The organism is Paenibacillus sp. FSL H7-0714 (assembly GCF_038003765.1).
Taxonomy (GTDB): domain Bacteria; phylum Bacillota; class Bacilli; order Paenibacillales; family Paenibacillaceae; genus Paenibacillus_AQ.
The window spans coordinates 3,863,643-4,094,328 of record NZ_JBBOPT010000001.1 but is presented as its reverse complement, the minus strand read 5'-3'; the positions used below and the strand labels follow the sequence as shown (position 1 = coordinate 4,094,328).

Annotated in this window: 255 protein-coding genes, 2 pseudogenes and 1 riboswitch (2 of these 258 only partly in view); of the genes and pseudogenes, 205 read left to right on the top strand and 52 right to left on the bottom strand. The window is 42.9% G+C overall.

Annotated elements, in window-relative coordinates:
• A protein-coding gene (locus NST34_RS18270) for a MogA/MoaB family molybdenum cofactor biosynthesis protein (protein ID WP_081393012.1) crosses the window boundary here: on the bottom strand, window positions 1-159 show its start. It extends 354 nt beyond the left edge of the window; only the first 159 of its 513 coding nucleotides appear in the window; the start codon lies at window positions 157-159; the stop codon falls past the left edge of the window.
• Window positions 160-331: 172 nt separating this feature from the next.
• Here NST34_RS18270 and NST34_RS18265 point away from each other — a divergent pair, with 172 nt between their 5' ends.
• The 3 genes from NST34_RS18265 (at window position 332) to NST34_RS18255 (ending at window position 2,505) form a co-directional block, all read left to right on the top strand.
• Window positions 332-1,357 (top strand): CobW family GTP-binding protein, encoded by a 1,026-nt coding sequence (locus tag NST34_RS18265; RefSeq protein WP_341128489.1) that lies wholly within the window; start codon window positions 332-334, stop codon window positions 1,355-1,357.
• Between the two features lie 94 nt (window positions 1,358-1,451).
• Entirely contained in the window at window positions 1,452-1,799 is a 348-nt protein-coding gene (locus NST34_RS18260; protein ID WP_042128424.1) for a four-helix bundle copper-binding protein, read from the top strand.
• 241 nt (window positions 1,800-2,040) lie between these two features.
• Window positions 2,041-2,505: a hypothetical protein gene (locus tag NST34_RS18255; protein ID WP_042188942.1), complete on the top strand. Its 465-nt coding sequence runs from the start codon at window positions 2,041-2,043 to the stop codon at window positions 2,503-2,505.
• On the opposite strand, the gene NST34_RS18250 is transcribed toward NST34_RS18255, so the two are convergent.
• From NST34_RS18250 to NST34_RS18240, 3 genes are all read right to left on the bottom strand, one after another.
• On the bottom strand, window positions 2,482-3,735 hold the full coding sequence (locus NST34_RS18250; protein ID WP_076298839.1) for a winged helix-turn-helix domain-containing protein: 1,254 nt from the start codon (window positions 3,733-3,735) through the stop codon (window positions 2,482-2,484). The genes NST34_RS18255 and NST34_RS18250 overlap by 24 nt on opposite strands.
• Window positions 3,736-3,842: 107 nt before the next feature.
• A complete protein-coding gene (locus tag NST34_RS18245) occupies window positions 3,843-5,930 on the bottom strand; it encodes an ABC transporter ATP-binding protein (protein ID WP_042188937.1) in 2,088 nt (695 codons plus the stop codon).
• 47 nt (window positions 5,931-5,977) lie between these two features.
• Window positions 5,978-7,726: an ABC transporter ATP-binding protein gene (locus NST34_RS18240; RefSeq protein WP_076298841.1), complete on the bottom strand. Its 1,749-nt coding sequence runs from the start codon at window positions 7,724-7,726 to the stop codon at window positions 5,978-5,980.
• Window positions 7,727-8,272: 546 nt separating this feature from the next.
• Here NST34_RS18240 and NST34_RS18235 point away from each other — a divergent pair.
• The gene (locus NST34_RS18235) at window positions 8,273-8,590 is read left to right on the top strand and encodes a HesB/YadR/YfhF family protein (protein WP_076298842.1); all 318 of its coding nucleotides are present in this window, start codon (window positions 8,273-8,275) and stop codon (window positions 8,588-8,590) included.
• Window positions 8,591-8,665: 75 nt separating this feature from the next.
• Here the strand turns inward: NST34_RS18235 and NST34_RS18230 are convergent, their stop codons facing one another.
• Window positions 8,666-9,181: a hypothetical protein gene (locus NST34_RS18230; RefSeq protein WP_042128412.1), complete on the bottom strand. Its 516-nt coding sequence runs from the start codon at window positions 9,179-9,181 to the stop codon at window positions 8,666-8,668.
• A gap of 124 nt (window positions 9,182-9,305) precedes the next feature.
• Between NST34_RS18230 and NST34_RS18225 the strand changes: the two genes are divergently transcribed.
• The 3 genes from NST34_RS18225 to NST34_RS18215 all read left to right on the top strand — a co-directional run bounded on the left by NST34_RS18225 (window position 9,306) and on the right by NST34_RS18215 (window position 12,637).
• Complete coding sequence (locus NST34_RS18225) at window positions 9,306-11,054, top strand: ABC transporter ATP-binding protein (protein WP_341128488.1); 1,749 nt, start codon at window positions 9,306-9,308, stop codon at window positions 11,052-11,054.
• A 133-nt stretch (window positions 11,055-11,187) separates the two neighbouring features.
• On the top strand, window positions 11,188-11,706 hold the full coding sequence (locus NST34_RS18220) for a sigma-70 family RNA polymerase sigma factor (RefSeq protein ID WP_341128487.1): 519 nt from the start codon (window positions 11,188-11,190) through the stop codon (window positions 11,704-11,706).
• Entirely contained in the window at window positions 11,699-12,637 is a 939-nt protein-coding gene (locus NST34_RS18215) for a DUF4179 domain-containing protein (RefSeq protein WP_341128486.1), read from the top strand. The genes NST34_RS18220 and NST34_RS18215 overlap by 8 nt, the downstream gene beginning before the upstream one ends.
• Before the next feature lie 77 nt (window positions 12,638-12,714).
• On the opposite strand, the gene NST34_RS18210 is transcribed toward NST34_RS18215, so the two are convergent.
• Both NST34_RS18210 and NST34_RS18205 read right to left on the bottom strand, forming a co-directional pair.
• Complete coding sequence (locus NST34_RS18210; protein ID WP_042188929.1) at window positions 12,715-13,158, bottom strand: DUF441 domain-containing protein; 444 nt, start codon at window positions 13,156-13,158, stop codon at window positions 12,715-12,717.
• A gap of 1 nt (window position 13,159) precedes the next feature.
• Window positions 13,160-14,164 carry a YpdA family putative bacillithiol disulfide reductase gene (locus NST34_RS18205; RefSeq protein WP_042188927.1) on the bottom strand — a complete coding sequence of 335 codons (1,005 nt, stop codon included), beginning with the start codon at window positions 14,162-14,164 and terminating at the stop codon, window positions 13,160-13,162.
• A gap of 181 nt (window positions 14,165-14,345) precedes the next feature.
• Between NST34_RS18205 and NST34_RS18200 the strand changes: the two genes are divergently transcribed.
• The 4 genes from NST34_RS18200 (at window position 14,346) to rsgA (ending at window position 17,940) form a co-directional block, all read left to right on the top strand.
• Window positions 14,346-14,942, top strand: coding sequence for a DUF2087 domain-containing protein (locus NST34_RS18200; protein WP_340970396.1), 597 nt, complete (start codon window positions 14,346-14,348; stop codon window positions 14,940-14,942).
• A gap of 121 nt (window positions 14,943-15,063) precedes the next feature.
• On the top strand, window positions 15,064-15,519 hold the full coding sequence (locus tag NST34_RS18195; protein ID WP_341128485.1) for a DUF3939 domain-containing protein: 456 nt from the start codon (window positions 15,064-15,066) through the stop codon (window positions 15,517-15,519).
• Between the two features lie 161 nt (window positions 15,520-15,680).
• Window positions 15,681-16,352, top strand: coding sequence for an HAD family hydrolase (locus NST34_RS18190; protein WP_042188921.1), 672 nt, complete (start codon window positions 15,681-15,683; stop codon window positions 16,350-16,352).
• Between the two features lie 496 nt (window positions 16,353-16,848).
• Complete coding sequence (gene rsgA, locus NST34_RS18185; RefSeq protein ID WP_341128484.1) at window positions 16,849-17,940, top strand: ribosome small subunit-dependent GTPase A; 1,092 nt, start codon at window positions 16,849-16,851, stop codon at window positions 17,938-17,940.
• Window positions 17,941-18,059: 119 nt separating this feature from the next.
• Here the strand turns inward: rsgA and NST34_RS18180 are convergent, their stop codons facing one another.
• Complete coding sequence (locus NST34_RS18180; RefSeq protein ID WP_042188917.1) at window positions 18,060-18,686, bottom strand: FMN-dependent NADH-azoreductase; 627 nt, start codon at window positions 18,684-18,686, stop codon at window positions 18,060-18,062.
• Window positions 18,687-19,181: 495 nt separating this feature from the next.
• Window positions 19,182-19,421 (bottom strand): hypothetical protein, encoded by a 240-nt coding sequence (locus tag NST34_RS18175; protein WP_042128392.1) that lies wholly within the window; start codon window positions 19,419-19,421, stop codon window positions 19,182-19,184.
• A gap of 142 nt (window positions 19,422-19,563) precedes the next feature.
• Between NST34_RS18175 and NST34_RS18170 the strand changes: the two genes are divergently transcribed.
• Complete coding sequence (locus NST34_RS18170; RefSeq protein ID WP_042188915.1) at window positions 19,564-20,232, top strand: hypothetical protein; 669 nt, start codon at window positions 19,564-19,566, stop codon at window positions 20,230-20,232.
• Here the strand turns inward: NST34_RS18170 and NST34_RS18165 are convergent.
• Window positions 20,219-21,913: an alpha-amylase family glycosyl hydrolase gene (locus NST34_RS18165; protein ID WP_341128483.1), complete on the bottom strand. Its 1,695-nt coding sequence runs from the start codon at window positions 21,911-21,913 to the stop codon at window positions 20,219-20,221. The two genes, NST34_RS18170 and NST34_RS18165, sit on opposite strands and share 14 nt — an antisense overlap.
• Before the next feature lie 273 nt (window positions 21,914-22,186).
• On the opposite strand from NST34_RS18165, the gene NST34_RS18160 reads away from it, so the two are divergent.
• The 7 genes from NST34_RS18160 to NST34_RS18130 all read left to right on the top strand — a co-directional run bounded on the left by NST34_RS18160 (window position 22,187) and on the right by NST34_RS18130 (window position 29,528).
• Window positions 22,187-23,209 (top strand): ABC transporter substrate-binding protein, encoded by a 1,023-nt coding sequence (locus tag NST34_RS18160; protein ID WP_341128482.1) that lies wholly within the window; start codon window positions 22,187-22,189, stop codon window positions 23,207-23,209.
• Between the two features lie 52 nt (window positions 23,210-23,261).
• Complete coding sequence (locus NST34_RS18155) at window positions 23,262-24,038, top strand: ABC transporter ATP-binding protein (protein WP_076283504.1); 777 nt, start codon at window positions 23,262-23,264, stop codon at window positions 24,036-24,038.
• Window positions 24,038-24,874, top strand: a complete 837-nt coding sequence (locus NST34_RS18150) for an ABC transporter permease (RefSeq protein WP_341128481.1) — start codon at window positions 24,038-24,040, stop codon at window positions 24,872-24,874. The genes NST34_RS18155 and NST34_RS18150 overlap by 1 nt, the downstream gene beginning before the upstream one ends.
• A gap of 95 nt (window positions 24,875-24,969) precedes the next feature.
• Window positions 24,970-25,956 carry an aromatic acid exporter family protein gene (locus tag NST34_RS18145; protein ID WP_042188904.1) on the top strand — a complete coding sequence of 329 codons (987 nt, stop codon included), beginning with the start codon at window positions 24,970-24,972 and terminating at the stop codon, window positions 25,954-25,956.
• Between the two features lie 165 nt (window positions 25,957-26,121).
• Window positions 26,122-27,144, top strand: a complete 1,023-nt coding sequence (locus tag NST34_RS18140; protein ID WP_052404322.1) for an HD-GYP domain-containing protein — start codon at window positions 26,122-26,124, stop codon at window positions 27,142-27,144.
• Between the two features lie 225 nt (window positions 27,145-27,369).
• A complete protein-coding gene (locus tag NST34_RS18135; protein WP_036687755.1) occupies window positions 27,370-27,927 on the top strand; it encodes an outer spore coat protein CotE in 558 nt (185 codons plus the stop codon).
• A gap of 749 nt (window positions 27,928-28,676) precedes the next feature.
• Window positions 28,677-29,528 carry a putative amidoligase domain-containing protein gene (locus NST34_RS18130; RefSeq protein ID WP_341128480.1) on the top strand — a complete coding sequence of 284 codons (852 nt, stop codon included), beginning with the start codon at window positions 28,677-28,679 and terminating at the stop codon, window positions 29,526-29,528.
• Window positions 29,529-29,642: 114 nt separating this feature from the next.
• On the opposite strand, the gene NST34_RS18125 is transcribed toward NST34_RS18130, so the two are convergent.
• The gene (locus NST34_RS18125) at window positions 29,643-30,440 is read right to left on the bottom strand and encodes a GNAT family N-acetyltransferase (RefSeq protein ID WP_341128479.1); all 798 of its coding nucleotides are present in this window, start codon (window positions 30,438-30,440) and stop codon (window positions 29,643-29,645) included.
• Between the two features lie 275 nt (window positions 30,441-30,715).
• Here NST34_RS18125 and mutS point away from each other — a divergent pair, with 275 nt between their 5' ends.
• From mutS to glnA, 13 genes are all read left to right on the top strand, one after another.
• Window positions 30,716-33,469, top strand: a complete 2,754-nt coding sequence (mutS, locus tag NST34_RS18120; protein ID WP_341128478.1) for a DNA mismatch repair protein MutS — start codon at window positions 30,716-30,718, stop codon at window positions 33,467-33,469.
• A 32-nt stretch (window positions 33,470-33,501) separates the two neighbouring features.
• Complete coding sequence (gene mutL, locus NST34_RS18115; protein ID WP_081393015.1) at window positions 33,502-35,487, top strand: DNA mismatch repair endonuclease MutL; 1,986 nt, start codon at window positions 33,502-33,504, stop codon at window positions 35,485-35,487.
• Window positions 35,488-35,529: 42 nt separating this feature from the next.
• Window positions 35,530-36,309, top strand: coding sequence for a class I SAM-dependent methyltransferase (locus NST34_RS18110; protein ID WP_076283509.1), 780 nt, complete (start codon window positions 35,530-35,532; stop codon window positions 36,307-36,309).
• The gene (gene miaA, locus NST34_RS18105) at window positions 36,299-37,279 is read left to right on the top strand and encodes a tRNA (adenosine(37)-N6)-dimethylallyltransferase MiaA (protein ID WP_076283510.1); all 981 of its coding nucleotides are present in this window, start codon (window positions 36,299-36,301) and stop codon (window positions 37,277-37,279) included. Before NST34_RS18110 ends, miaA begins: the two co-directional genes overlap by 11 nt.
• Before the next feature lie 19 nt (window positions 37,280-37,298).
• A complete protein-coding gene (gene hfq / locus NST34_RS18100; RefSeq protein ID WP_042128368.1) occupies window positions 37,299-37,538 on the top strand; it encodes an RNA chaperone Hfq in 240 nt (79 codons plus the stop codon).
• Between the two features lie 139 nt (window positions 37,539-37,677).
• On the top strand, window positions 37,678-40,248 hold the full coding sequence (locus tag NST34_RS18095) for a transglycosylase domain-containing protein (RefSeq protein ID WP_341061011.1): 2,571 nt from the start codon (window positions 37,678-37,680) through the stop codon (window positions 40,246-40,248).
• Window positions 40,249-40,458: 210 nt separating this feature from the next.
• On the top strand, window positions 40,459-41,013 hold the full coding sequence (locus NST34_RS18090; protein WP_042128364.1) for a DUF402 domain-containing protein: 555 nt from the start codon (window positions 40,459-40,461) through the stop codon (window positions 41,011-41,013).
• Window positions 41,014-41,017: 4 nt separating this feature from the next.
• Window positions 41,018-41,674 (top strand): YdcF family protein, encoded by a 657-nt coding sequence (locus tag NST34_RS18085; protein WP_076298771.1) that lies wholly within the window; start codon window positions 41,018-41,020, stop codon window positions 41,672-41,674.
• 93 nt (window positions 41,675-41,767) lie between these two features.
• On the top strand, window positions 41,768-42,733 hold the full coding sequence (locus NST34_RS18080; RefSeq protein WP_042188887.1) for an AAA family ATPase: 966 nt from the start codon (window positions 41,768-41,770) through the stop codon (window positions 42,731-42,733).
• A 40-nt stretch (window positions 42,734-42,773) separates the two neighbouring features.
• Complete coding sequence (gene hflX, locus NST34_RS18075; RefSeq protein ID WP_042188885.1) at window positions 42,774-44,063, top strand: GTPase HflX; 1,290 nt, start codon at window positions 42,774-42,776, stop codon at window positions 44,061-44,063.
• Window positions 44,064-44,196: 133 nt separating this feature from the next.
• Window positions 44,197-45,450: a methionine gamma-lyase family protein gene (locus NST34_RS18070; RefSeq protein ID WP_076283514.1), complete on the top strand. Its 1,254-nt coding sequence runs from the start codon at window positions 44,197-44,199 to the stop codon at window positions 45,448-45,450.
• An 83-nt stretch (window positions 45,451-45,533) separates the two neighbouring features.
• The gene (locus tag NST34_RS18065) at window positions 45,534-45,944 is read left to right on the top strand and encodes a MerR family transcriptional regulator (protein WP_042128355.1); all 411 of its coding nucleotides are present in this window, start codon (window positions 45,534-45,536) and stop codon (window positions 45,942-45,944) included.
• A gap of 33 nt (window positions 45,945-45,977) precedes the next feature.
• Complete coding sequence (gene glnA, locus NST34_RS18060; RefSeq protein ID WP_042128352.1) at window positions 45,978-47,306, top strand: type I glutamate--ammonia ligase; 1,329 nt, start codon at window positions 45,978-45,980, stop codon at window positions 47,304-47,306.
• Between the two features lie 117 nt (window positions 47,307-47,423).
• Here glnA and NST34_RS18055 read toward each other — a convergent pair.
• A pseudogene (locus NST34_RS18055) lies at window positions 47,424-47,678 on the bottom strand (tyrosine-type recombinase/integrase); the annotation flags it as partial.
• 270 nt (window positions 47,679-47,948) lie between these two features.
• Between NST34_RS18055 and NST34_RS18050 the strand changes: the two are divergent.
• Window positions 47,949-48,146, top strand: a complete 198-nt coding sequence (locus tag NST34_RS18050) for a hypothetical protein (protein WP_341128477.1) — start codon at window positions 47,949-47,951, stop codon at window positions 48,144-48,146.
• Window positions 48,147-48,207: 61 nt separating this feature from the next.
• Here the strand turns inward: NST34_RS18050 and NST34_RS18045 are convergent, their stop codons facing one another.
• Together NST34_RS18045 and NST34_RS18040 are read right to left on the bottom strand one after the other, a co-directional pair.
• Window positions 48,208-48,417 (bottom strand): DUF2642 domain-containing protein, encoded by a 210-nt coding sequence (locus tag NST34_RS18045; protein WP_341128476.1) that lies wholly within the window; start codon window positions 48,415-48,417, stop codon window positions 48,208-48,210.
• 170 nt (window positions 48,418-48,587) lie between these two features.
• Complete coding sequence (locus NST34_RS18040) at window positions 48,588-48,749, bottom strand: hypothetical protein (RefSeq protein ID WP_341128475.1); 162 nt, start codon at window positions 48,747-48,749, stop codon at window positions 48,588-48,590.
• A gap of 176 nt (window positions 48,750-48,925) precedes the next feature.
• Between NST34_RS18040 and NST34_RS18035 the strand changes: the two genes are divergently transcribed.
• The 4 genes from NST34_RS18035 (at window position 48,926) to NST34_RS18020 (ending at window position 51,155) form a co-directional block, all read left to right on the top strand.
• Window positions 48,926-49,237, top strand: a complete 312-nt coding sequence (locus NST34_RS18035) for a hypothetical protein (protein WP_256716244.1) — start codon at window positions 48,926-48,928, stop codon at window positions 49,235-49,237.
• Window positions 49,238-49,699: 462 nt separating this feature from the next.
• Window positions 49,700-50,098 (top strand): 2-oxoglutarate dehydrogenase E1, encoded by a 399-nt coding sequence (locus NST34_RS18030; RefSeq protein ID WP_341128474.1) that lies wholly within the window; start codon window positions 49,700-49,702, stop codon window positions 50,096-50,098.
• Complete coding sequence (locus tag NST34_RS18025; protein ID WP_341128473.1) at window positions 50,095-50,526, top strand: hypothetical protein; 432 nt, start codon at window positions 50,095-50,097, stop codon at window positions 50,524-50,526. Before NST34_RS18030 ends, NST34_RS18025 begins: the two co-directional genes overlap by 4 nt.
• A 380-nt stretch (window positions 50,527-50,906) precedes the next feature.
• A complete protein-coding gene (locus tag NST34_RS18020; protein ID WP_256716243.1) occupies window positions 50,907-51,155 on the top strand; it encodes a hypothetical protein in 249 nt (82 codons plus the stop codon).
• 547 nt (window positions 51,156-51,702) lie between these two features.
• Here NST34_RS18020 and NST34_RS18015 read toward each other — a convergent pair.
• A complete protein-coding gene (locus NST34_RS18015) occupies window positions 51,703-51,870 on the bottom strand; it encodes a DUF4083 family protein (protein ID WP_341128472.1) in 168 nt (55 codons plus the stop codon).
• A gap of 570 nt (window positions 51,871-52,440) precedes the next feature.
• Here NST34_RS18015 and NST34_RS18010 point away from each other — a divergent pair.
• From NST34_RS18010 to NST34_RS17985, 6 genes are all read left to right on the top strand, one after another.
• Window positions 52,441-52,623: a hypothetical protein gene (locus tag NST34_RS18010; protein ID WP_341128471.1), complete on the top strand. Its 183-nt coding sequence runs from the start codon at window positions 52,441-52,443 to the stop codon at window positions 52,621-52,623.
• Window positions 52,624-52,663: 40 nt separating this feature from the next.
• On the top strand, window positions 52,664-52,954 hold the full coding sequence (locus tag NST34_RS18005) for a hypothetical protein (RefSeq protein ID WP_341128470.1): 291 nt from the start codon (window positions 52,664-52,666) through the stop codon (window positions 52,952-52,954).
• A gap of 165 nt (window positions 52,955-53,119) precedes the next feature.
• The gene (locus tag NST34_RS18000; protein ID WP_341128469.1) at window positions 53,120-53,353 is read left to right on the top strand and encodes a hypothetical protein; all 234 of its coding nucleotides are present in this window, start codon (window positions 53,120-53,122) and stop codon (window positions 53,351-53,353) included.
• Window positions 53,354-53,873: 520 nt separating this feature from the next.
• Window positions 53,874-54,095 (top strand): hypothetical protein, encoded by a 222-nt coding sequence (locus NST34_RS17995; RefSeq protein WP_341128468.1) that lies wholly within the window; start codon window positions 53,874-53,876, stop codon window positions 54,093-54,095.
• A gap of 72 nt (window positions 54,096-54,167) precedes the next feature.
• Window positions 54,168-54,662 (top strand): sigma factor-like helix-turn-helix DNA-binding protein, encoded by a 495-nt coding sequence (locus tag NST34_RS17990; protein WP_341129567.1) that lies wholly within the window; start codon window positions 54,168-54,170, stop codon window positions 54,660-54,662.
• 265 nt (window positions 54,663-54,927) lie between these two features.
• Window positions 54,928-55,479 carry an RICIN domain-containing protein gene (locus tag NST34_RS17985; protein ID WP_076298762.1) on the top strand — a complete coding sequence of 184 codons (552 nt, stop codon included), beginning with the start codon at window positions 54,928-54,930 and terminating at the stop codon, window positions 55,477-55,479.
• 566 nt (window positions 55,480-56,045) lie between these two features.
• On the opposite strand, the gene NST34_RS17980 is transcribed toward NST34_RS17985, so the two are convergent.
• Window positions 56,046-56,300: a hypothetical protein gene (locus tag NST34_RS17980; protein ID WP_341128467.1), complete on the bottom strand. Its 255-nt coding sequence runs from the start codon at window positions 56,298-56,300 to the stop codon at window positions 56,046-56,048.
• A gap of 222 nt (window positions 56,301-56,522) precedes the next feature.
• Here NST34_RS17980 and NST34_RS17975 point away from each other — a divergent pair, with 222 nt between their 5' ends.
• The 9 genes and pseudogenes from NST34_RS17975 to NST34_RS17935 all read left to right on the top strand — a co-directional run bounded on the left by NST34_RS17975 (window position 56,523) and on the right by NST34_RS17935 (window position 61,899).
• Window positions 56,523-56,648, top strand: a complete 126-nt coding sequence (locus NST34_RS17975; protein ID WP_341128466.1) for a phage terminase small subunit-related protein — start codon at window positions 56,523-56,525, stop codon at window positions 56,646-56,648.
• 173 nt (window positions 56,649-56,821) lie between these two features.
• A complete protein-coding gene (locus tag NST34_RS32160) occupies window positions 56,822-56,923 on the top strand; it encodes a terminase small subunit (protein WP_445667696.1) in 102 nt (33 codons plus the stop codon).
• On the top strand, window positions 56,911-57,426 hold the full coding sequence (locus tag NST34_RS17970; protein ID WP_341128465.1) for a terminase small subunit: 516 nt from the start codon (window positions 56,911-56,913) through the stop codon (window positions 57,424-57,426). Before NST34_RS32160 ends, NST34_RS17970 begins: the two co-directional genes overlap by 13 nt.
• Before the next feature lie 40 nt (window positions 57,427-57,466).
• A pseudogene (locus tag NST34_RS32155) lies at window positions 57,467-58,459 on the top strand (PBSX family phage terminase large subunit).
• 88 nt (window positions 58,460-58,547) lie between these two features.
• On the top strand, window positions 58,548-58,943 hold the full coding sequence (locus NST34_RS17955; RefSeq protein ID WP_341129566.1) for a phage portal protein: 396 nt from the start codon (window positions 58,548-58,550) through the stop codon (window positions 58,941-58,943).
• Between the two features lie 449 nt (window positions 58,944-59,392).
• The gene (locus NST34_RS17950; RefSeq protein ID WP_341128462.1) at window positions 59,393-59,596 is read left to right on the top strand and encodes a DUF5316 family protein; all 204 of its coding nucleotides are present in this window, start codon (window positions 59,393-59,395) and stop codon (window positions 59,594-59,596) included.
• A gap of 266 nt (window positions 59,597-59,862) precedes the next feature.
• Window positions 59,863-60,486, top strand: a complete 624-nt coding sequence (locus tag NST34_RS17945) for a DUF4352 domain-containing protein (RefSeq protein WP_076283529.1) — start codon at window positions 59,863-59,865, stop codon at window positions 60,484-60,486.
• Window positions 60,487-60,619: 133 nt separating this feature from the next.
• The gene (locus NST34_RS17940; RefSeq protein ID WP_341128461.1) at window positions 60,620-61,120 is read left to right on the top strand and encodes a cupin domain-containing protein; all 501 of its coding nucleotides are present in this window, start codon (window positions 60,620-60,622) and stop codon (window positions 61,118-61,120) included.
• Window positions 61,117-61,899, top strand: a complete 783-nt coding sequence (locus tag NST34_RS17935) for an MBL fold metallo-hydrolase (protein ID WP_445667670.1) — start codon at window positions 61,117-61,119, stop codon at window positions 61,897-61,899. The genes NST34_RS17940 and NST34_RS17935 overlap by 4 nt, the downstream gene beginning before the upstream one ends.
• A gap of 124 nt (window positions 61,900-62,023) precedes the next feature.
• On the opposite strand, the gene NST34_RS17930 is transcribed toward NST34_RS17935, so the two are convergent.
• The 4 genes from NST34_RS17930 to lexA form a co-directional block, all read right to left on the bottom strand.
• The gene (locus tag NST34_RS17930) at window positions 62,024-62,602 is read right to left on the bottom strand and encodes a hypothetical protein (RefSeq protein ID WP_341128459.1); all 579 of its coding nucleotides are present in this window, start codon (window positions 62,600-62,602) and stop codon (window positions 62,024-62,026) included.
• A 235-nt stretch (window positions 62,603-62,837) separates the two neighbouring features.
• The gene (locus tag NST34_RS17925; RefSeq protein WP_341128458.1) at window positions 62,838-63,218 is read right to left on the bottom strand and encodes a hypothetical protein; all 381 of its coding nucleotides are present in this window, start codon (window positions 63,216-63,218) and stop codon (window positions 62,838-62,840) included.
• Between the two features lie 149 nt (window positions 63,219-63,367).
• Complete coding sequence (locus NST34_RS17920; RefSeq protein ID WP_042188851.1) at window positions 63,368-63,706, bottom strand: L,D-transpeptidase; 339 nt, start codon at window positions 63,704-63,706, stop codon at window positions 63,368-63,370.
• Between the two features lie 272 nt (window positions 63,707-63,978).
• Window positions 63,979-64,605, bottom strand: a complete 627-nt coding sequence (gene lexA / locus NST34_RS17915; RefSeq protein WP_042188849.1) for a transcriptional repressor LexA — start codon at window positions 64,603-64,605, stop codon at window positions 63,979-63,981.
• Window positions 64,606-64,901: 296 nt separating this feature from the next.
• On the opposite strand from lexA, the gene NST34_RS17910 reads away from it, so the two are divergent.
• From NST34_RS17910 to NST34_RS17825, 18 genes are all read left to right on the top strand, one after another.
• Window positions 64,902-65,315 carry a LysM peptidoglycan-binding domain-containing protein gene (locus NST34_RS17910; RefSeq protein ID WP_339265088.1) on the top strand — a complete coding sequence of 138 codons (414 nt, stop codon included), beginning with the start codon at window positions 64,902-64,904 and terminating at the stop codon, window positions 65,313-65,315.
• 109 nt (window positions 65,316-65,424) lie between these two features.
• Window positions 65,425-65,634 (top strand): DUF896 domain-containing protein, encoded by a 210-nt coding sequence (locus tag NST34_RS17905; protein ID WP_042188845.1) that lies wholly within the window; start codon window positions 65,425-65,427, stop codon window positions 65,632-65,634.
• Between the two features lie 49 nt (window positions 65,635-65,683).
• On the top strand, window positions 65,684-66,211 hold the full coding sequence (locus NST34_RS17900) for a hypothetical protein (RefSeq protein WP_149647306.1): 528 nt from the start codon (window positions 65,684-65,686) through the stop codon (window positions 66,209-66,211).
• Between the two features lie 33 nt (window positions 66,212-66,244).
• Window positions 66,245-67,030 (top strand): HAD family hydrolase, encoded by a 786-nt coding sequence (locus NST34_RS17895; protein WP_341128457.1) that lies wholly within the window; start codon window positions 66,245-66,247, stop codon window positions 67,028-67,030.
• Between the two features lie 248 nt (window positions 67,031-67,278).
• On the top strand, window positions 67,279-67,710 hold the full coding sequence (locus tag NST34_RS17890) for a FixH family protein (RefSeq protein WP_341128456.1): 432 nt from the start codon (window positions 67,279-67,281) through the stop codon (window positions 67,708-67,710).
• Window positions 67,711-67,884: 174 nt separating this feature from the next.
• Window positions 67,885-71,262, top strand: coding sequence for a methionine synthase (metH, locus tag NST34_RS17885; protein WP_445667695.1), 3,378 nt, complete (start codon window positions 67,885-67,887; stop codon window positions 71,260-71,262).
• A gap of 144 nt (window positions 71,263-71,406) precedes the next feature.
• Window positions 71,407-72,354 carry a ribonuclease Z gene (gene rnz, locus NST34_RS17880; RefSeq protein WP_076298752.1) on the top strand — a complete coding sequence of 316 codons (948 nt, stop codon included), beginning with the start codon at window positions 71,407-71,409 and terminating at the stop codon, window positions 72,352-72,354.
• A 283-nt stretch (window positions 72,355-72,637) separates the two neighbouring features.
• Entirely contained in the window at window positions 72,638-73,426 is a 789-nt protein-coding gene (locus NST34_RS17875) for an HAD-IIA family hydrolase (protein WP_341128454.1), read from the top strand.
• A gap of 46 nt (window positions 73,427-73,472) precedes the next feature.
• The gene (locus NST34_RS17870; protein ID WP_341124961.1) at window positions 73,473-74,288 is read left to right on the top strand and encodes an Fpg/Nei family DNA glycosylase; all 816 of its coding nucleotides are present in this window, start codon (window positions 73,473-73,475) and stop codon (window positions 74,286-74,288) included.
• The gene (locus NST34_RS17865; RefSeq protein ID WP_341128453.1) at window positions 74,278-75,135 is read left to right on the top strand and encodes a deoxyribonuclease IV; all 858 of its coding nucleotides are present in this window, start codon (window positions 74,278-74,280) and stop codon (window positions 75,133-75,135) included. Before NST34_RS17870 ends, NST34_RS17865 begins: the two co-directional genes overlap by 11 nt.
• A gap of 2 nt (window positions 75,136-75,137) precedes the next feature.
• Window positions 75,138-75,482: a cyclic-phosphate processing receiver domain-containing protein gene (locus NST34_RS17860; protein WP_042188830.1), complete on the top strand. Its 345-nt coding sequence runs from the start codon at window positions 75,138-75,140 to the stop codon at window positions 75,480-75,482.
• Complete coding sequence (locus NST34_RS17855) at window positions 75,479-75,802, top strand: thioredoxin family protein (protein ID WP_231573284.1); 324 nt, start codon at window positions 75,479-75,481, stop codon at window positions 75,800-75,802. Before NST34_RS17860 ends, NST34_RS17855 begins: the two co-directional genes overlap by 4 nt.
• Window positions 75,802-76,584, top strand: a complete 783-nt coding sequence (locus NST34_RS17850; protein ID WP_341129565.1) for an ABC transporter ATP-binding protein — start codon at window positions 75,802-75,804, stop codon at window positions 76,582-76,584. Before NST34_RS17855 ends, NST34_RS17850 begins: the two co-directional genes overlap by 1 nt.
• Window positions 76,581-77,648 (top strand): SAM-dependent methyltransferase, encoded by a 1,068-nt coding sequence (locus tag NST34_RS17845; protein ID WP_042188827.1) that lies wholly within the window; start codon window positions 76,581-76,583, stop codon window positions 77,646-77,648. Before NST34_RS17850 ends, NST34_RS17845 begins: the two co-directional genes overlap by 4 nt.
• Before the next feature lie 120 nt (window positions 77,649-77,768).
• Window positions 77,769-79,268: a serine/threonine protein kinase gene (locus NST34_RS17840; protein WP_341128452.1), complete on the top strand. Its 1,500-nt coding sequence runs from the start codon at window positions 77,769-77,771 to the stop codon at window positions 79,266-79,268.
• 336 nt (window positions 79,269-79,604) lie between these two features.
• Window positions 79,605-81,158, top strand: a complete 1,554-nt coding sequence (locus NST34_RS17835) for an ABC-F family ATP-binding cassette domain-containing protein (protein WP_042188823.1) — start codon at window positions 79,605-79,607, stop codon at window positions 81,156-81,158.
• A gap of 72 nt (window positions 81,159-81,230) precedes the next feature.
• Window positions 81,231-82,271, top strand: a complete 1,041-nt coding sequence (locus tag NST34_RS17830; RefSeq protein ID WP_341128451.1) for a ThiF family adenylyltransferase — start codon at window positions 81,231-81,233, stop codon at window positions 82,269-82,271.
• Window positions 82,216-83,109: a response regulator transcription factor gene (locus tag NST34_RS17825; RefSeq protein WP_341128450.1), complete on the top strand. Its 894-nt coding sequence runs from the start codon at window positions 82,216-82,218 to the stop codon at window positions 83,107-83,109. Before NST34_RS17830 ends, NST34_RS17825 begins: the two co-directional genes overlap by 56 nt.
• Before the next feature lie 45 nt (window positions 83,110-83,154).
• Here NST34_RS17825 and NST34_RS17820 read toward each other — a convergent pair whose 3' ends face one another.
• Window positions 83,155-83,655, bottom strand: a complete 501-nt coding sequence (locus NST34_RS17820) for a C40 family peptidase (protein WP_076283549.1) — start codon at window positions 83,653-83,655, stop codon at window positions 83,155-83,157.
• Between the two features lie 326 nt (window positions 83,656-83,981).
• Window positions 83,982-84,623 carry a thiamine diphosphokinase gene (locus NST34_RS17815; protein WP_076283550.1) on the bottom strand — a complete coding sequence of 214 codons (642 nt, stop codon included), beginning with the start codon at window positions 84,621-84,623 and terminating at the stop codon, window positions 83,982-83,984.
• Between the two features lie 162 nt (window positions 84,624-84,785).
• On the opposite strand from NST34_RS17815, the gene NST34_RS17810 reads away from it, so the two are divergent.
• Window positions 84,786-85,250, top strand: coding sequence for a low molecular weight protein-tyrosine-phosphatase (locus NST34_RS17810; protein WP_076283779.1), 465 nt, complete (start codon window positions 84,786-84,788; stop codon window positions 85,248-85,250).
• Between the two features lie 136 nt (window positions 85,251-85,386).
• Here the strand turns inward: NST34_RS17810 and NST34_RS17805 are convergent, their stop codons facing one another.
• Window positions 85,387-86,118, bottom strand: a complete 732-nt coding sequence (locus tag NST34_RS17805) for an alpha/beta hydrolase (RefSeq protein WP_076298745.1) — start codon at window positions 86,116-86,118, stop codon at window positions 85,387-85,389.
• A gap of 265 nt (window positions 86,119-86,383) precedes the next feature.
• Between NST34_RS17805 and pdhA the strand changes: the two genes are divergently transcribed.
• The 9 genes from pdhA to NST34_RS17760 all read left to right on the top strand — a co-directional run bounded on the left by pdhA (window position 86,384) and on the right by NST34_RS17760 (window position 98,264).
• Window positions 86,384-87,451: a pyruvate dehydrogenase (acetyl-transferring) E1 component subunit alpha gene (gene pdhA / locus NST34_RS17800; protein WP_042188812.1), complete on the top strand. Its 1,068-nt coding sequence runs from the start codon at window positions 86,384-86,386 to the stop codon at window positions 87,449-87,451.
• 15 nt (window positions 87,452-87,466) lie between these two features.
• On the top strand, window positions 87,467-88,444 hold the full coding sequence (locus NST34_RS17795) for an alpha-ketoacid dehydrogenase subunit beta (RefSeq protein ID WP_042188810.1): 978 nt from the start codon (window positions 87,467-87,469) through the stop codon (window positions 88,442-88,444).
• Between the two features lie 111 nt (window positions 88,445-88,555).
• Window positions 88,556-90,208, top strand: a complete 1,653-nt coding sequence (locus NST34_RS17790) for a 2-oxo acid dehydrogenase subunit E2 (RefSeq protein ID WP_076283552.1) — start codon at window positions 88,556-88,558, stop codon at window positions 90,206-90,208.
• A 2-nt stretch (window positions 90,209-90,210) separates the two neighbouring features.
• Window positions 90,211-91,623: a dihydrolipoyl dehydrogenase gene (gene lpdA, locus NST34_RS17785; RefSeq protein WP_042188806.1), complete on the top strand. Its 1,413-nt coding sequence runs from the start codon at window positions 90,211-90,213 to the stop codon at window positions 91,621-91,623.
• Between the two features lie 177 nt (window positions 91,624-91,800).
• Window positions 91,801-92,775 (top strand): S66 family peptidase, encoded by a 975-nt coding sequence (locus NST34_RS17780; RefSeq protein WP_076298742.1) that lies wholly within the window; start codon window positions 91,801-91,803, stop codon window positions 92,773-92,775.
• Between the two features lie 107 nt (window positions 92,776-92,882).
• Window positions 92,883-93,863: a thymidylate synthase gene (locus NST34_RS17775; RefSeq protein WP_341128449.1), complete on the top strand. Its 981-nt coding sequence runs from the start codon at window positions 92,883-92,885 to the stop codon at window positions 93,861-93,863.
• Between the two features lie 52 nt (window positions 93,864-93,915).
• Complete coding sequence (locus tag NST34_RS17770) at window positions 93,916-94,407, top strand: dihydrofolate reductase (RefSeq protein WP_042188800.1); 492 nt, start codon at window positions 93,916-93,918, stop codon at window positions 94,405-94,407.
• A gap of 230 nt (window positions 94,408-94,637) precedes the next feature.
• A complete protein-coding gene (locus tag NST34_RS17765) occupies window positions 94,638-96,125 on the top strand; it encodes a glutamate synthase subunit beta (RefSeq protein ID WP_042188798.1) in 1,488 nt (495 codons plus the stop codon).
• Window positions 96,126-96,548: 423 nt separating this feature from the next.
• Window positions 96,549-98,264 (top strand): proline--tRNA ligase, encoded by a 1,716-nt coding sequence (locus NST34_RS17760; RefSeq protein WP_341128448.1) that lies wholly within the window; start codon window positions 96,549-96,551, stop codon window positions 98,262-98,264.
• A gap of 11 nt (window positions 98,265-98,275) precedes the next feature.
• On the opposite strand, the gene NST34_RS17755 is transcribed toward NST34_RS17760, so the two are convergent.
• Window positions 98,276-99,139, bottom strand: a complete 864-nt coding sequence (locus NST34_RS17755; RefSeq protein WP_076298740.1) for a pentapeptide repeat-containing protein — start codon at window positions 99,137-99,139, stop codon at window positions 98,276-98,278.
• A gap of 186 nt (window positions 99,140-99,325) precedes the next feature.
• On the opposite strand from NST34_RS17755, the gene NST34_RS17750 reads away from it, so the two are divergent.
• Entirely contained in the window at window positions 99,326-101,581 is a 2,256-nt protein-coding gene (locus tag NST34_RS17750; protein ID WP_076298739.1) for a type IA DNA topoisomerase, read from the top strand.
• Window positions 101,582-101,670: 89 nt separating this feature from the next.
• Here NST34_RS17750 and NST34_RS17745 read toward each other — a convergent pair whose 3' ends face one another.
• From NST34_RS17745 to NST34_RS17735, 3 genes are all read right to left on the bottom strand, one after another.
• On the bottom strand, window positions 101,671-102,396 hold the full coding sequence (locus NST34_RS17745; RefSeq protein WP_341128447.1) for a thioredoxin domain-containing protein: 726 nt from the start codon (window positions 102,394-102,396) through the stop codon (window positions 101,671-101,673).
• A gap of 103 nt (window positions 102,397-102,499) precedes the next feature.
• Window positions 102,500-103,246, bottom strand: coding sequence for an HAD family hydrolase (locus NST34_RS17740; protein WP_076283560.1), 747 nt, complete (start codon window positions 103,244-103,246; stop codon window positions 102,500-102,502).
• A gap of 36 nt (window positions 103,247-103,282) precedes the next feature.
• Window positions 103,283-104,200 carry an ArsR/SmtB family transcription factor gene (locus NST34_RS17735; RefSeq protein WP_076283561.1) on the bottom strand — a complete coding sequence of 306 codons (918 nt, stop codon included), beginning with the start codon at window positions 104,198-104,200 and terminating at the stop codon, window positions 103,283-103,285.
• Window positions 104,201-104,362: 162 nt separating this feature from the next.
• Here NST34_RS17735 and NST34_RS17730 point away from each other — a divergent pair, with 162 nt between their 5' ends.
• From NST34_RS17730 to NST34_RS17700, 7 genes are all read left to right on the top strand, one after another.
• Window positions 104,363-105,517: an MFS transporter gene (locus NST34_RS17730; protein ID WP_341129564.1), complete on the top strand. Its 1,155-nt coding sequence runs from the start codon at window positions 104,363-104,365 to the stop codon at window positions 105,515-105,517.
• Window positions 105,518-105,607: 90 nt separating this feature from the next.
• Window positions 105,608-106,333 (top strand): phosphonate ABC transporter ATP-binding protein, encoded by a 726-nt coding sequence (locus tag NST34_RS17725; RefSeq protein ID WP_341128446.1) that lies wholly within the window; start codon window positions 105,608-105,610, stop codon window positions 106,331-106,333.
• Between the two features lie 40 nt (window positions 106,334-106,373).
• The gene (locus NST34_RS17720) at window positions 106,374-107,651 is read left to right on the top strand and encodes a hypothetical protein (protein ID WP_341128445.1); all 1,278 of its coding nucleotides are present in this window, start codon (window positions 106,374-106,376) and stop codon (window positions 107,649-107,651) included.
• Window positions 107,644-108,342: a response regulator transcription factor gene (locus NST34_RS17715; protein ID WP_341128444.1), complete on the top strand. Its 699-nt coding sequence runs from the start codon at window positions 107,644-107,646 to the stop codon at window positions 108,340-108,342. Before NST34_RS17720 ends, NST34_RS17715 begins: the two co-directional genes overlap by 8 nt.
• Window positions 108,339-109,805, top strand: coding sequence for a sensor histidine kinase (locus tag NST34_RS17710; protein WP_341128443.1), 1,467 nt, complete (start codon window positions 108,339-108,341; stop codon window positions 109,803-109,805). Before NST34_RS17715 ends, NST34_RS17710 begins: the two co-directional genes overlap by 4 nt.
• 6 nt (window positions 109,806-109,811) lie before the next feature.
• Window positions 109,812-110,879 (top strand): GNAT family N-acetyltransferase, encoded by a 1,068-nt coding sequence (locus NST34_RS17705; protein WP_341129563.1) that lies wholly within the window; start codon window positions 109,812-109,814, stop codon window positions 110,877-110,879.
• A 1,230-nt stretch (window positions 110,880-112,109) separates the two neighbouring features.
• On the top strand, window positions 112,110-112,589 hold the full coding sequence (locus NST34_RS17700; RefSeq protein ID WP_341128442.1) for a hypothetical protein: 480 nt from the start codon (window positions 112,110-112,112) through the stop codon (window positions 112,587-112,589).
• A gap of 376 nt (window positions 112,590-112,965) precedes the next feature.
• Here NST34_RS17700 and NST34_RS17695 read toward each other — a convergent pair whose 3' ends face one another.
• Complete coding sequence (locus tag NST34_RS17695) at window positions 112,966-114,192, bottom strand: glucose-1-phosphate adenylyltransferase (protein WP_341128441.1); 1,227 nt, start codon at window positions 114,190-114,192, stop codon at window positions 112,966-112,968.
• Between the two features lie 216 nt (window positions 114,193-114,408).
• Here NST34_RS17695 and glgB point away from each other — a divergent pair, with 216 nt between their 5' ends.
• From glgB to NST34_RS17665, 6 genes are all read left to right on the top strand, one after another.
• Window positions 114,409-116,346 (top strand): 1,4-alpha-glucan branching protein GlgB, encoded by a 1,938-nt coding sequence (glgB, locus tag NST34_RS17690; protein WP_341128440.1) that lies wholly within the window; start codon window positions 114,409-114,411, stop codon window positions 116,344-116,346.
• A gap of 48 nt (window positions 116,347-116,394) precedes the next feature.
• The gene (gene glgA, locus NST34_RS17685; protein ID WP_076283565.1) at window positions 116,395-117,819 is read left to right on the top strand and encodes a glycogen synthase GlgA; all 1,425 of its coding nucleotides are present in this window, start codon (window positions 116,395-116,397) and stop codon (window positions 117,817-117,819) included.
• Between the two features lie 328 nt (window positions 117,820-118,147).
• Entirely contained in the window at window positions 118,148-118,966 is an 819-nt protein-coding gene (locus NST34_RS17680) for a transporter substrate-binding domain-containing protein (protein ID WP_341128439.1), read from the top strand.
• Window positions 118,967-119,072: 106 nt separating this feature from the next.
• Window positions 119,073-119,738: an amino acid ABC transporter permease gene (locus NST34_RS17675; RefSeq protein WP_042128253.1), complete on the top strand. Its 666-nt coding sequence runs from the start codon at window positions 119,073-119,075 to the stop codon at window positions 119,736-119,738.
• The gene (locus NST34_RS17670; protein WP_042188767.1) at window positions 119,725-120,447 is read left to right on the top strand and encodes an amino acid ABC transporter ATP-binding protein; all 723 of its coding nucleotides are present in this window, start codon (window positions 119,725-119,727) and stop codon (window positions 120,445-120,447) included. The genes NST34_RS17675 and NST34_RS17670 overlap by 14 nt, the downstream gene beginning before the upstream one ends.
• A gap of 157 nt (window positions 120,448-120,604) precedes the next feature.
• Entirely contained in the window at window positions 120,605-122,134 is a 1,530-nt protein-coding gene (locus tag NST34_RS17665; RefSeq protein WP_341128438.1) for a Ppx/GppA phosphatase family protein, read from the top strand.
• On the opposite strand, the gene ppk1 is transcribed toward NST34_RS17665, so the two are convergent.
• A complete protein-coding gene (ppk1, locus tag NST34_RS17660; RefSeq protein WP_341128437.1) occupies window positions 122,082-124,196 on the bottom strand; it encodes a polyphosphate kinase 1 in 2,115 nt (704 codons plus the stop codon). The two genes, NST34_RS17665 and ppk1, sit on opposite strands and share 53 nt — an antisense overlap.
• A 400-nt stretch (window positions 124,197-124,596) precedes the next feature.
• Between ppk1 and NST34_RS17655 the strand changes: the two genes are divergently transcribed.
• Window positions 124,597-125,256 (top strand): 3D domain-containing protein, encoded by a 660-nt coding sequence (locus tag NST34_RS17655; RefSeq protein WP_076298737.1) that lies wholly within the window; start codon window positions 124,597-124,599, stop codon window positions 125,254-125,256.
• A 130-nt stretch (window positions 125,257-125,386) separates the two neighbouring features.
• Here the strand turns inward: NST34_RS17655 and NST34_RS17650 are convergent, their stop codons facing one another.
• The gene (locus NST34_RS17650; RefSeq protein WP_076298736.1) at window positions 125,387-126,268 is read right to left on the bottom strand and encodes a polysaccharide deacetylase family protein; all 882 of its coding nucleotides are present in this window, start codon (window positions 126,266-126,268) and stop codon (window positions 125,387-125,389) included.
• Between the two features lie 184 nt (window positions 126,269-126,452).
• Between NST34_RS17650 and NST34_RS17645 the strand changes: the two genes are divergently transcribed.
• The 8 genes from NST34_RS17645 (at window position 126,453) to NST34_RS17610 (ending at window position 132,791) form a co-directional block, all read left to right on the top strand.
• Window positions 126,453-127,487, top strand: coding sequence for an NADH:flavin oxidoreductase/NADH oxidase (locus NST34_RS17645; RefSeq protein ID WP_341128436.1), 1,035 nt, complete (start codon window positions 126,453-126,455; stop codon window positions 127,485-127,487).
• 87 nt (window positions 127,488-127,574) lie between these two features.
• Window positions 127,575-128,279, top strand: coding sequence for a dihydroorotate dehydrogenase electron transfer subunit (locus NST34_RS17640; protein ID WP_341128435.1), 705 nt, complete (start codon window positions 127,575-127,577; stop codon window positions 128,277-128,279).
• Window positions 128,272-129,204: a dihydroorotate dehydrogenase gene (locus NST34_RS17635; RefSeq protein WP_076283571.1), complete on the top strand. Its 933-nt coding sequence runs from the start codon at window positions 128,272-128,274 to the stop codon at window positions 129,202-129,204. Before NST34_RS17640 ends, NST34_RS17635 begins: the two co-directional genes overlap by 8 nt.
• 23 nt (window positions 129,205-129,227) lie before the next feature.
• Window positions 129,228-129,566 carry a prenylated flavin chaperone LpdD gene (gene lpdD / locus NST34_RS17630; protein ID WP_341128434.1) on the top strand — a complete coding sequence of 113 codons (339 nt, stop codon included), beginning with the start codon at window positions 129,228-129,230 and terminating at the stop codon, window positions 129,564-129,566.
• Between the two features lie 70 nt (window positions 129,567-129,636).
• A complete protein-coding gene (locus NST34_RS17625; RefSeq protein WP_076283572.1) occupies window positions 129,637-130,305 on the top strand; it encodes a PspA/IM30 family protein in 669 nt (222 codons plus the stop codon).
• 123 nt (window positions 130,306-130,428) lie between these two features.
• The gene (locus tag NST34_RS17620; RefSeq protein ID WP_042188754.1) at window positions 130,429-130,833 is read left to right on the top strand and encodes a DUF350 domain-containing protein; all 405 of its coding nucleotides are present in this window, start codon (window positions 130,429-130,431) and stop codon (window positions 130,831-130,833) included.
• Between the two features lie 14 nt (window positions 130,834-130,847).
• A complete protein-coding gene (locus NST34_RS17615) occupies window positions 130,848-131,354 on the top strand; it encodes a DUF4178 domain-containing protein (RefSeq protein WP_042188751.1) in 507 nt (168 codons plus the stop codon).
• A gap of 174 nt (window positions 131,355-131,528) precedes the next feature.
• A complete protein-coding gene (locus tag NST34_RS17610) occupies window positions 131,529-132,791 on the top strand; it encodes a molybdopterin molybdotransferase MoeA (RefSeq protein ID WP_076283573.1) in 1,263 nt (420 codons plus the stop codon).
• Window positions 132,792-133,021: 230 nt separating this feature from the next.
• Here NST34_RS17610 and xerS read toward each other — a convergent pair whose 3' ends face one another.
• Window positions 133,022-134,104 (bottom strand): tyrosine recombinase XerS, encoded by a 1,083-nt coding sequence (gene xerS, locus NST34_RS17605; RefSeq protein ID WP_341129562.1) that lies wholly within the window; start codon window positions 134,102-134,104, stop codon window positions 133,022-133,024.
• A gap of 164 nt (window positions 134,105-134,268) precedes the next feature.
• Here xerS and NST34_RS17600 point away from each other — a divergent pair, with 164 nt between their 5' ends.
• From NST34_RS17600 to NST34_RS17585, 4 genes are all read left to right on the top strand, one after another.
• On the top strand, window positions 134,269-134,814 hold the full coding sequence (locus NST34_RS17600) for a GNAT family N-acetyltransferase (protein WP_341128433.1): 546 nt from the start codon (window positions 134,269-134,271) through the stop codon (window positions 134,812-134,814).
• A gap of 184 nt (window positions 134,815-134,998) precedes the next feature.
• Window positions 134,999-135,100 (top strand): sporulation protein YjcZ, encoded by a 102-nt coding sequence (locus tag NST34_RS17595; RefSeq protein ID WP_197069683.1) that lies wholly within the window; start codon window positions 134,999-135,001, stop codon window positions 135,098-135,100.
• A gap of 181 nt (window positions 135,101-135,281) precedes the next feature.
• Window positions 135,282-135,929, top strand: a complete 648-nt coding sequence (locus tag NST34_RS17590; protein WP_076298730.1) for a TetR/AcrR family transcriptional regulator — start codon at window positions 135,282-135,284, stop codon at window positions 135,927-135,929.
• Window positions 135,930-135,962: 33 nt separating this feature from the next.
• Window positions 135,963-136,442, top strand: a complete 480-nt coding sequence (locus NST34_RS17585; RefSeq protein ID WP_076298729.1) for a flavodoxin domain-containing protein — start codon at window positions 135,963-135,965, stop codon at window positions 136,440-136,442.
• A gap of 288 nt (window positions 136,443-136,730) precedes the next feature.
• Here NST34_RS17585 and NST34_RS17580 read toward each other — a convergent pair whose 3' ends face one another.
• Window positions 136,731-137,666, bottom strand: a complete 936-nt coding sequence (locus NST34_RS17580; RefSeq protein ID WP_341128432.1) for a Gfo/Idh/MocA family protein — start codon at window positions 137,664-137,666, stop codon at window positions 136,731-136,733.
• Between the two features lie 111 nt (window positions 137,667-137,777).
• Between NST34_RS17580 and NST34_RS17575 the strand changes: the two genes are divergently transcribed.
• Window positions 137,778-138,734 (top strand): helix-turn-helix transcriptional regulator, encoded by a 957-nt coding sequence (locus tag NST34_RS17575; RefSeq protein WP_341128431.1) that lies wholly within the window; start codon window positions 137,778-137,780, stop codon window positions 138,732-138,734.
• Between the two features lie 170 nt (window positions 138,735-138,904).
• Here the strand turns inward: NST34_RS17575 and NST34_RS17570 are convergent, their stop codons facing one another.
• On the bottom strand, window positions 138,905-140,140 hold the full coding sequence (locus NST34_RS17570; RefSeq protein WP_076283578.1) for an MDR family MFS transporter: 1,236 nt from the start codon (window positions 140,138-140,140) through the stop codon (window positions 138,905-138,907).
• Between the two features lie 143 nt (window positions 140,141-140,283).
• Between NST34_RS17570 and NST34_RS17565 the strand changes: the two genes are divergently transcribed.
• The 4 genes from NST34_RS17565 to NST34_RS17550 all read left to right on the top strand — a co-directional run bounded on the left by NST34_RS17565 (window position 140,284) and on the right by NST34_RS17550 (window position 144,300).
• Window positions 140,284-142,059 carry an ABC transporter substrate-binding protein gene (locus NST34_RS17565; RefSeq protein WP_341128430.1) on the top strand — a complete coding sequence of 592 codons (1,776 nt, stop codon included), beginning with the start codon at window positions 140,284-140,286 and terminating at the stop codon, window positions 142,057-142,059.
• A 287-nt stretch (window positions 142,060-142,346) separates the two neighbouring features.
• Window positions 142,347-143,270, top strand: a complete 924-nt coding sequence (locus tag NST34_RS17560; RefSeq protein ID WP_341128429.1) for a ketopantoate reductase family protein — start codon at window positions 142,347-142,349, stop codon at window positions 143,268-143,270.
• Between the two features lie 34 nt (window positions 143,271-143,304).
• The gene (locus NST34_RS17555) at window positions 143,305-143,718 is read left to right on the top strand and encodes a VOC family protein (RefSeq protein ID WP_076283581.1); all 414 of its coding nucleotides are present in this window, start codon (window positions 143,305-143,307) and stop codon (window positions 143,716-143,718) included.
• Window positions 143,719-143,778: 60 nt separating this feature from the next.
• On the top strand, window positions 143,779-144,300 hold the full coding sequence (locus tag NST34_RS17550) for a hypothetical protein (RefSeq protein ID WP_341060969.1): 522 nt from the start codon (window positions 143,779-143,781) through the stop codon (window positions 144,298-144,300).
• 120 nt (window positions 144,301-144,420) lie between these two features.
• On the opposite strand, the gene NST34_RS17545 is transcribed toward NST34_RS17550, so the two are convergent.
• The gene (locus NST34_RS17545; RefSeq protein WP_143759354.1) at window positions 144,421-144,816 is read right to left on the bottom strand and encodes a hypothetical protein; all 396 of its coding nucleotides are present in this window, start codon (window positions 144,814-144,816) and stop codon (window positions 144,421-144,423) included.
• 112 nt (window positions 144,817-144,928) lie between these two features.
• On the opposite strand from NST34_RS17545, the gene NST34_RS17540 reads away from it, so the two are divergent.
• Window positions 144,929-145,903, top strand: a complete 975-nt coding sequence (locus tag NST34_RS17540; protein WP_341128428.1) for a GNAT family N-acetyltransferase — start codon at window positions 144,929-144,931, stop codon at window positions 145,901-145,903.
• A gap of 131 nt (window positions 145,904-146,034) precedes the next feature.
• On the opposite strand, the gene NST34_RS17535 is transcribed toward NST34_RS17540, so the two are convergent.
• Together NST34_RS17535 and NST34_RS17530 are read right to left on the bottom strand one after the other, a co-directional pair.
• Window positions 146,035-146,211, bottom strand: a complete 177-nt coding sequence (locus NST34_RS17535; protein WP_167348469.1) for a hypothetical protein — start codon at window positions 146,209-146,211, stop codon at window positions 146,035-146,037.
• A gap of 237 nt (window positions 146,212-146,448) precedes the next feature.
• Window positions 146,449-146,907 carry an Hsp20/alpha crystallin family protein gene (locus NST34_RS17530; protein WP_076283584.1) on the bottom strand — a complete coding sequence of 153 codons (459 nt, stop codon included), beginning with the start codon at window positions 146,905-146,907 and terminating at the stop codon, window positions 146,449-146,451.
• A gap of 116 nt (window positions 146,908-147,023) precedes the next feature.
• Here NST34_RS17530 and NST34_RS17525 point away from each other — a divergent pair, with 116 nt between their 5' ends.
• From NST34_RS17525 to NST34_RS17505, 5 genes are all read left to right on the top strand, one after another.
• A complete protein-coding gene (locus NST34_RS17525; RefSeq protein ID WP_036687577.1) occupies window positions 147,024-147,248 on the top strand; it encodes a spore germination protein in 225 nt (74 codons plus the stop codon).
• Window positions 147,249-147,260: 12 nt separating this feature from the next.
• The gene (locus NST34_RS17520) at window positions 147,261-147,482 is read left to right on the top strand and encodes a spore germination protein GerPB (RefSeq protein ID WP_076283585.1); all 222 of its coding nucleotides are present in this window, start codon (window positions 147,261-147,263) and stop codon (window positions 147,480-147,482) included.
• A gap of 48 nt (window positions 147,483-147,530) precedes the next feature.
• A complete protein-coding gene (gerPC, locus tag NST34_RS17515; RefSeq protein ID WP_341060965.1) occupies window positions 147,531-148,151 on the top strand; it encodes a spore germination protein GerPC in 621 nt (206 codons plus the stop codon).
• Window positions 148,132-148,308: a spore gernimation protein GerPD gene (locus NST34_RS17510; protein WP_341060963.1), complete on the top strand. Its 177-nt coding sequence runs from the start codon at window positions 148,132-148,134 to the stop codon at window positions 148,306-148,308. The genes gerPC and NST34_RS17510 overlap by 20 nt, the downstream gene beginning before the upstream one ends.
• 183 nt (window positions 148,309-148,491) lie before the next feature.
• Window positions 148,492-148,692 (top strand): hypothetical protein, encoded by a 201-nt coding sequence (locus tag NST34_RS17505; protein ID WP_341128427.1) that lies wholly within the window; start codon window positions 148,492-148,494, stop codon window positions 148,690-148,692.
• Window positions 148,693-148,931: 239 nt separating this feature from the next.
• Here the strand turns inward: NST34_RS17505 and NST34_RS17500 are convergent, their stop codons facing one another.
• Together NST34_RS17500 and NST34_RS17495 are read right to left on the bottom strand one after the other, a co-directional pair.
• Window positions 148,932-149,888 (bottom strand): alpha/beta hydrolase, encoded by a 957-nt coding sequence (locus NST34_RS17500; RefSeq protein WP_339264992.1) that lies wholly within the window; start codon window positions 149,886-149,888, stop codon window positions 148,932-148,934.
• 87 nt (window positions 149,889-149,975) lie between these two features.
• Window positions 149,976-151,298 carry an APC family permease gene (locus NST34_RS17495; RefSeq protein ID WP_341060960.1) on the bottom strand — a complete coding sequence of 441 codons (1,323 nt, stop codon included), beginning with the start codon at window positions 151,296-151,298 and terminating at the stop codon, window positions 149,976-149,978.
• Window positions 151,299-151,425: 127 nt separating this feature from the next.
• Between NST34_RS17495 and NST34_RS17490 the strand changes: the two genes are divergently transcribed.
• Window positions 151,426-152,322 carry a LysR family transcriptional regulator gene (locus NST34_RS17490; protein WP_341060959.1) on the top strand — a complete coding sequence of 299 codons (897 nt, stop codon included), beginning with the start codon at window positions 151,426-151,428 and terminating at the stop codon, window positions 152,320-152,322.
• 63 nt (window positions 152,323-152,385) lie between these two features.
• A complete protein-coding gene (locus NST34_RS17485; protein ID WP_076283590.1) occupies window positions 152,386-153,291 on the top strand; it encodes a tyrosine-type recombinase/integrase in 906 nt (301 codons plus the stop codon).
• 90 nt (window positions 153,292-153,381) lie between these two features.
• On the opposite strand, the gene NST34_RS17480 is transcribed toward NST34_RS17485, so the two are convergent.
• Window positions 153,382-154,305: an L-lactate dehydrogenase gene (locus NST34_RS17480; RefSeq protein ID WP_042188714.1), complete on the bottom strand. Its 924-nt coding sequence runs from the start codon at window positions 154,303-154,305 to the stop codon at window positions 153,382-153,384.
• Window positions 154,306-154,477: 172 nt separating this feature from the next.
• On the opposite strand from NST34_RS17480, the gene NST34_RS17475 reads away from it, so the two are divergent.
• The 6 genes from NST34_RS17475 to gerQ all read left to right on the top strand — a co-directional run bounded on the left by NST34_RS17475 (window position 154,478) and on the right by gerQ (window position 159,419).
• On the top strand, window positions 154,478-155,860 hold the full coding sequence (locus NST34_RS17475) for an amino acid permease (protein WP_076283591.1): 1,383 nt from the start codon (window positions 154,478-154,480) through the stop codon (window positions 155,858-155,860).
• Window positions 155,861-155,886: 26 nt separating this feature from the next.
• Entirely contained in the window at window positions 155,887-157,176 is a 1,290-nt protein-coding gene (locus tag NST34_RS17470; protein ID WP_341128426.1) for a VPS10 domain-containing protein, read from the top strand.
• Window positions 157,177-157,417: 241 nt separating this feature from the next.
• A complete protein-coding gene (locus NST34_RS17465) occupies window positions 157,418-157,594 on the top strand; it encodes a hypothetical protein (RefSeq protein WP_179086660.1) in 177 nt (58 codons plus the stop codon).
• Between the two features lie 191 nt (window positions 157,595-157,785).
• Window positions 157,786-158,178, top strand: coding sequence for a DUF2500 domain-containing protein (locus tag NST34_RS17460; protein ID WP_076298855.1), 393 nt, complete (start codon window positions 157,786-157,788; stop codon window positions 158,176-158,178).
• A 213-nt stretch (window positions 158,179-158,391) separates the two neighbouring features.
• The gene (locus tag NST34_RS17455) at window positions 158,392-158,823 is read left to right on the top strand and encodes a cell wall hydrolase (RefSeq protein WP_076283592.1); all 432 of its coding nucleotides are present in this window, start codon (window positions 158,392-158,394) and stop codon (window positions 158,821-158,823) included.
• Between the two features lie 185 nt (window positions 158,824-159,008).
• The gene (gene gerQ, locus NST34_RS17450; protein ID WP_371916527.1) at window positions 159,009-159,419 is read left to right on the top strand and encodes a spore coat protein GerQ; all 411 of its coding nucleotides are present in this window, start codon (window positions 159,009-159,011) and stop codon (window positions 159,417-159,419) included.
• 241 nt (window positions 159,420-159,660) lie between these two features.
• Here the strand turns inward: gerQ and NST34_RS17445 are convergent, their stop codons facing one another.
• From NST34_RS17445 to NST34_RS17435, 3 genes are all read right to left on the bottom strand, one after another.
• A complete protein-coding gene (locus NST34_RS17445; protein WP_341128425.1) occupies window positions 159,661-160,899 on the bottom strand; it encodes a tyrosine-type recombinase/integrase in 1,239 nt (412 codons plus the stop codon).
• Between the two features lie 17 nt (window positions 160,900-160,916).
• A complete protein-coding gene (locus NST34_RS17440; protein ID WP_076220786.1) occupies window positions 160,917-161,771 on the bottom strand; it encodes an ImmA/IrrE family metallo-endopeptidase in 855 nt (284 codons plus the stop codon).
• Window positions 161,772-161,851: 80 nt separating this feature from the next.
• A complete protein-coding gene (locus NST34_RS17435; protein ID WP_341128424.1) occupies window positions 161,852-162,211 on the bottom strand; it encodes a helix-turn-helix domain-containing protein in 360 nt (119 codons plus the stop codon).
• 168 nt (window positions 162,212-162,379) lie between these two features.
• Between NST34_RS17435 and NST34_RS17430 the strand changes: the two genes are divergently transcribed.
• From NST34_RS17430 to NST34_RS17325, 23 genes are all read left to right on the top strand, one after another.
• Window positions 162,380-162,637, top strand: a complete 258-nt coding sequence (locus NST34_RS17430; protein ID WP_341128423.1) for a helix-turn-helix transcriptional regulator — start codon at window positions 162,380-162,382, stop codon at window positions 162,635-162,637.
• Window positions 162,638-162,847: a hypothetical protein gene (locus tag NST34_RS17425; protein WP_341128422.1), complete on the top strand. Its 210-nt coding sequence runs from the start codon at window positions 162,638-162,640 to the stop codon at window positions 162,845-162,847.
• Between the two features lie 235 nt (window positions 162,848-163,082).
• On the top strand, window positions 163,083-163,406 hold the full coding sequence (locus NST34_RS17420) for a DNA-binding protein (RefSeq protein ID WP_341128421.1): 324 nt from the start codon (window positions 163,083-163,085) through the stop codon (window positions 163,404-163,406).
• Between the two features lie 129 nt (window positions 163,407-163,535).
• Window positions 163,536-164,051: an XRE family transcriptional regulator gene (locus tag NST34_RS17415; protein ID WP_341128420.1), complete on the top strand. Its 516-nt coding sequence runs from the start codon at window positions 163,536-163,538 to the stop codon at window positions 164,049-164,051.
• Between the two features lie 9 nt (window positions 164,052-164,060).
• Entirely contained in the window at window positions 164,061-164,330 is a 270-nt protein-coding gene (locus tag NST34_RS17410; protein WP_340970053.1) for a hypothetical protein, read from the top strand.
• Window positions 164,331-164,382: 52 nt separating this feature from the next.
• Window positions 164,383-164,634, top strand: a complete 252-nt coding sequence (locus NST34_RS17405) for an AbrB/MazE/SpoVT family DNA-binding domain-containing protein (RefSeq protein ID WP_149647370.1) — start codon at window positions 164,383-164,385, stop codon at window positions 164,632-164,634.
• A 201-nt stretch (window positions 164,635-164,835) separates the two neighbouring features.
• Window positions 164,836-165,072 (top strand): hypothetical protein, encoded by a 237-nt coding sequence (locus tag NST34_RS17400; RefSeq protein WP_341128419.1) that lies wholly within the window; start codon window positions 164,836-164,838, stop codon window positions 165,070-165,072.
• Between the two features lie 98 nt (window positions 165,073-165,170).
• Window positions 165,171-165,431, top strand: a complete 261-nt coding sequence (locus tag NST34_RS17395; RefSeq protein WP_341128418.1) for a hypothetical protein — start codon at window positions 165,171-165,173, stop codon at window positions 165,429-165,431.
• Complete coding sequence (locus tag NST34_RS17390; RefSeq protein ID WP_341128417.1) at window positions 165,428-167,416, top strand: AAA family ATPase; 1,989 nt, start codon at window positions 165,428-165,430, stop codon at window positions 167,414-167,416. Before NST34_RS17395 ends, NST34_RS17390 begins: the two co-directional genes overlap by 4 nt.
• Window positions 167,417-168,361, top strand: a complete 945-nt coding sequence (locus NST34_RS17385) for a recombinase RecT (RefSeq protein ID WP_341128416.1) — start codon at window positions 167,417-167,419, stop codon at window positions 168,359-168,361. It abuts the gene before it with no gap.
• On the top strand, window positions 168,361-169,068 hold the full coding sequence (locus tag NST34_RS17380; protein WP_341128415.1) for an MBL fold metallo-hydrolase: 708 nt from the start codon (window positions 168,361-168,363) through the stop codon (window positions 169,066-169,068). The genes NST34_RS17385 and NST34_RS17380 overlap by 1 nt, the downstream gene beginning before the upstream one ends.
• A complete protein-coding gene (locus NST34_RS17375) occupies window positions 169,065-169,244 on the top strand; it encodes a hypothetical protein (protein ID WP_341128414.1) in 180 nt (59 codons plus the stop codon). The genes NST34_RS17380 and NST34_RS17375 overlap by 4 nt, the downstream gene beginning before the upstream one ends.
• 27 nt (window positions 169,245-169,271) lie before the next feature.
• Complete coding sequence (locus NST34_RS17370; RefSeq protein WP_341128413.1) at window positions 169,272-170,252, top strand: hypothetical protein; 981 nt, start codon at window positions 169,272-169,274, stop codon at window positions 170,250-170,252.
• The gene (locus NST34_RS17365) at window positions 170,239-170,583 is read left to right on the top strand and encodes a hypothetical protein (RefSeq protein ID WP_341128412.1); all 345 of its coding nucleotides are present in this window, start codon (window positions 170,239-170,241) and stop codon (window positions 170,581-170,583) included. The genes NST34_RS17370 and NST34_RS17365 overlap by 14 nt, the downstream gene beginning before the upstream one ends.
• Window positions 170,576-171,994, top strand: a complete 1,419-nt coding sequence (gene dnaB / locus NST34_RS17360) for a replicative DNA helicase (RefSeq protein WP_341129561.1) — start codon at window positions 170,576-170,578, stop codon at window positions 171,992-171,994. The genes NST34_RS17365 and dnaB overlap by 8 nt, the downstream gene beginning before the upstream one ends.
• Before the next feature lie 10 nt (window positions 171,995-172,004).
• Window positions 172,005-172,301, top strand: coding sequence for a hypothetical protein (locus NST34_RS17355; protein ID WP_341128411.1), 297 nt, complete (start codon window positions 172,005-172,007; stop codon window positions 172,299-172,301).
• Window positions 172,231-172,410: a DUF6906 family protein gene (locus NST34_RS32150; RefSeq protein WP_445667669.1), complete on the top strand. Its 180-nt coding sequence runs from the start codon at window positions 172,231-172,233 to the stop codon at window positions 172,408-172,410. Before NST34_RS17355 ends, NST34_RS32150 begins: the two co-directional genes overlap by 71 nt.
• Before the next feature lie 35 nt (window positions 172,411-172,445).
• Window positions 172,446-172,622 carry a hypothetical protein gene (locus tag NST34_RS17350; RefSeq protein ID WP_341128410.1) on the top strand — a complete coding sequence of 59 codons (177 nt, stop codon included), beginning with the start codon at window positions 172,446-172,448 and terminating at the stop codon, window positions 172,620-172,622.
• The gene (locus NST34_RS17345) at window positions 172,594-172,791 is read left to right on the top strand and encodes a hypothetical protein (RefSeq protein WP_341128409.1); all 198 of its coding nucleotides are present in this window, start codon (window positions 172,594-172,596) and stop codon (window positions 172,789-172,791) included. Before NST34_RS17350 ends, NST34_RS17345 begins: the two co-directional genes overlap by 29 nt.
• Window positions 172,742-173,155 (top strand): RusA family crossover junction endodeoxyribonuclease, encoded by a 414-nt coding sequence (locus tag NST34_RS17340; RefSeq protein WP_341128408.1) that lies wholly within the window; start codon window positions 172,742-172,744, stop codon window positions 173,153-173,155. Before NST34_RS17345 ends, NST34_RS17340 begins: the two co-directional genes overlap by 50 nt.
• A 22-nt stretch (window positions 173,156-173,177) precedes the next feature.
• Entirely contained in the window at window positions 173,178-174,005 is an 828-nt protein-coding gene (locus tag NST34_RS17335; RefSeq protein WP_341128407.1) for a hypothetical protein, read from the top strand.
• Between the two features lie 32 nt (window positions 174,006-174,037).
• Window positions 174,038-174,220, top strand: coding sequence for an IDEAL domain-containing protein (locus NST34_RS17330; protein WP_341128406.1), 183 nt, complete (start codon window positions 174,038-174,040; stop codon window positions 174,218-174,220).
• 4 nt (window positions 174,221-174,224) lie between these two features.
• The gene (locus NST34_RS17325) at window positions 174,225-174,659 is read left to right on the top strand and encodes a DUF5348 domain-containing protein (protein WP_341128405.1); all 435 of its coding nucleotides are present in this window, start codon (window positions 174,225-174,227) and stop codon (window positions 174,657-174,659) included.
• Window positions 174,660-174,890: 231 nt separating this feature from the next.
• Here NST34_RS17325 and NST34_RS17320 read toward each other — a convergent pair whose 3' ends face one another.
• A complete protein-coding gene (locus NST34_RS17320; RefSeq protein WP_341128404.1) occupies window positions 174,891-175,238 on the bottom strand; it encodes a hypothetical protein in 348 nt (115 codons plus the stop codon).
• Between the two features lie 335 nt (window positions 175,239-175,573).
• On the opposite strand from NST34_RS17320, the gene NST34_RS17315 reads away from it, so the two are divergent.
• The 3 genes from NST34_RS17315 to NST34_RS17310 all read left to right on the top strand — a co-directional run bounded on the left by NST34_RS17315 (window position 175,574) and on the right by NST34_RS17310 (window position 176,749).
• Window positions 175,574-175,768 carry a hypothetical protein gene (locus tag NST34_RS17315; RefSeq protein WP_341128403.1) on the top strand — a complete coding sequence of 65 codons (195 nt, stop codon included), beginning with the start codon at window positions 175,574-175,576 and terminating at the stop codon, window positions 175,766-175,768.
• A 66-nt stretch (window positions 175,769-175,834) separates the two neighbouring features.
• Window positions 175,835-176,167 (top strand): LexA family protein, encoded by a 333-nt coding sequence (locus NST34_RS32145; RefSeq protein ID WP_445667694.1) that lies wholly within the window; start codon window positions 175,835-175,837, stop codon window positions 176,165-176,167.
• Window positions 176,168-176,257: 90 nt separating this feature from the next.
• Window positions 176,258-176,749 carry a hypothetical protein gene (locus NST34_RS17310; RefSeq protein WP_341128402.1) on the top strand — a complete coding sequence of 164 codons (492 nt, stop codon included), beginning with the start codon at window positions 176,258-176,260 and terminating at the stop codon, window positions 176,747-176,749.
• 61 nt (window positions 176,750-176,810) lie between these two features.
• On the opposite strand, the gene NST34_RS17305 is transcribed toward NST34_RS17310, so the two are convergent.
• Entirely contained in the window at window positions 176,811-177,455 is a 645-nt protein-coding gene (locus tag NST34_RS17305) for a hypothetical protein (protein WP_341128401.1), read from the bottom strand.
• A 647-nt stretch (window positions 177,456-178,102) separates the two neighbouring features.
• On the opposite strand from NST34_RS17305, the gene NST34_RS17300 reads away from it, so the two are divergent.
• From NST34_RS17300 to NST34_RS17185, 24 genes are all read left to right on the top strand, one after another.
• Window positions 178,103-178,297 (top strand): hypothetical protein, encoded by a 195-nt coding sequence (locus NST34_RS17300; protein WP_341128400.1) that lies wholly within the window; start codon window positions 178,103-178,105, stop codon window positions 178,295-178,297.
• 164 nt (window positions 178,298-178,461) lie between these two features.
• Window positions 178,462-179,208 (top strand): hypothetical protein, encoded by a 747-nt coding sequence (locus NST34_RS17295; RefSeq protein ID WP_341128399.1) that lies wholly within the window; start codon window positions 178,462-178,464, stop codon window positions 179,206-179,208.
• A 275-nt stretch (window positions 179,209-179,483) separates the two neighbouring features.
• Window positions 179,484-180,296: a hypothetical protein gene (locus NST34_RS17290; RefSeq protein WP_341128398.1), complete on the top strand. Its 813-nt coding sequence runs from the start codon at window positions 179,484-179,486 to the stop codon at window positions 180,294-180,296.
• A 58-nt stretch (window positions 180,297-180,354) separates the two neighbouring features.
• Window positions 180,355-180,891, top strand: coding sequence for a transcriptional regulator (locus tag NST34_RS17285; protein ID WP_341128397.1), 537 nt, complete (start codon window positions 180,355-180,357; stop codon window positions 180,889-180,891).
• Window positions 180,888-181,922, top strand: coding sequence for a DNA cytosine methyltransferase (locus NST34_RS17280; RefSeq protein ID WP_341128396.1), 1,035 nt, complete (start codon window positions 180,888-180,890; stop codon window positions 181,920-181,922). Before NST34_RS17285 ends, NST34_RS17280 begins: the two co-directional genes overlap by 4 nt.
• A gap of 50 nt (window positions 181,923-181,972) precedes the next feature.
• Complete coding sequence (locus NST34_RS17275; protein WP_341128395.1) at window positions 181,973-182,407, top strand: hypothetical protein; 435 nt, start codon at window positions 181,973-181,975, stop codon at window positions 182,405-182,407.
• A 182-nt stretch (window positions 182,408-182,589) separates the two neighbouring features.
• Window positions 182,590-182,799, top strand: a complete 210-nt coding sequence (locus NST34_RS17270) for a hypothetical protein (protein WP_341128394.1) — start codon at window positions 182,590-182,592, stop codon at window positions 182,797-182,799.
• 101 nt (window positions 182,800-182,900) lie between these two features.
• Window positions 182,901-183,230: a nucleotide pyrophosphohydrolase gene (locus NST34_RS17265; protein WP_341128393.1), complete on the top strand. Its 330-nt coding sequence runs from the start codon at window positions 182,901-182,903 to the stop codon at window positions 183,228-183,230.
• 10 nt (window positions 183,231-183,240) lie between these two features.
• A complete protein-coding gene (locus NST34_RS17260) occupies window positions 183,241-184,245 on the top strand; it encodes an HNH endonuclease (RefSeq protein ID WP_341128392.1) in 1,005 nt (334 codons plus the stop codon).
• A gap of 64 nt (window positions 184,246-184,309) precedes the next feature.
• Window positions 184,310-185,209: a phage terminase small subunit gene (terS, locus tag NST34_RS17255; protein WP_341128391.1), complete on the top strand. Its 900-nt coding sequence runs from the start codon at window positions 184,310-184,312 to the stop codon at window positions 185,207-185,209.
• A complete protein-coding gene (locus tag NST34_RS17250; protein ID WP_341128390.1) occupies window positions 185,196-186,512 on the top strand; it encodes a PBSX family phage terminase large subunit in 1,317 nt (438 codons plus the stop codon). The genes terS and NST34_RS17250 overlap by 14 nt, the downstream gene beginning before the upstream one ends.
• A 3-nt stretch (window positions 186,513-186,515) precedes the next feature.
• A complete protein-coding gene (locus NST34_RS17245) occupies window positions 186,516-187,994 on the top strand; it encodes a phage portal protein (RefSeq protein WP_341128389.1) in 1,479 nt (492 codons plus the stop codon).
• Entirely contained in the window at window positions 187,987-188,817 is an 831-nt protein-coding gene (locus tag NST34_RS17240; RefSeq protein ID WP_341128388.1) for a phage minor head protein, read from the top strand. The genes NST34_RS17245 and NST34_RS17240 overlap by 8 nt, the downstream gene beginning before the upstream one ends.
• A gap of 247 nt (window positions 188,818-189,064) precedes the next feature.
• The gene (locus NST34_RS17235) at window positions 189,065-189,556 is read left to right on the top strand and encodes a GNAT family N-acetyltransferase (protein ID WP_341128387.1); all 492 of its coding nucleotides are present in this window, start codon (window positions 189,065-189,067) and stop codon (window positions 189,554-189,556) included.
• A gap of 176 nt (window positions 189,557-189,732) precedes the next feature.
• Window positions 189,733-190,176: a GNAT family N-acetyltransferase gene (locus NST34_RS17230; RefSeq protein WP_341128386.1), complete on the top strand. Its 444-nt coding sequence runs from the start codon at window positions 189,733-189,735 to the stop codon at window positions 190,174-190,176.
• A 160-nt stretch (window positions 190,177-190,336) separates the two neighbouring features.
• Window positions 190,337-191,143: an aminoglycoside adenylyltransferase domain-containing protein gene (locus tag NST34_RS17225; protein WP_341128385.1), complete on the top strand. Its 807-nt coding sequence runs from the start codon at window positions 190,337-190,339 to the stop codon at window positions 191,141-191,143.
• 116 nt (window positions 191,144-191,259) lie between these two features.
• The gene (locus NST34_RS17220; protein WP_341128384.1) at window positions 191,260-191,784 is read left to right on the top strand and encodes a GNAT family N-acetyltransferase; all 525 of its coding nucleotides are present in this window, start codon (window positions 191,260-191,262) and stop codon (window positions 191,782-191,784) included.
• A gap of 287 nt (window positions 191,785-192,071) precedes the next feature.
• Window positions 192,072-193,298, top strand: coding sequence for an XkdF-like putative serine protease domain-containing protein (locus tag NST34_RS17215; protein ID WP_341128383.1), 1,227 nt, complete (start codon window positions 192,072-192,074; stop codon window positions 193,296-193,298).
• A gap of 21 nt (window positions 193,299-193,319) precedes the next feature.
• Complete coding sequence (locus NST34_RS17210) at window positions 193,320-194,267, top strand: major capsid protein (protein ID WP_341128382.1); 948 nt, start codon at window positions 193,320-193,322, stop codon at window positions 194,265-194,267.
• Window positions 194,267-194,572, top strand: coding sequence for a Rho termination factor N-terminal domain-containing protein (locus NST34_RS17205; RefSeq protein WP_341128381.1), 306 nt, complete (start codon window positions 194,267-194,269; stop codon window positions 194,570-194,572). Before NST34_RS17210 ends, NST34_RS17205 begins: the two co-directional genes overlap by 1 nt.
• The gene (locus NST34_RS17200) at window positions 194,550-194,936 is read left to right on the top strand and encodes a hypothetical protein (protein WP_341128380.1); all 387 of its coding nucleotides are present in this window, start codon (window positions 194,550-194,552) and stop codon (window positions 194,934-194,936) included. Before NST34_RS17205 ends, NST34_RS17200 begins: the two co-directional genes overlap by 23 nt.
• Window positions 194,933-195,259, top strand: a complete 327-nt coding sequence (locus tag NST34_RS17195; protein ID WP_341128379.1) for a hypothetical protein — start codon at window positions 194,933-194,935, stop codon at window positions 195,257-195,259. The genes NST34_RS17200 and NST34_RS17195 overlap by 4 nt, the downstream gene beginning before the upstream one ends.
• Window positions 195,246-195,740, top strand: coding sequence for an HK97 gp10 family phage protein (locus NST34_RS17190; RefSeq protein ID WP_341128378.1), 495 nt, complete (start codon window positions 195,246-195,248; stop codon window positions 195,738-195,740). The genes NST34_RS17195 and NST34_RS17190 overlap by 14 nt, the downstream gene beginning before the upstream one ends.
• Entirely contained in the window at window positions 195,737-196,225 is a 489-nt protein-coding gene (locus NST34_RS17185) for a hypothetical protein (RefSeq protein WP_341128377.1), read from the top strand. Before NST34_RS17190 ends, NST34_RS17185 begins: the two co-directional genes overlap by 4 nt.
• Window positions 196,226-196,294: 69 nt before the next feature.
• Here NST34_RS17185 and NST34_RS17180 read toward each other — a convergent pair whose 3' ends face one another.
• Window positions 196,295-197,302, bottom strand: a complete 1,008-nt coding sequence (locus tag NST34_RS17180; protein WP_341128376.1) for a serine hydrolase domain-containing protein — start codon at window positions 197,300-197,302, stop codon at window positions 196,295-196,297.
• Window positions 197,303-197,330: 28 nt separating this feature from the next.
• A complete protein-coding gene (locus NST34_RS17175; protein ID WP_341128375.1) occupies window positions 197,331-197,720 on the bottom strand; it encodes a CopG family transcriptional regulator in 390 nt (129 codons plus the stop codon).
• Between the two features lie 178 nt (window positions 197,721-197,898).
• On the opposite strand from NST34_RS17175, the gene NST34_RS17170 reads away from it, so the two are divergent.
• From NST34_RS17170 to NST34_RS17155, 4 genes are all read left to right on the top strand, one after another.
• Window positions 197,899-198,144 (top strand): hypothetical protein, encoded by a 246-nt coding sequence (locus tag NST34_RS17170; protein ID WP_341128374.1) that lies wholly within the window; start codon window positions 197,899-197,901, stop codon window positions 198,142-198,144.
• Window positions 198,125-199,477 (top strand): phage tail sheath subtilisin-like domain-containing protein, encoded by a 1,353-nt coding sequence (locus tag NST34_RS17165; RefSeq protein ID WP_341128373.1) that lies wholly within the window; start codon window positions 198,125-198,127, stop codon window positions 199,475-199,477. Before NST34_RS17170 ends, NST34_RS17165 begins: the two co-directional genes overlap by 20 nt.
• A gap of 3 nt (window positions 199,478-199,480) precedes the next feature.
• Window positions 199,481-199,924, top strand: a complete 444-nt coding sequence (locus tag NST34_RS17160; protein WP_060622117.1) for a phage tail tube protein — start codon at window positions 199,481-199,483, stop codon at window positions 199,922-199,924.
• Between the two features lie 63 nt (window positions 199,925-199,987).
• The gene (locus NST34_RS17155) at window positions 199,988-200,398 is read left to right on the top strand and encodes a hypothetical protein (protein ID WP_341128372.1); all 411 of its coding nucleotides are present in this window, start codon (window positions 199,988-199,990) and stop codon (window positions 200,396-200,398) included.
• Between the two features lie 146 nt (window positions 200,399-200,544).
• On the opposite strand, the gene NST34_RS17150 is transcribed toward NST34_RS17155, so the two are convergent.
• Window positions 200,545-201,279, bottom strand: coding sequence for a hypothetical protein (locus NST34_RS17150; protein ID WP_340969958.1), 735 nt, complete (start codon window positions 201,277-201,279; stop codon window positions 200,545-200,547).
• Window positions 201,280-201,489: 210 nt separating this feature from the next.
• Between NST34_RS17150 and NST34_RS17145 the strand changes: the two genes are divergently transcribed.
• From NST34_RS17145 to NST34_RS17080, 14 genes are all read left to right on the top strand, one after another.
• The gene (locus tag NST34_RS17145; RefSeq protein WP_341128371.1) at window positions 201,490-205,653 is read left to right on the top strand and encodes a hypothetical protein; all 4,164 of its coding nucleotides are present in this window, start codon (window positions 201,490-201,492) and stop codon (window positions 205,651-205,653) included.
• 3 nt (window positions 205,654-205,656) lie between these two features.
• Window positions 205,657-206,286, top strand: coding sequence for a hypothetical protein (locus NST34_RS17140; RefSeq protein ID WP_341128370.1), 630 nt, complete (start codon window positions 205,657-205,659; stop codon window positions 206,284-206,286).
• A 14-nt stretch (window positions 206,287-206,300) separates the two neighbouring features.
• Window positions 206,301-207,281, top strand: coding sequence for an XkdQ/YqbQ family protein (locus NST34_RS17135; RefSeq protein ID WP_341128369.1), 981 nt, complete (start codon window positions 206,301-206,303; stop codon window positions 207,279-207,281).
• Window positions 207,282-207,298: 17 nt separating this feature from the next.
• Window positions 207,299-207,625 (top strand): DUF2577 family protein, encoded by a 327-nt coding sequence (locus NST34_RS17130; protein ID WP_341128368.1) that lies wholly within the window; start codon window positions 207,299-207,301, stop codon window positions 207,623-207,625.
• Window positions 207,615-208,052, top strand: a complete 438-nt coding sequence (locus NST34_RS17125; RefSeq protein WP_341128367.1) for a DUF2634 domain-containing protein — start codon at window positions 207,615-207,617, stop codon at window positions 208,050-208,052. The genes NST34_RS17130 and NST34_RS17125 overlap by 11 nt, the downstream gene beginning before the upstream one ends.
• Entirely contained in the window at window positions 208,049-208,879 is an 831-nt protein-coding gene (locus tag NST34_RS17120; protein ID WP_341128366.1) for a baseplate J/gp47 family protein, read from the top strand. The genes NST34_RS17125 and NST34_RS17120 overlap by 4 nt, the downstream gene beginning before the upstream one ends.
• Window positions 208,876-209,421: a hypothetical protein gene (locus NST34_RS17115; protein ID WP_341128365.1), complete on the top strand. Its 546-nt coding sequence runs from the start codon at window positions 208,876-208,878 to the stop codon at window positions 209,419-209,421. Before NST34_RS17120 ends, NST34_RS17115 begins: the two co-directional genes overlap by 4 nt.
• Window positions 209,421-209,744 carry a hypothetical protein gene (locus tag NST34_RS17110; protein ID WP_341128364.1) on the top strand — a complete coding sequence of 108 codons (324 nt, stop codon included), beginning with the start codon at window positions 209,421-209,423 and terminating at the stop codon, window positions 209,742-209,744. Before NST34_RS17115 ends, NST34_RS17110 begins: the two co-directional genes overlap by 1 nt.
• Window positions 209,734-212,997, top strand: coding sequence for a pyocin knob domain-containing protein (locus NST34_RS17105; protein ID WP_341128363.1), 3,264 nt, complete (start codon window positions 209,734-209,736; stop codon window positions 212,995-212,997). The genes NST34_RS17110 and NST34_RS17105 overlap by 11 nt, the downstream gene beginning before the upstream one ends.
• 4 nt (window positions 212,998-213,001) lie before the next feature.
• Window positions 213,002-213,712, top strand: a complete 711-nt coding sequence (locus NST34_RS17100) for a hypothetical protein (RefSeq protein WP_341128362.1) — start codon at window positions 213,002-213,004, stop codon at window positions 213,710-213,712.
• A gap of 122 nt (window positions 213,713-213,834) precedes the next feature.
• The gene (locus NST34_RS17095) at window positions 213,835-214,293 is read left to right on the top strand and encodes a phage holin family protein (RefSeq protein WP_262495753.1); all 459 of its coding nucleotides are present in this window, start codon (window positions 213,835-213,837) and stop codon (window positions 214,291-214,293) included.
• Window positions 214,293-215,063 carry a M15 family metallopeptidase gene (locus tag NST34_RS17090; protein ID WP_341128361.1) on the top strand — a complete coding sequence of 257 codons (771 nt, stop codon included), beginning with the start codon at window positions 214,293-214,295 and terminating at the stop codon, window positions 215,061-215,063. Before NST34_RS17095 ends, NST34_RS17090 begins: the two co-directional genes overlap by 1 nt.
• 909 nt (window positions 215,064-215,972) lie before the next feature.
• Complete coding sequence (locus tag NST34_RS17085) at window positions 215,973-216,188, top strand: hypothetical protein (protein ID WP_341128360.1); 216 nt, start codon at window positions 215,973-215,975, stop codon at window positions 216,186-216,188.
• Between the two features lie 101 nt (window positions 216,189-216,289).
• Window positions 216,290-216,823 (top strand): hypothetical protein, encoded by a 534-nt coding sequence (locus NST34_RS17080; RefSeq protein WP_341128359.1) that lies wholly within the window; start codon window positions 216,290-216,292, stop codon window positions 216,821-216,823.
• 109 nt (window positions 216,824-216,932) lie between these two features.
• Here the strand turns inward: NST34_RS17080 and NST34_RS17075 are convergent, their stop codons facing one another.
• Entirely contained in the window at window positions 216,933-217,160 is a 228-nt protein-coding gene (locus NST34_RS17075) for a hypothetical protein (RefSeq protein ID WP_341128358.1), read from the bottom strand.
• A 176-nt stretch (window positions 217,161-217,336) separates the two neighbouring features.
• Here NST34_RS17075 and NST34_RS17070 point away from each other — a divergent pair, with 176 nt between their 5' ends.
• Window positions 217,337-217,573 (top strand): hypothetical protein, encoded by a 237-nt coding sequence (locus NST34_RS17070; protein ID WP_341128357.1) that lies wholly within the window; start codon window positions 217,337-217,339, stop codon window positions 217,571-217,573.
• Window positions 217,574-217,626: 53 nt separating this feature from the next.
• Window positions 217,627-217,842, top strand: a complete 216-nt coding sequence (locus NST34_RS17065; RefSeq protein ID WP_341128356.1) for a hypothetical protein — start codon at window positions 217,627-217,629, stop codon at window positions 217,840-217,842.
• 69 nt (window positions 217,843-217,911) lie between these two features.
• Here the strand turns inward: NST34_RS17065 and NST34_RS17060 are convergent, their stop codons facing one another.
• Window positions 217,912-218,733: an SDR family oxidoreductase gene (locus tag NST34_RS17060; protein ID WP_341128355.1), complete on the bottom strand. Its 822-nt coding sequence runs from the start codon at window positions 218,731-218,733 to the stop codon at window positions 217,912-217,914.
• Window positions 218,734-218,745: 12 nt separating this feature from the next.
• Window positions 218,746-219,159: a MarR family winged helix-turn-helix transcriptional regulator gene (locus NST34_RS17055; protein WP_341128354.1), complete on the bottom strand. Its 414-nt coding sequence runs from the start codon at window positions 219,157-219,159 to the stop codon at window positions 218,746-218,748.
• 194 nt (window positions 219,160-219,353) lie between these two features.
• On the opposite strand from NST34_RS17055, the gene NST34_RS17050 reads away from it, so the two are divergent.
• On the top strand, window positions 219,354-219,629 hold the full coding sequence (locus NST34_RS17050) for a YolD-like family protein (RefSeq protein WP_341128353.1): 276 nt from the start codon (window positions 219,354-219,356) through the stop codon (window positions 219,627-219,629).
• A gap of 92 nt (window positions 219,630-219,721) precedes the next feature.
• Here the strand turns inward: NST34_RS17050 and NST34_RS17045 are convergent, their stop codons facing one another.
• Together NST34_RS17045 and NST34_RS17040 are read right to left on the bottom strand one after the other, a co-directional pair.
• Window positions 219,722-219,937, bottom strand: coding sequence for a DUF3006 domain-containing protein (locus NST34_RS17045; RefSeq protein ID WP_341128352.1), 216 nt, complete (start codon window positions 219,935-219,937; stop codon window positions 219,722-219,724).
• Window positions 219,938-220,996: an MBL fold metallo-hydrolase gene (locus tag NST34_RS17040; RefSeq protein ID WP_341128351.1), complete on the bottom strand. Its 1,059-nt coding sequence runs from the start codon at window positions 220,994-220,996 to the stop codon at window positions 219,938-219,940.
• A 908-nt stretch (window positions 220,997-221,904) separates the two neighbouring features.
• Between NST34_RS17040 and NST34_RS17035 the strand changes: the two genes are divergently transcribed.
• The 8 genes from NST34_RS17035 to NST34_RS17000 form a co-directional block, all read left to right on the top strand.
• Window positions 221,905-223,221: a hemolysin family protein gene (locus NST34_RS17035; RefSeq protein ID WP_341128350.1), complete on the top strand. Its 1,317-nt coding sequence runs from the start codon at window positions 221,905-221,907 to the stop codon at window positions 223,219-223,221.
• A 160-nt stretch (window positions 223,222-223,381) separates the two neighbouring features.
• The gene (locus NST34_RS17030) at window positions 223,382-224,134 is read left to right on the top strand and encodes a DsbA family protein (protein ID WP_341060957.1); all 753 of its coding nucleotides are present in this window, start codon (window positions 223,382-223,384) and stop codon (window positions 224,132-224,134) included.
• Entirely contained in the window at window positions 224,131-224,595 is a 465-nt protein-coding gene (locus NST34_RS17025) for a disulfide oxidoreductase (protein WP_042128176.1), read from the top strand. The genes NST34_RS17030 and NST34_RS17025 overlap by 4 nt, the downstream gene beginning before the upstream one ends.
• Window positions 224,596-224,792: 197 nt before the next feature.
• A riboswitch (cyclic di-AMP (ydaO/yuaA leader) is annotated at window positions 224,793-224,951 on the top strand.
• A gap of 123 nt (window positions 224,952-225,074) precedes the next feature.
• Window positions 225,075-226,892: an APC family permease gene (locus NST34_RS17020; protein WP_076298722.1), complete on the top strand. Its 1,818-nt coding sequence runs from the start codon at window positions 225,075-225,077 to the stop codon at window positions 226,890-226,892.
• Window positions 226,893-227,094: 202 nt separating this feature from the next.
• A complete protein-coding gene (locus NST34_RS17015) occupies window positions 227,095-228,102 on the top strand; it encodes an ABC transporter substrate-binding protein (protein WP_076283596.1) in 1,008 nt (335 codons plus the stop codon).
• 221 nt (window positions 228,103-228,323) lie between these two features.
• Complete coding sequence (locus tag NST34_RS17010; RefSeq protein WP_341128349.1) at window positions 228,324-229,379, top strand: FecCD family ABC transporter permease; 1,056 nt, start codon at window positions 228,324-228,326, stop codon at window positions 229,377-229,379.
• Entirely contained in the window at window positions 229,379-230,413 is a 1,035-nt protein-coding gene (locus NST34_RS17005; protein ID WP_076283598.1) for a FecCD family ABC transporter permease, read from the top strand. The genes NST34_RS17010 and NST34_RS17005 overlap by 1 nt, the downstream gene beginning before the upstream one ends.
• Before the next feature lie 75 nt (window positions 230,414-230,488).
• A protein-coding gene (locus tag NST34_RS17000; RefSeq protein ID WP_042188632.1) for an ABC transporter ATP-binding protein crosses the window boundary here: on the top strand, window positions 230,489-230,686 show its 5' portion. Its footprint extends 603 nt past the window's final position; 198 of the gene's 801 nt are visible here — the first part of the coding sequence; the start codon lies at window positions 230,489-230,491; its stop codon lies beyond the right edge, outside the window.

Here is a 230,686-nt window from a genome sequence, read left to right as displayed (position 1 = left end):
AATGGTGCTGCCTATCACTTCATACCCGGCTTCTTCGAGCATAGATTTAATCAAAGCTCCTCCGGTATCTGTTTCAATAGTTCTGGTGTCCGAGACAGTAATGATATAGCAGGAAACGGTTTGAGGCGCTTCTTTCCGATGTTCTTCAACAGATGACAAATGGCTCAACTCCTAGATTAGAGATGTTATCATGATAGGGTATGGCAGAAGCAAAGACAAGCTTACTTGTACTCACAGAATTCAGCAGGAATTTGGGGTGCCGCTTGCGTGCTTCGCGCGCATGTAGTACACTCGCTACACATAACTGTAATTTGCTGGGGAGCGATGAAACATGGAACAGGTCGTACCTGTGTATATATTGTCAGGATTTCTGGGGAGCGGCAAAACAACACTGCTGCAGCGCCTACTAGATCATTGGAAAAATCAGGGTTTACGCCCTGCAGTAGTGATGAATGAGCTGGGTGAAGTGAATTTAGATGGATTGTTAGTTGAGCAAACTTTCCCTATGGCAGAACTACTTGGTGGATGCATATGCTGTTCTATCCGAAGTGATCTTAGTACAGAACTCGCAACACTGATCAAGAAGGAGACTCCGGATGTCGTAGTGATCGAGGCAACAGGCGCTGCCAATCCGCTGGAAATTGTGGATGGCGTAACCGAGATTTCGTTGTATCAAAAAGTAGAACTAAAAAGCTTGATCACCGTCGTTGACGCCGCGCATCTTCTTGAACTGTATCGCGCACAACAGGGGGCAACTTATCGTTTGATGCAGGAGCAGATTCGCTGCGCTTCTGTCTTGCTATTGAATAAAATTGACCGTGTAACCGCTGAAGAGGCGGAGGAGGTTAACGTTGTACTGCGGAAATGGAACGCTTATGCACCCATTCTGCCAACTGTGCGTTGTGAGGTGGAACCGGAGGAACTGTTGCGTGATGCAGGTGGAGTTCTTACGGATAAACAGCTGGAAGAGGTTGAGGACGCAAGCGAAAGCTTCATGCATGATGAAGATGAACACACTACTGGTGGCACACATACTAGCCACGATCATGTGATGGCGTACACACATTATTTTAAACGTCCAGTAAACAGTGAAGAATTCGAACAGTTCGTTAAGGAATTGCCGCGAGATGTTTATAGAGCTAAAGGTATTGTGACCTTTAATGACACCTCCAGCCGGTTTCTTTTCCAATATGCCTATCGTGAAGCTGATTTTATGAAAATCACACCACAAGGCGAAGTGCCTGACGTTGCCGTATTTATCGGCGAACATTTCTCATCAAATGAACTGCGCACTAGGTTACTGGAGATGGAGGGACGTACCTTCGTTCGTCCTAGTACAGTTAAGAGAAGTCTATAATCAGATCTCCTTGTCAGAAGTTGTAATGGTTCATTCCTAATCTTGTAGGTTAATAGTATCGCATACCCTATAAAAATACAGGAGGTTTAAGGCTATGACCCGAATTCAATATCAGGAGTGCATTGACGCTTGTTTAGAAAGTATGAATGCCTGTAATTATAGCTATGTCTCAAGCCTAAAAGAATATGATCTTGCTTCTCTGCGTGAAAGCATGCGGCTAGATCGTGAATGTGCGGATATTTGTTCATATGCCGTACAAGCGATGACTCGCCAAAGTCCGTTTGTAGCCGGAATTCTCCGTCTGTGTGCCGAAATTTGTGAAGCCTGTGCAGATGAAAGCAGCAAGCATATACATACACATTGTCAGGAATGTATTGATGCCTGCCGTAGATGTGCTGAGGCGTGTCGTTTGATTAGCGATGCGGTTGAAGTATACGCGTAAGGTTGTATACCCAACCTAACTATATAATAAGCAAATGACCAGACCATTGCTGTGGATGTACAGCATGGTCTGTTTTTCTTTTTAGCACAAGGCTAGATTAAATTTCGTTTCTAGAAGAGGAAATATGTAGGGAACTGGAGAATTAACAGTAGATATGAAGCGAACATAAACTTCTCCGAATCACCTGGATGATATCAGTTTATTATAGCTCTGGCAGGCCGAACAGAAGTGGAGGGGAAAGATGAAGCATACACAAGTACCAGAGAGTGAACAATCCAAGGAGTTATTTGCGTATTTTGGACTAGCAGTTTATTATGGTCAAGCTCTAGAACAGCAGTTGACCAATTTGTTATTGCTCACCAAATTATCACAAGGGAAGACGCCCACTGAAGCAGATCTGACTGATTTGTATCAGCGAAAACTCAGCAATTCACTCGGTCAACTCATCAAAGAAATCCAGCATCACTTTCCTTTCTCAGAGCAAGAAACCGCTCAGCTAGAAGAAGTGTGGAAGCAGCGTAATCATATCGTTCATGATTATTTCAAGGAACGGATACAAGAAACGTTCACCCCCGCTGGAAGGGCGAAAATGATTGAGGAGTTAAAACGATTCAAAAATAAAGCAAGAAGGCTAGAAATCAAATTACAAGGCTATTGTACAGAAATGTTCACGAAACTGGGGTTAGAAGAGGAGACTTTGCACTAATAACCCTTCTAATCCGCACTCCTCTACAACCTCCGGTCTAAAATGAATCTTAGAAGCTCTAACGCAGCGTGACAGTGCAGATAGAGCTTCGCCTAATGCCGGAAGCATCTCTGGCGTTAGGTGTTCACCCGGTTCCCACCACCAATTCATAATGTTCAATGTTTGGCTCTTCTTATCCATCACCGGTTCAAATCTCGCAATAAAACGATCATTATATAATATAGGCAGTACATAATAACCATACTCCCGTTCCAAGGCTGGTTTATAGACTTCCCAGCGGTAATGAAATCCAAATAATTGTCGGATCAGCTCTCGATCCCATATCAAGTTATCGAGTGGAGCCAAGACAGCCGCAAACGAATAACTTGAATGACTCTCAGCATCTTCAGACTCCTGCTGTATTACAGCTTCTAAAGTTAGAGCGTCCATGCTACGGATGTAGAGTGGAAGCTTAATACCCTCCACTAGAACTTCTCTGAGACTGTCCGCCATTAACAGTCTTTGAATCGCTTCAGTACGTTCCTTGCTCTTTAGACCAGAAATTCCAAGCCATCCGTCGCCAGATTTATTCCATAACAGTCCGATGCTACCTATTCTACGCAGCACATACCAATCATTAAATTGTTCATCTGTGGGGTTAGGGTCTTCAGTGTTTAAAAGATTATGAGGAAGCAGGCGTTCAGTGAAATCGTAATACCGACGGGTATGAACACGATGATGAACGACTACTTCCCCCCAAAAGTACATACTTTCCAAAGCGGCCCGGGTTAATCTAGCCGGAGCCCAAGCCCAATCCACCTTATCCTTACCATCTAGATCCAGAGAGGAGAGGGGACCGCGCTTTAATAGCTCTTCACGAACCTGTTCTACTGTAGCCATTACTGGCTCATTGGCCCGATGGCGTGTGGCTGATGCCTCTCTTCTGCGTTTAAAATAAGGCCAGTCCTCTGTACAATAAATGGACATGTTCTTGTCCCAGCCATCTATTAGAAGTCGGTCTTGATACAGTAGCTCTTGGGCTTGCTCAGGTGTGAAACCGGGAACTCGTGCTTGGAGGACAAGCTCATGGTTATGGCCTGCGATGTTAAGTGGATCATATTGGATACAGCCTACGTGACGAACGTAATCATAAACACTAAGTTTACCGGCAGGAAGAGCGCCCCTAGTTAACTTTTGGTGAGCCAGGAGAAAAAGTCGAGCTTGCTTCTTAGTTATAGTGTATGTACGCATCAAAAGCCTCCTTCACCTATATGTATTATTTTTCATTTTACAGAACAAACGTTCTAATTTCAAGTATAGAAAAACCCTGAATCACAGGATGTGACTCAGGGGATCGATTACATCTTCTCTAACGATGGTTGCAAGCTGCCTAACGAAGGTCGGGAGGGTGCACCATTGTTATTGTCTATGCTGTTAGAACCAGCACCTACTTGTAGCTGGTACATCCGGAAGTATCTACCGCCGAGTGCCATCAGCTCATCGTGGCTACCGCGCTCTACGATCTCTCCGTGATGCAGAACAAGAATCTGATCTGCGCTGCGAATTGTAGATAGACGGTGCGCGATGATGAATGTGGTACGTCCTTTTTTGAGGACTTCTAATGCATCTTGAATGACGCTTTCTGTCTCCGTGTCGATATTGGAGGTAGCTTCATCAAGAATCAGAATAGCTGGGTCGAAGGAGAGCGCTCTGGCAAACGAAATCAATTGCCGCTGACCTGCAGAAAGGGTGCTCCCTTTTTCAATAACCGGTTCATCAAAACCTTGAGGAAGGTGGGCCAGCAATTTATCTGCTCCGACTTCCCGTAAAGCCCGTTCAACCCGTTCGCGTGAGATTCGTTCATCCCCCAGGCTGACATTGGAAGCAATAGTACCAGTGAAGAGGTAAGGGTCTTGAAGAACAATCCCCATGTGATTGCGTAGCCATTGCTTCGGAATATCTGTAACCTTCTGGCCATCAATCGTGATTTCACCTTTCTGTGGATCATAGAACCGGAATAATAAGTTGATTATCGAGCTTTTTCCGGAACCGGTGTGACCTACTAGTGCAACAGTTTCGCCTGGGCGTGCTTCAAAGGAAATATCGCGAAGGACGAAGTCTTTTTTATAAGCAAAAGATACGTTCTTAAACTCCACTTTTCCTTTATAGCGCGGCATGGAACCATCGGTAACATTCTCCCCAGGCTCATCCATAAGAGTAAACACACGACCCGCAGACACCATAGAAGTGTCGAGATTTGCAAGCTGATTCACCATACCTGTAATCGGTTGGAACAAACGTCCAAGCACATCGACGAAGGCGTATAGAACACCTAAAGATACAAATGTAGAACCCGTAATACTGCCATGTCCGAAATACCAAAGCACCATCACAAAAGAGAGACTGCGTAGAGAGTTCACCAGGTTATGGGAGGTGAAGGCATTCAGATTCAGCATTTTATTCTGATATTTCAAGTAGTCATCGTTCAGATGCTCAAATTCTTCACCAAGCTGCTTCTGACGGCGGAATATACGAACAATGGACATTCCTTGAATCGATTCATTAATGATAGCGTTGATCTCACTCAGACGTGAGCGGATGATCGTATTGTATTTTGTAGCTATTTTGCGGTAGAGCACGATCCAAAGAATAAGAATCGGGATGATGAACAAGCTGATCAGACCTAGCCGAACATCGAGCAGGAACAAGGCGATGTATACACCAGTAATATTAATAATACCAGTACTGAAATTAGAGAGAACGGCAATAAATAGATCCTTAATCGCCTCGGTATCATTAGTTACACGTGACACTACCTTACCTGCTGGCAAGTTGTCAAAAAAGTAAACCGGAAGTCGCTGGATATGCGCATACACATCTGTTCGTAGTTTTCGGATTACCTGATTCGCCGAAGATTGCAGCCAATAGGTTTTACCGAATTCGGCAAAGATCGAGATGACCAGGAAGATAGCGTACAAACCGACCAGCTGATAAATACCAGGGAGCTCAGGTTTGTAAAAATCAAACAGTTCATCCGCTGAAAGTTTAACAGCAGGATAGATGACTTCGTCCTGGCCGCGCGTGATATGCATTTCACCATTACTGAACTTTCTCTCACCATCGGATTGTGTTACGGCTTCATTGATAAAGTAGAAACTTCGTCCCGATTGAAGAATGCGAATTTCTTGACCCTTAGCTTCCCCGGGTTCAAAACGGTCTCCGCGTTTGTAATAAGCGTTGTTATACTGAACCGCCTCATCTGGTGATGCAGTACTAAAATAAGGCTTTTCGATGGCCAACATATGATTGTCAATCATGCTTTTGGCAATAAATGGACCTGCCAGTTCAGCCGCTACCCCGATGGAGAGGAGTAGAAGGGCTGCGATAAAGGTTTTTTTTGCGGTCAATGCGTATTCAAGCAGGCGTTTGCCTGTACTCTTTGTCAACGGTGACACCTCCTAAAAGTTTTGCATAGTCATAGCTAGTATGTCTTTTAATCATTCGATAAATTATTCTCTACTTGTTGCCGGTCATACTGCTCGCGGTACCAGCCATTCAGATCCAGCAGCTCTTGATGCGTACCACGTTCCACGATATGTCCGTTATCAAGTACGACGATCATGTCGGCATGTTGAACAGCAGAGAGGCGGTGCGTAGAGATCAATGTAGTCTTTCCCGCACGCTCTTGGCGAATATTCTCAATGATCTGAGCTTCAGTACGAGCGTCAACAGCGGATAAGGCATCGTCCAGAATCAGTACATCTGGATTTGCGATAAAGGCTCTGGATAAGGATACACGTTGTTTTTGTCCACCGGATAAGGATACTCCACGTTCACCAACCAACGTATCTAAACCATCGGATAATGTTCCTAAGTCATTTTGGAAGGCGGCAGCTGTGATAGCTTTCATGATCGTATCGTCATCCGCGTTGTCTAGACCAAATTGAATATTCTGACGTACTGATTTGGAGAAAAGGATCTGCTCTTGAGGAACATAACCCATCCAGCTGTGTAGTTGATCCAATGAAATCTGTTGAATCGGAACTCCAGAGATGAGAATTTCACCATTACCTGTCGGATATTCACGAAGCAGCTGTTTGAGGAGCGTTGATTTACCGCTTCCCGTACGACCGACTACACCTAGTGTTTGCCCTTGGTTTAAGGTCAGACTGACATTGCTTAGATTGTCAATCGTCGATGAGGGATAACGGAAGGTCACATCGTTAAGTTCAATTCGGGTAGGATTAGCAACTTGAACCGGATTGTCAGCACTTTGAACATCCGCTTTGGAGTTTAGCGTCTCATCAATACGTTCGAGAGAAGCGCCACCACGTTGCATGATGTTAATAAGCTCTCCAATAGCGAACATCGGCCAAACGATCATTCCGAGGTACATATTAAAGGAGACAAGATCCCCTAGGGTGATCTGATTACGGAACACAAGATATATCCCATAGGTAAGACCGATAATGTAGCTGAGCCCTACGCAGAACCGAATCGTCGGTTCGAAGAAGGCATCGACACGGGCGACGGCCATGTTCTTGTTGTATACATCTTCTGTAATATCTGAGAATCTCTTCTCATCAAGTCTTTCTTGTACATAAGCACGGATAACTCGCACACCTGAGACAGACTCGAGAACCTGATCATTCATATCTCCGAACGCATCTTGTGCTAAGCTGTAACGATCATGGATCGCTTTACCATAAAAAATCATAGCTATTGCAATTAGTGGTAATGGTAAGACAGCTGCAAGTGTCAGCTTCCAGCTGACAAGAAAACCCATTGCGAATAGTACGACAGTGAGGTAAATTGTAGAATCCACCAGGGTGAGCATCCCGAATCCAACGGTAGCTGAGACAGCTCTGATATCATTGGTTGCCCGAGCCATCAGGTCGCCGGTTCTATTGCGTTCGAAAAACGACGGGGTCATGGTCATCAAATGATTCATAAATCTCGAGCGCAGCAGGCGCTCTACGAGGTTGGAGCCTCCGAATAATTTGTGCATCCATATGTAGGTAATCCAATAAATGACTAGCAGCAAAATGAGGATCATACCGATATACTTGGCTAACGATGCTGTAGTAATAGAACCGCGTACTATGTCGTCAATGGCATTGCCTAGCAGACGTGGGGGGAATAATTCAAGAACACCTACACCAATAAGTAAGATAAGGCCAATCAGGTAACGCCTTTTTTCTCGGCGAAAGAACCAGCCCAGATTACGGAGAACGGAGAACAAGTAAATCCCTTCCTTTCGAGTTAAAATACTAGCTGTGATGTTGGAAAAAAGCGCAAGTGGTTATCTCAACAGCCAAGAAAAAACGACGTTGTCGTCCTTCAAAGATGACAACCGACAAAAAAGGCATATCATCCGAAAACGGACGATATGCCTGTAATTTACAGCTATCATGCGCACGGTGCTATACAGCACCAGGCATGTGAGAGACCTTCAAGAACTAAAGTTATACGATCAATTACACTCGCAGGGAACTTCAGGATGGTTTCACCACTTGGGCTGCTTCGGTATTCGGTTGATTGGAAATTCCAACAATAGTTATTTGATATGGCTGTAACTTCGTAAACACCGCGCTCACCCCTTTCATTGATTTAATAATAACTTTTGGTAATAACTAGTAGACCGTTAGTTATGTTCAGAGTTTATCACTCGCTTCGCAAAGTTGTCAAACTAATTTTTGAGGAGCTTGGGAAAACATTAATTGTATAAAGGTATTTGAATATCGATTCATTTTCAGTATGATTAGACTATACAAAGGAGCTGAGAGAGATGAACATGGAAATTAGTCAAGCAGCGGCAGCTTGGTTTAAAAGAGAACTGGATCTTAAGAATGGAGACTATATTCGTTTATTTCCCCGCTATAGCTCGGGAGGTGGACTTCACCCTGGTTTCTCACTGGGTATCGGGACGGAGGCACCAGGACGTTCGGCAATACAAGTTGAACAAGACGGTATTGTGTTCTACATGGAAGAGCAGGACTTATGGTATATGGAAGGTTACGGCTTAACTATTGTGTATTCTGAGGCAGACGATGACATTGAATATAAGTATGAAGCCAAATCGGTGCCTGGCGGAGTACAGGTTTAAATGTCTTAATTTTGTTTTTTTTCTAATGTGAAAAGCCCTTGCCAAAAGGCAGGGCTTTTTCTAGTGTTGATATAATCAGTGCGAATTGCGAAACGTTTCTTCCTCCATAGCAAAATCGAAATCGTCAATGTCGTATACTTGAACAGGGACTCCACCTTCAATAATGCGTTGAATCAGCTCGAATTGATCTGTAAGAATAGGCACCTTCTCACGTTGTGAGGACAATAGAAGCTCCGTTTCGATAGGATCGAACGTTTCGCCGTAGACAGCGGTATCCATGCTGTTAATGATGGTAATCTTTGATTGTCCGCCTAGTAGAATACCAGAGCTTTTTGCCCAAGGAACAGCCAGACAGCGGTTGATTTTTTTAGCATTAAGTGGCTCTTCAAAATAGGCAATGAGCTCACCAATCTTGAGTTTGACATGCTTGTCATCATCTGGACGGTTCATTAACGGATCATCACTGTCCCGCAGTTCGTATAATTCCATCACGGTCGTATAAGGCACTATATATTCTACAGGGCTGCTCGATATGAGAAGCTGGCCGTAAATCGCCATCATGACGGCTTCCGTCACAAATTGTCTAGACATCTTTATCCTCCTGAAGTTCGGGTACTGCTATCGTACTTATGGACTTAAAAATATAAAAACACTGTAGAGCGCAAAAGTCAACTGTACTTAGCAACTCAGTAAAGAGAAAGGACAGAATATCCCTGTGAAGCAATGGAAATCATATTTTACTTTTGTACGGCCTTACATGAAATGGATTGTGTTTACGCTCTTTATAGGTATGATCAAGTTCAGCATCCCGTTGACACTGCCTATGATTCTGAAATACGTAGTCGATGATCTGCTGATGAACCCTGCCATGAGTGCCCAGGAGCGGGTATCGCAATTGATGCTCATCCTCGGAGGCGCTTTTGTTTTATTCGTAATTGTAAGGGGACCGGTGGAGTATTACCGGCAGTATTTTGCACAGCTGATCACAAGTAAGATATTGTTCGATATGCGGAATAAGCTATACAGTCACTTACAGCGGTTGTCGCTGCGGTATTATCAGAATACAAAAGTGGGCGAAGCGATTTCAAGATTTATAAATGATGTGGAACAGACCAAAAATTTAGTAGAAGTCGGAATGATGAATGTATGGCTGGATTTATTTACGCTAGTGTTTGCGCTTGGTTTTATGTTTTATTTGAATCCAGTGCTGGCGCTAGTATCTATCGCTGTACTTCCGTTCTACGCCTTTGCGGTAAGTAAACTATATAAACGACTTAAGGTGTTAACGAAAGACCGTTCACAGGCTCTGGCTGGCATTCAAGGCTATCTTCATGAACGGATTCAAGGCATTTCGATCATCCGCAGCTTCACCATGGAAAAAGTGGATCAGAAGCAGTTCGAAGATATCAACGGTAACTTTCTCAAAAAAGCGATGGCTCAAACTCGTTGGAATGCGATTACCTTCGCGATTATTAACACACTAACGGATATTGCACCACTGCTAGTCATCGGATACGGTGGTTATCAAGTGATTCATGGGAATTTGACTGTGGGAACCTTTGTTGCTTTCTTCGGCTATCTGGACCGGATGTATGCGCCTCTGCGTCGATTGATTAATTCCTCGACAGTGCTCACGCAAGCCTCGGCTTCCCTTGAACGGGTGCTTGAGCTGCTGGAAGAGCCTTATGATATCGTGGATAAACCGGGAGCAAGACCTCTGACGAATACACGTGGTGAAATTGATTTTTATAATGTTTGGTTCAAATACAACGAAGAGAATGATTGGGTACTGAAGGATATTAATTTAAGTATCAAACCTGGTCAGACGGTCGCTTTTGTTGGAATGAGTGGTGGCGGGAAGTCCTCTCTCATAAGCTTGATCCCGCGATTCTATGACATAAGCAAAGGTAGCCTCCAGATGGATGGTCAGGATATACAGGGTTTGACGCAGGAGAGTTTGCGAAGAGCCGTTGGGATGGTGCTTCAAGATAATTTCTTATTTAGTGGGTCTGTACGAGATAATATCTTGTTCGGCAATCCTAATGCTACAGAGGAGCAAGTCCTTTCGGCGGCGAGAGCTGCCAATGCGCATGATTTTATTGAGCAGCTGCCGCTAGGCTATGATACAGAAGTGGGAGAACGTGGAGTGAAGCTGTCCGGTGGGCAAAAGCAACGGGTAGCCATAGCAAGGGTGTTTCTTAAAGACCCAAAGGTTCTTATATTAGACGAAGCTACGTCAGCACTGGATCTGGAATCAGAGCATTTAATTCAACAAGCGCTGCAATCCCTCTCGTCGGAACGAACTACACTCATTGTTGCGCATAGACTGTCTACGATTACACATGCTGATCAGATCGTGGTGCTTGAGAATGGTGAAATCACAGAACGTGGTACACATGAGGAACTAATGGGACTGGACGGAAGTTATGCGAGATTGTTTAACGTACAGCATTTGGATACATGATAAGATCTAACATTATAATAAATTACTTAGGTGGTCTTCTCGGGAGAGAGGGCCATTTTTTTAAATCCATTTGAGTCTTTTTGAATATCACGTGCGTCTAAAAAATATAAGCAACATGAAAGGTAGTGAGAACTTGAATACAACAGAGCTGGAGGAAAAGGCGATAGCGGGTGATGAAGACAGCTTTACTGCATTGATAGACGGGATGCAAGAGCGTCTTTACCGTATGGCGTACTCCTATGTGAGGAATAAGGATGATGCGCTGGAGATTGTACAGGAGACCGTCTATAAAGCGTACATCTCAATTCATAAACTGCAGCAACCTCAATATTTTAAAACTTGGCTCACAAAAATAGCCGTCAATTGTGCCTTGGACTTTATCCGAAAATCTAAAAAAATCGTGTATATGGAGAAAGATCCCGAAGGCAGCTACGCTTCAGAACCCATAGAGGATGTCATTGATCTTCAGGAGGCGCTAAGAGTCCTTGATAAAAGATCAAGAATGATCATTGTGATGAGGTATTTTGAAGACTTGCCCATAAAGGAAATTGCCGGGGTATTGGACATGCCAGAGAGTACAGTGAAAACCGTCATCTATCGGGGATTAGGGAAATTAAAAATTAATATGAAGGGGAGTGAGTACTTTGGATAATCAACTTGAACGTTTACAGAAAGCATACAACGATATTGAAATCCCCGAAGAACTATCACAAGCTTCTCGAAAAGGTATTGAAAGAGGAAAACGCTATAAACAACAGAAAAGAGGAATAAAAATGAGCGGATTAAAATGGACAGGATCAGTTGCAGCAGCAGTTATCATTTCTTTTACAGTGGGTGTAAATACGGTACCCGCCTTCGCGGATAGTATGAATCAAGTGCCCGTTCTAGGCAAGCTGGTAAGTGTATTGAAATTTACGGATGGAAGTGCAGGCGGCGGCACGATTCAGGATGGAGTAGATGTCAATTTCATTTCGTTGAAACATCAGAAGAACAGTGATCAAATGATTTTAAATTTTGCAAATTCGGACAATACACAAGACCTTGCAAGCTCTTATAACGTAAAATTCACTGACAATCCTTATACAATGACCGTAACCGTGAGTGGGGCAAGGAACTTCTCAGCTGTTAAAGATCTTGAGACATTAAAAGAAAGCAAGTATGTTCAAGATGCTTATCCTTTAATTACATTGGATGACTCGATGATACGTTTCAATGTAACCTTCAAAGAGCCAGTTGCTTATGAGGTAAAGGAATATAAGGAGCCGGCACAGGTGGCGATTACATTGAAGGATAAGAAGGGTGACGTGGAGGAAGGAACTTCTATCTATTCACTTAGAACGGTCTCAGAGCCTTCCGGCGAGAGTCAAGGCATGGCTGAAGAGATGTTATTCGGGTTAGAGAACGTGCGCGTATTAAAGGATCAGAAGGGATTATTCCTAGTGGAAGCTGGGTATTTCAATACAGAAGCAGAAGCTTTGGCCCAACTGAAAAAAATTCAAACAGAGCATGGGGTTGGTGATCTATTGTTTGTAGAAAAACGATCGTCTCAGGAAATTCCACAGTCCATTTCTCAGGCTGAATAAAAATAAAATAGAGCAGCGATTCTCTCGATAGTGGAGAATTGCTGCTCTATTTTTGTGTTGAATGGTTGCTCCACCTTTTACATTTTGCCAATCAAGAGCGACAATATACCGGCTGCGATAAGCGGTCCTACTGGGACACCCTTGAACAATGCAACGCCAATCACTGTTCCGATCAGGAGACCCGCAACAACTGTGGGCTGGTTGGTCATAAGGATGGCTCCGCGTCCACCAAGATAAGCGACGAGAATGCCGATCGCAATCGCAAGAAGAGACTTCCAGTGGAGGAAGGACTGACCGACCATCTGTAGCGATATTTTTCCGCTGGCCAAGGGCGTCATGACCCCGATCGTAAGAATGATAATCCCAATGGTTAAACCATATTTCTCAAGCCAAGGGAAGGTCTGCTGCAGGCCAAGAACTCTTAGCAGTAGTAGGACGACCATTGCTATTGTTACAGGGGAATTACTGCTTATAATACCGAGCGCAGCAAGACCAAGCAAAAGCAAAGAGGTCATGTCCATCTTAAACGTTCAACTCCTTATTGTGAGAACTGCGCTTCGCAAGAATGTGATCTGCGATAAGTTTACCATGCCCACGTCCTGTCTCAATAAATACTTCATTTGCATTGCGGCCTGAGGCGATTACTCCTGCAACATAAAGACCTGGAACATTACTTTCCATAGTTGAAGGATTAAAAGCTGGCTTATCCATATCGTCATCCATAACTACGCCGGCAGAAGTGAGAAGCACCCGGCTAGGCCGGAAGCCAGTTAAAGCAAGGACGAAATCATTATCTATGGATTTTTTGTCTCCATTATGACTCGTAACTATAACCGAACTAGCCGTAATTTCAGTAACACGTGATTCCAGATGTAGAGTGATCTTACCCTTTTGTACCATCCCTTCAAAGATTGGCCGAACCCAAGGCTTAATATTCGAGGAAATGCTCTCACCACGATAGACCATATCGACTGTAGCTCCAACACGCATAAGCTCCAGTGCTGCATCTACCGCAGAATTACTGCCACCAATGACAGTAACTTTCATCCCTGTATATGGATGGGCTTCACCGAAATAGTGGGTAACTTTAGGAAGTTCTTCCCCTGGAATGCCGATCATATTCGGTTGATCAAAATAACCTGTAGCGATAACGACATTTGCAGTGATACGTGTGTGATGCTCACCACGCATATTGGACGTATGTACAGCATAGGTTCCATCTTCCAGAGGCTCAATGGATAACGCTTCTTCGTAAGCGGCGATATCTAGACCATACTGCTTCGCAGCCCGGCGGTAATAGACAAGAGCTTCATGGCGGTATGGTTTATCATTGGTCGAGGTGAAAGGAACGTCTCCGATTTCTAATAACTCAGCGGTACTGAAGAATTGCATATTTGTTGGATACAAATAAATGGAGTGTACGATAAAGCTTTTTTCAATAATGAGACTGGACAGTCCTTGGCGCTGGCATTCGATAGCTGCCGAGAGGCCGCAAGGACCTGCACCGATAATAATTACATCTTTCATACAGTGGGTTACCTCCTGATTGTTACTATCTTTTCTTTAAATCCTACCCTAAATTCATTCATTTTGCCATAAGCATAAGGTTAAACATAATAACCATTGCAAGAATAATGTTGATTGTTATATAATTAGATATATATCTAATGTGTATCTAGCTTTTGAAAGTTGAAGGAGTGTGATTCCAATGCAGTTAGAAAAAATAGTGAACTATCATAAAGCTTTGGCTGACCCAACACGTCTTCGTTTATTGTTGCTTCTGTCACAAGGAGAAATGCACGGACAAGCGCTGGCTGAGAAATTGAATTTATCACAACCAACGGTAACTCATCATGCAGCGAAATTGCGTGAAGCAGCTCTAATAAAGGAACGACGTGACAAAAATACAGTTTATTTTAAGTTGAATCCAGAATTCATTAGTAGTGGCGCTGAGGCTTCACTTCAGTTTATTTTTTCGAAAGGAGCGAGAAATATGGAAGAGAAATCACCTGAAAATAGTCTAAAGGAGTCTGTGCTGCGTAACTTTTTTTCTAAGGATGGGCGGCTTCGGCAAATCCCGGCACAATATAAGAAGAAACTGATCGCACTTCAGTTCATGGTTGAGAAGCTAGAGCCAGGGGTAGTTTATAGTGAGAAGGAAATTAACGAGTTTATTAAGCAGTTCCATGAAGATTTTGCTACCATTCGGCGTGAATTTATTATGCATCAGTTTATGTATCGTGAGAATGATAAATATGAACTTAATCCCCAAGAAATTTGGATGCGTTGGGAAGATGTCAAATAATGATCATAAAGTTGTTAACAATTTGTGTCTGTTGGAAATATGCTGATTAAGTGGGAGGAATTCGAATATAATAGAATTGTAAGCGTTAACAAAGATAGTTTTTCGAAAGGAGACTTGTCTTATGTTTTTTAAACGCACAAAAAAACAACCCCAATCCGATCATATTACCGTTACCCTAACCCAAGTCAAGCAGGCGATCAGACAGTTTGAAGAAGATATGCCTGCGCTCATTAGTAGAACAGCTTTAATCCTTGACGACAAAAGAATAGATTTGAGCAGACTAAAACGGTATTTAGGAGGAATTCCAGAGCAGAATTTCTATATGTCACGCGAGACCTATGAAGTTTTCGAGGAACAAGATAAGCTTGTTCCGTATTACCTTGATATGGTTCAGTCCGCTGTAGACAATTACATCAGTGATACTGGTCAGTTGCCACTTGTTGAAGATGCATGGTTACCTGAGGTCCATTATCGTTTGCTAGCCACAGAAAGTTATCTCAAAGAAACCCCTCCTTTCCCACTGTATATCACAGAAGAGGAAATGATGCTGACACATCGTGCGGAGCATTTTGAGTAAATGAATAAATCAAATTTAAAGCCTATATAGACTGTTCGGTAGAAGGGGAGACAGCAGTTCCTTTTTACAGAATGGTCTTTTCATTGTCTTCAAAGGCATAGTACAATAGATTTCTGTAAGTTAAATTTTTATAATCAACAGCATATAAGGGGAATCGCTTGATGAAAGAAGTACAAGCTATATTATTTGATTTGGATAATACTTTAATGGATCGTGACCATACATTTCGCAGTTTTAGTACTCAGTTTGTTCAGGATTTTCTAGGACATTTGGAAGCTGAAGAAGCGCAGAAGGTAGTAGAAGATATGATTCACAGAGATGCTGATGGTTACCGTGATAAGGACGGATTCTTCGTAGAGCTAAGCGAGGTACTGCCTTGGGAAACACCAGTTACGGCTGAACATATTCGTGCATATTATGATGCAAGTTATATCAATCATGGTGCTACGATGAAGGATGCTGTGGACGTTCTGAAGTACTGCAAAGAGCGCGGTTATATACTTGGTCTGGTTACCAACGGCAAAGTAGATATCCAGAACACCAAAATTGATACCCTTGCCCTGCGAGAGTACTTCAAGGCTATTGTCATTTCTGGAGAAGTAGAAATTGCTAAGCCTGATCCTAAGATTTATCAACTTGCATTAGACAGATTGGGAGTTACTGCGGATCAGACATTGTTTATTGGAGATCACCCGGTGAATGATATCTGGGGTGCAGGGAAAGCAGGGCTACAAGGCATTTGGCTGCAAAGAAAACATGCCTGGGACGAGCAATTGGACATACAACCTTGGAAGATAATCTACGAGTTGAATGAGCTTAAGTCCATTTTGTAATTTTATCAAAATTTATAGTTGACATTATACGGCAGCGCCGTTTATGATAACAGCATCTTATTTCGGAAGGAGACGATGTTTTATGACAGTTTTAAATGTAATGAACTCAACTGTTGTGGATACGTGTCTTCCGGGAACAGCGGCTGCCGAATAAGTTATTCGTGCAGTTTAGCAGGTAAGCTCTATTACGCTTATTAGAGCCGCGGGAACCGTATTGGGTCCGGCGGCTTTTTTGTGTATATAGAATCGATAGGAATTGTAGTTAATTGTCTATTTCTCTATATATCGCACGGGGAAATGAACTTATCCTTGTCTTTAGGATGAGACATTTTCCTGATTATGTGTACACTTTTTGTCCTTTTCGTCCTAGAGGAGTTCATGAAGTGTGACCGCCGCCGGAGTCTTAAATTCCGACGGCTTTTTGTGTTCTCGGAAAATGCTAGCAGTACATGGTAAATAAAAACAAAAACTTAAACAGATCTTTAGGAGGATTCAAATGACTAACATACAGCAATATGGTTGGAATGAAAATTGGAGTTCAAAATGGGATGAAAAGTGGAAGGAGACGGAGGATAAACGGCTTGTTCCCGGAAGAATTGTAGGCGATTTTGGCAGTAAGTATAGGGTGATGACTGATTTGGGAGAGACATGGGGGGAGCTATCAGGCAAGCTGAGACATACGTTTGTCGCTTCAGGTGATTTTCCTGCGATCGGCGACTGGGTGGCTCTTTCAATGCAGGATGGCGGCGAGCATGCGATTTTACATGGGATATTGCCTCGGCATAGTGTCATCTCACGCAAGGTAGCTGGTAACACACAAGAGGAGCAGATTGTTGCCTCGAATGTAGACACTTTATTTCTGGTCAGTGCTTTGAATGATGACTTTAATGTTCGGCGGATGGAGAGATACTTAATCATGGCTTGGAACAGCGGGGCCAATCCAGTCATTCTGCTGACCAAAGCAGATCTTTGCCTAGATGCAGAGAGTAAAATTGCCGAAATGGAAAGCGCCGCACCAGGTGTGCCAGTTCATGCGGTTAGTGCACTGCAAGATAATGGCCGTGAGAAGCTGCTGCCTTACATTGGGAGTGGCCAGACAGTAGCTCTAACGGGCTCATCAGGCTGCGGCAAATCTACGATGGTCAACTGGTTATGTGGAAAGAATCTTCAGCTTACACAGGATGTAAGAGAAGGCGATAGCCGTGGACGCCATACTACTACCCACCGTGAACTGTTTATTATGCCGGACAGAGGAATCATAGTAGACACACCAGGGATGCGTGAGCTGCAGCTGTGGGAAGATGAGGGTGGATTAGATCTGGCGTTCAGTGATATTAGCAGCTTAGCTGCTGCATGTCGGTTTAGTAACTGTAGACATGAACGTGAGGAGGGCTGTGCGGTACTTGAAGCGGTTCATAACGGTGAGCTCGAAGAGAAGAGACTGCTGAACTACCGAAAGACACAGCGGGAGCTGCTGTACCAGAGCACCAAAGAGGTGAAGCTCAAGAGAAAAACTGCAGCTTCTTCTAAAGTTCATTCGACAAGGACTAGAGGGTACGGTTGGCGTAAAGAACTTGATGAGTATTAGAAGAACTTTATAGACAGCGACGGAGGAAAGATTAGTGTTCCAATAGGCTAGAAAGTCAAAAAAAGGGTGACCCTGAGCTCAGGGTCACCCTTTTTTATTAAATTCTCTTATAGCTTGTATTAAAACGATGCTGCAGTTTCCTTAGCCAATTGCAATCCGTTCTCAATAATTTCAGCGGATTGTGCAGGAAGTTGGTTGTGGCCTTCGATGATTACTTGAGTAATATCTTTGATACCCCAAAGGTTAAGGTTACCAACGATGAAGTTTACAGCCATTTCAGCACTTGCTGCAGGACCTTCGGAATAAATGCCACCTCTAGCGTTCAGTACGATTGCTTTTTTACCTGTCAAAAGACCAACTGGACCTTCAGCAGTGTAAGAGAATGTTTTGCCAGCTTGGCAAAGGTAATCGACATAAGTATGCAATACAGCTGGTACAGTCATGTTCCACAGTGGGAAACCGAATACTACTTTATCAGCAGCGATAAACTGTTCCAGATATTTATTAACTACAGCAGCACCTGCTGCTTCTTCAGCTGTTAGTTCGTAACCTTGAGCAGCTTTGTACATACCAGTGATCAGGGTATTGTCGTAGTAAGGAAGTTGCTCTGCGAACAAATCAAGTTCAGTGATTTCATCTTCTGGATTGTTAAGTTTGTAGTTCTCCAAAAATTCATTGTAAAGCTTAACACTTACGGATTGTTCTGCTGGACGGTTGTTTGCTTTGATAAATAAAACATTAGACATTATGATTGCTCCCTTGGATGTGTGTATTTAATATTAACTATAAATAATATAGCATGTATTTTTTTGTTTGTAAATTATTTTTTTGTGATTTTTTTAGGGGAGAAAGAGTATTTTATAAAGGAACAAGAGTTTGAATAATAGAAATCCCGGTTAATAAACTTACAAGGAAACAGGAAAATATTCCCTATATTCATAAGGATCTGAATGAATTAAAAGGAGCGATGGACATGTCCATTGATCGGTTTATCATTAAGAAATTGGATAGCTGTCACGAAGAGCATACACGCCAAAATTTAGTGAGACTCTTTAAACTTCGAATACAGAAAGCTGAAAAAGCAGAGAATAAGAACTATAAGATTAGCTGATATTGTCCCATCCTGGTGTAATCATTCATTACTAAAGCTGCAAAACTTAAAAACAGCAAGTCTCTTTCAGAGACTTGCTGTTTTGTCTGCCAAAGGATAAAAGAAACTTTACAAAAAAACTACCCCTCTATTAATAGAGGGATAGCGCCAATGAATCATTCTCACTATAACTGTGCAATATAGCCTCAGAGCCTTTAATTTCGATACTAATTAATGAATTCAGGCATTTCTGGATAGCATTCTTGCCCTTTTGAATTTTGAGCTCCAACGTACTGTTAAGTAATCTAAGTACTTTTTGAGTGGGCTGTTTATTTTCTGTTGTGAAATACACAGGTACAAGTTTGTTCTGAAATGTGATGAGCATTCTCATTTTGAAGACACCTCGCTAAAAGTATTTCATGTTAATGATAATACCCTTTGTTTCTTAATTTTACCTTAAAATTAGCTTATGATAACATAAAGATTGTTAGATTAATATACATATATATGAAATACAGGAAGGATACAATGATGTGAATGACAATGGATTGGCCGATTTAACGCATTTTTTATTTCCAGATGAAGTAATGGGGCAAGCAGTTCTGGATCAGTTACATACAGGTTTAAACGCAGAACGGATCTGTAGATTGAAATATAAAGAGAAGGAGGAAATGAAGGATCTGTGTCTGCAAATACATAAAGACCGGATACTAGTAATCTGCAATAGTAACCCGGAAACCCTGCCCTATGAATTAAAGGATGAAAGTGAAACGGAGAGCTTTTGTCTTCAGCTGTTCGAATGTGAGAACATGAAGGAGCTCTTTAATCACGGGATTCCGGCATTACTAATGTCAAAAAGAAAATTTGAGGAGCTGAAAAAAAGCTCATGCTCATCCACGCTGCAAATGCTCTCAGATTGTTTAGCAGCAGAGACAGGGGATGATGTACATTCCATCCAACTAGCACGGGTAATGAAGTGCTTCATGGCGGAAGGAGAATTACGACTCTGTACGTCCAGTGACAGTGGATGGAGCTTCCAGAAAGCACGCTTCTTAGGCGATCATTCCAGTGGCTGGTTGTTACGAATGAGCAGTGATCCATCCAAAGACTGGCTTATAGCCCTCCCGATTACAAAAGCTCAATTATGTGGGTCAGTAACAAAGTGGGTGTTACATTCTTCCGCATTTCTCACTCCACAATAGCAGTTGAATAAGGAGGGAGGGTAAGTTGATCTGAATTCAAGATCGATTTGACAGCAATCGTCTTTAGGATCTTGGAGTAAGAGAAACCCTCGACATTGGGTTGTAGTACAATAGTTTGTTCTTCTCCAGTAAGGTTATGAACGACGAGCACCTGATCCTGTGTTGTTAGTCGTTCGTAAGCCATAACCCCGGGATTGCCAGAAGCATAGTCACGGATTCCGCCATCCCGGAGCGCAGGAATCTCATTTCTTAGCGCAATAAACTCGCGATATCTTTCTAGCATTGAACCACTGTCATTCAGCTGGCTCTCAACATCAACGTTTATCGCACCCGCATTATTACGTCCGGCCTCCCAAGTAGTCTGCCCCTCTCCTTGATCAGCTGCACTCCATCTCATAGGCTCTCGAAGTCCTTCATCTGGCTTCACACCGCGCATTCCAATTTCTTCACCATAATAGATAAAAGGATTCCCAGGCAAAGTTAATAGTAGGGCTGCTGCCATTTTTGCATGATTCGGGTTATTGTCTAATTGACTCATGACTCTGTTTTGATCATGATTCGTCAAGAAAGTAGCATCGGTAAATTGGTTATCGGATATTTTGGAATACAATTTATAGGTTCGTTCCAGCGTAAAGGCCGTTCCGCTGTCTTTTTCAGTTTTTACAGAGTTCACCAGTGTTTCTGCTAAGCCAAAGTTAAAGCTTGAGTTAAAAGCTTGATCTAAATAAGCTCCGACAGTGACAGCAGAATTCTCCCAGACCTCGCCAACTATATATGCCTCTGGATTTACTTCATTCATAGCCTTGCGGAACTCCTGCCACCAGGACACATTTTTAGCGGTAGTAGCCTCACTTTTATCACTCAAAAGATCTTCGTAGATATGCTTCGCAGCATCTAGTCGGAAGCCATCCACACCTTGCTCCAGCCAAAATTTTCCGATGTCCTTCATCTCAGTACGAACTTCTGTATTATCGAAATTCAGATCAGGCATGCCTTCCCAAAATCCGCCCAGATAATGACTGCCAAGTATAGAATGCCACGCACTGCCACCGCCAGCAGCGCTGGCTCCATTTGCGGGACGACCTTGATCTTCAGCCCAGACGTACCAATCGCGATATTTGCTGTCACTGTTTTTAGCCGAGTCTACGAACCATGGGTGTTCTTTGGAGGTATGATTCACAACCAAATCCATAATTATTTTTATTCCTCGTTTATGCGCTTCTTTAATTAGCTCCTGCATATCCTCAATCGTCCCATAATCAGGATTAATCGCACGATAATCGGTTACATCATATCCATGATAGCTTGGTGATGGGTTGATGGGCATGAGCCAAATCCCGCCAATCCCCAAATCAGTCGTGGTTTCAGGATTCCCATCATTTAAGTAATCCAGCTTTTGGGTGATCCCTTTTAGATCTCCAATGCCATCGCCGTCTGAATCATAGAAGGAACGAACAAATAATTCATAATAAACAGCGGAAGGTTGTTCATCCGTCTTATTTATCAATGCTTGAGGTGTAGCGGTGCTCTGAATGGAGTCTGCTTTAGGGGAGGGCGTGGCAATGGATGTTTTGTTGCTTTGATTACCAGAACAACCGGACAGCAGTAATGTGGTTAGACTGATGCCCACCAGAGAGCATATTGTGATTTTTTTGGTTTTGAATGCAACACCTTTATACATATGTAATAACTCCTTCTATTGCAAATTTTCTAATTCAAGAAATGGAAAGCGCTTTATTTCCTATAGTACTCGAATGCATCCCCATTGGTAAAACGTTTGCACAGATACAAAAACAGCAAATTAAACGATATTTATCCATTCCTTCAATAAAAGTCGCTAGTATCATGGTTATTCTTGGATTTCCCTAGGTTATTGGAGGTTTTAACCTTTTCGTAGGCATCTGCATATGCTTTAAGCAAGGGCGAAGGACCCGGTAAGAAAGGAGAATGAAGAATGAAGATTAGGAAAAAGCTGTCATTGTCGCTCATGATCATTACTTTATGCTTTTCAGTGCTTGCCGGTTGCGGCGGAAAGTCAGAGTTGGTAAAGGTGAAGATTGGTGAAGTCACCCGTTCTGTCTTTTATGCACCCGAATATGTTGCCTTATCACAAAATTTCTTTAAAGACGAAGGACTTGACGTAGAGCTACAGACGATCCCCGGTGGAGATAAAACCATGACTGCACTCCTCTCAGGTGCCATCGATGTTGCATTGGTAGGTTCTGAAACCTCCATTTATGTGTATCAACAGGGTTCAGATGATCCGGTTATTAATTTTGCACAGCTTACTCAGAGGGATGGAACGTTCCTGTTTGCCCGTAAAGCTGACGGAGCGTTTAACTGGGATAAAGTGAAGGGTTCTACCTTCCTGGGGCAAAGAAAAGGCGGAATGCCACAAATGGCAGGTGCGTTTACTTTATCTAAAAAAGGAATAGATCCTACCAAAGACATTACCTTGATCCAAAATATTGACTTTGCTAATATTGCCGGTGCTTTTGCTTCAGGCACAGGCGATTATGTGCAGCTGTTTGAACCACAGGCTTCAATCTTTGAACGTGAGAACCGAGGTGCAGTAGTGGCTTCGTTTGGTGTGGAAAGCGGCTATTTACCGTACACCGTGTTTATGTCTAAGAACAGCTATATTAGTAAAAATGGAGACACGGTACAGAAGTTCACAAATGCGATCCAGCGTGCTCAGCTTTGGGTGAAGGAACATAGCCCTGAAGAAATTGCGGATGCGATAATGACTTATTTTGATAAGACGGATAGAGATATCGTGGTTTCTGCAGTCAAACGTTATAAGGAACAGGATACCTATGCGGTTAATCCAATTATAGATCAAGAAGAATGGAACAATTTGCTTGATGTGATTGATAATGCTGGTGAGCTTAAAGAACGCGTTCCTGCTGACAAAATAGTGAATAACAGTTTTGCTGAAAAAGCTGAGAAGAGCATTAAGAGTAGCACTTCAAAATAAGAGAGAACCAAAGATCCTAAATAAGATGTGTAAATTGAAGGAGGGGCTGACAATGCTTCCAGTAGTGCAATTAAAGGGAGTAACGCATGCCTATCTTGGCGACCGTGAAGCTTCACTGGCCGTTGAGGACCTGAACCTTAATGTCGAGCAAGGAGAGTTCGTTAGCTTAGTCGGACCAAGTGGTTGCGGTAAGACGACTCTCCTATCGATTATTGCAGGACTGCTGCAGCCATCTCAAGGCGAAGTGTTCGTAAATGGAGAGCCCATTATGGGACCCTCACCAGAGGTTGGGTATATGCTGCAGCAGGATTATCTTTTTCCTTGGCGGAGTATTCTGGACAATGCCATTCTCGGACTAGAGCTGACTGGAAACTTGAACGAGGAGAGCAGAAAGCGGACGTTGGAGCTACTACGAGAGATGGGCTTAGAGGGCAAAGAGCACGCCTTTCCTACTCAGTTATCAGGTGGGATGCGGCAGAGAGTGGCTCTGGTACGCACCTTGGCAACGAATCCTGGACTCCTTCTACTAGACGAGCCGTTCTCGGCACTTGATTACCAGATCAAATTACAGCTGGAAGATTTGGTCTCTGAGACCTTACGCAGCAGGGGGACAACTGCAATATTAGTTACTCATGATCTATCTGAGGCCATTGCGGTAAGCAGCAGTGTTATTCTTCTACAACGAAATCCAGGGAAGATCCGAAAAGTATTTTCAGTGCCAGAGCAAATCCGGTCAGCACCTCCGCTATTTGCACGTGATCAGCCAGGCTTTTCGGAGCTTTTTCATGAAATATGGAAAGAGATGGAGATTGCAGGGAGGGAAAGCTAATGAAGCATACGGAGCAATCGGGGTTATTAGCTTCCCGTGAACAGTGGCTACAACAATTGCATGGCGATTATAAAAAAACGAAGCACCGCTGGCGCAATCAGGTGATTGTTGTAAGGAGCAGCCTGTTACTGCTGTTTTTTGTTCTCTGGGAAGCTGGCGCAAGAATGGGCTGGATTGATGAGTTATTATTCAGCTATCCCACAAAAATCTTCCGGCAGATCTGGGGAGATATGGTCAGTGGAAGCTTGTGGCCGCATCTGGGGATGACGGTAGGTGAGACTGCGGTAGGCTTTGTACTAGGAACGCTATTAGGGACACTACTTGCTGTGATCATTTGGTGGTCTCCTTTTTTATCAGCAGTGCTTGATCCGTATATGGTCGTATTTAACAGTATGCCGAAGGTGGCGCTGGGGCCGATTTTTATCGTCATGTTCGGAGCCGGATTCACTGCTATCGTTGTTACTACTTTATCTATAACGGTGATTATAACGACGCTTGTTGTGTACAATAGTTTTTGCAGTGTGGATCCGAATCTGGTTAAGGTGGTTCGTTCCTTCGGAGCTTCCAGAGTTCAGGTGTTCTTTAAAGTAATTCTTCCAGCCTCGTTCCCGACGGTGGTCTCCACCTTAAAGGTGAATGTTGGGATGTCATGGGTAGGGGTTATCGTAGGGGAGTTCCTGGTCGCTAAATCGGGTCTGGGTTATCGGATTATTTATGGTTTCCAGGTCTTTAATTTCACGCTAGTGATGTCCAGTCTTTTGATTATCGCGGCCGTGGCTACAGCAATGTATCAATTAGTGGTATATCTTGAGAAGCGGTTGTTATCCCGGCGGTGAACCTTATGTAATATTGTGTCCGTACACAAAATCTTGTAACATGTCTATATCTTTACCTATTTATTGGGTTAGTGCTTGTAAGGAGAGATAAGGCTATGGGATTTCGTGTGATAAAAACAGCAGCAGCTACGTTATTATCCGTACTAGTTGCGTCTGCAGTGGGGATACCTAATGCGCAGAGTGCAGGCTTGCTGGCAATTTTGGGTGTAGAGGTTACTTTGAAAAGGAGTTTCCGAACGATAACGGCTCGTTTTTTAGCCTCGCTCGTGGGACTCTTTTTTGGCTGCATCCTATTCTGGCTTCTAGGGTTCCATTACTGGGTGCTCGGGCTGTATGTACTCGTGGGCTTTCCGATGATTGTAAAGTCTGGCTACAAAGAAGGAATTGTCACCAGCTCGGTTATCGTGTTTCGCGTGTTTGGACAAGCTGAACTATCGCTCCATGTCCTGTTGCAGCAAATAGAGCTTCTGGCTATCGGGCTCGGTTCAGCAGGGCTGGTAAACTTGATTTACATGCCTCAGACTGGTGGGGTCATTTATGGGATCCGTAAGGAAGTGGATCGCTATTTTTCGGTTATTTTTACACAGATGGCCCGAACGCTTCGAGATCCTGCGTATATTTGGGACGGCAAAGAATTAATTGACGCAGATAATACAGTGCAGCGGGGATTAACGGCAGCTACCCGTGAGATGGAGAATCATGTTATTCATCCTGATGAAGCATGGAATGTTTATTTCTACATGCGGAAGGAGCAACTGGAATCGATTCAAAGTATGATGCAGCTGCTTTCTCAAGTGTACCGCCATTTACCGCATGGGGAGATGGTTGCTGAGTTATTTGACCAGCTTAGCGGGGATGTGCTTGCGGAAGAATATACTGGACGAACTGAACATTTACTGGACGAGCTAACAAGAGAATTCGAAGAAATGGATCTGCCAGAGACACGTGAGGAATTTGAAGTGCGCTCAGCTATTCTTCAGTTATGCAGGGAACTGGCACTTTATTTAAAGATCGCTAAGCGGCATAAAATCCCGGTCAGTTACAAGCCGGAGAAACGTTTGAAGATTCGAAATAAGGCTTAAATTGAGGCTTTAATAAACTGAAGTATTAACTATCTCTGTCAAAATCACGATAAGATATGTATGAGCTAAAAGTTGATCACAGGATATGATTAACGATTTTATGGTGAGTTCAAATAATAGCAGGAAGTTCGGTAGTCGAATTTTCCGCATTGGCAGGTGAGGCGTATGGACAAAGTTATGGAATCATTTATAGGAAAACAGCTTATAGCTAACCTTTTTAATGACAAAGGAGTATTTGTTTTACCCGCATTGACTTTATTAAGTGCTGAGCATATACGATTAATTAATCAACATAAGATCACCCTAGAGTCTCATGACGTCGTACAGCTGGATAGCGCGGAATTTTTCCAACTTGCAATCGATGATTGCACAGCTGCGATAGAAAATATTTTTGAACAGCTTCGTCATAACAAAAACAAACGAATTCCTATGCTTGAAGTTAGAAATGAAGTCATTCCGTTTATTCAGCAGGTAAGCGAAAAGAATGACTTCTACGGCGTATTGGCTGCATTGCAGTCCAAGGATGATTATACATACAGACATAATGTAGCGGTTGGTATTTTATCTACATTGCTAGGTAAATGGCTAAAATTAAAGCCTGAGGATTTGAGTATGCTGACGATCGCAGCGACCCTTCATGATATCGGAAAAATGAGGATTCCGGATGAATTATTAACCCGGCCGGGCCCGTTGACCGCTGAGGAGTATCAGCTTATGAAAAAGCATACGACCTATGGATACGAGATGATCCGGGACACTATTGGAACCAATCATTTGCAAGCGCTCGTCGCCCTGCAGCATCATGAAAGAATGGACGGCAGTGGTTATCCATTCGGCGTACTTGGGAATCGGATCACTGATTTCAGTAAAATTGTTGCAGTAGCAGACGTGTTCCATGCGATGACATCCGACCGGTTTTATCGTAAAGCTTCACCTCTTTATGAAGTGTTGCTGCAGATGGAGGAAAACGTATTTGGCAAGCTTGACCCTTATATTTGTAGAGTCTTTATTAATAAGTTAATGCAGTCAATGATAGGGAATGAAGTGGAATTGACTGATGGACGGACAGGAAAAATCATTATGATTCTTGCTACTGATCCACTGCGTCCCCTCGTGAATATTGATGACGATTTTATTGACCTGAGCAAACATAGATCTATTGGTATTATGCGCGTAATCCCGCAATAGCGGGCTTTATAAGGTTTTTTTAACGTTCAGAATGGATATGTATCAGGCTGGACCATTTTTATAATCTACTCATATCTGTACAAATTTTGAAATAAAATGAACTATAAGTCTCCTGATAAGACCCTCTGGAGGGCTTACTCAAATTTATTTATAGACTAACAATCAACAAATGCCTAGAACCTGCATACACTTGATAGTGAATGATTGTATGGAGGAGGTTTAAAGATGTCATTAAGCCATAAACGTCAAACAAGGGAGATCATTACGAAGGCAATTTGCGGCAAAGGTCGTAAGTTCTCTACAGCAACCCATACCGTGACTCCGCCACATCACCCGACTAGTATTCTGGGGGCTTGGATTATCAACCACCAGTACGAAGCGGTTGCCGCCGGGAACGGAATCGAAGTAATTGGTACTTACGATGTAAACATCTGGTACTCGTACGACAAGAACAAGCAGACCGAGGTAGCTAAAGAAACGGTCTCCTATGTGGAGCTCATTCCGCTTTCGTACTTGGACACGAGACACCGCACTTCTACCGTTGAGGTCTCTGCGGAGGCAACGCAGGAACCCAACTGTGTAGAAGCGGGCGTATCGCCAGGCGGAGGCAGTGTGACACTTCGCGTAGAGCGCGAATTCGAAGTGGAGTTGGTGGCTGAGACCAAAGTCCGTGTGTATGTCACTGAGCAAAGCGATGATCCAGAAGACAAGGATTATGATTTTGAAGGTGATAGCTTCGATTACGATGATCTAGACCCTGACAATCTGGATGATGAACTGTAAGGAAGGATACGCCGCCGCTAACTGAGTACTGATGGGTTATGGTCCATTATATGTAGGGAGGGCGGCGGCGTAGAGGGCGAATGCCCTCCTTTTTTTTATTTATTTTTAGAATTAAAACTGGAATCAGAGTGGATGAAGAACAACTTGGTTCATATGAATGGGCAAGAAGTGCTACTGCAGGGCTTTCAATCTTGGGCTGCGATGGATGGAGGGGCAGGAGAATGAATGAGGGGTTTAAGGTGTATTGGGGATTGTCATCAGCACAGAGAGAGTCTAGATTATTTCGGAGCGGGATTGAAGCGACGCTCACTTCGTCTAGTAAGCAGGAACTGTTGCGAATGAAGGGCTCAGAAGCATCTCTGCGGAGAAACCAGACTTCTGGTGAAAGAAATCGCTTAGAAGATACATATGATACTCTGCCTTCCGATAAGGCCCATAAACAGTGCTATAACATACTCGTGTATAATTTGAACGTTCTGCAGATCACTCCACTAGGAGCAGGCCCAGGTATGCGCGCAGCCTCCGATTTGCTAGCCGGGGCTGTGCGAATGGATAGAGTCGATAGCAGCGAATCAATGGGGGCTGCACCAGGAGTATGGCGTGGAGTAATGAAATTACTTCAGCGTATTGCTGTTCGGACTTTGTACAGCTTGGGGCTGGATAGCGGTGAGGTCCTGCTGAGGGCAATGGGGAACCGGAGGTATGTCGTGGAGGGAGTCACTCCACTACTACAGAGTTCCGGCAAATCATTGCCAGAGCCTTATCGTTCCGCAGCATTAGCGCTGGAACGGAGCCTTGCTCTGGAGCAGCCAGGCCGCAGCGGCCTGCTCATGGGCATGGACCCGGAGTTTATCATCCTCCGGGAGTCCACGGGCCGCGTCGTGCCTGCGTCGCGGTACCTGCCCACGGACGGCGTCGCAGGCTGCGACGCCGGACCTCCGGGAACGCGCGGCGCGTTCCCGGTCGCCGAGCTGCGCCCCCAGCCGCGCGGGGAACCACGCGCGCTGCTGGCGCAGCTGATGTCCGCCGCGGCTACGGCGGACCGGCTCATCGCCGACCGCACGCTGCGCTGGCGGGCGGGAGGTATGCCGCTGACGGGCTGGGCCCTCGGCGGCCATTTGCACTTCAGCGGCGTGACGCTGACGGCGCCGCTTTTGCGCGCGCTCGACAACTATCTCGCGCTGCCGATGCTTTTGCTTGAGGACGTCCGCGCGGGAGCGCGTCGTCCTCGTTACGGCGTGCTCGGCGATTTCCGGATTCAGCCGCATGGCGGCTTTGAGTACCGGACTTTGCCGAGCTTCCTGGTATCCCCGGTCATCGCTAAAGGCGCGGTCTATCTGGCTCACCTTATCGTGAGCCATTATGAAGACCTGACGCTACGCCCGCTCGACCGGGAAGACCTGCATATCGCCTACTACGGCGGCGATAAATCCCCGCTGCGCGACGCAGTACCCCTTCTGCTGGCGCAGCTACGCTCTCTAGGCGGCTACGAGAAGGCCGCCCAATACATAGAGCCTTTATTTCAGTATATCGCCTCTAAACGAACGTGGGATGAATCTCGCGATATCCGTGAGCTGTGGTGCAGCAAAGTTAAAGCTTGAGCTTATATTTCAAAATATTAGAAAGTATTAGTTTTTCACATATCCCTTATATCTAATATTTCTCGCATAAACGCTTACCGTCCTAATAAGGACGCCGAAGGCGTTTATGCTTGTCTACATGTACAAGATGCTCCAAGAGCCGATATCTTGAAATCCAAGTCGTTTGTATATGACCCCAGCATGAGGGTTGTCATAAAAGAGGCATAAAGATTTCCCTTCAGAGAGTAAGTCTGTGCATAGCTGTGCAACTACGCTTGTAGCTAATCCTTGCTCTCTGAATGCTTGATGAGTGGCAACCCCTACAATCATAGCTGACATGGAATTTTCCGCTGATGTTGAGGCCGTTGTAATCACCTGATCTTCACGTTTCATATAATACGTACGGCCAGTGCCAGTCGCCAATGTTTTACGTAGGCTAGTTCTCGATCCATCCCGACTGCTTTCAAACTCTTCTATTGTATCCGTAAGCGAACAAATCGCTTCCACATCCTGGATGGTTGCTTTATTCATGTTATCAACGGAAGAAGAGTACTGTTTAATTTTGGCATTCATTTCCTTTAGCTCAGCAAAGTACAATTGCTTTTCTTGTTTAAAGATAATTACTCCGTCAAAGGCTTTTACCACTTCGGTTACACCGGAAATCATATGAATATCGTTATCTTGTCGCATGATTGTAGCGAATCCTTCCACATCAAACGGCCCATCCGCGTAAGGAAGATAGCTTCTATAGAAACGTAATAGAACGGCTTTTATCCGACCATCAGATGGATCTATCTCTCCCCACAATGCCATAAAATCCTGTTCAAACCCGAAATTCTCTACATCTCCAATGATGAACAAATTAAGAGCAGGCTCTTTCTGTAGCAACGCCATTAGAAGTTCCCGATCATCCTCTGTAAGTCTTCGTATCATTTGATATTCTCCTTTTATTTTCTTATGATCTAACGCTCTGTGTTAAGATTTTACAATATTAAAATGCAGAAGAATACATCTCTTTCTAATGAACGATGGATGCTTGTAATATATACAAAAGGTACTACCCATTGAGCTTCAGGAATAGTGTCGGATTTCGTGATTTTTTGTCTGAGGATCGAGAAGAATGAACTTCTATGCGGTTGCAGGGTGACTTTGTACGCAAATTTTCTGTTATAATGGAGGACAGCAATAAATAGGCATGGAGGTTGACCATGGCACAATATACGCCGATGATTGAGCAATATTTAAAAGTGAAGGAAGGGGCAAAGGATGCCTTCCTATTTTTTAGACTGGGCGATTTCTATGAAATGTTCTTTGAAGATGCCATTTTGGCTTCCAAGGAGCTTGAAATTACGTTGACAGGTCGCGAAGGCGGGGGCGCAGAGAAGATCCCGATGTGTGGAGTACCTTATCACGCCGCCGAGGGTTATATTCAACGCCTGATTGAAAAAGGATATAAAGTCGCTATTTGTGAGCAATTAGAGGATGCTTCTGTCACAAAGGGAATGGTGAAACGGGATATCGTACGTGTCGTGACACCTGGAACAGTTATGGATGGAAAAATCATTGCCGACAAAAGCAACAATTATCTTGTTTGTGTAACCGAAAGTGATGGGATGATGGCATTAGCTGCATGTGATTTAACTACAGGTGAATTGTATGTTACTTCAGTGTTATCTGGTGCAGAGTGGCTGCGCGATGAGATTGGCATTTATGAACCGGCTGAGATCATCGGAGACCCGACGTTATTGGAGCTTTTACGTAGTGAAACGCCTCTGTTGGCGAAACCTGTTGTGTACACACCTTGGGAGAAACGTGAGGAGGAGCTGGCACGTCGACAATTCGGTGAAGCCGCATGGGTTCGTCTGGAGAAAGAACGTGGACAATGTCTAGCGCTGCTAATCTCCTATCTAAACGAGACGCAACGGCGTTCAATGGGACAACTTAGTCAAATTTCTCCTTATGAACCAGGTAATTATATGATTCTTGATCCGTTCACACGCCGAAATCTGGAGCTAACAGAGACGGTCCGAGAACGTTCTAAAAAAGGATCTCTTCTATGGCTACTAGACCGTACCGAAACATCCATGGGTGCGCGATTGTTACGTCGTAGAATAGATAAGCCGCTGTTGCAGCGCGCTCCGATCGAACGTCGCCTAGAAGCAGTTGATTATTTGTACAATCAGTTTATTGTTCGAGAGGACCTGCGTTTAGCGTTGAAGGAAATTTATGACTTAGAGCGGCTGGTAGGTCGTATTGCCTTTGGTAGTGCGAATGGTCGTGACATGAATGCCTTAAAGCTATCACTGGCACAAATCCCTGCTTTGAAGGAATTATGTATGACTTCGGGATCTGCAACCCTACGCGAGATCGGTGCTAGCATGGATGAATGTGCCGAGATACGGGAGGATATAGATCGAGCAATTGTTGAAGATGCGCCGGTGTCCGTGCGAGACGGAGGGATTATCCGTTCTGGTTATCATGCCAGGTTGGACGAGCTGCGGGAAGCTAGTAGTAATGGTAAACGTTGGATCGCCGAACTGGAAGCGAAAGAACGGCAAGCCACAGGCATCAAATCACTGAAGATCGGATATAACAAAATCTTCGGTTATTTCATAGAGATCACCAAATCCAATCTGGCTTCGTTGCCGGAAGGGCGTTATGAACGTAAGCAGACGCTTGCAAATGCAGAGCGATTTGTTACACCTGAGCTTAAAGAGAAAGAGGCACTGATTCTGGAAGCGCAAGATAAAATGACAGATTTGGAGTACAGCCTGTTTACTGAACTGCGTGATCGAATCAGCGGTCAAATTCCGCGACTGCAGAATCTTGCGGAAAAGGTAGCAGAGATTGATGTGTATCAATGTCTGGCAGCCGTCAGTGCCGAGCATCGCTTCGTAAAACCTGTCCTATCGGATGGGTACGATCTTCGACTTGAAGGTGGTCGTCATCCTGTCGTGGAGGCTGTGTTAAAGGACTCGGCTTTTATAGCAAACGGAAGTACGCTAAGTAAGGAAGACGGAAATATTCTTTTGATCACTGGTCCTAATATGGCTGGGAAAAGTACCTATATGCGGCAGGTTGCACTCATTTGTATTATGGCTCAAATTGGCTGTTTCGTTCCGGCCACCAGTGCAGAAGTTCCGCTAATTGATCGAATCTTTACTCGTATTGGGGCAGCTGATGATTTGATCGGAGGTCAGAGTACATTTATGGTAGAAATGGCCGACATACAGGTCATGACAGAAAAAGCAACAGTCCGGAGTTTAATTATCATTGATGAGCTTGGTAGAGGAACATCGACGAGTGAAGGCATGGCGATTGCACAAGCGGTAATTGAGTATGTGCACGATACCATTTCTTGCAAAGCTTTAGTTTCGACGCATTTTCATGAATTGGCTCACTTAGAAGAAAGTCTTAAAGGGCTTAAGAATTACTCTATGGCCGTACAGGAGAGCGGGGATAAAGTTAACTTCCTGCGTAAGCTTGTTCCGGGAGCGGCAGACAGTAGCTATGGGATTTATTGTGCACGCCTAGCAGGGCTTCCTGAAGGGATCATTGATCGTGCTTACGGTCTGCTTCAAAGTATCGAGCAGGCGGCTCATCCAGGTGGTTCCTCTATTCATTATGGGGGTGGACTAGAAAGTCAGGCCGCTGCAAAAGAGGTCGCAACTACATCTATCCAACAACCCGATAGTGTCATCGCAGAAACTTCGGGGATTCCTGCAGACTCCTATTCATCAATAGCAGATGAAGTAGTTCAACTGTCTATCTTTGGCGAGGAAGAACCACGTAAGAATCGGAAAGGTAGTGCAAATCAGTCGGCTGTAGTAACTGAAGTACAAGAGAATCCTGCGATAAAAGAATTCATCACTTCTGTGCGTAACGCAGATCTTATGAATATGACTCCGCTTCAGGCTATGAGTCTGCTGAACGACCTGAAGATGAAAGCAAAGGATCTTTAATTATTGATTGCCTAAATAAGAGGTGAATGAAATTGGCCAAAATTCATATATTGGACGAGCATATTGCCAACCAGATTGCTGCGGGTGAAGTTGTAGAGCGACCAGCTTCTGTTGTGAAGGAGCTGGTTGAGAATGCTATTGACGCAGGAAGCACAAGGATTGAGGTTTCGGTGGAGGAAGGTGGTTTACAGAGCATCCGAGTAAAAGATAACGGCTCGGGGATCGAGCCTGAGGATTGCGAGACCGCCTTTTATCGTCATGCCACAAGTAAAATCGCTAATGGGCGTGATCTATTCCAGATCACTAGCTTAGGGTTCCGTGGTGAGGCGCTCCCCAGTATTGCTGCGGTATCCAAAGTCTCTCTTCTAACGGCTACTGCCGATGACGGCAAAGGACGCCTGATTGATATTGAGGGTGGTAATTTAATTCGGAATGAAGATTCCCCTTCGGGCCGTGGGAGCGATCTAGCGGTGCGTGAATTATTTTTTAACACACCGGCACGGCTGAAATACATGAAGAGTATCCAGACGGAGCTTGGTCATATATCGGATGCCATGTATCGAATGGCGTTAGCCCATCCGGGAATCTCTTTTACCTTGCATCATAATGGCAATCAGCTGCTGCACACGCTTGGTAATGGTGATCTGCTGCAAGTGATCGCAGCGGTGTACGGAACCTCCGCAGCTAAGGCTATGTTGCCGATTGCGGCAGAGGACTTGGATTATCGTATTTCTGGTTATATAAGTCGTCCGGAATGGACACGCTCAAATCGAAACGCAGTGACTACCATTGTGGGAGGACGATATATTCGCAGCAATGGTCTGAACGCAGCGATCATGCGTGCTTATCATACTTTACTTCCGATTAACCGCTATCCACTGCTGGTGCTCGAACTGGACATGCATCCTTCACTTGTGGATGTCAATGTTCATCCAGCTAAGCTGGAGGTTCGGTTTAGTAAGGAGAATGAGCTTTACACGTTTGTTGAACAAGAAATTCGTAAAGTATTGTTAGGGCAAAGTTTGATACCGCGTCCGGGTAAAGAAACCATTGGGCCAAAGGGCAGCAGTTCATTTATACAGGAGCAGTTTGCTTTTTCTAAAGGGTCAGTTCCGGCACCCCCACCGTCTGAGTTGGGCAAGGATTCAGTTCCTCAGGGATCTGGTAGTTCCTTTAGTAGACAACAACCATCAAATGTTGAACAGAGCGCCAGTGAGTTCAGAAAAGAGGGGCAGATTGATACTCCGATGACCCGTGAAACGGCTCCATCCTACGGCTCAGGATACCAGTCTTCCTCTTCACAAGGACGTCAAAATAATGTGAGCAACAACTATGCTAATGGGTATCGCCCGCAAGAAGCTTCATCCCTGCAGAGGCAGATTCCTTCTGCCCAAGCGTTATGGGCACCGCCAGTCGATGAAGAACCTGGGCTTCCTGCCTTCCCGGAACTAAATTATATCGGACAGCATCATGGGACTTATATTATCGCTCAGAATGACGGCGGACTGTATCTCATTGATCAACATGCGGCTCACGAACGCATAAATTACGAGTTTTTTTATGAGAAGTTCGGTCGTCCTGAAGACGCTTCTCAGGATCTGCTTTTGCCAATTACGCTTGAGTTCACGCCTTCGGAAAGTCGTCAACTTAGTGAACGTTTACATTGGTTTCAGCAGGCTGGAGTGTACCTTGAACATTTTGGAGGACAAACTTTTCTGATTCGATCTTTGCCGTATTGGTTTCCTGAAGGCGAGGAGAAGGCGATCGTTGAAGAAATGGCGGAGTGGGTCTTGAGTGAACGATTGATTGACCTAGCAAAGCTACGAGAGAAATCGTCTATTCTATGCTCGTGTAAAGCCTCCATCAAAGCCAACCAGAAACTAACAGAACAGGAAGTCGAGGCCTTGTTGTCTCGTCTGGCAGCATGCAGACAGCCGTATACTTGTCCACATGGGCGTCCGATTGTGATTTCTTTTTCATCCTATGATTTAGAGAAATTGTTCAAACGGGTGATGTAATTGTACGATTAGAAATTTGTTGTAAGTATGACTGGAGGCAACATGATTATAACTACGGGTTATAGCCCGATAATGGATATTGTAGAGCGAGCTCAGAATCTCGCAGAAAGAACGGGCTGTAAATACGCTCCACGCGAGAAATTCTCTATACCCAAGATGGTGGAACACTATGGAGATGAGGATATACTAATTCTTTCTCAAGAAGCCGTTCGTTTACACCGATTAGGGATGGAGCCTATGGAGTTTCACCCAAGCATGGGTTTCGTTCGTGCGAAACGGATTCTAAAGGGTGATATAGAACCGATGCTTGTCGCTGCTCGAATGCTTCCCGGAGATAGCGTACTAGATTGCACAGCGGGTCTAGGTGCTGATTCGTTGCTATTTGCTGTGCATGGTGGTGAGTCCTCAGAGATTACCGCTCTGGAGAGCTCATTGCCGCTGTATGCACTGCTCTATGAAGGGATGCGGCATTATACCTCTGGGCAAGTAAGGGTTAATGAGGCCTTGCGTAGAATTAATGTCGTTCATAGTGAACATTTGGACTACTTACGTGCTCTACCGGATCGAAGTGTAGATATTGTGTACTTTGATCCTATGTTCCGAGTGCCGCTGACCGGTTCTGCTTCGATTTCCCCCTTGCGGCAGTTTGCTAATCGTGCAGCATTATCACTAGAGAGTGTAGCTGAGGCGGTAAGAGTGGCCCGTAAAACTGTTCTTTTGAAAGAGAAGGCTCTGAGCGGCGAATTTGAAAGGCTTGGCTTTACAGAGCTGCTCCGGAGCAACTCCAAAACATCGTACGGGGTGATACACATTGACAACTAAAGAGAGACATAAGGTTCTAGTCTTATTAGGACCAACAGCTGTAGGTAAAACCAGGTTAAGTTTGGAGCTTGCGGCTGCATATAACGCAGAGATTATTTCTGGAGATTCGATGCAGGTTTATCGTGGTATGGATATTGGTACAGCTAAGATTACTCCAGCTGAGATGATGGGAATTCCTCACCACCTAATCGACATTCATGATCCACAGGACCCATATTCTGCAGCTGAATTTCAGGAACAAGGTAGCAGACTTATCGAAGAGATAAGCAGTCGTGGGAAACTTCCATTTATTGTTGGGGGAACGGGTCTCTATATTGAGTCCTTATGTTACGGTTTTCAATTCTCTGAAGCTGTGGCTGACGAAGCTTTCCGTAAAGAACAGGATCAATTTGCAGAAGAACATGGAGCGCTTGCGCTGCATGCCAGACTTGAAGCCGTTGATCCGGTTAGTGCAGCGAAATTGCATCCGAATGACCGCCGTAGAATTATAAGGGCACTGGAAATTCATCACCAGACAAACACCACACTTTCCGCTTCTCATGCAGCTCAAAAGAAGGAGTCGCCCTATGACTTATGCCTTATCGGTTTGACAATGGACCGGAAAATACTATATAAACGTATTGAGGACCGAATTGATAGCATGCTTGCGGATGGTCTTGTTGCTGAGGTGAAGGGACTGCTGGAAAACGGCTACAGCAGAAGCCTTGTGTCCATGCAGGGACTGGGCTACAAGGAAATTGCCGCTTACCTCGCAGGGGAACTGACGCTTGAGGAAGCTGTGATACTGCTTAAACGCGATACTCGCCGATTCGCCAAAAGACAGTTGTCATGGTTTCGCCACATGAAGGAAATCGAGTGGATCGATGTCGAAGGTGAGCAAAACTTTTCTGAGAATTTCTCGAAAATACGTGCTATAATAGCAGGAAAGTTTCTCTCAGGTCTTGAATATACTTCTGAACAATATAATTGAACCATTGGGGGTACGTCATATGAACAAGTCCATTAACATCCAAGATACATTCTTGAACCAACTACGCAAAGAAAATATCCCTGCTACAGTATATTTGACCAACGGCTTTCAAATCCGGGGAATTATTAAAGCATTCGACAATTTTACAATTGTTATTGACAGTGATGGACGCCAGCAAATGGTGTATAAGCACGCGATTTCCACTTTTACACCACAGCGCAGTGTGTCACTTATGCAGGACAATAGTAACGAAGAATAACATTAACAAAATTGAAGTGAAACCTTTCTTGTTAATAAATCGTTTGAATAGAGTGTGAGAGAGCAACCTGAGAAGGTTGTTCTTTTCATTCAGAGAAGTCCATACATGATTTATTCAAGGAAGGGAGTCAGGAGGCATCATGTCTAGAGATGATACATCAAGGACGAACAACAATAGAAATAGAGGATCGTCCAGTTCCAATTCAAAACCAAAACCGAAAAGTAAGAAGAAAAAGAAGTTTTTGACTAAAAAGCGTGTGCTGTGGAGCTTGTTCTTTGCTACAGCGTTGGCCATTTTCTGTGCGCTTGGCGGTTATCTGTTCATTATGCTGAATGGGCAAAAACTTCTCCTAGAGAACCAAGACAAACTGACCGTAAATGAAACTACAAAAGTATATGACCGCAATGCTAATTTAATCGGCGAATTATCGCTTGAGAAAAGCGATCCTGTAGAGTATGAGAAGATTCCACCGTTATTGATCAATGCCTTTGTGGCCACAGAAGATAAACGCTTCTTTGAGCATTCTGGTGTGGATTTATGGTCAATCGGCCGGGCAGCGGTAAAAGATATTGCTGCACGCAGCATGGTAGAAGGTGGTAGTACCATTACTCAGCAGCTGGCCAAAAACATCTTTTTGACACGGGATAAAACATTTTTCCGTAAAGCGACTGAGGTATCCATTGCTGTAGCATTGGAGAACCAGAAATCTAAAGAAGAGATCATTACGATGTACCTGAACCGAATAAACTTTGGTGGTACGATCTACGGAATTAAAGCAGCATCTGAAAGATATTTTGGTAAGAGTGATCTGAATGATCTGAAAGTTTGGGAAATTGCGACACTGGCTGCGATGCCTAAGGGACCGTCTCGTTACAACCCTCTGCGTAACCCGGATCTTTCAAAGGAACGTCGTGCAGTAGTACTTCAGCTCATGTACGAACAAGGTTATATTACGGAGCAAGAGAGAGACGAAGCACAAGCCGTGGATTATAATTATAAGCCACCTGAAAAGAAACAGCGTTATCAAGCTTTTATTGACTTCGCAGTGGAAGAAGCAGAAGAGAAGTTTGGACTATCCGAAGATGATCTGAATATTGGTGGTTACAAGATATACACCACGATGGATAAGCACGCTCAAGAAACCGTAGAAGATGCTTTTGCAGACAGTGATAACTTCGAGAAGAGTGTAGACGACGAACTGGTACAAGGTTCTATGACCATCGTGAATCAAGAGAATGGCGGCATTGTCGCACTTCTAGGTGGACGGAATTATGAGAAAAAAGGCTACAGCCGTGTAAATGGCAGCCGACGTTCTCCTGGTTCAGCCTTTAAACCAATCGTTGCTTATGCTCCAGCACTGGAAACTGGAAAGTACGACAAGTATTCTACGTTAAGCAACGAGAAGCAGTGTTTTTCCAACTATTGCCCAACTAACCTTCACGGATATTCCAAGAGTATTAGTATGAGTGATGCTATACAGAAATCAGAGAATATTCCTTCGGTCTGGTTGCTTAATGAAATTGGAGTGAATACCGGATTTAAGTTTGCCAAGAAATTGGGGATTGGACTGGAAGACGAGGACAAGAACCTCTCACTGGCTCTCGGAGGTATGAGCAAAGGAACGAATACACTGGAAATGGCACAAGCTTACAGTGCTTTTGCAAATGGCGGTGAACTTCGAGAATCTTATTCCATTAAATCGATCACTGATAGTAGTGGAGAGACCGTCTTCAAGGCTAATACAACGCCTGAGCGTGTTATGAGTAAGCAAACGGCTTATCAAATGACCGAGATGATGCAAAAGGTTGTAGAGAGTGGTACGGGTAGAAAAGCAAGGATTGATCGTCCAGTTGCTGGTAAGACCGGTACGACTCAAAGTGGATATTCTGGAATCAGCTCGAACCGTGATGTTTGGTTTGTGGGATATACACCTGAATGGACAGCTGCTGTGTGGATGGGTTATGACAAGCCAAGCAAGAAACATCTGCTTAAGAATAGCAGTGGGCTTGCCGCAGCATTCTGGGGTAAAGTGATGGAGGAAGCGTTAAGGGATGTTCCTAAGAAGTCCTTCCCACAGCTAGATAATGAAATCGCTCCTGCACCTACAGAAACACCTGAACCAGCTAAGAATGTTAGTGGACTTACTGCAGCTTATGATCCATCTACGATGACAGTAAATCTGGGCTGGCAGGCAGTTCCTGTTGCGGGTGTAGAATATCGTATTTATCGTAGAGAGACATCCGAGGCTGATTTCGGTTTACTGTTAAATACGGTCACGACTAGTGCAGGAGACTTTAGTGCAATGCCTGGTCTGGTTTACGAGTATTATGTTACTTCCTACGATCCTGCAACCCAAGTAGAAAGTGAACCATCGAATGTGGTTACTGTCTCTGTGCAGGATGAGATGCCAACGCCTGAACCAACCATTGACCCTAATCTCCCGACACCAACCCCTGAGAATGGTGGAGACAATGGCTGGGATAATGGCAACGGTGGAAATAATGGTGGTGGCAACGATGGAAGCGGAAATAATGGTGGAACAGGAACTTTGCCAGAATTCACTACGCCTCCACCGTCAGCAACACCGATACCTACCGCTCCACCAGATGTACCTTCTGGAGGCGGAAGTTCGGGGAATGACAGTGGTAATGCAACACAAAGCCCTGATCAAGAGGCTAGCAATGTGAATGGTGATTCTTCTGTTCAATAGTGATGCTTTGAATTTATGAAGTTAGCTTTTCTTTTCCTGAGGCTGTCTCAAAAGTAGTGAATGCTACTTATGGGACAGCTTCTTTCTTTTATAACTCCATATTTTTCTAATCGAATCTGTGATAAAAATTTGCTGTATTTTGCGGGATGTTTTGAGTGTATCCTCTAAATGTGGTAAGCTGAAGAAACCATACTGGAGAGGGTAATTTCTATGAAACGTAAATTCGGAGACCGGGCCAACTGGCGCCGGATTACGCGTCGCCATTTTGCCTGCCGCTATGTGGAGAGCCGGGAATTCAGCGGATATATTACGCTTTATACCATCTACGGGCTGAAAGAACCACTGTGGAAGAGCTATGGACGGCATACATATCGTATTGCGGATAAAGGTTATTCCTGGCTGCAATATTTCCCCAAAGACAGTCACTATATTGTGACGGCTATGTTTGACGAACGGCAAAATATCATTCAATGGTACATAGACACCTGCAAGGTGCAGGGCGTCACAGACCAAGGCGTTCCATGGTTTGATGATTTGTATCTGGATGTGGTTGTGCTTTGGAATGGCGAGGTTTTCTTGCTTGATGAGGATGAATTAGAGGAAGCGCTGGAGAGGGAAGATATTTCCGAGAGTGATTATAAACTCGCCTGGGAGACAGCCAATACTATTTTACGCGGCATCGATGCTCATGCTTTCCCTTATTTCTCACTATCTTTGAAGCATCGTGCCGAATTATTTCATCATGGAGAATTCAGGAGGAAATAAAGAAATGGAATGGTACGTCTACGGAAGAGGGTCTTCCCCGATTCGGATTGTTTCCAAAAAACGCAGATTCTGGACGAAACGAACGTTGCTTATCGCTTTATCGATTATTGTGATTGCTGGATTGTTGTGGTGTGCTTATGCGTTAAACAATATTAATAAAGCTGCCACGACAGATCCTATGCAAAAGGCTGATGTTGGGATCATTCTTGGCATGTCGATGTGGGGGGATGAGCCTAGCCCAGGACTTAAGGAACGGCTGGATTACGGACTGAAGCTTTATCAAGAAGGGATGTTCCCACATCTTATTGTATCTGGTGGTTTAGATAAACCTGATTTACAATACACAGAAGCTCAAGGAATGCGTAATTATTTGGTTGCTAAAGGAGTGCCAGATAGCGCCATTTACGTAGAGAATGAAGCTACCAGCACTTACGAGAATCTTTTGTTTAGTAAAGAGATTATGGCGCGTGAAGGTTTGTCTTCAGCAATAATCATTACGCATACTTACCATGGGTGGCGGGCTCATGAAATTGCTGACGAGCTTGCATATGTGAATCCTGAGCTGGGACTTACAGAATCCACCGTTCTATCGATGACAAGACATAAAACACGTGAGATTCTAGCCTATACGAAATGGAAGCTTCAGCAGCTATTCCTGTGATTTGTCCAAAAAATCCCGAATCTTCTAATAACACTTCATTTACTGGAATAGACTTGATTAGAGAAGTCAGCCCTGGATAATGAGGTGATACCGATGAGCGGACGCGTAGCAGCGGCCAGTGGACGGGAGGAAGAAAGACCGTCTCGACAAATCAATATTGTATTGCGGAGTCAAGAGCCTCCGGCTATAACTAACCCTTCTGGAGAGAGTCGGCCGGTACCTCCAAAAAATCACGGCCACACTAGCCTGTTCCAAGAGTTAACGCAAGAATTGGAAGGTTTAGTGGGTCTGGACAATATCAAAGAGCTAGTCTTTGAAATCTACGCCTTGTTACAGATTGCTCAAATGCGAACTGAGGCAGGACTTGCAAGCGGTGGGCAAGCTTATCACATGGTTTTTAAAGGGAATCCCGGAACTGGCAAGACAACCGTGGCTAGAATCGTGGCTAAGCTGTTCCAGCGTATGGGTGTACTGACCAAAGGACATCTCATTGAGGTGGAGAGAGCCGACCTTGTAGGAGAATACATCGGTCATACTGCACAGAAGACTCGCGATCTGGTAAAAAAGGCTTTGGGCGGTATTTTGTTTATCGATGAGGCTTATAGCCTTGCTCGCGGTGGAGAAAAGGATTTTGGAAAAGAAGCGATTGATACGCTCGTCAAGGCCATGGAGGATCATCGCAGTCAATTTATACTTATCTTAGCGGGGTACTCTGGAGAGATGGAGTATTTTTTGATGAGCAATCCCGGATTGCCTTCACGGTTTCCGATACAGGTGGAATTTCCTGATTATACGATCGATCAACTGCTGCAAATTGCTGAACTCATGGCAAAAGATCGCGACTATATTTTGATGCCACAGGCGATACTCAAGTTAAAGCAGCATTTGTTAGTAGAGAAGACGGAGAGTCTTCATGCTTTCAGTAATGCGCGGTATGTTCGCAACGCCATTGAGAAAGCTGTTCGGGGTCAGGCTGTAAGACTGTTAAACCAGTATGAAAGTACCAGCCCAGGCAAGCAGGAATTAATGACGCTTCGAACTGAGGATTTCAAATTATGAATTACAGGATACTATCACCGTCATAAGGAGCATGACATACATGGCAATAACAACGCATGATACGGAAACAGATGTACAAGATCGAGCGATATTGGTAAGTCTCGTCACAGATAAAATTAAAAGAACCGGAATTGATCCAGAGCTTTCATTACAGGAATTAGTGCAATTAGCCGAAACCGCTGGTGTTGAAGTTCTGGATGTGCTGCGTCAAAACAAGGAAACGCCTGATTCTAGATGGTTTATTGGTAAAGGTAAAGTAGAAGAGCTACGGATGGCTGCTGATGCTCTCGGGGCTAATACAGCTATCTTTGATCAAGAATTGTCCGGAGCCCAAGTACGGAACCTTGAGGAGGCTCTCGATCTTAAGATTATTGACCGGACGCAGCTTATTCTGGATATTTTTGCGGGGCGTGCGAAGACGCGAGAAGGAATTATTCAGGTAGAACTGGCACAATTGTCCTATCTGTTACCCCGGCTTTCCGGCCAAGGGAAGAACTTATCTAGACTAGGTGGAGGAATTGGTACCAGAGGTCCGGGTGAAAGTAAGCTGGAAACCGATCGCCGACATATTCGTGATCGGATTACGGAGCTGAAACGCCAGCTGGATGAGGTTGTTAAGACTCGTGAGCTACATCGGGAGCGTCGCCGCAAGGCGGGAGCGGTGCAAGTCGCACTTGTTGGGTATACGAATGCAGGGAAATCAACGCTGCTTAAGCAACTAACCGATGCGGATGTCTATATTGAAAACCAGTTGTTTGCCACACTGGACCCTACTTCACGTGTGCTTGAGCTAGCAGGTGGAAAAGAGGTCGTGCTTACGGATACTGTAGGCTTCATTCAGAATCTTCCGCATGATCTTGTCGCATCTTTCCGTGCAACGCTGGAGGAAGTGAATGAGGCTAATTTGGTGCTACATGTGGTGGATGCCTCTTCACCAATGCGTGAGGAGCAGATGGAGATTGTCCAATCCATCTTGCAGGATCTTGGTGCATCTGGTACACCGCAAATCGTACTTTTTAATAAAATTGATCTATGTCAGCCTGAGCAACTGGAAATGTTGCCTACAGGTACAGGGTACTTGAAGATCAGTGCATTTAATCCTGAAGATTTAACACGGATTACCGAAATGATCGCCGATGAACTGGCTGGCGACACACTCAACTTCCGCATTCCCGGAGACCGAGGTGACATTTCTTCCTTGCTCTACAGGGTGGGAGAGGTTCTGGAAACGACATATGATGAGAACGATGTGCTCTATAACGTTCGTCTTAATAAAGAGGATTATGACAAATGGGGTTACATGCTTGCTGATTTTGTGGACCAGCAGTAATCTTGTCAGTCATTCCTAAGGTGGAAATGCTTCGTTTATAGGTATAAAATAATAGCTAATCTAGAAAGCGTCAGTTTACTGCCGCTTTCTGTCATTATGATGGCAAGTAAATGTAAGGAGCGAATAAGAACGAATGGTAGTTTTTGCAGAGGATATTTTGAGCGCGGCAGAGGCCGCAGAAGTTGAAATAGAAGGCGCTGTCAAAGCCCTTGATCGTATTGTAGATAAGAATCAGTGGAAGGTTATAGAAGCGTTCCAGCGTCATCAAGTCAGTGATTTTCACTTTGCCGGTTCAACGGGGTATGCGTATAATGACCGTGGCCGTGAAGTGTTGGATCTTGTCTATGCTGACGTTTTTGGTGCGGAATCTGCACTGGTACGCCCGCATTTCGCTTCAGGAACACACACCATATCAACAGCTCTATTTGGTGTACTGCGTCCAGGAGATGAGCTGCTATACATCACAGGACGTCCGTACGATACCTTACATAAGGTAATTGGTCACACAGGGGATGGGACAGGTTCTCTCGCAGATTTCGGAATTACTTACCGGGAGGTTGCTCTTACTGCAGATGGCAAGATCGATTGGGATGAGGTAGCTCTCGCTATTAACGAAAATACTAAAGTGATTGGAATCCAAAGGTCACGCGGATATGATTGGCGTGCTTCTTTCACAGTGGCTGAAATTGGTGAAATGACTTCGAGGGTAAAGGTGTTGAAACCGGAAGTGATTGTCTTCGTAGACAATTGTTATGGTGAGTTTACCGAAGAGCTTGAGCCTCCACAGGTTGGTGTGGATCTAGTAGCAGGATCGTTAATTAAGAATCCGGGTGGGGGTATTGCTGAGACAGGCGGTTATATTTGTGGCCGACAGGATCTTGTGGAATTGGCAGCTTATCGATTAACCGCTCCTGGCATAGGTGGTGAAGTAGGGGCTATGTTAGGAACAACACGTGGGCTTTACCAAGGGTTGTTTATGGCTCCACACACGGTCGGACAAGCTTTAAAAGGGAGTATTTTTGCTGCATCCGTATTTCAGCGTTGCGGGTTTGAGACAAAGCCAGCGTGGAACGAGCCTCGTACAGATTTGATTCAGGCGGTTTCCTTTGATGGACCAGAACACTTAATTGCCTTTGTTCAGGGCATACAACGCGCTGCAGCTGTGGACAGCCATGTGGTACCAGAGCCTTGGGATATGCCAGGTTATGAACATCCTGTTATTATGGCTGCAGGCACGTTTATACAAGGTGGAAGCTTGGAGTTATCTGCAGATGCGCCTATACGTGCTCCTTATATTGGCTATATGCAAGGCGGGTTAACCTATTCACATGTTAAATATGGCGTTTTGATGGCACTTCAAAGTATGCGTGAAAGAAAATTGCTGTAAGAATATCTCACATACCATTGACACGCTGTATTAGGAAATGTACAATGAGATCAGAAAAAGATCATTGGAAGGTTGGATGAGTCATGGGTGATGAAATCCGCAGAAATATGGCACTATTTCCTATTGGAATTGTAATGAAGCTGACTGATTTGTCCGCGAGACAAATTCGTTATTATGAGCAGCACAGTCTGATCGTACCAGCACGTACGTCGGGGAATCAGCGTTTGTTCTCTTTTAATGATGTTGAGCGCCTATTAGAAATTAAAGCTCTGATCGAGAAGGGTGTTAATATTGCTGGCATTAAGCAAGTAATGAATCCTGTCTCTAAGGAATCCGAGGAAGCTACTGTTATTACCCCTGATACAGAGGTTAGACGTAGAGAGTTATCCGATTCCCAGCTTCACCGAATGCTGAAGCAAGAACTAGTTTCCGGTAAAAGACCGGGACAAGTGTCTCTGATTCAAGGTGAGTTATCCCGGTTTTTTAATAAATAATAATATATAGAAGTTCGAAAGGGAGAGGATCACATGAGCTTTTCTAAAGAGGATATTTTACGCATTGCCAAGGAAGAGAATGTTCGTTTTATTCGTCTGCAATTTACGGATCTATTAGGTACTATCAAGAATGTAGAGATTCCAGTTAGCCAATTGGAAAAAGCGCTTGATAATAAAATGATGTTTGATGGTTCTTCCATCGAAGGTTATGTACGGATTGAAGAATCTGATATGTATCTCTTCCCTGACCTAGATACATGGGTAATCTTCCCTTGGGTGACAGATAGTCGTGTAGCTCGTCTGATTTGTGACGTCTACATGCCAGATGGTACACCTTTTGCTGGAGACCCGCGTGGTATCCTCAAACGTTGTCTGAAGGAAGCAGAAGAAATGGGTTTCACAGCTATGAACGTTGGACCAGAACCTGAATTCTTCCTATTCAAGACAGACGAAAGAGGCAATCCTACTACGGAATTGAACGACCAAGGTGGATACTTTGACTTAGCGCCAACGGATTTAGGGGAAAACTGTCGTCGTGAAATCGTACTGACCCTTGAAGAAATGGGCTTTGAAATCGAAGCTTCCCACCATGAAGTAGCTTCGGGCCAGCATGAAATTGACTTTAAATATGCTGACGCGATTACTGCTGCTGACCAAATTCAAACCTTTAAGCTCGTCGTGAAAACGGTAGCCCGTCAACACGGCCTGCATGCAACTTTTATGCCTAAACCATTGTTCGGTATCAACGGATCTGGTATGCACGCTCACCAATCCTTGTTTAAAGGCAAAGAAAACATGTTCTACGACGAAAGCGACAAGCTGGGTCTGAGCAAAACTGCACGTTACTACATGGCTGGTATTTTGAAGCACGCTCGTGCTTTTGCAGCGATTACTAACCCAACAGTGAACTCATACAAACGCCTTGTTCCTGGTTATGAAGCACCTTGCTACGTAGCTTGGTCTGCAAGTAACCGTAGCCCAATGATTCGTATTCCGGCTTCTAGAGGTCTTAGCACACGTGTTGAGGTTCGTAACCCGGACCCAGCAGCTAACCCTTACCTCGCACTTGCTGTTATGTTGAAAGCAGGTCTTGACGGAATTAAACGTAAGCTTGATCTTCCAGCTCCGATTGATCGTAACATCTATGTGATGTCTGAAGAAGAGCGTATCGAAGAAGGCATTCCAAGCTTGCCATCCGATTTGAAAGAAGCACTTAGCGAAATGATCCGCAGTCATGTTATTACCGAAGCTCTCGGCGAACATGCTTTGGCTCACTTCTACGAGCTAAAAGAAATCGAATGGGATATCTACCGCACGCAAGTGCATGAGTGGGAAAGAGCGCAATACATGACTCTTTACTAGAACGTTCAAACCCTTGACGCCTTTGGCGTTGAGGGTTTTTTTGTGTGTGGGCGTGGGAGCAGTAAGGGACCTCTGTAATGACGGTGCCCACAAAATGCCCACAAATAATCAGGGGTGCTATTCGAGGATAGATCTCATGTGGGCTTCGTACTTTTCTATACTAATTTCTTCAATCTTCTTGGAAATGTGAGAATATACATCAGATGTAATTGTAATACTGCCGTGTCCGAGTCGCTCCTGAACATACTTCATATCGTTACCAGCCTCAAGTAAAAGGACAGCATGAGTGTGACGAAGAGAATGGATCGGCATCGCTGGGAGACCAATACGTTTTAAAATTCGCGAAAAAGAATTGAATAGAGAGGATTTCGGCTAACCCGTGACGAAGCCGCGGCATGTATTAAGCCACTTTATATCACAGGTGGACCCGGATGGCGTCCGGAACGTCCGAAAGACTGGGCAATTCCACCGAAATATCGATGTGCGGAACTTAAAGTTCATGTGGAAGCTACAGAACAACCTATTGCTTATCTTCATGTGCGAAACGCAATACCACCCGTAAGAAGGTGAAGAAGGAAGTATCTCCTTTGAAGCAAAAGATATTCGCTGAACACAAACCAGGAAAGAGTATGGTAGATAGAGGTGAATTTCCGCGAGATTAGATTACTTGAGTCGTTTGAGACTAACGATCTAAAGATCTTCACTGCAATGTTTACTGGTGCTCTTAATGGCTATGCTGCACAGGGGTCTTATCATCCAAATGATCGATTTGAAGATTATAATATTCATATAACAACGAAGTTATTGCATTATTGGTTATCAGGAATGCTGAACAGTTAGCTACAAGAGGCAAATAGATATGAAAAAAGAGCTGTTTTCACAGCCCCTCTGGAATAGAAAATTACTCAGGCATGATCCAAACAATCTCACATATCCGGACAAAGAACTTTCTACCTCTAGTATCTAACACAACATGGTCTGGTTTGACATCAACTACACATCCGCTGACTCCACCACGAGTAGTTTCTAACACAACTTGTTTTCCAATAACAGATTTTAAGGTTTCTACAACATATGGATCAACAGGGTATACCACGATGGGTTGTGGCATTTGGTGCATTTGATGCATTGAATTCATTTGGTTCATTGGATAGTTCAACATATTACCTCCCAATTGGTTATACGTCATCCTATGCTGATGCCTAGCCAATGTATTGGGCAGTAACCCATTTTCAAAATAAGGGTAAGCCATTAATCGGGGATAGCCCCAGTAGCGGAACCTTATTTATCTTTAGGAGTTTTGGGTTTACCTGTCTGAGGCAAGGCAACACCAAAAACAATTCCCAAACCAATACCTAATGCAATGTTGTGGAATGCAAATCCAAAAGCAACAGCAGAGCATATTCCTAGACACAAGCCGTAAAACTTTTTATTTTTATCCATATGTAACACTCCGATTTCAATTATTTAACAATTGTACATGGCTTATCAAAATAAGTTTCGTTAGTCCCAGGGAGGGAAAAGACATGGAAACATTGGATAAATACCGTTGTGAGTGCGGCAGGAAATACGCTGACGGATGAATAAGCTGCAGATTCTGTTCTGTATCGACTACAACCTTGAAATTATCGCTGATTTTGAACGGGATATACAAGGAGCTGAAAAGCAACTGCTTCAATGCAGGCGAGATTATAACACTCGGAGCACAGATCCGGGCTGGTGAAATGATTGAGTGGCTTGAGAAATCCGGACTGATACCGGAAGACAAAGTAATCATGCATTCATGCTACGAAGCTCGGAAGGAAAAATACAAGGATAAGGTTTGGACGGTGAAGTGGGAACCGTGGGACTTGTGCGGATCAGAGGTAGTGCTGCTGGAAGGTTTTAATGGCGGGTTTGCCACTGAATATCTAAAGAAGGTAGAGGGTTAACCACCCTCTCCCATATAAAGGAGAGGACAAATAACCAGTATGTATTGAAAGAACAATTATGCAAACAAGTTGCTCAGCGCCAGGGGTTGGACAAATGCGGAGACTATAATCGGGGGATGCTTGGTGACCTTAAACGATCGATGACGAGATAAATTAAACCCAACCAAGGTATGAAAATTGTCAGTATGACAGCAATAACAATCTTCCATATTTCGGATTTCTTTTTCCACATAACTCTAGCAACTAAAATTGGAACAAGTATACGTAGTGCATATATTCCAATACCAATGAGTATATATTCCATTTCAAATTCTCCTTATGTATTATTTATTCTCTTTATACTATCGGTTGGAAAAAAACATTATTAACATTTCTTTAATTTATTTGAAAACACGATGAAGAAATGAGGCAAAGCCATGAATTCAACCATCATTCAGCCGTGCGCAACACTGATAGCTCTCAATGAGAAGAAGTTTGAAACGCGCGCCCACAAAGCACAGAGGACCACTCGCTATCCATGCAGGGAAGAAGATTGATAAAGAAGCCTGCGAGGTGCCAGAGATTAAAGCAGCGTTGATTCGGAACGGTTATACAGTGGACAACTTACCGACTGGGGCTTTGGTAGCTATTTCAGAGTTGATAGATTGCTTCAGAATCCGGCGAGATGTGCTGGGCGGAGTGATTGCCTTAGAATCAGACACTCGAAAAACTCACTTCAATACTCTTGATAAAGAGTATTCCTTCGGATGGTTTGATCAAGGACGCTATGCTTGGGAATTGGCAGACATTAAGCAACTGCTGGCTCCGATTCCAGCCAAAGGGCAACAACAGATTTGGAACTGGGAAGGAGTGCAGTTATGAGTGAATCAGGGAAAATTCCCTTATCCAGCATGACACCAGAACGGATAGAAGAGATAAAGAGAAATTTTAAAGCAGGTTCTCCATGGTGGTTCATGATTGAAAAGGTAGACATTGCGTATTTAATTCACTCACTAGAAGAGTCACAACAACAGAACGCGCGTTGGAAAGAAGCTGTAAACGGGTTGATGATGGCTGGCACAGATGTTCAGAGGGATTTAGCAGAGGTACAGCAGACCATAGCCCGGCAACAGGCGGAGCTGGAAGAATATCAAGGGCAAATGAAAATCCTGACCGAGTGGGCGTACGCAGAGGAAATGAATGTTTCTGATTTGATTTCTGAGCGAAATGATCTACAGGAAGCACTTGAAAAGATTAAATCCGCGGCGCCAAATCTTTTTTATCACATGGCTTCGGATGCTCTGAAGTGAAATAAGGAAGGGAGCAACAAGTCATGACACAGGTAAAGGATAAGACAAACATTTGCCCCCGAGAGAGGGCAGAGGCGGCATTTATCACGCTTAGTATTGTTAAGTAGACACATAAGGCGTAACAAATGCTATTCGTTTTTCTTCTGTATCAGCTTCTCTATATAAATCCAAACATAGTAAGTAATCCAAAATGCCATCATGGTTGCTAATAATGCATAAGACCTTTTATCGTATGGAAGAGTAAAAGCCAAGATGATCCCTAGAATGAGGAACGGTGGTGAAAGGGTGAAATATTTCTTTTTATGCAATTTAACTATCTCCTTATTATTAATTAGTTATAAGTACATTATCGCTATTAACAAATTATGGGAAGTGCGGACATGATCCTATGCGATCTACCATACGGCACAACGCAGAGCCCTTGGGATTCTATCCTGCCGTTTGATCAGCTATGGAAGGCATATGAACGGATCATTAAGGATAACGGGGCAATCGTCTTATTTGCTAAAGCCCCATTTGATAAGGCACTCGCAGCCAGCAATATGAAATTATTTAAATATGAATGGATATGGGAAAAGAACAAGGCAACAGGACACTTAAACAAAGGTCATGCCGCTGCAAGCTCATGAAAACATACTAGTCTTTTATAAAAGGCTGCCGACCTATAATGCTCAAATGAGTTACGGACATAAAACGGCGACTAACAATCATAAATCATCTATTTATGGTGATGGAATTCCGTGGTCAAACGAGGTGGGATAGACTGAGAGATTGCCGCGCAGTGTCTTGTACTATCCGGTAGTTAACAACGATGATCCTGAACTAATCCATCCAAATCAAAAACCAGTGGAGTTGTGCGAATACCTCATACGCACCTACACCAACCCGGGGAAACCGTCCTAGACAATTGTGCTGGAAGTTGTACAACGGCTGTGGCTGCATCAAGGACTGGAAGAAAATATATCGCTATAGGGCGTGATGAACGACATGCTGCAGACGGAATGGAACGGTTGAAGAATATGCAATTAACGTTGTTCTAAGGGGCGAAGGCTATCGTCCGACAGCATAAACCCAGCAACGCGGGGGCCGCACCAGATCATTAAGGGAGTAGGAGTATCCCTCCTCTCCCAAAGGCACAGTAGACGCATACTGCGACATAAAAAAAGATAAAAGTGATTATGCACCCTTATCTTTTTCAAGCAATTCTATTATTCTGTCTAATTTTTTCTCTATGCCAGCATTTTTATCTGAAACCTTGTTTTTAGTAAGATAATCTCTTTTTAACAGTAAAACCAAGGGAATCGCCCAAACAAATGCCAATGGTATTAAAAAAATATATTGCAAGATAACACCTCATTAATAGTTATTGTTTTATTATAACAAACTAAAACTAAAAAAAAGAACTTATTTGAAGTTATTTACTGCGCAGTACGAAGATACATGACATTAAGGGATAGAGGAGGTTACAGCACTCCTCTCCCAAAGTTTATGACGCAGTAGACGCATACTGTGAAACAAAAGTATTTACAACTTAGATTTCTCTTTATACTTTGACCAATTTATCCAAGATAAACTTATAAAACCTAACGCCATAAGCAGAATTTGTATTGGATCTCGATAAATATCGAATACAATTCCGATGCCAACAGAGAGAGGTATTAATATAAGACAAATAATAGAAAGCCATTTATTAATATTTTGATTTTCCTTCTTTATGTTATTCATGTTTATCCCCTTTCAAAAAAAAAGATAATTATTATCAAATTTATTATATCATGCCAACTTAGGTTGATGTCCACATGCTACACAGTACGAAAATACTGGGACAGAGATGGGTTAATAGCCCTCCTCTCCCACAAGGAGGATATAAATGATGGAATTGGCTGTACTGAACTTATAAGGGGGCTGAGACACATGGATAAGCATTACATTGTATACGTTTTGATTAACACGCTGCATGGAAAGGTAGAAATGGCAACGCAAAACGATTCTGAGGCATGGGCATTTTATCGGGATATGAAGGGAATTCGAATACAAGTGTTCATGAACATGAATCTGATTGCAAGTATAGAGCGTACAGTATCAGCGCTGGATTAATTTAGGGGGCTGAGACCCCAATCAAAGGAGACGATACACGATGAATACTTATGAAGTATGGGTCCAGTGGAGCGAATGGGATGATCCTTGGTGCAGACGAACAGTACAAGGTGAAACTGCTGGGAAGGCTAAGTATTCATTTTGGGAATACCTTCAGGATGGATTGTGGGAAGAGAAGCTCGGTACAGTAGTCAAGAAATTGCGCTGCCGGAAGATCGGCGGTTTCAAGGTCAGTGACTTGTTCACCAATCCAGCGACCTTCCGGGAGATTTGCGAGCGCCGTGCAATTGACTTCGCATATCAAGGAATGAAGATCGAGGTTGACGGGTAATGTGGCGTGATGGGTGGCAATAACTCGGGAAATATTGACGTTTGCTTCGAGGGGAAATACTACGCTGAGAACTGCCATCCCTGGTGGCGTACCAAATACTTTGATCGTAAAGGAAATTTGATTAAAGAATTCTTGGACTAATAGAAGTATAAGGGGGAGAAGAGGATGAAAGAAGTAAATGCAGATTTGTACCATCTGCTCAATGAAAACGAAACTGGCCTATATACTCAGGAATTTCAGAAGAACAAAACGGAATATGCCTACGTTCATCTTGATTTTTCAGGCTTGGAGGACTTCGCAGAAGCCGTAGGTACCTATCCGTTTGAAGAGGGCGGCATGAAAGTCACGATGTTTGAGAGAACAATTTGCATTGACTTGAATGACATCATAGAAGGGTAAGGACATAGCTTGAGTAGTTATAAAAAATGCTTTGAAGAAGACACTTGGGACAGGTACAAAGAGCAGATCGAAGAGATGGAACTTGACTATTAGGCAGAAGGCCATCGAATCAGATCGAATAATTCCAGTAAAATGGGGCCCGGGTAATCATAGATCTTAACCATTAAAGATATACCAAAGTAATCCATAAGCGATTCCGAAGTAAGCAATCACACCCAGTAAAGAGATGGACAAAAGAATAATGATAACTTTCTTACCGTTCATAAAATTCACCTCTTATTTAATATAGCACGGGTTGAGAGAGGAACAAGAGACTTTGATAATCCGAAAGCGAGGAAATAATAATAAGCGATTGGTACTCAGGAATCAAAAGCAAGGAGATTGAATCTACAGGCGGTGGGCAAGGAAAGATTAAAAGATCACAACTCACGGAGGAAGAGAGAGCAAACCTAGATTCGAAATATCCCAAACCTATTGGTAAGGCTGCTGAGCGTCCATTTGTGATAAAGGGGTCAGTAGAATGAAATACAAAGACACTCAAAACGCATTAAGAGCCGGTCATCGTCAATTTATTTTTACTGCAAGCCCGGGCTTACCTGTAGATGTACTGGCTTGGGGACCGACCTGGGTGAGATTTAAGGATGCATACAACACATTTCCTATCAGTACAAACATGAAGATGTTTTCTATGATGGTGGAATGTATTTATACAGAAAAAAGCCATGATGTGTCAGGGCAATAGCTGCTTCTATCCTCGACCAAATTATACACAAAGGGGAATGAGGATGAACATCGCCAATAGTAAGGCTCCTGTATTAAAGGTAACGGACTTAGGTCCAGCAACTGCCTTAACTATCAACTCACCCTCAAAGGCGCGGAGCGAGCATATAGAAAGGCTGACGCTGATGATAAAAAAGTTATCTCAGGGATGAAATCAGATTGTGAGTTTGTGATAGAGTGGCTGTCTACAGGACGTAGACCAGGTAATAAACGTGGGATAGAAAGGCGAGCAGTATATCAGCGTGAGATACTGATGGACCCTATTCGAATGCAATCATTTATCCAACAAAGTAATGCAGGGAGTCCAAGTAATTTATCAGAGTGGCAAAGATTTCAGATTGAAGATGCATTATCAACATTGAGTCCTCGCGAAAAAGAATGTTATGTATTAGCTTTTGGCAATTGCTACTCACGTAGTCAAATTGCTCATCTACTTGGAATAAAAAAGGAGAGTGTTAACGAGTATATTGCCCGAGGGCAGGTGGAAATTGGAAAATCACATCAAAATAGTTTGTTTTTATGTGATTAAATTGACAACATCTCTTTTGTGAATGATGTATAATTAAGGAATAATTTCCCTATATTTGAATTGATTTCTTCTAGATCTATTTCTATGAACTTCATTACGAGCGCTCGCCTTCAAACGATAGAAATAGAAAACCATCATGAGATTTGATGAAATGGGTATTAATTACTTTTTATCAAAGGAGGCGACATTCTAATCGTATAATGGCAGTTTGATTGGGAGAAGTTGAAATCTGACTAAATGAAAATTAAAGGAGTGGACTTATCTTATGAAACGGTTACTCAATAGGAAATGGTTGATAGCGATTCTGGCACTTGTATTTATTGGATCCGCAGCATCTGCTGCATTTACTCAGACGATGCATGCTGCTGGAACGAACCCTAAAGTCATTATAAATGTAAATAGCAATAAAGCATTGGGAGTCAGTGGATGGGATAAACAAGCGGATGGGGCGCTTATCATACAATGGCACTTTAATTGGAATTCCATTGTTAATGATCAAAAATGGTATTTCGAAGATCTAGGAGACGGCTATTATCACATCAGAAACGTAGAAAGCGGAGATTTACTGGAAGTCAGCGAATCGTCTACATCCGATGGTGCTAATGTGATTCAATGGCCGGATAATGGCGGATGGAACCAGCAATGGAAAGTTGTTCCAACCAATCTGGATAGAGGTGACTCGTCGTATATTATCAACCGAGGTAGCGGCAAGTATTTGGATATATCGGGACAATCGACATCCGATGGAGGACAGGCTATCCAGTGGGATTATAATCGCGGCGCCAATCAGCGCTGGTTCATTCCGCCTGCATCGTAACACATATGAAGCTAATGCCACGCTGTTTCTACACATAGAAACGGCGTGGTTTTTTAGATAGAGAAATTCAAGTTGAACATCCGACACGTATAGATAATTATAGATTCGGAATACAAGTGGCGAATACAGTTTTTGAAGACACTCTTTGATAAATTTCATATCCTCTCTTTATTTGGAATATCGATGTCCGAAGTATAGTCCAGCAAATGCAGCACCGAATGCTCTTGCACTGTTATATAAGGTGTCAAATTAATGTTCATAAATATCCTCCTTATCTAGTGTTGGTGAATCAAATCTATAACAAAGAAATCAATAAAAACAATGAGATTTTTAATTATTTTGAAAGTTGTCACCCGATAGCCACCTATATATAGGAGGAACCTATTAACTATTCGACTCTTATAATGAATGGTGTGTGAAAAACCCACGCCAGCCGATGAGCTCACGGTTAATTGAGCTCGACAATGATATAATAAAGATGTGGTGACCATAGCTGAATATTTTAACAAAAAAACGGAAAGCATCCTCTTAGGTGTGCTGTTCGTTTTTTTGTTTATGTTATTTCATTAGCAACGACTTTTACATTCAGCTTCAGCAGCATTAACAGCTAATTTGCAAGCTGCTACCGCAATGGGATTACTTAGATTATTGCAAGCATCTCTACCGGCGTTAGCAGCTGCGGAACATAGATCCTCATAGGCTCCCATCAAGCCTACATCAGAAAAAGTAACTTCGACAATATCGCTAATTATTTGGAGATCAGATGGAGATAACTTTTGTTTAACAATGGAATTGTTTAAAGCTGGATTGTTAATGGTCATTATTTTTCATTCTCTTTAAAGTGTTTTGTATATTACAGGATTAAGATGCACTTTGTTTGAAGGGATAATACGCAATTTAAATGTGGATAATTTGTGAGGTTATAAAATACTCTTTAAAATTTTCTTATAACCCCATAATCTAAACCCAAAAAGCTGCAGAGGTGACGGTGAAGTAAGGTACATGGGTAAAGATCCTGAATTGTCGGGGGTGGTGATAATGTAATGCCAAGAGCACGTGATCCAAACCGGGACCGCGCACTAGAGATATGGCGTGAGCACGGTGGGGAAATAACAAGCAGGCAGATATCCGAGCAACTGGATATTGATGAAAAGAAGGTAGCCGTCTGAAAGCAGCGTGATAAATGGAGTGTTGTACAACAATCATCAAATAATGTTGTACAACAGCCAAAGAAAAAAAGAGTGTTGTACAACAAAAGAAGCCGAAATCCAATAAACAGAAAAAAGAAGTGGCTCGGGGTGATCCACCTGAAGTAGAAGCTGAGCTAACTGACAAGCAAAGAATGTTTGTCCTTGAATATATGCGAGACTTCAACGCAACTAGAGCGGCCTTAGCTGCCGGTGATTCAAAGAGGGCTGCCTATTCCATAGGATGGAAAACCTGAGGAAACCTGAAATACAGGCAGAAATCACAAGGTTGAAGGATCAGATGGTTGTTGAGATCGGGTTGAGCGTTCATCGGGTTATAGCCGAGTATCTTAAAATCGCATTTGCTGATACTTCTGATTATGTGGAATTCAGGTCCCAAGAAGAAACAGTTATGAGTGAATATGGTCCAGTGTTAGATAACGAAGGTGATCCAATTACTAGACCAGTAAGCTATATGTGTTTTAAATCCTCAGAAGAGGTCGACGGAACGTTAGTGAGTGAGGTAAAGCAGGGACGTGAAGGTCTTAGGATCAAGTTTTATAACAAGCTCAAGGCACTGGATAAGCTGGAAAAGTATCTAGGCTACATGGATGAAGAAACTAAGCTTCGCGTTCAGAAACTACAACTTGAAATTAAGGGTATGACTCCTCCAGACGCTAATGATTTGCCAGACGATGGCTTCATTGAGGCTCTCAAGTCTCAAGCGAGAGGAGTGTGGTCAGATGAAAGTGAAGCGTAAGGATGCAATCTTTAAATAGAAACCATTCTCTAGTAAGCAGATTCAGGTTCTTACTTGGTGGATGTAAGGTGAAAGCCCTCACGCAGATAAAGATGCTTTAATTTTTGATGGTGCAGTCCGCTTTGGTAAAACATCTTCAATGTCCTTTTCATTTATTGTTTGGGCTACTGAAACCTTCAACGGCGAGAACCTGGGGATGGCGGGAAAGACTATAGGTGCTCTTCGACGGAACCTTATAGAGCCGTTGAAGCAAATGCTTAACTCCAGAGGATACATTGTAGTGGATCATAGGGCAGAGAACTATCTTACTATCAGCAGGAGGCCGGTAAGTAAAGACTTCTACTTGTTTGGGGGTAAGGATGAACGAAGTCAAGATTTGATACATGGGATCACGCTTACAGGAATGTTTTTGATGAAGTGGCCTTGATGCCGCGCTCATTTGTAGAACAAGCGACTGCTCGATGTTCTGTAGATGGGGCAAAGTATTGGTTTAACTGTAACCTGTTAAGACAGAGGATCGCCGCTACAGCAAATATCACATATCTCTTGTGACTACGGCACCCAAAACCCGATGACGTTCGGGCTGTCGGGGCTTTTTTCTGGTGTCTGGTACAAGGTGAAAGAATACCACTATGACGGTCGCCAGCAGAGCCAACAGAAGACGGATAAAGAGTACTATCATGATTTGGTTGAATTCGTTGGGGATATATCGCTTCAAAGTCTTATCATTGACTCTTCCGCAGCAAGCTTTATAGCTACTGTAAGAAAATACGGAAAGTTTATAGTGAAAAAGGCAAAAAACGATGTGTTAGAAGGCATCCGCAATGTAGCCTCAGCACTGAATACCGGAAAGATTCTCTATAATGATTGCTGCAAGGAAACCTTTCGCGAGTTATCGTCCTACATATGGGATGAAAAGGCAGCTGATTGCGGGGAAGAGAAGCCCATTAAGCAACATGACCACCAGATGCACGGTGACCGCTATTTTGTGAACACCATTGTTATGCGTCCAGCTTCGTTCTCATTTGATTAATAGGAGAGGAGGAAACTAATTGAGCACAACAGAAGAGGTTAACCGGATCATTGAAAAAGGTGCGGCATCCGCTATGACAGACGAGTAGATCGTTAAGCAAGAAATAGATGATTGGTTATCATCCCAGGAACGTAAGGAAAAACTTGCTGGTGAACGCTACTACCGGAATAAGGCTGATAGCTTAAAACGTAAGCGAATGACCATTGGAGCAGGTGGGGCGCTGGTAGAAGCTACAATCCTCGCTAATAATAAGATCGTTCACGGATTCTTGCGAAAGCTCGTTGATCAGAAAGCCGGTTATCTGCTGAGTAAGGAAATGAGCATCCAGACAAAGAACAAAGTTTATGATGAACTGTTGACAGGGATTTTTGATAAAGGATTTAAAAGACTATTAAAAAACCTGTTGAAGGAGAGCATTAAAAAGGGGTGCGCATGGTTGCATGTTTATTTAAGAAGGGAGTGCCCCGTCAGCGACGGCTGTTGAGGCACTCCCTTCTTTTTGAGGATATTCTTGAGCATAAGGACAAACTGCATTAAATTAGTCGTCTGATTAGGCTTATGGGTTCGCATACAAAGTTGCTAGCGAACCGCGATGCAGTTATTGGCCTGAAAAGTACCCAATATTATGCTCTAAAGAAGCAATAAGGTTACTGGAGTCCGAAACCCTGCACAAAAGACGATTATTTTGTAAATAACGTCATCTGAGTCCAAACCCGAAGAAGAGGACTCTCCGTTAGTGGAGAAACTAAGTAGACACCAGAAGGGCTGTAATACCAATCGCCACAAGAAATAGCACCTGAGCTCATACCCATGATTCCTCGATTATGTGTATTCTCGTCATACATCATTTTAACTTTTCCAATTAGTAGTGGAGAATAATGTTAGAATATCTTATATATAGATATACAATACTTTCCTGGGAGGAGCACTAATATGCGCATTTTCATATATATAGGACTGGCTTTTTTTGTGATCTCTGGTATATGTGTTGGAGGATTTACGACAGGTACTCAGCAAAGAGGGAATTTTTATTCGGAATCCAAAGAAGACCGTAAAATTAAAAACAAAGTAGCGAAATGGTCTGCTTTAGGAGGGGTTCTCTCCTGTGGTATAGCTGGACTAGTATATTTGTTGTGATATTTACCTCACTCAAGTTCAAGAGTGGTAAAGAGTGCAATACATGACTTTTTACAAGAACCTTTAGACCCTTTATGTCTTTGCCGTTGAGGTTTTTTATATTTATAGTTCAAGTAAAATGGAATTTAATATAACAGTCACAATTATTCTTATCATCTGACATTATTTTATATTTTTCTTGCAAAGGTATATCTTTCATAGGATAATATGGGTATATTTTCCTAGCAAAAGTTGGAAGTGGATATTATCTGAGAGGAAGTAGAATATTGAAAACAAAGAAACCTTTTTTTAAAAAATGGTGGTTTTGGCTTATTATTGTTTTTGTTGTAATAGGGGTGATTGGATCACAGGGGAATGATAGTGAACCTACAGTATCAAAATCAGAACCAGCAGTGGCAAAGGTAGATGATACTGCAGCAACAGAGAAACCGGTCGAAAAGGAAAAGCCTACCAGCAAGCCTACTGAAGAGCCAAAGGAAACGATGATAACTGAAGTTGGACAAACCATCACAACTAAGAATTTTAAGCTTACAGTTGAATCTCTGGAAAAGCCTAAGGGAAATGATTATGTACAACCATCAGAGGGGAATGAGTTTGTAGAAATCGGAATTATACTTGAGAATATTTCCAGTAAAGATTATATGGTAAGCTCTATGCTAATGTTCAATGCATACCAAGACAGCTTCTCCATAAATGAAGATCTCATGGCTCATACTTTGGATAGTCAAGTAGGAACAATGGACGGCGCTTTAGCTGCGGGAAAGAAAATTCGTGGCAAACTAGCTTACCAGCTTCCTAAGGATTGGAAAGAACTTGAAATCAATACTGATTTTACGGTTTTAAGTTTTAGTTCAGATGGAGAAATCAAAATCGTTCTTCAAAATAAATAGGATATTTCACATATAAGAGTCTCGCCAAAGCTGGCGGGGCTTTTTTTATTATTAAACCTGATAATCTGCATTTACATAAAGTACCAAACCGATTATATTGAAAGAAAAGCGTAATGGATGAGGGGTGTTATATTTGGCGAAGATTTTTAATGAAAATACAGTTTCATTTAAACAGAAGTTATCTCCGATCCCTGAGTTTGCTTGGCATACGAGTGAGAGGTTAGCTGAGATCGCTAATTCTAAACATCTTGTCTTCGACATAAGATCGCTTGATCCAGATAAGTATTCCTTTCCTTATCATTTTCATAGAAACGCTGAAGAAATATTTGTGATTTTGACGGGAAAAGCGATGTTAAGAACTCCCGAGGGTTTTAGTGAGGTTTCTGAAGGTGATGTGCTATTTTTTGAAATGGGACCTGAAGGAGCACATCAACTTTATAATCATACGGATGCCCCTTGCAAGTATCTTGATCTCCGAACGAACCAGGGCATAGATGTTTGCGAATATCCGGACTCAGGTAAAATCAACATTCTCCCCTATCAAGAAATTTATCAGGCGGATCAACAAGCGGACTATTATAAAGGAGAAGAGCAGGTAAGGGAGAAATGGAACGGAATGGAGGATCACACTTGATTCAAGATCGATGGTTCACAGTCACGAAAATTGATCCAATTACTTATGCAATCAGTGAATATGGGCATTGGGAAAAGGTGCACTCTTTTTTGTTGTTAGGAAAAGAACAAGCGGTGTTGATTGATACGGGATTAGGCATCGATAATATAAAAAGAATAACGGATCAGTTAACGGATTTACCTATCGCTGTCATCACTACGCATGTGCATGCAGACCATATAGGCAGTCATGGACAATTTGAGACGATCTATGTTCATAAAGAGGATGAGGATTGGCTAATTAATGGAATACGAGGTTTGACCCTTGCCCAGATCAGAAAAGATATGAGCCGAGATATTACTCTTCCTATTCCTGAGACGTTTGATCCTAATACGTATACGCCTTATCAAGGAAAACCAACAGCTCTATTGCGAGAGGGAGATGTGCTTGATTTAGGCGGGCGTAGATTAGAAATTTACCACACACCGGGTCATTCACCAGGTCATATTAGCATCTTTGATCATGCCAACGGGTATCTGTTTACAGGGGATTTGTTGTATGATGTTACGCCAATTTATGCTTTTTATCCCTCTACTAGTCCGGCAGATTTAGTGGCTTCTTTAGAAAAGATTGCGCAAATTCCAAATGTATCTCAAGTATTCGGCTCTCATAATACGTTGGGTCTAGATCCAGCTATTTTGCAAGAGGTAATGAAGGCAGTTCGTGAATTACGTGAACGGGATCTTGTCGCTCATGGTACGGGCATTCACCAATTTAACGGATTTAGTGTGCAATTTTAAAATGAATGTTGGATGCAGCGAAAACGGCCCTCCCAAAAGGACCGTTTTTTTGTCTTTCCTTAAGGTTTTCAAAATTTCTAATTGGGAAAAGTAAAGTGAAGTAATAATAGGCGGTAGGGAGCGTTTATTCGGATACGATCGACCTGAAGAACGCATGTAATTGTTGGACTTGGGAGTAAGCTTCTTTGTACTGATTATCGGATTGTTGAATGGGCAGTAAGCCTGGCAAGAAGGAAATACTATACACAGGTATTTCATTGCTGTTCATGTATATTTTAAGCGTAAGTTCCTCGATAACATCAGCCTCTTCGTCACCGCTATTAACCACATTAATATCCGCACTTGAAGCAGTTGATTTACTGTTTTGTTGTCGTTTAGATACTTTTGAAAGGGTTAGTGCGTTAACAACAATCTCTGATCCCATTATATTGTCGAACGAGTATAGCTTTGCTATTGCTTTTTTGCTTGTTTTCGGATTGCTGGTACCTATTGCTATTTTTTTATAAGGTTCATTAAGGGCGATCAAGTGCGATTGATTGGGCGGAATGAATGTTTTGGTGAATATAATATTAAAAGATGAGGTTGCGTTTAACAGCTTAGAAAGTTCAGAAGAAGTAGATAGTTTTTTTAATTCTATAAAAACGGCACTTAGAATTAAGATTCCTCCTACAATGGCAAACATATACATCAAGAAAATCAGCATGTAATCACACCTCCAAAGATCTCAGAAGAGCAAGATTTATTGCTTATTGAAAGATATGCCTGAATTCTCTCTACTAGTATCTGTTAAGAGCGAAAATCGTGGGAATTTAGGAAACGACTACTGATTAGAAAAAGAGAAAGCACCCAGAGATCTGCCGATTTTGCGAGCTGAGTGCAAAATTGGGGCAACTGCTGGAGTGCTTTGTTGAGAGCTTTTTAAAATAAATATGTCAAAATCATAAGAAATTGAAGGCTGTGATTTGATCGGTATAAACAATTAGCTGTTTGTATTCGATCGGAGATTCATAGTGAATATAGGGTCTTACAGAAACATCATTAAGGACTACAAAGTTATAGCTGAAATTTTTATCGGGATGTTCCGCACCTAAATAAGATATGTATTCATCTACAATGACATCATCCATTAGAGATTTTAAGTCGAAAACATCCTCTTTATTGGAGGTGGAAGGGGAGATGGTCCCTTGAATACTGCCGAATGAGGTGAGTAAATTTACTTTTTTTCCACTCGCTTGATCGTTATTTAACAATAAGCCAGAGAGTTTAACAAGTGCATCGACTTTAAAATCGACGAGGGTTCTAATTTTTGAGTTGTTCAAAACGAGACACTTCCTTTCAATTTGAAATCCTGTTAACATTATTCGACATATAACCACATAATTCCTATTAGGTCATCAAAAATACATAAATACAAACACGCCCCCTCCATTGAACCATGAGTGAGGCGTGTTTATCTATAGAGATAGATTTAATTCCTGATCGTTACTCGTGTTCCAATCGGTACAATCGCAGCTAGTGCTAACACATCTTCATTGTACATACGAATACAACCATGGGATACTTCGTGCCCTATGGATGAGGGATCATTATTTCCATGTATCCCATAATGAGGCTTAGATAGACCCATCCAAAAGACCCCAAATGGACCACCTGGATCGGGTTGTTTGTTAATGATTGTGAATTCACCGAGTGGTGATTGAGTTAACATTTTACCGATTCCGACTGGGAAGCCCCTGATCACAATGTCGTTATCAAGAAGATAAAGCATACGCTGCGTCAGATCAACTATAATCCGGTAATTTGGCATTGTGCAACACTCCTTTCTAATTAAGATATGAGGAGGATGCCTAAACGGTTATTCATTAAAAATGGTCATTTTAGCCTATGAGAACAAATGTTCTGTAATTGATAAATGGAGTTTGATAACAATAAAAAAGCTGTTCTGCATTTGCAGAACAGCTTTTTTTAAAAAATAAAAGAAAGTATATATTATACGATATACCCTATCCTTATACTTCTCGTAGAAACGGATACCGTCCTAAAGGACGGTATCCGTTTTCGCTTGGTAGGAGTGCATACTTAGTGGATATCTCGAAATAATCCGATAACTCTGCCGAGAATGGTCACGCGATTAAGGCGAAGAGGCTCGTACGCCGGATTCTCCGGCTGAAGACGTATATGATCACGTTCTTTATAAAAAGTCTTAACGGTTGCTTCATCTTCTTCGGTCATAGCTACAACGATATCTCCGTTATCAGCCGTTTGTTGTTGACGAACAATAACATAGTCGCCATTCATAATCCCAGCTTCGACCATACTGTCACCTTGAACCGATAACATAAATACTTTGTTATCTCCAACATAGTGAGTTGGAAGCGGGAAGTAGTCTTCAATATTCTCAGTAGCAGTGATAGGAACCCCGGCGGTAACCTTACCTACGACAGGAATGCGAGCGACGGTTTGCGCGAAATGATGGACATTCTCGGAATCCTCTTGGCCAAGCAATTCTATCGCACGAGGCTTCGTTGGATCTCGACGGATAAGTCCCTTCTTCTCTAGCCGATCTAAATGACCGTGAACTGTGGAGCTGGAAGCAAGACCAACAGCTTCTCCAATCTCCCGGACGGAAGGAGGATAACCCTTGCTGCGGACTTCGCTACGTATAAATTCCAGGATCGCCAGCTGGCGACTTGAAATCTTTGACATTGGAATCAACCCCATATAGTAATGTTTGGGAAAATTATAACATAGAACTACCGTTCGCACAAACATAAGTTCTAACTATTATAAATATTAATTCGAAAGAGTTAATAAATGGTAGTCTTGTATTGATTGCGTTTCCTTCATCTAAACGATAAGAGTGATTCTTTATATGAAGAATATGGTAAATATTAACCTCTGAAAAAAAAGAGAACAATTGTTCTAAAATAGTATTGAACAAAACACATGTTCGTGTTATTATAATTTCAAAAGTAAGAACAAGTGTTTGGAGGATGATATTCATGTTAAAATACAGTACATACCGTAGCATCTACGATAAAGCCCCAGTGGTTGAATCTTTAGGACATAATCCTATTACCCGTTATTCAGCTCAGATTAAAGAGATTACAGAGCTTTTGCTTGAAGGCTTGATGCGTTTGTTCCGTAGAGATTTTGTTATTAAACTGACATTGATCATCGTGCTCGTACTATCAGGACTTACAGTAGTAGGTAATGTATTTGCAGGATCTACTACTTTAATGAAGGATGAGAAGCGCGTAGTGGTTGAACGTGGAGATACACTTTGGAGTATTGCTCTTGAGAATAAACCTTCTGATATGAAAACGGCTGTATATATAGAAGGAATTAAAAAATCCAATGGCATTAAAGGTAGTCAGATTAATGCTGGAGATATTCTCACTTTACCTATATATTAATATTCTAAGAACATAATAAGAGGACATGAAGAGCTTGCAGGGAGTAAACCTTGACAAGCTCTTTTTCTCATGGCAGAGTTAGAATTAATTTATAAGGGGAGGGAAAGTTTTGAATATTGATGAGTTGGTCGCGCGTATTAACGAATTGGCACGCAAACAGAAGAGCGTAGGCCTTAATCAAGAGGAAACGGCGGAACGCGCCAAGCTTCGTGAAATTTATTTGGGGAATATTCGCAATAACTTCCGAGCACAATTGAATACGATTGAATTGGTCGATAATGATGAGCATGAACAAGGTAACAAGGGGCGTAAGCATTAACACCCTGTTCCTTTTCATAGATATTACTGGATGACTAGGGGGAACGCATATGGCCCGTTCTTGGGAAAGAATGGTTCAACGCAACACGCAGCAAATTAATAAGCAAAGAAAGAAACAGGGGAAGGAAACGATTTACGCATCTAAATCTAAATCTCCTGGTAAGAACAGTGAAACCTTTAAAGGCCGTAACATTGCATTTCCAGTAGTGTTATTAGTGCTTGGTACTATGTTTTGGATGGTTGGTTCAGTGGACCAGGCCAAAGGTAATGGTATGCTTATGAACTGGCTAGGAGTCGTTTTGTACTACTTACTAGCGGCACTTCTGTTCTTCCGACGTCCGTACTTGAAGGTAGAGAATGCTAGACTATCTACTATAAAATTCAACCGCGAACGTTATCTGCCAGCTTCTGATATTGAGAAAATCATCCTTTCGCGTGGAGCTGTTGTAATTAAGCATAAAGGCAAACGCACGAAATGGATTTTTACCAGACTTATGAATCGTTATGATACCAATGCAATGGGGACTCGACTGGAAGCATTCGCAAAAGCTCACCAAATTGAAGTAGTTCACGAATAGAAATTAACCAGCCATGGGAGAGGGAGACCTGTAATGCCAATTTCCGCCGTACTATTTGACCTTGATGATACACTGCTCTGGGATGATCGGAGCGTTAATGAAGCATTTCGTTCTGCATGTGAAGCCGCTGGGGATACGATTGATCCACAAGAACTGGAACTTGCGGTGCGTAAAGAAGCCATTGGACTATATGAATCCTACGAAACGAACCCGTTTACAAAGATGATTGGGATTAATCCGTTTGAAGCACTTTGGGGGAACTTTACTGCAGGTGAACAGCCGGAATTCCGTCAATTGGAGCAGCTTGCACCGGGATATCGTAAAGAGGCATGGCGTCGTGGTCTTGCAGCACTTGGTGTAGAGGACGAAGTTCTTGCTGAGACATTAGCAGCCAAATTCGCAGCAGAGCGTAGAAATCGACCTTACATCTATGAAGAAACGATTCAGGTGCTTGAAGAACTGAAGGGGAAAGTGAAGCTATTGCTTCTGACTAATGGATGCCCTGCATTGCAACAAGAGAAACTAGATGGCGTACCTGAAATCGTTCCTTTCTTTGATCACATCGTGATTTCTGGAAGCTTCGGAAAAGGAAAGCCGGATAAGGAAATTTTTCTGCATGCCCTAGAACTTTTAGATATTGCACCTGAGCAAGGAGTTATGGTCGGAGATAAGCTTACAACGGATATTCGTGGTGGGCTGGCAACAGGTTTGACTACAGTTTGGATTAATAGAAAAGGCAAACAGCCAGATCCGGAAATTCAGCCGGATTATGAAATCAAACATCTTGGAGAGCTTCTTTCATTAGTCCAATCTTTATAAAATTTCATTCATTTAAGCTTTAAGAAGGCAGTGAGTTCCTAGGTATCTAGGAGACTTGCTGTCTTTTTTATATCTACATCATACTTAGTATGATAGATGAGATTTACTAGTATATGATTTAAGTCACAAGAGTTTAGCTGAATTGATGCGAAATACTGAAAAACCAATAATAATGTGTATAATAGATGGAGAATGTATAACATGAATTGGTAGATTCTTAGTAATCAATTCGACTGGGAGGAATCTAAATGAAGATTTCAAGAACAATAGTTCCTTTATTATTAGGTGCAACACTTTTAGTATTGGGAGGATGTTCATCAGACCAAACCAAACAATCTGGAATACATAATATGAATATGAACATGGACATGTCTATGGAGCCTATCAAGGTCGAGTTACATTGGAGTCCTGAAGAGGTTGTTGTAAATCAGAAGGTGACCTTTGAAGCAGTGGTGACGCAAGACAACTTGGCAGTAGATGATGCGAAAGAGGTTCTGTTCGAAATTGTGAGTAAAGATGATAGTGAACAGAAAATTGAATTTAAAGGAAAGCTAGTCAGTGATGGAATCTATCAAGCAGAGGGAACACTAACGAAAGAAGGACAATATATTGTTACATCACACGTAACTGCTAGAACTCAGCATTCTATGCCTAATAAAGAACTCTCTGTAAAACCATAATTAAAAGAATAGCAATTCCTATGATTACAGATAATGCAGAGTGGAAAGGAAGGCTTTTCGAAATTCCTTTATTCTGCTAAACTTACTCTAATGTTTTACTGGGGGGACTATACGTTGGCTAAATATACACTTGAGGAAAGCTTACAACAAAGAATATTAATTCTAGATGGTGCAATGGGCACAATGATCCAACAGGTGCCTCTGACAGGTGAGGATTTTGGTGGGGAAGAATTGGACGGCTGTAATGAAATGCTAGTATTAACTCGTCCAGAAGTAATTCAGACGATTCATGAGCAGTATCTTGAAGCAGGTGCTGATCTCATTGAAACAAATACATTTGGTGCAACGTCTGTTGTACTTGCTGAATATGATATTCCGCAGCGGGCTCGTGAAATTAATCTGGTTGCAGCAAAGCTAGCCCGTAATGCCGTTGATAAATATGATACACCAGATCGTCCCCGCTATGTTGTAGGTGCGATGGGTCCTACAACAAAGACACTCTCTGTTACGGGAGGCGTGACTTTCCAAGAGCTCGTTGATAGCTACGAGGAACAGGCAGTGGCATTGATTGATGGTCAAGTAGATGCGTTATTGCTAGAGACCTCTCAGGATACTTTGAACGTGAAGGCTGGAAGTATAGGTATTCGAAATGCATTTGAGAAGACGGGTATCAAATTGCCAGTGATGATTTCGGGAACAATAGAGCCGATGGGTACCACACTTGCCGGTCAGAACATTGAAGCATTCTATATTTCTTTAGAACATCTGAAGCCTATCTCTATAGGTCTGAACTGTGCGACGGGTCCAGAGTTCATGCGTGATCATATTCGATCACTTTCTGCAATCTCTTCAGCGGCTGTGAGTTGTTATCCGAACGCTGGACTGCCAGATGAGAATGGGCATTATCATGAATCTCCTGATTCTCTTGCGCGTAAAATTGCTGCGTTTGCAGAAAAGGGATGGCTTAACATTGCGGGAGGTTGTTGCGGAACGACACCGGAACATATCCGTGCTATGTCGGAGGCACTTTCACAATTCCCTCCACGTCCGCTTGCAGGAAATCATCCACCGGCACTTTCAGGGATTGAACCTATTTATATTGAGAACGACAACCGTCCATACATGGTCGGTGAACGTACGAATGTATTAGGGTCGCGTAAGTTTAAACGTCTTATCGTCGAAGGTAAATATGAGGAAGCCTCAGAAATTGCCCGTGCACAGGTGAAGAGTGGTGCTCAAGTTATCGACGTCTGCGTGCAAGATCCGGACCGTGATGAGATTGAAGATATTAAGCTGTTTCTAGAATTAGTTGTAAAAAAGGTTAAAGTTCCTTTGATGATCGATACTACCGATCCGAAGGTTATTGACCTGGCGTTACAGTACTGTCAAGGTAAGGCGATAATTAACTCCATTAACCTTGAAGATGGTGAAGAAAAATTTGAGCTGGTCACTCCATTGATTCATAAGTATGGCGCAGCTATCGTAGTGGGTACGATTGATGAGACAGGACAAGCAATTAAGGCTACGGACAAACTGGAAGTTGCCAAACGCTCCTACGACTTATTAGTGAACAAATACGGATTAGCTGGAGAAGACCTTATTTTCGACACGCTTGTGTTCCCTGTAGGAACCGGGGATGAACAATATATTGGCTCTGCTAGAGAAACTATTGATGGGATTCGTTTAATCAAAGAAGCACTTCCAGGTGTTCATACGATCTTGGGGATCAGCAACGTTTCCTTTGGATTACCGGAAGCAGGACGTGAAGTGCTGAATTCAGTATTTCTCTATGAGTGCACTAAGGCTGGATTGGATTATGCGATCGTAAATACCGAGAAGGTAGAACGTTATGCGTCTATTCCTGCTGAAGACCGTCGTCTTGCGGAGGAATTAATTTATAATACAAATGACGACACGCTTGCTGCTTTTGTAGCCGCCTTCCGAGGGAAAAAGGTTGAGAAAAAAGAGAAAATTTCTAACCTGTCACTAGAAGAGCGTCTGGCTTCATATGTTGTTGAAGGCACCAAAGAAGGACTTATTCCAGACCTTAATGAGGCGCTTACCAAATCAGGACCTTTGGAGATTATCAATGGCCCGCTAATGGCCGGGATGTCAGAGGTTGGACGGCTGTTTAATAACAATGAGTTGATTGTTGCTGAGGTGCTGCAAAGCGCTGAAGTGATGAAGGCTTCTGTTGGTCATTTAGAGCAGTTTATGAAGAAGGATGAGACATCGGTAAAAGGTAAGATCATGCTGGCAACTGTAAAAGGCGACGTGCATGATATAGGTAAGAATCTGGTGGAGATCATCTTATCCAATAATGGTTATCAGATCATTAATTTGGGTATAAAAGTACCACCTGAGACCATTATCGAAGCGTTTCGTCGTGAAAAAGCCGATGCGATCGGATTGTCTGGACTACTCGTAAAATCGGCACAGCAGATGGTGCTGACTGCGCAAGACCTACGCACGGCTGGGATTGATGTGCCTATTATGGTAGGTGGTGCTGCCTTGACTCGCAAGTTCACCAAAACACGTATCCGGCCGGAATATGATGGGATGGTATTATATGCTAAGGATGCTATGGATGGACTCGATATTGCTAATCGGCTTATGAATCCTGTTGAACGGGAGAAAATTGCCGAGGAAATTCGAGTGGAAGCAGAATCCGCAGTGGCAGTTGCTCCTAAGCAAGAGCTTCCTACGCTGACTAGAGCTGTACGCTCCAAAATTTCTCCAGATGCACCTGTATTTGTTCCACCCGATTTAGAGCGCCATGTCATTCGTAATTATCCATTGGGGCATATTATCCCTTATGTGAACATGCAAATGCTGCTCGGTCACCATCTGGGGCTACGAGGTTCTGTAGAGGCGCAATTAGCTGCTGGTGATGAGCGGACTGTGGAGTTGAAAGGTACTGTCGATGACATTCTACATCAAGCGATGCTGGAAGGTACGATTACTCCTCATGCGATGTATCAATTCTTTCCGGCACAATCAAGTGGTAACGATATTATCGTGTACAATCCACAGAATACAGCCGAGATTCTGCATACCTTTACTTTTCCAAGACAAGGTGTTGAGCCTTATCTCTGTCTAGCGGACTTTTTGAAGTCGGTCGACAGTGGAATGATGGACTATGTTGGATTCCTCGTGGTAACTGCGGGACATGGTGTTCGTGAGCTCTCTACAGCCCTTAAGGATAATGGAGATTATTTACGCTCACATGCGTTACAATCTGTAGCGCTGGAAGTAGCAGAAGGATTAGCGGAGCGTGTTCATCACATGATGCGTGATACATGGGGCTTCCCAGATCCTGCAGATATGACCATGAAACAAAGACATGGGGCAAGATATCAAGGGATTCGTGTATCCTTTGGTTATCCTGCATGCCCAGATCTGGAAGATCAGGGACCACTATTTAAACTGTTATCCCCAGAGGATATCGGTGTTCACCTTACAGAAGGCTTTATGATGGAGCCTGAGGCTTCCGTTTCGGCGATGGTATTCGCTCATCCAGAAGCGCAGTATTTTAATGTAGAGAAGCTGTAATTCTTTCATTTATACACCCGGTCTGTAGGGGGATTGTATCCCTTTCAGCGGAACCTCCCGTAACTGGGGGGTTTTTTGCTGGAAGAAGGACGTTTAGAATAGATAAGAGATAGTTCAGCCAATAAGAAGAAGGGAGGAAGAGGGATGGAATTATATTTTTTAGGTACGAATGCAGGGGTACCAACTATACAACGCAATGTAACGTCGATTGCATTAAGACTTCTGGAAGAACGCCGTAGCATTTGGATGTTCGATTGCGGGGAAGGTACTCAGCATCAGGTTCTTCGCTCACCGATTCGCCTAGGGAAGCTGGAAAAGCTATTTATTACACATTTACACGGAGATCATCTATTTGGTCTTCCAGGTTTATTATCTAGTCGTGGTTATCAGGGAGGGACATCTCCTTTAACGGTTTATGGTCCCCCTGGATTGAAGGCATACTTAGATATATCCTTAGCTGTGAGCCAATCCCGAATTCCATACAAGATTGAGATTGTCGAGCATACAGGAGGAACGGTATTTGAGGATGATGGTTTTAAAGTGGAGGCAGCATTATTAGAGCATCGTATTGATAGCTATGGTTACCGGGTAACGGAAAAGGATAGTCCCGGGAGCCTCAATACGGAATTACTAAAGAGTTATGGCTTAAAGCCTGGACCGTTATATGGAAAATTAAAAAAAGGTGAAGATGTTATAACGGATGACGGTGTTCGTATCTGCGCTGCTGATGTTGTTAGAGAACCTAAAAGAGGGCGTATTGTTACGATCTTGGGAGACACAAGACCTTGTTCAGGAGCTTTAGAACTCTCACTTCATGCAGACCTTATCGTTCATGAAGCAACCTTTGCTCATGATCTGGCAGAAATGGCGTATCAATACCATCACAGTACAGCACGTCAAGCTGCAGAGCTAGCCAAGGAAGCCAATGCAGGCCAACTATTGTTGACTCATTTTAGCTCTCGTTACAGTTCGTCTGAAGAGTTGATTCCTTTGCTGGAAGAAGCTGAGCTCATTTTTCCAGAGACATTATTAGCGGAGGAATTCGGCACATATCCAATTTATCGAAGACAAAACGGGCAATTGGGGAAATGATTATTTTCCGGGAAAGCGCAGGAAATGACAGTGCTATGATAAAAAATGCTGGAAGAGTCTCTCGTTCGATTTCATTCGACGAAGTGTGTTAGATTTAAAGTAATTACAGCGTGAAAGAGGTACGAATGGCTGGAAATCTTGCCGAAAATAAACGGACAATACCACCAAACAAAAAGTATTATTAATCATTCTAAATCCAAGATGGGCTTAGGTTGAATGTTTATTAATACCATTATTAATTTATCACATTAATTAATTTTTTATGGAAATAGAGGGATTTATAATGGAACAGATTAAAGGATTATTGATTGACTTAGATGGTACGTTATACCATGGGCATAAAATGATTCCTGGTGCTGATTTACTGATTAAAGGTCTGCGTGAAGCGGGCATTCCTTTTTTATTTGTTACCAACAATTCATCGCGTACAGCGGCTAATGTGGCTGCACATTTATGTGGAATGGGAATCGATGCGAAAGCTGAGGAGGTATGTACCTCATCAATGGCGGCCGCACGTTACATAGCTGAGGAATCACCTGGGGCTGCAGTGGCGATACTTGGAGAAGAGGGTTTGCATGTGGCTTGTACCGAAGCTGGGCTCCGCATTGTCACAGACTCACCCGATTATGTACTGCAAGGCATCGATCGCTCCTTCAACTATACGTCGCTCTCGCAAGCTTCACGCTGGATTCTGGGAGGAGCAAAGTTTGTACTCACTAACCCAGACTTAATGCTGCCATCAGATGATGGCATTATGCCTGGCGCAGGTACGATCGGAGCAGCCATCGAGGCTGCTAGTGGAGTGAGTCCGGTAGTGATTGGCAAGCCGGAATCCCATTTAATCAAATTTGCGACAGATCTTCTTGGTTTAGAGCCTGAACATGCAGTGGTTGTCGGTGATAATATGCGTACAGATATAGCAGCTGGAGTAAATGCGGGCTGTCGTACAGTTCTTGTATTTACCGGATTAACCAATGCAGAAAATCTTGACCACTATAAAAACCTTACCGGAATCTCACCGGATGAAATTTGTGCCGATTTAACTGAACTTAAAACGTTTCTCGGTGTATAATAGCTAGGATCTTATTACTTCACCAACCTAGAAGGGACGATGAGCTATGCCGGAATTGCCGGAAATGGAGAATTATAGAAAGCTGCTTAGTCAGCATATTATAAATGTGCCAATATCTGATGTAATCGTGAACAGAGAAAAATCAATTAATATGGAAACAGAAGCTTTTAGAAATGCATTGATCGGTGCGCGTGTTGTTTTTGTTGAGCGGCGTGCCAAGTATATTTTGTTTCATCTTCATGATGGACGAAGACTACTTTTACATTTGATGCTTGGTGGAATACTTTTTTATGGCACGGAGGAAGAACGGCCGGATCGTAACACACAAGTCGAAATTGCATTTGGAGATCATACCCTTTACTTCATAGGACTTCGCTTAGGGTATTTACATTTGCTGTCGGTTAAGGAAAGCGAAGCCACAATGGGTAAACTTGGACCTGAGTTGCTGGATCGTCGAATGACGCTGGAACGATTCACAGGATTATTAAAGGGACGGCGAGGTGCGCTCAAAAGCCTGTTAGTAAATCAGCATGTGATGGCTGGAGTCGGGAATTGCTACGCCGATGAGATTGCTTTTGAAGCTAGGCTTTTACCTTCTGCACTAGTACAGAATTTAACAACTGAATCTATAGCCCGTCTTTATGAGAGCATCCAAAAAGTACTGACTGAGGCCACTGAAATTGGTGGGTACATGGAAATGCCGTTTATGACTGGGGATACTGTTACAGGTTCATATAATAATCAATGTAAAGTGTATGATCGTGAAGGCGAGTCTTGTCTTCGTGATGGGGGAACAATTATCAAAACAGAGCTGTCTGGACGCAAAGTGTTTTATTGCCCAGACTGTCAGCATGACCAATAGTCTTCAAATAGGGGCTCATGTCAGCATTCGTGGCGGATATGGGAGAGCTGCCCGATTCGCTTGGGAGAGCGGTGCAACATGTTTTCAATATTTCCCTAAAAATCCGCGTAGTTTAAAACTTAAACAGGTAGATGTACGAGATACGAGGGATTGTGCGCTCTTTTGCCAAGACAAAGGGATTGCTTCGATTGCTCACACACCCTATGGGATTAACATGGCGGCTGGTGTAGATGATGTTACTCCACGAAAGGTTTATGTATCCTCTCTCTTAAATGATCTAGAGATTGCAGAAGCTTGTGGTTCATTAGGCATCGTTGTTCATTTTGGACATTTTGGTGGAATGGAGCCGTTACAAGGCTATCAAAATATTATACAATGTATGAATGAGGTGCTTCAGACCTGGGATGGACGTACTAAGCTGCTTATAGAGAATCAAGCGGGCAACCATGGAAATGAAGGAATTACACTTGAAGAACTCGTGAAAGTTCGAGAGCTTAGCCAATTTTCGGAGAAAATAGGATTTTGTTTGGACACCTGTCACGCTTACGCAGCTGGTATCTGGAACCCTGAGCGAACGGAAGACTTCCTTGAACGAGGAGAGCGACTTGGATTTTGGCCACATCTTGTTGCTGTTCATTTAAATGATTCTAAGTTTCCTTTCGACTCAAGACGCGACAGACATGCTGGAATCGGACAAGGACATATTGGAGAGCAGGGGCTGAAAAGCTTATTGTCCTCCAAGCTTTTACGAAGCTCAGCTGTTGTCATGGAAACGGAGAAGGGTGCGGATGGCAGTCACCGAAAAGAAATTGCTACTGTGCGTGGTTGGTTTGAAGCGGAGGCGTAATTGTGATTCATATCTATATGGATGATCTTCGAAAGGTACCTAAAGGGTTCGCTCTGGCTCGTTCGACGGAAGAATGTCTTCTAATGCTGCGTGAGTGCGAGGTGGATATTTTATCACTGGATTACGATATGGGACCGGGTGATTATTCGGGTGGAGAAGTTGCCAGACGGATCGTACTGGAAGGACTGTTCCCCCGAGAAATCTATTTGCACACTTCCAGTCTGTGGGGGCGAAAAGAAATGTATGAGATCTTATATACTGCTAAACCTGAGGGGATGCTTTTGGTAAATGGTCCCCTGAGTTCTGATAAGCTTCGCGATATCGCCGAGGAGACGGACTTGAAATGAAGGTAATGAATGAAGTGGAATTACTGGAGGCGCTCAAGAGTTCAGGAGAACCGCTTGTAGTATTCTTACACACTCCACTGTGCGGTACTTGTAAGGCTGCTGAACGGATGTTAGAGGTGGCGGCTCATCTATTGCCTGCTGAACTTCAAATGGTTGCAGGCAATGTGAACATGCTGCCGAATTTGGTACAACAATATCGTATTACGAGCGTTCCTGCACTACTTGTAGCTTCTGCAGAACGGGAAAATGATCCGAAAGTTTATTATTCCATGGTTTCAGTTGAGCGAGTGCTGGAATACATAAGGAGTGTTATATCATAATCATTTCATTACAACATTTATCTCTCCGCAGGGAAGAAAGCTTAATCTTGGACGATGTGTCGCTAGAAGTTAAAGAAGGTGAGAACTGGGTCATTTTGGGACGGAATGGCTCTGGTAAAACCACAATTTTAGAGATGATGACTGGTTATTTGTTTCCTAGCAAAGGGACTGTAGAAGTGCTGGGTTATAAATATGGACAATGTGATATACGTGAGGTTCGTAAAGAAATTGGCTATATCGGGCCTTCCTTGATGGAAAAGATGTCATTAAATGATCCGGTGTGGGAGGTCGTAGCAACAGGTGCTTACGCTTATTTGCGTTTCTACGAGACGATCCCCACCGAAGTAAAAGAGAAAGCGATCAGCATGCTGGAAGATATGAATCTAGGCAATATGGCATTTCATCCTTTTGGGACCTTGTCACAGGGGGAACGTAAAAAAGCTATGCTGGCAAGATGTCTTATGGCTGACCCTAAGCTATTAATTATGGACGAGCCATGTGCCGGCCTTGATCTATATGAAAGGGAAAAAATGCTGGCTGAAATAGACAAGCTGAGACAGCGTAATGTTTCTGTAGTATACGTAACTCACCATGTGGAAGAAATTGTCCCGCTTTTCACGCATGTTGCTTTAATCCGTGAAGGTAAGCTAGCTGGATCTGGACCGAAAGAAGAAGTATTAACGAAAGAAATGATCTTGGCCACTTATGATATTCCTGTTGATGTTGAATGGGTTAGCGGTCGTCCCTGGATTAAAATTAGACCTGGAGGCAAAACGATTTGAACGATTTAAGACAAGATACCGAAGAGCAGAACATTGCTCCGGAAGAAGAAGTGTATTCCCGATATATTTGTACAGCTAATCACGGATTTGCGCCTTATGCGCAAGAAGAGCTTCGCCGTTTATTCGGTGCTGTGAAGAGTACCTTGTTACTACCAGGAGAAATCTTTCTGGCTACATTGCAATCTGAACCAGAGGAAGTAACGCGCCTACTCACACAGAATCTTCCCATTTTCCTGCGTCATATACAACCTGTTCAGTTTCAGGATGAAGGAACCATGGAAGCTCTACAGCGTTTGGCGGTGTATTTAAGTCGCCACACTGAGCTTGTGGGTGAAAAGGTATCCCTAAATGTTCGTAAAGGTGATCCTTCCTTCTGGCAGGACAGTCCAGGAGAACTTCGTGAATGGCTCCAAGAGCAATTGCAGAACTTAGGCGCAGAATTTACTGTGCAAGATCCAGCCTGGGTTATTTCAGTCTACGCAGACGGGAATGCCTTATATGCAGGTGTGTCCAGACCAGAAGCGAATTTATCTAGCTGGAATGGCGGTGCCATCCGTTTCCGTAAGGAGGATGGACAAATCTCGCGTGCCAAGTTCAAACTAATGGAAGCCGAGAAGGAGTTTGATATTCCTTTTTACAGCTTCCGTAATGCGTTAGATATTGGTGCTTCTCCAGGTGGGTGGACTTCTTTCTTACTGGAACGCGGAATGAAGGTTACGGCGGTTGACCCTGCGTTAATGCATGAGTCCCTTCGTAATTATCCGGGCTTGAAAATTCTTCGTAAAAACGCAGGAGAAGTGAAATTCCGGGACAATGAATTTGATCTGCTCGTGTGCGATATGAGCTGGAGTCCTAAGCTGATGGCGAAGCTAGTAACAGGGTTACTCCACAGTCTGTCACCGGGTGGAACAGCCATTGTGACCGTAAAACTAATGCATAAGAAACCACTTGCGATGATCAAAGAAATTATTGCGATGTTTGAAGGGGAGCGCATGCAGATTCAGCGTGCAAAGCAGCTGTTCCATAATCGTGATGAGATCACACTTTATATGATTAAATACTAATAAAACAAATTTAAAATTTCTAAGGGAAAGTATCCCGTTATTAATGTTAACCGTATTTTGCGGTAAGAACATTAATGGCGGAAGCTTTCTCTTTTTTTATTGCGAAAAGGAGGAGTTAAATTGCATTTTGAGACGAAACTTAAGATTGGACAGGTTATTGATGACAGATACAGAATTACGGGCCATATTGGTTCAGGTGGGATGAGTAATGTTTATCTTGCGGAAGATTTGCGTCTAAAGGGTAAACGATGGGCTGTAAAAGAAAGCTTATGCTTAGATGAGCTGCATTCTGACATCCAAGCGGAAGCCGATATGTTAATTACACTAGATCACCCACGATTGCCGCGTATTATCGATTTCTATCTTCCAGATCGAGAAGGGTATTCCTATTTAATCTTGGACTATATTGAAGGTGTGAGCTTGAGTCAGCTAATGAAGGATAATCCCGGACCTTTGCCAAGTGACTTCATCATTCAGGCGGCTAAACAGCTTTTAGAAGTCCTTCAATATTTGCATAGTCATCAACCACCGATTATCTATCGTGATCTAAAGCCTTCAAATATCATGTTGACACTGCAAAAAGAGCTGATGTTAATTGACTTTGGGATCGCACGAAGCTACAAACACGGTATCTCTGAAGATACGGTTAAGCTTGGTACGGTTGGCTTCGCGGCACCTGAGCAATATGGAAGTGGGCAGAGTCAGCCGGTATCCGATTTATATGGACTAGGAGCATTAATTCTCTATATGGCAACTGGAGGGCAATGTAGTCAATGGGAGTTTGGGATGGAGAATAGGCTTTATAACCATATGCCATCTGGCATTATTCCAATCATAAGACGCTTATTACGACATCACGCTGAGGAGCGTTATCAGAATGCAGAAGCAGTTCTACAGGCACTAATTCGTATGGAATCTGAAATGGATAGAGGAAATGATTTTACTAATTCAGTCCCACGCTCTCTCGAAAAGCGAAAAGCGATGGTCATTACCATACTCGGAGTTGCTTCAGGTCTTGGAACAACACATACTTCATTCGCAGCGAGTAGCTTACTTGCACAGAAGGGGGCAACTGCATGGGTTGATTTTTCTCCTGATTCATCGGTTTATGAACGCATTCGCAGCATGTTACATACACAGATTACAAATGTTGCATCCAAGGATGAGATATCTGCTTTTTCATGGAAAGGGGTGCATTATTGGAAACGTCCTATTCACGGAAAAATGGCTGATTTGCTGAGAGGGGATTATCAATTTGTAGTGTTGGATCTTGGCGTTGGGGAATATGAAGGGGCGCTTGATGAGTTCAAATATAGCGATATGCCGATTCTAATTACTTCTGGTGCAGATTGGCGACTCGAAGATTTACTAGTGTGGCTTAGGCGTAAAAGGTTACAGCCTGAAACGAATTGGAGGGTGGGGTTACCACTCGCAGAACGCTCAACTGTACAACTGTTGCAGACCGCTATAGGTACAGATAAGATTTATGGACTACCTTTTCAGCAAGATCCATTCAAGCCTAAGGGGAAGTTGGTAGAAGTGATCAATGAAATGTTTGAGGGAGTTTTAGATGTACCCAGTAAGGGGAAAAGCCGTAGTTTTTTTCAAAAGAAAGGCTGAATAAAGCGGTTCTCTATGCTTCCTCTTTTCACTCAACTAACTTTTAGTTCAGTGTTGCATTAAAGTGTGTTAAAATATATATTTATACGTGTTTTGAAAAATATAAGAAAGTATAAGTTTTACACTATACTTTATCTTTATATTTCTTGCATGAACGCTTACCGTCCTATAGGGACGCCGAAGACGTTTCTGCTTGAAATATAAGAAAGTATAAGCTTCACACTATACTTTATCCTTATATTTTTACGAGAAACGTTTGTCGTCTTTAAAAGACCACAACGTCGTTTCTTCTTATTACGCATTATTTAAGTATAGACAGGAGCTTGCGGAGAATTTATGAGTTTACTTAGTGTAGAAGACGTTTCCCACAATTTTGGGGATCGGACGTTGTTTAAAAATGTTTCTTTCCGGTTGTTACCGGGTGAGCATGTAGGAATCGTAGGAGCAAATGGCGTAGGGAAATCGACGCTTATGAATATTTTGACTGGAAAACTGTTGAAGGATAGTGGAAAAGTAGAGTGGACGCCTCGCGTCCGTTACGGTTACTTGGATCAGCATACGATCTTAACGCCAGGGAAAACCATCCGTGATGTATTGAAGGACGCTTTCTTGCCACTTTTAGAGCTGGAACAGGAAATGCTAACTATAACTGAAAAGATGGGCGACGCTTCTCCTGAAGAGTTAGAGATGTTACTCGAGCAAATGGGGGACATTCAGGAACAGCTGGACATCGGAGATTTTTATCTTATTGATGTAAAAGTGGAGGAAATGGCGAATGGTCTTGGCCTATCCGTTATTGGACTTGACCGTGATGTCGCTTCACTAAGTGGGGGTCAGCGCACAAAAGTTCTGTTGGCGAAGCTTCTACTTGAGAAACCGAATGTACTATTGCTGGATGAGCCTACTAACTATTTGGATGTTGAGCATATCGACTGGTTAACTAACTATTTGAAGCAATATCCATATGCATTTATATTGATCTCTCATGATACGGAATTCATGAATAAAGTCGTAAATGTGGTCTATCACCTGGAGTTCGGTAAACTTACTCGATACACTGCGAACTACGAGAAATTCCTGAATATGGCCGAGATGAATAAGATCCAACACATAGATGCTTATGAGAAACAACAGGATTTTATTAAGAAACAAGAGGATTTCATTCAGCGTAACAAAGCTCGTGCCTCCACATCTGGACGGGCGAAGAGCCGTGAGAAACAGCTGGATCGTATGGATCGAATTGATCGACCAGAAGAAGCTGCAAAACCTACCTTTAAGTTTAAAGAAAGTCGGGCCAGCGGGAAAACAGTCTTCGAAGGCATTGATTTCGAGATTGGTTACGACCGTCCGCTTCTACCTATGCTGAACATGACCATTGAACGTGGAGAGAAGATCGCTATAACTGGTTGCAATGGTGTCGGTAAATCGACGCTACTGAAGACTATTCTTGGCGTGATTCCTACGTATAGCGGTAAAACCTATCTAGGAGATTATCTGAACTCAGCGTATTTCCAACAAGAAGTGAAAGCAGCTAATCTTACACCTATTGAGGATGTCTGGAATGAATTTTCTAGTCTAACTCAGAATGAAGTGCGTGGACATCTAGCTCGATGTGGTCTGAAAAATGAGCATATTACCCGACCGCTTAGCATGCTGAGTGGTGGCGAACAAGCTAAGGTCCGTCTCTGTAAGCTGTTGATGCGTGAGAGCAACTGGGTTCTGTTCGATGAACCTACCAATCACCTTGATGTTATTGCCAAGGCAGAGCTGAAGCGGGCATTACAAGAATATAAAGGCACAGTCCTGCTCGTCTCCCATGAACCTGATTTCTATGAAGATTGGGTTACGAAAATTTGGGATGTTGAACAGTGGTCAGCAGTACAAGTATAGAATCATCATACTCCCGGGGAATAGCAGACGATCTGCTGTTCTCCGGTTTTTGGATAAGGGGAGGGAAACCGAATGATTCATACAGATGGTCGTGAAGATCGTTATTCTCGTCAGGTGCGATTTGCGCCATTTGGAGCAGAGGGACAAGAAGGGCTCGCGCAGTCTAGTGTTTTAGTAGTGGGAGCAGGTGCGCTTGGTACAGGGATTGCAGAGACGCTGGTACGCTGCGGGGTAGGCAAAATTATTTTAGCTGACCGTGATTATGTAGAGTGGAGTAACCTTCAGAGGCAACAGCTCTATACTGAGGTAGATGCTATTGAACGTATGCCTAAGGCTGCTGCTGCGCAGCGCAGACTTCAACAGATTAATTCTGAGGTCGTTATTGAAGCCTATGTTATAGATGTTCGTGCCGAAGAGTTGGAAGGGCTTGTTTCAGGGGTTGATCTGATCATGGATGGTACAGACAATTTTGATACTCGGCTCATTATTAATGATATGGCGCAAAAGCACGGTATTCCTTGGATCTATGGTGCATGTGTAGGCAGTTATGGAATAACCTATACGATTTTGCCAGGAGAAACTCCATGTCTCCATTGTCTTCTAGGTACAGTACCGCTAGGAGGTGATACCTGTGATACCGCAGGTATACTTCCGCAAGCAGTACAACTAGTTACGGCAAATGCAACGGCAGAGGCGCTGAAACTACTAGGTAAGCGTAAAGAACAATTAAGAAACAAACTGTTAACGTTTGATGTGTGGCGGAATGAATACCATGAAATTGGAGTGAAAGCTGCCAAAAAGAAAAACTGCCCTTCTTGTGGGAGTCATCCGATCTATCCCTATCTAATGGCAGCGAATACCGAACGAGGCGATGTTCTTTGTGGAAGGGATACAGTACAAATTCGACCTGCGAGACCACAGAAGCTTAACTTGCAGGAAACTGCGGATCGTTTGTCTCGTTTAGGAAGCGGAAGTGTGGACAGCAACTCTTATCTGGTTTCTTTTATAGAAGGGCCTTATCGGTTAGTAATTTTTGCGGATGGTAGAGCGTTGATTCATGGGACAAAAGATATTGCTGCTGCTCGGAGCTTTTATCATCGATATTTTGGATAAAGAAGCTGTAAATAGGTGTTTAGGCCATTCCTTAGGAATGGTCTTTTTGTTTTCCGGGAATTCTATACGTACCGCAGTGATGCTGGTGCAAGTCATATGGATATGGGGGAACTTTGTGATTGAGCAAATAATATGGTATATGGCTGATAGCAGTAGTGGAGAAGAAGATCGAACCGTTATAGAAAGTGTGCTACAAGATATTGGACTTGAAGCAACAAAAAGCGAAGATCCCGAGGATCTCCGCTTATCCATATCAAAAGTAGAACCGGTACTGCTGCTTGCTGAGTTATGCGAGGTGGGGACTTGGGAAGGCTGGGACATAATTTCCGCTGTAAGAGCTGAGGGGATGATACTACCGGTAATGGTGATTTCCGGTGAACAATCTGAATCTGGAACTGGGGCAGTTTCGGCGTTCTCAGCCGGGGGTAATGAATATATGACAAAGCCTTTACATACCGGTGAATTCAAACACAGAATTCTAAATTTGTTAACCCTTACTGGACGGCGTCGAAATTTAAATCAAATACTGAGAGTCGATGGTTTAATGCTCGATCCCAGCCGCAGGTTTGTAAGTCGCGACGGGATCGAGTTAAAAATGACACCCAAAGAATTTGATCTATTGTATTATCTCGCTGCGAACCAAGGAATGATATGCTCTCGCATCGAGATACTTAAGGAAGTATGGGGTTACCAATTTCACGCAGATACCAATGTTGTAGATGTTTACATCAGACATATCCGTTTGAAAATGGATAAAGGTCACCGGAACAAGTTGATTCACACCGTTCGCGGAACAGGATATGTAATGAGGGCGCCCGAAGGCGGCACCACATCCTGAGACTATTTCTCTATTATAGTTAGAACTCTACTACAGAGTCGTTGTTTACAGTACGCGGCGAGCCTTTAAATATGTTTTTTTCCAAGTACCGGAGTTAAGATCGGAAATCGTAACACCAGGTTTGCCGTAAGTGTGCAGAATTTTACCATTGCCGGCATAAACAGCAACGTGAGTTACGTTTTTACCAGTTGCTCTGCTACCGCTGGAGAAGAATACGAGATCGCCTACACGAAGATTCGCTTTAGATACGGCTGTTCCTACTTTTGATTGCGCTGCAGCCGTACGAGGCAGTGTTACGTTATATTGTTTAAAGATGTATTTTGTAAAAGAAGAGCAGTCAAAAACTTTAGTAGTAGAAGTGGATGCACCGAACTTGTAAGGCACTCCCATATATTTCTTCCCGAGATTCACTACGCTTTGACCTTTAGATACGGAAGCTGCTTCAACTTTCGTTGCGCCTACGCCTGTTGCCATCATTGTACCCAAGCCCATTGTAGTAACCATACCTATAACAATCGCTTTTTTAATCCATTGTTGTTTATTCATGTTGTATTACCTCCAAGGTGTTAGTCTTTGTTGTTGTGTTTGTCTGTCTTGCTTGCCTGATTCGTAGTATAGCAGGTTATCTATGACATAAAAATTGGAAGAGGTGCAATAAAGTGAGGCTGGATATGGGTTGTAAGCGTTTTATTAAAAATTCATTAAAAGTTACAAAAAATTAATAATTTGATGTAATAGGATCTTAAAAAAGCCGGAAAACCCTTGGTACAAAAGGGTTTTTACGGCTTTTTCGAATTTGAGATAAAAGTTACAATGATGTTTCTAAACTATAAAAAAGTAGCATTTTTACGTTAAACATGATCTCTATGTATCTAGTCTTTACTCTGAATGATCAGCAACAATCCACTTCGAATGGTAACCGTCCCTGAGGATGAAACCAGTTTGTTACTCACACCAAGTGATTGTCCAAGCTTTAGTGTAGCGTTAGTCAATGGATATTGAAATCCTTCTAAGGTAATACCCGATACTTCTGGGGTTAAAGGCAGTAAAGAAACGTAGGTATAGCCTAAATCGTTGATAACTGCTTGGGATCCTGTAAGGGTTATATAGTTATGCGTGTCCATGACATAGCAGTTGATTTGACGTTGTAGGGCTCTTGTCATCATTTGAATGCTAGCCAGGGAGTGGTCAATTCGAGTACCTGTAACACCTAATAGTAGAATAGAATCGGGTTGCTGATCCATCGCAATATCTAGCGCCATCTCACTATCTGTCAAATCTTTGTTCACGGCATCACAGGTGATAGTCTTCTTGCTTTTGGATTCAATATCTTGAAGCGCTTCAGGCGAAACGGAATCAAAATCACCTACTGCTATATCTGGTGTATATCCGTGTGAAATGAGAAATAGCGCTCCCTGATCCGCACCGATAATAAAATCATCTTCATCTAATAGGTTGAAATATTCTGGAGACAGTTCTCCACCTGCAAAAATTACGACTCGTTTGGATGACATAACATCCATTCCTCCTCTTAAACCTCTTGTTGAGTATCCTGTCCAGTATAATGCAGATCGAAAGGTTGCACAATTGACCTCGAGAACGCTAAAATGAGAGTGTGCGATCTTTTGAGTATAAATTCACATATAATTAGGTTTAACAACTGGGAGGTGAACGAAATCGTAAGAGTACTGTTTGTATGTCTGGGTAATATTTGTCGATCACCAATGGCGGAGGCTGTTCTGCGGCATAAGATTAATGAAAGAGAACTATCTGATAAGATTCTTGTAGACTCAGCGGGAACTGGAGATTGGCATATAGGAAAAGAGCCGCATGAAGGAACAAGACGTATCCTTGATCAGAACGACATTAGCTATGAGAACATGTTAGCGCGGCTAGTCGACAGTGAAGATTTTCAAAAATTTGACTATATCGTCTGCATGGACAAGTCTAATGGAGAGAATGTTCGAAAGATTCCAGGCGGGAAAGACGCCGAGCTAATGTTCTTCATGGATTTATTGCCTGAGGAGGAGCTGCGCGAAGTGCCGGATCCGTATTTTACAGGTAATTTTGAACAGGTATATGATTTGATCAACGCGGGCTGTGACATATTGCTGGAAAGAATGATAAGAGAAAAGCTGTAACCCATTCGGATTACAGCTCTCTCTGTATGATTCATATGGTAAATCGAGGGAAATTGCTGGATTTAACTGTAAGCGCAATCAAGTAATCTACATACTGTTCTTTAGATGTTCACTATTTACTACTATCAATAGGTCATTATGCGTTTAAGAAATAGAGTAGAGATTCTGGTAGCTCTTTCTGCCAGAAACCCCAGAGATGAAGTCCGTCTTTCTCTCGGTAGGATACGGTTGCTCCGCGTGATTCAAGCAATGTTTTTGTTTCTCGATTCATCTGAACAAAATCATAAATGCCAGTATCCGTTTTGTAGTCTGTTTCCTGCAGACCAACGACCATATTAATGTTGAGCCAGGAGAGATCCTCTTCTTTAGCCAGCATGTCGCGGGATTCAGGATAGAATGCACCGGAAAGGCTGATGATACGTGTGAAGATCGCAGGATAAGCAAGTGCAAGATGGAGCGATACACTGCCCCCAAGGGAGTCACCTGCTAAGATTCGTTCGTCCGGAGTACGGCGCACAGGATATTTTTGTTCAATGAAGGGAATAATCTCTTCGGAAAAGCAAGATAAGTACTGCTTGAATCTGCTGCCAAAAGGAGCGTATTCTTGAGTGCGAACAGCGACGTCTACTTCGACACCAACAATGATGAAGGGCTCCACGTCTTCTTCTATAATAAGACGTCCAGCGAGTGTAGCGATGCGGCCAAAGTTAAAGAACTCTTCGCCGTCTTGGCAGTACACCACTGGGTAGCTCAAGACTTCGTTGTAGCCGGGAGGGAGATAGATGCGTAATTTACGTTCCTCCTGCAGATGTTTACTCCAAAGCGTTTCTTTTACAATTGTGCGTTTCAGAAAAACAGAATCGCTCATAGTTGCCACGTCACCTTTCTTGTCGAATTTTGCAATGCACAACGGTTTGCTCTAAAATGAATAGCTGAGTAACTGTGTGATTAATCATTTACTTGTTCCAAAAGCTTTAAACTGTTATATAAAAATAAATCACCTGTTATACATACAAAATTTAAAGGAATATAAATTTTATAAGTATTTCTTTGACGAAAGTAACCAAACAGGTGTATAATAATATTATAACAGAGGCAGCTGATATTCAAATTTTTTTATTGAGGTGAAGATAATGAGTAAAGTTCCTTATGAAGTGTATACAGAGGACGTCGAGGCTCTAACGGTACTTTCCCCGGATGGAGAAATTATCAACAAGGATAAAATGCCTGATTTAACCGACGATCAACTGAAAGAAATTATGTATCGTATGGTATTTACCCGTACTTGGGATGATCGTGCAGTAAATCTTGGTCGTCAAGGCCGTCTTGGTTTCTACGCACCGGTATCCGGTCAAGAAGCTACTATGATTGGTAGCGAGTACGCTTTGGAGAAAGAAGACTTCTTATGCCCAGGCTACCGTGATATTCCGCAGCTAGTATGGCACGGACTTCCATTGTACCAAGCATTCTTATATTCCCGTGGACACCAACATGGTGGAGCTATTCCTGATGGCGTTAATGTATTGATGCCACAAATTATCATCGGCGCGCAAATCCTGCACGCTACAGGAATTGCAATGGGCTTTAAATTGAAGAAACAAAAGAGTGTTGCAATTACTTACACTGGTGATGGCGGTTCTTCTGAAGGCGACTTCTATGAAGGCTTGAACTTTGCTGGTCGCTTTAAACTGCCTGTTATCTTCTTTGTTCAAAACAACGGTTACGCGATTACGACTCCATTCGCAAAACAAACAGCTTCCAAATCGATCGCTCACAAAGCGGTTGCAGCTGGTATCCCGGGAATTAAAGTTGACGGCATGGACATCTTTGCAGTAATCAGTGCTGTTCGTGACGCTGCTGAGCGTGCACGTAATGGCGAAGGTGCTACATTGATCGAAGCTGTAACTTACCGTTTCCGTCCACACTCCCTTTCTGACGATGCAAGTAAATATCGTTCGAAAGAAGAAGAAGGACAATGGAGCGAAAAGGATCCAATCAACCGTCTTGCCAAGTATTTGGAGAAGAAAGGTCTTTGGACTGAAGAAGATACGCTGCGCGTGAAAGACGAAGCGAAAGCTACTGTTAACGAGCAGATTAAAAAAGCTGAACAAACCGAAAAAATGACTATACCTGGCTTGATCGACAGCATGTTCGAAGTAACACCTAAACATCTGGAAGAGCAAAAAGCCGATTTTGAATAAGGGGGATATCAGGCAATGGCACAAATGAATATGAAAGAAGCGATCCGCGACGCGATGCGCGTTGAACTGAATCGTGACCCTAACGTTCTTATCTTCGGAGAGGATGTTGGTAATGTAGGTGGCGTTTTCCGTGTAACGGAAGGGCTGCAAAAGGAATTTGGCGAAGATCGTATTTTTGATACTCCACTAGCTGAGTCCGCTATCGGTGGTCTGGCATTTGGTCTTGGTGTACAAGGCTTCCGCCCAATTGCAGAAATTCAATTCGTTGGTTTTATCTTTGAAGCACTTGATCAGATCGTTGTTCAAGCGGCACGTCTGCGCTGGCGTTCTGGCGGTAAATATAATGCTCCAATCGTATTCCGTACTCCTTTTGGTGGCGGAGTTAAGGCTGCTGAGCTTCATACAGATTCACTCGAAGGTTTGATTGCACAAAGCCCGGGTATTAAAGTAGTAATTCCTTCAAACCCATATGATGCTAAGGGACTTCTTATCGCGTCTATCCGCGACAATGACCCTGTATTCTTCATGGAGCATTTGAACCTTTACCATGCATTCCGTGCTGAAGTGCCAGAAGGTGAATACACTGTTGAACTTGGCAAAGCTAACGTAGTACGTGAAGGTGCTGATGTATCTATCATTACTTACGGGCTGATGGTACATACAGCTACCAAAGCAGCCGAGCAACTCGAAAAAGAAGGCATTAACGTTGAAATTATTGACCTTCGTACTGTAAGTCCAATCGACATCGACACTATTGTAGCGTCTGTGAAGAAGACTAACCGTGCTATCGTAGTACAAGAAGCTCAAAAGAGCTCCGGTGTTGCTGCTGAGGTTATTGCGCAAATTAACGAAAAAGCATTGCTGCACTTGGAAGCACCTGTTCTTCGGATCGCAGGTCCGGACACAGTATATCCATTCGCACAAATTGAAGATACATGGCTTCCAAACCCTGCGCGTATTATTGCAGGCGTGAAGAAAGTTTTGGATTTCTAAAATATTTTTTTCTATGAGAAACGGTTGTCATCCTTTATGGATGACAACGTCGTTTCTTCTTCTGAATTCTAACCATAAGATCAGTCCCAATTTCACAAGGAGGTTTTCAAAGTGGCAAAGTTTGAATACCGATTCCCTGAACTAGGTGAAGGTTTGCATGAAGGTGAAATCATCAAAATGCATATCAAAGCCGGTGACAAGGTAACGGATGATGATATCGTAATGGAAGTTCAAAATGATAAGGCGGTAGTTGAGGTGCCTTGTCCAGTGAACGGTACCGTGTTGGAAGTTTTGACTAAAGATGGCCAAGTTTGCCGTGTTGGCGAAGTTGTAGCTATTATCGAAGCTGAGGGCGACGTGCCTGAGCAAGAAGGCCATGCTGCTGAAGAAGCTCCAGCTGCACCTGCACCTGCTGCACCAGCTCCTGCGAATGCTAAATCAGCGAACTTTGAATATCGGTTCCCAGAATTGGGTGAAGGTCTGCATGAAGGTGAAATCATCAAAATGCATATCAAAGCCGGTGACAAAGTAACCGATGATGATATCATCATGGAAGTTCAAAATGACAAGGCAGTAGTTGAAGTTCCTTGTCCAGTGAACGGTACTGTGTTGGAAGTTCTGACTAAAGATGGTCAAGTATGCCGTGTTGGCGATGTTGTAGCTATCATTGCTGCAGAAGGTGACGTTCCTGAACAAGCAGGTCATGCTTCCGCAGAAGCAGATGCAGCAAAAGGAAGTGCAAATACCACTTCTTCCCCTGCAGCAACTAGCCCATCTGATGCTAAACAAGGTGGATCTGTTAGTGCAGCACCTGCGCCTGACCGTGATGTGTTGGCTACACCAAGCGTTCGTAAATTTGCTCGTGAGCAAAAAGTGGATATCTCTAAAGTGAACGGAACTGGAAAAGGCGGCAAAATCACTCGTGAAGACGTTGAAGCATTCTTGAAAGGTGGTTCAGCACCTGCGGCAGCGGCAACACCTGCAGCGGCAGCTTCTGAAGCTCCTAAGGCTGCTAAAACTGAAGCTAAAGCAACATCTGCAGCAGCGAGCGGTAATGTTAGTCTTGAAGAAGAACGTGTACCTTACAAGGGCATTCGTAAAGCGATCGCCAATGCAATGGTTAAATCGGCTTACACTGCACCGCACGTTACAATTATGGACGAAGTAGATGTTACTGAACTGGTAGCATTCCGTACACGTATGAAACCAATCGCTGAGAAAAAAGGCGTTAAGGTTACTTACCTTCCGTTCATTGTTAAAGCATTGGTTGCAGCTTCCCGTCAATTCCCGGCGCTTAACGCTATGATTGATGAAGAAGCAGGCGAGATTGTTTACAAGAAATACTACAACATCGGTATCGCTACTGATACACCAAACGGCTTGATCGTTCCAGTTATCAAAGATGCTGACCGTAAGAGCATCTGGATGATCGCTAGCAGCATCACTGACCTTGCAGTTCGTGGTCGTGACGGTAAATTGTCTGCTAACGAAATGAAGGGCAGCACGATCTCCATCAGTAACATTGGTTCTGCTGGCGGTATGTTCTTTACTCCAATCATTAACTTCCCTGAAGTGGCTATCCTCGGAACTGGCCGTATCAGTGAAAAAGCAGTAGTTAAGAATGGTGAAATCGTAGTTGCTCCTGTAATGGCGTTGTCACTCAGCTTTGACCACCGTATTATCGATGGTGCGACTGCTCAAAACTTTATGAACTACATTAAATCGCTGCTCAATAATCCTGAGCTGCTGGTTATGGAGGTATAATTATGGTAGTAGGAGACGCTTCTCTAGATATTGACACATTGGTCATTGGTGCAGGTCCTGGTGGGTATGTGGCGGCAATTCGTGCCGCCCAGCTCGGCCAAAAAGTCCTCATCGTGGATAAATCGGAACTCGGCGGTGTATGTTTGAACCGTGGATGTATTCCTTCTAAAGCACTGATTGCTGCTGCACATCAGTTCGAATCTGCTAAGCATGGTGAAGTTTTCGGTGTTACTGCTGAGAACGTTAAAGTGGATTTTGCTAAAACTCAAGAGTTCAAAAACGGCGTAGTTAAGAAAATGACTAGCGGCGTGACTAGCTTGATGAAAGGCAACAAAATTGAAGTATTTAACGGCGAATGCATGTTTATCAGCGACACAGAAGCACGTGTGTTCAATGATCATGAATCCCCACGTTACCGCTTCAAACACTGTATCATTGCTACAGGTTCCCGTCCGATTGAACTCAAACCTTTCCCATTCGGTGGACGCATTCTGTCTTCGACTGAAGCTCTTGAGCTTCCAGAAATTCCGAAGAGCATGATCGTAATCGGTGGTGGTTACATCGGCGCTGAGCTTGGCCAAATGTACTCCAAATTCGGTACTAAAGTAACAATCATCGAAGGTTTGGATACTGTACTTCCAGGCTTTGATAAAGATATGACTCGCCTTGTTGCGAAAAACATGGCTAAAACTGGCATCGAAATCGTAACTAACGCTAAAGCTGAAAGTGCTGTACAGAACGACAAGGAAGTTACCGTGAAATATTCTGTTGGTGGCGAATCCAAAGAAGTTACTGCGGATTACTTGCTTGTAACTGTAGGCCGTCGTCCTAACACTGATGGTGAACTTGGACTAGACCTGATCGGTCTTGAGCTCGACGAGCGTGGATTGATCAAAGTCGATCACCAAGGTCGCACAAGCATTCCTAACATCTTCGCTATCGGCGACGTTGTTCCAGGTCTGGCGTTGGCTCACAAAGCTTCTTACGAAGGTAAGATTGCCGCAGAAGCGATTGCAGGACTTACATCTGTTGTTGACTACAAAGTCATCCCAGCAGTTGTGTTTACAGATCCTGAGTGCTCAAGCGTTGGTTTGACTGAGAAAGAAGCGAAAGACAAAGGCTACAAAGTGAAAGCTGGTAAGTTCCCATTTGCAGGGAATGGCCGCGCCGTATCTTTGAACAGCCCAGAAGGTTTCATCAAAATTGTTGCTAACTCCGAAAACAATCTTGTGCTTGGTGCACAAATCGTTGGTATCGAAGCTTCTAACTTGATCGCTGAACTTGGTTTGGCAATTGAAATGGGCGCAACACTTGAAGATATCGCTTTGACTATTCATGCGCATCCAACCCTTGGCGAAATCGTCATGGAAGCTGCTGAACTGGTTGAAGGTCATCCTATTCACGTAATGAAATAATTTCTCTACCCAATTGCTCTAGCAGGCACTGAAAGGCGGAACGCATTTGCGTTTCGCCTTTTTGAGTTTTCCACTTTTTTGAAAAAAGATATAATGGGAGGAGATGAAACAATTTGAGCGAATACACTATAAAATCATTCATCCGTATTTTAAAAACTTATATAGGGGGGACAAATGATGAAACCCAATAAGTTAAAGCCTGGTGATGAGTTGCGAATCATCTCACCTGCCAGAAGTCTGTCGTTAATCGCTGCTGAACAAAGGAAAATTGCCAAAGAACAGCTACAAAAATTAGGTTTTCGGATATCATTTTCCGTAAATTCTTTTGAGAAGGATGATTTTGTTTCCTCATCGATCGATTCTAGAATAGAGGATTTGCACGAAGCTTTTTTAGATCCGAATGTTAAAGGGATTCTTACGACCATTGGAGGCTTTAATAGCAATCAACTGCTACGTTATATCGACTATTCCATCATTGCAGAGCATCCTAAACGATTATGCGGGTATTCGGATATTACTGCTTTAAGTAATGCAATCTATGCTAAAACAGGATTAGTTACATATTCAGGACCACATTTTTCTAGCTTCGCAATGCTTCACGACAATGAATATACCACCGAATATTTCCGTAAGCTGATGATGGACACCAAAGAAATAGTGGTGAGGCCTTCGAAGCATTGGAGTGATGATGAGTGGTATCTGGATCAGGAGAACCGTGTATTTATCAGAAATGAAGGTCCGTTCATTATCAATGATGGAGAAGCGAAAGGGACAATTATCGGTGGGAACCTCTGTACATTAAATCTTTTGCAGGGAACGGAGTATATGCCAAGTTTAAAAAATTCGATATTATTTCTTGAGGATGATTATGAGTCATCGCCTGCAACCTTTGATAGGGATTTACAATCGCTGATTCATCAACCAGATTTTCAGCATGTTAAAGGATTGGTTATTGGCAGATTCCAACAAGGATCACGTATAACTAAAGAACTGTTGATTAAAATCATAACTTCGAAAGAAGAGCTATCAGACATTCCTGTCATTGCAAACGTGGACTTTGGACATACCTCCCCTATGATTACTTTTCCTGTAGGTGGACAAGCCTCACTTCGTGCTTATGGGGTTAGAGTAGAGTTAAGGATATCGGAGTAGTGAATTCCTCAGATTATTAAATAAATTTAAAAAATATCTTACCTTCTACAAAAATCGGATTTTTCAGATATAATAAATGAGGTGAAATATTACGGAGGTGCAGTAATTTGAATAATGAGTTAGAACAAACCTATTTGAATTTTTTACAATATATTTTAGATAATGGTGTAAAAAAAGAAGATCGTACCGGAACGGGTACTATTAGTGTATTTGGTTATCAAATGCGATTTGATTTATCAAAAGGCTTCCCATTATTTACAACAAAACGGACACCGTTCCGTTTAATCGCAAGTGAATTATTATGGTTTATTAAAGGCGACACAAACATTCGTTATTTATTGAAAAATAATAATCATATTTGGGATGAATGGGCTTTCAAAAGATGGGTTGAATCAGACGAATATACAGGTCCAGATATGACTGATTTCGGGAATCGTTGTTTAATTGATGAAGACTTCAATCAAGTTTATCAAGCAGAGATGAAAGCATTTTGTGATCGTGTCTTAGAAGATGATGCGTTCGCAGCGAAGCATGGTGACCTAGGGAATGTTTATGGTAAGCAATGGCGAAATTGGACATCTTCTACGGGTGAATCCATTGACCAATTACAAGATGTAATTCATCAGATCAAAACAAATCCTGATTCTCGTCGTTTAATTGTAAGCGCATGGAACCCGGAAGATGTTATAAATGCTGGGGCAAAAGGGAGTAAAGCAGCGTTACCACCTTGCCACGTTATGTTCCAGTTCTATGTTGCAAATGGTAAATTAAGCTGTCACTTGCTGCAGCGCAGCGCTGACTCTTTTCTTGGAGCTAACTTCAATATCCCGTCTTACTCCTTACTTACACATTTAATAGCACATGAGTGTGGTCTAGAAGTAGGCGAGTTTGTATATAGCATTAGTGATGCACATATCTATTCAAACCATGTTGATCAAGTAAAAGAGCAATTATCAAGAGATTTAAGACCATTGCCTACATTGGTTATTAATTCAAATCAGAAATCACTTTTTGATATCGAGCTGGAAGACCTTATCATTGAAGGATACAATCCGCATCCTTCGATAAAAGCGCCGATCGCAGTATAAATTAATGGTTATCAAGATTTTTGATCTATATAGGTAGGAAGGAGCGTGTTTCATGAGTATTAGCTTAATATGGGCAATGGGCACCAATCATGTTATTGGAAAAGATAATGATATGCCTTGGCATTTACCGCTTGATTTTGCTTATTTCAAAGCAGAAACACTGGGGAAGAGAATGCTTATGGGCCGCAAAACGTGGGATTCGCTCGGAGGGAAGCCTCTAAAGGGCAGAACAAGCTTAATTATGACTAGAGATACTGACTATGCTCCTGAAGGTGCAAAGGTTGTACACACACTTGAGGAAGCTCTCAGCGAGGGTAGAAAAGACGATGAGCTGATGGTGATCGGCGGTGCGGAAATTTATAAGCTGATGTTGCCGTATGCTGACAAGTTGATGTTAACGCAAATTGAACAGGATTTTGAAGGAAATACCCGGTTTCCTGATATTGACTGGAGTGTATGGAAAGAGGTTTCCAATAAGAAGGGAATTCGTGATGAAAAGAATCCGTATGATTACCGTTTTCTTGTTTATGAACGTACGGAATAGCAATAAAACGTTTTCTCTGACATAACATGTGAAATAGTACAAAAAATCAGTAGATTAATCCATTACTGTGCAAAAGTAATGAGTGCTACTATAATTAAAATTAGAAATGATAATCTACAGGTATAGAATGTGCAGGTACTTCATTGCGCTGCTCACGACCATACGAAGCCGCAATATGTTACAATGTACTATACTTCAACACGAAGAGAACGGATGGGGGAAACGTAAACATGTCTACACCTACAGGTTTTATGGAGTATAAACGGCAGCTCCCAGGTGATCGGGATCCTGAGCAGCGGGTAAAAGACTGGGAGGAGTTCCACCATCATTTATCCGAGGACGAGCTTCAGACACAAGGAGCGCGCTGCATGGATTGCGGAACGCCGTATTGTCATACAGGAATTGATATGGCTGGAGGAACCTCGGGTTGTCCAGTTCATAATCTAATTCCAGAGTGGAATAATTTGGTGTACCGCGGACTCTGGAAAGAAGCCCTGGAACGTCTGCATAAGACGAATAATTTCCCTGAGTTTACTGGAAGCATTTGTCCTGCTCCTTGCGAAGGCTCTTGCACAGTGGGTCTAATTGGACAGCCGGTGACCATTAAGACCATTGAGCTAGCTATTATTGATAAGGGCTTTGAAGAAGGCTGGGTTGTACCTAATCCTCCAGAGAAACGTACAGGCAAAAAGATTGCAATCGTAGGCTCTGGACCTGCTGGACTCGCAGCAGCAGCTCAACTTAATAAGGCTGGACATACAGTAACTGTATTTGAACGCAGTGACCGCATCGGCGGACTGCTGACATATGGCATTCCTACTATGAAACTCGATAAGAGAGTTGTTCAACGTCGTGTAGATTTATTAGCTGCAGAAGGTATTAATTTTGTAGTGAATACAGAGATTGGCAAGGATATTCCTGCTCAACAGCTAGTGGATGAATATGATGCGGTTGTTCTGTGTGGTGGCGCTACAAAGGCGCGTCGTTTTAACGTTGAAGGCAGTGAGCTTAAGGGTGTTATGTACGCCATGGACTATTTAAATGGTACGATTAAGAGCTATTTGAATTCCAATCTTGAAGATGGCAACTATGTATCTGCTGAAGGTAAAGACGTGATCGTCTTGGGTGGCGGTGATACTGGATCTGACTGTGTTGCTACAGCACTTCGTCATGGCTGCAGCAGTATCACTCAATTTGGTACACATGAAAAAGCACCTCTTCAGCGTGATCCGATTGCTAACCCTTGGCCACAATTCCCGAATGTATATAGCCTAGACTACGCGCAAGAAGAAGCTAAAGCCATATTTGGGGATGACCCGCGTGAGTTCTCTATCATGACTACTAAATTTGTTGGTGATGATGAAGGTAACTTGAAAGAGCTGCATACTGTACAGATCCGCCGGATCGTGGATGAGACAGGTCGTAAGATCTATCAACCTGTTCCAGGTACCGAAGCTGTATATCCTGCTCAATTAGCTTTGATAGCCATCGGTTTTGATGGGCCAGAACAAGATATTATTCAAGAGCTTGATCTTGAGACAGATCGTCGTTCCAATGTGAAAGCTCGTTATGGTAAATTCAATACGAACGTGGATAAAGTATTTGCTGCTGGCGATATGAGACGTGGTCAAAGCTTGGTTGTATGGGCCATCAACGAAGGACGCGAAGCTGCGCGTGAAGTGGATAAATACCTGATGGGTTCAACCGTTCTTGTTTAAAACGTTAAGATAATAATTGTCTAATAAGCCGTTTCAAAAGCAGTTTACCTGCTGGAGAAACGGTTTTTTAAATCAAGCGATGCTTGACGTAGATATCAGTATCATATAAATTAAATACATTATTCACATGATAAAAGCATTGACCAAGGATCTACGATTCAAGAAGCGTTAGAATAGAGAGGGAACCCACCGGGTGAAAGGTTCCTCAAACACGTGTGAGTGGTATCCTGCCTTGGTAGCTGTAGCGATAGTATCTACTAACCCGCTACCGGAATCGACCGTTATCCGATTTGAGGATTGCCAAATCAGAATGGATTGTATGTTGAGCTGGCAGTTGAATAAGGGTGGTATCACGACACATTCGTCCCTGACGAATGTGTCTTTTTGCATTTAGAGAGATAATTTCTGGGGAGGGTATTTAAGATGCGACAAAGCAATTTATTATTAACAACACTGCGTGAGGTGCCTTCGGAAGCGGAGACAAACAGTCATCAGCTACTGCTGCGTGCGGGGTATATCCGTCAATTAGCTGCTGGAGTGTATACCTATTTACCACTTGGACGGCGGGTTCTGCGAAAGATAGAAGCGATTGTGAGAGAAGAGATGGATCATTCCGGAACGCAGGAGATTTTAATGCCATCCATGCAGCCTGCGGAACTTTGGAAGGAATCAGAACGCTATGATGTTTATGGTAAGGAGTTGATGACTTTTAAGGATCGTCATGAGCGGGAATTCATTCTCGGTCCAACGCATGAAGAAGTAGTAACCACACTTGTGCGGAATGAGATCAACTCCTATCGTAAGCTTCCTGTTACCGTGTATCAAATTCAGACTAAGTTTCGAGATGAACGGCGACCACGTTCCGGATTGCTAAGAGGAAGAGAGTTCTTGATGAAGGATGCGTACTCTTTTGACATAAGCTCTGAAGGACTTGATAAATCATACCACCAAATGTTCGATGCTTATCACCGGATATTTAAGCGATGTGGATTGAAGTTCAGAGCTGTTCATGCAGATTCTGGTGCAATTGGCGGAGAAGGGGGCAGCCATGAATTTATGGCACTGGCTGATATCGGGGAAGATACGATTGCGGTATGTTCCTCTTGCGATTACGCAGCCAATCTGGAGCAGGCAGAAGCTGTGCGTCCTGTTAAGAAGGAAATGAATTTCGAAGTACCAGCGAAAGAGAAATTCCATACTCCAAATTTACGCACAATTGATCAATTAGAGCAGGAGTTGGAGATCCAGCCAGAGCAGATTATGAAAACATTGATCTACGAAGGTAGCGGACAATTCTTTGCTGTAGTGGTTCGAGGAGATCATGAAGTTAATGAGATAAAAGTGAGTAAATATATCGGAGCAATGGAGATCAGGCTTGCTGACTATGAAGCTGTGAAATCCTTAACGGGTGTAGAGAGTGGGTTTGTGGGGCCTGTGGGACTTCAATTAACTGTACTAGTTGATGCCGCAGTTGCTGAGATGACGGATGGTACGACGGGAGCAGGAGAAAAAGATTATCACTTCCGTAATGTTGTACCTGGTAGAGATTTTGGGCTTGAGCATGTGGGGGATTTTCGCAATGTAGCGGAAGGAGAAGCTTGTCCACATTGCGAGGAAGGCGTTCTTCATTTTCATCAAGGCATTGAAATCGGACATGTCTTTAAATTAGGTACCAAATACAGTGAGAAGCTTGGAGCTTCCTTTTTAGATCGTTCAGGCAAAAGTCAGCCTATGATCATGGGTTGTTACGGAATTGGAATCTCGCGTCTATTGTCCGCAATTGTAGAACAAAATCATGATGATCAAGGAATAATGTGGCCAGTTGCATTAGCACCTTATCAGGTTCATATTTTGATCATGTCCATAAAGGACTCGGAGCAACTGGAAGTTGCAGAAGAGCTTTATAATCAACTTACTAAGCTCGGTTTTGAGACGCTTCTAGATGATAGGAATGAACGTGCTGGCGTTAAATTTAAGGATTCAAGTTTGATTGGTATACCCGTAACGCTAGTAGTCGGTAAGGAGGCTGCACAAGGTAGGGTGGAGTATCTAGAAAGAGCCTCCGCTGCGGGTAAAGAAGTCTTAGAAAAGTTAGAAGCAGTTTCTCGTATCCAAGAATTCTTTTCGCAGCTGAATTAAACTTCTATAACTCAAACTGAAAGCCATTGTTCAGGGCGGGAAAGTGCTGGAGGTAACTTTGTGAGATCATCACCTATTGCCGCATTAATCTGACCCTGAGTTAGAAAAATGCTCTCTGATAGATCAGCGCCCCTAAGGTCAGTGTCACGGAAATCTGCACCAATAAGATCTGCACCTCTAAGATTAGCGCCTTTAAGGTCAGCGGCAATCAAATAGGCTCCCCTCAGGTTGGCGCCCCTGAGATCTGCATTTTTAAGATTTGCGCCGACAAGGTCAGCACCACGGCTGAAAGTTCTCGATGCTTTTTTTAGTTTACGACGAGCCTCAGTACGCACAAGTTCACTGACTTGCAGCAGTAACAGATTAATCTTTGCTCGATGAGCGTCAACATTCACCTTCTGTAGAGAATCAGGGTTAAGTAAAGTGAGTTGTTCCGTCTCATCGAGTGCTGTTTGCAGCTCAACATGTATTGAATGGGTTATATCTAAGTTCAATGATTCATTTAAGTACCATAGCAATTCGTGCAAATGCCACATGGCCGTAAATACCTCGAACATTTGCTTTGCAGTTTTTGGATTCTTCCGCCAGTCCTCACCGGTATAAGTAACCTGAGAAAGCTTTTGCCCAGCCCCAAAACAGTCATATACAGTACAACCACGAAATCCAAGCGTTCTTAAATCTGTATGTACACCACAGCGAAAGTCTGATTGTAGGTTATGGCACGGCTGGCCAGCTGCTTTATCCATAGCAAAATCCACTGAAGCTGAAAAAGGTAATGCGGAACAGCACAAACCGAAGCAGCTCTCACATTCTGCTTTTAAATAGTGACCGTTTTTGTCCTTATAAGGTTCTGTAAATTTGTGATTTTCAGACACGTTTTGATTCCTCCGATATATAAAACTCGTTTACCAAACTATTCTAATTCATAGAAAAGACAAAGGGAAGTCTGAATTTTACCTAGGCCTACTAACCAATCCATTAAAAAAAACCGAGGTTAATGGTATAATAGAATACTGGACGCATTTTGGACTTAAGAACGAAAAGGTAAGGAGCGATTGTTTTTGAAGACACTCATTATTGCGGAGAAACCGGATATGGGGCGGAATATCGCCGCCGCAATAGAACCGAAGGCCAAAAATTACCGTTCCTATCTTGAAGGGGAGCAGTACATTATTACTTGGGCAATAGGGCATCTAATCGGTTTGGCCGAGCCGGATGCTTATGATGTTAAATACAAAAAGTGGAATATTAATGATCTGCCCATTATTCCAGACCAGTTCAAACTGGTTCCTAATGCGCGGACAATCGACCAGCTCAAGGTAATTGGAGATCTTGCGAAACGTAGCGATCTTCTAGTGAATTCATGCGATGCCGGGCGAGAAGGGCAGCATATCTTTTCACTCATTCAACGACATTTGAAGCTGGAGCATCCTGTGAAGCGGTTGTGGATCTCGGATCTGACGCCAGAGACCATTCGCAAAGGATTCCAGGAGCTGAAGGATGGATCGGAGTACGAGAATCTAACGAAAGCAGCAAAAGCTCGCAGTGAAGCGGATTGGCTCATCGGCATGAACGGATCACGTGCTTTTACTACAAAGCATAATGTGCTGCTGTCCGTGGGTAGGGTTCAAACTCCCGTACTCGCGCTGATTTACGACCGTCAGAAGACGATTGAGGCGTTCTCTTCCCTAAAGTTTTTTGAGGTGGAGGGACATTTTACTCAGAATGAAATGACCTATAAAGGCATGTGGCAGGGGGATCGGCTGACTGATGGGGATAAGGCGGAGGCGCTAGCTGCCAAGGTCAAAGGAAAACCGGGCCGGATTGAGTCTTACGAGGTTAAGGAAACAAAAGAGTATCCGAATAAGCTGTACGATTTGACGCTGCTGCAGCGTGAGGCGAATGGAAAGTACGCTTTTTCCGCAAAAAAGACGCTTGATATTGCTCAAGCGTTATATGAAAAGCATAAGGTGATCTCTTATCCGCGGACGAACTCCAACTATGTTACAGAACAGAATATTCCTGAGATGCATAAGACGTTATCCGCGCTGCAAGGGACGGCGTATGATGAGTGGGTGAAGGGTGCGAATCGCAATCTCGTTCATAAAGGGAATAAATTCATCTGCAACCCCTCGAAGGTTGAGGATCACCACGCGATTTTGCCTACATATCGTAAAGCATCAGGACTTAGTGCAGATGAAGGAAAGCTGTATGATTTGATTGTGCGGCGTTTTTTGTCTCAGTTCTATCCGGCAGCGGAGTATAAAGTGCATACGGTGATGACCGAGGTAGAAGAGGAAAAGTTCAAAACCACAGTCAAGGAATTATTAAGCCTCGGCTGGAAGGTCATTTACGCGGACCAGAAGAAGGATAAAGCGAAGACTTCCAAGGGTAAGAACAAGGATGACGAAGAGGACGAAGAGATCGAAGTGAACGAACCATTTTCTATTGCTCCGGCAGAAGAAGTGGTTTGTAGTGAGGCTATTGTTAAAGAGAAAGATACTCAGCCACCCAAGCATTACACAGAAGGTACGCTGCTTCGAGCGATGGAAAGTGCCGGAAAGCAGATTGAGGATGAAGAGCTTCGCGATGCTATGAAGGATTCAGGGCTTGGAACTCCGGCTACCCGTGCAGCAACGATAGAACGGCTGAAGAATGTCGGATACATCGAAATGCAGGGCAAAAAAATTGCCATCACACAAAAAGGACGAACAGCCATTGAGCTGATTCGTGGAGCGGGTATTGAGCTGTTGACTTCACCGGAAATGACCGGACAATGGGAACGTCGTTTGAACGAAATATCGAGAGGAACGGCGTCGGACGGGCAGTTTATGGAGAATGTAAAAAGATTCGCCTGCATGATCGTAGACAAAGTACGAGTACAATCTCGGGCGTCCAAAACCTCATTTGAAGGGGAGACGCCTTCTGTCAATACAAGTGCTAAAGGGCGAAGTGCTGGAAGTACATCTCGTAAAACCACCGACAAACCTGCGGCGCCGCGAAAGCGCAAGGCAAGTAGTGAAGAGGAATCTGCCAATTCAGGGCCTAAGGTCATTGGAAACTGTCCGCGTCCCGGCTGCGGTGGAATGATTTTTATGGGTAAAAAAGGCTACGGCTGCTCTCATTACAAGGAAGGCTGTAAATTCGTGATTTGGAAAGAGAATCATGGTCGTACACTCACGGATGCACAAGTGAAGGCGTTGATAGAGAAAGGTCGGACGGGCAAGCTAAAGCTTACCAGCGAAGACGGTACACCTCTGGAAGGCAAGCTAGTGCTTCAAAATATGGATACGGGCGAATTAGCAATTGAATCATAGTCGATCAAAAAGAATGGGTGTACGGTAAAAAGGTGTCTCTAGCCATGATGGATACATGGCAGAGACACCTTTTTAATCATGCCTTATAATTATTCAGCGGATTTAGCCAGCTGTGCTTCAATCGCTGCAGTTAACCCTTCATAGGAGGAGTCAGGAAGCAGGGTTCCGTTTACCATAAATTTAGGTGTACCATTAACCGCGTACGATCCCGCGATCTTGAAGTCTTCTTTGACGTCGAACATATAGGTATGATTCTTGAGATCTGTTTCGAATTGAGCGTAATCAATACCTTCTATGTTATCTTTGACGAAATTTAGAATGAACTTCTGTGTGGCCCATATTTTGCTCTCATCGCCTTGATTGGCGTACAGCTTATGGAGATATTCCCAGAACTTCTCGTTGCTTTGCCTATAAATGGCTTCACCTGCACTTGCAGCAAGATAGGAATCTCGATCCAGAAAGGCAAAGTTCATGAAGAAAAGCTCAACTTTTCCGGTATCCACGTAGTCCTTAACAAACGTATCCAGATATTTCTCCGTCCAGTTTTTGCAGGCAGGACATTTGAAATCTGCAAATTCGATGACTTTGATTTTGGCATCAGGACTACCAAGATGAGGTTGCTTTTCATATTTCAGCCCATCAACAACAATGCTCCCCTTCACATCAGTGTAGTTCGGTAAACCCTCTGTACTGTCCGTCTTGTCATTTAGAATGAAGACAATAACAGCGACAAGGATTATAACAACTATACCTAAGAGCATGGGAAGCATTTGTTTGTTAGTTCGAGAATGGTTGGACTTCACTTTCTTGTTCATATCTCATCTCCTACCTCATTTAGGAATTATACAAAAATAGTATAATCATCCCAGAGGTAGAGTAGATATGTCATTTGTAACAATGTCTGAGGTTACTTTGCACCTAGAGTTTCTGCAGGGTAGCAGTACGAATAACAGGAGGCACCTCATGGATGGAGGAAATGGTCTTCACTGCTTGTTGCATTTCTTGCTCCAGTTCAATAAGGTTATAGCTCCATTCATTCTGTTGCTTCAGATAGATACTGTTAATGCCTGCGGTTACTGCCGGAAGTACATCTGTACGTAAAGAGTTACCAATCATCCAGGTGCGTTTGCGGTCAAAGCCTTGCGTAGTCAAAATATTTTCAAGTGCCTCAACATTTTTATGTTGACGAATATAGATCCGGTCATCAAAGTAAGCATCTAGCTTCATTTGCTCAATTTTACGTTGTTGGATCGTATCGTCTCCACCTGTGTACAGGAATAAATGGTGACCATCCTGCTTCAGAGTATCCAGCGTTTCAACCATGCCAGGGTAAGCTTCGATTTCTTGATCATAGACGCTTAGTCCAAGCTTGTGTAACTGTTGTTCTTGAAAACGGTCCGTCGGACGATTATATTTTGCGCAGAAATAGCGGTAGGTAGCGATTAGGGATTTAGGGAAATTATCGCTGGCAAGACCACTTGTGTTGACCGTGTGCACGTCAATTTCTATTTGTTTGTCGCGTAGGTCACTGGTGCTCGGGCCAAATTCGTTAAACCAATCAGTCATTAGCTCAAAATATTGCCCTAAAATCAGATCGAAATATTTGTTGCAGTGGACCAGTGTATCATCTAGATCGAAAATCACCTGTTGTGTCATGTATTTCATATCTCTCACTCCTTGGATCTGTATCTGTATAGTGTTCTATAGATAAATATAAGACTCTAGGAACATTTGAAGCTCTGATGCGCCGTCAGGGCGAATACTGAAACGTTCATCTTGTTCACCTCTAAGATGGATGCGGAGTAGGCCGGCTACTCGTAGAATCATAAGGTGATGCATCAGCATTTCTCTGGATTGATTAAGATCTGATTGCATCTCCCACAACGACTTGGGTTCATGTGCGACATAGCGAAGCAATCGAAGTCTGGTGGGGTCGGATAGTGCCTTGGTCATGCGCAAAAGCACCATAGGTGGTTCATTTTCGTCTTCTAAAGGTACATCTACAGGGTATTGTACGATCACCATGGTTTTGTAGAAGCAGTAGGTGTTAATCGGACGATTATGAACAGTTGGTAGTAATACAATCGTTTTTAGATCCGTGATCTCCTCGAAAACTACACCGCCAGACGCGTATTCAATTAGAGAAATGGGATCCATTTTACTTTCAAGCATTTTTTTCTCAGAAGCATCTTCAATTAATAGCGGTAATATTTTGTGCTCCACATGGCGGAAGTATTGCTCGTACCAGAGACGCAAGAGTGGACTATAGCTGCTCCGAATCCGAAAAGCATCTTCAATCGTAAACTCCTGAATGAGCGGAGCGATTTGCTGATAACATTCTTCTATGGAGGCTGAATCCAGATCATCTAAGAAATGCTGCACTGAAGTTGCGGGTCCTCGAATGTAAACCCAGGCATATAGCACATCATAATCCGTAAAAGGCCACTCGGCGGCTTGCATTAAAGCTGTTACCTTATGAGGAGAAATGCGATCTTCCACATCACTTATCCAGTGGGGACCAATGTCCAAATTGGAGATCCATTTTCTAGTTACATATAACATAAAACTGTCCAGCAGTTCATAAACCGGCGATACGTCGATCTTTAATTCGTACTCCATGTCTCATGCACCCCCAGGAAATCCGTAACATCTTCATATTATCTCTTGTTTTGAAGAGGGTTGTCCACTATAATGTTCGGTGTTTGCCAATTGGCGTTAGAACAAATTAGCGTTATTAATCATAGGGGGATATCATCTGTGTCAGACCGGCCAAAATTATCTATTCGAAGTAACAGCAAAATGAATTTCATGATTCTTATTACCGCTACTATAGCGGCTGGACTCAGCCAAGGAATGCTGCTTCCCGTATTATCCATTCTATTGGAGCAGAAAGGAGTTTCCTCTTCACTTAATGGACTTAATGCAGCTGCTTTATACATAGGATCATTCGGAATGACCTTGATTGCTGAAAGAGTTCTCGGAGCGATTGGATTCAAAAAATTGATTGCTGGCGGGATAAGCTTAGTCTTAGTAAGCTTGCTTTTATTCCCCTTTTTTCCTGGAATCAAAATATGGTTTGTGTTACGTCTACTTGTAGGTGTTGGTGATGCAGCTATCAATTATGCCGCCCAGCTATGGGTGCTGCTAATGACACCTGCCGAGCATCGTGGACGAAATCTTTCCCTGTATGGGATGTCCTATGGTCTGGGCTTTAGCTTGGGGCCACTTGGAATTAGTCTGCTGCGCTTTGGTCAGGCAACACCCTTTATTGTTCTAGCTTTTCTTTTTTTGCTGGTCCTAATACTAGCCGTTACAATGCTTCCGGATTCACGTCCAGATAAAGTTGAGAGTGGAGAAAGTCAGGTACGCCGGTTTGGACGTTGTTACAGTCTAGCGTGGTTTGCTTTAATTCCTGCACTCCTATACGGTTTCATGGAAGCAAGCTTAAACAGTAATTTTCCAGTGTATGGCCTCCGGATCGGATACAGCACGGATCAAATTGTAGCCTTATTGCCTTTTGCGGGCATTGGAGGACTGTTGTTACAATTCCCGCTAGGACTGTGGAGCGACCGTTTTGGTCGAAAGAAGGTATTGATTCTTACTGGGATTGGAGGCGGGATTGCCTTCGCATTACTGCCATTAGCAGGTGACCATTTCAAAGTGACTATGGTGCTGTTGATGATTGCTGGTGGACTTGTAGGCTCCTTTTTCTCGTTAGGGCTTAGTCTGGCTGCGGACATTTTACCACGACATTTACTGCCTGCTGCAAATGTGGTTGCTTCTTTTCATTTTAGTATAGGCAGTATTATAGGTCCAGGTATCGGCGGTTTGCTCATGCAAGTCGGCTGGGGCGGGGGGATTTTCGGCTTGATGGGCGCTTTATATATCGCCTTCGGATTGCTTGGGTTATTTTTCTCGCCACGGCAAAAAATTTGAGGTAAGATAAGAACGAGTGCTCGCATGGAAATTCATCTGGCTTTCAGAGTACACTATAGATTATAGATAAAGACAGGGAGAGGCTGAACTATGATCACAGTTGAACACTTAGCCAAGGCAGTTGGGGAAGATAAGAATCCAGTTCTACAGGATATAGGGTTTCAATTAGAACCGGGTGAGTTCGTAGCAATACTTGGAGCTAGCGGTAGCGGTAAGACCACTTTACTGCGCTGTTTAGCGCTGCGTGAGAAGTGGGATAGAGGGAATTTTAGAGTGGACGGTACAGATATAATGGCGAGTGCCTTTACAGGTAAAAGAAAAATCCGCCGCGAGTGGGCATACCTGGAGCAGAATGCAGAGCTCAATCCTAACCGTACTGCATTGAAAAATGTACTGATCGGCCAGTCTTCACAAACGCCGTTATGGCGAATGGTCACTGGGATGGTACGTTCAGATGATTATATGGGTGCAATGGATGAACTGGACGCCCTTGGCCTCCTGGATAAGGCGAAGATGAAGACAAGTCAACTTAGTGGCGGAGAAAGGCAGCGTGTAGCGATTGCTAGAGCGTTGACTCACGGTGCTAAAGTGATTTTAGCGGATGAACCGGTTACGGGATTAGATCCTAAATCCGCGGAGAGTGTCTTGGAAACATTGCGGAAGCTGTGTAAAGAAACCGGTCTTTCGGTTGTAACGGTGTTACCGATTGAATTAGCGGAACGTTTTGCTACGCGTCTATGGGTACTAGAAGATGGCAGAATTAAGCATGATATAAAGGGGCGTAGATTAACGTTCCAAGAACGTGCAAATCTTTAAATATAGGACACGGATAAGGAAAAGAGTGATGAAGTTGAATATGAGAAGTCTTAGGTGCTTTATAGCCGCAACGCTGACGTTATCCGTACTGTCGGGTTGTACTTTCATCAGTGATCCTGTTTCTAAGATGAAATCTCCACAATTGTCTGCTGACAAAGCAACACTTATGGCTGCTATTAATTCATTTATGCCAGCAGGTTCCACGTTGATTCGTCCGACCAATGACGAGGATAGTACCATCTTTAGTGAGGATCTCAATAAGGATGGGATTTTGGAGACGCTTGTGTTCTATAAGACTCCTGGAGAAGCTGTATTGATTCACGGAATGATCCTGGAGAAACAGGGCGATACCTGGGTCAAGAAGCTTGTATTCGATGGTGACGGATCTGTGCTGGAGTCGGTTGATATAAGGGATTTGACGGGTGATGGGAAGCTGAATATCGTTACAGGCTATTCACGAGAAAAAGAAAAAGGCCTGGTTGTCTATAGCTATGCCAGCGGTTCTTTGGAAGAAGTGTTATCGCTTCCGTATACAAATTATATGATTAATGATCTGAACGGAGATGGAATTGAAGACATCACCGTTGTTTATTTTAAACGAAATGAATTTGTAAACATTTCGATCTATCAGTATAATGATGGCTTTAAGGTACTCGATAAACTGGATAATATCGACCCTTATTTTAATAATTATTACAATATTGTTGCAGGAAAAATCTCAGAGAATAAAGAAGGAATCGTATTGGATGCTGCGGTAGATTCTCAATCTGCCTATACCTCGATTGTTCTTATGGAGAACAATAAGCTGCATGTGGTTCTACCAGGCGATGCGCGGACTTATAAGGATCGTCGGATTGTAAGTGAAGATATTGATCATGATGGCATTATTGAAATTGGATTGCTGGAGGCACCCAAAGGATGGGAGTATTTCGATCCAGCTGAGATTCCATACTTTACCTCCTATTATAAATGGGATGGAAAAGACGGTCTGACCTTCACAACCCAGCTATATCATGATCCATCGGATCGATTCAATATTAATTTTTCTCCGGAATGGCATGGGAAGGTGACAGTTGATACGAAATCGGTTCAGGACAAGAACCTTAAGTTCATCATGTCTGATACCGGTGAGACGGTTGCTGAGGTTTCCTTCTTTTCTCCTTCTGAATGGGACCGTGTGAAGAATGACGGTTGGGATCTGCTTGCTCGTGATGCAGCTAAGATTATCGCCTACCGTGGTAAGTTAGAACAAAGTACAACAATGGAAGGAAGCAATAAAATTGCCTCCCCTATAGAAAGGAAGGGAATAGATGAGTAAAGTACTGATTCTGGAAGATGAGGAGTCCATTCGTAGTTTTATTGTCATTAACTTGAAGCGGAATGGGTTCGAAGTGATAGAGGCTGCGGATGGGCATGAAGCTCTTCACAAGCTAACCACGATCCCTGATATTGATATCGCTCTATTGGATGTAATGGTTCCAGGTATTGATGGATTTGAAGTATGTAGACGGGTCAGAGAAAACAATGAACGTTTGGGTATTATTTTTCTGACTGCCAAGGTTCAAGAGCAGGATAAAGTGTATGCCTTATCCGTAGGCGCTGACGACCATGTTAGTAAGCCGTTCAGCCCGACAGAACTGATTGCTCGAATTCAATCGCTGCTGCGTCGAGTGAATGTTCATCGTGAACAGTCAGCGAAAGTTTCTTTCGTTTCAGGGCCATTTACCTTGGATCTTATTTCCAAGCATTTCAAACGTGATAATGAAGCCATTGAACTGACGCCAACAGAGTTTTCATTGATCCAATTCTTTCTCGAAAAAGAAAATACGCCGCTCAGCCGCGATCTTCTGCTGGATCATGTGTGGGGCAAGGAGTATATGGGTGATCCCAAGATTGTGGATGTGAATATTCGTCGTCTGCGTCAAAAGATAGAGAACAATCCGTCAGAGCCAGAATTTTTGCAAACGGTATGGGGACACGGATATAGATGGAAAGGCCAAGTACAATGATTAAGAAGGGGATGCGCAGACAAATCGTTCTACACTACATTCTTGTAGTTTTTTTGGCGCTTCTCCTTGTAGAAGTTATCTTCCTGCTTGCCATCAGAACGTATTATTATGACAGTGTGTACAGCAAGATAAAAAATCACATTACCACTGGAGAGTCATTCTTCTATAAATACCAGTTGAATGGCGAGAGCAATTCGTATCAACTGCAAGAGCTGCTGGAGCGGTTTTCGCTGAATAATACCGAACTAGAAATATTGACCTTGAATGGCGATATGATTACTAGTTCAACCGGCTTTCAGCCTGACCGTACGATTACAACCAGTGACGTTCCTGAAGCGGTAGGGGGCAGTATTGGCCGCTGGGTAGGACGCCAGAGTGGTACTAACGAGAGTGTTATGGCTGTGTCCAAGATGCTGCAGGTTCACGGACGTGATACGTATATTCTAAGATATCTTACTTCACTTGAGGGCATCAACAACGATTTGCTTAATCTTACGTTACTGTCAATTGGAATAGGTGCAGCTGTTATGGCTGTTGTTATCGTGTTCAGCTTCGGACTTGCCAATTCAATCGTAAAGCCGCTCAATAACATTACGGCGGTATCAGCCCAAATGGCTAAGGGTAGATTTAATGTGCGGATTAAGGGGAATTACAAATTTGAGATTGGTGACTTGGCTTCAACGCTCAATTATATGGCTCAGGAAATTGTGCGCAGTAATCAGATTAAGGATGATTTCATCTCGTCCATTTCACATGAGCTGCGGACACCCCTTACAAGTATCAAGGGCTGGAGTGAAACCTTGGTCTCTGGTGGCTATGATCCGGAGGAGACGCAGCTTGGTGTAAGTATTATCTCAAGAGAAAGTGAACGACTGATTGGTTTAGTGGAGGAGATTCTCGACTTTTCAAAGCTGCAGCAGAACCAGATGAAGCTGTCCATTGGGATTGTTGACGTAAAAGTGTTACTTCAGGAAACGATCCTTAATATTTGGGCTAAGGCAGAGAAGAAGCGTATCCACTTGCTTCTAGAATGTGAAGATGGAATCTTTGTTAAAGGGGATGCCAATCGTCTAAAGCAAGTGTTCTTAAATCTGGTAGACAATGCCGTGAAGTTTTCCCATGAGGAGTCCAGTATCGAATTGTCTGCGAAGAGACTGTCCGCTACAGAAACAGCGATTATGGTACGAGACAGCGGGATAGGGATTAGTGAAGCACATATTTCCAGAGTTAAGGACCGTTTCTTTCAAGTGGATGCACTCAATGGAGGAACAGGCTTGGGGCTAGCGATCTCACAGCAGATTGTAGAACTTCATAATGGGACACTTGATATGGTAAGTGAGCTTGGAAAAGGAACGGAAGTTACCGTCATCTTGCCTCTTACAGAACCACAGCCTGAAGTTAACTCAGAAGGGGGAACTCAAATTACAGCTACCTTTCCAGAATTAGATGATTGGGAGGCATGACGTGTGATGGGAGTGACGACGAATTCGATTAGTATTGTTCGTGGAGAGCCAGATCGGGTTAGCGACATCTTGAGACTGCTGCAAGAAGCGGCGGGGTGGATGGAGCTTAATGGGATTAACCAATGGACTCCCGGACAATTTAACGAGGTCGATATTTCAGGTTATTTCGCCGACAGGCATGTTTATCTTTCACTTGACGATGGGGTTGTGGTTGGTATGTTCACACTTCAATTCAGTGATCCTCAATACTGGGGCAGTAAAAATGATGAGTCTTATGCTTATTTGCATAGGTTGGCTGTGGCGGGTTCACACCGCAGTCAGGGGCTTGGGCAGTATATGCTTAAATATGCTGTGGTACGAGCCAGCGAACTTGGCTGTAGAGGACTCAGATTTGATACCGTTGCACACAACATTAAGCTCAATCGTTATTATCAAAGTTTGGGTTTTTATTATATGGGGACTAACGACATGGGGAATGGACGTTTAGTCAATCTTTACGAGCATTTTACAGAAAATTTTGATGAAGATGCTGTAATCCTCAGATATTTCTCTGAAGCTGATTTCGAATTTTTAAAGCGCTGTAGCAACACAGCAGAGTTCCTAAAACAATGGGCAGGATCGACAATAGCCTTCCCTTTAGATGATGAGCAACTTAATAATTATTTAGCTGGAGCTAATCATCCTGCAGAATCCGATCGGCTCATCTATTGTGCCGTACACGTAGCAAGCCAGAAAGTGGTTGGACATATCAGTATTTCAACGATAGATCGAATAAATCGTTCTGCGCGGATCGAGGGGGTAGTGGTAGATCCTAAATGCCACAGGCGTGGGATTGGCAGTAGGATGATAAATGGGATCCTGCGAATTGGGTTTGATGGATTAGGTCTCTACCGACTGTCATTAGGTGTTTATGATTTCAATATTGTTGCCCTGAAAACTTGCGAATCGGTTGGTTTTAAACGCGAAGGAATACAGCGAGAAGCTGCGTTGTTCGGTGAACGATATGTGGATTGTATTGAAATGAGCATGCTGGATCGGGAGTGGAGAGGGAAAATACAAATCAAACAGCAGTAATTATTAACTCGAATTTCGGTTCGACCAAGCATAGGTTGTGAAGTCTAGCAGGTGGAAATCCTGCTTGGAAAGGTTAAGCCAAATCACCAATAGCGAATCTTGGACGGCTGGAAGTAATTTCAGACGTTAAGCGTAGACAGCTAGGTAGTAGGTCTGAAAGTGATGGAGCCTCGAAAAGAGTAAACTGGAGAGGTCGACGTTTTCGTTAGTGCGTGAGATAACATTCGTTAATGCGTTAAGGGCTAGGATGAATGAGTTCTCCCGGAGTCGAAGAGCATGACATGCTACACAATGACTTCATAGCAACTTGGGATACCCTGCTCATTCTTCGGAAAAGGAAGTATGACAAACAACCGATCACAAGGGAGAATGTCAAATGATGGACAGGGAGTCGCGGATCACTGTGTACTACTGATGAAATCGGGTAATATCGGTAGAGGGAAGGCAGTAACATATCACCGGTCTTGCTAAGGACACGTTTACTACGCACAGGAGTAGGTCAACTACAGCATTGGATTGCCGCTTTAACCAGCTATATCAAGGGTTTATTTGGGGATTTGAGCTGCGAAAGTTGAGTTATTAATTAAAAAAGAACATATACAATGTCTCTAAAATACATCTTAACAGGTCGCTGAAAAGCGACCTGTTTTGCTTTCAAACAAACCTGTAAGAATCAAGCGAATGAATTTTGGTAGATCCTGAATGTCAAGGGAGTGGTATTGGCAAAAGGATGATGAATGAGATTCTGGGATCAAGTTTGGAGAGCACGCTGCAAAGGAGTACTTTCTGTGAAATAAAGGAATAGTTCCATTTTTTAATCTTTAAACGCACATATAATGAAATCATCAAGTCTGGATGAATTATTTTAAAGAGGAGTCCTACGACCGGATTCAAAATCGATCTGTATGTCGGCAGAAAAATCAGTTGTAATTGGGGGAAGGGAAATCTTCTCTAAATAAGTAGAACAGAGCCAACCGAAGGGCTAAGTAACGACTGAAAAGGCGGGGCCGACATCCATAAGAGGGGAGCAGAGAAAAATAAAAAATGGGAAATATCAGAGAGGTATAACAACTAAAGGATATTGAGGAGAATATTTGGTTTGTTCGGTTTTGTTTTGTAAAAATACAAAATATTGAAATAAATATAAAATAATGATATAATTACTATGAAAGTGATTGCGTTATGATACATAATAGAGCGATCATCAACAAATCAAAGGAGGAAATGAAAATGAAAATGAAAATGAAAAAAAATGGTGTTACTTTTTTACTTCTATTTGTTTTAATGCTTTCATTGGGATCGCAAGTCTTTGCAGCGGACGATCAATCGCAAGTCATTGCAGCGGACGATCAATTGCAAGTCATTGCAGCGGACGATCAATCGGAAGTCATTGCAGCGGACGATCAATCGCAAGTCTTTGCAATGAACGATTGGACTTCAGCTAATAATCACGCAGGGCAAACAACATTCATTTATGGTCAACACCAATATGGGAAGATAGTTGTCGAACTTGGAACAGGTACGTTCGCCAGTGTAACATTAATGGTAACCTGGCCGGGCGGCGGAGTTCACCCTCTTTATGTGTTGGAAGCAACTAAAGACAATCCCACTGTAAGTACCAATTATTACTTAGAAGGTGGAAAGCAGTATTATTTAAAAGTGCGGTCTGATAATCTCGGATTTGGAACCCTTTATAATTATCTTCCTTAGTAATCATTAATTAAAAAGAACTTATATAATGCCACTAAAATACATTTTAACAGGTCGCTGAAAAGCGACCTGTTTTGCTATCAAGCAAACCTGAAAGAAGTCAAACATATGAATATTGTTTGGTTTTTTTCATGGATGCCAAAGTCAAAGCTGGGCGTGGAAAACAATGTATAGAAGCTACATTTCTTAGCTGAATTCTTATACGTTTTGATAGCTATGTGGCTTTTTAGAGATACAAAAATCCCCTCCAAGTTTTCTCCATTCTAATGATACCATGTGACCTTTTTTGGAGTATTTTCTTGAAGGGGATCATATTATTCCCTGGATTTTGAACAGCCTAATCGTATATAAGAAAATTCTTTGCTTCAGTATGTTATTATGAATGTAGAACTTCTGCTCGCAGACGTCCGGTTTTTTCGTATACGTCATGAAGTAGACGGGAGGGTTGATTTCGAACCGCTGGCTTAGGAGCTACGGTCTCATTGGGCCCAACAACTACAATATTATTAATACTTCCCTTGACGACAGCACCATCTTTAATAATGGCGCCTTCGCCAATAATGGCATTTTCGATCTGTACTCCACGTCCGATGCGAACGCCAGGCATAATAACGCTTTGTTTAATTTGGCTCATTTTGCCAATTTCTACACCATTGAAGATTACAGAACGTTGCAAGCTGCCTTCTTGCGTGCAGAATTCATTCACGAGAGAGTCCGTTGATGGAATCTGAACACGTGGTTTATGAACAGCAAGCTTAGTCCGGCGACTCCGGCTATACATCGGCCAATGAGCTTTGTCGAGCTTCATGCCATTGTTTTTTTGCAGAAGATCCATATGTGCTTCCCAGAGACTACCCACAGTACCTACATCTCTCCAGTATCCTTTGAAGCGGTAAGCGAATAAATCATCATTCTGATCAAGCATCGTTGGTATAACGTCTTTACCAAAGTCATGACTGGAATTCGGATTAGCTGCATCCCGCAACAAGTGCTCCTTCAGATAAGCCCACTCAAACAGATATATACCCATAGAAGCTAAATTACTTTTAGGTACTTTTGGTTTTTCCGCAAACTCAGAGATTTTTAGTTCATCATTTACGTTCATCACTCCAAAACGACTAGCTTCATCCCACGGCACCTCCATTACGGAGATAGTGGCTTTTGCAGCCTTCTCTATATGGTAATCCAACATTTTTCGGTAATCCATATGGTAAATATGATCACCGGATAGAATGAGAACATGTTCTGGATTGCGGCTATCGATATACTCAATGTTTTTATAAATTGCATCAGCAGTTCCTGTATAGCTGTCTCTGCCTTCAACACCGGAAGGAAGCAGGGTTACACCTTTATCCTTTTGACTATGTAAGCCCCAAGGCTCACCTTCACCGATGTGTTCATGTAAGGATTCAGCTTCATATTGCGTCAGGACACCTACTGTATCAATTTTAGAATTTACACAATTACTTAGTGGGAAATCAATAATTTTATACTGTCCACCGAAAGGGACTGCAGGCTTAGCCATACTGGAAGTCAAGGGAGCCAATCTGCGGCCTTCCCCTCCTGCCAAGAGCATGGCGATACAATCTTTTTTGTTATTCATTTGTTATCCCTCCCATTTATTTTGTCAATGCTTGATATATAAACTCACGACAAGCACTTGAAACGACATAGGTGAAGTATATTGCTGTGTAAAAAGAAAAATTACAATTAATATTTCTTTATCAGAAAATCTTTTGTTTTCACATCAAATCATTTTCAAAATGGTAATATTCGGTTAATGTAATAGGTACAAGCATTCAAAAAAGGTGGTGTAGAATTGGCTGAAAAAGCAACAATCGATACCCTTCCGTCAGCTGCTGATATTTATTTGTTCCATGAGGGCACCAATTATCGCAGCTATTCTATGCTGGGTGCGCACACTGCCGCTGAAGAAGGCGTTACGGGCGTGCGCTTTACCGTGTGGGCTCCTCATGCGACATATGTAGGACTAGCTGGTGATCATAATGGCTGGGATGGAACGCAGGACATGGACTCGTTATATAAGATACCCGATTCAGGATTTTGGAGTCGTTTTTTTCCGGGAATACAGCCGGGAACTTTTTACAAATACAGTATTGTTGCCAGTGATGGCTCCAGCTTCCTAAAAGCGGATCCTTTTGCCTTCAAAGCTGAGGTTCGACCGGCGACTGCATCCGTTGTTACGGATCTCAGTGGTTATCGTTGGGGAGATGCTGCATGGCGGAGAAAGAGTAAAGCTCCATATCATCAACCGATGAACATTTATGAGATGCATTTTGGAACTTGGCGTCAGAAAGAAGACGGGGAATTTTACAGCTATCAGGAAATGAGTGAATTATTAATTCCTTATTTGGTGGAAATGGGTTATACCCATGTTGAGTTTATGCCGCTTGCTGAGCATCCATACGATTTGTCATGGGGCTATCAAGGGACGGGGTATTTTGCGGCTACGAGCCGATATGGTGAACCCCATGAGTTGATGTATTTAATCGATCATTTGCATCAAGCTGGAATTGGTGTCATTCTGGATTGGGTTCCGGCCCATTTTGCAAAGGATGCACACGGTTTAAGAATGTTTGATGGCTCGCCACTTTATGAATATGCAGATCCAATGTTAGCGGAAAAACCAGGCTGGGGAACCCTATCGTTTGACTTCAGCAAGCCTGAGATTTCTTCGTTCCTCATTTCTAATGCACTCTTTTGGTTTGAGTATTATCATATTGACGGGATGCGTGTAGATGCGGTTACCAGTATGCTACGTCTCGATTTTGAGAAACAAGCTCATCAATATCGACGTAATGTGAATGGTGGTCTGGAGAATTTAGAAGCCATTAAGTTTATTCAGAACCTGAATAAAGCGATATTTCAGTATTTTCCTAAGGCATTAATGATGGCAGAAGAATCTAGTGCTTGGCCGGGAGTTACAGCGCCAGCTCATGAAGGTGGCCTCGGTTTTAACTACAAATGGAATATGGGATGGATGAATGACACCTTGGGTTACATAGAACATGATTTTTGGGGGCGCCCTCATCATCATAATTTATTAACATTTCCAATATGTTATGCTTATGCCGAAAATTATGCATTACCTTTATCACATGACGAGGTTGTACATGGCAAGAAGTCGTTACTGGACAAAATGCCCGGTTCTTATGAACAGAAGTTCGCAGGACTTAGGCAACTGCTCGGTTATCAAATATCCCATCCCGGAAAGAAACTTCTGTTCATGGGAGGAGAATTTGGTCAATTTATCGAATGGAAGGATCAAGAGCAGCTGGATTGGCTACTGCTGGACTATGACAGCCATCGTGGTATGCTAGCTTACACTGCTGCACTTAATAAACTGTATCGCTCGGAGAAAGCCCTGTGGGAGCTTGATCATTCCCAAGAGGGTTATCAATGGATTGATGCAGATGACAATGAACAAAGCGTAATTTCATATCTGCGTAAAGGCAAGAAGCCTGGAGATACGTTGCTTTTTATCATCAATTTTCAACCTGTCCAGCGTCAACAGTATCGTATAGGGGTTCCACGCCCAGGGACTTATGAAGAACTTTTTAGCTCGGAAGATGTAGCGTTCGGAGGTTCGGGTATACACAACTTGCCTCAGAAGAGCAAAAAGTTAGAATGGCATAATCAGGTGAACAGTATAGAGCTAACATTACCGCCTCTTAGCTTCCTGGTGTTTAAGAAAACGTCACGAGTGGGTAAGAGTAAAGAGGCAATTGAGTCATAGATTAAAGAACGAATAGAGAATCCGTACACTTTAAAGGGGGAAATAATCATGAAAGTTTTATTTGCCGCAGCTGAAGCTCATCCATTTATCAAAACGGGTGGTCTGGCCGATGTCATTGGGGCATTACCTAAAGCGCTGAAGGGTGCCGGGGTGGATGTACGAGTGATTTTGCCTAAATATCGTGGGATTCCAGAAAAGTTCACTTCAAAAATGGAGCATTTAACAGAAGTTTATGTGCCAATCGGCTGGCGTAATCAGTACTGCGGAATCGAACATATGGTTTATGACGGTATCCCCGTTTACTTTATCGACAATGAATATTATTTTGGACGGGACGGAATCTACGGATATATGGATGATGGAGAGCGCTTCGCGTTCTATAATCGTGCGGTGCTGGAGTGTCTGCCAGCTATTGATTTTCAGCCGGACGTCTTGCATTGCCATGATTGGCATGCGGCTGTAATCCCAATGCTGCTTCAGGGTCATTATCGACACAATCCATTTTACAGCGAAATGCGAAGTGTATTTACCATACATAACCTGTTGTATCAGGGTGTGTTTCCTTATGAGGTGCTTGGGGAGCTATTGGGTCTGGACAGCAGTTATTTTGGCGGCGTGGAGTATTATGGGAATGTGAATTTCTTAAAAGGTGGCATTGTATATAGCGACCGTGTCACCACAGTAAGTCCAACCTACTCGGAAGAAATTCGAACACCTTATTATGGTTACGGACTGGATGGATTGTTGAATGCGCGAGCGGATGTTTTAAGCGGTATTGTGAATGGAATAGATACAAAAAGTTATAATCCTGCAACAGATACAAGTCTTGTTACCCGTTATCGTTCTAATCTGGCGAAGAAAACGGAGAACAAATTAGCCTTGCAGGAGGAATTAGGACTACCTGTGGATGCTAATATTCCGATGGTGGCTATGGTTACTCGTCTTGTGGATTCCAAAGGTTTAGATTTGCTTACGCGTGTATTGGATGAGCTATTGTATAAGGATGACATTCAATTTGTTCTGCTTGGAACGGGGGATGAGTCCTATGAGCGGTGGTTTAAGGAAGCGGCTTGGCGTTATCCGACAAAGCTATCTTCACAAATCCTCTTTAATGATGCACTCTCACGCAAAATATATGCTGCTAGTGATATCTTTCTTATGCCTTCCAAGTTTGAACCTTGCGGGATCAGTCAACTTCTCGCTTTACGCTACGGAAGCATACCTGTTGTGCGGGAAACTGGCGGCTTGAATGACACCGTTCAAGCTTATAATGAAGAATCCGGTGAAGGGAACGGCTTTACATTCAGCAATTACAACGCCCACGATATGATGTTTACACTTCGCCGGGCGATCTCATTATACAAGCAGCCTGAACATTGGAAAAAGATTACGAAAAACGCATTCGCTGGTGATTATAGCTGGAATGTATCGGCGCAACAGTACATTGATATTTATAATGAAATTACGGAATAAGGATTCATTAGATTCCGTAATAGGTTAATAAGGGAGTGCACTGAAGTATAACTCATACTTTAGTGCACTCCTTTTTTTGATGAAAATTAGGGGCGATTTGCCGCATGATTTGGTTAAGTTAGGGAATAGTAAAAATGTATAAAATTATATAAAATTTGAATAAATGTTGAATAATATGTTTCAGAAGAATGAATTCTTTGCTTTGAAACCCAATAAAAGGAAGTTATTGTCACAATTATGCCTTTGCATATTCATGCGTTCTGATTTATAATAAGTCGGTCAAAGAGACAACTTGGATTTTTTTCATACGAATAGGGGAGATATAGAAATGAACAAATGGGGTAAACTTAGTTTAGGTATGTTATTAGCAGTAGGCCTGTTGTCAGGATGCGTTCAAAATAAAAATGATAGTGATACCGCTGCAAGTGGAAATGCAACTAACGGTGGGGCTACTAAGAAGCTTACTATGGGCACAAGTGCAGATTTTCCTCCGTACGAATTCCATAAAGTAGTAGACGGTAAAGATACTATCGTGGGCTTTGATATTGATATCGCTAAGGAAATTGCTGCTGATATGGGTGCAGAACTTGTAATTAAGGACTTGCCATTCGACTCACTACTAAACGAATTGTCCAGCGGAAGAGTAGATATTGTAATTTCTGGACTTAGCCCGACGGAAGAACGTAAAAAAGCTGTTGATCTTTCAGACATTTATTACAAGGCTGAGCAAGCGATTGTTGTGCGCGAAGCGGACAAAGATAAATACGCCACTATGGATGCTGTAAAAGGTACCAAAATTGGTGTGCAGACTGGATCCATTCAAGAAGAAATTGCTAAAGGGATCGAGGGAGCGAAAATCACTTCGCTTGGTAAAATCTCCGAAATCGTTCTACAATTGCAATCCAATCGTGTAGATGCTGCTATCATTGAAGGGCCCGTCGCCAAATCATTCGTTAAGAATGTTCCTGGTCTTGTAATTACTGATGCTAAGCCAGAAGTTGAAGATGACGGTTATGCTATTGGTATTAAAAAAGGAAATAAAGAGCTACTGGATCAAGTAAACAGCACACTGACACGTTTAAACTCAGAAGGTAAAATTGATGAGTACGTAACGGCAGCTAGTGAGCTTGCAGATAGCACGAAGTAAAGAAACAACGGATATTTTTAAAGTCTGCTAAAGTAAATTGTATGTGTATACAGAAAATAGCGACAATAAGCTATTTTCTATTTTTTTGGAGATGGGAGGATAGGTTATGGACATTACTTTATTTAAAATGGCTTATGATTATCGTGATTTTTTCCTAACCGGTTTGCAGTATACCTTGCTGCTTGCTGTTCTAGGCGTCTTCTTTGGTTTTATTCTAGGGATTATTGTTTCCTTGCTACGTATGTCCAAATGGGGTGTGCTTCGCTTCTTGGCAACAGCCTGGGTAGAATTCCTTCGTGGTACACCTATGCTTGTACAACTGTTTCTGATCCATTATGGATTGGCTACATTCGGGATTGAATTTACACCGATTCAGTCGGGGGCAATCACTTTATCCATTAACAGTTCTGCTTACCTTGCAGAGATTTTCCGTGCTGGGATACAAGGGGTAGATCGTGGACAAATGGAGGCAGCCCGTTCACTTGGAATGAAGCAAGGGATGACTATGCGCCATATCATACTCCCGCAGGCACTCAAGAGTGTTCTTCCGGCAATCGGAAATGAATTTATCACCATTATCAAGGAATCATCGATTATTTCTTTTATCGGCGTTACGGATTTGATGTTTCAAGCACGTACGGTTACAACGATTTCTTACGATGGTATGACACCACTTGTAATTATCGCATTTATGTACTTTGTGCTGACATTTACGCTATCGAAGATCCTAGGTAGACTGGAAAGGAGGCTGAATACCGATGATCGCCGTTAAGAACTTGCAAAAAAATTACGGGAAGCTGGAAATTCTCAAGGGAATTGACTTGGAGATTCATAAAGGTGAGGTCGTCGTCGTTATCGGACCGAGTGGATCGGGTAAAAGTACCTTTCTGCGCTGTTTGAATCTCCTGGAGCAGCCAACTGGTGGCGAAATCACTTTTGAAGGTGAATCTATTACCTCCAAAAAGCACGATATTAATGTCACACGTGAGAAGATGGGAATGGTATTTCAGCAGTTTAACCTCTTTCCTCACAAAACAGTTCTGCAGAACATTACACTAGCCCCGATTAAGGTGAAAAAACAGCAGCAGTCCGAAGCTGATAAATTCGCAATGGAGCTGCTCAAGACTGTAGGCCTTGAAGATAAAAAGGATGCATATCCTGCTCAGCTGTCCGGAGGACAGAAGCAGCGGATCGCGATTGCCCGTGCGCTGGCGATGCAGCCTCATGTGATGCTCTTTGACGAGCCAACCTCAGCCCTTGACCCAGAGATGGTTGGTGAGGTGCTGGAGGTTATGAAGAAGCTTGCAGAAGATGGGATGACAATGGTCATTGTTACGCATGAGATGGGCTTTGCACGCGAAGTGGGCGACCGTATTCTATTTATGGATGGCGGCGTGATTGTAGAGCAGGGTACACCTGCACAAGTATTCGGAAATCCTCAGCATGTACGTACACAGGATTTTTTAAGTAAAGTGTTATAAGTAAGTCAAATTGTAGCGGCGCTCGGGCAAGTTATCCGGGTGCCGCTTTATTTTTTTAACAGTTGCATAATTTGAGGATATAATGGACTGAGTTCATTTATTTATGTAAACCATGTATAATAGATGGTCAATCAACTTGAAAAGGAGTACATACATAATGAGAGATGATCTGCGCCGGATAGGCATTATCGATATTGGTTCTAACTCCATACGTCTTGTAATCTATGATACAACGCCGGAGGGAGGCTATAAGATCATCAAGGAGTGTAAGTACTCTGCACGTCTTAGTGAGAAGATTACGAAGGAAGGTCGACTGGAGCAGGAGGATATGGAGACGATCATCCCAGTCTTGCGCCAGTTTAAGGAGATCTGCAATGCTTTTGATGTAGAGACCATTCGTGCGGGCGCTACAGCGGCAATCAGAAATGCTGCTAACTCCAGTGAAATTATTGCCTTTTTGTCAGAAGCTTCAACCATACCCATTGAGGTTATCAGTGGTCATCAGGAAGCTTACTTTGGCTTCTTAGGTGTCATAAATGCATTTAATGTTGAAGATGGTTATGTCATCGATATTGGTGGCGGGAGTACTGAAATCACACTTTTTCGCGGGCGGCGTTATCAACATAGCATTTCCTTTCCGTTCGGAGCGGTGAATACCAATCTTATGTTTGGTCAAGGCGGGAACTGGAATGGAGAGCAGATTCAGAAGCTGGAGACCTATGTTCTGGGGAGATTGGTAGAGCATGATTGGCTTAACGCAACAGCAGGTCTTCCACTGTTTGGTCTGGGAGGTACGGTTCGTTCTCTAGGTAAGCTGGATCAAAAGACTAGAGCATACTCATTACCTAACTCTCACGGTTACACCATGGCCAGTGAGACGATTGAGCATTTTATGAACACATTACCTTCAATGCCTTATGATAAGCGTAAAGATTTAGATGGGTTGTCTAAGAGTCGAGCAGATATCATCGTATCCGGGTTGATTATTTTCCATACGGTATATCAGTATATTGGGGCTAGCCAGGCTGTAATCAGCGGGGAGGGGCTTAGGGAAGGTATGCTACATGATCTACTGAAGCCGGAGCAACCGGTGCGAGACAGTGCGCTTGAATACAGTTTAAATACGATTATCCGGTTTGATATTCGTACTTCTAAACGGTATTTAGATCATATTAACAAGCTTGCTCTAAGTCTGTTTGATGCATTCAAGGATGAAGAGAATAAAGCTGAACATAAGATGTTAATTTACGTATCCATCATGCTACATCGAACGGGATCTAACATAAACTATTATCAATCTAAACGACACACCCTTTATTGGCTGATGAATTCACCGATCCGTGGACTAACACACCGCCAGCTTATCCTATGCGCGATGATTGCCTCGTATAGCACAAAAAGCCGGAAGCAGAAATTGTCCCAGATGTATAAGGACATTTTGCTGCCTTCCGACGAAGAGTGGATTCATAGGCTTGGGTCGCTTGTACAGCTAAGCATTGCACTGGACAGCACCGAGATCGGGATTGTAAGCGGCTTGAAAGCTAATCTGCACGGCAATACCCTTAATCTGGACCTTGAGGGCACATCAGCGCTTCTGATTGGTCTAGAGGACATTGAGAACGCCTTAAAAGCATTTAAGAATGCTTGGGCGGTGAAGGTAAAACTCGGGTTCCCTTCCAACGTGTAACATCCATTGCTGCGAACTGGCTCCGGAAAGGGGCCTTTTTGTCGTCTGGTTGCTCGTAATATCCATTAGGCTGTAAGAAGCTGGCCTTCACATTATCTTTTAGGGATAGTTCAAGAATCTTAACGATTTGTTTACGTATGCTGCTATCTCTGACAGGACACATCAGCTCGATCCGTCGGGTTAGGTTTCTAGTCATCCAGTCTGCACTGGATAAATACACCTCAGGCTTACCACCATTTTCAAAATAATAAATTCTTGAATGCTCCAAAAAGCGGTCGACAATACTGCGAACCGTAATGTTTTCGCTTAAGCCTTCAATCCCCGGTCGTAGACAACAAACCCCCCGAACGATTAAATCGATAGAAACACCAGCTTGTGCGGCACCATATAAATCATCGATGACCTGTTGATTAGAGAGTGAGTTCATTTTGGCAATAATACGTGCAGGTCTGCCGGCTGCAGCATGCTCCGCTTCACGCTTCATCAGCTTTTGTAAGGAAAGGCTCATGTCCGTTGGAGCTACAATGAAGGCATTCCAGTCAAAATCAGCGGAATAACCAGTCATTTGATTAAACAGCTCAGAAGCATCAAGACCGATATCGCTTTGAGCGGTAAATAGACTGAGATCCGTGTAGACTTTGGCTGTACTGTCATTATAGTTTCCTGTGCCTACATGCACGTAGCGACGTAATTCATGGCCTTCCTGACGGACAATCAAGGTGACTTTGGCATGCGTTTTGAGTCCAATAAGACCATAAACGACATGACATCCGGATTTTTCAAGTTGGCGAGCCCAAGCGATGTTACGTTCCTCATCAAATCTGGCTTTTAACTCTACAACTACTGTTACCTGTTTTCCGGATTCAGCAGCATTAGCGAGTGCAGTGATCAGAGGAGAGTTTCCGCTTACCCGATATAGAGTCATCTTAATGGCCATCACTTGTTCGTCCTCTGACGCTTGAATGATAAAGTCCGTCATCGCATCAAAGGATTCGTAAGGGTGGTAGACCAGAACATCTCGCTCACGTAATACCTCAAAGAAATCCTCATTTTCTTCAAATTCAGCAGGGTAGACGGGCTCAATACTTGGATAGTTTAAGTAACTAAAGCCCTTAATACTGCCGGCGAAATTACGAAGGAAACTTAGATCTAGCGGACCTTCAATTTCGAATACGAAATCTTCAATTTCAAACTCAGCTTGCAGCTGTTCCAAGGCATATGGATGAATTCCTTTTTGTACTTCAAGTCTTGCTGGAACACCGCGGCGACGTTTGCGTAGCTCCTTTTCAATCTCTTCTAGAAGATCCTCGGCCCCTTCTTCGTCGATCGTGAGATCAGAGTTGCGGGTCAAACGAAATTCACTAACGGCAACGGGCTCATAACCACTAAATAAAGTTTGAATGTGATGACGGATGACATCCTCTATAAATACGAACTGCCGTTTCTTACTGTTAGACCGGTGTGGTAGCGGGATACATCTTGGCAGATTAGATGGAATTTGCAGAATAGCAAAAAAAGGCTCTTCTTCAAGGCCATTCTTACGAGTAAGAACTACTGCTAAATAGATAAATTGGCTATGAACGAGTGGAAACGGTCGACTCTGATCTACAGCCATTGGCGTAAGTACAGGATAAATGATATCCCGGTAATATTGTTCTATGGACTGTTCCTGTGCATGAGTGAGATCCTCATAATCCACAAAAACGATACCTTCTTTATGCAAACTCCGTGAAATATCACGGAAAATCCGGTATTGGTCGGCAACAATTTTGGTAACTCGCTTGATGAGACGTTTGTATAGCCCGGAAGGGGTGTAGCCAGTGAAATCTTTTTTAGTATAGCCTGCCCGGATTTGATCTTGAATTCCGGCCACTCGAACGCTTATGAATTCATCAAGGTTGCTTGAGACGATAGCCAGAAATCTAGCCCGTTCCATTAGCGGATTATCAGGGTCTTGAGCTTCTTTCAGCACGCGTCGGTTAAATTCGATCCAGCTCAAATCTCTATTGAGGTAAGCAGTGGCTGGGCTGCTTTGGTTGTTTTTATTCTCTTCTGTATTCATGGGACCTCCAAATATGATTCGTTGTCTATATCTATTCTATTTATCATATTCTATCATTCTACTATTGGATAAAGCATGAAATGTTAACGCTATGTAAAATCTTCGGGAATTTTATATGATAATTTTTAAAAATGGTGCATGTATCTTTTAATGTAGTTAACATAATGAAAAATATGTTAACCATAATCCAAAAAAATGACAATATTGAAACTTGATTTTTCACAATGGTAACAATTACATAAGCACAGGTTACAAAATTGTGATATATTAAGTCCTGTCAGTTTTACAAAAGACTGCAACACATCAAGAAATCACACACGGGTTGTACATAAGTACTTAAAATGTACACGAGCGTATACGGAAGTGATACCGTTCACGCCCATCTAATGAGGAGGCAATTATGAAGAACAGATTTAGAACAATTAAAACCCTTGCTGCAATTATGGGAATCAGTGCATTACTGCATGCCGTTCCAGCTCAAGCAGACAGCGTTCATATCGCTAAGAATGGCAACACTTTTTATACTTTATCCAAGCAATATAATGTAGGTATGAATGAATTAATGAAAGCAAATCCAAACGTTGCAGCACTTAACATTTACGAAGGCCTTGAAATTACTATCCCTAGTAAGATGCAGGCTGAGTCCGTAACTACAACTGACAAATCACCAGTGATTACACCAAGTCTGAATGTAAACTCAGAGTCCAAAACAGTAGAAGCATGGGGTAAGTCCTTTAATTATGACAAATCGATTCAAGTCAAAGCTTCAGCTTATTCTTCTGCAAGCAGTGAGAACGGCGGATGGGGTGCAGTAGATTATTTCGGAAATACTCTCAAGCTTGGTACTATTGCTGTTGATCCAAATGTGATTCCTCTCGGTACCAAAGTATTGGTGACAGGCCATTCACATGATGGATTGCCTAAAGATGCGTTCTTAGCAACTGCAACGGATGTGGGCGGTGCTATAAAAGGCAATCGTATCGATATCTTTATCCCTGGTAGCCAAAGCTTTGTATCATCATTCGGTTATCAATATGTACAATTATACATTGTTAAATAGATAGATAAAAATAGAGAGAATACCTATGAGATATGAAAAGTTCTAAAATAAGGTTACACAGGAAACGGAGGAAGTCCTTAGCGGCTGCCTCCGTTTTTTGCGTATTATAAAATATATATTTGGGGGTAATTTATTTACTTTTGGACACTTGTAGTAATTGAGGAACGGTAACGAATGTATAGCCCCGCTTGCGCATAATAGTGATTACTTCAGGTAAAGCCTGAATCGTTCCCTGTAGATGACTACCTGGACCGCCTCCACCGTGCTGAAGAATAATCGCTCCTCTTCCAATATGGGCTAGAATATTATTTCTGACTTGGTTTTTGGAAAGTCCCTTCCAGTCCAATGAGTCCACATTCCAATTCACGAGCGTGTAGCCATGGCTTTTTGCCCATTTAAGCTGCTGTTCACTGATGTCCCCATAGGGTGGGCGAATTAGTCGTGGTTTATATCCGGCCAAGGTTTGTATAATATCCTCGGTCTTTATGATTTGTGATCGAAAATCATTCATCGCAAGCTTCACAAACTGAGGGTGGTTATACGAGTGATTTCCAATCGCATGTCCGTCTCTAATCATTCTTTTCACCAAAGCTGGATGTTTTTTTGCTCTGCTTCCCACCACAAAGAAGGTTGCTTTGACATTGTATTTTTTCAGGGTGTTAAGCAGTTGGGGGGTAAATCTTGGATCAGGAACATCATCAAAAGTAAGTGCTATGACTTTATTCCGAGGTCCACTAGTCTTAAAAGTCTCTGGATATTTGTGTAACAGCTGACTTAATGTCAGACCTTTAGTGTTTTTATTGCTGTTAAGCGTCGAACTATTTGTAGCAGCGCTACCTGCTGAAATTGCCGTATCTTCGTCTGAAGCGGGTACACTTTGTGTTTGTTCTTGCGGAGTCTTCTGACTTTGCACAGGCGCTGACGCAACCTCTGAAGAATAGGTTGGGAATAGCATAGTTATGATTGTTCCTAATATTACAAGCAGTTTCTGACCTCTCCGTTGAAAATACATCCCCATCTGCCTCCTTTACTACCTGATCACCGTCATATTCTTAATTGTTATCTCCACAGATGGGTAAATTTATGCTGATAACAATACAGTATTGGTTAAGATTTCTTGAAGGAACCAATGCGTGTATACTAATAGAACGGGGAATTCCGAGTCAATTATAGATTACGGAAGGATGGAGACATGAATGTCTGATTTGTTTGCACCGTATGAATTGAAGGGGTTATCGCTGAAGAATCGTATTGTCATGCCACCTATGTGCCAGTATTCGGTGGATAAAGAGGATGGCATCCCTAATGATTGGCATTATGTTCATTATGTAAGCCGTGCTATTGGCGGTACAGGATTTATTATCGTGGAAATGACTGGCATACATCCAGATGGTAGAATCACTAATCGAGATACAGGAATCTGGAGTGATTCGCAAATTGAAGCTTATCGTAGAATCACGGATGGTGTTCATGCGTATGGATCAAAAATCGCTGTTCAATTAGGACATGCTGGACGAAAAGCTGTGGATGCAGAGCCGCCTGTGGCTCCATCAGCAATTCCTTTTGATGCTAATTTCAAAACGCCACAGGTTCTTTCTAAAAAAGGAATTTCAGAATTAATTGAGGCCTTCCGTGAAGGGGCGCGCAGAGCTATAGAGGCAGGATTTGATACGGTCGAAATTCATGGTGCACATGGTTATTTAATTCACCAGTTTCATTCACCATTGACGAATACCAGAGATGATGAATATGGACAAGATCCTGCGTTGTTCGGAGAACAGGTAGTTAAAGCAGTCCGAGAAGTGGTTCCTGTAGACATGCCATTGATTATGAGAATATCTGCGAAGGAATATGTAGAGGGTGGATATGATGCTGCATACGCTCTGGATATTTGCCGACGCTATAAGAATGCTGGAGTGGATCTGTTCCATGTTTCTTCTGGAGGAGAAGGTCCTATAGGTTCAAATGGAGGGCTGGGTGCAGGCCCTGCTTATCAAGTGGATCTGGCAGAGTTTATCCGTAGTGAATTACAGGTGCCTGTAATTGCAGTGGGGCGGCTTGAATCCTTTACTGAGGCACAGTCCATCGTCGCGGAAGAACGGGCAGAGCTGATAGCCGTTGGCCGTGGGATGTTGAGCGATCCCTATTGGGCTTTACATGCGGAAGAGGCGCTTGGAAGCGTACGTAATGTCCCCAAACCTTATGAACGCGGGATCTGGAAAAAGGGATAGCGCGCTTTGAATGTGAAGTTTGTCACAGATTTTATACTCCTTCTAAGGCAATCTTAATAAAGATAAAATTTGAAGGAGCTTGATAACGTGGGGATGGTTTTAAGTAACGATCGGCTAACTGACGGAGTGTACCACCTTAAAGTTGAAACGAATAGCGGCGGTGAAATGGGTCAATTCTACATGTTACGGGCATGGGATGCTTATCCGATCCTTTCCAGACCGTTAAGTATACATGAAGTAAAAGAAGATAGTGTCGAATTTTTATATCACGTAGTGGGGGAAGGCACTGAGATATTTTCACGGTTGAATCCTGGTGACTCAGTGGAGCTTGAAGGGCCTTTTGGCACGGGATTCCCACAGGTCGAAGGCAAGGTTGCACTTATTGGTGGTGGAATCGGAATAGCGCCGCTATATTATTGTGCAAAGCAGCTGCCTAGTTGTGATATCTTTCTAGGTTTTAGTCGGGAAGCTTACCGGACAGAAGCTTTTCGTCCATTAGCAGCCGAGCTTACAGTAGATGTAGGCGGATTTATTTTGGATCGTGTGGATTTTAGTCAATATGATCATGTTTTCGTTTGCGGCCCACATCCTATGCTTAAAGCAGCACAGCTTAAAGGCGTAGCGGCCGAAGAGGCAGGAAGCAATACAAAAGTTTATCTCTCTCTAGAGAATCGAATGGCTTGCGGCATTGGTGCCTGTCTTGTTTGTAGTGTTTCTTGTCGTGATGGTCAGCGAAAAGCCTGTGCAGACGGACCCGTGTTCCTTTCTGAGGAGGTGATTTTTCATGACTAAGATGAGTACAACAATTGCAGGCGTTCATTTTAAGAATCCGATTGTAATGGCTTCAGGAACATTCGGCTTTGGTCGTGAATATGGAAAGCTGTATGATGTATCTTTGCTAGGTGGAATCTCTGGGAAAGGGCTCACCCTCCATCCAAAAGCAGGTAACCCTGGCACTCGTGTTTATGAGACAGCCTCTGGCATGCTGAATAGTGTAGGATTGGAGAATCCCGGTGTAGCTGCGTTCTTGGAAAAAGAATGCCCTTATTGGGAAACACTCGATACAGCCCGTTTGGTGAATCTTGGCGGCGGGACGCTTGAGGATTACGTACTTGGAGCAGAAATGATCCAGCGTGATGCAGATCTTCGATCAAGCGCAGGTAAACCAGCTGTTGATATGATTGAGTTGAATATTTCCTGTCCAAATGTAAAAGAGGGCGGAATTGCATTTGGAATCAAGACTTCAGAAGCGCAAAAAGTAGTACAAGCTGTTAGACGTGCCACTAAGCTACCACTTGCGGTAAAGCTGTCTCCAGGTGCTGAGAATATCGTTGAGATGGCGCAAATGTGTGAGGCAGAGGGAGCAGATGCTGTCTCGCTGATCAACACCATTTCCGGGATGAAAATTGATGTGCGACGGAGAAGTAGTGTATTTAATAACTTGTATGCCGGACTGTCCGGACCAGCGATTAAGCCAGTTGCATTGCGCATGGTGCATCAAGTCGCACAGAACATATCTATTCCAGTAATCGGAATGGGGGGCATCACCACAGCTACTGATATTATTGAATTTATTATGGCAGGTGCTTCGGTAATCCAAGTAGGAACCTACAATTTCATGAATTTGAGAGCAGGTAGCCAGCTTGTTGAAGAGCTTGAGCAATTCATGGTTCAAGAAAATATTCAATCCTTGGATGAAATACGTGGCATTATATAAAGTGGAGTAGTGAGGAGATACTATTGACTTCTAACAAGATTAACCCTGAGGATATTGAGCTGATGGCGACGCCTGTCGGACGTGATCTCTTACTCGTAATTAGTGGGGGCGTTCGTCATATTGGAGCGGCAAGTACTGCGTATTTAAATGGAGAGCGGGTGGAAGTGCAGACCTCTGCGGTTCCTCATCATAAAGAGCATACGATAAGCGAAGATATTGCCATTAGGGTAGCTGAGGCTTTAAACAGGACGGTCACAGTGGTTATGGGCATTCATTACGACGATCTCACGAAAGAAGGTATTAAAGAGGTCGTTGAGATCGTAAATAATAAAGTAATTCAATATTTAGCGCAACAAATGTGAAACGGGATTGGCAATTCTGCGTAAAAGATATCAAGTGAGTATTTAAATTATCTTTTGGAGGAATGAAACCATGTCTATATTTAAAAGATTGCGCGATTTAACAATGTCTAACGTGAATGCGATTATCGACAAAGCAGAAGACCCGATTAAGATGACCGATCAGTACATTCGTGATATGACCGAAGATTTGGAAGATGCAGAAAAAGCGGTAGCGGCTCAAATCGCTATTGAGAAAAAGTTCAAGCAGCTTTATGAAGAGCAGGAAGCGCTTGTTAACAAACGTACGCAACAGGCACATGCTGCAGCTCAAGCTGGTAATGTTGACCTTGCTCGCCGAGCTCTGGAAGAGAAGAAGGCTGCTGAAGCTAAACTGGTAGAATACAAAGCTAGCTTCGATCAGAACAAAGCATCTGCGGATAATCTTCGTGGGAAGCTTGACGAAATGCGTAAGCAACTTACTCAAATGAAGAACAAACGTGAAACCTTGGTTGCTCGTTATAATGCTGCTAAAGCTCAAACCGAAATTAATAAAGCGATGAGTGGTTTCAGCTCTGATTCCGCATCTGCTGGCCTGAAACGTATGGAAGAAAAAATGATGCAAGCAGAAGCTCAAGCCGAAGCTAGCAACGAGATGAGCTCGGGCAACAAATCACTTGATGATGAGTTCGAGAAGTTGAACAAAGATCAAGCAGTAGAAGATGAATTGGCTGCTCTGATGAAACAATACGAGAAGCAATAACATTTGATCTTAGCCGTTTCACGGCTGATGTTCACAGGCGAAGGGGAGACAGGAATATCGTTTCCTCTTCGCTTTATCTATGCTTATGACAGCATGCAAAATGAATAAGCGGGGGCTATTAGAATGGATTTCCATATCCTGGTGTCCATGGTCGTGTGGACAGTGAGCGGCGCGGTGTTGCTGTTTGTGCTGATGTTCGTAGATTCACTCTTCACTCGATACAATGATTTAGAAGAGTTAAAGGCTGGAAATATGGCAGTTACTACACGTTTTGTAATGAAGCTATTGGCACAGGCATTCATTTTATCATCATCGATAGCTGCTTCTAACAGCCTGCCAGATGCTTTGCTGATCTCGATTGTATCTTTTTTTCTTTTGCTTATATTGGAAAGAACGGTCCGTCTCCTCTTGGCTAAATGGGGGAGTCTGGATCTGGATCATGGTACACAGCTTGGCAAAATCGGGTACGGCTTATTATCAGGCTCACTGCAAATTACGGGAGCTTTAATTATTTCTGCATTTATGTAGGGGGAACGATCAAGTTGAGTATATGGAAACGTATAGGTAATCTTTTTTCCAAACCAGCGGCACAGGAAGTTCAGAAAAGTATGCTTAATTTGTCTCCCGGAGACATCTGTGAAGTATCGCTCGTTACCTACGAGGTTACCGGCAGGACCCATAATCGTGGACGAAATGCGGTAGTGCTGACATTAAGAGATGGTAGTCAAATTGCCTATTTGCATATTGAGGAGCGGGAACAGCTGCAATATGGTTTATATAAACCTATTGATGGGCGCTTAGATAATCCTGCTGAGGTTCCAACAACACTTGAACTGGACGATTATACATTTTTTCTGGAGGAAGAGTATGAAGGATATGTTGCTGCCCTAGGCCAAACCCCTTTTATGAATGGTGGAGAGCAGCATGTATGGCAATATCAGTCAGATGATTCTCGGCTTCTGCGTGTAGAATGGCAACATGGACGGTTCATGCTGTATGAAGGGGAGAAAGTAATTCCTGGTGATGTGAAGGTAATTAGAGCATCCTAGACATGAATCGTAAGAGATGTGATCTTGAGATCGCATCTTTTTTTTGTAATTACGTAGCTGAAATCGGTAAAGGATTAATGTCGTTTCCACCATTCATTTTACTTCAGGATAGCTCATGTTAAAATAGTACCTATTGTACTACAAAAAACGGACGATTTAGAGCGGAGGTATGGTATGAAGGATCATAAATTTCAGCGCAGAGCGCTTCAAGTAAAAGAGGCACAGGCCAAAATAATCAAATTTGCTAATCCGCTAGAGTCACAGGAGGTCTCATTGAATGAGGTCTGTGGACGTTATTTGGCTGAGGAAGTGATTGCGCCACATCCTTTTCCCGCGTTTAACCGTTCTAGCATGGATGGATATGCAATTATTGCAACAGATACCAATCACTGTGTAAATGGACAAGTCGTATGGTTAGAAATGGTGGACAATATTCCATGTGGTGCTGTGGCTTCGGTAGATATAACTTCGGGAACAGCAGCAAGGATAATGACTGGAGCACAAGTGCCGTTAGGGGCAGATACTGTAGTTATGCTAGAAGTAACGGAGACACGTGAGGAGGAAGGAAAGACTTACGTAGGTATTCGAAAGAAGCAGGAAGCGAAGTCTAATATCACACCGATGGGGCTGGAGTTAAGCTCTGGTGAGCTAGTGCTGCCAGCGGGACGATTAATCTCTGCGGGGGATATAGCTGTTCTGGCAGCGTTTGGCATACATACAGTGAAAGTCTATCGTCGGCCCAAGGTAGCTATCTTTGCGACAGGCACAGAGCTGCTAGAGGTACATGAACCACTACAGCCTGGCAAAATTCGAAACAGCAACTCACCCATGCTCGAAGCTTTAGTCAAAGAGGCAGGTGGGGAGCCCGTGATGCTGGGATCTATTGTGGATGATCTGGAGCTGGCTCGAAGTAAAGTACAGATGGCGCTGGAAACCTATGATTTTGTAATCACTACGGGTGGAGTATCGGTAGGAGATTATGATATTATGGGCGATTTGGTTCGTGAACAGAGTGGAGATATGTTATTTAATAAAGTGACGATGCGTCCGGGGAGTGTAACCACTGCTGCTGTTAGAGGTGGTAAGCTGCTGTTAGCCCTATCAGGTAATCCAGGTGCTTGTTTCGTTGGTTTTCAATTGTTCGCACGTCCGGTTATCAGATTAATGCAGTGTGCGTCACAGCCGTTCTTACCAGAATGGAGCGCCACACTCGGTGCAGATTATAACAGAGTAAATGACTTTACCCGATTTGTTAGAGCGCGATTAGAGATCCGTGAAGGCAGCCTTTATGCCATTCCAGCAGCGATAGACGAATCTTCCGTGATGGTCACGATCAAGGATAGTGATTGTCTGATTGTTGTTCCACCAGAGGAACGAGGCTTATCTGCGGGTGCTAAAGTGACTATTATCAAGCTTCCGGGAGAAATACGGGGATAGGATAAAGGTAAAATGCTTTTTGACATTAACAATAGGACGGAAATAGCTAATTATCTAATATGCCAACGATATTATTTACAACATTTCAATATATGAAAAATTCACAATAGAAAAGCTAATAATTCAACATAATGCTAATCTGATCAGTCTTTCTAATCCATGTAAAAAGAGAGCCCGCCACACCTTTTCCATAAAAATCGGATAGGGTATGGCCGGCTTTTCGCAAAAAATTAACTATCCAAACGCCGTTCAATCGCCTCAGACATCGTTTTGTCCGTGAGATGAGCATAGATCTCGGTTGTTTCTGTCGAAGCATGCCCGAGCTGTTCTTTCGTTTTATAAATATCGTTTTGCAGATAATAGTCTGTTGCAAAAGAGTGACGAAGCTTATGTACCGTTAGATAGGGCTTACCAAAGCGTTTTGCATATTTTATAATCATTTCTTGAATGGCTCTTTTGGTCATGCGTTTGCCTTCTTGCCGTCCATTGGGCAAAGCGATAAATAAAGCTTTTTCCCTTTTTGGCGTTTTATAACGGGATTGACGTAGGCTTAAATAAAGAGCTAAATCCTCTTTAGCTTGTTCTCGAAAATAAACAGGGGTTTTGAAGGTTTCATCATTGTTCCCTTTTCGGGTGACGTAGATCAGCTTGTTGTTAACATCCAGATCATCCACGTTTAGATTGACTACCTCTGATACACGAAGACCAGAATTCAGAATTAAGCTGGCAATACAGGCATCGCGTTCACGATTTAATTGAAAGGAGTAATAGGCTTGTTTGTTCCCTTCAACATCTCGTCCATATCCTTCGAAAATGTACCCCACGAATTCCAGTAGTTCCTCATCCTCCAGAATCTTGCCCTTTAATTTAGCAGCAGTATCCTTAGGTTTATGCGTTCGTTTAACTTCAACCTTAGCCATAATGTTTCGCTTAAGTAATGGATAGAAGTTCTCGTCCTCAGCGATTTGACTTAAATAATGAAATAAAGAGCGTAATGCGGACAGCTTACGGGACACGGTTACTCGTGTATTGGCTCCCTCAGCTCGGGTAGTGAGATGTAGGCGGTATCCAACAATACTATCCATATGCAGGGTTTCTAATTCCAGCAGAGTGATCTCTGTATTGGAGCTGGCCTGTGAGAGGCCTTCTGCACGCAGCCATCCAAAAAAGGACTCATAGTCCCGAATATACTCCAGCAGGGTGGAAGGGGATAGATCAGGACGCTTATAATCAATAAACTGCTGAACAAACCAAGGCATGAGAGGTAGCTTTAGATCCAGTTTTTTACGGTCATCGTTCTTTTGAACGCTCATGTGATTCACCTTTTCCATAGTTTGCATATAATTTCTTCTTTCTATCTTATCATGTTTTGTCCTCCCATGGGTTTTGATCAAAGCTATTTACTAGTGATGAACTTGCTCCTGAAGTAACTAAGTTATATGATGTGTAGTAAACATAAATGTCAGAGGTGCACTAAATGGAACTTGGAATGGAGCTGGTTCCCAAAGAGCGGAAACAGACGATAAGCAAACTAATGCAGTACTATTTATATGATTTCACCCGTTATCTGGAGCTTGATGTAGATCAAGATGGAGTATATCCAGCTTATCCGGGATTAGAATCATTTTGGAGTAGTGGCAACAATAAATTTGCGTATTTGTTCAAAGTAGACGGGAATATTGCCGGATTTGCTTTGGTAGAACGGTTGTTGTATGATCCCGAAGGGCAATTTTACATGACTGAGTTTTTTGTGATGCAAAAATATCGCCGGAGCGGTGTGGGGACCTGGGCCGCGCATAAATTATTTGATATGTACCCAGGCAACTGGAAGGTGTCACAGGTACGTGCGAATACGCCTGCCCGTAGTTTCTGGCATAGAGTGATTGGAGAGTACACAAATGGAGAATTTAAAGAGCGTTTTAATCCGCCTCAAGGAAATCCGAGTCAATACTTCAACACATTAACTAATAATAAGGTTAATGATTGTAAAGGTAACAGCGATGATGTAGTCATGAAAAATTAATGGTTATCTTACGATAATTAAGATAAATGCAGAAATAGTTTACATAATAATTGTTATGTAAACTATAAATGAATAACCTAACAGCCTTAACTGGATTGTTGGGTTATTTTTGTTCATTTCACCCAAGCACAGAGTGGGATTTAGCATATCTTATGATGTACTCAATTACAAAGGAGGAGTTAAAATGGGCGAATTCGCAGGAGGATATGGTGGATTTACTTCCACAGGAGCGATTCTGGTTCTGTTTATCCTGTTGGTTATCATCACTAAAACTCTTTGTCTGTAATCCTTTAACATCATGAAGTGTGGTTCCGCCAGTCTATAAGGACTGGCGGTTTTTTATGTCTGGATAGGACCTTAATCGTTGGGAGTTGTATGTGACTTACTATATAGAAAAGAGCGTTATAAATTATATATATTTAACAGTGTTCAATGACTAAACGATGTTCAAATTATAAGGAGACGTAATGATGACCAAAGAACAAAGGCAAATGCGTGAGCGTGAGGAAATGAAGAAAAGAATTTTAGAGGCTGCGGCTTTGTTGATTGCAGAGGAGGGGATTGAAAAGCTTTCTATTCGCAAAATTGCAGAGAAAATCGAGTATTCTCCGGGTATTATTTATCATTACTTTCAGGGTAAAGATGAAATTGTGGTGAGATATTTGCAACAGAAATATACAGATATGGTTGACGGGCTTCAGTCTGTACAACGAAAGGCAGAGCATGAACTGCCACCAGAGATGCTTTTGAGACAATCGCTTGAGCAATGGATCAGGATGACCCTTTCCACAAGTGTTGAGTACCGTAATGTTATGCTAAATGATACACCGGCTGTTCTTAGTTACACAGCAGTTCTATTCAAGGGAGCTGGTCAGGAGCGTAAAGCGATAGGTATGCTCTGTCAATGTCTATCTAGGTTCGAATCGAAAGAACAACATATGGAATCTTCGATAGAGCTCACTGCTCAAGTGATGTGGAGTGCTGCGTTCGGATTAATTATGCGTTTGATTGTGGAAAAGGATTTGCCTGAAGATCAGGTTGAAGCACTGATATCTTGTTATTTGGATTCTATGGTTTCAATAGCAACCAGGGAGATACGTGAGCCTTTAACATAGTAGGATGATCAGAGGGTGGAGGGAAAAATCAGAATGAAGACGATTATTATTTATACTTCTAAATATGGATGTACAGAGAAAGCTGCCTATTTATTGAAAAATCAATTGGATGATGAGACTGAAGTAGTTAATTTAATGCATGCTAAAGAGCCTACATTAGAACGGTACGATACTGTCATCTTAGGTGGGTCTATTTATTTTGGGAAAATACAAAAACAAATGACGGAGTTTACTTCAAAATATCAAAATGAACTAGCTAAAAAGCGCGTTGGATTGTTTATTTGTGCAGGAGCGAAGGGGGAGCAAGCCATACAAGAATTGAAATCTTCATTTCCAGAGAAGCTGTATAACCAATCAATTACAAAAGAAGTGTTCGGTGATGAGATTTACGAAGAGAAGATGACTGCATTAGATCGAGTGGTTCTGCGAGTGGTAAAAGGGAAGAATAAGAGTGTAAATGGATTATCCAAAGAGACGATAGAACGTTTCGCACTTGCGCTAAAGAAGCGGTGAACGAGTGTGGAAAATCGATTTCCTGAAATCAGTTAACATAATCATTATTATGTTAACTGATTATTGTTTCAGATACCAATTATCATTAGTTAGGAGAAGGGGGCTTATAAAAAGTATTGATTTTTGATTTTATCGCTATTATTTTCCGCTATTTCATCATATGAAAAATTCACAATAGATTAATCAAAATCCACTACTGCCTCACCCTTGACACTACACATCAATAAACAATTCACCTCACCCTACAAACAAAACCCATGAAAAAGGATATAACATCCCTTGATCCATTTATACAAGCTTTTTTTCAATGCAAATAGCTAGTTCTATAGCTTGTATCGCATTGTCTAATTCAATTACTGATGAACTACCCTCCACTAGACATTGGAGTGCATACTCCAAACTTTTTTCATAGGGATTAGCTGGTTCTAACAAAAGATCTTGTTTACCTACAGCGGTATATTCAATTAATGAGCTTTCAACAGCTCCATTCATGTTGTCACTCTCTTGATAGACAAGCTTGCCTTGTTCAAAATAAGCCTCATAGCCTACGGTAAAAGGAAACGAAGCCGGCATTTGTGAAGAAACAACGATCTCTGCGGATACATGAGGTTGTTGAAAAATTGCACGGACTAAGGCTTGATTACTTTTACCACCATCGGATCCCCAAACCGAGTGCGGCTCCATAGACCCCAACATCCAGGTCACAAAATCCAATTCGTGAATCATCAGATTTGTAGCGATAGCGTGTAGACCGAGGTCACCCCACAAAGGAGGCGTTTCTCTTTTTAAGGTAAGAGATAAGAGTTTTCCGTATTTCTCATTATGAGTCGCTTCGTAAAGATATTTGTACGCAGGATCGAATTTAATAAACTGGTTGACGAGAATTCGCGAATCATACAGTTGTTCAGCTTCCTTCATCGCAAGAGCATCTTCTAAGTTGTAGCAAACCGGTGTCTCACAGAATACATGTTTTCCATGCTTAAGCGCATCGACTGCATACTGCCTATGTAAAAAAGAGGGCAAACAGATATCAATCACATCGATGGTGGAATCAAGCATAATATCGTCGATATTGGTAGTTATCTCAACGCCAAAAGATTGTTTTAGCTCCTGCAGCTTAGCTTCGTTCCGACCAAAGATAATTACTTTGTCTACTCGATCCATTGTCGTCCATAACTGCGCATGATAAGCTCCGAATCCAGTTCCCAATACGCCTATATTCATGTGTATCAGCTCCTTTAATGTAATGAACTAATCATAACCTTCTATTGTTGACAACAGCTTGGCAAGAATTATGATGTATACTATAAAAAAAGAAAAATTTGGAGGCTCCCCATGCGCTTGCATCGTTTGATTGCAATTTTATTATTAGTGGAATCAAGAGGGAAGATGAAGGCCAATGACTTAGCTGAAGCCTTGGAAACCTCCGTACGTTCTATCTATAGAGACATTGATGTATTAGCTGAAGCAGGAATACCACTGTTATCCACGCCGGGACCGAATGGTGGCATCTCCTTAATGGAGGGGTATACTGTTAACCTAAATCAGCTTCATGGGGAAGATGTAATCAATCTATTTTTAACAGGAATGGGGATTCATACTGGCGGACATACAGATTCCGGATTAAAGCTAAAGACAACCCTCTTGAAATTAGAAAAATCATTACCCGCTTCCTATCAAAATGATATCCAGAAGGCACAAAGACGTTTTTATTTTGATGATACACCTTGGTGGACAGAACGCTTAGAGATTCCATGTCTGGAATCGATTCGAACTGCTGTTTGGAGATCTCAGAAACTACAGATTGAGTACCACAAGATTAACGGAATCATCTCGAGCAGGAAATTACAGCCCTATGGTCTAGTTGTGAAAAAAGAAGAGTGGTATCTTATAGCCTACTGTGAAGAAATCGAACAAATCCGCACGTTTAAATGTGAGCGAATCGCCTCTATACAGCTTATAGATGAAGAGTATGCTATCCCTCAGGACTTTTCATTAGAAAGGCACTGGAAGCAGCAGGAGAGGGGATTCAAGCAAGCTTGTAAAGAGGAAGAGATCTACCCAGTATTGATTAGAACGGATAAGAGGAGAGAGGCCTCGCTACACGGGGTGGAGATTATGAATAGAGTAGAGGAAGGAGATCAAATAACCCTTACTGTAAATATGTATAGCTATGATAGTGCATGTACGAATATTTGGGGAATACTTGGACAAGGCGAGATTGTGGAACCTTTGGAACTGAGACAATATGTGAAAGTACAGGCGAATTTGCTACAGCAGGTTTACAATTAGCATGATTTTTTTGTGAAAAAGGGACCGTTTCGATTGCATGTTCTGCAATGAAACGGTCCCGCTCATTTGTGAATAGGCTTTATTCATTCAATAAGTTTACATAATAATTAATATGTTAACTAATTTGGGATTGCCCCATAATAACCTTTAGATTTAAAAAATTTAGCCTTTTATGTGCTAGCGTCTACGCCAAGAGATAACTTCTCTCTAGCAGTAAGCCTCTTGTGCGCTACGAATAGAAAAGGAAGACCTATAGCCGTGGTTAAAGCGAGTGGCAGGAAGATCGTAAGGCCATTCTGAGCTCCATAATGATCCAGCAATACACCGCCGAAGATAGGCGCGATTACACTCCCCAAATTGTTAAAGCCAATCGTTCCAAAGTACGTACCCTTCATTTCTGGCTTCGCGATCCGATCAATTAACATATCCATCATCGTAAAGAGCAGTACTTCCCCTATCGTAAATAGTACGACACTAAACATTAGAAGGGCTACACCTTCAGCTAAACCTACTAAGAGAAGACTAATAGCAACGCAGATATTTCCGAGAATCAATGGAACAATCGGTGAGAATTTGCTTGCAGTACGTACGATAGGATATTGTACCACGAGCACTGTAATGGCATTGAGTGACAACATATAGGAGAATAATTGTCCACCATTTGTGAAATGGGTGTTCATTGCTAAATATTGCGCCATAGTTGAACCAAAATGTCCGTATCCAAGTACACAAAAGATTGTACCAAGTAGAACTGGCAAGAATACACGGTCTCTACCGGTTGTTGCCAAGGCTTCAAGTAAACGTGGTGGTTCAGCTTGCGTATGACTCTGCATGGTTGAACGATGCAATTTAAATTGGATGAATAGTACAAGTCCATATGCAACATATACAATACCAGCGATCATAAAAGGAAACGTAGATTCGGCAGAACCGAGCTGTACTCCAATAATCGGACCAAAGACAACACCAAGATTAATCGCAGCGTATCTAAGATTGAATACAAGCAGCTTACTTTCAGCAGGGGTAATGTCGGATAAAAGTGCCCGTGATGTGGGCTCAAACACGGATCTGCATAAACCGTTCAGGGTGTTGACCAGGAAGAATACCCACAGATGTTGTGCAACAGAGAATCCGAAGAATACTGCTGCCCAGCCAAATACGGAGATTAACATGACAATTTTGCGGCCTACAATATCCGAGATATATCCTCCGTAGAAGCTGGCCATTACGCCCGCCAGAGAGCTGACGGCTACCGTAATCCCCGTTTGTGTGGGGGTGGCTCCAAGGACTTGGGTTAAATAGATGGATAAGAACGGAATGCTCATTGAAGTTACCAAACGTCCGAACATCGTACCGACGATGATGGTCCAAGCTAGTGGGTGAATATGCCTAAGATGCTGGTTCATAATTGAAAAGGTCTCCTAATCTGATAGCTATAATTTAGTACTGCATATTCATTAACGATATATGTATAATTATAATGATAAAAGGGGGAAGTAAAAGTGTAAGAATTACTTACAGTGTTTCACCTTTAAAGGAGTGAACGATCGTGGACCATATTAGTAATCATTTTTTATGTTTAGCAATAGCCATCCCATCCTCAATAGATATAGGGGAAGCTAATCCTGTGACGATAGATAGACTAGCTTCGATTCTGTGCTGCACTCCGCGTAATGTAAAGTTTATTCTGCGAAAACTTGAAGAGCAGGGTTTTATACACTGGCAGCCTGGAAGAGGGCGTGGAAATATCTCGCAGCTAACTTTTCTTCGAACGATTGAAGAGGTGCTGGAGGACAACTTTCAAGAACTGATTAATAAAGGGAAGCTTAAGGAAGCTATAGAGTTATTAAGTCGTGGTCAGGTTAGCGACACATTAAAGGAACGGTTATTAATGGTGTTAAATAAGCAGATGGGCTTTCGTAGTGAAACGGAGTCGACATCAGGATTGGATGTCTTGCGAATTACACGAAACCGGCACATGGAAGTGCTGGATCCAGCTTATGTATATACCGCGTTTGAATCCTATTTACTCGGACAAATTTATAGCACATTAGTTACCTATGATGCGGCAAGTGATACCTTTCTTCCCGGATTGGCGCATATGTGGGAAGCCAATGAAGATTATACTAGTTATATTTTTTATCTACGGAAAGGTGTGCGATTCCATCACGGCAGGACTATGACCTCTAGAGACGTAAAAGAGACATTTCAACGACTTATAGATTTGAACAGTCCGGCGTTGAGCTTGTACAAAGATATTGAACGAGTAGAGCTTGAAGGAGATCACAGGATCAGGTTTGAGCTGTCTCGTCCGAATCTCTTTTTTCTCCATATGTTCAGTTGTATTCATATGTCGATTCTTCCTCATGACGTAGATCTTGTAAATGAAGTGAGTGGAACAGGGCCCTATCGTTTACTAGATCTTAATGAAGATGTGCTAGTCCTCGCGGCATTTGACCATTATTACGGTATACGCCCACTACTAGATCGTGTGGAAATCTGGTATTTGCCAGAACAAGCTTCAAATGAACGATTGTATGAACTTCCTGAATCTGCTCAGGAAGGTTTATTACCTAATATCATCTGTAACCACAGTATTGACTACCCTGCCTTGGGATGCCGATATCTCTTGTTCAATTTCCATAAAGACGGAATTCATCAACACCAACTATTCCGGCAGGCTATACGAATCCTTTACAGTCGAGAAGCCTTAATTAAGGAGTTAGGAGGGAACCGTAGTACCCCTGCTGATAGCTTTTTACCTTGGGAGAGCATTAAGAGAAGTATTATTGAGCCTACCTTGGACTACGCGAGAGAGCTTCTAGTAGCAAGTGGCTACCAGGGGGAAACCTTAAGTTTAGCTACAAAGGATAAAAAAGAAGAGCGCGAAGAAGCCCTGTGGCTTCAAGCACGAGCAGCTTCAGTAGGACTGCATATTAAGCTGTATTTATTCAACGAGTTTAACTCAGCAAATATAAAGAATACCTCCGAAATCCTCCTTGCTGAAGAGGTACTTGAAGATGATTGGCAGTGGGGAATGGTTAACTACTTTAATAATAAACTTAATTATCTTTTTTCTCTGCTGAGAGATGAACAGATCTTGTTATTCTCAGATGTACTTACCGATTTCACGCAATCCCCAAAGGAAGAAAGAATTAAGTTGCTGGATCAGGCAGAAGGTGTGCTTAGGGACAACTATTGGGTGTTATATGGTTGTCATATGAATAAAAAAGCGCAGCTAAATCAAAGCTTGTTTGGACTTCACACCAGTTCCTTCGGATTTCTGGATATCTCAAAACTGTGGATCAAAACTACTAGTCTTTAAGGAGAGTTACCTAAATATGCTTGTACAGGAATGTTTTCTTTTGCTATACTTTCCAGGGAGGCTGTATCGATAAATCATCGAATGGTGCTCTAATAGGTTTTAATAAATGAATAGTAATTAACTTGTAGCCATGGAGGTGAACTCGTTGGATTTTGCTCAGATCCGTAAGGACCGAGACAAAAGAACGGTCGATACTTGACTCTTTTTTTGCCTTTCGGACCTGTTTAGCAGATAGCTAAAAGGTCTTTTTGTTTGTTTAAATTAAGGGAAAAGAAGGGGAGATTATTATGAGTTTTCTTATCGTGGGTGCAGGAGCTATAGGTGGATATTTCGGGGGCCGTCTAGTTCAAAAAGGAGAAGATGTTACTTTTCTCGTCCGAAATGCCAAACAGATTCAGTTAGAAGCGGACGGTTTGATTGTAAAAAGTGTTCATGGGGATTTTCAGACTTCTGTACGAACGATTTCTAATAGGGAAGCAGTAGAGCCCTTCGACTGCATTATTATAGCGGTCAAGGCATACCATTTGCCTCAGGTGATGAATGACATTGAACCCTACGTCGGTGAACATACACTGATCCTCCCGCTTCTCAATGGTTATGATCAATTTAGCATTTTGCAGAAGCGTTTTGGCCCAGAACATGTGCTGGGTGGTCTTTGTTATATAGAAACAACTCTAGATTCAACAGGTACTATCGTTCAAAGCAGTTCATTTCATAGTATTGTGTTTGGTGAATGGGCCGGCGGTGAGTCAGAACGAACACAGTTGCTGCTGAGTCATTTGGATCATGCTGGTTTTACTGTAACATTAAGTTCTGACATTCAGCGCGAAGTGTGGCAGAAATATATATTTGTAGCTAGTCTAAGTGGGATTACCACTTTAATGGATAGCTCTGTTGGGCCTATTTTTGCTTCCCCAAAAGCACGTGCAATCTATGAGCAGCTTCTTCAAGAGATTGTTAGCTTGGCTCAAAATGCTGGAATGCCTGTGGGACCGGAAAATATAGCTTCGACGATGCAAAAGATGCTTTCTGTGTTACCTGAATTTACTTCATCCATGCATCGGGATATGCATAAGCTACTACCTGTAGAAGCGGACCATCTGCATGGGGCACTTCTGGCTATGGCTGTTCCGGGTCAAGGCGCGTATCCGGTTCTTGAAACCGTGTATGCCCGTTTGAAAGTATACGAAAGCGTTAATGATATGAAATGATCTACTTTAAATCACAATAAGGAGCTGGACAATTATGAAGGAAACGAATCAAAAGATCATGACTTTTCTAATGTTCGAAGGTAAGGCAGAAGAAGCTATGAATTTCTATACGTCCTTGTTTGATGATTCCGAAGTTATTAGCATTAAGCGATATGGAGCGAATGAAGCAGGACCTGAAGGGAGTGTAATGCAAGCTTCCTTTTCTATGCATGGACAAGTATTTATGTGTATAGATAGTTATGTTCAGCACGGGTTTACCTTTACTCCAGCGATATCCTTATATGTAAATTGCGAGAGTGAAGCTGAAATTGATCGGGTCTACGAATCATTAGCACAAGGTGGACAGGTCCTAATGCCTCTTGGAAGCTATCCGTTTAGTCCGAAATTTGGCTGGGTAGCGGATAGATTTGGCGTGACTTGGCAATTAAATTTTTTGGGGAATGCGTAGCAAGAAAACTTTGAAGAAGGCCCATATCAGGAATGCCCGGTATTTGAAAGTGATCAATTGATGTATAGATTGGTTCAAGAGGAAGACGCTGAGGACCTACTGGAATGTTATTCAGACGCTGCTTCTATCCCGCTCTTCAATAGCGATAACTGTAATAACGATTTTAACTTTCAAACGATAGAAGAGATGAGTGGCTGTATACGATTCTGGCTGGATGAATATGCAGGGCATGGTTACGTTCGATTTAGTATTGTAGAGAAAGATAGTGATAAAGCTGTTGGTACTGTTGAATTTTTTGCGAGAAGTGAGAGCGTTGAAGGGGTAGGACTGATTGGTGTTCTAAGGCTTGATCTGATCTCGAGATTGGAGAATGAAGGAGTTCTTACAGAGATCCTCTCTATGATTGAGAAGGAGTTCTATGATTGTTTTAGGGTTGATGCGATGATTACAAAGGCCATTCCTACCGCTGAGCAAAGAATCAGCGCACTATTAAATAGTGGTTATTCAAAAATTGTGGGCAACGCACTGGTGTCTTTCAACGACTATTATCTGATCTCGAGGGCTGCAGTTCAGGAGGTATAATCGCAAGCTGCATAAATGAAAGAGGAGGTGAACCTAATAGGGTTTACCTCCTCTATTTTTACGAGAAACGGTTATCGTCTTTAAAAGACGACACTATCGTTTCTTCTTAGAAGAACGGATTTAATTACATTGCTGAACAACAGTTGTGCCTTCATTAGTAATCGTGACAGTTGAATAACCAGATAGATACTCTGTATAACCGCATACAGTTTCTTGGGTGGATTGTCCTTTTGCGTTAGTATACTTAAGGTATATAGAACCTTCACCACTTAAGCTCAGTGTAGGTTTGAACCTTTTCGTTTCACCTTTCTTGATGGGACTTGTAAATAATTCCTTGGAATCCGTATGGATTAAACCTATTTCAATAGAGCTAATATCATCATCCGACTGATTATCTACAGTGAGCAAGAAACTCTTAAATGGACTCAGAATATTGGATATCGTACTGATCCCGAAAGCTATCACAATACCCATTGAAAATATAGCAATACCTATAAAAAATCGTCTCTTCATCATGCAGTCCCCCTATGTAAGTAAGACAGGGTTCATTCGATAAATGTTACGGTATATAAGAATTAATTATAACTATTCATTAACAAGTGAAATTGGAAGAGATGTGCTACCCTTAATGTATGCCAAAATTTATATGAAAAGGGGTTTTGTTTTGACAAAATCTACGATTCTTTCATCAGAAGGAATAACGATTCGTCATTTTGAACAAGGGGACATGCCATTACTGGGTGAGTTATATAACTCGGTTACTTCACGGGGAAATGCTGTTTTTTGGTGGGTTGGTGATGAAGAAAACTGGGAGAATGTCTACTGCGCCTTTGAAAATGGAAAAATGGTTGCCAAAGGTCAAGTAGAGATCATAAATATTGTGCCGCCTGGGCGTTCAAAGGAAAGCAGACATTCGATCTATTTGAATTTAAAAACATTACCTGAACGAGAAGAAGATCATGATATATTAGAGAGCTTGTATCAAACGGTCCTCTTGAGAGCACTTGAATTGAAGGAAACTTTATCAGCAGAGCACAAAACGACGCTCTGTGTGGGGAATAACGCATCGGAGATCGCAAATACGCAATTTTTTGAAAAAGAAAAGGGCTTCTGTCAATACAACAGCTTATTTAAAATGAATCATACTCTTGATCATTCCTACACCGTACCTGAACTGAAAAAGGAATTTGAATTTGCAACTTGGATGATGGAGACACCACAAGAAGAAGATTTTTATTTAGAATTGGAAGCAGAGGTTTGGCCAGAAACCCCACTCGGGAAAGAACGGCTATCTCAGTTTAAGCAAAATCCGCTTTGGAACTCTATGGTTGTTCGAGAAGGGGAGAGGGTTGTAGGCAGCTTGATGGTATGGCAGGAAGAGAAAAGTGGGTATATTGAAAATGTTTTTGTACTAGAGCCTTGGAGAAGATTTGGAATTGCTAGGTACATGCTTTCTCAAGCGTTAAACTATTTTAGAACACATGGACTTGAAGAAGCTTATTTAATGGTGTTAACTGATAATGATTCTGCATTGCATCTTTATGAATCTGTCGGATTCCGTTTATCGAGTGAGGAAAGACGGTATCGTATAGAACTCCTATAGTTTTTGAAGTGGAGGATTACTAAGCAAAGTGTGATTCAGTTTCATCGAGGTTCGATGACAGGATTGCACTTTTTTAGTAATCCGTTCGCCTTGTAATAAATGATGACTGGAAATCCTCTGAACAATTTTGTTCAGTTACTGTTAGTTACTTGTTTACCCTCGCATTTCTTACACACGTTAACCTTTTCGCCAGAAAGTCCTTTTCCGATGTACAAAAGCTTAATACGAGTGCTGCCGCAGATCAGACATGTTCCTCTACCTCGGGATGGCATACGCCAGAGTGCTTTGCCGCGCTTGTTTTTGGACATAAATAGCCCACCTTTGCGATTGATACCCTATCTTATGAACGAGGGAACCTTAAAGTTCGGAGAATGAAGCTTCTAAATTCCTTTGTGATTGCAGACAAAATTAAGGATAAAAAGGGCAAAAAACGCCCTAAAAAAACAGCGCATAACTTAAATTATACGCTGTTTTAGTTTTAAGACGTTTTTTTGAGGAGAGATCGCCACTTGGACGAGCAAAAAGGAGGAATTATAAGGATTTTTTTATAAATAACGGATGTCAATATCTCTAAATTTACCTACTGACATTTTCGGCATTCTGAATTGCAATGATCCTTGTTTATAAGTGCCTCTGCTCTGATCCGGATTGACTGGAACGGGGAGTGGGATGATCTCGCTATGATCTTTTCCGAGACCGCTTAATTTGATTTGTGTTCGGTTGATTTGTGCCCAAATACTTTCGGGGTGAATTCCACTTGGAATACGAATTTTCGTGATCAAATAATTATGTGTGTCTAGATGCTCAAATTGCAGACTTGAGGTTTCGTCCGTCAATGAGGAAGAGGTGGCCGCGGTAGCTTCTCTGATTATTTTTTCAACATAGCCATCGATCTGGCTTGGATCCAGCTTCCATTGCTCTTCAAGCGACTTTAAGGATAACTTTTTCTTAAAAAAGGGATCTTCGTTCATCCAATCTAAAGGGTTCGATTTATTGGGGCTCATGAATGCTGAACCTCCTTCATTTTTTTATTCATTGTATGGGCGTATGACTTATTCAGTGACATCTGGGCGGATATCTACATAGAATAGGTTATCATTCCGAAGGGAGGAGTGGTTTGGTGGTTTCAATCATCGGCAATATTAAAATCAACAGCGTAGGCCCCAGTTCCACAGTCTTAGTAGGAAATACGGCATCTGTTATCTTGAGCAGTAACTCCAAAATCTATGCCGGTGCCAACTCCTTCTCCATAGGTGACTCCATAGGTACAAACATTACGAATAATGCAGCCAGCAGTACGAACACGATGGATTCAGATGTGGTGGATCAAGTATCGCCTCCTTAAGGGTGGGTTTACATGAATATTACGGTGTATCAGTGCATATCGGTCAATCATCTGAAAATTGGTACGATCTCAAATTCATCGGTACTGCAGATCGGTACTTCCGGCCGAATTAATGCCTTGTCTCATAGTTATCAGTCTAGTGACGTTCCGGAATCTCCTCCTGCGCCATCGCCAGCGGTAAGTGATTCACCTCTTGTACCCTTGCCTCCACCAACTGAACTATATACACGCTAGAATTAGGCTCTTATCCTTCGCATACAATAAACCATAGGAGGGGGTTGTATGCACCCGTATTATGTTCAGCAAGTCTTTAATGCACTAAGATTGCAAGCAGAAAAGATTCAACTGCTAGAGAAACAACTCCAAGATTTAAAAGGGGACGTAGACAGCATAAAGAACAATAAAACTGCAAGTATAGGTCCTATAAATTATCATTTTGAACAATTGAAAATCGAGAAGTTGGAAGGCACTTTAAATATAGGCATTACACCAAATGAGGGAAATAATCTGGATGAAGCGATGATCAATGGTAAGCCTATTGGGGAGCAAGAGGGAGGGACACCAACTGCATCTGCATTATCGGATAAAATTCGTCCAGAGATTCTGAAGTATGTGCAAGAGGAAGTTCCTTCTCAATTTTCACGCTTAGAAAAAGAGCAGAACTTAAGTATTGATGAGCAGTATATCCAAATGGTAACCCAGGATCTGCTGAATCAGATGGATGGCCGGATTAACGAGTATGTAAGCCAGCTTTCTGCCGCAGAAGAAGGGCGTGGATACACAGAAGAGGAAAGTGCTTCTATTGTTGAACAAATCAAACGAGATATTGTTACGGCGGTAGAACGGCATTTGGAAATAAACATAACTGGAAGGCGGAAGCCGCATGAAAGTAACCGTGATTAACAGAGACATAAATGTAAACGCAGTAAAAGTGGTTTCGATATCAGGTTCTTCGGTATTTTTAGTAGGGGATACGCAGACGATTAACTGTTCTTCGGCGTCTGACAGCGTGATAGAGTATGCTCCGAGTGCTCCAGATCAAGTCCAAAAAGGCAGTTAATAAATGCACACCTCACGTATACTAGATGTGTATATCAATAATCTGTCTGACAGTTCGATTTTCATATGTGGATCTGTAGAGCGGATTCAGTCTAAATTTGTGGGTTGTAAAGAAAATTACCTATATAACATAAAAGAGATTAATAGCAATAATAGAGAGGCTTCACCCTTAGAGATCCCACTCATGGCATGGCCGAAGCAAGTGAATGAAGATGAAGTTGAGATTTTGAATGATTCCAAGGTATCAACGATTAATATGCAATATATTAGGATTTTATCGATTGGGTCTGGGACGACCTTCCAGATTGGAAATGGTGGCTCAGTTCATCTGGAGAGTCGAACCAGTGAGTTCAAGCGAGAAATAGTTTCAGAAGATGAGGGGTAATTTAGCATATTTGTTGATACTTATTTTATAAAAATAAAATAGTTAACATAATCATTATTATGTTAACTAATATAAGGTACTGTCCTATAAGAAAGTATTTTTCACAAATAAGGGAGTTTCGAGCTACGAAAAGGAGGGCCATCAAAGGTATTCTGCTATAGAAATAGCATTAAACTTATAATTAGAGAAAGCCTGCACATTTGCAGGCTTTCTCTAATTTGGTGAACGGACATATTTATTTAGAAACCTTCGCGAAGCCATGTCGTCGCCAGCTTGATGGCGGCTTTTTTGGCATTGGTTTCAGCTAAAGGATTTAGCATCACGAAATCATGTATGATTCCTTGAAAACGAACTGCCGTGACTGTGACTCCAGCTTCACGTAATTTGGCGGCATAAGCCTCACCTTCATCACGTAGAACATCTGCTTCACCCGTTATGACTAGTGCTTCGGGTAGATCGCGTAACTGATCTACACTAGCTCGAAGCGGGGAGGCTGTGATCTGCTTCCGCTCCTCAGGGTCAGTTGTATATTGATCCCAGAACCATTTCATTCCATCACGCTGCAAGAAATATCCTTCGGCGAACTCATGATAAGATTCGGTATCAAAGGAGGCATCCGTTACCGGATAGAACAAAAGTTGTTTCCCTATCTTCGGGCCACTGCGTTCTTTAGCCATAAGCGTAATGGCGGCTGCCATATTTCCACCGACACTATCACCGCCTATGGATAGCTTGCTAGCATCAAGTGCATGTTCACTACCCTGTGCAGCGATCCATTTCAGAACAGCATAGATTTCTTCAATTGCTGTAGGATATTTAGCTTCTGGAGAGAGGCTGTAATTTGGAAAAACAATGGCAGCCTCCGCTCCGACAGCTAATTCACGGATCAAGCGGTCATGGGTATGTGCATTACCAAACACCCAGCCAGCACCATGAATGTAAAGGATCACTGGCAACGACGCGGAAGAGGAGCTAGGAGGCCGAACAATTCTTATGGAAACATTACCATTAGGTCCTCCTGGCACCATAAGATCTTCAATTTCGACTTCAGGTTTATATATCTCACTGGATTGTACAGTATCTACCGTTTCACGGCCTTTTTCTGGTCCAAGATCAGGAAGGAACGGAGGTTTGGAATTATCATCGGCAAATTTCTGCGCTGCTGGCTCAAGAATGATCTTTGGTTGATTTGACATGATGTATCGTCTCCTTTGTCTGGTCATAGTATAGTTTACCCTCTTCATACCATAACCATCTAAACGAATGCTGAAACGACATGAGTCTTACAATGCTTTTTGTTGATCCTCACGAATTTCACTTTTTAAATCCCTTATTCCGGCAACCGCTTGTTTATGTTTGATACGGAAGATCAAAATAAACATCAAAGTAATAAGTAACGGATACCCTATCGCCCAGCCCGTAAAAGGAAACACAGCAGCGGTAGCTAGAAAAGAGATCCAGCTAATCGTTACGCCTAATCTACTTCCCTTAAGTAGGCGTATCCCCGCAGCACAACCTCCGATATAAGTCAGGATAAATGTCGCATTTGGAAACTGGATCAAAGTAGTGATAGATATCAATCCGCTGCTGTACAGTGACATGACCGTTACAAAACAGAGGAGCAGGAAAGCTATCCCACCGATAGGGGTATGATATGGTTTGGATAGTCTCCCCATCCATTGCGGTGCATAGCCCTGACGTGATAACGCATAAGCCACACGAGAGGCAGCACCGGCATAAGCGATAATGGTGGCTGTACAGATGAAGAGACCTGTAAGTCCTGCGATAAATCCTCCCCAGCGTCCAAGAGGCTGGCTGATGATCCAGACAAGTGAAGTGCTCGACCCACCTTTAAGGTAGCTTTGTGTGCCAACCGTTGCTAAAGCGGATAAGAAATATAGAACACCTACAATAATAGCAGCGATGGTCACACCTTTGACTGCAGCACGTTGTGGATCTTTGAACTCCTCAGAGAGATGTGAGACAGCTTCCCAACCAATAAAACACCAAAATAGGATTGCTGCAGCCTGTCCAATGCTCATCCATCCGTGTGGGGCAAAGGGAGTGAAGTGTTCAACCTCCATCCGAGGAAGCGCGGTAGCAAAGGAGAAGACGAGAACAGCTACAATCGCAATCACTACAGCAATTTGTACCTTTCCCGCCACTTGCATACCAATCCAGTTTGTAATTAGCCCAATGGCCAACATCACCGCAGCGATAGTAATTCTCGCAGGTTCATCCCAGCCCATTGCGGCTGTCATATAACCAGCTCCGGTCAGCGCAGCGACAGGCGCACCAATCGGAACAGACATTAGGAAGAACCAGCCCACTAAAGATCCGGCTTTAGGTCCGAAAGCAAGGGTAACGAAGTGGGACACGCCTCCTGCGTTAGGAAATTTGGCAGAGAGCAGGCCCATCGATAAGGCCATTGGCAAAATCAACAGCGTCATAAATCCCCATGCCAGCAATGAAGCGGGACCAGCCATTTCTGCAGCCAGTCCGGGAACGATTAAGACTCCCGAGCCCAATACAGCGCCGATATAAAGAGCTATGGCTTGCGGCATACCGATGTTTCTTCGTAAAGTGGTAGAACTTGAATCTTTCATGATTTTTAATCCTGCTTTCATTGTCTTTTGTTATAGAGTAGCAGATAATAGATCCATTGGAAAAACAGATATTTTGAATAGTATCCATTCGAAATTCCGATGGGTAACTATTATTCAGGGGGCACGTATGGAATCACGTCATCTTTTTACCTTTATAGTCGTAGTGGAGACGGGTAGCTTCACACGCGCTGCACAGAAGCTTGATTATGCACAATCCAGTATTACCGCACAGATCCAAGCATTAGAGACTGAAATAGGTCAGCCTTTATTTGATCGGATCAGTAAAAAGATCATCCTAACCGATGCAGGCCGCCGTCTGCTCCCATTCGCTCAAGAGATCTCCAGAATGCACTCTCTAGCGCAAGATGCTCTTCGCTCCGAGAGTGAGCTAACAGGGTCTTTACGCATTGGTGCACCTGAATCTCTGGCTGCTTTTCGCTTACCAGGCATTATCAAGGAGTTTCGCGTGAAATATCCAAAGGTCCAAATTCTTCTGAAGCCTGGGGCCTGCTGGGAGCTAACGGATTTAGTTCGATCCGGTGAATTGGATTTGGCCTTCCTACTGCAACCAGAGACGGAAGATAAAGATCTGAATATAGAAACACTGGTGCATGAACAAATGACCCTGATCGCTCCGCCGGATCATCCCTTATTGAGTCTTCCAGTGGTAGAACCGGTTCATCTTAAGGGAGAAACGATATTGCATACGGAAACTGGTTGTAGCTACCGTACTTTATTTGAACATCATTTAAACAGACACGGGGTATTTCCGGACCCTACGTTAGAGTTTTGGAGTATTGAGGCGATCAAGCAATGTGTAATGGCGGGTCTAGGCATCGCTTTTATTCCAATGATTACTGTGAACAATGAATTAGCGGAAGGGAAGTTAGCTAGGCTGAATTGGAATGATGAATCGCAGCGTGTGGCTACTCAAATAGCTTATCATCATAAGAAATGGAAATCTCCTGTTCTAACAGAGTTTTTAAAAGCTGTGCAAAAGCATGCTGAAAAATGGTGCAGCTAAGTTTAATTCTTGTAGCTATTCTATGGTACAATAGATTGTCGAAATCAAGGGAGGCTCGAAGCCATGAATGAGTGGAGTGAAGACTACGAAGAGGGGCTTGAGGCTTTTTTAATCTGGATGAAGGATGCCGGTTACACTCCCTATACGCAGAAATCCTATTTAGTGGATGTAAAACAGTTTTTAGAAAGTCTGAATGGCAAAAAGCTAGAGTCCGTAAAGAAGTTACATGTTATTTCTTTTCTTACGTCAGTGCGTGAACGTGGAGTAAGTGATGCTACCCGTAACCGGAAGCATGCCTCAATTAACTGTTTTTTTAAGGCATTAATTGAGCTGGAATTGCTTCTAACCAATCCTGCAGCTGGGATTAAGAAATCTAAAACTGAGATCAATCGCGAACCGGTCTACTTAGATGAAGGTGATCTGGGGCGATTTTTGTCTTCTATAGATGGGAAATACAAAGGTCGTAATTTAGCAGTCTTTTTACTGATGTCCTATATGGGGCTTCGGGTGGGGGAAGTCCACACACTTAATTTAAGTGATTATAATGTAGAAAGACATTCCCTTCGAGTGTTCGGTAAGGGACGTAAATGGCGTAATGTACCGATTCCAGAGGATGTGGTACCTTTTCTCGATCTGGCGATTGAAGAACGTTTAAATCCTTGGCGCAGTAAAGAGGAAGCTATGTTCATTTCACAAAAAGGACGCAGGCTGTCCATACGTGGCATTCAGCAAATCGCTGCGGACACCTTCGATCGTTTCCAAAGGGATGTGCCTGCTGCACAACGTCGACCCTATTCCAGCCATAAGCTACGACATTCCTTCGCTACCATGCTGCTACGAAAAGGTGCGGATCTGAGGACGGTTCAGGAGCTACTGGGGCACTCTTCCATTCAGACAACAACGGTTTACACGCATATCACGAGCCGTGAGAAGGAAGAAGCCATGTCGAAATTGCAAGTCCAGATTTGATAGAATTCAAAGTGCAATTCTTTTCGTGAAAAAGGGGCTATCCCCGGCCATGTATCATGACAACAGGGAGAGCCCCATGTATTCATTTGCTTATAGTTCTAGCTTAGCTATCTCAGCTTTAAGCTTCTCGGCAGATTTCTGGAATAGAGCTCGTTCTGTCTCATTTAATGGAAGATCTAGTACTTCTCGTACACCGGACCGATCTACGACGCAAGGGGCGCCAAGGTAGACATCCGAAACTCCGTTATAATTATTCAATAAAGTAGATACGTTCAATACAGAGCCTTCATTATGAAGAATGGATACTACAATACGATCTAGTGCTAATGCTATTGCGTAAGAGGTTGAGCCTTTGGCATCAATAATTTCATAAGCGGCATTCTTAGTATCCTGGAATATTTCATCTTGTTCTGCTTCGTCAAAACCGAGATCAATCCCGGCAACATTCGCTAGACTCCAAACAGGAAGTTCCGAGTCTCCATGTTCCCCGATAATCTGACCATGAATACTGCGTGGATCAATTTCTTTGTGGCGTCCAATCAGGTAGCGAAAACGTGCACTATCCAGCACCGTTCCGGAACCGATGACTCTTCTGCGATCAAAACCGCTTATTTTCAAAGTGGCATATGACAAAATATCTACAGGATTAGTAGCAATAAGTAGTATCGCATGTTGATTATATTTGGTGATTTTTTGAACGATATCTTTGAAAATTGAAATGTTTTTGCGGAGAAGATCTATCCGGGTTTCACCCGGTTTTTGTGATGCACCGGCAGTTACAATGATGATATCCGCTTCACGGCAATCTTCATATGTACCAGCCCATAGCTTCACACCACCAACAAAGGGCATGCCGTGATTCATATCCAATGCTTCTCCAAGGGCTTTCTTTTGATTAACGTCAATAAGTACGAGCTCAGGCATACGTCTCCGTAGCAGTAATGTATAGGCTGTTGTTGTACCAACTGCTCCAGTACCAATGACTACGACACGATTGGGTTTCGGGGGGGCCATGATTCCATCTCCTCAGTAATTAAAATTTTTAGCTTTTAATCTTGTCCATCATAATCGCTAACGATATTGTTTTCAAGCAGGTCTTATTTAATGCATTACCCCATTTTGGGCATACTTAATAGAAATTCTCTAATCAATTTGACAACAAGACTAGACAGGAGAGAATGTGAGAATGGATTTATTTCGCAAAAAACCGCTAATCGCACCTTCAAACTCGGGTGCAACCAAGTTAAACAAAACACTTGGTGCGCTGGATCTAACCATGTTAGGTGTAGGAGCGATTATTGGTACTGGTATTTTTGTAATGACAGGAGTAGCGGCAGCAGAACACGCTGGTCCTGGCCTTGTCATTTCATTCCTGTTAGCCGCGTTTGCTTGCGTGCTGTCAGCCCTTTGTTATTCAGAGTTTGCATCGACCATCCCGGTCTCCGGAAGTGCCTATGCTTATAGTTATGTAGCTTTTGGAGAATTACTCGCTTGGATTTTGGGTTGGGACCTTGTGTTAGAGTATGGCGTTGCAGCAGCTGCAGTAAGCAGTGGATGGTCAGGCTATTTGCAGGGACTTTTAGAGGGCTTTGGTATCCATATTCCTACAGCACTATCCGGGGCGTATAATGCGGAAGCAGGTACCATTATTAATTTACCAGCAGTAATAATCATTTTACTAATTTCCTACTTACTAACTCGGGGAACTAAAGAGACTGCTCGTTTTAATGCGATTATGGTCGTTATCAAAATAGCTGTAGTGCTTTTGTTTATCGTAACTGGATTTTTCTATGTTAAACCAGAGAACTGGACTCCATTTCTACCCTTTGGCTATCAAGGTGTTGTAAACGGTGCGGCAACTGTCTTCTTTGCCTACATAGGTTTTGATGCGTTATCGACTGCTGCAGAAGAAGTAAAGCAGCCACAGCGCGATTTGCCTATAGGGATTATTTCATCCCTTGCTATATGTTCTGTATTGTATATCCTAGTTTCACTTGTATTAACAGGTATTATACCGTATACGGATCTCAATGTTAGTGATCCCGTTTCTTATGCGCTTCGTGTTGTAAATCAAGATATGATAGCGGGTTTAATCTCTGTTGGAGCTATTGCGGGAATGACCACCGTACTGCTCGTAATGCTGTTCGGTCAAACCCGACTGTTATTCGCAATCTCACGTGATGGTCTTTTACCACGAGGATTGTCTAAGATCAATGCTAAAACACAGACACCTATTCGTAGTACGTGGATGGTTGGGATCATTATAGCTGTATTAACGGGCTTTATTCCTTTGGATCGATTGGCTAACTTAACAAGCATTGGAACACTGTTTGCCTTCTTTGTCGTTTCTTTGGGGGTAATTGCCCTGCGTGTTATTCATCCCAATATGAAAAGAGGGTTCAGAGTACCCTGGGTACCCTTCATTCCATTGCTAAGTGCGGCAACATGCGGATATTTGATGTATAATCTAGGAAGTGAGACATGGATTGGGTTTCTGATTTGGACGAGTCTTGGACTTCTGATCTATTTTCTATACGGCTACCGTAATAGTAAGTTAAATCATAAATAAGATTCCAATTGAGAGGAGAGAGGGCATTGACATCTAGAACCGCTGGATTGAAAACTCTAAGAATGTTTATGATGCTATTTTTTTTAGCGTGGATAGTCTCAGCATGTTCTTCACCACCACCGGAGCCTTCTCCACAGCCACAGCCTACAGAAGCACCGGAAGAAGGACAGACGATTACTCTGATTACACCACCAAGTAACAATACTAACAAAGAGAGTGGCCCGAAATATCAGGTTCAAACTCGAATTACGGGTTTTCATCTGCTTAGTGAGACAGAGGGCATGGTATGGGGGGTAACAAAAAATGAACTTCGTTTGTACGTTACCCATAATAACGGGGCGACCTGGGCTAATATTTCTCCTGCACCCAATGTGCAGTTCCTGTCCACACCTGTTTATGGAAAAGGCATCTTTTTTACTGACTCTAACCATGGTTGGATTATAAGAAGTGCTTTTGGTACGACAGAGAATATAGTGCTACGAACCACAGATGGAGGGAAAAGCTGGAAAATCTCTTCATTAGGTGATGATAATAATGTATCTTCCGTTTATTTCAATTCACCAACACAGGGATGGCTAATGACCTCTGCGAACGCTACTCCTAATAAGGAAAGCAAGGCGATTTATTCAACGTCAGACGGTGGGGCCACATGGGAAGAAGTGATGCAGAATGAACAGTATAATCCGAACCTTCCCAATCATTCGATCCCGTTCACAGGTGTAAGTACTGGAATGATCTTCAAGAGTCGTGTAGAAGGATTTGTGACTTTGCAGACCGGTGCCCTTCCTAAGATCTTTATAACTAAGGACGGTGGTCAGAGTTGGAATCCAGGACAGCCTTTTCTGGTAAATGAACAACTGGAAAGCTGTGATAGAGTAATTACTGGCAAACCAGAGTTCTTCGATGTTAGTAAGACTAATGGTTGGATGTCTGTGGGCTGCCAAAATGATAAAGATAAGACGATTACTTACCACGGTTACTTTACCGCTAATGGTGGAGATAACTGGAAATTTACACCTTTTGAATTAAAGAGTCCAACCGGAGGGAATCATCAGAGCGCTCCGACGTTTCTGAATTCGCAAGTTGGTTGGGCCATTATTGGTGATACTCTTTACCATACCGTTAACCAAGGGAAAACTTGGCTTTCTCTTAAGGAGAGCAGTGTTCTGCAGTCTAAGCTTGAGGAATATCCTGAGACGATTAAGATGGAGTTTATTTCCACAGAGGTGGGATGGCTTTTACTTGAGAAAAAAGAACAAAAACGCTCGCTCCTCTTGCAAACTACAAATGGTGGGATTAGTTGGCGTGTGATGTAAAGTGAAGTGAAGCTGTTTCAAAAGTAGAGGATAATACTTTTGAAACAGCTTTTTTTGAATAAGAATGAACTTCTAAATCATTATGTTTTTGATTGATTGAATATAAGGAAAAAACTTAATTAAAATTTTCTTTATAGATGTGAAAAAAATCACATGACATTTAAATGATCGTGTGATATATTTAACACATAGAACAAGTTCAAATTTTCACAAACTTAACTTTCGAAGAGGAGAGATTACAATGAAAACTTTTGAAACAGATTATATGACAAGAAACCTGCTGCAACTTTGCTACAACTGTGATGACGCTCACCTGTGTGAAACGGAAGAACAATGCAGAGCATGCTGGGCAGACAATGGTATGTTAAATGTTGAGACTGACGAAACGAAGCAATTGCTAGACCTCGTTCATGCTTAATCTGATCACTCAAAATTATGATTAAAGACCACTCGATTTCTTGATTTCTAAGAAAACGAAGTGGTCTTTTTGCATGAAGTCTCACTAATTTAATGCTTTCTGGACTAGAAGAGGCATATACATGTACAGAAGTGCCTGAAGTTAAGTTAAGGGTTGAATTAATGGGTATGAAGGGGGAAAATGTCATGGGAATGGGCCCGGATCTTTCATGGATGTTTGATTTCTCTGGAACAGTGATGCCAATATTTCTCATTGTAATGGTTGGTATTCTTGCAGTATCAGCAGGCAGGGGTTTGCTTCAATGGAGCCGGAACAATAGCTCACCCATGCTAACCATCCCTGCCCGTATCGTCAGCAAGCGGAGTGAAATAAGACAGCAGCAGGTTCAAGAAGATAATGGTTCAAGTCGTACGAGTACAACCTATTACTTAACGTACGAAATGAATGGGGGCAGTCGAATTGAATTTAAAGTAGATGGCCATGAATATGGAATGAGTGCAGAAGGCGATAAAGGCATGCTTACCTATCAAGGAACCAGATATCACGGATTTGAGCGACAACCACAATACTCCACAGCGGAGTAGTCATTAGCTATACATTCATTCTTAAACCATTCTTCTGTTCCATTCAACGGAGCAGAGAGAATGGTTTTTATTTGCGGACTATTAAGAACCTAACGGAGAGCAAATGGCTTTAAAATTAGGTTGGAACTGTCACCTCTTGGGCTAATGCACATACAATACACCATGCAGTTAAGAACGAGGTTGTTTACGAAGCAACCCCAAGGAGGAGACAGCGTGGCCGTCATCAAAACGAACTCGGAAGATGTGAAGGTGCTAGCGCGGTTGATGAGAGCGGAAGCTGAGGAAGATGGAGATCTCGGTATGCTTATGGTCGGCAATGTTGGTGTCAACCGGATTCTTGGCAATTGCCTTGATTTTTTGAACATTCGTAATGTGAATGACATGGTCTATCAAAGTCCAGGAGGATTCGAAGCCCCGCAGAAAAGCTACTTCTATCAACGAGCAAGAGAAGCAGATATCCGTCTTGCTAAACGTGCAATTGCAGGTGAAAGAACATGGCCAGCGACCAATGCTTTATGGTTCTTCCGTCCTGTAGGAGATTGCCCTCCAACCTGGTATAACCAACAAAACACAGGCCGCTTTAAAGCTCATTGCTTCTTTACTCCGACTGGAGAAGATTGCCCTGCTGTATTTATTGGTAATTAACAGGGTAACTGTGTAAAAGAGAATTACTCATTATTATGAGTAATTCTCTCAGTAAGCTAGTGCAAAGGTTCTTTTGTGTCCAAAGGGAGCAACTGCTCCGATAAACATTTAGGAGGTTTCATTAAATGATCGTTCAACCATACCGTCCCGTCACTTATACTATTGGTAGTGTTTCTTCTTCAGGTATGCAAATGCCAATGTCTACAGGAATGCAAGGGATGCAAGGAATGCAAGGCATGGGAAGCATGCCGCCACAAGTTAGCAGTGGAAGTCCAATGACACCAGGAGGGGTTGTAGTTCAAAACCCACCTCAACAGTTTGAACAATCGTATATCGAAAATATTTTCAGACTGAATTTAGGCAAAGTAGGTACATTTTATTTTACTTATGAAAATAACAAAGAGTGGAATGCCAAAGTTTACAAGGGTGTGCTGGAAGCTGCGGGCCGTGACCACATTATTATTAGTGACCCAGTAACTGGTCAACGTACTGTATTACTTATGATTTATTTTGATTATGCTACATTTGATGAGCCCCTTACTTACCAGTACCCTGGAGTGATCGGTAATCCTCCAACAACAAGAAACTGTCGCTAATCAAGTCCTTATATTTCTGGATGAACCCCAACACTTAACGGTGAGGGGGTTTTCTTTATACATACTGATATTTTGGAATAATAAGGGGAATAAAGACCCATTTTTTTTCGAAAGGACACGCATGCTTGCGGTTTGCCCCAATATATTAATATAATAAATTGTATAAGACTCAAAAAACCTTGATATATCAGTGTTTACAAGGGATTTTGAGTCTTTTTTTTATCTTGAAATCACAGAAAAATCACATTCTCGGCAGATCCTTGGAATTTAATATGTTTTGGAAGTAGATTTTTAGTTTGTCACTACTGCTTTGCATCATTCGTTCCGTCACATGGGTATAAATCTTGAGTGTGGTTTTTGCATCATCGTGACCTACACGCTTCATAATCGTTTTGAGATCAATCTGAGAGCCAGACGCGATACTTGCTTCGATTAGCATCGTGATGTGCGTGTGTCGAAATATATGAGGAGTTGCGTGCTTCTTGATGTTTGTTAATTTCATTAGACGAGCCATACGATTAACTAACTTCCAGTTTGTAAATGGTGTTCCGTTGTTATTGGTCAAAATAAACTGAGTCTCTACAAAATCATCGTGGAGCTCCTTGTATCTTTTATGTCGAGCGGACTGTTTTATCTTTAACCGCTTAAACATCTCAACGATGAAATCATCCACATCAAAGGTGCGGACGGATCCGGTAGTCTTTGGAGGTGTTAATTGGTACGCGCCACTTCCACCCTGTGGAAAGTGAAGTGTTTTATAAATATGAACGTCATGAGTTTCGAAGTTGAAATCAGGCCACTCTAAAGCACAAAATTCTCCTGGTCGCACTCCGCTAAACAGCAAAAAATAAAACGTCTCTAGATCATCACCTAAACCGTGATTTTGTAGTACTTCCAGAAATTCTTCAATTTCACTTCTTTCCAGAAATTTTTCTTCCAGTGCATTGTTTTTAGCTTCTAAAACTGTCCGTTGTTTTTTAGGCATTTTTATGTTTTGACAAGGGTTATCAATGCGTAAATTTTCTTTGATGATCCATTTGAATATTAAATTTGCTGTTGAGTGATAACGATAGATGGAGTTTATCTCATATCCTTCTGAAAACAAATTGTTGAGCATTTTTTGATGTTGGTTATGTGTTATTTTATCGATATTAGCGCCACCATAATATTTGTTCAGTAAATTAATGTCGGACACATGAGCTTCCACAGTTTTTCCTTTAACTCCGCTAGTAATAATATAATCTTGTAGCCATTCTTGAGCAGCCTCATTGAATTTCATTTTTTTGGCTCGCTTTGTATCGGTTCCACCCTTCATACGATCCACAACTGCCTGAGCTGCGGCGATGGCTTCCTTCTGTGTATCACGTACCCTCGGTACCTGTTGGCGCTTGCCTGTGACCGGATCAGGAGGACCCTCCATGACACACTTCCACTTGTAGCCTTGTTTGTTCTTTGCAGGTACTTTAAATACGCTGGCCATGAGTAGGTCCTCCTAAATTAAAAATTAATAGCATCTTCTAAAGCTTCTATGGTTAGAAACAATTTGTTTGCGTTTTGTCCATGTCGAGAAGCAATTCGCTCCATGTCGATCATTACGTATCCAGAACGGCTCGGAGGGATTAAAAGATCACTTGAACGAACAACAGCGCTATTCCGATTAGAGTTTGGATGGACATCCACGCTTTTAAAGGTTCCATTAACCTCGATGTAGAGTGGCTGATCCCACTTAAAACCTCCACGTTGTTCAATGATAAGCGTGTGGGGTCTAGATAAATCGTCAAGCCCGTAAACACCTCGTATGATTGGCTCAGGAGTTGTCGTGTATGGTAAAGTGTTTTCCTTGGCCACAGCAGTATATGTAAAAGCCGTCATGAATTCAGCGCTAGCAATACGCTCGCGAATCTGTTTCAGACGCAACAGTGCGAATTCTGGAGGAACCTGAAATACGGTTGCAACTATACCTGCCGCTTCTTCTTCGAAAGCAGGGAGCTGCAATTTTTCAAGCATGAAAAAGGGGATGGCTGCGTAAAGACTGAATCGTTCGGCATCAGCTTCTTGCATTTGCTGGAAAAGCTCCGAAATCTGACGCTGATCCCCAACATGGCGGAGCACGTGTCCAAGCTCGTGGAAGAATGTTTTATGCTGTACATCACGTTCATCCTGTTGGTTGATAACAATTACACATAATTCATTATCAGAAAACGATTTAACGCTTTTGAAATGCACCTCAACATTAAAGGCTTCAGAAATTCGTTCTATAGTCAAATCGTTTGGCACCAATATAGCCCTGGAGAGGTAGTGATTTTCAATAGTTTGTTCCAACGGAGTTTTGAAGTATTTGGATAAGTTCATGTTAAATCCTCCAATTAGCGTACATATGTTCTATTTTGTATGTAAAAGAAAAGCCATTGCTGGCTATGTGTAAAACCTCTTTATTTCTGCTCTTTATTTGCTTTATCTAAAGCTCTTTGTCGTGCCTCTCTGATTTCCTTTATAAAATCATCAGCCGCTTTAAATTCCTCTTCTGTCCAGTCATTTGGCCCACCATAGAATGATAAATTAGATTCTCTTTTCTCTAAAGGTGATGGATCGTTAGTTAGACCAAGAAGATAGTCCCCATTGGTTTCTAAGACATCAATCAATCTCCGAAGTGTTTCAGGATCAGGCTTTCTGTCGTTTGTTTCATATCGAGATAATTGAACAATTGTTAATCCGCATTTCGTTGCTAATTCCTTTTGTTTGATGTTCTTTTTTTCTCTTAGATACTTTATTCGATCACCGAGAGTTTTCATGTTGACTCCTTCTCTCTAAAATAAAAAAACATTTTTCAATTATTTTACCATTACCATATTGGTAAATAAACAAAATTGCCAATATGGTAAAAATATCGTTGACATTACCGAAATGGTAATGTATGATCAAATCACAAGTTACCGAAACGGTAATTCGGAGGTGATAGAGTGAAACGTGTAGATCTCGAAAAAATTAAAAGTCTACGTAAATGTATCGGCCTATCTTTAGAAGAAATGGCTAGCATTTTGGGATATGAAAGTCTCAATGGATACTATTATTTGGAGGTAGGTCGAGGGAAGTTCTCAGCCGAAGCTCTCGCAAAAGTAGCTGATACATTTCATGTTCCACTTGAACAGCTTTTTTTTGAAGATAAAGTTACCGATTCGGTAACGATGGAACCGTCTGCAGCCAAGGAGGTGATCTAAATGGATGAAGAACGAATTCGTGAGATCGTGCGGGAAGAGCTGGCCGCCGCTGCAACGACGGCCAGCTTTGAAGAAGAATTGCAATTGATCGAGATTCGCCAAAGACGAATCGAACAAAAAGTTAAAGATCCAGCGAAACGCCAGCAGCTTTTAATTGCTTTAAAAGAGCAGCGTTGTTACCTTCAATCATCTTTGCAACAGCCCGAATAATTGCTTCATGAGATGACTCGTTCCATTTAGTTTTGGTATCAAACTTGGATAATTCTATATCATTATCCATTTCATCAAAAACATCAAGTGTAGAACCCTGGTATTCGACAAATCCCATTTGTTCTAAATCTTCATAAGAAAGTCCTAATTTCATAGTAGCCCTCCTTTCTGCAAGATTTGGACCATCTCATTTTAGCAGAAAGAGGAAACTAAATCAGTGAAGGATGTGATCTTAATGTCCATTGTAGTCATAGACAGCGATGACTTAGAACGGTTACTTGAAAAAGTAGTGTCTAAGGCAATCGAAGCTTACGCCGTACAAGTCCCGACTTCACTACCACCAGTGCTTAGTATTAAGCAGTTCATGGAACTTCTGGACATTAGCAGACCAACAGCCACTGAGGTTATGAGACGTCCAGACTTTCCAGTGAATCGTGAGTTTGGTAATCCACGGATACCGACAGCTTTGTTACTTCGGTGGATCGATGAACACACCGAGTGGATCGATAATAACACTGGTGAAGATTTCAAAGCTAAACGCAGACAAGCAATCGGATAAAGAAAACCCGCCGAGCTTTATCGGCAGCGGCGGGCAGGGATTGCGGTAAGGGGAATCGCTTAACAACATCATACATCAGGCCTCTGTCCGATAGCATCCCATAAAACGGACAAAGGAGTTGAAATCTAGTTGGCAATCGGACAATTTGGAACCGCACTACAAGACGTCTTGAAACGTACCGGTGATAACCGGCATATTGCTGGAAAAGTAGCTAATGTCGATGCTTCTCAAATCGGGAAAATCGTTAAAGGAACGCGTAAAGCTTCTAGGCCAGTCATGAAGGCAGCGGTTGAGCACTACGATGATGGACAGCTTTTCTTGGCAGCAGTAGCAGATGTTTCTGGGGGAGCCTTCTCACCTTGGCTGGATAATGTGGATCTGCATAGAGCAAGCGTCCTAATAAAAACCGTCGAGGAGATGAAGGAAGTACTTGTGGCATCGGGACAAGCACCAATCAGCAAAACTAATGAACAAATAACGGATGCAGAGCGACATCAAATAAAACGACTGCTTATGGAAACGGTGGAAGCTATCACGGCCCTGACTCATCTGGTTGCAGTGCTATGTAAAGAGTATTCCTTTAGTTGGTTGGGAACTTGGAAGGAGCATCGAGCTGAGCTAAAGGTTAAAAAATATTTGAAATGAGGGTGCGCTTTGGAAAGAGAACAATTGGTCGCTGAGGCAAGAGAAGCGGGTCAGCATGCAGCTCATAACCTACAGATGATCCGGAAGAATCCGGATGTGATGCTACCAGGAAGGATTGAGGATGCTGAAGACTATCTGAAAAATATGATCCGCATCGCTGAAGTAGAAATGAAAAATGACCGCCTGGCAGGGCAGTCACTTGGTTTGAAATCTCGGTTAGAGAATCTCTTGATGTCCATTCTAAACCCGAAGCGTGAAAAGCACAAGGTTACCCTTTGAGATTCAAATGCATTAATAAACTCTTAAAAATCATCTTACGGAGGCTAATAATATGAAATCAACTGGAATTGTACGTAAATTGGACGAGCTTGGACGGATCGTTATCCCTATTGAATTACGTCGCACTATGAATTTGGAGATCAAAGACCCTGTAGAGATCTTTGTTGACGACGACAAGATCATCTTCCGAAAGTATGCACCCGGCTGTGCGATCACTGGTAGCCAGGAAGATTTGGTTCCTTTTGAAGGGAAACTGTACAGCCGCTCAGTTATTCAGCAAATGGCAGCAGCAGCAAAGATTTAAGAAGGACAGGCACGGGCTTCGGCCCCTGTCTTGGAATGTCGGACCTTAAAAATAACCTTTCCTCCGTCCGGGATTCCAAGATGCGGCTGACGCATCCAAGGTGGTGGCGGATCACATAGATCAATGGAGCTGAATAGGCCGTCTTTATTGGTGCAGTTACTCCCTCGCCCACCTTGCAAATACATAGAAAGGAGGCAGCTTATGCAAATCATTCAAAAGTTAACAGTGGTTAGTAATCCTACACGAGTATTTGAAGTTGGAACCGAGATTGATAGCAGTGAAGTAATTGAGATTAAGCAGGTTGGTTCTGAGTATGAGGACCATGTTCATTCTGAGTATGTCGTTCTGGACGAAGATGGCCACATGATAGCCAGTGTCGAGAACGCTCCTGTAATCGTGGATTACAAGGAAATTGCTGAACACGACAACGAAAAATAGCCCACTGGCATGGGCTATCTCAGTTCATTGAAAATCAAATTTTCTTGCCCCCACTATATCATGCTGGGGGCGCACTACACAAGAGGGGGAGTTCATCCATGCGTGGAACGCACACATTTCTCTTACATGAGGGAATCGTTGACTTCATCATCGATGCGGAGACCTACTTTAATCCTCCGGTTCTAAATATCCAGCAAGGCGGGGAATCCATTCAGCATCATTTTAGCAATGAGCAATTGGCTGAGCTGGAATACAAAATCCGGACTTATTTGGATGGTATCCGCTATCCAGAAACACCTGATCAACAAATGATCTTACATGATGAATGCATTGCAGCCATCGAGGAGGAAATCGCTTGAAACGTATCGTTTTGGAGCGCCTAACGCTCCGTAATTTCAAAGGTATTAAAGAACTTGTCCTCGCCGCTAAAGGCGGGGATGCTGATGTCTATGGTGACAATGCTACTGGGAAGACCACTATGTTCGACGGCTTTGTCTGGCTCTTGTTCGGTAAGGACAGCCAGAACAAGGCTGACTTCGAGATTAAAGGTTTGGATGGAGTGGGAAAGGTTCTTCAGCACAAGTTGGAGCACGAGGTGGAGGGAGTTTTCTTGATCGATGGCCGCCGTCGTACTTTCCGCCGAGTATTTACTGAAAAGTGGACTAAGAAACGTGGTTCCGCGACGGATGCGTTCGAAGGACATGAAACGAATTACTTCATTGATGGTGTTCCTGTGAAAAAAGGAGAGTACACCACTGAAGTTGATTCCATCATCAAAGAGGATTTATTCAAACTATTGACTTCACCTTCTTACTTCAATGAACAGCTAAAGAAAGAAGAGCGCCGAAAGACGTTACTGGAGGTATGCGGTGATCTTACGGACGCCGAGGTCATTCACGGTAACAAGGAACTTGCTTCATTACCAGGTATCCTGGGAGATCGCGACCTTGAGTCACATAAAAAGGTTATTTCTTCCCGATGCGCTGTGATTAACAAGGAGATCAAGGAACTGCCGGTGCGGATCAGTGAAGTGCAGCGCCAAATGCCGGATGTTGCGGAGCTGGATGAAGAGCTCCTCAAGGAAGATATCGCAATGCTTCGCCGCCGGGTTGAATCCAGCGAGGCAGAATTGTCCCGCATCCTTTCTGGCGGGGAAGTGGCAGTTCAGGAGAAGCGGCTTCGTGAAATTGAAGGCGAGCTGATCGATATTAAGAGTCGTATGCAGTCCAATGTGCTGGATAAGTTGGCTCTTAAACGTGATGAAGTAAACCGGATGCATAACGAGCTGGATAAGTACCGTCGCACAGTAGAAGACAAGGAGCAACGTATCAAACAGAATGAGCGCTTAGTTGCTGATCGTCGGCAAGAAGCAGATCGCTTGAGAACAGAATTTGCTGAGCTGAGGAGTCTTACCTTCGAACATCCTGAAGGTCATGATGCCAATTGCCCAGCCTGCGGTCAGTCACTCCCAGAAGATCAAATTAAGGCGGCTCACGACAAAGCAGAGGCTGAATTTAATCGTCGGCTAGCGGAGCGTAAGGAGCGTATCAATAATTCCGGTAAAACAGCAGTGGCAGAAACTCAGAAATTCGAACAGGAAATCATTCGGCTGCGGGAAGAAATCGAAGATTTAACCAGTACCCTGAAAACCCTGCAGGCAGAGGTCGCGTCCGCTGATGATCAGCTAACTGTTCTTCGAGCAGGTGTCAAAGATCCTGCCTCAGATCCGGAATATGCGAGCAAGCAGGCTGAAGCTACTCAAGTTAAACAGCAGATTGAAGTATTGAGAACTTCAGGTGAAGATGCTGCTGCAACAACCCGTTCCGAAATTCGCCGGCAACGTGCTGAGATCGAAGAAATGGAGCGTGATCTCGCTAGCTTCGATGGTGTCCGCCGGGCGCAAATGCGGGTGGTGGAGCTAGAGAAACAGGAGCGGGAACTTGCAGCAGAGTACGAACGCCTGCAGCATGAAATGTTCCTCTGCGAGGAATTCACTAAGACCAAGGTCAGCATGCTGGATGCCAAGATCAACAGCAAATTCAAGCTTGCCCGGTTCAGGTTGTTTGAAGATCAGATCAATGGTGGCATTAAAGAAGTCTGCGACACGCTCTATAAAGGTGTTCCTTATGATGGTGGACTCAACAATGCGGCTCGTATCAATGTCGGTTTGGACATCATCAATACGCTAGGTGAGCATTACGGATTCTCGGCTCCGATCTTCGTAGATAATGCCGAGGCAGTGACCAAGCTGATCGACACAGATGCTCAGGTGATCCGACTGGTAGTAAGTGAAGCAGATAAGCGGCTGCGCATTGAGACCGCAGCTATACAGGAGGCGATTTAATTGAGTACAGCACAACTTGCTTTAGTAAAGCGAGACACAGTTGATGTGGTCGCTGAAAAGGTACGTCAATTTCAGGAACGCGGGGAAATTCACTTCCCCGCAAACTATAGTCCAGAGAATGCTATGAAATCCGCATGGCTGCTCCTTCAAACTGTTCAAGATAAGAATTATAAGCCCGCTCTTGAGACATGCACGAAGGATAGTATAGCGAACTCATTGCTGGATATGGTTGTTCAGGGTTTGAATCCGGCTAAGAAACAAGGTTACTTCATCGTGTACGGTACAAAGCTCACATTCCAGCGGAGTTACTTTGGGACGATGGCAGTCACAAAAAATGTTACAGGAGCTTCTGACATCGATGCTCAGATCATCTACCAGGATGATGAATTTGAATTCGAAATTGTTCGCAGTCGTAAGAAAATCACTAAGCATAAATCAGCGTTTAAAAACATCGATGATAGCATGATTATTGGAGCATACTGCACGATCTATTGGGAAGACGGTAATGAGTACACCGAGATTATGACCATGAGTGAGATTCGTCAATCATGGAAGAAGTCGAAGCAAGGACCCGACAAGGAGAACAGCACGCATAATGAATTCCCTGGTGAGATGGCAAAGCGTACTGTCATTAATCGAGCATGCAAGGCTTATATGAACACCTCCGATGATAGTAGCTTGATCATGAAACATTTCAAGGCACAGGATGAAATGATTGCTGAAGCTGAGGTGGAAGCAGAGATTGCAGAACATGCGAACGGAGAGATTATTGATATCACACCGGAAGCAGCAGCTGATAAAAAGGCTACTGAAGCTCCAACCGCAGAAAAGTCAAAAACTACTGAGACCAAACGACAATTGACTGGAAGTAAGGCTCAAGCTGGTAATGATCCTAACAATTTTGCTAACGATGTCCCTCCTCTTGAACAAGAGATGCAGTTCTGATGATTGACATCCAATGTCTCGGCTCTAGCAGCGCTGGTAACGCCTATCGCTTATCTGACGGGCATACCGTGCTTCTGCTGGAAGCCGGTTTTCCTTATAAGTCGATACAACGGGCGCTTAATTTTAGAATGTCGGACATTGCCGGTTGCCTCATTACACACGAGCACCTAGATCATAGCAAGGCTGCTCCTGACATTATGCGGACAGGCATTAACATTTACACCAGCGCAGGCACGGCAATTGCTAGAGGGTTAACAGGACATCGCCTGAAGGTCATAAAGGCGTTGGAACAGTTCACGATTGGTACTTGGACAATTCTACCGTTTGATATTCAGCATGATGTGGAAGAGCCGCTAGGCTTCCTGCTAGCCAATACAGAGGGAGATAAACTAGTCTTCCTGACTGATACCTACTATTGCCGGCATCGCTTCAAAGACCTTACTCACATCATGGTGGAGTGCAATTATTCCTTAGATATCGTTAACAAGCGGGTGGCTGCGGGTCAATTGCATCCTGCTCAAAAGAAACGACTGCTTCGTTCTCACTTCGGATTGGAGAATGTGAAAGAATTCTTGAAAGCCAATGATACCCGGAATATTGAGGAGATTTGGCTTCTGCACTTATCTGATGGTAATAGTGACGCAGAACGCTTTAAGAGAGAGATTCAGGAGACTACCGGAGCTCTTGTTAGTGTGGCAGATCGATGATCAACGATAAACCTATGATGCAGAGCATGATGGGGGAGCGGATCTGGAAGCTGATGAAGGTAGATCAAGAGGAGTTTAAACGGGAAACTCGAGAATACTTCGCTCGAGCTTACCCAGGCTGGACGGTGAAGCGGGTGAAATACCCGATCGTTTACCTCCAGAATGATAGAGATTGATATGAATGATTTATAGGGGATGATTGAATGCCCGAAGGCAGTTACCCGTTTCCGACATACTCAGGGCTTTTGCAGCCACAACATTACAAACAAATAGGCAGCGCGATATGGCTTTTCCTGTGGTGTATCAGCTCCACGACATCGGAGAAGGAAAGAGAGGGAACTGTCTGGGGTATTGTCCTCGGGAACAAGCCGATCCGCAGCAGTGAGTTGGAGGAAACTTTCGGAGTGACCGGAAGAACAATCCGCGATTGGATTAAAAGATTAGAGGAGCATGGTTACATACGAGTGACCCGCGCTCCATATGGACTTATTTTCAGTGTTCGGAACTCAAAAAAGTATCAAAATAGACCGGAAGTAAACTTCCACTCTGAGGATGGAGATAGGAAAAAAACTTCCGATCTGGAGGATGGAGATAGGAAGAAAACTTCCGATCACCCGGAAGAAAACTTCCGATCTAATAAAGATATTATAAAGATTTTGATTGATAGATGGATTAATGGTTTGGAAGAAGATGATCAAAAAGAGTTGAGTTCAAGATCCGGGGTGCTGACCGCCGCTGTGGGTGCCGTCTCCACAGGCCAAATAGATCTTGATAAACCGACAGTCGAACAGCGTGTCCTTAATATCGAACAGTATTACATGCAACGTAATGGGCTACTCAGTTCCGTTACTGCCGATTGGGAACATGTTCGTGAGATTGCGAACGAGGCCATGCCGCTGGATCTCGTATACTTTTTCATCGATCTGGCAATTGCCCGGAAGAAAGCTAAACGGAGGAGACCTTCGGACAAGATTCGGACGTTCTCGTATTGCAAAACCGTTATTTATGGCTGCTGGGATGAATTGTCCTCATATCTTGAGCGGTACCTAACTCCCCCTGCATCTTCACAGCAGGGAACAGTCGCCCTGGGACCCTCAAGAGAGCGTCGAAAAAGCCAACGTCAACAGGAAATTGAAGATTTAGAACAGTTCATCGAGGAGGAGAAGAAGCGTGGAAGTGGTTGAAGTTGCTCAGCTTTATCGAGAGATTAAGAAGCATTTCCCGTTTTTTGATGCTTCCGTCGAAAAGGTAAAAGCAGATTATAAATATCTCAAAGATTTTCCGGCGGAAACAGCCCAAGAGAATATTGATCGCTATATTCTGACTGAAACGGTAGAGCCAAAGATTGCGAATATTCGTGGTCGGTTAGGCGATTTGCAAGAAAGCCAGCGCAGTAAGGAAGCTGCTGCAGAACATTTCGCCAATCTTGATGAATGGGCGTCTAGCCATAAACCGCCACCTGAAGGTTATTGGGAAACAGTAAAGCGGAAACTTCGAGGTGAAACGAATGCTTGATCGTGAGGTTTTTTTAGCGGCAGCGGGAATTGAAATGCCGGTTGATCTCCAAGCCGAGCAAGCGGTACTAGGTGCGGCTTTGATAGATCAGTCGGCTTATGAAGCCTCGGCAGATATTTTGCAAGGTGGAGAATTTAGTGACGAAGGACATGCACGGATATACAGGGCGATGCGTCGACTCAGCAATGAGGAACAGCCCATTGATTTGATCAGCCTGACCTCACAGCTGCAGGACAGCGAGGAAATCGACAAGGTTGGTGGGGTTAGTTACCTGTCGAAGTTGGCTCATGCAGTGCCGACAACTGCGAACGCAGCCTACTATGTTGAGCGAGTTCAGGAGATGTTCCTTCGTCGTCAAGCAATTGATACAGCCCTAGATCTGCTTCGCAATGCTGGGGAGGAACAGGATGTTAAAGGGTTCGTTGCAATGGCTGAGACTGCTGTATCTAAACTCTCAGACCAGACGGTTCCAGTACGTGAGTTTATTGGGATCAAAGATGCATTGATGCAGGTCTGGGAAGAGGCAGAGCAGCGGTACAACGTCCGTGATATAAACCGCGGAATCACAGGAATTGAGTCTGGGTTTACTGATCTTGATAAGATGACTGCCGGATTCCAGAAAAACGACTTAATTATCGTAGCGGCACGGCCATCGGTTGGTAAAACGGCTTTTGCACTGAACATTGCTCAAAATGTCGGAGTACGAGCGAAGGAGACCGTCGCTATCTTCAGTTTGGAGATGAGTGCCGCGCAGCTTGTACAAAGAATGATCTGTGCTGAAGCCCAGATCGATGCTAGTCGTATGCGAACAGGGAAGTTTGAAGGTGATGATTGGGAACGTATGGCGATGGCCGTTGGGCTATTGTCGGAGGCAGATATTCAAATTGACGATACCCCTGGTATAACGGTGAATGAGATTCGTGCCAAGTGCCGGCGGTTGAAGAAAGAAGGCAAGCTGGGAATGATCGTGATCGATTATCTGCAGCTTATCCAGGGTAGAGGGCGCAGCGGTGCGAACCGGCAGGAAGAGGTATCACAGATTAGCCGAACCTTGAAGCAAATAGCCCGGGAACTTGAAGTGCCAGTTATCGCCTTATCCCAACTCAGCCGAGGTGTTGAGCAGCGACAGGACAAGCGTCCAATGATGAGTGACCTTCGCGAATCGGGAGCAATTGAACAGGATGCAGACATTGTAGCGTTCCTTTATCGCGACGATTATTACGACAAAGAAACTGAGAAAAAGAACATCATTGAAATCATTATTGCCAAGCAGCGTAACGGCCCGGTGGGGACCGTCGAACTTGTCTTCATGAAGAATTTCAATAAATTTGCTAATTACGAATATGTGCATGAGGGAAAAACGCCGGCAGGGAATGCGAAGAACATTGAAAAGCGCAAATGGGCGCAGTAAAGGAGCCAATATGGAAGAACAATTTTACGGGTTTTGCTTCCAAGAACCGGGCGGCTGGCATACACCTTCGGTGACACTGAACACTCCGGAGGAAGTTTATCGCTATACGCAGCTCCATGGTAAGACTGGAATATTTCGCGAAGTACGGGTGACAGATGGCGGAGATTCTATCGTCGTACAGATGATTGACGGTCAGTATGTGTGGCCTGAAGAGTGGAAGCAACTGAATAAGGGGGATGGAGAAGATGAAGCAGGGAAAACGGCCGACGCGACGGCAGAAGGAAACGATCCGGGCCAGTCGGCTTAATCCGGAAAATTGGTTGGTTGAGCGGGAGACGCTTGCGGAACTGGTATTGATCCCTAAGATCAGTGTCGAAGGGAAGACGAAGAAGCGGACGATCCGCAAGGGTGCCTGATGAGCGGGCGGAATTATTGGCACGTGTATAACCAGATGCGTCGTCATTATATAGATACCGGAGTTGCTCAGGGACGCACGGTTCTGCTAGCTGAGTTTTCAGACATGGATCCGGCGGAAGTGGACGAGGGTATTGCAGAGTTTGAACTCGCGATTGGTGTACGATTGAGGGGAGTCGATCTTAATGGTTGTAAAGAAGCGCAAGCCAATTGATCCGTTCTTCCAGCAGCAAAATTACTTCATGGTTGTGGATGAGACTGGAGCGATGGCAGGTATGGTGTATGTGCTTGATACAGCGATGATTCCGGCTAAGCATCGAGGAGGAAAACGTAATGATTCAGTTTACGGTTTACGGAGAACCGGTCGCCCAGGGCCGGCCTAAATTTAGCACTGCCGGTGGATTTCCGAGAGCCTATGATCCCGCCAAATCTCGGGATTATAAAGATTACGTCCGTTTGGCTGCCAGTGAGCATGCGCCAGCAGCACTGCTGGATGGTCCGTTGGGAATTGCGGTTACAGCCTATCGTTCCACACCCAAGAGCTTTAGTCAGAAAAAAGCAGCAGCTGCAGAGCGCGGTGATATTCTCCCAGTGACTAAGCCTGATGCGGACAACTATCTGAAGGGTGTTAAGGATGCGCTGAAGGGCATCATCTGGAAGGATGATAGCCAGGTAGTGGACGCTTTTGTCCGTAAGCGGTACAGTGCTAGACCGCGTATAGAAGTGAAGATCAAGGAACTCCAATAAAAAACTTGAGGGGAAGATCGATATGATAAAGGATTATGCGAAATTTAGTGCGACGGTAGCAAAGGGGATCAAGGTTGGTGACACAGAGGTTGAAATTAAACTGCTACTTCCGCTGAGAGTCATGCAGGAGAACTTCCTGTTTCTCAGCAGCAATCAGGGGGAAAAGATCAATGTCTTCATGGGAGATCCGCAGGCTGCTTTTGATTTCGATGAAGAGGACGGAGATATATACCGGGAAGTCACTGGCCGTCGTGTCACAACTGATGCTTCCGGCATCGTGATGAGCACAGAGAAGCTTGGTGAAGAAGATCCCGATCAAAGTGACCTCTTCGAAAAGCAGGAGGGTGAATCGAGCGGCGAGCAGAAGAATGATGAAATTGAGATTGTTGAGCCGGATGCGGAAGAAGACACTAATGGCGTTCAATCATCAGAAGAAGATATTAATGATGGCGGTCCTGATGAGCATTCAGAGGGCTCAGAACTCGAACCGAATTGGCTGAATGATGGAGCTGGAACTGACGGCCAAGATAACGAGGGTGATCCTGATGAATCAGGAGAACAAGTCTTGAAAGGTGAAAGCTCTAATCTTGGTGGGGCTGCTACAGATGAGACAAGTAAGGAAGAACTGGACGCTTTTATCCTTGCTGAACGCCCAATCTTTCCTGAAGTCGAATATGATGGACAGCCAATCCCGTTCCCTGTTCTTCTGGAGAAACGTATCAATGAAGATAAAACTTGGCGCGAAATCGCTAATGAAAATGGCATGACTAGTGGGCAACTATCAACCAGATGGACGGCATATCGCAAACTGGCAGCAACGAAAATGAAGGGTGGCGGAGGAGCAGCGTAAGCTGCTTTTCTCTTACCTAGGGAGGTGTCGCTTTGATCTTTGCGGTTTATGCACTCGCAATTGATAAATATATCGAAGTTATGTGGGAAACGGCAGTGCGGAAACATCGGATTGCGCAGTTACGGACACTGATGGACCAAGCACTAGATGAGCGAGATGGAGAGAACTTTTATCGGTATTCGACGGAGTTAAAAAGATTAAGGAAGGGGGAGTGAAGAAATGAAAAACCTAATACAGGTAGAGCTAGAGAAGCTTGAACCTCGGATTAAGTGGGTTACAAATATGATCAATGAAGCTGAAAATGAGGGGGGTTACAACGAGGGAGATCCACAAGAGATGTATCTTCGGGGGATGTTTTATCAGATTAGCAGTAAATTGGACGAGGTTAGGCGGTATATACGCCAAGTGACGGCACCTGTGATTGAAGAAGGTATTCTTCACAAAGGGAAAGATGGTAGGTATGCAGCCGGAAAACATGCTTATTACACGTCCGGTGCTTCTATTGAATACTTGTTCGAAGATTCCGCAGGAGAGAGTCGCTGGGTGTACTCCCATGTGGAGCACAATGGCAATGATTATTACATCGTTAGCACCCCAGATTGTTCCATGGAAGGATTGAAAGTTCGAGTTAAGAAGCTCCCTCTCTGGGATTAAGAAACAGCCCCAAACTGGCGCGGTGCGACTTTGAAGAAACTATAGAGACGCATCCGGTTCACTGGCAGGAGGCCGAAGCTGAGTTGCTACGCCGTCGACGCAAACTGCTCACCAGCAAATTCCAAAAGGGCTCGTTTTGAGGGTTACAATATAAAAACCAACAGATGTCTTAAACTAAAAAATAATATCAAAGACTACTGTTGGTTTGTTGAACTAATGTATCCCGTTAGATCAATCTTCCATCGTTAATATAGAATATTTCTCAAAACTAAGAACATCATCAATTGCCTTCCCACTAAAATCCTGAATGTAGTGGTACTCGGCAATCAGGCTTTCTTTAAAGTACACGTTTAATGTCGTTTGTAAGAATTCAATTGGTGTATCAAATCTACAATTAATGACCAATGCAATACGTTGATTTGTTAGCTCTATAGAAGAGATATCTTCATTTCTGAAAGCTTCAAAGTAATCTTCAGGGTCCTCTTCTTTCCAAGTATTTATCCAATTCCAAAAACCCTCTCTTGCTTTCTCAAAGGGTTGCTTCTCATCTATGAATTTTCTTAATTCAGTCGTATCCAAATTAAACTGCTCCTTTGTTATAGGAATCTGTTTCTATTTCGCCCAGGGGTTCTCAATATCCTGCCCGTTAGCTTCATGTTCTCGACAGTTTAATACTTTATTTTCTTTGAAAAAAAGGGTTCCGTAGATGATGCACAGTACGAAGAAACACCACAATACCAATCTATTAAGGGGTGAGAGGATATGCACCGGGCGCAGATAGTTTACGAAATCACGTGGAACTCATGAGAGAGTTTGGCAGTACATTTTCGCGGATGATGGATACTGCAACCGTGAATGTCCGATAGGTGGACTGCTGCAGCTGCGAGGCAAAGAGTTGGAAAGGGGAGGACGCGGTGAAGCAAATCATCTATGTGGCCGGAATGAACCGGAAACATCTAGCCGAACAAGAAAGCAGTGTCCCTTTTTGGCTCCTAAGCACAACACTTCTACGGAAGTATCCGCCTAGGCTTGACCAGTCTAAAAGGGCTGAAGCATTCTTGAACACTGATGAAGGTCGTAAATGGTTTATGGAAAATAGAATTCTTTAGTCGGGAATTTTTATAAGGAGAGAGAAGCAGCATGATAGATCGATTTGAAACGGTGGAGGAGGTGCAATCATAGCTAGTAGGCCATTAACGAATCGGCAGAAAGAGACACTTGAACTTATAAAGGGATTCATTGATCTGAAAGGCTATGCACCTTCAGTTACTGAGGTAGCGGATCTTCTGAAGATAAAGTCACGCTCTACGGCGCATTCATTAGTAAAGCAATTAGTAGACAAAGGTTACTTAGTGAAGGCTGATCATGAAGTGCGGACGTTGCGGGTAGTGGGGGAAGAAGGCAGAATTTCACTCGAATCATATAAAGCTTTGCATAAAGAAAACACACGGTTACTGCAGGAGAATGCGGAGCTGCGGAAAAAGCTTAAGGGCTTTGAAAATCGATAATATGTAAAGACCCCCATATCCTTGGTCGGGGCGGGGGGGCCTTCTGTTAAACTATTCCTCTCGACATTATAGCATAAAGGGGAGTAGGGGATGGCTATGGTTTGGGGGCAGGATGAGCTTTTTCCAACAGCGAGTGAGACAGAGATCCAACGGACAAAGTTTCTCCTATGTAAATTTAAAAGTATGTCACTGTTGATGAATGATTACGAAAAATTCACGAAAGATATGCAACAAGTGGGTATAGACGGAGAAGTTGCACGTCGGATTGATCAGGATGAACTGCACGCTGACAAGTCAGCTAATGCCGTCATTCTGATAGAAAAGCAACTTTGGGTGTACGAGCAGTACCAGCTTTATACCGGGGTTATTCGGCGGGCAACTGGTCTGATCCAGGACAGGGAGGCACGTGATGCGATTCAACATAGATATATTGAGGGACATTCTTTTAAGGAGACAATATTATTCTTCCGCTACGGTCTCAGTGACAGTACTATTCGGCGTAAACTCGATGAGGGTATCAGGAGTATCTCCAATACATTAAAGCTAATGGGATTCTTTGAGAAGGATGACGCTGAATTTTAACAAATCGAAAATATTATTTTTAAGATCCCCTTTGAGATTTCTAAGGGGATCTTATCTTTATCTATGTTAATAGGCTCTCGATCTTGTTTATTGATGCTCTTATTATAATATTCCTCAGTTGTTCATGAGTAATTGAAAACTCAAAGTCTCTCTTAGATTTTTCGTCCTTTCTAAACTCTTTCATTCTGATTGATTCTAGAAATTTCTCTTCATTGGAATCACTGAATAATGAAGTATGGAATTCTAAACCGTGTGTGAATTCATTTCTTATTGAATATAAAATTCTCGATATAGTATCAATCGGCAATTCTGAACGTTTCTCATAAAATTTATCATCAATTATCGATCTTTTTAGATTTTTGGTAAGCAGAATGCGATCTTCATCATTTAAGTTAAATCTAAAAAAATTCAAGATGACTGTTAATTTGTCAACCTTTTCTGAATCAATATCAGGGTGAAGAATGTACTCATAGGATTCAATAAGGGACATCCACATAAATACTTGAAAACTTCTATTACCTGACTTATGTAAATAACAATAATCTGAAAAGAGAATTGACCGCGCCAATTGATTAACAATTCTTCTAGGATAAATATTTGATTCAGTTAGATCATAGCAACGGTTTAACAATTTCATTGCTATATCCCTGTCATTAAAGAAGCTTGTATAGAAGGAAATAAAATCCACATTAATTTGATGTTCCATTAAGCACTTTCCTTTCAGCTATTAAATGTGAGTGATCGTGTTTAATAATTTTCAAAAAATGACTGTAACATGAGCATAAGGTGACCTTAAGTTGAACAACATATGAAACAGTTTCCATGCTACTATGAGATTGTGGAAATCAGGCGAGAGTGACACGCACTGCTGCATCTATGGCGCTAACCGGGGCGTACTTCCCCTCGCTTTTCTATTTTGAATAGTGATCTACGATTAGTCCTCCTATGAATCCAATTGAAAGGACAATCATTATTCGTATCAATGCTTTTTTTAAAGTTTCTCTAAACATAAGACCTCCTCTGATTCGTTTTTTACAGTATAATCCATCAAATAGTGGGCGGATATGAAAGAGTTAGAGATTTTAAGGATTCGAGAGTCCTTACACCAGGAATGGTCGGAAATCGGGTTAAGTCTTTTTGACTCTCATTTTATGGGGGCAGTAAAATGGTCTTGTTCTCCTTTGTAACTAAGTCCGTAAAGATTTTAAGCAAAGAGCGTAGCGCATTTGCTGCGGATGCAGAGCGGACGCCACTTATCTGGTCCTGCTCAATGCACGGCGTAACTACATACATATTCCGAAGTCGCTCATTATTGGGCGGCTTTTTTATTATCAAAAAGGAGCTGAGACGGTCGTGAATATGAAGCTCAATAATCAGAATAAGCTGACGTCTGGAGTGATTGTTTTCTGCTGCAGTAAGTATTTTTACGTCCCTCAATTGGCTTTGGATGAAAACGAAGAGATATTCTGTACCAGTTGTAATAGTCCGATGTTGTTTAAGGGCAGTAACGAAGCCTGGTATATTCCTGGAAAGAAGGTGGATTTCTAATGGCGAAGAAACGAATTCAACATAAAGATCCGCCGTAGCAGCCGGCTAAGTGTAAAGGCTGCATGTGGGGTAGCTGGGAAGGAACAGCACAGTTTTGTACCAGAGTAGAGTGCCAGAAGGAAAAAAAATCTCAATGTCGAAATATGATACGGGAGGGTTGAAATATGGGAACAGAAAAAATAAGAGGAATAACTGAATTATTAGGCATAAATCCTGAATCACCAGTATTCTCTCTTATTGAGGGATCGGCTGACGCTTTACCTTACATCGGAAAAGTTTATAGTGCGTTTAAAACGCAAAGGCTTCAATTAAGGTTAAAGAGAGTTGAAGGACGACTGTCTAGTCTTTCATATTTGATGATCGAACAGGATAATAAACTCTTAGATGAGTTTATACGGAAAAAGGCATTTCCGGTTATATTAGATGAACTTTTTGAAGAACATGAAGAGGAAAAGATAGATCTTATCATTAATGGGCTTGAATACACTTACAAAAATGAAGTTAGAGAAGAAAGCAAGATGTTAGCATATTTTGATGTCTTAAGGGAAATGAGAGTTGATGAAATAAAAAAACTGTTAGAATTCAGTCGAGAATATTTAATTAATTTTAGACCGAGTATTGATCTTCAACTCTTTGACAGAGATGATAAAGAAGGAAGAGCAAAACATCGTGAGAATCAAGGATACAGCACATATATTGAAAATCATTTAGCGAAACTAGGACTCCTAGATGCCTCCAATGAAATTCAAAGAGCTGTCGAGATCATGTTTAAACAACTTAATGATCCAAATAATAACCCGATCATCCCAAAAACGGGAAAATTAATTATAGATAAAAAGTTAACTCAGTTTGGAGAGAACTTCATTAAATTTTTCGAGTTAACACAATTGATGAAAATTCCGGCCGAATAGCACCTTCGGGTGCTTTTTTCATGCCTGCAAACGACCTACTGTGAGCCGTTCTTAGGGTTTATATACAAGAACGTGCGTTTGTGTGTTGACGCGCAGAAAAGAGCAGGGAGGGCAGGTATTCTTCGTCTCTCGCTGAGTTTCTACCTACCCATTGATGAAAAACCAACTTAACTCAAATGGTTAATTTGCAATCATTGATAAGTAAGAAGGAAAAATTACACATAAGATAGAATTCACTCCTATAACATAAATTTAAAACTAAAGGAAGATGTTATATGAGTGAAGCCCATGAAGAAATTCTTAATAGTGGTATTTACGATAAAAAACGGTATGATCCAAGTAGTCATTGGAAATTAAACCGATTATTTGAGGGAGGATATACTTACGATTGTTTTTGTCCTATGTGTGAAAAGGAGAGCGTTTTTATAAAAAAGTTAATGGTTTCTGGCAAAGGCGTTACTTATATTCCTTTTATAAGTACTATTGATACAGGGGATTTTATATGTAAAAGTCTAACATTAAATTGTACTCGAAATGAAAAACATATTATAAGTTATTATTTCACGATATATAAACCCTCTATTCACTACTTAGAACTGACTAAAGTAGGACAGTACCCTTCAATGGCAGACCTCTGCAATTCAGATACGAAAAAATATTTGAATGTTTTAGGCAAGAGTAAGCACCACGAATTCAATAAAGCTATTGGTTTATTTGCTCATGGTATTGGAATAGGTTCAATTGTGTATTTAAGACGTATATTTGAAAACCTAATAGAAGAAGCGCACGAACAAGCTGTCCAAAACGTAGAATGGGACGAATTAAAATATTCTAAATTAAGTATGGATAAAAGAATATCTTTGTTAGGGGCATACCTACCAACATTTGTGCTCGAAAATCGAGTGATATATCCAATACTTAGCAAGGGCATACATGATTTAAGCGAAGAGGAGTGTAGAGAAGCATTCCCCGCTGTGAAAATAGCTATAGAGCTTATTCTTGATGAAAAAATCAAAGAACAAGAAGAGTTGAAAAAGAGATCTGCTGCAAGAAAATCTCTTGAAGAACTACATATAAGACATAAATAAGAATGTATATAGAAGTCACTCACAAAGAGTGACTTTTAATAATTTTAGGAGGATTATTATGGAGATAAGAATGATTCAAATTGACCAGCTCAATGCAGCTATCTATAACCCCCGCGTCGATCTTCAGCCCGGAGATCCGGAGTACGAGAAGCTTCGCCGCAGTCTGGACGAATTCGGCTATGTGGATCCGATTGTATGGAATGAGCAGACCGGCAATATGGTCGGTGGCCATCAGCGTTACAAGGTGTTGATCAATGAGAAAGGTTGTACGGAGCTAGCCGTATCGGTCGTTAACCTTGACCCAGAGCGGGAGCGGTTGTTGAATCTGGCGCTAAATAAGGTGTCCGGACGTTGGGATGATGAAGCCTTGGCGCAACTGTTGAGTGAACTGCAGGAAAGCGGATCAGATCTGGCGCTGTCCGGATTTGATGTAGGAGAAGCCGAGAGGTTAATTGCTGATTTCACTGAGCCGGCTGCTGATCAGCTAGGAGACTTTCAAAACCGTGAGTTAGATGTGAGTGAATTCGATGAGTCACGCTTTGACTGTAAATGTCCTCGTTGCGGATTCGTCTTTGATAAAGAGGACGCATCATGAGTCGTCCAGCATGGGATTGGCGACTATCAGATCTTTCCAACGTCCCGAAGAATGGGAGAACGGTATTCTCTTGTTTCTCCTGTGGCGGCGGATCCACGATGGGCTATAAGCTTGCAGGATACACGGTGCTGGGCAATGTAGAGATCGACCCACAGATGATGCGAATTTATCGGCAGAATCATAAACCGAAGTATCCCTTTCTCATGCCTATTCAGGATTTTAAGGCGCTGCCTAATTCAGAGCTTCCACCTGAGTTGTTTGACCTAGATATCTTGGATGGTTCGCCGCCTTGTAGCGTGTTTTCCATGGCAGGAGATCGAGAGGACAAGTGGGGTGGGGAGCATGCATTCCGCGAGGGACAGGCAGTGCAGCGACTGGATGATCTTTTCTTCGATTTCTTGGACGTTGCAGAGAAACTTCGACCTCGAGTAATTGTCGCTGAGAACGTTCGGGGAATGATGGTTGGTAAGGCTCGTGGGTTCGTTAGTCTGGTTTTGTCTCGATTTCGAGAGCTTGGGTATAATCCACAACTCTTTCTACTAAACTCGGCTACTATGGGCGTTCCTCAAAAAAGGGAACGTCTTTTCTTTATCGCTTCTCGGGAGGATCAAGAATTTCCATTGCTCCAATTGGATTTCAACGAGCCGCCTATACTATATGGAGATATTCGTAGTGGAGATGGATCTCTGATAAATCCAGACAGCAAGACATATACCCGCTGGCACAAACGACGTCCACCAGATTTGAATATGGGCGATGTGACTGAACGAGAAGAAGGGAAAATGAGCAACTTCAACACGATCCTGCTTAAAGATCAGAAGGTAGCGAACACTCTAGCCAGTTCATCTGTGTTTCTCCGGACGGATAAGCCGCGACACATCAGCGATATGGATGCTATTCGTATGCAGACGTTTCCTTCGGACTATGAATTTATGGATGCTAATGTGCAGTATGTATGCGGCATGAGCGTCCCGCCGTTGATGATGAAGAGGATCGCAGAACAGATCCATATGCAGTGGCTAGTTGAATAAACACACATATTCTATTATGTTGTAATTGTAACAAGGATTATTATAAAGGGATGGATGCAATGAGCTCTTATCTATATGGTGATATAATACCTGGTCTGAGTGTTGGTGATTTCAAAATTGGGTGTAGCATGGAAGAAGTATTGAACAAAGTATCTTTTGAGTATCATGTGGAATTTGGTGTTCACGAAGGAAGGGCTCATATAATTGAAGGAGATTGTATAAAATTCTTCTTTGATTTCGAAACAAAGAATCTGGTTCAAATTACTGTGTTTAGTGATTATAAAGGAAAATTTCAAAATTTAATTGGTATAGGAACTGTTCTATCTGAATTAAAAGACGTAGTGATTTATGAAGTTGATGAAGAGGATATGGATTGTAGTATTGAGTTTCCTGGGTATAATGGAATACGTATAAATACGGAAAAGTGGGATGATGATACTCCTATTAAGTTTATAAGTGTGTATGAAAGTAAAGGAATGCGATAATTTAAGGTGACCGCCTAATCATTGGGCGGTTTTTCTTTTGCTCAAATTAAAAGGAGGACGCGCTAACGTCCTCCCCATCACCCAGGGTATCCCCCGGCTGAGACAGCGGCGCGCCACGCGTGGCATTCTCAGACATCCGCTGTCTCGCATTCCATCATAACGGAAAGTCGGGGGGTACGTAAATGGGAACACAAGATGAAATTTTATTGCAGCACGAACTTGAAGTTATGGCTGGTATCCTGGAAAGCAAGGCGCAGTACCGTAAGATCGTTAAGGCTGGTATTGCTAAGTGGGTCAAGGACTTCCAGGACGGCCGAATTGAGGTTAAGACAGTGGATGACCTGAAGAAGCTGATTGAGATAGATATTGAGCTACAGAAAGATGAATTGTGATCTATAGTAATTCTATTGAAACTATTCTCTGTTATTATTGTTTGTAAAATTTAAAGGTAATGCTTTCCTTTTTGTCGAAACATGAGACGAGGTGAATAATATTGGATGAGTTAATCGATAAAATCGTCGCGTTTAGAGACGAAAGGAATTGGAGTCAGTTCCATAATCCCAAAGATCTTGCTATTTCATTGAATCTAGAGGCAAGCGAACTTCTTGAACTGTTTCAATGGAAAAGTAGTGAAGAGGCCGTTGATCAGAAAAGAGACGAGATTCAAGATGAGTTGGCAGACGTAATGTACTACGCCTTGCTAATGTGTCACGATCTTGGAATTGATCCAAGCCAGGTATTGCTTAATAAATTAAAGAAGAATGCTGATAAGTATCCTGTTCATAAAGCATTCGGATCTAATAAAAAATACACTGAACTATAGGGAGATTTCAATGCTTTATTACTTTACTGCCTGTGATAAAAATGCTAGAAAGCATTACGAAGATACAGTTGCTAAACCATATTTAATTGCCCCTCTTCTTGAGAAAATTGACCCTGCAGTACAAAATGAGCTGATGACTCAAGGCTTAGATCAACATGTTCATATGTGGGGAGCTGTACCAGGTCCTTCAAATAAAAAACGTTGGAGCAATCTTAAGGTCGGGGACGGGGTTTTGGTTTATGTCAAAGAGGGTTTTAGGTCCTACGCGAAGGTAGTAGCCAAAACAATCAACAGGGAAGTTGCTGAGTATATCTGGGGAACTGATAATGAAGATAGAACATGGGAGTATATTTACTTTCTTAAAGAAGTGAAGTCAGTTAATTTTTCAAAAGAAATGTTCTCATCGTTCTTTGGATATAAGACGAACTTTATACCACAAGGGTTCAGTAATATTGAAGAAACAAAATTTCAAATTCGTATGAAGAAATACCCGAACGTTGATGCATTAGTTAATGATTTGAATAATAACTTTTTAATGTCCGATGAAGATTTGGAAGATGGGGACTATCAGAACTCATTAGAAACTGACTTCAGAAAAGTTGAAGATAAACCAGAAGTTCCAAAAAAGAAGAAGAAACAAAGAATTTTAAATGGAGTCAAAGTATGGGATAGAGATCCTAAAGTAGCTCAGAGAGCAATTAAAAAAGCTCTATTTCAGTGTGAATTCGACATTAATCATAGTACCTTCATTTCAAGTGTGAGCAAGGAAAATTATGTTGAAGCTCATCATTTAATACCAATGAAATTTCAAAATGATTTTGAGAATGTATCTCTTGATACTGAAAGTAATATTCTTGCTTTATGTCCTAATTGTCATCGTATGATCCATCATTCTCGTCCCAAAGAGAAAAAGTTGCTGCTAAAAGAATTCTATGAAAAACGTAAAGATCAACTGCACAATCTTGGTATTGAGTTTTCTTTAGTAAATTTAATTAACTTTTATGGTATGAAATAATTCCTATTGTGAGCAGCTCTTAAATGAGCTGCTTTTTTGTTGGAGGTGAGGTGGTGATATGTAGATGGTCAGAGCACGAAGTCCCGAGAGGGACAAGGCAAGACAGATTTGGCTCGAGAGCGGCGGAACGATAAAGCTTAAGGACATCGCAGCTGCTCTTTTTGTTGGCGAAAATAAGGTGCGTAAATGGAAGTCAATTGACCATTGGGAAGAGAAGCTCAAAGGGAGCGTTTCATCTGAATCCAATGGGAACGTTCCAATTGAAATGAAAGGGAACCCTCCACATCGCGGCGCTCCCAAAGGGAACAAAAACGCAGTCGGTAATCGCGGCGGTGCTCCCCCAGGCAATCAAAACGCGAAGGGAAACAGCGGTGGTGCCGGTGGGCCGCTTGGCAACAAGAAGGCAGTCACCACAGGCGAGCATGAGACCATTTGGTTGGATGCACTAACCGAAACTGAACAGCAGCTCATCGATCAGGTGGACACTGACCCTATCATCCAGGCGAATGAATCCCTTTATCTTCTAACGATCCGTGAGCGCCGCATGATGCACCGGATCAAATCCCTGATGGATGGGTTATCCGAGACCGAGCGCAGTGTGCTCTATGAGATGAAGGCCATCAAGGAAGTCGCGGAGATCCATGATGAGAAGACAGGCATTACGAAGAAGATCCCACACAGTCGAAATGAAATGATGGAGTCGAAGATTGAAGAGAAGGGCTTTCGAAAGTTAGATGATATCGTGAAGCTGGAAGAAGCTCTGACTCGCATCCAAGATAAGAAGATCCGTGCTATCGAGCTCAAGAACCGGCTGACCGACGACGAGAAGCGTATCCGCATCGAAACCATGGAGTATGAGTTACAGATGCTTCGTGGCGGGGGTAAGGAAGACTTCGAAGACGATGGCTTTATGGATGCATTGAAGGGTCGAGCGGCGGAGGTGTGGAACGATGGCGAAGCTTAAACTCAAGCCGCCAGCGTTCAAATGGGCTCCATTCTCCAACAAGCAGCTTAAAGTGCTGACATGGTGGACACCTGAAAGCCCACACCACGATAAAGACGCAATCATCTGTGATGGTTCGGTCCGCGCCGGTAAGACGGTCTGCATGTCATTCTCCTTTATAGCATGGGGGATGGATACCTTCAGAGGAGAACAGTTCGGCATGTCAGGGAAGACCATTGGTGCGCTACGGCGTAATGTGGTCGGGCCTCTAAAGCGCATGCTGGCCAGCCGTGGGTATCACGTTCATGACAATCGATCTGAAAATGTACTGACTGTGACCCGAGGCTTAATAAGCAATCGGTTCTTTTTATTTGGTGGACGAGATGAAAGTTCCCAGGATCTGATTGCCGGGATCACACTGGCCGGGATGTTCTTCGATGAAGTGGCGCTCATGCCAAAGTCCTTCGTTGACCAAGCGACTGCTCGTTGTTCCGTAGATGGTGCCAAGCTCTGGTTCAACTGCAACCCTGCAGGACCATATCACTGGTTCAAAAAGGAATGGCTGGACCAGTTGCAGAAGAAGCACGCACTGCACCTACACTTCACAATGGAGGATAATCTCTCACTTTCTGAGCGTGTACGGGAGCGGTACCGTCGCATGTACAGCGGGATCTTCTATCAGCGGTACATCCTGGGGCTGTGGGTCATGGCCGAGGGAGTAATTTTCTCTAAGTTTAATGATGCAGTTCATAAGAAACCCCGAGACTGGTTCCCGGCCAAGTTTGATCGTAAATTCATTTGTATCGACTACGGGGCCAATAACCCGACGGCATTCTTGAAATACGGGGTCCGAGGGAACGTCTATTATGAAATCGATGAGTATTATCACAATATCCGCCATAAGGGTGAGAAAACGAATGGTGAATATGCGGATGACCTTGAGGCCTTCCTTGATGGTGATGAGTATTCAATCTTCATCGACCCATCAGCAAAGGCTTTTATTATTGAGTTGAAGAAGCGCGGGATTAACAATATCCGGGCTGCCGTGAATACCGTGCTCGATGGCATTCAGACAGTGTCCAACCGGTTCCAGCGCAATGAATTGTATATCTGTGCTAACAACACCAATTCCCTTCAGGAATTGGTGTCTTACGTATGGGACGAAAAGGCCGCCGAGCGCGGCGAGGACAAGCCCATCAAGCAAAATGACCATACCTGTGACGCGCGCCGGTACGGTATCCATACGGATTACTTGCTGCAGCGTGTGAAGCAGCGGAAAAAGGACAGAGAGGAGCGATCTGATCATGACGTGGGGTGGGTGTAAGGCATGAGTGACGAGGTACAGTGGTTCCAAATATCAAAAGCAGAGGACAGGCATATTCCCTCGAGTGCACAGCTACCGGATAGCTTTGAAAACCTATACGATCAGCACGGGCTGCTTCCGTTTCCACCTGGCAATGACCCTGCCTCCTGCAAACTACTGGTGAAAAACAGTAACATCATTCCGCAGTGCATCGAGGCGTACAAGCGAAACATTGCTGGATATGGTATTGCTTTGGAGTACCTCCCTGGTGAGAGTGATCAGACCGCGCAGGAGGAGTGGAACAAGGCAGACAAGTTTCTTGAGACTTGTAACCTAGAGGATACGCCAGATGAAATTATCGGCTCCTTGATTGAGGACATCGAGAGCAGCGGGAATGCAAATGTGGAGGTCGCCTGGCCTGCCGGCAGTGAGTTCCCGACACTCTACCGAATCAATCCGAAATTCGTTCGTTGTACCCGGGAGACGGATAAGGTGACGATCAAGCGTAAGCGGCTGATCCGGTCATCGAAGAAGGTAGAGGAATTCTCCCAAGATATCTATACCCGGAAGTATGCCATGAAGAGAGGGCAGTCCGTGGTGTGGTTCCGTCCATTTGGAACCGAAGGTCAAGGCAATCAGATTATTCCCTTAAAGCTTGGTAATGATGGTCCTTACGGTGAACCGCGTTGGTTTGGGAATGCACCAGGAGTGGTCGGAAGCCGGGAGGCAGAGGAGTTGAACGTTTCTTATTTTTCAAACGGCCGTATGCTCTCCATGCTGCTGACGGTGACTAATGGTCGGCTGACTAAGCAATCCATGGAGCTTTTGAAGAATGTAAAAGGTTCGCAGTCCCAGGGCGGCATTCTTTATCTGGAAGCCATCGGGGAAGAGACTGGCGGACCGTTGGATGAAAAGGTTGAAAAGGTGGCTATTAAGCTGGACAAGCTAAATGATTTGCTCCAGCAGGATGCCTTGTTTCTGGAATATGGGAAGGACAAGAAAGCCGATATCCTCTCCGCGTTTCGGCTGCCACCGATACTTGTCGGCCAAAGCTCCGATTACAACCGCGCTACGGCGCAAGCCGCACTGCGGTTTGCAGAGGAGCAGGTCTTTGAACCGTACCGCAAGTGGATCATGGACGAAATCTTTAATAAGCGTTTATTCCCGGCCATGGGCATCTTCCGCGTACGGGCAACTTTGCGTGGACCGCGTATTATTGATCCGGAAGACCGCAAGGCGCTGCTGGACTTTATCGCAGACCGAGGCATTATGTTGATCAGAGATTTAATCCCGATCGCTGAAGAGGTACTTGATACAACGGTCGATGAGTCAAAATACACTGATGAATATTTGGATACACCGATTGCTCAACTGATTAATAGTCAGCCTGCATTAACTGTGCCAGAACCTAACTCCGATGTGAACGATCTGCAGGAGCAGGTATCCACAATTGCTAAGCGTCTGCTGCGTCAGAGCCATGATGAGGTAGTCGGCCATGTGTAAGGAATGCTGGGAGCTCATCGCTAAAGCTGACGATACTGAGTTTCTGGACAGCCTGGAGTTGACCCATGCAGAGCGGACGGTGCTGGAGGAGTTGTACAAGCAGGGTGAAACCCGAATAGTTGAAATCCTTGAGCTGCAAGGGAAGGCTCTGCATAATGCAATCCTAGAACTCAGTGAGGAGCTGCTGATTGATATTGGTGAGCTTGGGAAGGTTCTGCTGTCGGTTCAAAGTGGGGATCTCTTTACAGTCCAGTTCGAGCAGGCGGTTTATGATGCCTTCACTCCTCTTTACCATTTGGCTGGCGAATCGGAGCTGACGGTGCTGAACACCAACAAGACCTGGTCCACAAAAAACAAGGCGGCATCCCGATTTGCGAAGAAACTCAAGAAGCTGGTACCAGATATGAACGGCACCAGTGCGGATGTCATGACCCGGGCTTTTCAGAAAGCTATTAAGGAGGGAAAAACACCCTCCGAGCGGGCGCTGCTCGTACGTGAGATCAGTGCGGCAGCCGCAAAAGGTGATGCCGGCCCATTCAACATGGAGCGGGCCATTACCGTTTCCCGGACCATGAGCACGGCAGCGGCTAACGGCGGTAAGATGGAGGGTTGGAAGCAATCCGAGGTGGTCACCGGTAAGAAGTGGAGGTCTTCCAAGGGCGATCGGACCCGTAAGACACATCGTAAAGCAAACGGCCAGGTGCAACCGTTGGATAAGCCTTTTGAAGTCGGTAAAAGCAAGCTGATGTTCCCCGGAGATCCATCTGGACGTGCCGAGGAAATTATCCGTTGCCGGTGTACGATGCAATCTGTAATGGAATGAAAAAGGAAATTTTCCAACTAATCTTCTTCTTTTAGTTAATATGAATTACAAAAAAAGTGGAGGGGATTATTTTGAATGAGGAATAGAAGACTGAGTAAATAGAGTAATAGACTGATGATGATTAAGCTAACGGGCAGGATTGCGTAATCACTTCGGCGAATACCTTAAGGCATGGCGAATCACGAAGTTCAGCGAAAAATACGTTATGTGAAATCATCGCAAAGTCAATATCTTATGGGGGATTATCATGATCGAAACAAAAAGATGTAGGTTAATCGGATTACAGGAAATCGATTTTGAAGATCTGAAAAAACTATATTCTAATCATCAAGTCCGAAAATACCTCGGGGGAGCTACCGATGATGAGATTTTACTAAGAAATAAGTTTAATGATGTATTGAAGAATTCGACTGATGCCTATTATTGGGTAATTAGATCAATAAACGATAATCAATTTATTGGACTTGTGACACTGACTAAATATCACGATGGATTGAATATTGAAGTATCCTATCAATTCTTACCAGAATGGTGGGGTTCTGGATTAGCTACAGAAGTAATCAAAACGATAATAGAATATTCATTTAATGAATTAGGTCTTTCAAGATTAGTGGCTGAGACGCAAACAGCAAATATTGCGTCCTGTAGACTTTTGGAAAGAGTAGGAATGAAATTGGAATGTAAACTTTATAGATTCAATGCGGAACAATCTTTCTATAGTATTAAACGACAAGTTTGATAATTCGAAGAAGGCGATGACATCACATACCCGTGTATTTATTACGCTAACGGGACACTATAGTTCAATAATGAGAGGGCTGCCGAGAGGTAGCCCTTTGTTCAACTAACAGGCAGGATTGCTTCATTTAATTGACGAATACTTTATTGTGAATATTTTAATAACGGGGGCAGGGTATGGAAATTAAGATACGAGAAATTATAGCAAACGATTATACTGAAGTTGTTTTCTTATGGAACAATGTACTTGGCGTTCATACTGTTACGGATGAGAACTTTCGCGTTAAGATGGAACAGATGAGAAAGGCAGGCAATTACAAAACGTTTGTAGCGTTACTTGAGAACCATGTTGTTGGTTTTATATCTAGCGTTCATGCATTAGCTGTAGGGTCTGCGAATGATTATCTGCATATAACCGGACTTGCTGTACATAATGATTTTCAGCGACATAAGGTAGGCACTAAACTGTTAAGATACACTGAAAATTATGCGAAAGATTGCGGAATATCCAGCATAATTCTATGCACCGGGATGAAGCGAACCGAGGCTCATGCTTTCTATGAACAAAATGGCTATGACAAAGATTCATACTGCTTTGATAAGTTTATTAAACTTGACTAATGAATAACTATTTTGCGTTAAACTAACGGGCAGTTTAGCTTAATAAACGCAACTATAATTAATAAGGATAAAATAGTTATAGATGATTATTATTACCATTATTATGCGAGAGCATGTTATTATCAAATATAAAATATTTAAGACAAGGAGCGGATTTCTCTTGAGTGGATATCGCTGGGATGATTGCCCTATAGAAATAAAGCTTCAGATAACAAATATATCAGATTTTTTAAATCATGCGTTGGGTGAAAACTTAATTGGAACATACCTTCACGGGTCATTATGTTTAGGTAGCTTTCAGCCTTCCCACAGTGATTTAGACATGATTGTAATCACTAAACAACCATTAACTGCTCCTCAAAGGCTACATTTAATGAATGGGTTCTTAGCTTTACATAAAAAGCCGTCACCAATCGAGATAAGTATTCTGTGCTATTCAGACCTTAATCCTTGGAGACACCCTACCCCTTATGAGTTTCACTTCAGTGAATATTGGAGACCAAAATTCGAGGTCATTTCTAGTGAAAATGATTTGGCATTCTGGGATATTAAGGAGATTTATACAGATGGAGATATTGCTTGTCATGTAACTTTAATTAACCAAAGTGGTATTTGTATCTATGGTCGAGCCATCAGTGAAATATTCCCAGTAGTACCTGAAAAAGATTTCTGGGATTCTATTTTTTGGGGAATAGAATATTTCAGCAAATTAGATGGAGAACTTTTAACTACAGGAATCCTCACACTTCTGAGAATTTGGTCTTATAAAGAAAAAAAAGCGATATATTCAAAAGCACAAGCTGGTGAGTGGGCTGTTGGGTTAGTCCCTTCAGAATACCGTGACATCATTGAAAATCTTGTAGATGTTTATAACGATAAAGCTAAGAAAAAAGACTTCTCAGAGACAGATTTAAATAATTTAAGGCATTATGTAATAAATCAAATCAAGGAACCATTATTGAGCTAACGGGACACGATAGCTCAATAATTTCACGAATACTCTACATATAGAGTTATTTAAGAAGTTCGTTAATAATCCGTTATATGAAATCACAATAAAACCAAATTGGATGGTGAAAAGATTTGAAAGAAAGAATTATATTATCTCAGGCAACTTTAGACGATGTAGAATTCATTGTTGATAAAAAAACTTGCACTTCTTTATGGCACTTCGAAGATTCTATTTCATCCGATAAGGAAGAAGTTAGGAAGAATGTAGTAGAAAAAATTAATAGTGATTGGTATAAACAATACATAATAAAGCTTGATGATCCAAATAAAACACCTATAGGAGAACTGCATATTCATTGGTATGTAAAAGAGCGTGAAAGTTGGGAAATTGGTTATTGTATCTTTCCTGAATATCGAGGGCATGGATATTCTGTAGAAGCTGCAAAAATAGCGTTGAAGTATGCTTTTGAAGATTGGAATGCGCATAAAGTGGTTGCTATGTGCAATGAATTCAATATCGCTTCATACAAGGTGTTGGAAAGGACAGGAATGGTCAGAGAAGGGGTATTTAGAGAAGAACTATCCTGGCAAGGTAAATGGGTAAATCAATTCTTTTACAGTATACTGGACAGTGATTATCGAGAAATGAATCTGTAAGGGCGGATGTGTTTGAAAAGTGATTTTACACTAGTTTTTTGAAGGAAGCTTCTTAGCTGCCGCTTTCCGAGCGTTGAAGCATATCATATTAAGCTAACTGGGAACGTTAGTTCAATGAAACAGCGACAGTCTAGGACATTATTTTCACGTCCTTTGCTGTCGCTGTTTCAATTTCTAGGGTCAGTCTATTATTTATTTAAGAAATTTTGAAGCCATTACAATTCAGAATCTGCAAGGAGTCATCTAATAATAGCTTCTTTTTTATTGAAAGGAGGTGAGAACAGAATATGAGCTATAAACTGAAAGATGCTAAAATCACGCATATCTCTCTGGTTGACAAGGGCGCTAACGGCGTGCCGTTTGCCATCATCAAGTCTGCCGGGAAGAATGCCATCCAGAAACAGGTGCAAATCGCTAAGATTGATGATGATAAGCGGATTGTCAAAGGTGTTGTGTATCAGCCGGATGTGGCAGACGCTCATGACGATCAAATGGATGAAGTCGAAATTGAGAAGGCTGCACATCTCTTCATGGAGAAGCAGCATACCTACAACATCGACAAGCAGCATGATCTCGAGGTCGATAAGGGTTTTGTCATTGAGTCATACATTGCTCCTTGTGACATGACGCTTGGTGAGCAGCAGATTGCGAAGGGCTCCTGGGTTGCAGCTGTGAAAGTCACTGACGACGATACTTGGGAAGACATCAAAAAAGGCGAGATAACTGGCTTTTCAATGTGGGGTGTAGGTAAGCGGGAAGAGATCGAGGAGGAAGAGGAGGTATCCAAGGGAATCTTGAGCCGAATAGCTAAAGCGCTGGGCCTGATCGAAAAGGGTGCGGTCGCTGATAAATACCATAAGAACCGGAAGAACCGAGAATTTTGGGCGGCGCAGGATGCCCTCAACTCGGTTCTTTTTAATTGGGACAGTTATAACAGCGGGATGGAAACCGATGCGGAGACCATTCGGGAGGCGCTGCAGGATTTTGTGGACATTGCTGAGGACGTGTTGACCAAGGAGGATATCGTGAAAGCTATCGGCGCACCGCCTGAATCCATTGCGAAAGCTGGCAAGAAGATTTCTGCCGGTAACCTGAAACATGTGGACGATGCCATTGCTGCATTGAACGAACTGAAAAATAAAACTGCTCCTGTAGAACAAGAGCCAAAGGAGGAAGACGATTTGAAAGCTGAAGATATTGCCAAGGCCGTTACGGCCGCAATGGCCCCGATCGCCAAGCAGGTAGAAGGCCTGACAGCAGAAATTGCGGATCTTAAGAAAGAGGAAGGTTTCGACGGTGAGCAACCTGCAGGTGGTGGTGCTCCAGTTAATACCGCAGAAGAGACTGCAATTACCGACGCCATTGCCAAGGCTCTTGAACCGCTGAGTCAGCAGATGCAGACGCTGGCAGCTGACGTGCAGTTGGTAAAGAATAGCCGTGGTGCTTCCGCGCAAGGTGATGAAGAAGAAATCAGCAAATCAGAAGGCGCCGTTAGTTTCGGACGCTTCCTGTAATTTGAAGGAGGAATGCAAATCATGAGAACAAACGGTAACATCGCTAGTACGAGCATTCGTAAATCAACCATCGTTACACCAATGGACCAAAATGCCTTGAACTATGAGGAAGTTGAAGCTTTCACAGATATGGCATATGAGGCAAACGGCTTCTTGAAAGGCATTCGGCATGAGAACCGTAAGAGCTCCAAAGGAACCATTGATAAAGTTGGTGTACGGGGCCGGAACATGCGCAGTAAAAAAGAGAATATCATGGCGTCCAACACGCCTGGTCTGACCTTTCCACAGATCCCTTATTCAGTTGAGCCGGTAATTGTTCCATTTGATATTACCGAGGAATTTATTCGCCAAACTCAGCGGGTACGTGGCCAAAACGCAGAGGATATCATCATGCGTGCTATGGCAAACAACTACGGTGAGAATATGCAGGACATCGGTTTTAATGGTGATACGGCAACTCTGAACACTGACCCGGATTATGAGTTTTTGAGCATAAATGACGGTTGGTTGAAGAAGGCACGTACCACTGGTCATTACTTAGATTGGAAGACACTTTCGGCTAAAGAGAAAACAGGGATTTTGTTTGAGGTCGAACGTGCGATACCAACCCGTTATCGTGCTGGTGGGGTATTTAAATACTTTATGCATCCAAATACCTTCAGCGAGCGACTTCAGATGCTGGCTGAGAAGGACACTAGCGCATCTATTCAATTGCAGATCTTGGGGGGCACGAAGAAAGTCAACGCTTATGATGTTGAAGAGGTCTGGAGTATGCCAGAAGGAGCGATTCTCTTCACATATCAGCCGAACTTTGCGATGGTCCATACTTATGACATGCAGATTCGGAAGACTACTGAGGGCAAGGAGGCAATCTGGACTGATAAGCGCTTTTACGCAATTCATTCTGACTATGATTCTATTTTTGAAGAGCCACAAGCTCTGGCCTATGTGGAAGGGGTGGAATTCTAATGGCATACGTAACCTACCGAGGTAAGAACGCCTCACTTCGGCTGTATAGTATTCGTTTTGAGCCGGCTAAGCCGGTACTGGTGGAAGATTCAGTTGTGCTGGAAAAACTGCATGAGCATCCTGATTTTGAGGTCAAAGCGGAAAAGATCATTCCGTTGGAGGATTTGTCGGTGGTGCAGCTGAAGGACAAGGCGAAGAAAGCCGGAATTGAAGGTTTCACGGATATGAAGAAGCCGGATTTGATCGCCGCCCTGAAGGCACTGGAAGGCGGCGGTGTGCCGGATGCTGACAGCGACACTCCTTAAGAGCCGTAGCCGCGTCAGTACCGTGCAGGAGGCTACTGGTGAACAGCTTGAGCAGTATATTGATGATGCACTGACCCGGATCGAGTTGTATTTACCTGTTCCTTTTCCAGAGGTGGCAGACAAGCAGCTCATATTGGCCTGGGTGAAGCTTGCGGAGTCACTGGCGTTGCAGGACAGTGAGGAATACCTGGCTTCCGTCGCCCGTGGATACTCAGCGGAAAGTGACGGTGCTTGGACATACACCCGACAGGCAGTTGAAGGGAAGACCACAGGCAATGCTGATGTGGACTCTATTCTCTTCCTGTGGGTCAAGAAGCAGCAGTCCGGGCCGGATGATGGGAACATCACGGCCTATTTGCTATGAATCACCGCATGAATACTCCGCTGGCCGTATACCGGGTCGGCCGCAAACAGGATGCGGACAACTTATTCAGCGATCGGAAGGCGGGTAAGGTCGCAGATCTGAACTGTTTCGTTGTTAAGACGCAAACTGATGCCAAGGCAGAATCCACTCCTGTCATATACATTATCAAAAAGACAATTGGTGTTCCAAAGGTAGCAGACGTCCGGATCAGCGACGAAGTGTTGTTGTTCGGGCGTAAGTATCTGGTAATAGACTCTAACCCGCGCCGTTACTGGCGTGAGTTATTGGTGACTTGCGAGGTGATAGGCAGTGAGCGTGCATGATTTTGACGGACTCGCGAAGAAATTCAAGAAGCTGAGTGATGAAGGGGTTAGTCAGATCCTTAAGAACATTGCTGAGGCTGTGGGCGAAACACTTTTGAACCTGGTCATCGATGAGATTGATAAACAGGATCTGATTGACACTGGATTGATGTGGAACTCCTTTACTCGTGGAGAGGACAATAATATTTGGGAATGGGATATTGACCGCAATTCTATTACTATCGAAGTCGGTTCCAACCTTCCTTATGCGCGCCATCTCAATGATGGATACACCATCCGTAAAGCACATTATGTTCCTGGATTCTGGAAGGCAAATGGTCAGTTTGTATATGATCCGGCTGCAAAGACAGGGTTTATGGCGAAACCTCGTGTCTTCATTGGTCGACAATACTTTGACATCGCTGTGAAGGAGCTGGAAGGCGGTATGAACGCACTGATTATGAAGCGGCTGGAGAAAGAGCTGGGGAGGATGCTGTCATGATGGATGTGGGATTGAAAGCCTGGGCAGAACTCGTGCAGCGGATATATCCGGAGCTGCCGATTTTTCGAGATCGTTCCCTTTGGCTAGCAGGGCAGTTTGATCGTCCGAGTGTGTTCATTGAGACGGATCTTGTCTCTGACAAGGCTCATACGCCGCGGGCAGACCGAATCATTGAGGATGTAGGGTTAGTCTTTCATTACGACATCGACCGTAGTGTGGCAGAGGAAGACGGGGAGCCTATTCCCATAGACTTATCACCCTTCTTCCTTTACCTCCGCCAGCGACGGTTCTGTGTGGTTTCGCAGCGCTTTGGAATCATGATGGTGATTGAGGCTCCACGTACTCGGCCGCAGAATGATCGGATGGAAGTTACGTTTCGATTTTCATATCTGATTCACGTTCCGAAACTCATAATTAAAGATGACGGGCAATCTGTTCAGAAGATTAATGAATTTTGTATTGATCCAGGTTGTTTTAAAGTTTGATTCTGTTGTTAAGCTAGCGGGCAGTTTAGCATAAATAAGATCTATAATCCATTAGAAGTATTTAGAATTTCAATAACCATTTTCTAAGACTATCTTCGCTATGCTCCTGCTAATCTCATCAACTGGTCTAAAAATATTGCTGAGTACAATTATCGTTAGATCTTCATCCACATAGTGCAGACAAATTGAACAAAACCCATGAATTCCCCCGCTATGGCCAACAAGCTGGCCATAAGGACTTGTCTGGATTACTAATCCATAGCCATATTGAAAATCCGATGCTTCAATATGAGGAGTTAGCATCAGTTGTCGTGACTGTTCAGATAATAAAATATTTGATCGAAGCGCCCCTAGTAGATGATGCATGTCCCGGGCTGTGGAGAGGATCCCTCCAGTAGCGAAAGTGTTGTTCATATTTACAAATGGAGCATTTTGTAATAGACCTTCTTGACTTTCCTCATAACCGAAGGCTCTATGCATGACTATCTTTGCGGGGTCATTCATGTAAGTGCTCTGCATATTAGCTGGAACAAAGATATGCTCTTTGAAGTATGCTTCCAAGGTGAGTCCTGTTACTTGTTCGATAATCATCCCTAGCAGAAAGTAGCCTGAGTTACAGTAACTGAATTGTGTACCTGGTTCAAATGCGAGTGGCTTGTTAGAAAACAAATTCAGAATATCACTTTGGCTCCAATCGGAAGCTAGCCACGATTTAAGTTCTGACTCCGGCATACTGTTGATAAATTCGAAAATCCCGGAGGAATGCGTAAGTAAATGGTGTATAGTTATGATTTCGCTACTGGTCTGGTAGGGGAAGTATGGAGAGATCGGCTCGTGTATTGAAATTTTCCCTTGCTCGGCTAACTGCAGAATGGCAATTGCAGTAAAAGACTTCGTTATCGAGCCGATTTTAAATACCGTGTTGGTGTCGTTGTCGATGTCATGCTCGTAAATTGCTTTACCATAGCCCTTATTAAATATGATTCTACCGTTCTTCGATGCAAATACGATACCTGCAAACAGCCGATTGTTTTCAAGCCTTGTTAGATATTGGTTGATATGAGTTACAACATTCATGTCGGGCCATTCACCCCCAGTGTAAGAACTATATTTTGATAAGGCTCTGAATAAACGGCTTTACTTCTGGTGGCGCTTTTAATATACCGAACAGCTTTACCTTACCGAAAGTCTGCCTGGCCAGTTCGATTGTTACATCGTCTGCAACGACTAAAGCGCCGATTAGTTTGATGTCTAAAATCTTCCCAGCTTCAGAAAGTTCTTCGAGACGTTCTCTGCTAAATTCGAGAACACCCATAACGAAGAAACGTTCATTGCTGTAATGCTTAACCTCAGCTTGATGAGTTTGTAACTGATTACGGATAGAAATTCGTATAAAATCCGTACGATTAGAATAAAAACCCTGGTCAACCAGTAAATCGATTTGTCCTAAATCGACAGGCCCTAGATTAATTGTTATTTTTTCAGATTCAGCCAATACCATCCCTCCACCTTCCATATGGATGGTATTATACAACCAAGTGAGTGGTAAGGCAATAAATTGTTTTTATCTATATTGTTCTGCTATTGAGCTAACGGGACACGATAGTACGGCATTAACCGCCCAAGGAGAGGCAGTTTTTCTTTTGGTCAGAAAAAGGGAGGAGCACTAAAATATGAACATAAAAAAACAGATTCGCCAACCTACTAATGTTGTTCTTGATACCCTGAACAATCGAAGCAAGAAGGAATGGATTGAGAGCGCAGTAGTTTTGAAGCGGGAACGCTTCGAGATTGCAGGCGCTCTTTTTGATTGTGAAGATGATGCCCTGCTGTCTCAGCAGGAAGTTATTCAAAAGGTGCAGGCCTATTTGGGACTGAAAACAAAGGAGGAAACAGTGAATGTCGATACAAAGGAATAGACCAGGTGCATATGTGGAGCTGCAGGCGGTTGCGAAGTCTCGTATCCTATCAGTATCTGGCCGTGTTTTGGTACCGTATCAAGCGGAGTGGGGATTGCCAAATAAAGCAGTGGATATGGCGGATCAGTCCGAGCGTTTCAAGGAATCTGGCCTACTTGTAGATGAGTTGGAACTGGCTGCAGAGAATGGCGCAACGGTAGTGGGTTATAGGGTTACGAATGGAAATGAGGTAGCTGCCTCGGTTGCTGTAGCTAGTAGCTACACTATAGAAGCTCGTTATCCAGGTACTCGTGGAAATGATTTTGAGTATCTTATTCGAGCTAGCCTGGTAGATTCAACAAAGAAAGAGATTGTCATTCGGGATACGAAAGGTATCTATGATACTGAGACGTTCTTGGTCGCTGATAAAACTGAAGCTATCAATGCTCTGAAAAAGTCTAACATGGTGCGTTTTAAGGACACAGGCGCAACGGTGTTGGCTGATGTTGCCTACACGAAGTTAGCCGGTGGAATCACCGGCACTGCAACGATTACGGCAGCCAATTGGAGCGGTATTTTTAATCGGATTGATGGTTTAGTGTTTGATGTCGTGTACTTGCCTTCTTCTGAAGCTTCGGTTCAGGCAGCCGCGAAACAATGGTTGCTGGATCGCCGCACCAAGGCTCGCAAGCTTGCACAGCTGGTCATTGCAGGGGCATTGGAAACTGATGATGACATTGAAGATCATAATACGCGCAGTCGCGCGGCCAATGCCCGGTTTATCATCAATTGCTCTTTGGCTGGTGAACACACCAATGGTAAGACCTATGGTTCTCTTCACTGGGCAGCATGGGTGGCTGGGCTTGTAGCTGGAACACCGGCGAATAAATCATTTACGGGTGTTAAGGTACCAATGACTGAAGCTCTAGTGGACTGGAGTCATAGCGAAGTTTTGAAGGGGTTGGCCGAAGGCACACTGATGGCTACCCGCGACGGTTACGACTATATTATTGAGTCGGCAGTGAACACATTGACCACACTTGGGGCAGGGGAACGGGAGGACTTCGGTAAGATTCGAGTTTCCATGACGATTGACCAAATCCTGAATGACATCTACGCTGCTGGCAAAGCAAACAAGGCAAAGTTGGACAACGACAAGGATGGTCGGGGGATGTTTATCGCAGCGGTAGTCAGTTATCTGAAGACACGTGCTGAACAAAAGGCGATTGGCTCAGAATTTACATTTACCGAGCATCCAACGAAGATCAGTGACATGGATTATGCTTACTTCTCCCTGTCGGCAAAACCGCTGGACGCGATTGAAATCTTCAATATTGATTGGGAGGTGGCGTAAAAGATGGAACGCGAACTTATTGGCCGTAATTTATCCGTGCAGGATGACAATGGCGACTCGATTCAGACCATTAAAGAAGTAGAGGTTATTCTGAAGCCAGAAACATTGGATATTATCCGTGCTCGGAAGATGTCTAAGACGAAACAGATTGTCGGGTATGAGATCACCGTAAAGCTGGTTATGTCAAAATTGGAGTCCTCTCTTCGTTACCGGCTCTTGGCTGATTTCAAAGCGGGTAAGACGATGTTCCTGGACCGGATCACCGGCTCTCTTGAGGACATGCAGACGGGTAATGTAGAACGAGTGATGATCAGCGGTGTGCATATTCATGATGAAATGGATTTGCTGGTTGCCAAGATTGACGACAACAATGGCATCGATATCACACTTTCTGGTACGGCGAATGATTTTGATTTTATTGAACAGTTTCCGGATTATATGGCATAGGGACGGGTAACCGTCTCTTTTTCTTTATTTCATATCGATAAAAAAATTGGAGGAAGAATCACTATGAGCGATAAACTAGAAAAATACCTATCCAAAGGCAAATCAGGTCGTAAAGACGATACCATTACTGTGCAGGCAGACGGAGAAGAATGGTCTGTGCGCCGCCTGACCACTATTGAGGTACGCCGAGCCTATGAGCTGGCCTATGAGGAAAATGGTGATCCGAAAGATTCCTATAACGAGATCGACGTCATGATCGTTAAGGCAACCGAACATGAATTTGATTGGAACAATAAAGATTTACTACTCGCCTTCAATTGCACCAGTAAATATGAGCTGCCACCGCGTATTCTAGACAATCCTGCTGATTATTCGGAGCTTAGCAAAGCTGTGCGTAATTTCCAAGAAACAAAGGACGAACTTATGAAAGAAGCAAAAAACTCATCAAGCAAGACGGAGAAGCAAGCTGGGTAGCATCCTTTTGGATTAACCAGAAGCGGCTGCCGGCTGAAATTCTACCTTATGAGGTGGATAAACAGCGGCAGTATTTTTTCTGTCTTGCGGCTGGTATGGTAGCCGAAGAAGAAGCCATGAGAGCTCTTAGAAAATAATATGGATTTTTATTTATCTAACTTGAATTTTGAAACAACAGAACCTTGGTCTAGATCCACAGTTAACCAATCAATTGTATCTGTCCCCCCAGATCCTGGATTATAAATTTGAAAAACAAAATTTTCATTTTCCATATGAGAAAATTCAACATACGTCAGTTTATCGACGTAGCCGTACTGAACTAAATTATCAGTTGCAAATGATTTAGCAAGTTCTAAGGCTTGTTGTTGTTCCAAGGAAAGTTCATTTTTATCATCTGTAACCAGGGGAGTGTTGTGATCAAGACAGGTGCCTCCAAGTATCTCGCAACTAATCTCTTGTGTAATTAGATTCACGTGGTACCACTCCATCACTTCAGTTGTAGCTTTACTCGATTGTTTAACTATGTAATTCCCTTTATCATCAGTTCCAACTATTTTTATAGACGAAATCCTTAATTGCTCTTGATTCAGCTTAGTATTCACTAATTTTAGTGCTTCGTCTTCACTTAAATTAGAATGGCTTTCTAAGGTGCTATTAGAGTTGCTTGGATTTACGTCAGAGCTATCCTGATTAAACGTTTCTGATCCATCAATAGTCCCAGGGAGTTCACTTGATTCTGCCTTTGTTTCAACAATTGTCCCAATTTCTATTGTTTCATTTAGGTTTGTATTTAATGAGTCGTTTGTAGAAACTTTACTTCTTTCATTATGAGAACAACCAATAAGAACCAAAAAAAATAATAATATCATTACTTTTTTCATAATACTTCTCCTCAATAAAAAATTTATTAATAATTTTTTTGCGTTATATCTGATTAAATCCTTATACGAACTTAACGATATGTTCATCCACAGATATTCGTGAATTTGTTTAACAATCCTGCTTCGTAGATTTTTATTACGAGTACTTAGAGACCCATATCTATATCTATAAATGCAAGGGGGTGAACAACTATAGCAGCGACAACAAAAGTGACGGTTCCGTTCGAAGCGCGGGATCTTATTTCCGGTGCTGTCCAGAATATGCGGAAAGCCATTCTTGGGGCGACTAATGATTTACTAGATTTTCGTCGAGCTTCTGGACAACTGGGAGACAACCTTGTATCTGATCTTCGACGATCCAGGAGCGCAGCAGATGAATTAGGAAGTCACATTGGTGGCGCAGCGGACGAGACGCGTCGACTAGGGCGTACTAGCGTGGATGATATTTTCCGTCGTGCTCGTTCAGGTGCGGATGATTTGCGACGTTCGGCATCTCGGGCAGATTCGGAGATTCGCGGAATGAGTGATTCCCGGGTGCACTTAAGAGCACAAGATGAGGTTAGCACAGTCCTTGATGGTATATCTTCCAAAATTACAACGATTGCAGCAACTGCAGGAGCTCTAGTTCTAGGCGGTGGAATCAAAGACGCATTATTCGGGAATGTCATGGATTACTATTCTGAAGCTTCCCGAAGCGCGGCCTTATTGCCTACAGCTGCACGTGATCAAGGTCTTCAGACCGTGAAAGATCTAAATATTCAGGGCATTATTCCTTCACAGACGGAAGGGGCCAGACAATTAGCAGATATTGCCACACTAGTCCGGGATAAATCGCAAACTAGCGAGTTTCTGAGAGCTTCAGCAATGATGAAATATCTCCTGCCAGATGGAGGGTTCGAAGAGATCAATCGCGCACTGGCGCAGTCAGCTGACACGTTCGGTGAAACTTATGCTTCTGTAACTGACAGCATGATATATGCCTATGAAAAAGTGGGAGATCGACAGAAAGATCTGTTCGACACATTTTGGGAGTACAGCGGTTATTTCAAAAACACCGGTGCAAACTCTGGTCAAATGGCCAACTTCTTGACACAGAGCGTGAAGGAGGGAGCCTTCAATTTCGATAAGCCTGCCGATTTTATCAAAGAGACATTCGGCGTGAAGGCTCTCGATGTAGGGGACATGGAGAAGTATTTCACTCTGCGCGGAGCTGGTAAGAACGACGCAGCAAAGCAAGCTGCCTCATTTACTAGTGACATTAACTCCGGTGAGGAGCAACGTGCAAAAGGAGCGCTAATGGCCCTAGTTGCTGATTTAGCCAGTCAGTCACAGAGTGAGTTGAAAGCTTCTCTAGTATCCCTTGGATCGGCTACAGCGGAAGACAACGGAAGTGCTGTACTTAAGACCTTTCAAGTACCTTTTCAACCTGCACCTTCTGGTATTGCAGGGACGACGGAAAGAATGGTCCAAACTCAACAGGCCGCGAATCCGATGCAGGATATTATTCAGACTCGTGCGCAGATCGATCAGCAAATGCAGGAGTTGGGAGCGAATCTATCAACAGCAGTTCTTCCAGCGCTTAAAGAATTCAATACTCTGATCACGGAAAACAAAGATGAAATACAAGAACTGGGTTCAAAAATAGTCGGTTTTATAAGTAAAGCGACAAGTTTGTATAGCGATCACTTTTCAACAATTAATAATTCTTTGCTGATCCTCGGGGGCAGTATAGCAGCTATAAAAGGGGTTAAATTTGGAAAGGGGATTTTAGATGATTTAAGCAAGGCGAGCGGGCGATGGAGAGGCAATACCCCTACTTCAAACCCAATTGAAGAAGTCAATACTTCCACCCGCCGTAGATTCACTCTGAGACGTGGCACCACTGGTGGATCAAGTGGAGGCTTGGGTGACAGCCTGAGTTCTTTATCATCCATGACTGTAAATGCCAGTGTTGTTTATCTTAATGAAACTGGCGGCCTGGGTGGCTCTCTTGGCGGGCAGGGTGGTCGAACAGGAAGTAGGTTATCCCGGCGCGGGCGCACCGGCGCCGCTGGTTCTAGCACCCGAACAACGACAGGCGACAGCAGTACAGGTGGCTCGATTAGAGCACGTCGGGGCACACGAACTACCAATATTCCAGATGTCGATTCAATTCCAGATGTAGCCGCAAGACGGGGACGAGTCACATATCGTAATACCGCTCGGCTTCGGGGGACATCGGCTATTCCGGATATCATTTCGGATGTATCTGATATACCGGCTCGCCGAGGGGTGTTAAAAGGGTTAGCCAAAGGCGGGACCAAAGCCGTAAAAGCATTAGGAATTGCAGGTACTGTAGCGGGCATTGGATTGTCAGGGTATGACCTGTATCAAGCATCAAAAGATGATGGGCTTAAAGCCGGAGTATCGTCTACAGGTGGATCATTGGTAGGAGGTACAGCAGGGGGAATCCTGGGCGGTGTTGTTGGTTCGTTAGCTGGACCAATAGGCACTGCAGTAGGTGCAGCAGCAGGTGGATTGATTGGTGAAAAGCTCGGTTCGTTGGCTGATAATGCTGGATGGACGAAAAAGGCAGTAGATGGTATCTATTCGATCGGTGATTGGATTACAGGTAAAGGAAAGAAGAAGGAAGAGCCTGCAGTTACCGCTAAAGTAGTACCTGAAGCCAAGATCACCTTTGGTAACTTGACACCGGAACGAGAAAAACAATTACAGGAGACCTTCAACGTTTTCCGGGCCAATGTGGCCAAGGATGGATTAAAGACCGCATTGACCAGTGCTGTTAACGAGAGCGGTGTTAAGGAAACGGTCGATAAGATTAAAAACACATTTGTTGGCGCGTGGAAAAGCACAGAATCGGGTAATGCTCAGCAAAATGTGCAAGCTGTTGGAGTAGCTGCACAGAAAACAGCTGGACAGACTCAGCAGTTAGGTGTAACCACGAAAACCAGCACTGCTGGAATTGTTCAGGGTGCTGGTGCAGCGGGAGCTAGTATGCTCGGAATCGGGACTGCAGTAAAGACGGCGACCGATGAGACGAAGCAGCAGTTGCTATCGATACAAACAGTTACGAGTCAGAGTGAAAGATGGGGCAGTACCATTATTACGAGGATTTCCAAGGGGATGCAGAGTAAATTTCCTGAACTTAAGTCGACAGCAATCGGTGCTATGGGTATTCTGAACACCCTGACTGGAGCAGGTGCGGCGAAATCATTTGTTACCTCGAGTCTTCCCAACTCCAGTGGTGGTGCCGCTTATGCAAACGGCGATATTATTACTCGACCTCATATCGGGTTGGTCGGTGAAGCTGGACCAGAGGCCATTATTCCTCTCTCTGCAGGGCGCCGGCAACGCGGGGTGGAACTGTGGGAACGTGCGGGAGCAATGTTGGGCGTTCGGGCTTACGCAAACGGAGGGATTGTTGGCGCGCAGCCTTTCCGAACTCAAGCTTACAAGGCTAAAGCCTACATTGATGATAACAACGACAGAATAGGTTACGGAGCCGGCTATGCAGAAGGGATCCATGGATCACTTGAAATGGTAAAGAAGCAAAGCATGAAGCGTTATACCAAGGCCATGAGTAAAGCCAGTAGTCTCACAGATGCTTATAAGATACGAGCAACCGGTCATCAATTGCGTAGGCAGGCTGCCAATATGAAGACTTTTGCCAGAAGTACAAAACTTCTTGGTAAAGTGGTTCGACCTGTTGGTTATGCCATGGATGCTTGGGATATCCTCTTTGCTGGCAAAGGAAACCGCGGGCGACAGACTGCTAAGGTAGCTGGTGGAATTGGAGGCGGGATCTTAGGTGGTGCTGCAACGGGTGCAATGCTTGGTACCTTTCTCATGCCTGGTGTAGGTACAGCCGTTGGCGGTGCAATCGGGGGGCTGTTAGGAACAATCGGCGGTGAGAAGTTGGCCACGAAAATGTATGATGGCATTTCTGGATTCTTTGGCCGACGAAAAAAACTTAAGAAGAAATACGCTGATGGTGGGCTTATCAGTGCTCCACACATGGGCCTGGTCGGTGAAGCCGGACCGGAGATGATCATTCCACTTTCGCGGCAGCGGAGTAAACGAGGAAGAGCATTGTGGGAACAGGCGGGGAGCTTACTTGGAGTTCGTCCTTACGCAGATGGTGGTGCGGTTGGTATGAGATCGTCCAGTATCCCGGTAGCGAAGACATTGGCGCAGGCACCTGCAGCGATCCGCGATATCGTAATTGAAAACATCAACATCGATTTTGGTGAACTGGCAAAGGGAATTACAAACTTTGCAGAATTCGCGAAGATGCTGACCAGTCCACAGGGACGAGCGTTGTTCCGCAAGGTTTTCGGCGAGGAGTTGTACAATGCTCTGGAAAGTGGGGGATAAATCATGCTGACTATGATACGTGATAAGAATCGCTTCACATTTCCAATTACACCGGCAGAGATCCAGATCACCAGCAGCAATGAGATAGATTCCTTTGTTGTAATCACAGGTGAAGAGAAGACAAGTAAGAGACTCACTTCAAAGCTGAAGCGGGTCTCTTTTTCTGTGATCTTCCCACGGACCTGGGAGGAACTTTGGGAAACCGGCAAAGAGACGGTGGCTTACCAGTCTCCAGAACAGGCTTGGAAGTTGATGGAGGAATGGAAGCTCAAGCCGGTTGTTATTAACTTCGAATCGCTGTTCTCGCAGACTATGTGGTTTGAGAGTTTCGAGGCTACGTATAAAGATGGTCAGGCGAATTTGCATATCACATTTAATTTCATTGAGTTCAACCCAGTTAAAATTGTTTCGTACTCCAACACCAAGCAACTCTTAAAGCCTGGGGTAATCATAACCAAGTCATCCAAAAGTCGGCCTAATACAACGGGGAAAACGGATAGTAAAAATAAAACTAAGAAGAGTGATAAGCAGAAGAAAGCCGAAGCAAAAACAGCTGCCGACAATAAAAAGGGAAACTTTGATTATTTGGTTCAAAAGGAACGAATTCTGGACAAGAACTCTAGTGTTAAATAAAGGGCGGGATTAAAATGGACAATTTTGCGATTCTTTACGGAAAGGAGAGTAATCGGCAGCTGTTGACGGATGCGGCAGTTGAATTGTCCTGGTCTTCAGTACGAGATGAAATCGCACGTAGCGCAACTGTTCGACTTCGTAACGCTGCTGAACTGAAGGTAGCCGGTATGCTGATGTGCTTTTCATCGCGACTTAAAGGTGTGGGAGTGCTTCATCACAAGAACCAATTTTTTCATGGTCCCATCATCAAGTATGAACAAAATGAGTTCACAGATGAATGGGAGGTTGAAGCGCGGGAGATGAGTTGGTATTTAGCGAAGAACAAAGGCACACGCCCATACCTAAAGGGTGAAGCCGGTGCTGAGCTTCAGCGTTATATCAAAACTACCGGAATTGATTTTCGATGTCCTGCATTAGGGTTTAACCTAGATGAACGTTATGGAACGATGTTCCATTCAGAAGTTATCTTGGATGTGCTGCAAAAGGCATATGAGCGTAGCGGCTATCGTTATCATGTAGATGTAGTCCGGACGGATACTAGTTTCTACCTGCAGGTAGTTAGGGAGGGAACGAACACCCTTGTTCCTGTCTTTATCCCGGAACAGATGGAGGCTAGCAACGCTGGTTATAGCATTGAGGAGACTTATACAGTCGTCACCGCACAGAAGTATAAGGACGATAAGCTTGCTTCATCAGTAACTAAGATGGCAGCCGGTGCAGTTCAAGCCATGGGTCGAATGGAAGAGATCATCGAGGTTGAGGAAGATGAGGACCCGGCCACGATCGCTACGCAACGCCTGAAGGCTTTGTCGCAGGCGAAGCAGATTAAGAAAATTACTGTAAAGCATGAGGACCACACGCTGACAGGGCTTCGGGCTGGCTGGATGGTGTTGATCAAAACGGACCATACCTCCAGGTGGATTGTAGAGTCCGCCGAGAGCAGTTTTAAGAATGGGTTATACACTGTGAAGCTTGAGCTGGAAAGAAGGGAGTAACGTTGCTAAATGATGCTTTGAATTTGTTGAAGGAAAAGACGAAAGGTCATATTGACGCCCGAGATACCGAACGTGCGACATTATTGAGTTGGCCAAGTAAACCGGAAATACAGGTAGAAGGTGACCCGGAACCTTATCCTGCAGATAAACTGGTCTTTGCAGAATATCTGCAGGAACGCCGTATCGATGCAGTCTTTGAGGTTGAGCAACTTGAGGTTACAAAGTTAACCGGTGTCCTAACGATCCACAGCCCACTGAAGGTTGGAGATCAGCTTATTGTTTCTCGCATGACAGGCCAACGTTATTATGTACTCGGAAAGGATGTGGGCAGTAGTGGCGGATAGCTTGTTTCCTGATTTGGACATATCGGACATTGGAGAAGTCGAGCTTACAGAATCGGTTGTATCGGCTACAAAATGGACTTACATGATAGATTACCGTAACCGGCGTGCCGTACTCACTGAAGATGGCCAACCGAAGAAGACAGGTTCTTATGCTGAGTACTTAGTTCAGACAGCACTCAAAATCCTTAATACAGAACGCTTTCGTTATGTCTTGTATGGGGAAGAAGTTGGCGTGGAGAGATCGGAGTGGTCTACTTGGGAAGATGTAGAGATCAAACGAGATATGGAGGAAGCTTTGACTGCTCATACTGAGATTGTGCGTGCTGAGGTGCGATCGATGGTGCGAGAAGGACAGGAGATGCATCTTAGAATATTGATAACTGGCTTAGCGGGTCAAGTGGAACTGGAGGAGGCGATTAGTGTATGACCATTAAACTGAGTGATTTACCGTCACTCCCCTACATGCCTATCCTAGAAGAAGAGCCAGAGGAAATCTATCAGCGTTGGGTGAACCGTGCCATAGCCCTGGCGCTTGAACGAGGGTTACCACCGCCGCCAACAGGAGAAGGGGAGTACTTTTATGATTTGTGGTATCCTCTTGCGTTGGAGCTTGCCGAACAGCAAATGCTATGGACTTATGGATTCCTTCAGGGCTTTCCCATCTGGGCGGACTCTGAGTATCTCGATGGTCACGGATGGGCTGCAGGTCTTACCCGCAAGGAAGGTGAGAGTGATGATACATTTCGCTTGCGTATGCTTGAACGTGCTGCTACCGAAATTGGGAGCGGACGTCGCAAAGATTATGAAACCTGGGCCACTGAGATGGCAGGTGTGGGTGGAGCCATTGCCCGTGAAAAAGAACGGCATGATAATTCCATTGATCTTTACTTGACCAACCTGAACGGACAGCCGATTACTGAGGAATTTGCTGAGACGGTCAAAGCATGGATGTGGGAGGAGCGTCGGATCGCTGGGCATGACTTATTGGTACATCCGGCTCCGGTCTTTAATGTACGCTTAGAGACACGCTTGCTAACGTCTAGCGGAACAGATCTGACTGTGCTGGCGGCAACCATTCAGCAGCGTGTATTGGATTACGCGAGTGGACGTTCCAAACTAATATACAATTATGTGGCTGCCTTATTACTGCTACCTGGCGTAGAGGATTACGAGAATCTAACCCTTAATGGTGATGTAGAGGATATTGTTCTCCCCTTATCGTCAGTTTTAAGAGTGGAAGTGATCTTGTTATGATCCCGCTGAGATATCGTGAAATGCTGCCACCTTATTGGTACGAAATTGATATGGCGGACCGGCACTTTTCTGTTTTTGAGAAAGAAATGGATGATCGCCTGCAGACGATAGACGATTTGAGCAATCAGTTTATACTCAGGAGATCAACCTGGTCATTGTGGATTTGGGAGTGGATGTACTTCCGGAAGACTCAAGAGGGAAGTGACGATGAACGTAGAGAGGCGATACGCCGGAAGCGCTGGGGCGATCGACCTTTTAAGCTACCTCTATTGCGGGAACTAGGGAATCAGCATGGAAAGCTGAAAAATGTTTCTGAGGACTTTTTAGCAAAAGAGATCCATTTTGAATTTTCCTTAGTTCAACCGTTTAACATGGCAGGTCTGCAGGCTGATTTTGAATACGTGCGTCCGGTTCATATTCGTCGTGCAGTATTTAGTTCAGCAGTTCCGACGCAAGTCATTAATATAAAAGGTACTGGCTACTCGCATGGAGTGGACTTCCCGATTTGCGGGTTTGAAGTTCCGTTTGGAGGAGGGGAGTAATGGCAGATGTTATTAAGCAGTTGCTTCTGGAGAAGTTGATTTCGAATTTGAATGGCCACATCGTCAGAGCGCGGGTGAATATAGGAGGCGTTCAGACGACGTATCCTATTTACAACACAATTGTGTCTGGTATGTCTGTTCGAAAGTACATTTATATAACGGAGACTCAAGCCATCGGCAAACAACTTTTAGGCGCAGCCTTGCTGGATGCTGAAGGTAATATACTGGCAGATCAACCCCTTCTCGTAACTAAAAACGATAAGGGGTTTTTAATTGCCTTTGAATTTGTTTTGAGATTGGAGGCGAATGCTGGTGGTGTATAACAAGCAGCAGTGGAAGGACGAGATTCCCGACTTGACCAAGCCGATAAAGGATTCCTCGGGAAAGCAAAAGACTGACCCACAAACCGGGAGGCCTTTGTATGAACTGGTCCAAGAAGGTACACGTCTTACATCTCAGCGTTTGAATCACATAGAAGATGGTATTGAGACCGTCCATGAACTGGCAGATCAAAACGCTGCGGATATTGACACACATAAAAAAGATACAGTTAAGCACATAACGGCTGCTGAAAGAGCGGAATGGAAAGCCAAGGAGACAACTGCAGGTGCTCAGACTAAAGCAGATGCTGCTCTATCAGCTGCCAAAACCTATGCAGATACCGCGCTGCTTGCAAAGGCAGATAAGTCATCTACTTACAGCAAAACGGAGACTGACCAGCGTATTCAAGCTGTGGTCGGTGCTGCACCGGACGCTCTCGATACACTTAAAGAAATCGGGGATGCACTGAATAATGATCCAAACTTTGCGGCCACAGTCACCAACCAGCTCTCGGGAAAAGTGGACAAGGTATCAGGCAAACAACTTTCAACAGAGGATTATTCTTCTGCAGAGAAGGCGAAGTTAGCTGGGCTTACACCTGGAGCTGGTGCTGCGGGATCGGCTACAGATGCAACGATAGGTAATCGTACAGCGGATCCTTCGATTACTACTCCCTATAGTTTAACGGGCACTATTACTCAGTGGTTCTCATGGATAACTAAGTATTTTAAAGCTATCACAGGCAAAGCCAATCCTTTTGACACCCCTGATATCACGCTCGCTGCGACTAAGACACATGTAGACAATACTACAGTCCACATCACAGCTGCAGAGCGTACTGCGTGGAATGCAGCAGAGACTAACGCCAAGAACGCATCTATTCCCTTGGTACAGAAAGGTGCTGCCAGCGGTGTTCCTGCCATGGACGTAGCGAAATATATGCTAGGGGACGGAATCAGTCTAAAGGAGTTTTCTACTGAGACTGTACACACATTTAGCTTTACACATAATGTAGCTAACCAAAAAGTAGACTTAAGCACTACAGGTGCTCTTGCTGGTTTTTTTGAAGTGACGGTCACAGGCACATTTGGTAACCAGAACAACGTAGGCAGAATGACCAAGCGTTTCAACATTATGACTAATACATCGGGTACTATAAACAGTCAGTTAACCCAGTACACGGAAGTTACTGGTCCTATAGTTAGCTGTTTATCTATCTCAGACGCGTATTGGAGCGCTTCTAGTAGCCAATGGCGTATTACCATAGATGCACGAACAAGTAACGGTAATGGGTATGCTGTTCATATTAAGCGGCTTACATCGCAATCAACACTTAACACCAAGCCGTTCACTTTAGGCACTCCCTATACAGGTACTGCCGCTACCACTCTCCCTATAGCAGTACAGACCATTCCAGATGATACTGTAACTCAGTCCGGTTATTTAATTCAGAAGCACCTACTAACGGATAACAGCGGAAAAAATATTAAGCTACCAAACGGTACCGACTTAGACACCGTACTAGCTAACGGGTTTTATAACGGCATAGCACTAGTTAATGCACCAACAACGGCTAATGTATGGTATTACATTGAAGTACAACAACACACCGAGAATTCACAGTTTGTACTTCAACGAGCTACGCTTATGAGTGGTACGGCTGGAGACAAACCCCTTAGATACGAGCGCATAAGAAAACTTAATGTATGGAGTACTTGGGTTGAAATTGAGGGAGCGGACAAAAAGAATGTAGCTAATGGTTACGCTGGTGTAGATGTTAACGTCAAAGTAGCACGTGTTAACACCTACAATGACTTAGGTGGTATCTCCGCATTGTCTAACTTAGATACGGCGTATACAGCGGGTACCTATAGTGTAAATGCAAATGCCGTCGGTACTCCTTCTTCTGGTGAGTATGGACAAGTGATGATTCATGTAAGCCAAGGAGAAACACATACTGATGTTAACTGGATATGGCAGATGTTCTTCGGGACAGCAGGGAATACTTTTGTACGCCGTAAGGTAAACAACGGTGCTTGGCAGAATTGGGTTAAACTGTGGACTGGTTATAACGATTCAATTCTATTTTTGAGTAGATGGATGATCCCGAATGGCTCAGACATAAACGCTTTTACGACAAACGGGTGTTACTCCATTTTTCAACCAACAGGGCTAACGAATTTTCCTGCCGGAGTGATCTACGGCATACTAAACGTAACTATGGCAGATGTAACAACGAATTACGCTAAACAAGAAATAATGGACTGCACTAACGGTACTATCTACACGCGCGGGAGAACCGGATCAAGTACGTGGACTTCTTGGGTATCTGATATAACTAGTGCTGGAGGAACGATGGAAGCGCCACTAGTTAGAAAGCATAGTGCTACATCATACAAATACAATAACGTAGCATCCTATTTCATGGGAGCAGCTGATGTAAAGGGAACAATAAAAATTACTCTTCCTGTCGGATGGAATCTTGCTATGATGCGGATTAAAATTAGTGGATATGATTACTCCACAGGGAAGGGAGCTTGGGAGCTTACACTAGGAGGATATAACTTTACCACAGGATGGACTAATACTTCCGCATACGCTGAGGGAGCTATCCCGTTCGGTACCGTAAGATTTGCCTATGATGGGTCTAAGTGCTGTATCCTTCTTGGCAATCCGGTATCTTCATGGAACTACCCTTCCATAGAGGTATCTGAAGTTTTAGCTAGTCATGCAGGAGCTTCGGGACTTGGGAGTCCTTGGACAGTGTCAGTAATCCCTAATGAAGCAGGTATCACTAATATTCTCAACACCACAGTATCTTACGGCACATCTTCCACACTACAAGGAAGATCCTCAGACGTAAATGCTACACCTAACACTATACCTGTACGGGATAGTAACGGTAAAATTGCGGGGGCGTCTAGTACTGTATCAAAGACACTAGAGCAGTCTATAAGTAGTCCTGCAACTGACGTTGAAGTGTTACGATATACTCCTACAGCCAAAGGAGCATTTACACTGAGTGTCTACTTATCACTACCTAACGCGTCCAATATAAAAATTAGCGTGAAATACTTAGACTCCATTATGGGTATTCAGACTTATGACATTTGCCCGCTAGATCAATTAGAAGCGGGAAGTCATGCATTTGTTCCCGCATTCTTTGTAGCTGACACTGGGTTAGCAATATCTGTTACACTAACGTCCAATAGTGTAACAACGCCTGTAATAACAGCAATACTTAAGGAGGAATAACCTAATGACACAACTACATTTACCGGGCAATGCTAAGGCTACGCAAGTTCTTGAAGGGGCTGGATTCAGCGCCGGATCTATTTACAACGGCGTTGGAACCATGAAAAACATGGGTGACCAAGAAATGAGCGCCGTGGGCGCTTATATGCAAGAGGGATATTTATCGCTTTCAATGGGGGGGATTGGAGACGGCAAATTTCAAGCCGTAAATGATGGTACACAGCTAACATATGCCGACCCTGTACATGTATCTGCTAAGAACATCATAATGGGTGTAGAAATGTTAGGGCTAGACGGTACAGCCACCTCAGACGCTAATGCAACAGCGGCAGATATCAGAGCAGGAGTAATAGCTTATAGCCAAGGTCAAAAGCTTGTAGGAACTTCTGTTTCTCCAAAGTATACCAAAGGGGAAACAAGACCTTACGCCGCTGGTTCTTATAGTAAAATTTCTGTTACTGGCACAGGATTTAAACCAAAATATGTCATAGCCTACTCGTCCGCACCTGCCGCTGATAAAATTTGTACTATCTGCGAGATGTATCCTGGCAGGATGGTGAACACGATGCAGAACGGCAGTGGAGCCGCAATGTCCAGCACCAAACAAGGGACTGGCGACGGATACTTTCAATTATTAGATAACGGATTTGATATGTGTGTAGGGTTTAATGGCGGCTTTGTAAGCGGGATAGTTACCTACGAGTGTTGGGGATAAGGAGAATGTACTCTGAATCTATTTGTTCATACTCTGCTGTGTCTTGAAACTACGCCGTATAGGCGTTATTATTTTGCCCTCGTAGCTGTTACGGGGGCTATTTATATTGAGGGGGAAGGAAATTGACAAAATCACAAATCGCTGCATCTGCAGTTGGGGCAGTAGCTGTTTCAGTGTTTGATTTTTTATATGGGGAGGCGGATGCTGTCATAACCATTATGGCTGCACTTTTATTTTTTATTATCATGGATTGGTTATCGGGTATTAGAGCCGCTAAGAAGGACAACACCTATGCCAGTAAGTACGGTATTGATGGAGTGTTTCGGACATTTTTTATGTTACTGCTGCCAGCGGGAGGACATCTGCTTGATATGGTGTTCGGATTGCCTGGAGCGATATTTGGTGCACTAGCAATCGGTACGTTGTATCACGTGTTACAGAGCATGACTGCTAACTCAATTCGGGCAGGGTGGGGGGATTCGCTCCCATTGCCAGTCTTAGATGTAGTACTCAAATGGGTAGGTAGCGAGTTGGATAAAAAAGTTAAACGCGCTGCCAGTAGAAAAGGGGATGAGGAGTAATGTCTCTCACACTGGATCAAGTAAAGAGCAAATCAGCTACAAGATTGATAGGATTAAACCCAGTTGTGATGGCTGCTACCACATTGTTAATTGAACGCTGTTACGCTAGGGGAGTGCCTATTTTAATAACTCAAGGATTACGGACTATTGCTGAGCAAGAAGCTCTCTACGCACAAGGGCGTACAAAACCTGGATCTATCGTCACTAATGCCAAGGGAGGAACCAGTTACCATAACTATGGGCTAGCCATTGACTTCGCGCTGTTACTACCAGATGGCAAACAGGTATCTTGGGATTTAAAACGCGACGGTGACAGTGACAAAGTAGCTGATTGGACGGAGGTAGTTCAGGAGGCTAAATCACTCGGCTTCGAGTGGGGCGGTGATTTTGTTTCTATTACGGATGCACCACATTTTCAAATGACTTTTGGGCTTACAACTTCACAATTACGTGCGGGTGCTAAGCCATCAGAGATTGCTATGGCAAAAGCAGCAGCTATTATAGATCGACTAAAAGAGGAGGTAAAGGAAGACATGAGTAAAATTGCGGAGTTAGAAGCAATCGTAGCGAAGCAGGCTGAGCGCTTAACAACCCTAGAGAAGCGCTTAAACATCTCAGGGAAGGAAACGTATGCCAACAATTATACAGTGGCTATTACGGCTGCTAAAGCAGCAGGAGCGATTACAACATCGGCTGATAAGTCAAAACTTGAGCTTAATATTATTCAGATGTTTTTTAATCTTGGTTTGTTTAAGAGAGTGGATAAATAAATAATTAATGGATAATCAAAACCTATCTAATGTTCTGGCGTTCGCCTCGGTTATCGCCGTTCTTACTACGGTTTTGGCTCAAAACGGAATCTTTAAGACTCGCCGATCATAGCTATCTTTTTCTTCCGATCAAGGATCAGATGGAATTAAAAATTAATGGTAGCGATAATGGAGATATTTCGTCAACAAGATTAGCAAATGAAATATTGGTAGATCTCTATGGAATTAAGAATTTGAAGAATAAAGAGGGAACGCTATAATATATTAGTGATTATATTGAAAAAATGAATAATTTGACTTATGAGAGTTCAACTATATATATTAATGATATGTAGAAAGTCGTTTATTTATCAGGGGTAATGGGATATTATGAATTTAGAAAACTTAAACGCTGAGACGGAGGAATAAGTTTGGAAATAGTTTGGACTAATTTAATATTAACTGTGATTATTTCGGGGATACTAATATTTTTAATTATTAAAGGCATCAGTTCATTAGTAAGAAGTTATAAATCAAAGAAATAACGTTATAGACGAATATAGTATGTCATGGTTATATTTGCGAGTCTCTGACTTTGAAAAAAAATTATCAAAGAGTGTTGACAAAAAAACTGAATTTCAAATCACTTACCCTGCTGCTATGGTGGGGTATTTCTTTACGTTCAGAAAAATTTCCTCTACCAGTGATATGGAGTGCATATACATAATGTTCCAAATGAATTAATCTATACTTATGAATAATGAAAACTATCAGTATAGAGATATTTACTTTTTTGTAGGGAATCCAGCAATTCTATGGATCACCATACTTGGCTTGGTGCTACTAGGATTTGTATTGTTTTATTTCATTAAGAAATACATAAAGAGAAGAAAATGAGAGACAGGTATTTAATACATAGGAGTGATCATTTTGAGCAATGTATACAAAGTCCTACAGACAGACTCTGATTTTCTAACGGCTGCTTTAAAACAGTCTGAAGTTGATATACTTGAACGTCGAGGTGATCTGGCTGGCTGCATAATTGATTGTGAGGGTCCAGTCCAGAAATGGAGTCCAGTTAGTGTGAAAGTCGCGGATGCATATTACATGAGAACCGAATTTGAATTTAGGATGGTTTTGGCATAAGCGTGTAATAACAAATGCCCCGTCAACCTTAATTGGTCGGCGGGCTTTTTTTGTTTATTTGGTCATGGTAAACTTTAGTAGAAGTATAAAGGGGGATGGAAATGCGTCGAGCTGCAGGTTTATTGTTCTTACTGTTTACTCTTACTGCTTGCGGATCATCAAGTGGACTTTCAACAGATGACCTTGCAATTGTTAAAGTGAATGACGAAAAACAAATTGTACGTTATGGTATGAGTCGAGAAACAGCAGAAAAAGTTCTTGGAGAAGCAGAATATGATTCAAAATTCATTCTAAGTTACGAGAATGGTGTGGATATCTTATTCAGAGATAATTCTGTTGTTGTAATTAGGTTAGATGAAGAATCAAGTGGAGTCTATAAGACTTTGCAAGGAGCAGAAATTAATATGAATAAGAAGGATTTAAAAGGGATATACGGTAAGGATACTGCGATAGAAGTGTCCGAAAATAATTTAGACTATCTCTATGATTCCATTAACAAAAAATATCTAAAAACTATGGAGGTCAGTTCAAAACAAAGAGATAAATATTATCATGTTTCTATTGGATTTAATGACCGCGGAGAGGCTGAAAGTATATTTCTGATGGACAATAATGCTGCAGTACTCATGGAATGATACATAAATTACCACTGAATTAAATATGTAAATGTAGTTTTTTTCTTTCAGTGGCTACTACTTGCATATAAAAAATACTCCGTCAACCTTAATTGGTAGGCGGGGTGTTTTATTTATTAGTTTCGCCTTCAACACGCAGCCTTATAACCCGTGAAATACTCTCCACCTCAATGTATGGCACCCACACTGGTCCTTCAATGGTAATGATCTTAACTCGCTCTGGATCAGCTGATACCTCCGCAATACCCTTTATCTTGTCGCCATTTAATAGCCATACAACAATCAATTCTCGTCTTACGGCTGCGACCTTTAAACTTTGCTTAAGTTTTTTATCCATGACCACACCTCGGGTCTTTTATGATTATTATACACCCGGACTGATATCCAAAGGAAAATTTTCCTTACTAGTGATATTGAGTTCATTTACATAATGTTCCAAATCATTTATATTAATTTTCAAAGGACGGCAACGACATTTTGGTACTAATTTAAAATATAGGAGGAATAATCTTAATGGGGAAAAATTCGAAATTACTTTATTGTATTTTGGGTAGTGCTATACTTGCTTTATTAAATAACCCTATCCTTAGTTACGCTAAACTTGGAATGTTCGAGGGGGGTTATGGAAATAGTAGATTTGGTGTGTTGTTAGTTTTAATTACTAATCTATTTTCTTTAGCAGGATTTATACTATTAATTTTATTCTCCATTATATTAATAATCAAAAATATAAATTTCAAAGAAAAGTAAAGGGATCACATAAAAACTCGCTGGCAGATATCTTATACAGAGGAGTGATCGTATTGAGCAATATATACAAAGTCTTGAAGACGGATGCAGAATTTCTAACGGCTGCTTTGTCACAGTCACAAGTGGATATACTTGAACGTCGCGGTGATCTGGCTGGCTGCGTAATTGATTGTGAAGGTCCAGTCCAGAAATGGAGTCCTGTTAGTGTTAAAGTTTCTGATGCTTATTACATGAGAAATGAATTTGAATTTAGGATGGTTTTGGCATAAGTAGGTATAACAAATACCCCGTCAACCTTAATTGGTCGACGGGGATTTTTACTTTTGTTCATTTTATTGTCAAACTAATTCGTACTTATAGTCATGTGCAAATTCTTTAAATGTAATTGGTCTTTTGCCAAGTAATATTTCTAATTCAGGTGTGATTTTTTTAGCTAATCCAATTTTTGCTGTAAAGTAAATTCCAATCATAACAGTAATAAATTCTTTTTGAATTCCTTTTGCTATCATTTTATCTCTAAACTGATGAACTGATGGATTAACATATTTGATTGACTCTCCTAGTTCTTTGGATATAATTTCAGCGACTTCATAGTAATCTAACGCTTCACTCCCCGTTAATGAGTAACCTTTATTTTCATGACCATCCTCAGTTAGAATTTTAGCTGCCACAGTACCGATATCACGAACATCGATAAAGCTAGTTTTGCCTATTCCTGCGGGTACATAGATCTTCTTTTCTTTACGTAGCTCTTCCCCATGTTGAGAAATTAAGTTTTGCATGAAGAAACTTGGGCGTAAAAAAGTATATGGAATTCCTGATTTTTTAATGATTTTTTCTATTTTGTAGTGTGGAACAATTGGGTTTTTCTCTACGCCCAATAGGGATAGAAACACAATGTGTTCAACTCCGACTTCCTTTGCGATATCTATGAGAGGTTGAAAGTATTTTTTTGCGTCAGCTATATGCGGAGGGCGTAGTAAAAATAATTTTTTCACTCCTGTTAATGCTGGACGAAAAGAATCAGCATTTTCAAAATCAAAATAAACATACTCACTGTCTTTTCGATGGGAGGCAATTTTAAAAGGTGTTTCACTTTTCTTTAATTCGTTAACCAATTCACGACCTACATTACCGGTTGCCCCTGTGATTAAAATCATAAGTTCACTTCCCTAACTAATATTTGAATAGATCGTTTTAAGCACGTTCATAAACGTGGACATTTCTTGTTCAGAAATATTTTTAAGTGCGTTATCCATGATTTCGTCACTAAGATCTTCTATTTGACTCTTAATTATCATTCCCGAATCTGTAATGAATACAAGATTTGATCGTTTATCATTTGGATTATCTTTAATGACCAGAAGTCCTTTTGCTTTAAGTCGCTCGAGTATACCCGTTATTGTAGGGCGATCCGAGTAAGTTCGCTCTGCAATCATAGCTGGAGTTGTTCCTTCTAAATGAATAGATATATCTTTTAATACTGCCCATTGAGGAGCTGTTACATTATAAAGTAAAAGTTTTTTTGTTAAGCTTTTTTTCATTTCAAGACTTACTCTCATTAATAACTGTCCTGGATTGTCCATAGGTTAGTTCCCTCTTTGTATAGTTTGTGTACTAACTACATAATTAGTATACAAACTACATTTGCTTTTATCAATATTAATTAATATATTCGTTGGAATTGTGGGATTTTATAGGTATCGACCAGCATCTGTTTCATGGGGCTTGGACGGCGGCTATATAGGTGACTGGACAGATTACTAGGAGGGCAGAAATCATGGTGGAAAAATTGGAAAGTATTTGGGATTGCAGTAGAATGATGCTCCCGGAGCATAAGCTTCGGATTATCAGTGATGAGCGAGGACAGCAGTGGAAGGACCGTAAAAAGCCAGTGCTTGACGCGCAGGAGTGGGAATTGATTGATCAAGTGCTTGCTTACTCGAAACGGTATAGGGAGCAGATTACAATCACTCAGTTTGAACCGGTTCATGACATTAAGATTTGGGGAGTTGTGATGGCCATAGACAGGCAGCTACGACGGATCAAGCTATAAATGGAAAATGATTATGACTGGATCAATATTGATGATGTGATTCAGGTAACTACATAAAAAATGCCCCGGTGAAAATGTCCGGGGCATAACTATTATTGTTCGAATAAATCATCCATTAAACTATCGATTTCCTTTTTACGTGAGGATGTAGCCTCAGTGTCTATCATGACTTTGCCTTCTTCGAAAATAAGGGTGTCTCCAGGCTTAACCTCCGCCGGTAGTTCTGATCTAAGGACATCTTCGTTTTTACCATCAAATTCAATGACGGCATATTCACCCTCGAAGCGATCAATGATTCCTTTCTGCATTTACTTCGCCCCCTTAGTCGATGTAAAGGTAACTTTATAGCCATCACTTATTGCAGTAATTGTACCTTTTTGATCAGTTCGTAATACTGAAGTATTCGCATTTTTTAACCTTGTAAGTATTCCGGAATCTGGATGTCCATAATTATTTTTACCTACGCTTATTACTGCGTACTGTGGTTTTACGGCATCGAGGAAAGCTTTGCTGGTAGAACTAGTTGAACCGTGATGGCCGACTTTTAATACATCGGCTTTTAAATTCATGCCATCGGCTAACATATCGTTCTCAGAAGCCTTTTCAGCATCACCGGTAAAGAGGAAGGACTTGTTCTTATAAGTGACCTTTAAGACAGCACTCCAGTCGTTAAGATTATCCCTATACGAACTAACAGGAGCCAGGAACTTCGCCTCAACGCCAGTTAAAGGAATAGTAACTCCTTTAGTCACTGCTTTGATGGTGCGTCCCTCATTCTTCACAGCAGTTAAGAAATCTTTGTATGTCTCAGTGGTATGTGATACCTTTGGAGCGTAGACAGATTTAACATCCAGCGCTTTCAGAACATCATCTAATCCACCGATGTGATCTGCGTCAGGATGAGTAGCAACCAGGGCATCAAGTGTCTTTACACCAAGAGCATCTAGGTACTTTACTACATTCTTACCCTGGTCGTTATTACCTCCGTCAATGAGGACATATTGATTATTTGGAGTCCGGATTAAGGTAGAGTCACCTTGTCCAACATCAAAAAAGTAGACCTGAAGAGTGCCAACGTTTTGTTTTTTTGGTAAAACCAGAGCTGGAGCTGGAGCTGGGGTGGCAGTGGGCTTTGTAGTTGGTTTTGCGGTAGGTTTAACAGTTGGTTTAGCAGTGGCTGCTGGTTTTGAATTTGAACTTCCTCCATTGTGGTAATGGTATTCTCCGTCTTCCAGTCCCCACTTTGCGCAATTTGTACGGCAATAATGACCGCCTTTTGCATCTGTGCGTCCTGGATGTGCCTCAGCAAGTACAGGCATCAACAATAAAACAAGGGACATGATGATTGGAACAATGATTCTTTTCATAAAAAGTAAATACCCCCAATGTATGATTCTGGGAGTAGTCTATCAGAATAAGGTAATATTTTCTACTTAATTTCATAACTATTTAATTTATCTTGGTTGTGTTCGTATGAAAAATTAATTTGTCCTTCTATTATATAATCTAAAAAATGAGGATATAGAAGAGCACATTGGTCACAAACTCATTTTAATTAAGTTTAATCAATATTAGCTAATCCCAATAAAAATAAGAATTCTTGAATAGAGTTTAAGCCATTTATCCCTTTCCTCTATATCAGTTGGTTAGAGCGGTCGGTTTATAACCGATTGGTCGGGGGTTCGAGTCCCTCAGGACCCACTTATCAAAAAACCTTACTTTGTAAGTTTTTTTGCTGTCTTGAGAGTGCAATAGTAAATGGTCACATTTTGGTCATGGCGTTGATGTTGTGACTGACTGATGTTCGAAAATCAGTCTAGACTGGCAAGCGTTACGAATGATCATGAGTAGCAATTGGAACTTCAACGTAAGCTGGAGGCGCTCCGGTTGACGGGACGGGTTCTAAAGACTTAACATATATAATAGAAGGAACACATTTATAAGAAATTAGAACAAAAGAAAATCATCTGATAAAATCACGGAAAAATCACATAATCTCTTTTTATTAGTTTGTACCTGTTTCTACTATGTAAGAGGTATGTGTCCATCAGCGGCAAAAATAGATCATATTTTTACACTGGTTTTGACCTGTTTTGATGGGCTATGTAATAATATAATAAAGTATATATTCAAAAACGTGATTCCAGACTGGAGATGAAACCATTGGGAAATTGATACTGAAAGGAACAACTGGCAAGCTTCTTGCCGATACTCTGAAAAAACGAAGGAGGTGGGCCTATCCATCCGTACGGAGAATGATGGATAGGATTATAAATTGAGCGACCCTTTACCCGGTATATTACACGTAGGTCTTATTATTCTGTTGGTATTATTAAATGGATTTTTTGTTTCAGTCGAATACGCAATGGTGAAAGTACGAAGCGGTAGAATTGATACCCTTATTGAAGAAGGTAGTAAAAAAGCTTTAAAAGCGAGAAGCATCGTACGCAACTTGGAAGGTTATCTATCCGCCTGTCAGCTTGGTATTACATTGGCTTCACTTGCGCTAGGATGGTTGGGGCAACCCGCTATAGCTAACCTTGTTGGGCCCTTATTAGGAAGTATAGGTTTTGGAGTAACCGCTGTTAATGTTGTATCTTTGATTATTGCTCTAATGTTTATCACTATCTTGCATATCGTACTAGGAGAACTTGCACCTAAGACTATTGCAGTTAACAAGGCTGAATCTGTCCTTTTGCTAACATCTGGGCCGATGAATGTGTTTTACAAGATCATGTATCCAGTGATTTGGATCGTAAATGGGCTGGCACGTGGTTTATTACGGATCTTCCGTTTATCCCCTGCTTCAGAGCTGGGAACGGCGCATACGGAAGAAGAAATCCGTATTATCATGCAAGAAAGTAATAAAAGCGGCTTTATTGATAATACCGAAATGGCGCTGGTTGACAATATTTTTGAATTTGTGGACACAATGGCCCGTGAGATCATGATTCCTCGAACAGAAATGATTTGTCTGAATAATCATCTTTCAACGGAAGAGAACCTTGAGATTGCTTTTGATGGAATGAGGACGCGTTACCCAGTCTGTGAGGGTGATAAGGATCATATCCTAGGCTTCATTCATATCAAGGACTTAATTAGGGATCGTGAACAAAGCTATAATAAATTGATTCGTCCTATACTAACCGTACCAGAATCTATTCAGATTAGTGCTCTGCTGAAAGTCATGCAGCGCGCAAAGACACAAATCGCCATTCTGATTGATGAGTACGGTGGAACATCAGGAATGGTTACGCTGGAAGATATCATGGAGGAAATTGTAGGAGAAATTCAGGATGAGTTCGATGAGGAACGTCCTGGTGTTGAGAAGCTGGGGGAGGATGAACACTCCATCGACGGCTTGATGCTTATTGAAGAGATCAATGATCTTTTGGGGCTCCATATGGATACTGAGGATTATGATACGATAGGCGGTTGGCTGTATTCTAAATTGGAGGTTAATCCACCTCAAAAAGGACAGTCTGTAGAATTTGATGATCATCTGTTTATTGTGGAAGAAACGGATAATAAGCGGATTTCTCGAATTAAGCTGCTGAAGTTACAGCTATTGACTGAAGAAGCTGGTGCATAACGAACTTATTAGTAATTATTAGGACACAGTGCTATAGCGCTGTGTCTTTTTTACAGCGTTTTTACAGTATTGTTTGCCAAAAAGAGATTAAAAATTATATAATTTTAAATGTATATGATAAAAACTACATTAGTCCACAGAGGACAGAAAGGAACTCTCCTTGAGTAAACCTAATAAAAGTACAAGCGTTCCCCAGCTTAGCAAACAAGAGAAACGGCGGGTAGAACAGGAGCAGCAAAAGCAGAAGACGAGAATTTTAATTATTAGTTCAATAGCTTTAGTAGTCATCATTTTTGTTGGATTGTTTATGTTAGCTTCGAAAGATGCCGCAAAAAATGCCACTTCGGGAGAACCAGTAGCATTCAATTACAGTGAGCTACCTAGAGTCGGTAAAGAGGATGCACCTGTTAAAATTGTTGAATTTGGAGACTTAAAATGTCCAGCGTGTTCCCAGTTTGCAACTTCAGTTAAACCGAAAATTGTTCAAGATTTTGTCAACGAGGGAAAAGCAGCGCTCTACTTTGTAAATATGGCTTTCGTTGGTCCAGACTCTGAAACTGCCTCACTTGCTGCATTATCTGTTTACCATCAGAATAATGATGAATTCTGGAAGTTCTATGATGCTGTATATGCTCAGCAAGGTGATGAGAGCGAAGAATGGGCGACTGAAGATTTCTTAGTAAGCCTTGCGGAGAAAGAGAAGTTAGCTATCGATTACGAACTGCTTCGTAAAGATATTAAGGATCGTACGTATGCAGATGAGCTGAATAAGGGTATGCAGTTAGCTAGTGAAGCTGGGGTGACGACTACACCATCCCTTTATATCAATGGAGTAATGACTACGGATCCATTTAACATTGAAGCGATTTCAACTGAAATTAACGACGCCGCAAAAGCTGTGGAGGCAAAGTGACAAAGTTCCTATCTTTTTGCAAGCGTAACTGCCTGTATCTGGCCTGGTTCGTCTCTTTAGTTGCTGTTGCTGGTAGCTTGTATCTGAGCGAAGTATTGAAATATGAACCTTGTAAGCTTTGCTGGTTCCAGCGAATTTTTATGTATCCTCAGTTATTCCTCTTGGGAATTGCAACCTTTCGAGGGGATAAAAGGATTATCCCATATGTACTTCCACTAAGCTTGATTGGTGGCAGTATCTCGATCTATCATTATGCGGAGCAGAAGATTCCTGCGTTAAGTAAAGTGCTTCCTTGTACAATTGGTGTTCCTTGTAATAAGGATTACTTGAACTTTTTTGGATTCATTACGATTCCTTTCCTTGCATTAATCGCTTTTGCTTTAATTAGCATTTTACTTTGGTACGGACGCAAGGAAGAAGAAGTGATGGAGTTAGATACAGAGGAAAGTTTAGGATTTTGATTTTTTAATTTTAAAGGATCCGAAAAAATGTGAAAAGTGATTAAAAACACGATCCAGAGGGATAATTGAAGAGAATGAAAGAGAGCATCCAATAAGACGCTGTATTTGCGCTTACTGGATGTTTTTTCATTCTTTTTTCATTTTTTTCAACGCTTTACTGTATACGCTTTGTAGACTAATATTAGACCTTGTGAGAAGTTGAATATGCGCTGAATTTTCTTAGGAAAAACGGGGGAACCAAACTTGGCATATGTGCCAATGGGGTGAATCGGAATGGGTCGATTAGACTTATACCGTAGGGCTAAACCACAGCCCGAATCCGCCAGCTAACCTCGTAAGCAAAGGTGGGATAATGACCATGCATAGCATGCGGATCATTTCCGTATGCTATTTTTAGTGTCTGCATTTATGAAATCCACCAATGAAAACAGCGCGCGGAAATTCCGTTTCAGCTCCCAAAGAAAGGAACTGTATCCACCATGGTAAGCAAGGTAAAACGACTATTGATCGGGCGTCCGATGAAGTCGAACGAACTCGATCATGAAAAGTTATCCAAGGTTAAAGCACTGGCTGTCCTGTCTTCTGATGCGCTCTCGTCTGTAGCCTACGGAACGGAACAAATTTTGATTGTACTGGTGGCTGCGGGGTTTACTGCCATCTGGTATTCCCTGCCAATTGCATTAGCCGTATTGGGCCTGCTGGCCATCCTGATTTTATCCTATCGGCAGACGATTTACGCTTATCCTCAGGGAGGCGGAGCTTACATCGTTGCCAAGAGTAATCTTGGTGTTCCGACAGGGCTCTTAGCAGGAGGGTCTTTGTTAGTGGATTACATTCTGACCGTAGCTGTTAGTGCGTCGGCAGGGACGGATGCGATCACATCGGCTTTTCCAAGTCTTCATAATCACACCGTTCTTATTGCAGTATCAGTTATTATTTTACTTACTTTGATTAATCTTCGCGGAGTTACAGAATCAGCTTCATTCATCGCAATCCCAGTGTATTTGTTTGTAGTGTCGATTGTAGTGTTGATTATCTCCGGTATTATTAAATATGCAGCAGGTGGCGTACATGCGAATGTCCCTGAAATTGGCTCTGCTGTTTCTAATGTTAGTTTGTTTCTACTATTAAAAGCCTTCAGTTCTGGCTGTTCGGCACTTACGGGTGTAGAGGCTGTATCTAATGCCATTCCAAACTTTAAAGCACCAGCTGAAAAGAACGCAGCCAAGACCTTAATGGTTATGGGGGTTATACTTGGATTTATGTTTACAGGTATCACACTACTGGCGTATTGGTACGGCATAGTGCCTGATGAAAAGGCAACGGTTGTTTCACAGATCGCTGAATCGACCTTTGGCCGCGGAACCTTATATTTTTTCATTCAAGGTATCACAGCAGTAATTTTGTTCTTGGCAGCTAATACAGCTTACTCAGCGTTCCCGCTGCTCGCATTTATGTTTGCAAAAGATAAATATATGCCACATGCTTTTATGGTTCGTGGAGACCGTCTAGGTTTCTCTAATGGTATTATTTTTCTAGGTGTTCTGTCTGCTGTGCTTGTAGCTGCATTCCACGGAAATACAGAAAGCTTGATTCCACTTTATGCGGTTGGTGTATTCATTCCTTTCACATTGTCACAGCTAGGAATGATGGTTCATTGGTTTAAAACAAAACCAGCGGGATGGAAAAAAAGATTTGTTGTAAATACCATCGGTATGCTGACTACATTGACGATTACGCTTATTTTTATCATCACTAAATTCTCAAGCGTATGGATGGCTTTCATTTTCTTACCTGCTGTAATGTTCGTGTTCCACCGGATTCACAAGCACTATTTGAACACTGCAGATCAGCTTCGTATATGCCCGAGTACAGATAAACCTTTGATTAAAGGCAGTACGGTTGTTGTTCCTGTTGCGGGTGTAACACGTGCTGTACTACATTCCATCAGCTATGCCAAGTCTCTAACGGATAATGTTGTAGCCGTGTATGTTGGCTTTGATGAAGAGGACATTCAAAAAATGGAGCAACGGTGGGAGGAATGGAATCCGGGTGTACGCCTGATTGTACTTCGTTCCAGATATCGCAGTATTATTCGTCCGTTAGTGAAATTTATTGATACAGTGGAGTGGAAGACCGCAGCGACGGATCATATCACGATTCTGATTCCACAGTTTATAACTAAGCATTGGTGGCAAGCTGTACTTCATAATCAGACCAGCTTTTTAATCCGTTCGTATCTAATGAATTCAAAAGATGTTGTAGTTGCGACTGTCCCATATCATTTGAATAAATAATGGATCATTAAGGAGAGGCTATATCCGGAACGTTCGGAATATAGCCTTTTTTTGTATTTTTGAGAAGGAAATTATTACAAATCCACAAAATTTAAAATTTATATGTTGACATAGAGAATGAGAATCAATATCATTTAAAAGTGAGACTGAGGTAGTCAACACCTTTGAATAACATAGGATGTACACACTAGGAGGGTATTTAATGTTTTTGTTTAACAGAATAAGATTTGGAAGCATGAAATTAACGATGATCGGATTAATGGTGATGGTGCTATTCTTATCCGCTTGCGGTAATAATAATCCCGGTAACGCTTCAAACGCAGGAACAGACAAAGCGACGGCACCTACTGCTGAAGCTACAGAAGCTCCTGCAGCTGCTAAGACGTTAACGGATGCAATGGGACATGAAGTAACGATTCCAGCTAATCCTGGGCGTGTACTGGGTTCTTATTTGGAGGATGCTTTGGTAACTCTAGGTGTGACTCCAGTAGCGCAATGGTCCGTGACTAATGGTATTCAAGATTATCTGTCCACTGAATTGAAGGATGTTCCTACGATCAGCTACGATCTTCCGCTCGAGGCAGTAACCAGCTTCGCTCCGGATCTTATCCTCATCCCATCGGAGTCATCTGTACAGAATGGTATCTATGACCAACTGAATAAGATTGCACCGACTTATGTGATTGGGGATAAGCTAAATCAAGATTGGCGTAAATCGCTACTCAAGATTGGTGAAATTCTGAACAAGACACCTGAAGCAGAGAAAGCCATTAAAGATTATGAAGACAAGGCGGCTGCAGCGAAAGAAAAGCTTAAAGGAGCTATTGGAGATGAGTCCGTGGCGATTTTATGGTTGGTACAAAAGAACTTCTATATTGTAGACGAAACCCGCAGCAGTGGTGCTGTATTATATACAGACCTTGGTGTAAAGCTGCCTAACTTAGTAACAGAAATTCCTGTTGGTACAAGAGCTACTTGGAATCCAATTTCGCTAGAGAAGCTTTCTGAGCTGACAGCAGATCATATTATCCTTGTAAATAGTGATAAGACTGAGGGTTCGGAGATTCTGGACAGTGCAATTTGGAAAGGAATCCCGGCTGTAAAAGCTGGTAATGTACATGAAATGAGCTCAACAAGCAGTTGGCTATACAGTGGTGCTAACGCTGGTGGCAAAATTATTGACGATGTGTTAAAAAGTTTTGTGAAATAAAGAGTCGTAATTCACCATGAATGAGACTGATCATTTGGGTGAGGAAGGGCGTGCAGATCAAGTATCTTAGGATACTTAGATCTGCACCATTTTTTTATAAACCGTTCCTGTATTACTGAAAAATAACTCCTACAATTGTACAACCTAATTTTTTTTGCGATAATGAGAATGATTGTTGTTATCATATAGACCATTGTAACTATCGATTAAGGAGACGACTCATGGTTTCACCCTCAGATTTCGCACATCGTAATAAAAATGATACACAAAAAGCTCTACATACCCGACCGGCAGCTGCAATGGGTATTCTAGTGTTTGGACTCGCTGCCATTGCTTTTGGACTGGCACTTTCGGTCTCAGTGGGTGCGGCAGATATCAGGCTAGCTACGGTATGGGAAGCAATATTTCATTTCAATCCAGATTTACAAAAGCATCAGGTGATAAGAGAACTGCGATTTCCACGCGCGATAGCAGGTGCTTTGGTCGGTGCTTGCTTCGCTGTAGCAGGGGCAATCATGCAGGGGATGACAAGGAACCCTCTTGCGGATTCAGGTCTGTTAGGCTTGAATGCGGGAGCAGGTGTAGCGCTGGCCATAGTTTTTGCTTTTGCACCTTCGATCTCATTCACTTCACTTATGTTGTTTTGTTTTATAGGTGCTGCTATAGCGTCTTTTATCGTATTTGGAATCGGGTCGCTATCTTTTAATGGCCTTACCCCTTTACGTTTGACGCTGGCAGGTTCCGCGGTTAGTGCACTACTGGTTGCTGTTAGTCAGGGCATAGCTATTCTTTTTAACTTATCCCAGGATATAGCCTTCTGGTTGGCTGGCGGAATGGGTGGGGCAAGCTGGACTCAGATCAAGATTATTTTCCCTTGGGTGTTCGTGGCATTAATCGCAGCGATGATGTTAGCGCGGTCTGTCACCTTGCTCAGCTTAGGAAGAGAAGTTGCAGTTGGTCTGGGGCAGCGGACAAGATTAGTACAGTTGGCATGTATGATTGTTGTAGTAGTTCTTGCCGGAAGTGCAGTCTCAATGGTTGGACCGATTGCTTTTATAGGACTAATTATTCCACATGTAACACGTTATTTCGTCGGAGTGGATTATCGCTGGATCATTCCTTGTTCGGCAGTTCTTGGGAGCGTATTGATCATCTTTGCGGATATCGCCGCTAGAATGATAAATGCCCCTTATGAGACGCCGCTAGGCGCATTAATTGCCATCATCGGTGTACCTTTCTTTATTTACTTAGCGAGTAAGCGGAAGGGGGAGCTGTAATGCACAGAACAACCCTTTCTCCCAATGATAATGAACGCCGTACACGTGCTATTACAGTGTTATCGCTCCTTGCCATATTGATCGTTGTTGTTTTTATTGTCAGTATGAATACAGGATTTATGCGTCTATCCCCACGGGAGGTATTACATACACTGCTGGGTGATGGAACTCATCAGCAAAAGCTTATTTTATTTGATTTCAGATTACCTCGCATCGTAATTTCATTGTTGGTTGGAGCGGGCTTTGCAGTGTCAGGCTGTATTTTACAAAGTCTCGCAAGAAATGCACTTGCCGAACCGGCTACGCTGGGCATAAGTGCGGGTGCTGGTTTTGCGGTAATCATTTTTATCTCGTTTTTTCCGGCTACAACAGCAGCTCCGGTATTTGTCTTGCCGCTCTTAGCGCTTGGAGGGGCTAGCTTAACCGCCGCTTTAATCTATGTTCTTGCTTATAGAAAAGCAGATGGTCTATCTCCAACAAGGTTGATCCTTATCGGGATTGCAGTCGCTGCCGGAATTAACGCTTGCCAGCTGGTGTTGGCACTTCGGCTTGATCCCAATAATTATCAGTTTGTAGCGACTTGGATCGCCGGGAAAATATGGGGTGGCGATTGGAGATTCGTCCTTGCTCTGCTACCTTGGATAGCGATTCTGTTACCGTTCGCCTTCTATAAAGCCCGTATTCTTAATGTATTGAATCTAGGGGACCATACTTCAGTAGGACTTGGAATGCGAGTGGAGAAGGAGCGTATTCTCCTTCTAGTGACAGCAGTTGCGCTAGCCGGCTCCTGCGTTGCTGTAAGTGGAGGAATTGGCTTTGTCGGCCTAATTGCACCACATCTTGCCCGCAAGCTTGTGGGACCCCGTCATCAGGTATTATTGCCCGCTAGTGCGTTGACAGGGGCGCTTCTTATGATTACTGCTGATACTATCGGCAGATGGGTGTTACAGCCTGCAGAAGTTCCAACAGGCATCGTGGTTGCGATCATTGGTGCACCTTACTTTTTATATTTACTCGCCAAATCAAAAGCATAATGCGTACGAAGCGAGTTTTACTATGTAGTTCATTCTAGGAGCATAGCTCCATAAAACTTTTAAGGAGTTGTTAACATGTCAGAACGTTTGAACACAGAAGAGTTAAGTATTGGGTATGCAGAGGCTACAATTGTTAAAGGGTTGAACTTAACTATCCCTACGGGAAAAATAACCGCACTAGTGGGCGCTAACGGTTCTGGTAAATCTACAATTCTTAAAACAATGGCCCGGATCATGAAGCCTAAGAGCGGCAGCGTAATGCTGGACGGCAAA

What these genes read in the sequence shown, in the direction of transcription:
- NST34_RS17340 (WP_341128408.1), top strand. Translation starts at nt 172,742, where the DNA reads ATGATTCAGTTTACGGTTTACGGAGAACCGGTCGCCCAGGGCCGGCCT.
- NST34_RS32160 (WP_445667696.1), top strand. Translation starts at nt 56,822, where the DNA reads ATGTTTGTCCTTGAATATATGCGAGACTTCAACGCAACTAGAGCGGCC.
- NST34_RS17770 (WP_042188800.1), top strand. Translation starts at nt 93,916, where the DNA reads ATGAGTATTAGCTTAATATGGGCAATGGGCACCAATCATGTTATTGGA.
- NST34_RS17210 (WP_341128382.1), top strand. Translation starts at nt 193,320, where the DNA reads ATGAGAACAAACGGTAACATCGCTAGTACGAGCATTCGTAAATCAACC.
- NST34_RS17620 (WP_042188754.1), top strand. Translation starts at nt 130,429, where the DNA reads ATGGATTTCCATATCCTGGTGTCCATGGTCGTGTGGACAGTGAGCGGC.
- NST34_RS17060 (WP_341128355.1), bottom strand. Translation starts at nt 218,733, where the DNA reads ATGATTTTAATCACAGGGGCAACCGGTAATGTAGGTCGTGAATTGGTT.
- NST34_RS18000 (WP_341128469.1), top strand. Translation starts at nt 53,120, where the DNA reads ATGAAAGAAGTAAATGCAGATTTGTACCATCTGCTCAATGAAAACGAA.
- glgA (WP_076283565.1), top strand. Translation starts at nt 116,395, where the DNA reads ATGAAAGTTTTATTTGCCGCAGCTGAAGCTCATCCATTTATCAAAACG.
- NST34_RS17815 (WP_076283550.1), bottom strand. Translation starts at nt 84,623, where the DNA reads ATGTCATCCAAACGAGTCGTAATTTTTGCAGGTGGAGAACTGTCTCCA.
- NST34_RS18235 (WP_076298842.1), top strand. Translation starts at nt 8,273, where the DNA reads ATGAACATGGAAATTAGTCAAGCAGCGGCAGCTTGGTTTAAAAGAGAA.
- terS (WP_341128391.1), top strand. Translation starts at nt 184,310, where the DNA reads ATGGTCAGAGCACGAAGTCCCGAGAGGGACAAGGCAAGACAGATTTGG.
- rnz (WP_076298752.1), top strand. Translation starts at nt 71,407, where the DNA reads ATGGAATTATATTTTTTAGGTACGAATGCAGGGGTACCAACTATACAA.
- NST34_RS18145 (WP_042188904.1), top strand. Translation starts at nt 24,970, where the DNA reads ATGGGATTTCGTGTGATAAAAACAGCAGCAGCTACGTTATTATCCGTA.
- lexA (WP_042188849.1), bottom strand. Translation starts at nt 64,605, where the DNA reads ATGTCAAAGATTTCAAGTCGCCAGCTGGCGATCCTGGAATTTATACGT.
- NST34_RS17795 (WP_042188810.1), top strand. Translation starts at nt 87,467, where the DNA reads ATGGCACAAATGAATATGAAAGAAGCGATCCGCGACGCGATGCGCGTT.
- NST34_RS17710 (WP_341128443.1), top strand. Translation starts at nt 108,339, where the DNA reads ATGATTAAGAAGGGGATGCGCAGACAAATCGTTCTACACTACATTCTT.
- NST34_RS17745 (WP_341128447.1), bottom strand. Translation starts at nt 102,396, where the DNA reads ATGAACAAGAAAGTGAAGTCCAACCATTCTCGAACTAACAAACAAATG.
- NST34_RS32150 (WP_445667669.1), top strand. Translation starts at nt 172,231, where the DNA reads ATGGAGAAGATGAAGCAGGGAAAACGGCCGACGCGACGGCAGAAGGAA.
- NST34_RS18195 (WP_341128485.1), top strand. Translation starts at nt 15,064, where the DNA reads ATGTTTTTTAAACGCACAAAAAAACAACCCCAATCCGATCATATTACC.
- NST34_RS17075 (WP_341128358.1), bottom strand. Translation starts at nt 217,160, where the DNA reads ATGGATAAAAAACTTAAGCAAAGTTTAAAGGTCGCAGCCGTAAGACGA.
- NST34_RS17875 (WP_341128454.1), top strand. Translation starts at nt 72,638, where the DNA reads ATGGAACAGATTAAAGGATTATTGATTGACTTAGATGGTACGTTATAC.
- NST34_RS17245 (WP_341128389.1), top strand. Translation starts at nt 186,516, where the DNA reads ATGAGTGACGAGGTACAGTGGTTCCAAATATCAAAAGCAGAGGACAGG.
- NST34_RS18070 (WP_076283514.1), top strand. Translation starts at nt 44,197, where the DNA reads ATGGTAGTTTTTGCAGAGGATATTTTGAGCGCGGCAGAGGCCGCAGAA.
- NST34_RS17140 (WP_341128370.1), top strand. Translation starts at nt 205,657, where the DNA reads ATGCTGACTATGATACGTGATAAGAATCGCTTCACATTTCCAATTACA.
- NST34_RS17335 (WP_341128407.1), top strand. Translation starts at nt 173,178, where the DNA reads ATGATAAAGGATTATGCGAAATTTAGTGCGACGGTAGCAAAGGGGATC.
- NST34_RS17595 (WP_197069683.1), top strand. Translation starts at nt 134,999, where the DNA reads ATGGGCGAATTCGCAGGAGGATATGGTGGATTTACTTCCACAGGAGCG.
- NST34_RS17475 (WP_076283591.1), top strand. Translation starts at nt 154,478, where the DNA reads ATGGATTTATTTCGCAAAAAACCGCTAATCGCACCTTCAAACTCGGGT.
- gerPC (WP_341060965.1), top strand. Translation starts at nt 147,531, where the DNA reads ATGCACCCGTATTATGTTCAGCAAGTCTTTAATGCACTAAGATTGCAA.
- NST34_RS17155 (WP_341128372.1), top strand. Translation starts at nt 199,988, where the DNA reads ATGAGCGATAAACTAGAAAAATACCTATCCAAAGGCAAATCAGGTCGT.
- NST34_RS17260 (WP_341128392.1), top strand. Translation starts at nt 183,241, where the DNA reads ATGCTTTATTACTTTACTGCCTGTGATAAAAATGCTAGAAAGCATTAC.
- NST34_RS17825 (WP_341128450.1), top strand. Translation starts at nt 82,216, where the DNA reads ATGGGACAAAAGATATTGCTGCTGCTCGGAGCTTTTATCATCGATATT.
- NST34_RS17585 (WP_076298729.1), top strand. Translation starts at nt 135,963, where the DNA reads ATGAAGACGATTATTATTTATACTTCTAAATATGGATGTACAGAGAAA.
- rsgA (WP_341128484.1), top strand. Translation starts at nt 16,849, where the DNA reads ATGACTAACATACAGCAATATGGTTGGAATGAAAATTGGAGTTCAAAA.
- NST34_RS17050 (WP_341128353.1), top strand. Translation starts at nt 219,354, where the DNA reads ATGGTGGAAAAATTGGAAAGTATTTGGGATTGCAGTAGAATGATGCTC.
- NST34_RS17460 (WP_076298855.1), top strand. Translation starts at nt 157,786, where the DNA reads ATGGGCCCGGATCTTTCATGGATGTTTGATTTCTCTGGAACAGTGATG.
- NST34_RS18025 (WP_341128473.1), top strand. Translation starts at nt 50,095, where the DNA reads ATGAGTGAATCAGGGAAAATTCCCTTATCCAGCATGACACCAGAACGG.
- NST34_RS18150 (WP_341128481.1), top strand. Translation starts at nt 24,038, where the DNA reads ATGAAGCATACGGAGCAATCGGGGTTATTAGCTTCCCGTGAACAGTGG.
- NST34_RS17665 (WP_341128438.1), top strand. Translation starts at nt 120,605, where the DNA reads ATGAGAGATGATCTGCGCCGGATAGGCATTATCGATATTGGTTCTAAC.
- NST34_RS17395 (WP_341128418.1), top strand. Translation starts at nt 165,171, where the DNA reads ATGCGTGGAACGCACACATTTCTCTTACATGAGGGAATCGTTGACTTC.
- NST34_RS17720 (WP_341128445.1), top strand. Translation starts at nt 106,374, where the DNA reads ATGAGAAGTCTTAGGTGCTTTATAGCCGCAACGCTGACGTTATCCGTA.
- NST34_RS18175 (WP_042128392.1), bottom strand. Translation starts at nt 19,421, where the DNA reads ATGAGAATGCTCATCACATTTCAGAACAAACTTGTACCTGTGTATTTC.
- NST34_RS17950 (WP_341128462.1), top strand. Translation starts at nt 59,393, where the DNA reads ATGCGCATTTTCATATATATAGGACTGGCTTTTTTTGTGATCTCTGGT.
- NST34_RS18010 (WP_341128471.1), top strand. Translation starts at nt 52,441, where the DNA reads ATGGATAAGCATTACATTGTATACGTTTTGATTAACACGCTGCATGGA.
- NST34_RS18165 (WP_341128483.1), bottom strand. Translation starts at nt 21,913, where the DNA reads ATGTATAAAGGTGTTGCATTCAAAACCAAAAAAATCACAATATGCTCT.
- NST34_RS17490 (WP_341060959.1), top strand. Translation starts at nt 151,426, where the DNA reads ATGGAATCACGTCATCTTTTTACCTTTATAGTCGTAGTGGAGACGGGT.
- NST34_RS18260 (WP_042128424.1), top strand. Translation starts at nt 1,452, where the DNA reads ATGACCCGAATTCAATATCAGGAGTGCATTGACGCTTGTTTAGAAAGT.
- pdhA (WP_042188812.1), top strand. Translation starts at nt 86,384, where the DNA reads ATGAGTAAAGTTCCTTATGAAGTGTATACAGAGGACGTCGAGGCTCTA.
- NST34_RS17040 (WP_341128351.1), bottom strand. Translation starts at nt 220,996, where the DNA reads ATGAAAAGAATCATTGTTCCAATCATCATGTCCCTTGTTTTATTGTTG.
- NST34_RS17425 (WP_341128422.1), top strand. Translation starts at nt 162,638, where the DNA reads ATGGATGAAGAACGAATTCGTGAGATCGTGCGGGAAGAGCTGGCCGCC.
- NST34_RS17080 (WP_341128359.1), top strand. Translation starts at nt 216,290, where the DNA reads ATGCGTCGAGCTGCAGGTTTATTGTTCTTACTGTTTACTCTTACTGCT.
- NST34_RS18205 (WP_042188927.1), bottom strand. Translation starts at nt 14,164, where the DNA reads ATGAAAGATGTAATTATTATCGGTGCAGGTCCTTGCGGCCTCTCGGCA.
- NST34_RS17670 (WP_042188767.1), top strand. Translation starts at nt 119,725, where the DNA reads ATGATCGCCGTTAAGAACTTGCAAAAAAATTACGGGAAGCTGGAAATT.
- NST34_RS17070 (WP_341128357.1), top strand. Translation starts at nt 217,337, where the DNA reads ATGGGGAAAAATTCGAAATTACTTTATTGTATTTTGGGTAGTGCTATA.
- NST34_RS17165 (WP_341128373.1), top strand. Translation starts at nt 198,125, where the DNA reads ATGTCGATACAAAGGAATAGACCAGGTGCATATGTGGAGCTGCAGGCG.
- NST34_RS17560 (WP_341128429.1), top strand. Translation starts at nt 142,347, where the DNA reads ATGAGTTTTCTTATCGTGGGTGCAGGAGCTATAGGTGGATATTTCGGG.
- NST34_RS17600 (WP_341128433.1), top strand. Translation starts at nt 134,269, where the DNA reads ATGGAACTTGGAATGGAGCTGGTTCCCAAAGAGCGGAAACAGACGATA.
- NST34_RS18210 (WP_042188929.1), bottom strand. Translation starts at nt 13,158, where the DNA reads ATGGACATGACCTCTTTGCTTTTGCTTGGTCTTGCTGCGCTCGGTATT.
- NST34_RS17855 (WP_231573284.1), top strand. Translation starts at nt 75,479, where the DNA reads ATGAAGGTAATGAATGAAGTGGAATTACTGGAGGCGCTCAAGAGTTCA.
- NST34_RS17805 (WP_076298745.1), bottom strand. Translation starts at nt 86,118, where the DNA reads ATGAGCGATTCTGTTTTTCTGAAACGCACAATTGTAAAAGAAACGCTT.
- glnA (WP_042128352.1), top strand. Translation starts at nt 45,978, where the DNA reads ATGAGCTTTTCTAAAGAGGATATTTTACGCATTGCCAAGGAAGAGAAT.
- NST34_RS17760 (WP_341128448.1), top strand. Translation starts at nt 96,549, where the DNA reads ATGCGACAAAGCAATTTATTATTAACAACACTGCGTGAGGTGCCTTCG.
- NST34_RS17230 (WP_341128386.1), top strand. Translation starts at nt 189,733, where the DNA reads ATGGAAATTAAGATACGAGAAATTATAGCAAACGATTATACTGAAGTT.
- NST34_RS18020 (WP_256716243.1), top strand. Translation starts at nt 50,907, where the DNA reads ATGATCCTATGCGATCTACCATACGGCACAACGCAGAGCCCTTGGGAT.
- NST34_RS17545 (WP_143759354.1), bottom strand. Translation starts at nt 144,816, where the DNA reads ATGATGAAGAGACGATTTTTTATAGGTATTGCTATATTTTCAATGGGT.
- xerS (WP_341129562.1), bottom strand. Translation starts at nt 134,104, where the DNA reads ATGAGCGTTCAAAAGAACGATGACCGTAAAAAACTGGATCTAAAGCTA.
- NST34_RS17250 (WP_341128390.1), top strand. Translation starts at nt 185,196, where the DNA reads ATGGCGAAGCTTAAACTCAAGCCGCCAGCGTTCAAATGGGCTCCATTC.
- NST34_RS17890 (WP_341128456.1), top strand. Translation starts at nt 67,279, where the DNA reads ATGAAGATTTCAAGAACAATAGTTCCTTTATTATTAGGTGCAACACTT.
- NST34_RS17645 (WP_341128436.1), top strand. Translation starts at nt 126,453, where the DNA reads ATGTCTGATTTGTTTGCACCGTATGAATTGAAGGGGTTATCGCTGAAG.
- NST34_RS17400 (WP_341128419.1), top strand. Translation starts at nt 164,836, where the DNA reads ATGCAAATCATTCAAAAGTTAACAGTGGTTAGTAATCCTACACGAGTA.
- NST34_RS17015 (WP_076283596.1), top strand. Translation starts at nt 227,095, where the DNA reads ATGTTTTTGTTTAACAGAATAAGATTTGGAAGCATGAAATTAACGATG.
- NST34_RS17975 (WP_341128466.1), top strand. Translation starts at nt 56,523, where the DNA reads ATGCCAAGAGCACGTGATCCAAACCGGGACCGCGCACTAGAGATATGG.
- NST34_RS18230 (WP_042128412.1), bottom strand. Translation starts at nt 9,181, where the DNA reads ATGTCTAGACAATTTGTGACGGAAGCCGTCATGATGGCGATTTACGGC.
- NST34_RS17920 (WP_042188851.1), bottom strand. Translation starts at nt 63,706, where the DNA reads ATGCCAAATTACCGGATTATAGTTGATCTGACGCAGCGTATGCTTTAT.
- NST34_RS17445 (WP_341128425.1), bottom strand. Translation starts at nt 160,899, where the DNA reads ATGGCCAGCGTATTTAAAGTACCTGCAAAGAACAAACAAGGCTACAAG.
- NST34_RS17325 (WP_341128405.1), top strand. Translation starts at nt 174,225, where the DNA reads ATGAAAAACCTAATACAGGTAGAGCTAGAGAAGCTTGAACCTCGGATT.
- NST34_RS17345 (WP_341128409.1), top strand. Translation starts at nt 172,594, where the DNA reads ATGGTTGTAAAGAAGCGCAAGCCAATTGATCCGTTCTTCCAGCAGCAA.
- NST34_RS17305 (WP_341128401.1), bottom strand. Translation starts at nt 177,455, where the DNA reads ATGGAACATCAAATTAATGTGGATTTTATTTCCTTCTATACAAGCTTC.
- NST34_RS18265 (WP_341128489.1), top strand. Translation starts at nt 332, where the DNA reads ATGGAACAGGTCGTACCTGTGTATATATTGTCAGGATTTCTGGGGAGC.
- NST34_RS17375 (WP_341128414.1), top strand. Translation starts at nt 169,065, where the DNA reads ATGATCAACGATAAACCTATGATGCAGAGCATGATGGGGGAGCGGATC.
- NST34_RS17485 (WP_076283590.1), top strand. Translation starts at nt 152,386, where the DNA reads ATGAATGAGTGGAGTGAAGACTACGAAGAGGGGCTTGAGGCTTTTTTA.
- metH (WP_445667695.1), top strand. Translation starts at nt 67,885, where the DNA reads ATGGGCACAATGATCCAACAGGTGCCTCTGACAGGTGAGGATTTTGGT.
- NST34_RS17725 (WP_341128446.1), top strand. Translation starts at nt 105,608, where the DNA reads ATGATCACAGTTGAACACTTAGCCAAGGCAGTTGGGGAAGATAAGAAT.
- NST34_RS17235 (WP_341128387.1), top strand. Translation starts at nt 189,065, where the DNA reads ATGATCGAAACAAAAAGATGTAGGTTAATCGGATTACAGGAAATCGAT.
- NST34_RS17695 (WP_341128441.1), bottom strand. Translation starts at nt 114,192, where the DNA reads ATGAATAACAAAAAAGATTGTATCGCCATGCTCTTGGCAGGAGGGGAA.
- NST34_RS18180 (WP_042188917.1), bottom strand. Translation starts at nt 18,686, where the DNA reads ATGTCTAATGTTTTATTTATCAAAGCAAACAACCGTCCAGCAGAACAA.
- NST34_RS17045 (WP_341128352.1), bottom strand. Translation starts at nt 219,937, where the DNA reads ATGCAGAAAGGAATCATTGATCGCTTCGAGGGTGAATATGCCGTCATT.
- NST34_RS17740 (WP_076283560.1), bottom strand. Translation starts at nt 103,246, where the DNA reads ATGAAATACATGACACAACAGGTGATTTTCGATCTAGATGATACACTG.
- NST34_RS17610 (WP_076283573.1), top strand. Translation starts at nt 131,529, where the DNA reads ATGAAGGATCATAAATTTCAGCGCAGAGCGCTTCAAGTAAAAGAGGCA.
- NST34_RS17675 (WP_042128253.1), top strand. Translation starts at nt 119,073, where the DNA reads ATGGACATTACTTTATTTAAAATGGCTTATGATTATCGTGATTTTTTC.
- NST34_RS17510 (WP_341060963.1), top strand. Translation starts at nt 148,132, where the DNA reads ATGAAAGTAACCGTGATTAACAGAGACATAAATGTAAACGCAGTAAAA.
- NST34_RS17170 (WP_341128374.1), top strand. Translation starts at nt 197,899, where the DNA reads ATGAACATAAAAAAACAGATTCGCCAACCTACTAATGTTGTTCTTGAT.
- NST34_RS17160 (WP_060622117.1), top strand. Translation starts at nt 199,481, where the DNA reads ATGGAACGCGAACTTATTGGCCGTAATTTATCCGTGCAGGATGACAAT.
- NST34_RS18135 (WP_036687755.1), top strand. Translation starts at nt 27,370, where the DNA reads ATGTCATTAAGCCATAAACGTCAAACAAGGGAGATCATTACGAAGGCA.
- NST34_RS17355 (WP_341128411.1), top strand. Translation starts at nt 172,005, where the DNA reads ATGGAAGAACAATTTTACGGGTTTTGCTTCCAAGAACCGGGCGGCTGG.
- NST34_RS17420 (WP_341128421.1), top strand. Translation starts at nt 163,083, where the DNA reads ATGTCCATTGTAGTCATAGACAGCGATGACTTAGAACGGTTACTTGAA.
- NST34_RS17150 (WP_340969958.1), bottom strand. Translation starts at nt 201,279, where the DNA reads ATGAAAAAAGTAATGATATTATTATTTTTTTTGGTTCTTATTGGTTGT.
- NST34_RS18005 (WP_341128470.1), top strand. Translation starts at nt 52,664, where the DNA reads ATGAATACTTATGAAGTATGGGTCCAGTGGAGCGAATGGGATGATCCT.
- NST34_RS17195 (WP_341128379.1), top strand. Translation starts at nt 194,933, where the DNA reads ATGAATCACCGCATGAATACTCCGCTGGCCGTATACCGGGTCGGCCGC.
- NST34_RS17020 (WP_076298722.1), top strand. Translation starts at nt 225,075, where the DNA reads ATGGTAAGCAAGGTAAAACGACTATTGATCGGGCGTCCGATGAAGTCG.
- NST34_RS17205 (WP_341128381.1), top strand. Translation starts at nt 194,267, where the DNA reads ATGGCATACGTAACCTACCGAGGTAAGAACGCCTCACTTCGGCTGTAT.
- NST34_RS18045 (WP_341128476.1), bottom strand. Translation starts at nt 48,417, where the DNA reads ATGCCACAACCCATCGTGGTATACCCTGTTGATCCATATGTTGTAGAA.
- NST34_RS17520 (WP_076283585.1), top strand. Translation starts at nt 147,261, where the DNA reads ATGAATATTACGGTGTATCAGTGCATATCGGTCAATCATCTGAAAATT.
- NST34_RS18110 (WP_076283509.1), top strand. Translation starts at nt 35,530, where the DNA reads ATGATTATAACTACGGGTTATAGCCCGATAATGGATATTGTAGAGCGA.
- NST34_RS17900 (WP_149647306.1), top strand. Translation starts at nt 65,684, where the DNA reads ATGGCCCGTTCTTGGGAAAGAATGGTTCAACGCAACACGCAGCAAATT.
- NST34_RS17970 (WP_341128465.1), top strand. Translation starts at nt 56,911, where the DNA reads ATGGAAAACCTGAGGAAACCTGAAATACAGGCAGAAATCACAAGGTTG.
- NST34_RS17830 (WP_341128451.1), top strand. Translation starts at nt 81,231, where the DNA reads ATGATTCATACAGATGGTCGTGAAGATCGTTATTCTCGTCAGGTGCGA.
- NST34_RS17505 (WP_341128427.1), top strand. Translation starts at nt 148,492, where the DNA reads ATGGCATGGCCGAAGCAAGTGAATGAAGATGAAGTTGAGATTTTGAAT.
- dnaB (WP_341129561.1), top strand. Translation starts at nt 170,576, where the DNA reads ATGCTTGATCGTGAGGTTTTTTTAGCGGCAGCGGGAATTGAAATGCCG.
- NST34_RS18190 (WP_042188921.1), top strand. Translation starts at nt 15,681, where the DNA reads ATGAAAGAAGTACAAGCTATATTATTTGATTTGGATAATACTTTAATG.
- NST34_RS18250 (WP_076298839.1), bottom strand. Translation starts at nt 3,735, where the DNA reads ATGCGTACATACACTATAACTAAGAAGCAAGCTCGACTTTTTCTCCTG.
- NST34_RS17135 (WP_341128369.1), top strand. Translation starts at nt 206,301, where the DNA reads ATGGACAATTTTGCGATTCTTTACGGAAAGGAGAGTAATCGGCAGCTG.
- NST34_RS17500 (WP_339264992.1), bottom strand. Translation starts at nt 149,888, where the DNA reads ATGTCAAATCAACCAAAGATCATTCTTGAGCCAGCAGCGCAGAAATTT.
- NST34_RS17580 (WP_341128432.1), bottom strand. Translation starts at nt 137,666, where the DNA reads ATGAATATAGGCGTATTGGGAACTGGATTCGGAGCTTATCATGCGCAG.
- NST34_RS17350 (WP_341128410.1), top strand. Translation starts at nt 172,446, where the DNA reads ATGCGTCGTCATTATATAGATACCGGAGTTGCTCAGGGACGCACGGTT.
- NST34_RS18090 (WP_042128364.1), top strand. Translation starts at nt 40,459, where the DNA reads ATGAAACGTAAATTCGGAGACCGGGCCAACTGGCGCCGGATTACGCGT.
- NST34_RS17735 (WP_076283561.1), bottom strand. Translation starts at nt 104,200, where the DNA reads ATGGAGTACGAATTAAAGATCGACGTATCGCCGGTTTATGAACTGCTG.
- NST34_RS17295 (WP_341128399.1), top strand. Translation starts at nt 178,462, where the DNA reads ATGGGAACAGAAAAAATAAGAGGAATAACTGAATTATTAGGCATAAAT.
- NST34_RS18140 (WP_052404322.1), top strand. Translation starts at nt 26,122, where the DNA reads ATGGACAAAGTTATGGAATCATTTATAGGAAAACAGCTTATAGCTAAC.
- NST34_RS17865 (WP_341128453.1), top strand. Translation starts at nt 74,278, where the DNA reads ATGACCAATAGTCTTCAAATAGGGGCTCATGTCAGCATTCGTGGCGGA.
- NST34_RS17465 (WP_179086660.1), top strand. Translation starts at nt 157,418, where the DNA reads ATGAAAACTTTTGAAACAGATTATATGACAAGAAACCTGCTGCAACTT.
- NST34_RS17200 (WP_341128380.1), top strand. Translation starts at nt 194,550, where the DNA reads ATGCTGACAGCGACACTCCTTAAGAGCCGTAGCCGCGTCAGTACCGTG.
- NST34_RS17240 (WP_341128388.1), top strand. Translation starts at nt 187,987, where the DNA reads ATGTGTAAGGAATGCTGGGAGCTCATCGCTAAAGCTGACGATACTGAG.
- NST34_RS18065 (WP_042128355.1), top strand. Translation starts at nt 45,534, where the DNA reads ATGGGTGATGAAATCCGCAGAAATATGGCACTATTTCCTATTGGAATT.
- NST34_RS18095 (WP_341061011.1), top strand. Translation starts at nt 37,678, where the DNA reads ATGTCTAGAGATGATACATCAAGGACGAACAACAATAGAAATAGAGGA.
- NST34_RS18160 (WP_341128482.1), top strand. Translation starts at nt 22,187, where the DNA reads ATGAAGATTAGGAAAAAGCTGTCATTGTCGCTCATGATCATTACTTTA.
- NST34_RS17570 (WP_076283578.1), bottom strand. Translation starts at nt 140,140, where the DNA reads ATGAACCAGCATCTTAGGCATATTCACCCACTAGCTTGGACCATCATC.
- NST34_RS17090 (WP_341128361.1), top strand. Translation starts at nt 214,293, where the DNA reads ATGTCTCTCACACTGGATCAAGTAAAGAGCAAATCAGCTACAAGATTG.
- NST34_RS17590 (WP_076298730.1), top strand. Translation starts at nt 135,282, where the DNA reads ATGATGACCAAAGAACAAAGGCAAATGCGTGAGCGTGAGGAAATGAAG.
- mutS (WP_341128478.1), top strand. Translation starts at nt 30,716, where the DNA reads ATGGCACAATATACGCCGATGATTGAGCAATATTTAAAAGTGAAGGAA.
- NST34_RS18030 (WP_341128474.1), top strand. Translation starts at nt 49,700, where the DNA reads ATGAGAAGAAGTTTGAAACGCGCGCCCACAAAGCACAGAGGACCACTC.
- NST34_RS17910 (WP_339265088.1), top strand. Translation starts at nt 64,902, where the DNA reads ATGTTAAAATACAGTACATACCGTAGCATCTACGATAAAGCCCCAGTG.
- hfq (WP_042128368.1), top strand. Translation starts at nt 37,299, where the DNA reads ATGAACAAGTCCATTAACATCCAAGATACATTCTTGAACCAACTACGC.
- NST34_RS17530 (WP_076283584.1), bottom strand. Translation starts at nt 146,907, where the DNA reads ATGAGCCCCAATAAATCGAACCCTTTAGATTGGATGAACGAAGATCCC.
- NST34_RS17635 (WP_076283571.1), top strand. Translation starts at nt 128,272, where the DNA reads ATGACTAAGATGAGTACAACAATTGCAGGCGTTCATTTTAAGAATCCG.
- NST34_RS17985 (WP_076298762.1), top strand. Translation starts at nt 54,928, where the DNA reads ATGAAACGGTTACTCAATAGGAAATGGTTGATAGCGATTCTGGCACTT.
- NST34_RS17310 (WP_341128402.1), top strand. Translation starts at nt 176,258, where the DNA reads ATGGCTATGGTTTGGGGGCAGGATGAGCTTTTTCCAACAGCGAGTGAG.
- NST34_RS17555 (WP_076283581.1), top strand. Translation starts at nt 143,305, where the DNA reads ATGAAGGAAACGAATCAAAAGATCATGACTTTTCTAATGTTCGAAGGT.
- NST34_RS17715 (WP_341128444.1), top strand. Translation starts at nt 107,644, where the DNA reads ATGAGTAAAGTACTGATTCTGGAAGATGAGGAGTCCATTCGTAGTTTT.
- NST34_RS17705 (WP_341129563.1), top strand. Translation starts at nt 109,812, where the DNA reads ATGGGAGTGACGACGAATTCGATTAGTATTGTTCGTGGAGAGCCAGAT.
- NST34_RS17215 (WP_341128383.1), top strand. Translation starts at nt 192,072, where the DNA reads ATGAGCTATAAACTGAAAGATGCTAAAATCACGCATATCTCTCTGGTT.
- NST34_RS17275 (WP_341128395.1), top strand. Translation starts at nt 181,973, where the DNA reads ATGGATGCAATGAGCTCTTATCTATATGGTGATATAATACCTGGTCTG.
- NST34_RS17550 (WP_341060969.1), top strand. Translation starts at nt 143,779, where the DNA reads ATGTATAGATTGGTTCAAGAGGAAGACGCTGAGGACCTACTGGAATGT.
- NST34_RS17680 (WP_341128439.1), top strand. Translation starts at nt 118,148, where the DNA reads ATGAACAAATGGGGTAAACTTAGTTTAGGTATGTTATTAGCAGTAGGC.
- NST34_RS17980 (WP_341128467.1), bottom strand. Translation starts at nt 56,300, where the DNA reads ATGACCATTAACAATCCAGCTTTAAACAATTCCATTGTTAAACAAAAG.
- NST34_RS17540 (WP_341128428.1), top strand. Translation starts at nt 144,929, where the DNA reads ATGTATGCCAAAATTTATATGAAAAGGGGTTTTGTTTTGACAAAATCT.
- NST34_RS17185 (WP_341128377.1), top strand. Translation starts at nt 195,737, where the DNA reads ATGATGGATGTGGGATTGAAAGCCTGGGCAGAACTCGTGCAGCGGATA.
- NST34_RS17440 (WP_076220786.1), bottom strand. Translation starts at nt 161,771, where the DNA reads ATGAACTTATCCAAATACTTCAAAACTCCGTTGGAACAAACTATTGAA.
- NST34_RS17780 (WP_076298742.1), top strand. Translation starts at nt 91,801, where the DNA reads ATGAAACCCAATAAGTTAAAGCCTGGTGATGAGTTGCGAATCATCTCA.
- NST34_RS17380 (WP_341128415.1), top strand. Translation starts at nt 168,361, where the DNA reads ATGATTGACATCCAATGTCTCGGCTCTAGCAGCGCTGGTAACGCCTAT.
- NST34_RS17870 (WP_341124961.1), top strand. Translation starts at nt 73,473, where the DNA reads ATGCCGGAATTGCCGGAAATGGAGAATTATAGAAAGCTGCTTAGTCAG.
- NST34_RS17370 (WP_341128413.1), top strand. Translation starts at nt 169,272, where the DNA reads ATGCCCGAAGGCAGTTACCCGTTTCCGACATACTCAGGGCTTTTGCAG.
- NST34_RS17495 (WP_341060960.1), bottom strand. Translation starts at nt 151,298, where the DNA reads ATGAAAGATTCAAGTTCTACCACTTTACGAAGAAACATCGGTATGCCG.
- hflX (WP_042188885.1), top strand. Translation starts at nt 42,774, where the DNA reads ATGGCAATAACAACGCATGATACGGAAACAGATGTACAAGATCGAGCG.
- gerQ (WP_371916527.1), top strand. Translation starts at nt 159,009, where the DNA reads ATGCAAATGCCAATGTCTACAGGAATGCAAGGGATGCAAGGAATGCAA.
- NST34_RS17055 (WP_341128354.1), bottom strand. Translation starts at nt 219,159, where the DNA reads ATGGACAATCCAGGACAGTTATTAATGAGAGTAAGTCTTGAAATGAAA.
- NST34_RS17655 (WP_076298737.1), top strand. Translation starts at nt 124,597, where the DNA reads ATGAAGAACAGATTTAGAACAATTAAAACCCTTGCTGCAATTATGGGA.
- NST34_RS17280 (WP_341128396.1), top strand. Translation starts at nt 180,888, where the DNA reads ATGAGTCGTCCAGCATGGGATTGGCGACTATCAGATCTTTCCAACGTC.
- NST34_RS17435 (WP_341128424.1), bottom strand. Translation starts at nt 162,211, where the DNA reads ATGAAAACTCTCGGTGATCGAATAAAGTATCTAAGAGAAAAAAAGAAC.
- NST34_RS17010 (WP_341128349.1), top strand. Translation starts at nt 228,324, where the DNA reads ATGGTTTCACCCTCAGATTTCGCACATCGTAATAAAAATGATACACAA.
- lpdA (WP_042188806.1), top strand. Translation starts at nt 90,211, where the DNA reads ATGGTAGTAGGAGACGCTTCTCTAGATATTGACACATTGGTCATTGGT.
- NST34_RS17110 (WP_341128364.1), top strand. Translation starts at nt 209,421, where the DNA reads ATGGCAGATGTTATTAAGCAGTTGCTTCTGGAGAAGTTGATTTCGAAT.
- NST34_RS17930 (WP_341128459.1), bottom strand. Translation starts at nt 62,602, where the DNA reads ATGCTGATTTTCTTGATGTATATGTTTGCCATTGTAGGAGGAATCTTA.
- NST34_RS18200 (WP_340970396.1), top strand. Translation starts at nt 14,346, where the DNA reads ATGCAGTTAGAAAAAATAGTGAACTATCATAAAGCTTTGGCTGACCCA.
- NST34_RS17290 (WP_341128398.1), top strand. Translation starts at nt 179,484, where the DNA reads ATGAGTGAAGCCCATGAAGAAATTCTTAATAGTGGTATTTACGATAAA.
- NST34_RS17285 (WP_341128397.1), top strand. Translation starts at nt 180,355, where the DNA reads ATGGAGATAAGAATGATTCAAATTGACCAGCTCAATGCAGCTATCTAT.
- NST34_RS17480 (WP_042188714.1), bottom strand. Translation starts at nt 154,305, where the DNA reads ATGGCCCCCCCGAAACCCAATCGTGTCGTAGTCATTGGTACTGGAGCA.
- NST34_RS18085 (WP_076298771.1), top strand. Translation starts at nt 41,018, where the DNA reads ATGGAATGGTACGTCTACGGAAGAGGGTCTTCCCCGATTCGGATTGTT.
- NST34_RS17895 (WP_341128457.1), top strand. Translation starts at nt 66,245, where the DNA reads ATGCCAATTTCCGCCGTACTATTTGACCTTGATGATACACTGCTCTGG.
- NST34_RS17835 (WP_042188823.1), top strand. Translation starts at nt 79,605, where the DNA reads ATGAGTTTACTTAGTGTAGAAGACGTTTCCCACAATTTTGGGGATCGG.
- NST34_RS17765 (WP_042188798.1), top strand. Translation starts at nt 94,638, where the DNA reads ATGTCTACACCTACAGGTTTTATGGAGTATAAACGGCAGCTCCCAGGT.
- NST34_RS18040 (WP_341128475.1), bottom strand. Translation starts at nt 48,749, where the DNA reads ATGGATAAAAATAAAAAGTTTTACGGCTTGTGTCTAGGAATATGCTCT.
- NST34_RS17100 (WP_341128362.1), top strand. Translation starts at nt 213,002, where the DNA reads ATGACACAACTACATTTACCGGGCAATGCTAAGGCTACGCAAGTTCTT.
- NST34_RS17180 (WP_341128376.1), bottom strand. Translation starts at nt 197,302, where the DNA reads ATGAATGTTGTAACTCATATCAACCAATATCTAACAAGGCTTGAAAAC.
- NST34_RS17575 (WP_341128431.1), top strand. Translation starts at nt 137,778, where the DNA reads ATGCGCTTGCATCGTTTGATTGCAATTTTATTATTAGTGGAATCAAGA.
- NST34_RS17820 (WP_076283549.1), bottom strand. Translation starts at nt 83,655, where the DNA reads ATGAATAAACAACAATGGATTAAAAAAGCGATTGTTATAGGTATGGTT.
- NST34_RS18155 (WP_076283504.1), top strand. Translation starts at nt 23,262, where the DNA reads ATGCTTCCAGTAGTGCAATTAAAGGGAGTAACGCATGCCTATCTTGGC.
- NST34_RS17535 (WP_167348469.1), bottom strand. Translation starts at nt 146,211, where the DNA reads ATGTCCAAAAACAAGCGCGGCAAAGCACTCTGGCGTATGCCATCCCGA.
- NST34_RS17995 (WP_341128468.1), top strand. Translation starts at nt 53,874, where the DNA reads ATGAAATACAAAGACACTCAAAACGCATTAAGAGCCGGTCATCGTCAA.
- NST34_RS17405 (WP_149647370.1), top strand. Translation starts at nt 164,383, where the DNA reads ATGAAATCAACTGGAATTGTACGTAAATTGGACGAGCTTGGACGGATC.
- NST34_RS18125 (WP_341128479.1), bottom strand. Translation starts at nt 30,440, where the DNA reads ATGATACGAAGACTTACAGAGGATGATCGGGAACTTCTAATGGCGTTG.
- NST34_RS17650 (WP_076298736.1), bottom strand. Translation starts at nt 126,268, where the DNA reads ATGTATTTTCAACGGAGAGGTCAGAAACTGCTTGTAATATTAGGAACA.
- ppk1 (WP_341128437.1), bottom strand. Translation starts at nt 124,196, where the DNA reads ATGAATACAGAAGAGAATAAAAACAACCAAAGCAGCCCAGCCACTGCT.
- NST34_RS17120 (WP_341128366.1), top strand. Translation starts at nt 208,049, where the DNA reads ATGACCATTAAACTGAGTGATTTACCGTCACTCCCCTACATGCCTATC.
- NST34_RS17115 (WP_341128365.1), top strand. Translation starts at nt 208,876, where the DNA reads ATGATCCCGCTGAGATATCGTGAAATGCTGCCACCTTATTGGTACGAA.
- NST34_RS17005 (WP_076283598.1), top strand. Translation starts at nt 229,379, where the DNA reads ATGCACAGAACAACCCTTTCTCCCAATGATAATGAACGCCGTACACGT.
- NST34_RS17270 (WP_341128394.1), top strand. Translation starts at nt 182,590, where the DNA reads ATGGGAACACAAGATGAAATTTTATTGCAGCACGAACTTGAAGTTATG.
- NST34_RS17625 (WP_076283572.1), top strand. Translation starts at nt 129,637, where the DNA reads ATGTCTATATTTAAAAGATTGCGCGATTTAACAATGTCTAACGTGAAT.
- NST34_RS18255 (WP_042188942.1), top strand. Translation starts at nt 2,041, where the DNA reads ATGAAGCATACACAAGTACCAGAGAGTGAACAATCCAAGGAGTTATTT.
- NST34_RS17700 (WP_341128442.1), top strand. Translation starts at nt 112,110, where the DNA reads ATGAAAATGAAAATGAAAAAAAATGGTGTTACTTTTTTACTTCTATTT.
- NST34_RS18080 (WP_042188887.1), top strand. Translation starts at nt 41,768, where the DNA reads ATGAGCGGACGCGTAGCAGCGGCCAGTGGACGGGAGGAAGAAAGACCG.